At 65.6% G+C, this 230686-nt stretch carries 159 protein-coding genes, 10 tRNA genes, 12 rRNA genes, 3 pseudogenes and 1 riboswitch (2 of these 185 running past the window's edge); of the genes and pseudogenes, 96 read left to right on the top strand and 88 right to left on the bottom strand.

Features of this window, described 5'->3' with window-relative positions:
• From P0M04_RS05530 to P0M04_RS05520, 3 genes are all read left to right on the top strand, one after another.
• A protein-coding gene (locus tag P0M04_RS05530; RefSeq protein ID WP_281042377.1) for an SPM autocatalytic domain-containing protein crosses the window boundary here: on the top strand, positions 1 to 5318 show its 3' portion. The gene continues 973 nt to the left of window position 1, outside the view; 5318 of the gene's 6291 nt are visible here — the last part of the coding sequence; the start codon falls outside the window, past its left edge; the stop codon is at positions 5316 to 5318.
• Between the two features lie 223 nt (positions 5319 to 5541).
• Complete coding sequence (locus P0M04_RS05525) at positions 5542 to 7650, top strand: peptidase domain-containing ABC transporter (protein ID WP_259447954.1); 2109 nt, start codon at positions 5542 to 5544, stop codon at positions 7648 to 7650.
• On the top strand, positions 7647 to 8978 hold the full coding sequence (locus tag P0M04_RS05520; RefSeq protein WP_259447953.1) for an HlyD family type I secretion periplasmic adaptor subunit: 1332 nt from the start codon (positions 7647 to 7649) through the stop codon (positions 8976 to 8978). Before P0M04_RS05525 ends, P0M04_RS05520 begins: the two co-directional genes overlap by 4 nt.
• Positions 8979 to 9016: 38 nt before the next feature.
• On the opposite strand, the gene P0M04_RS05515 is transcribed toward P0M04_RS05520, so the two are convergent.
• The 16 genes from P0M04_RS05515 to P0M04_RS05440 all read right to left on the bottom strand — a co-directional run bounded on the left by P0M04_RS05515 (position 9017) and on the right by P0M04_RS05440 (position 27566).
• Positions 9017 to 10837, bottom strand: coding sequence for an HAD-IIIC family phosphatase (locus P0M04_RS05515; protein ID WP_259447952.1), 1821 nt, complete (start codon positions 10835 to 10837; stop codon positions 9017 to 9019).
• Between the two features lie 9 nt (positions 10838 to 10846).
• Positions 10847 to 11779, bottom strand: a complete 933-nt coding sequence (locus P0M04_RS05510) for a glycosyltransferase family 2 protein (protein WP_259447951.1) — start codon at positions 11777 to 11779, stop codon at positions 10847 to 10849.
• 17 nt (positions 11780 to 11796) lie between these two features.
• The gene (locus P0M04_RS05505; protein WP_259447950.1) at positions 11797 to 12855 is read right to left on the bottom strand and encodes an NAD-dependent epimerase/dehydratase family protein; all 1059 of its coding nucleotides are present in this window, start codon (positions 12853 to 12855) and stop codon (positions 11797 to 11799) included.
• 3 nt (positions 12856 to 12858) lie between these two features.
• Entirely contained in the window at positions 12859 to 13884 is a 1026-nt protein-coding gene (gene dmpG, locus P0M04_RS05500; RefSeq protein ID WP_259447949.1) for a 4-hydroxy-2-oxovalerate aldolase, read from the bottom strand.
• The gene (locus tag P0M04_RS05495) at positions 13877 to 14791 is read right to left on the bottom strand and encodes an acetaldehyde dehydrogenase (acetylating) (protein ID WP_259447948.1); all 915 of its coding nucleotides are present in this window, start codon (positions 14789 to 14791) and stop codon (positions 13877 to 13879) included. The genes dmpG and P0M04_RS05495 overlap by 8 nt, the downstream gene beginning before the upstream one ends.
• Before the next feature lie 10 nt (positions 14792 to 14801).
• Positions 14802 to 15740 carry an NAD-dependent epimerase/dehydratase family protein gene (locus tag P0M04_RS05490; RefSeq protein WP_259447947.1) on the bottom strand — a complete coding sequence of 313 codons (939 nt, stop codon included), beginning with the start codon at positions 15738 to 15740 and terminating at the stop codon, positions 14802 to 14804.
• Between the two features lies 1 nt (position 15741).
• Entirely contained in the window at positions 15742 to 17571 is a 1830-nt protein-coding gene (locus P0M04_RS05485) for a thiamine pyrophosphate-binding protein (RefSeq protein ID WP_259447946.1), read from the bottom strand.
• Entirely contained in the window at positions 17571 to 18896 is a 1326-nt protein-coding gene (gene rfbH, locus P0M04_RS05480) for a lipopolysaccharide biosynthesis protein RfbH (RefSeq protein WP_259447945.1), read from the bottom strand. Before rfbH ends, P0M04_RS05485 begins: the two co-directional genes overlap by 1 nt.
• Positions 18897 to 18898: 2 nt before the next feature.
• Positions 18899 to 19981 carry a CDP-glucose 4,6-dehydratase gene (rfbG, locus tag P0M04_RS05475; protein WP_259447944.1) on the bottom strand — a complete coding sequence of 361 codons (1083 nt, stop codon included), beginning with the start codon at positions 19979 to 19981 and terminating at the stop codon, positions 18899 to 18901.
• Positions 19978 to 20751 carry a glucose-1-phosphate cytidylyltransferase gene (gene rfbF / locus P0M04_RS05470; RefSeq protein WP_259447943.1) on the bottom strand — a complete coding sequence of 258 codons (774 nt, stop codon included), beginning with the start codon at positions 20749 to 20751 and terminating at the stop codon, positions 19978 to 19980. The genes rfbG and rfbF overlap by 4 nt, the downstream gene beginning before the upstream one ends.
• A 75-nt stretch (positions 20752 to 20826) precedes the next feature.
• Entirely contained in the window at positions 20827 to 21318 is a 492-nt protein-coding gene (locus P0M04_RS05465; protein WP_259447942.1) for an acyltransferase, read from the bottom strand.
• A gap of 9 nt (positions 21319 to 21327) precedes the next feature.
• Positions 21328 to 22437, bottom strand: a complete 1110-nt coding sequence (locus P0M04_RS05460) for a DegT/DnrJ/EryC1/StrS family aminotransferase (RefSeq protein ID WP_259447941.1) — start codon at positions 22435 to 22437, stop codon at positions 21328 to 21330.
• A complete protein-coding gene (locus P0M04_RS05455) occupies positions 22434 to 22862 on the bottom strand; it encodes a sugar 3,4-ketoisomerase (RefSeq protein ID WP_371877265.1) in 429 nt (142 codons plus the stop codon). The genes P0M04_RS05460 and P0M04_RS05455 overlap by 4 nt, the downstream gene beginning before the upstream one ends.
• Positions 22863 to 22873: 11 nt before the next feature.
• Positions 22874 to 23752 carry a glycosyltransferase family 2 protein gene (locus P0M04_RS05450; protein WP_259447939.1) on the bottom strand — a complete coding sequence of 293 codons (879 nt, stop codon included), beginning with the start codon at positions 23750 to 23752 and terminating at the stop codon, positions 22874 to 22876.
• 12 nt (positions 23753 to 23764) lie between these two features.
• Positions 23765 to 25075, bottom strand: coding sequence for a bifunctional glycosyltransferase/class I SAM-dependent methyltransferase (locus P0M04_RS05445; RefSeq protein WP_259447938.1), 1311 nt, complete (start codon positions 25073 to 25075; stop codon positions 23765 to 23767).
• Positions 25076 to 25097: 22 nt separating this feature from the next.
• Complete coding sequence (locus P0M04_RS05440) at positions 25098 to 27566, bottom strand: O-linked N-acetylglucosamine transferase family protein (RefSeq protein ID WP_259447937.1); 2469 nt, start codon at positions 27564 to 27566, stop codon at positions 25098 to 25100.
• 492 nt (positions 27567 to 28058) lie between these two features.
• Here P0M04_RS05440 and P0M04_RS05435 point away from each other — a divergent pair, with 492 nt between their 5' ends.
• Entirely contained in the window at positions 28059 to 28841 is a 783-nt protein-coding gene (locus tag P0M04_RS05435) for an NF038120 family PEP-CTERM protein (protein ID WP_259447936.1), read from the top strand.
• An 18-nt stretch (positions 28842 to 28859) separates the two neighbouring features.
• Positions 28860 to 32012 (top strand): S8 family serine peptidase, encoded by a 3153-nt coding sequence (locus tag P0M04_RS05430; protein WP_259447935.1) that lies wholly within the window; start codon positions 28860 to 28862, stop codon positions 32010 to 32012.
• An 85-nt stretch (positions 32013 to 32097) separates the two neighbouring features.
• Here the strand turns inward: P0M04_RS05430 and P0M04_RS05425 are convergent, their stop codons facing one another.
• On the bottom strand, positions 32098 to 32538 hold the full coding sequence (locus P0M04_RS05425) for a hypothetical protein (RefSeq protein WP_259447934.1): 441 nt from the start codon (positions 32536 to 32538) through the stop codon (positions 32098 to 32100).
• Positions 32539 to 32652: 114 nt separating this feature from the next.
• On the opposite strand from P0M04_RS05425, the gene P0M04_RS05420 reads away from it, so the two are divergent.
• On the top strand, positions 32653 to 33831 hold the full coding sequence (locus P0M04_RS05420; protein ID WP_259448490.1) for an MGDG synthase family glycosyltransferase: 1179 nt from the start codon (positions 32653 to 32655) through the stop codon (positions 33829 to 33831).
• A complete protein-coding gene (locus P0M04_RS05415) occupies positions 33818 to 34291 on the top strand; it encodes a hypothetical protein (RefSeq protein WP_259447933.1) in 474 nt (157 codons plus the stop codon). Before P0M04_RS05420 ends, P0M04_RS05415 begins: the two co-directional genes overlap by 14 nt.
• Here P0M04_RS05415 and P0M04_RS05410 read toward each other — a convergent pair.
• Positions 34260 to 34991: an HAD family hydrolase gene (locus P0M04_RS05410; protein ID WP_259447932.1), complete on the bottom strand. Its 732-nt coding sequence runs from the start codon at positions 34989 to 34991 to the stop codon at positions 34260 to 34262. The two genes, P0M04_RS05415 and P0M04_RS05410, sit on opposite strands and share 32 nt — an antisense overlap.
• A gap of 231 nt (positions 34992 to 35222) precedes the next feature.
• Here P0M04_RS05410 and P0M04_RS05405 point away from each other — a divergent pair, with 231 nt between their 5' ends.
• The 3 genes and pseudogenes from P0M04_RS05405 to P0M04_RS05395 all read left to right on the top strand — a co-directional run bounded on the left by P0M04_RS05405 (position 35223) and on the right by P0M04_RS05395 (position 40299).
• Positions 35223 to 35435, top strand: a complete 213-nt coding sequence (locus tag P0M04_RS05405; protein ID WP_259447931.1) for a hypervirulence associated TUDOR domain-containing protein — start codon at positions 35223 to 35225, stop codon at positions 35433 to 35435.
• 194 nt (positions 35436 to 35629) lie between these two features.
• Positions 35630 to 38374 (top strand): annotated as a pseudogene (locus P0M04_RS32770) (beta strand repeat-containing protein); the annotation flags it as partial.
• 110 nt (positions 38375 to 38484) lie between these two features.
• Complete coding sequence (locus P0M04_RS05395; RefSeq protein ID WP_281042376.1) at positions 38485 to 40299, top strand: calcium-binding protein; 1815 nt, start codon at positions 38485 to 38487, stop codon at positions 40297 to 40299.
• Positions 40300 to 40310: 11 nt separating this feature from the next.
• Here the strand turns inward: P0M04_RS05395 and P0M04_RS05390 are convergent, their stop codons facing one another.
• The 3 genes from P0M04_RS05390 to P0M04_RS05380 all read right to left on the bottom strand — a co-directional run bounded on the left by P0M04_RS05390 (position 40311) and on the right by P0M04_RS05380 (position 44187).
• On the bottom strand, positions 40311 to 41936 hold the full coding sequence (locus P0M04_RS05390; protein WP_259447929.1) for a calcium-binding protein: 1626 nt from the start codon (positions 41934 to 41936) through the stop codon (positions 40311 to 40313).
• Positions 41937 to 42058: 122 nt separating this feature from the next.
• Positions 42059 to 43738, bottom strand: coding sequence for a GH39 family glycosyl hydrolase (locus P0M04_RS05385; protein WP_259447928.1), 1680 nt, complete (start codon positions 43736 to 43738; stop codon positions 42059 to 42061).
• A gap of 104 nt (positions 43739 to 43842) precedes the next feature.
• Positions 43843 to 44187 carry a zinc ribbon domain-containing protein YjdM gene (locus P0M04_RS05380; protein WP_259447927.1) on the bottom strand — a complete coding sequence of 115 codons (345 nt, stop codon included), beginning with the start codon at positions 44185 to 44187 and terminating at the stop codon, positions 43843 to 43845.
• A gap of 247 nt (positions 44188 to 44434) precedes the next feature.
• Here P0M04_RS05380 and P0M04_RS05375 point away from each other — a divergent pair, with 247 nt between their 5' ends.
• Positions 44435 to 44629 (top strand): DUF1059 domain-containing protein, encoded by a 195-nt coding sequence (locus P0M04_RS05375; RefSeq protein WP_259447926.1) that lies wholly within the window; start codon positions 44435 to 44437, stop codon positions 44627 to 44629.
• A gap of 11 nt (positions 44630 to 44640) precedes the next feature.
• Here the strand turns inward: P0M04_RS05375 and P0M04_RS05370 are convergent, their stop codons facing one another.
• The 4 genes from P0M04_RS05370 to P0M04_RS05355 form a co-directional block, all read right to left on the bottom strand.
• Positions 44641 to 47538, bottom strand: coding sequence for a sensor domain-containing protein (locus tag P0M04_RS05370; protein WP_259447925.1), 2898 nt, complete (start codon positions 47536 to 47538; stop codon positions 44641 to 44643).
• Between the two features lie 128 nt (positions 47539 to 47666).
• Positions 47667 to 47742 (bottom strand) — tRNA-Phe (locus tag P0M04_RS05365).
• A 47-nt stretch (positions 47743 to 47789) separates the two neighbouring features.
• The gene (locus P0M04_RS05360) at positions 47790 to 48275 is read right to left on the bottom strand and encodes an acyl-CoA thioesterase (protein WP_259447924.1); all 486 of its coding nucleotides are present in this window, start codon (positions 48273 to 48275) and stop codon (positions 47790 to 47792) included.
• 78 nt (positions 48276 to 48353) lie between these two features.
• Positions 48354 to 50051 (bottom strand): methyl-accepting chemotaxis protein, encoded by a 1698-nt coding sequence (locus P0M04_RS05355; protein ID WP_259447923.1) that lies wholly within the window; start codon positions 50049 to 50051, stop codon positions 48354 to 48356.
• A gap of 137 nt (positions 50052 to 50188) precedes the next feature.
• Here P0M04_RS05355 and P0M04_RS05350 point away from each other — a divergent pair, with 137 nt between their 5' ends.
• On the top strand, positions 50189 to 50878 hold the full coding sequence (locus P0M04_RS05350) for an alpha/beta fold hydrolase (protein WP_259447922.1): 690 nt from the start codon (positions 50189 to 50191) through the stop codon (positions 50876 to 50878).
• Between the two features lie 3 nt (positions 50879 to 50881).
• Here P0M04_RS05350 and P0M04_RS05345 read toward each other — a convergent pair whose 3' ends face one another.
• The 6 genes from P0M04_RS05345 to P0M04_RS05320 all read right to left on the bottom strand — a co-directional run bounded on the left by P0M04_RS05345 (position 50882) and on the right by P0M04_RS05320 (position 66289).
• Positions 50882 to 57079, bottom strand: a complete 6198-nt coding sequence (locus P0M04_RS05345; RefSeq protein WP_281042375.1) for a DUF4214 domain-containing protein — start codon at positions 57077 to 57079, stop codon at positions 50882 to 50884.
• 29 nt (positions 57080 to 57108) lie between these two features.
• Positions 57109 to 62595 carry a DUF4214 domain-containing protein gene (locus P0M04_RS05340; RefSeq protein WP_281042374.1) on the bottom strand — a complete coding sequence of 1829 codons (5487 nt, stop codon included), beginning with the start codon at positions 62593 to 62595 and terminating at the stop codon, positions 57109 to 57111.
• A gap of 164 nt (positions 62596 to 62759) precedes the next feature.
• Complete coding sequence (locus tag P0M04_RS05335; protein WP_259447921.1) at positions 62760 to 64214, bottom strand: catalase; 1455 nt, start codon at positions 64212 to 64214, stop codon at positions 62760 to 62762.
• 232 nt (positions 64215 to 64446) lie between these two features.
• A complete protein-coding gene (locus tag P0M04_RS05330; protein WP_259447920.1) occupies positions 64447 to 64875 on the bottom strand; it encodes an organic hydroperoxide resistance protein in 429 nt (142 codons plus the stop codon).
• Positions 64876 to 64921: 46 nt separating this feature from the next.
• Complete coding sequence (locus P0M04_RS05325; protein WP_259447919.1) at positions 64922 to 65371, bottom strand: MarR family winged helix-turn-helix transcriptional regulator; 450 nt, start codon at positions 65369 to 65371, stop codon at positions 64922 to 64924.
• 75 nt (positions 65372 to 65446) lie between these two features.
• A complete protein-coding gene (locus tag P0M04_RS05320) occupies positions 65447 to 66289 on the bottom strand; it encodes a CAP domain-containing protein (RefSeq protein WP_259447918.1) in 843 nt (280 codons plus the stop codon).
• 109 nt (positions 66290 to 66398) lie between these two features.
• Here P0M04_RS05320 and P0M04_RS05315 point away from each other — a divergent pair, with 109 nt between their 5' ends.
• Positions 66399 to 68429: a M13 family metallopeptidase gene (locus P0M04_RS05315; RefSeq protein ID WP_259447917.1), complete on the top strand. Its 2031-nt coding sequence runs from the start codon at positions 66399 to 66401 to the stop codon at positions 68427 to 68429.
• Positions 68430 to 68439: 10 nt separating this feature from the next.
• On the opposite strand, the gene P0M04_RS05310 is transcribed toward P0M04_RS05315, so the two are convergent.
• Complete coding sequence (locus tag P0M04_RS05310; protein WP_259447916.1) at positions 68440 to 68883, bottom strand: nuclear transport factor 2 family protein; 444 nt, start codon at positions 68881 to 68883, stop codon at positions 68440 to 68442.
• 152 nt (positions 68884 to 69035) lie between these two features.
• On the opposite strand from P0M04_RS05310, the gene P0M04_RS05305 reads away from it, so the two are divergent.
• Positions 69036 to 70181 (top strand): branched-chain amino acid ABC transporter substrate-binding protein, encoded by a 1146-nt coding sequence (locus tag P0M04_RS05305; protein WP_259447915.1) that lies wholly within the window; start codon positions 69036 to 69038, stop codon positions 70179 to 70181.
• A gap of 7 nt (positions 70182 to 70188) precedes the next feature.
• A complete protein-coding gene (locus P0M04_RS05300; RefSeq protein WP_259447914.1) occupies positions 70189 to 70824 on the top strand; it encodes a hypothetical protein in 636 nt (211 codons plus the stop codon).
• Positions 70825 to 70840: 16 nt separating this feature from the next.
• On the opposite strand, the gene P0M04_RS05295 is transcribed toward P0M04_RS05300, so the two are convergent.
• A complete protein-coding gene (locus P0M04_RS05295; protein ID WP_259447913.1) occupies positions 70841 to 71215 on the bottom strand; it encodes a COG4315 family predicted lipoprotein in 375 nt (124 codons plus the stop codon).
• A 94-nt stretch (positions 71216 to 71309) separates the two neighbouring features.
• Between P0M04_RS05295 and P0M04_RS05290 the strand changes: the two genes are divergently transcribed.
• Positions 71310 to 71825, top strand: a complete 516-nt coding sequence (locus P0M04_RS05290; RefSeq protein ID WP_259447912.1) for a YgjV family protein — start codon at positions 71310 to 71312, stop codon at positions 71823 to 71825.
• A gap of 80 nt (positions 71826 to 71905) precedes the next feature.
• Positions 71906 to 75178, top strand: a complete 3273-nt coding sequence (locus tag P0M04_RS05285; protein ID WP_259447911.1) for a DEAD/DEAH box helicase — start codon at positions 71906 to 71908, stop codon at positions 75176 to 75178.
• A 236-nt stretch (positions 75179 to 75414) separates the two neighbouring features.
• On the opposite strand, the gene P0M04_RS05280 is transcribed toward P0M04_RS05285, so the two are convergent.
• On the bottom strand, positions 75415 to 75831 hold the full coding sequence (locus P0M04_RS05280; RefSeq protein WP_259447910.1) for an organic hydroperoxide resistance protein: 417 nt from the start codon (positions 75829 to 75831) through the stop codon (positions 75415 to 75417).
• A gap of 33 nt (positions 75832 to 75864) precedes the next feature.
• Complete coding sequence (locus P0M04_RS05275) at positions 75865 to 76857, bottom strand: alpha/beta fold hydrolase (RefSeq protein ID WP_259447909.1); 993 nt, start codon at positions 76855 to 76857, stop codon at positions 75865 to 75867.
• Positions 76858 to 77058: 201 nt separating this feature from the next.
• Here P0M04_RS05275 and P0M04_RS05270 point away from each other — a divergent pair, with 201 nt between their 5' ends.
• Positions 77059 to 78585, top strand: coding sequence for a carboxylesterase/lipase family protein (locus tag P0M04_RS05270; protein WP_259447908.1), 1527 nt, complete (start codon positions 77059 to 77061; stop codon positions 78583 to 78585).
• On the opposite strand, the gene P0M04_RS05265 is transcribed toward P0M04_RS05270, so the two are convergent.
• The gene (locus P0M04_RS05265; protein WP_259447907.1) at positions 78586 to 79416 is read right to left on the bottom strand and encodes an AraC family transcriptional regulator; all 831 of its coding nucleotides are present in this window, start codon (positions 79414 to 79416) and stop codon (positions 78586 to 78588) included.
• Between the two features lie 136 nt (positions 79417 to 79552).
• Between P0M04_RS05265 and P0M04_RS05260 the strand changes: the two genes are divergently transcribed.
• Together P0M04_RS05260 and P0M04_RS05255 are read left to right on the top strand one after the other, a co-directional pair.
• Positions 79553 to 80485: an alpha/beta fold hydrolase gene (locus tag P0M04_RS05260; RefSeq protein WP_259447906.1), complete on the top strand. Its 933-nt coding sequence runs from the start codon at positions 79553 to 79555 to the stop codon at positions 80483 to 80485.
• Between the two features lie 319 nt (positions 80486 to 80804).
• Complete coding sequence (locus P0M04_RS05255; RefSeq protein ID WP_259447905.1) at positions 80805 to 81596, top strand: PEP-CTERM sorting domain-containing protein; 792 nt, start codon at positions 80805 to 80807, stop codon at positions 81594 to 81596.
• 63 nt (positions 81597 to 81659) lie between these two features.
• Here the strand turns inward: P0M04_RS05255 and P0M04_RS05250 are convergent, their stop codons facing one another.
• Both P0M04_RS05250 and P0M04_RS05245 read right to left on the bottom strand, forming a co-directional pair.
• Positions 81660 to 82028, bottom strand: coding sequence for an MmcQ/YjbR family DNA-binding protein (locus tag P0M04_RS05250; protein ID WP_259447904.1), 369 nt, complete (start codon positions 82026 to 82028; stop codon positions 81660 to 81662).
• Positions 82029 to 82099: 71 nt separating this feature from the next.
• Positions 82100 to 82175: transfer RNA gene (locus tag P0M04_RS05245), tRNA-Phe, on the bottom strand.
• A gap of 132 nt (positions 82176 to 82307) precedes the next feature.
• On the opposite strand from P0M04_RS05245, the gene P0M04_RS05240 reads away from it, so the two are divergent.
• The 6 genes from P0M04_RS05240 (at position 82308) to P0M04_RS05215 (ending at position 89522) form a co-directional block, all read left to right on the top strand.
• A complete protein-coding gene (locus tag P0M04_RS05240) occupies positions 82308 to 83549 on the top strand; it encodes an FAD-dependent monooxygenase (RefSeq protein WP_259447903.1) in 1242 nt (413 codons plus the stop codon).
• Positions 83550 to 83576: 27 nt separating this feature from the next.
• Positions 83577 to 84299: a DsbC family protein gene (locus P0M04_RS05235; RefSeq protein ID WP_259447902.1), complete on the top strand. Its 723-nt coding sequence runs from the start codon at positions 83577 to 83579 to the stop codon at positions 84297 to 84299.
• Between the two features lie 66 nt (positions 84300 to 84365).
• Positions 84366 to 84824, top strand: a complete 459-nt coding sequence (locus P0M04_RS05230) for a (2Fe-2S)-binding protein (RefSeq protein ID WP_259447901.1) — start codon at positions 84366 to 84368, stop codon at positions 84822 to 84824.
• Between the two features lie 10 nt (positions 84825 to 84834).
• A complete protein-coding gene (locus tag P0M04_RS05225) occupies positions 84835 to 87042 on the top strand; it encodes a xanthine dehydrogenase family protein molybdopterin-binding subunit (protein ID WP_259447900.1) in 2208 nt (735 codons plus the stop codon).
• A gap of 2 nt (positions 87043 to 87044) precedes the next feature.
• Positions 87045 to 87623, top strand: a complete 579-nt coding sequence (locus P0M04_RS05220) for a nucleotidyltransferase family protein (RefSeq protein ID WP_259448488.1) — start codon at positions 87045 to 87047, stop codon at positions 87621 to 87623.
• Between the two features lie 78 nt (positions 87624 to 87701).
• Entirely contained in the window at positions 87702 to 89522 is a 1821-nt protein-coding gene (locus P0M04_RS05215; protein ID WP_259447899.1) for a M61 family metallopeptidase, read from the top strand.
• On the opposite strand, the gene P0M04_RS05210 is transcribed toward P0M04_RS05215, so the two are convergent.
• From P0M04_RS05210 to P0M04_RS05200, 3 genes are all read right to left on the bottom strand, one after another.
• Positions 89519 to 91078 (bottom strand): hybrid sensor histidine kinase/response regulator, encoded by a 1560-nt coding sequence (locus P0M04_RS05210; RefSeq protein WP_259447898.1) that lies wholly within the window; start codon positions 91076 to 91078, stop codon positions 89519 to 89521. The two genes, P0M04_RS05215 and P0M04_RS05210, sit on opposite strands and share 4 nt — an antisense overlap.
• A 5-nt stretch (positions 91079 to 91083) precedes the next feature.
• A complete protein-coding gene (locus tag P0M04_RS05205; RefSeq protein WP_259447897.1) occupies positions 91084 to 91890 on the bottom strand; it encodes an alpha/beta fold hydrolase in 807 nt (268 codons plus the stop codon).
• A gap of 78 nt (positions 91891 to 91968) precedes the next feature.
• Entirely contained in the window at positions 91969 to 92877 is a 909-nt protein-coding gene (locus P0M04_RS05200; RefSeq protein ID WP_259448487.1) for a LysR family transcriptional regulator, read from the bottom strand.
• A 98-nt stretch (positions 92878 to 92975) separates the two neighbouring features.
• On the opposite strand from P0M04_RS05200, the gene P0M04_RS05195 reads away from it, so the two are divergent.
• Both P0M04_RS05195 and P0M04_RS05190 read left to right on the top strand, forming a co-directional pair.
• The gene (locus P0M04_RS05195; RefSeq protein WP_259447896.1) at positions 92976 to 93770 is read left to right on the top strand and encodes an SDR family NAD(P)-dependent oxidoreductase; all 795 of its coding nucleotides are present in this window, start codon (positions 92976 to 92978) and stop codon (positions 93768 to 93770) included.
• Positions 93771 to 93790: 20 nt separating this feature from the next.
• The gene (locus P0M04_RS05190) at positions 93791 to 94966 is read left to right on the top strand and encodes an L-dopachrome tautomerase-related protein (RefSeq protein WP_259447895.1); all 1176 of its coding nucleotides are present in this window, start codon (positions 93791 to 93793) and stop codon (positions 94964 to 94966) included.
• Between the two features lie 12 nt (positions 94967 to 94978).
• On the opposite strand, the gene P0M04_RS05185 is transcribed toward P0M04_RS05190, so the two are convergent.
• From P0M04_RS05185 to rpe, 8 genes are all read right to left on the bottom strand, one after another.
• Positions 94979 to 95311: an energy transducer TonB gene (locus P0M04_RS05185; protein ID WP_259447894.1), complete on the bottom strand. Its 333-nt coding sequence runs from the start codon at positions 95309 to 95311 to the stop codon at positions 94979 to 94981.
• 160 nt (positions 95312 to 95471) lie between these two features.
• On the bottom strand, positions 95472 to 96272 hold the full coding sequence (gene trpC, locus P0M04_RS05180) for an indole-3-glycerol phosphate synthase TrpC (protein WP_259447893.1): 801 nt from the start codon (positions 96270 to 96272) through the stop codon (positions 95472 to 95474).
• 8 nt (positions 96273 to 96280) lie between these two features.
• Complete coding sequence (locus tag P0M04_RS05175; RefSeq protein ID WP_259447892.1) at positions 96281 to 96916, bottom strand: LysE family translocator; 636 nt, start codon at positions 96914 to 96916, stop codon at positions 96281 to 96283.
• A 1-nt stretch (position 96917) separates the two neighbouring features.
• Entirely contained in the window at positions 96918 to 97952 is a 1035-nt protein-coding gene (gene trpD / locus P0M04_RS05170) for an anthranilate phosphoribosyltransferase (protein WP_259447891.1), read from the bottom strand.
• Positions 97953 to 98118: 166 nt separating this feature from the next.
• Complete coding sequence (locus tag P0M04_RS05165; RefSeq protein ID WP_258852791.1) at positions 98119 to 98688, bottom strand: anthranilate synthase component II; 570 nt, start codon at positions 98686 to 98688, stop codon at positions 98119 to 98121.
• A 1-nt stretch (position 98689) separates the two neighbouring features.
• Complete coding sequence (trpE, locus tag P0M04_RS05160) at positions 98690 to 100186, bottom strand: anthranilate synthase component I (protein ID WP_259447890.1); 1497 nt, start codon at positions 100184 to 100186, stop codon at positions 98690 to 98692.
• Between the two features lie 205 nt (positions 100187 to 100391).
• Entirely contained in the window at positions 100392 to 101090 is a 699-nt protein-coding gene (locus P0M04_RS05155; RefSeq protein WP_259447889.1) for a phosphoglycolate phosphatase, read from the bottom strand.
• On the bottom strand, positions 101090 to 101770 hold the full coding sequence (gene rpe / locus P0M04_RS05150) for a ribulose-phosphate 3-epimerase (protein WP_259448486.1): 681 nt from the start codon (positions 101768 to 101770) through the stop codon (positions 101090 to 101092). Before rpe ends, P0M04_RS05155 begins: the two co-directional genes overlap by 1 nt.
• Before the next feature lie 112 nt (positions 101771 to 101882).
• On the opposite strand from rpe, the gene apaG reads away from it, so the two are divergent.
• Together apaG and mltA are read left to right on the top strand one after the other, a co-directional pair.
• The gene (apaG, locus tag P0M04_RS05145) at positions 101883 to 102257 is read left to right on the top strand and encodes a Co2+/Mg2+ efflux facilitator ApaG/CorD (RefSeq protein ID WP_259447888.1); all 375 of its coding nucleotides are present in this window, start codon (positions 101883 to 101885) and stop codon (positions 102255 to 102257) included.
• 125 nt (positions 102258 to 102382) lie between these two features.
• Positions 102383 to 103606: a murein transglycosylase A gene (gene mltA, locus P0M04_RS05140; RefSeq protein WP_259447887.1), complete on the top strand. Its 1224-nt coding sequence runs from the start codon at positions 102383 to 102385 to the stop codon at positions 103604 to 103606.
• Here mltA and P0M04_RS05135 read toward each other — a convergent pair.
• Positions 103600 to 104862 (bottom strand): MFS transporter, encoded by a 1263-nt coding sequence (locus P0M04_RS05135; RefSeq protein ID WP_259447886.1) that lies wholly within the window; start codon positions 104860 to 104862, stop codon positions 103600 to 103602. The genes mltA and P0M04_RS05135 overlap by 7 nt on opposite strands.
• A 91-nt stretch (positions 104863 to 104953) precedes the next feature.
• On the opposite strand from P0M04_RS05135, the gene P0M04_RS05130 reads away from it, so the two are divergent.
• The 8 genes from P0M04_RS05130 to P0M04_RS05095 all read left to right on the top strand — a co-directional run bounded on the left by P0M04_RS05130 (position 104954) and on the right by P0M04_RS05095 (position 114768).
• A complete protein-coding gene (locus tag P0M04_RS05130) occupies positions 104954 to 105730 on the top strand; it encodes an enoyl-CoA hydratase (protein WP_259447885.1) in 777 nt (258 codons plus the stop codon).
• Between the two features lie 385 nt (positions 105731 to 106115).
• Positions 106116 to 107643, top strand: a 16S ribosomal RNA gene (locus P0M04_RS05125).
• An 80-nt stretch (positions 107644 to 107723) separates the two neighbouring features.
• A tRNA-Ile gene (locus P0M04_RS05120) sits at positions 107724 to 107800 on the top strand.
• 11 nt (positions 107801 to 107811) lie between these two features.
• Positions 107812 to 107887 (top strand) — tRNA-Ala (locus tag P0M04_RS05115).
• A gap of 237 nt (positions 107888 to 108124) precedes the next feature.
• Positions 108125 to 111017, top strand: a 23S ribosomal RNA gene (locus P0M04_RS05110).
• A gap of 124 nt (positions 111018 to 111141) precedes the next feature.
• Positions 111142 to 111254, top strand: a 5S ribosomal RNA gene (gene rrf, locus P0M04_RS05105).
• The 16S, 23S and 5S rRNA genes sit together here with 2 tRNA genes alongside, the layout of an rRNA operon.
• A gap of 192 nt (positions 111255 to 111446) precedes the next feature.
• Entirely contained in the window at positions 111447 to 112625 is a 1179-nt protein-coding gene (locus tag P0M04_RS05100; RefSeq protein ID WP_259452911.1) for a helix-turn-helix domain-containing protein, read from the top strand.
• Between the two features lie 100 nt (positions 112626 to 112725).
• The gene (locus P0M04_RS05095) at positions 112726 to 114768 is read left to right on the top strand and encodes a beta-galactosidase (protein WP_259452912.1); all 2043 of its coding nucleotides are present in this window, start codon (positions 112726 to 112728) and stop codon (positions 114766 to 114768) included.
• Positions 114769 to 114772: 4 nt separating this feature from the next.
• Here the strand turns inward: P0M04_RS05095 and P0M04_RS05090 are convergent, their stop codons facing one another.
• The 15 genes and pseudogenes from P0M04_RS05090 to cobT all read right to left on the bottom strand — a co-directional run bounded on the left by P0M04_RS05090 (position 114773) and on the right by cobT (position 132451).
• Entirely contained in the window at positions 114773 to 115177 is a 405-nt protein-coding gene (locus P0M04_RS05090; RefSeq protein ID WP_259452913.1) for a DUF2061 domain-containing protein, read from the bottom strand.
• A gap of 97 nt (positions 115178 to 115274) precedes the next feature.
• Positions 115275 to 119150 carry a carbohydrate binding domain-containing protein gene (locus P0M04_RS05085; RefSeq protein ID WP_259452914.1) on the bottom strand — a complete coding sequence of 1292 codons (3876 nt, stop codon included), beginning with the start codon at positions 119148 to 119150 and terminating at the stop codon, positions 115275 to 115277.
• 257 nt (positions 119151 to 119407) lie between these two features.
• Positions 119408 to 120895: a cobyric acid synthase gene (locus P0M04_RS05080; protein WP_259452915.1), complete on the bottom strand. Its 1488-nt coding sequence runs from the start codon at positions 120893 to 120895 to the stop codon at positions 119408 to 119410.
• Positions 120892 to 121770 (bottom strand): cobalamin-binding protein, encoded by an 879-nt coding sequence (locus P0M04_RS05075; protein ID WP_259452916.1) that lies wholly within the window; start codon positions 121768 to 121770, stop codon positions 120892 to 120894. Before P0M04_RS05075 ends, P0M04_RS05080 begins: the two co-directional genes overlap by 4 nt.
• Positions 121767 to 122759 carry a threonine-phosphate decarboxylase CobD gene (gene cobD / locus P0M04_RS05070; RefSeq protein WP_259452917.1) on the bottom strand — a complete coding sequence of 331 codons (993 nt, stop codon included), beginning with the start codon at positions 122757 to 122759 and terminating at the stop codon, positions 121767 to 121769. The genes P0M04_RS05075 and cobD overlap by 4 nt, the downstream gene beginning before the upstream one ends.
• Complete coding sequence (gene cbiB, locus P0M04_RS05065) at positions 122752 to 123693, bottom strand: adenosylcobinamide-phosphate synthase CbiB (protein ID WP_259452918.1); 942 nt, start codon at positions 123691 to 123693, stop codon at positions 122752 to 122754. Before cbiB ends, cobD begins: the two co-directional genes overlap by 8 nt.
• Positions 123687 to 124247 carry a bifunctional adenosylcobinamide kinase/adenosylcobinamide-phosphate guanylyltransferase gene (cobU, locus tag P0M04_RS05060; protein ID WP_259452919.1) on the bottom strand — a complete coding sequence of 187 codons (561 nt, stop codon included), beginning with the start codon at positions 124245 to 124247 and terminating at the stop codon, positions 123687 to 123689. Before cobU ends, cbiB begins: the two co-directional genes overlap by 7 nt.
• Positions 124244 to 125542 (bottom strand): cobyrinic acid a,c-diamide synthase CobB, encoded by a 1299-nt coding sequence (locus tag P0M04_RS05055; protein WP_259452920.1) that lies wholly within the window; start codon positions 125540 to 125542, stop codon positions 124244 to 124246. Before P0M04_RS05055 ends, cobU begins: the two co-directional genes overlap by 4 nt.
• On the bottom strand, positions 125542 to 126168 hold the full coding sequence (gene cobO, locus P0M04_RS05050; protein WP_259452921.1) for a cob(I)yrinic acid a,c-diamide adenosyltransferase: 627 nt from the start codon (positions 126166 to 126168) through the stop codon (positions 125542 to 125544). Before cobO ends, P0M04_RS05055 begins: the two co-directional genes overlap by 1 nt.
• The gene (locus P0M04_RS05045; RefSeq protein ID WP_259452927.1) at positions 126161 to 126937 is read right to left on the bottom strand and encodes an ABC transporter ATP-binding protein; all 777 of its coding nucleotides are present in this window, start codon (positions 126935 to 126937) and stop codon (positions 126161 to 126163) included. Before P0M04_RS05045 ends, cobO begins: the two co-directional genes overlap by 8 nt.
• Positions 126937 to 127959: a FecCD family ABC transporter permease gene (locus tag P0M04_RS05040; RefSeq protein WP_259452922.1), complete on the bottom strand. Its 1023-nt coding sequence runs from the start codon at positions 127957 to 127959 to the stop codon at positions 126937 to 126939. Before P0M04_RS05040 ends, P0M04_RS05045 begins: the two co-directional genes overlap by 1 nt.
• 19 nt (positions 127960 to 127978) lie before the next feature.
• Positions 127979 to 129823, bottom strand: coding sequence for a TonB-dependent receptor domain-containing protein (locus tag P0M04_RS05035; protein WP_259452923.1), 1845 nt, complete (start codon positions 129821 to 129823; stop codon positions 127979 to 127981).
• Positions 129824 to 129891: 68 nt separating this feature from the next.
• Positions 129892 to 130126: riboswitch (cobalamin riboswitch) on the bottom strand.
• Positions 130121 to 130648 (bottom strand): alpha-ribazole phosphatase family protein, encoded by a 528-nt coding sequence (gene cobC / locus P0M04_RS05030; protein ID WP_259452924.1) that lies wholly within the window; start codon positions 130646 to 130648, stop codon positions 130121 to 130123. It overlaps the preceding riboswitch by 6 nt.
• Complete coding sequence (locus P0M04_RS05025; protein WP_259452925.1) at positions 130645 to 131427, bottom strand: adenosylcobinamide-GDP ribazoletransferase; 783 nt, start codon at positions 131425 to 131427, stop codon at positions 130645 to 130647. Before P0M04_RS05025 ends, cobC begins: the two co-directional genes overlap by 4 nt.
• Positions 131427 to 132451 (bottom strand): annotated as a pseudogene (gene cobT, locus P0M04_RS05020) (nicotinate-nucleotide--dimethylbenzimidazole phosphoribosyltransferase). The gene P0M04_RS05025 and the pseudogene cobT overlap by 1 nt, the downstream one beginning before the upstream one ends.
• Before the next feature lie 475 nt (positions 132452 to 132926).
• On the opposite strand from cobT, the gene P0M04_RS05015 reads away from it, so the two are divergent.
• The 9 genes from P0M04_RS05015 to P0M04_RS04975 all read left to right on the top strand — a co-directional run bounded on the left by P0M04_RS05015 (position 132927) and on the right by P0M04_RS04975 (position 142556).
• A 16S ribosomal RNA gene (locus P0M04_RS05015) occupies positions 132927 to 134455 on the top strand.
• An 80-nt stretch (positions 134456 to 134535) separates the two neighbouring features.
• Positions 134536 to 134612 (top strand) — tRNA-Ile (locus tag P0M04_RS05010).
• A gap of 11 nt (positions 134613 to 134623) precedes the next feature.
• Positions 134624 to 134698: transfer RNA gene (locus tag P0M04_RS05005), tRNA-Ala, on the top strand.
• Positions 134699 to 134933: 235 nt separating this feature from the next.
• Positions 134934 to 137823, top strand: a 23S ribosomal RNA gene (locus P0M04_RS05000).
• A gap of 124 nt (positions 137824 to 137947) precedes the next feature.
• Positions 137948 to 138060: ribosomal RNA gene (gene rrf, locus P0M04_RS04995) — 5S ribosomal RNA — on the top strand.
• Between the two features lie 103 nt (positions 138061 to 138163).
• Positions 138164 to 139630 carry a DUF2868 domain-containing protein gene (locus tag P0M04_RS04990; RefSeq protein WP_259452947.1) on the top strand — a complete coding sequence of 489 codons (1467 nt, stop codon included), beginning with the start codon at positions 138164 to 138166 and terminating at the stop codon, positions 139628 to 139630.
• Positions 139627 to 141111: a DUF3482 domain-containing protein gene (locus P0M04_RS04985; RefSeq protein WP_259452948.1), complete on the top strand. Its 1485-nt coding sequence runs from the start codon at positions 139627 to 139629 to the stop codon at positions 141109 to 141111. Before P0M04_RS04990 ends, P0M04_RS04985 begins: the two co-directional genes overlap by 4 nt.
• Positions 141112 to 141229: 118 nt before the next feature.
• Positions 141230 to 141703, top strand: a complete 474-nt coding sequence (gene pedF, locus P0M04_RS04980) for a cytochrome c-550 PedF (protein ID WP_025511611.1) — start codon at positions 141230 to 141232, stop codon at positions 141701 to 141703.
• Positions 141704 to 141710: 7 nt separating this feature from the next.
• Positions 141711 to 142556 (top strand): substrate-binding periplasmic protein, encoded by an 846-nt coding sequence (locus P0M04_RS04975; protein ID WP_259452949.1) that lies wholly within the window; start codon positions 141711 to 141713, stop codon positions 142554 to 142556.
• On the opposite strand, the gene P0M04_RS04970 is transcribed toward P0M04_RS04975, so the two are convergent.
• From P0M04_RS04970 to P0M04_RS04960, 3 genes are all read right to left on the bottom strand, one after another.
• Entirely contained in the window at positions 142557 to 142742 is a 186-nt protein-coding gene (locus tag P0M04_RS04970; RefSeq protein ID WP_259452950.1) for a 4-oxalocrotonate tautomerase, read from the bottom strand.
• Positions 142743 to 142752: 10 nt separating this feature from the next.
• Positions 142753 to 143484 carry a class II aldolase/adducin family protein gene (locus P0M04_RS04965; protein WP_259452951.1) on the bottom strand — a complete coding sequence of 244 codons (732 nt, stop codon included), beginning with the start codon at positions 143482 to 143484 and terminating at the stop codon, positions 142753 to 142755.
• Positions 143485 to 143556: 72 nt separating this feature from the next.
• A complete protein-coding gene (locus tag P0M04_RS04960; protein WP_259452952.1) occupies positions 143557 to 145659 on the bottom strand; it encodes a TonB-dependent receptor family protein in 2103 nt (700 codons plus the stop codon).
• Positions 145660 to 145803: 144 nt separating this feature from the next.
• Here P0M04_RS04960 and P0M04_RS04955 point away from each other — a divergent pair, with 144 nt between their 5' ends.
• The 7 genes from P0M04_RS04955 to P0M04_RS04925 all read left to right on the top strand — a co-directional run bounded on the left by P0M04_RS04955 (position 145804) and on the right by P0M04_RS04925 (position 155105).
• Positions 145804 to 146745, top strand: a complete 942-nt coding sequence (locus P0M04_RS04955; RefSeq protein WP_259452953.1) for a beta-propeller fold lactonase family protein — start codon at positions 145804 to 145806, stop codon at positions 146743 to 146745.
• 165 nt (positions 146746 to 146910) lie between these two features.
• The gene (gene adh, locus P0M04_RS04950; RefSeq protein ID WP_105381158.1) at positions 146911 to 148431 is read left to right on the top strand and encodes an aldehyde dehydrogenase; all 1521 of its coding nucleotides are present in this window, start codon (positions 146911 to 146913) and stop codon (positions 148429 to 148431) included.
• A gap of 21 nt (positions 148432 to 148452) precedes the next feature.
• Positions 148453 to 148833 (top strand): DUF779 domain-containing protein, encoded by a 381-nt coding sequence (locus P0M04_RS04945; protein ID WP_259452954.1) that lies wholly within the window; start codon positions 148453 to 148455, stop codon positions 148831 to 148833.
• Positions 148834 to 148864: 31 nt separating this feature from the next.
• Positions 148865 to 150607, top strand: a complete 1743-nt coding sequence (locus P0M04_RS04940) for a PQQ-dependent methanol/ethanol family dehydrogenase (protein ID WP_259452955.1) — start codon at positions 148865 to 148867, stop codon at positions 150605 to 150607.
• A 286-nt stretch (positions 150608 to 150893) separates the two neighbouring features.
• Positions 150894 to 152051 (top strand): porin, encoded by a 1158-nt coding sequence (locus P0M04_RS04935; protein ID WP_259452956.1) that lies wholly within the window; start codon positions 150894 to 150896, stop codon positions 152049 to 152051.
• A 7-nt stretch (positions 152052 to 152058) separates the two neighbouring features.
• Positions 152059 to 154134, top strand: coding sequence for a 4Fe-4S binding protein (locus P0M04_RS04930; protein WP_259452957.1), 2076 nt, complete (start codon positions 152059 to 152061; stop codon positions 154132 to 154134).
• Positions 154134 to 155105, top strand: a complete 972-nt coding sequence (locus tag P0M04_RS04925; RefSeq protein WP_259452959.1) for an FAD:protein FMN transferase — start codon at positions 154134 to 154136, stop codon at positions 155103 to 155105. The genes P0M04_RS04930 and P0M04_RS04925 overlap by 1 nt, the downstream gene beginning before the upstream one ends.
• Here P0M04_RS04925 and P0M04_RS04920 read toward each other — a convergent pair.
• A complete protein-coding gene (locus tag P0M04_RS04920; protein WP_259452958.1) occupies positions 155102 to 157048 on the bottom strand; it encodes a sigma-54-dependent Fis family transcriptional regulator in 1947 nt (648 codons plus the stop codon). The genes P0M04_RS04925 and P0M04_RS04920 overlap by 4 nt on opposite strands.
• 587 nt (positions 157049 to 157635) lie before the next feature.
• Between P0M04_RS04920 and P0M04_RS04915 the strand changes: the two genes are divergently transcribed.
• The 5 genes from P0M04_RS04915 to rrf (P0M04_RS04895) all read left to right on the top strand — a co-directional run bounded on the left by P0M04_RS04915 (position 157636) and on the right by rrf (P0M04_RS04895) (position 162754).
• Positions 157636 to 159164: ribosomal RNA gene (locus P0M04_RS04915) — 16S ribosomal RNA — on the top strand.
• Positions 159165 to 159244: 80 nt separating this feature from the next.
• Positions 159245 to 159321, top strand: a tRNA-Ile gene (locus tag P0M04_RS04910).
• Positions 159322 to 159329: 8 nt separating this feature from the next.
• A tRNA-Ala gene (locus tag P0M04_RS04905) sits at positions 159330 to 159405 on the top strand.
• Positions 159406 to 159640: 235 nt separating this feature from the next.
• Positions 159641 to 162516 (top strand): 23S ribosomal RNA (locus tag P0M04_RS04900).
• Between the two features lie 125 nt (positions 162517 to 162641).
• A 5S ribosomal RNA gene (gene rrf / locus P0M04_RS04895) occupies positions 162642 to 162754 on the top strand.
• A gap of 51 nt (positions 162755 to 162805) precedes the next feature.
• Here rrf (P0M04_RS04895) and P0M04_RS04890 read toward each other — a convergent pair.
• The 4 genes from P0M04_RS04890 to P0M04_RS04875 form a co-directional block, all read right to left on the bottom strand.
• Entirely contained in the window at positions 162806 to 164683 is a 1878-nt protein-coding gene (locus P0M04_RS04890; protein WP_259452960.1) for a reverse transcriptase family protein, read from the bottom strand.
• Between the two features lie 286 nt (positions 164684 to 164969).
• A complete protein-coding gene (locus tag P0M04_RS04885; protein ID WP_259452961.1) occupies positions 164970 to 166619 on the bottom strand; it encodes an SWIM zinc finger family protein in 1650 nt (549 codons plus the stop codon).
• Positions 166616 to 169663, bottom strand: a complete 3048-nt coding sequence (locus tag P0M04_RS04880; RefSeq protein WP_259452962.1) for a hypothetical protein — start codon at positions 169661 to 169663, stop codon at positions 166616 to 166618. Before P0M04_RS04880 ends, P0M04_RS04885 begins: the two co-directional genes overlap by 4 nt.
• Positions 169664 to 169697: 34 nt before the next feature.
• A complete protein-coding gene (locus P0M04_RS04875; RefSeq protein ID WP_259452963.1) occupies positions 169698 to 170144 on the bottom strand; it encodes a VOC family protein in 447 nt (148 codons plus the stop codon).
• Between the two features lie 160 nt (positions 170145 to 170304).
• Here P0M04_RS04875 and P0M04_RS04870 point away from each other — a divergent pair, with 160 nt between their 5' ends.
• Positions 170305 to 173277 carry a glycosyl hydrolase 115 family protein gene (locus P0M04_RS04870; protein ID WP_259452964.1) on the top strand — a complete coding sequence of 991 codons (2973 nt, stop codon included), beginning with the start codon at positions 170305 to 170307 and terminating at the stop codon, positions 173275 to 173277.
• On the opposite strand, the gene P0M04_RS04865 is transcribed toward P0M04_RS04870, so the two are convergent.
• A complete protein-coding gene (locus P0M04_RS04865; RefSeq protein ID WP_259452965.1) occupies positions 173240 to 174247 on the bottom strand; it encodes a YeiH family protein in 1008 nt (335 codons plus the stop codon). The genes P0M04_RS04870 and P0M04_RS04865 overlap by 38 nt on opposite strands.
• Before the next feature lie 97 nt (positions 174248 to 174344).
• Between P0M04_RS04865 and P0M04_RS04860 the strand changes: the two genes are divergently transcribed.
• The 9 genes from P0M04_RS04860 to P0M04_RS04820 all read left to right on the top strand — a co-directional run bounded on the left by P0M04_RS04860 (position 174345) and on the right by P0M04_RS04820 (position 185020).
• A complete protein-coding gene (locus P0M04_RS04860; protein ID WP_259452966.1) occupies positions 174345 to 175226 on the top strand; it encodes a LysR family transcriptional regulator in 882 nt (293 codons plus the stop codon).
• A gap of 105 nt (positions 175227 to 175331) precedes the next feature.
• Entirely contained in the window at positions 175332 to 176762 is a 1431-nt protein-coding gene (locus P0M04_RS04855; RefSeq protein WP_259452967.1) for an aldehyde dehydrogenase family protein, read from the top strand.
• Positions 176746 to 177660, top strand: coding sequence for an AraC family transcriptional regulator (locus P0M04_RS04850; protein WP_259452968.1), 915 nt, complete (start codon positions 176746 to 176748; stop codon positions 177658 to 177660). The genes P0M04_RS04855 and P0M04_RS04850 overlap by 17 nt, the downstream gene beginning before the upstream one ends.
• 380 nt (positions 177661 to 178040) lie before the next feature.
• Positions 178041 to 179568 (top strand): 16S ribosomal RNA (locus P0M04_RS04845).
• A gap of 99 nt (positions 179569 to 179667) precedes the next feature.
• Positions 179668 to 179744, top strand: a tRNA-Ile gene (locus P0M04_RS04840).
• 11 nt (positions 179745 to 179755) lie between these two features.
• Positions 179756 to 179831 (top strand) — tRNA-Ala (locus P0M04_RS04835).
• Positions 179832 to 180054: 223 nt separating this feature from the next.
• Positions 180055 to 182946, top strand: a 23S ribosomal RNA gene (locus P0M04_RS04830).
• Positions 182947 to 183064: 118 nt separating this feature from the next.
• A 5S ribosomal RNA gene (gene rrf, locus P0M04_RS04825) occupies positions 183065 to 183177 on the top strand.
• Positions 183178 to 183397: 220 nt separating this feature from the next.
• Positions 183398 to 185020: a sensor domain-containing diguanylate cyclase gene (locus tag P0M04_RS04820; RefSeq protein WP_259448508.1), complete on the top strand. Its 1623-nt coding sequence runs from the start codon at positions 183398 to 183400 to the stop codon at positions 185018 to 185020.
• A 10-nt stretch (positions 185021 to 185030) separates the two neighbouring features.
• Here P0M04_RS04820 and P0M04_RS04815 read toward each other — a convergent pair whose 3' ends face one another.
• The 5 genes from P0M04_RS04815 to P0M04_RS04795 form a co-directional block, all read right to left on the bottom strand.
• The gene (locus P0M04_RS04815; RefSeq protein WP_259448509.1) at positions 185031 to 185369 is read right to left on the bottom strand and encodes a DUF1840 domain-containing protein; all 339 of its coding nucleotides are present in this window, start codon (positions 185367 to 185369) and stop codon (positions 185031 to 185033) included.
• A 70-nt stretch (positions 185370 to 185439) separates the two neighbouring features.
• On the bottom strand, positions 185440 to 186975 hold the full coding sequence (locus P0M04_RS04810; RefSeq protein ID WP_259448510.1) for a hypothetical protein: 1536 nt from the start codon (positions 186973 to 186975) through the stop codon (positions 185440 to 185442).
• Positions 186972 to 187712: an ABC transporter ATP-binding protein gene (locus P0M04_RS04805; RefSeq protein WP_259448511.1), complete on the bottom strand. Its 741-nt coding sequence runs from the start codon at positions 187710 to 187712 to the stop codon at positions 186972 to 186974. Before P0M04_RS04805 ends, P0M04_RS04810 begins: the two co-directional genes overlap by 4 nt.
• A 1-nt stretch (position 187713) precedes the next feature.
• Positions 187714 to 188232 carry a hypothetical protein gene (locus P0M04_RS04800; protein ID WP_259448512.1) on the bottom strand — a complete coding sequence of 173 codons (519 nt, stop codon included), beginning with the start codon at positions 188230 to 188232 and terminating at the stop codon, positions 187714 to 187716.
• Between the two features lie 27 nt (positions 188233 to 188259).
• Positions 188260 to 189021 (bottom strand): SDR family oxidoreductase, encoded by a 762-nt coding sequence (locus tag P0M04_RS04795; protein ID WP_259448513.1) that lies wholly within the window; start codon positions 189019 to 189021, stop codon positions 188260 to 188262.
• Between the two features lie 262 nt (positions 189022 to 189283).
• Here P0M04_RS04795 and P0M04_RS04790 point away from each other — a divergent pair, with 262 nt between their 5' ends.
• Together P0M04_RS04790 and P0M04_RS04785 are read left to right on the top strand one after the other, a co-directional pair.
• Complete coding sequence (locus P0M04_RS04790) at positions 189284 to 190243, top strand: GlxA family transcriptional regulator (protein WP_259448514.1); 960 nt, start codon at positions 189284 to 189286, stop codon at positions 190241 to 190243.
• A 117-nt stretch (positions 190244 to 190360) separates the two neighbouring features.
• Positions 190361 to 191566: an MFS transporter gene (locus tag P0M04_RS04785; protein ID WP_259448515.1), complete on the top strand. Its 1206-nt coding sequence runs from the start codon at positions 190361 to 190363 to the stop codon at positions 191564 to 191566.
• Here the strand turns inward: P0M04_RS04785 and P0M04_RS04780 are convergent.
• On the bottom strand, positions 191552 to 193078 hold the full coding sequence (locus P0M04_RS04780; RefSeq protein WP_259448516.1) for a YifB family Mg chelatase-like AAA ATPase: 1527 nt from the start codon (positions 193076 to 193078) through the stop codon (positions 191552 to 191554). The genes P0M04_RS04785 and P0M04_RS04780 overlap by 15 nt on opposite strands.
• Before the next feature lie 139 nt (positions 193079 to 193217).
• On the opposite strand from P0M04_RS04780, the gene P0M04_RS04775 reads away from it, so the two are divergent.
• Positions 193218 to 193535, top strand: a complete 318-nt coding sequence (locus P0M04_RS04775; protein ID WP_259448517.1) for a hypothetical protein — start codon at positions 193218 to 193220, stop codon at positions 193533 to 193535.
• A 3-nt stretch (positions 193536 to 193538) separates the two neighbouring features.
• Here P0M04_RS04775 and P0M04_RS04770 read toward each other — a convergent pair whose 3' ends face one another.
• Positions 193539 to 193787 (bottom strand): accessory factor UbiK family protein, encoded by a 249-nt coding sequence (locus P0M04_RS04770; protein WP_025511838.1) that lies wholly within the window; start codon positions 193785 to 193787, stop codon positions 193539 to 193541.
• Positions 193788 to 194053: 266 nt separating this feature from the next.
• Between P0M04_RS04770 and P0M04_RS04765 the strand changes: the two genes are divergently transcribed.
• The 4 genes from P0M04_RS04765 (at position 194054) to gshA (ending at position 198165) form a co-directional block, all read left to right on the top strand.
• Positions 194054 to 194800 (top strand): TorF family putative porin, encoded by a 747-nt coding sequence (locus P0M04_RS04765; protein WP_259448518.1) that lies wholly within the window; start codon positions 194054 to 194056, stop codon positions 194798 to 194800.
• A gap of 12 nt (positions 194801 to 194812) precedes the next feature.
• Positions 194813 to 195151 carry a P-II family nitrogen regulator gene (locus tag P0M04_RS04760; RefSeq protein WP_025511601.1) on the top strand — a complete coding sequence of 113 codons (339 nt, stop codon included), beginning with the start codon at positions 194813 to 194815 and terminating at the stop codon, positions 195149 to 195151.
• Between the two features lie 10 nt (positions 195152 to 195161).
• Entirely contained in the window at positions 195162 to 196724 is a 1563-nt protein-coding gene (locus P0M04_RS04755) for an ammonium transporter (RefSeq protein WP_259448519.1), read from the top strand.
• 139 nt (positions 196725 to 196863) lie between these two features.
• Positions 196864 to 198165 carry a glutamate--cysteine ligase gene (gshA, locus tag P0M04_RS04750; protein ID WP_025511598.1) on the top strand — a complete coding sequence of 434 codons (1302 nt, stop codon included), beginning with the start codon at positions 196864 to 196866 and terminating at the stop codon, positions 198163 to 198165.
• A gap of 1 nt (position 198166) precedes the next feature.
• On the opposite strand, the gene P0M04_RS04745 is transcribed toward gshA, so the two are convergent.
• On the bottom strand, positions 198167 to 198883 hold the full coding sequence (locus P0M04_RS04745) for a class I SAM-dependent methyltransferase (protein ID WP_259448520.1): 717 nt from the start codon (positions 198881 to 198883) through the stop codon (positions 198167 to 198169).
• A gap of 190 nt (positions 198884 to 199073) precedes the next feature.
• Between P0M04_RS04745 and gshB the strand changes: the two genes are divergently transcribed.
• The 8 genes from gshB (at position 199074) to P0M04_RS04705 (ending at position 206274) form a co-directional block, all read left to right on the top strand.
• A complete protein-coding gene (gshB, locus tag P0M04_RS04740; protein WP_259448521.1) occupies positions 199074 to 200021 on the top strand; it encodes a glutathione synthase in 948 nt (315 codons plus the stop codon).
• Positions 200022 to 200025: 4 nt separating this feature from the next.
• Positions 200026 to 200430 carry a PTS sugar transporter subunit IIA gene (locus tag P0M04_RS04735; protein WP_036235285.1) on the top strand — a complete coding sequence of 135 codons (405 nt, stop codon included), beginning with the start codon at positions 200026 to 200028 and terminating at the stop codon, positions 200428 to 200430.
• Positions 200431 to 200465: 35 nt separating this feature from the next.
• Positions 200466 to 200735, top strand: coding sequence for an HPr family phosphocarrier protein (locus tag P0M04_RS04730; RefSeq protein WP_091669952.1), 270 nt, complete (start codon positions 200466 to 200468; stop codon positions 200733 to 200735).
• A gap of 41 nt (positions 200736 to 200776) precedes the next feature.
• Positions 200777 to 202528 carry a phosphoenolpyruvate--protein phosphotransferase gene (gene ptsP / locus P0M04_RS04725; RefSeq protein WP_259448522.1) on the top strand — a complete coding sequence of 584 codons (1752 nt, stop codon included), beginning with the start codon at positions 200777 to 200779 and terminating at the stop codon, positions 202526 to 202528.
• Positions 202529 to 202580: 52 nt separating this feature from the next.
• Positions 202581 to 203696 (top strand): homoserine O-succinyltransferase MetX, encoded by a 1116-nt coding sequence (gene metX / locus P0M04_RS04720; protein ID WP_371877890.1) that lies wholly within the window; start codon positions 202581 to 202583, stop codon positions 203694 to 203696.
• Positions 203693 to 204310 carry a methionine biosynthesis protein MetW gene (gene metW / locus P0M04_RS04715; RefSeq protein WP_259448524.1) on the top strand — a complete coding sequence of 206 codons (618 nt, stop codon included), beginning with the start codon at positions 203693 to 203695 and terminating at the stop codon, positions 204308 to 204310. Before metX ends, metW begins: the two co-directional genes overlap by 4 nt.
• Positions 204311 to 204398: 88 nt before the next feature.
• Positions 204399 to 205328: a M48 family metallopeptidase gene (locus P0M04_RS04710; RefSeq protein WP_259448525.1), complete on the top strand. Its 930-nt coding sequence runs from the start codon at positions 204399 to 204401 to the stop codon at positions 205326 to 205328.
• 7 nt (positions 205329 to 205335) lie between these two features.
• Entirely contained in the window at positions 205336 to 206274 is a 939-nt protein-coding gene (locus P0M04_RS04705; protein WP_259448526.1) for an RluA family pseudouridine synthase, read from the top strand.
• A 99-nt stretch (positions 206275 to 206373) separates the two neighbouring features.
• Here P0M04_RS04705 and P0M04_RS04700 read toward each other — a convergent pair whose 3' ends face one another.
• Both P0M04_RS04700 and P0M04_RS04695 read right to left on the bottom strand, forming a co-directional pair.
• Positions 206374 to 212772 carry an Ig-like domain-containing protein gene (locus P0M04_RS04700; RefSeq protein WP_259448527.1) on the bottom strand — a complete coding sequence of 2133 codons (6399 nt, stop codon included), beginning with the start codon at positions 212770 to 212772 and terminating at the stop codon, positions 206374 to 206376.
• 150 nt (positions 212773 to 212922) lie between these two features.
• A complete protein-coding gene (locus tag P0M04_RS04695; protein WP_259448528.1) occupies positions 212923 to 213693 on the bottom strand; it encodes an exodeoxyribonuclease III in 771 nt (256 codons plus the stop codon).
• A 166-nt stretch (positions 213694 to 213859) separates the two neighbouring features.
• On the opposite strand from P0M04_RS04695, the gene P0M04_RS04690 reads away from it, so the two are divergent.
• The 6 genes and pseudogenes from P0M04_RS04690 to P0M04_RS04665 all read left to right on the top strand — a co-directional run bounded on the left by P0M04_RS04690 (position 213860) and on the right by P0M04_RS04665 (position 220864).
• Positions 213860 to 216382, top strand: coding sequence for an ATP-binding protein (locus P0M04_RS04690; RefSeq protein WP_259448529.1), 2523 nt, complete (start codon positions 213860 to 213862; stop codon positions 216380 to 216382).
• A gap of 110 nt (positions 216383 to 216492) precedes the next feature.
• Positions 216493 to 217485 (top strand): annotated as a pseudogene (locus P0M04_RS04685) (MEDS domain-containing protein); the annotation flags it as partial.
• 231 nt (positions 217486 to 217716) lie between these two features.
• The gene (pyrE, locus tag P0M04_RS04680; RefSeq protein ID WP_259449133.1) at positions 217717 to 218373 is read left to right on the top strand and encodes an orotate phosphoribosyltransferase; all 657 of its coding nucleotides are present in this window, start codon (positions 217717 to 217719) and stop codon (positions 218371 to 218373) included.
• A gap of 45 nt (positions 218374 to 218418) precedes the next feature.
• Positions 218419 to 218652 (top strand): hypothetical protein, encoded by a 234-nt coding sequence (locus P0M04_RS04675; RefSeq protein ID WP_259448530.1) that lies wholly within the window; start codon positions 218419 to 218421, stop codon positions 218650 to 218652.
• Positions 218649 to 219398 (top strand): prolipoprotein diacylglyceryl transferase, encoded by a 750-nt coding sequence (locus tag P0M04_RS04670; RefSeq protein WP_259448531.1) that lies wholly within the window; start codon positions 218649 to 218651, stop codon positions 219396 to 219398. Before P0M04_RS04675 ends, P0M04_RS04670 begins: the two co-directional genes overlap by 4 nt.
• Positions 219395 to 220864, top strand: coding sequence for a radical SAM protein (locus P0M04_RS04665; protein ID WP_259448532.1), 1470 nt, complete (start codon positions 219395 to 219397; stop codon positions 220862 to 220864). The genes P0M04_RS04670 and P0M04_RS04665 overlap by 4 nt, the downstream gene beginning before the upstream one ends.
• A 1-nt stretch (position 220865) precedes the next feature.
• On the opposite strand, the gene P0M04_RS04660 is transcribed toward P0M04_RS04665, so the two are convergent.
• Positions 220866 to 221516 (bottom strand): glutathione S-transferase family protein, encoded by a 651-nt coding sequence (locus tag P0M04_RS04660; protein WP_259448533.1) that lies wholly within the window; start codon positions 221514 to 221516, stop codon positions 220866 to 220868.
• A gap of 107 nt (positions 221517 to 221623) precedes the next feature.
• On the opposite strand from P0M04_RS04660, the gene P0M04_RS04655 reads away from it, so the two are divergent.
• The 5 genes from P0M04_RS04655 (at position 221624) to P0M04_RS04635 (ending at position 226150) form a co-directional block, all read left to right on the top strand.
• The gene (locus tag P0M04_RS04655; RefSeq protein ID WP_259448534.1) at positions 221624 to 222205 is read left to right on the top strand and encodes a TetR/AcrR family transcriptional regulator; all 582 of its coding nucleotides are present in this window, start codon (positions 221624 to 221626) and stop codon (positions 222203 to 222205) included.
• Between the two features lie 130 nt (positions 222206 to 222335).
• Positions 222336 to 223031, top strand: coding sequence for a YIP1 family protein (locus tag P0M04_RS04650; protein WP_259448535.1), 696 nt, complete (start codon positions 222336 to 222338; stop codon positions 223029 to 223031).
• 4 nt (positions 223032 to 223035) lie between these two features.
• A complete protein-coding gene (locus P0M04_RS04645) occupies positions 223036 to 224244 on the top strand; it encodes an efflux RND transporter periplasmic adaptor subunit (protein ID WP_259448536.1) in 1209 nt (402 codons plus the stop codon).
• Positions 224241 to 224933 (top strand): ABC transporter ATP-binding protein, encoded by a 693-nt coding sequence (locus P0M04_RS04640; RefSeq protein ID WP_025511562.1) that lies wholly within the window; start codon positions 224241 to 224243, stop codon positions 224931 to 224933. Before P0M04_RS04645 ends, P0M04_RS04640 begins: the two co-directional genes overlap by 4 nt.
• Positions 224930 to 226150 carry an ABC transporter permease gene (locus P0M04_RS04635; RefSeq protein ID WP_259448537.1) on the top strand — a complete coding sequence of 407 codons (1221 nt, stop codon included), beginning with the start codon at positions 224930 to 224932 and terminating at the stop codon, positions 226148 to 226150. The genes P0M04_RS04640 and P0M04_RS04635 overlap by 4 nt, the downstream gene beginning before the upstream one ends.
• A 288-nt stretch (positions 226151 to 226438) precedes the next feature.
• Here the strand turns inward: P0M04_RS04635 and gatB are convergent, their stop codons facing one another.
• From gatB to gatC, 3 genes are read right to left on the bottom strand one after another with little or no spacing between them, the layout of a single operon-like run.
• A complete protein-coding gene (gene gatB / locus P0M04_RS04630) occupies positions 226439 to 227899 on the bottom strand; it encodes an Asp-tRNA(Asn)/Glu-tRNA(Gln) amidotransferase subunit GatB (protein ID WP_259448538.1) in 1461 nt (486 codons plus the stop codon).
• Positions 227900 to 227925: 26 nt separating this feature from the next.
• Complete coding sequence (gatA, locus tag P0M04_RS04625) at positions 227926 to 229401, bottom strand: Asp-tRNA(Asn)/Glu-tRNA(Gln) amidotransferase subunit GatA (protein ID WP_259449134.1); 1476 nt, start codon at positions 229399 to 229401, stop codon at positions 227926 to 227928.
• A 25-nt stretch (positions 229402 to 229426) separates the two neighbouring features.
• On the bottom strand, positions 229427 to 229726 hold the full coding sequence (gatC, locus tag P0M04_RS04620; RefSeq protein ID WP_025511659.1) for an Asp-tRNA(Asn)/Glu-tRNA(Gln) amidotransferase subunit GatC: 300 nt from the start codon (positions 229724 to 229726) through the stop codon (positions 229427 to 229429).
• Positions 229727 to 230032: 306 nt separating this feature from the next.
• Here gatC and P0M04_RS04615 point away from each other — a divergent pair, with 306 nt between their 5' ends.
• A protein-coding gene (locus P0M04_RS04615) for a rod shape-determining protein (RefSeq protein WP_025511657.1) crosses the window boundary here: on the top strand, positions 230033 to 230686 show its 5' portion. 390 nt of this gene lie beyond the right edge of the window; only the first 654 of its 1044 coding nucleotides appear in the window; its start codon is at positions 230033 to 230035; the stop codon falls past the right edge of the window.

The following is a 230686-nucleotide window of genomic DNA, read 5'->3' as shown; positions in this document are numbered from 1 at the left end:
CGAACCAGGCAGGCGCGCTGACGACCGCCCAGGCATCGTCGCTGACGACCGCCCAGGCCAGCGCACTGGAAACCGTCGACCTGTCGTCGATGAAGACGAGCCAGATCGCCGCCCTGACGACGAACCAGATCGCCAATGGCCTGTCGACGAACCAGATCGTCGCCCTGACGACGGCACAAGCTGCCGCGCTGACCACCAACCAGACCGCCGCGCTGACCACGAACCAGGTCGCCGCACTGGAAACCCGTGACCTCGCCGCGTTCAAGACGAGCCAGGTGCAGGCCCTGACGACGAACCAGATCTCGGCCGGCCTCTCCACGAACCAGCTGTCCTCGATGACGACGGGCCAGATCGCCGCGCTGTCGACCGCACAGGTCTCGACCGGCCTGACGACGAACCAGATCGTCGCCCTGACCACCGGCCAGGCAGCCGCGCTGACGACCGCGCAGACCGCATCGCTGACCACGAACCAGGTCGCCGCGCTGCAAACCGCCGACCTGGCCGCGTTCAAGACGAGCCAGGTGCAGGCGCTGACGACGAATCAGATCTCGGCAGGCATCTCGACGAACCAGCTGTCGTCGATGACGACGGCCCAGATCGCCGCGCTGTCGACCGCACAGGTCTCGACCGGCCTGACGACGAACCAGATCGTCGCCCTGACCACGAACCAGGCCAATGCCCTGACGACCGGCCAGATCGGCGCGCTGACGACGAACCAGATCGTCGCGCTGGAAACGACTGACCTCGCGTCGCTGAAGACGAGCCAGATCGCCGCACTGACCACGAACCAGGTGTCCGCTGGCCTGACGACGAACCAGATCGTCGCCCTGACCACCGGCCAGGCTGCCGCGCTGACCACCGCGCAGACCGCCGCGCTGACCACGAACCAGGTTGCCGCGCTGCAAACGGCCGACCTCGCCGCATTCAAGACGAGCCAGGTTGCTGCGCTGACGACGAACCAGATCTCGGCAGGCATCTCGACGAACCAGCTGTCGTCGATGACGACGGCCCAGATCGCCGCGCTGACCACGGCCCAGGTGTCCACTGGCCTGACGACGAACCAGATCGTCGCCCTGAGCACGAACCAGGCCAATGCCCTGACGACCGGCCAGATCGGTGCGCTGACGACGAACCAGATCGTCGCGCTGGAAACGACCGACCTCGCGTCGCTGAAGACGAGCCAGATCGCCGCGCTGACGACCAGCCAGGTCGCCAACGGCCTGACGACGAACCAGATCGTCGCCCTGACCACGTCCCAGGCAGGTGCACTGACCACCAACCAGACCGCCGCGCTGACCACGAACCAGGTTGCAGCCCTGCAAACGGCTGACCTCGCTGCGTTCAAGACGAGCCAGGTGCAGGCGCTGACGACGAACCAGATCTCGGCAGGCATCTCGACGAACCAGCTGTCGTCGATGACGACGGCCCAGATCGCCGCGCTGACGACCGCCCAGGTGTCGGCAGGCCTGACGACGAACCAGATCGTCGCCCTGACCACGAACCAGGCAGGTGCGCTGACGACCGGCCAGATGGGTGCCCTGACGACGAACCAGGTCGCCGCGATCGAAACGGCCGACCTGGCCGCCATGAAGACGAGCCAGATCGCCGCCCTGACGACCGCCCAGGTGTCGGCTGGCCTGACGACGAACCAGATCGTCGCCCTGACCACGTCCCAGGCTGCCGCGCTCACGTCGAACCAGGTCGGTAACCTGACGACGAACCAGGTTGCCGCGCTGGAAACCGCCGACCTCGCCGCGCTGAAGACCGGCCAGGTGCAGGCGTTGACGACCGCGCAGATCTCGGCCGGCCTGAAGACCTCGCAACTGGCGTCGATGACGACGGCCCAGATCGCCGCCCTGACGACGAACCAGGTGTCGGCAGGCCTGACGACGAACCAGATCGTTGCCCTGACCACGAACCAGGCAGGTGCGCTGACCACCGCGCAGTCCGCCGCGCTGACCACGAACCAGGTCGCCGCGCTGGAAACGGCTGACCTGGCCGCGTTCAAGACGAGCCAGGTTGCTGCCCTGACGACGAACCAGATCTCGGCAGGCATCTCGACGAACCAGCTGTCGTCGATGACGACGGCCCAGATCGCCGCGCTGACCACGGCCCAGGTGTCGGCAGGCCTGACGACGAACCAGATCGTCGCCCTGACCACGAACCAGGCAGGTGCCCTGACGACCGGCCAGATCGGTGCGCTGACCACGAACCAGGTTGCCGCGATCGAAACGACCGACCTCGCGTCGCTGAAGTCGAGCCAGATCGCCGCGCTGACCACGAACCAGGTGTCCGCTGGCCTGACGACGAACCAGATCGTCGCCCTGACCACGTCCCAGGCCGGTGCGCTGACCACCGCGCAGTCCGCCGCACTGACGACCAACCAGGTCGCCGCGCTGCAAACGGTTGACCTGGCCGCGTTCAAGACGAGCCAGATCGCCGCCCTGACGACGAACCAGATCTCGGCTGGCCTCTCCACGAACCAGCTGTCCTCGCTGACGACCGCGCAGATCGCCGCGCTGACGACCGCCCAGGTGTCGGCTGGCCTGACGACGAACCAGATCGTCGCCCTGACCAGCAACCAGGCAGGTGCCCTGACGACCGGCCAGATGGGTGCCCTGACGACGAACCAGGTTGCCGCGATCGAAACGGCCGACCTGGCGTCGATGAAGACGAGCCAGATCGCCGCCCTGACGACGAACCAGGTGTCGGCTGGCCTGACGACGAACCAGATCGTCGCCCTGACCACGTCCCAGGCAGGTGCATTGACCACCAACCAGACCGCCGCGCTGACCACGAACCAGGTCGCCGCGCTGCAAACGGTTGACCTCGCTGCGTTCAAGACGAGCCAGATCCAGGCCCTGACGACGAACCAGATCTCGGCCGGCCTGTCCACCGCGCAGTTCTCCTCGCTGACGACGGGCCAGATCGCCGCGCTGTCGACGAGCCAGGTGGCCGCAGGCCTGACGACGAACCAGATCGTCGCCCTGACCACGAACCAGGCAGGTGCGCTGACGACCGGTCAGATGGGTGCCCTGACGACGAACCAGGTTGCCGCGATCGAAACGGCCGACCTGGCCGCCATGAAGACGAGCCAGATCGCCGCGCTGAGCACGAACCAGGTCTCGGCTGGCCTGACGACGAACCAGATCGTCGCCCTGACCACGTCCCAGGCTGCCGCGCTGACGTCGAACCAGGTCGGTAACCTGACGACGAACCAGGTTGCCGCGATGGAAACCGCCGACCTCGCCGCGCTGAAGACCGGCCAGGTGCAGGCGCTGACGACCGCGCAGATCTCGGCCGGCCTGAAGACCTCGCAACTGGCTTCGCTGACGACGACCCAGATCGCCGCGCTGACGACGAACCAGGTGTCGGCAGGCCTGACGACGAACCAGATCGTGGCCCTGACGACGAGCCAGGCCGGTGCACTGACCTCGGCCCAGACCGCCGCGCTGACCACGAACCAGGTTGCCGCGCTGGAAACGGCTGACCTGGCCGCGTTCAAGACGAGCCAGATCGCCGCGCTGACGACGAACCAGGTGTCGGCAGGCCTGTCGACGAACGACATCGTCGCCCTGACCACGGCACAAGCCGCTGCGCTGACGTCGAACCAGGTCGGTAACCTGACGACGAACCAGGTGGCTGCGCTGGAAACCGCCGACCTCGTCGCGCTGAAGACCGCCCAGGTCCAGGCCCTGACGACGAACCAGATCTCGGCCGGTCTGAAGACCTCCCAGCTGGCTTCGCTGACGACGGCCCAGATCGCCGCGCTGACGACGAGCCAGGTGCAGGCAGGCCTGACGACCAACCAGATCGTCGCGCTGACGACGGCCCAGGCCAACGCGCTGACGACGGCCCAGGTCGCCGCCCTGACGACGAGCCAGGTTGCCGCGATGGAAACCGCCGACGTCGCCGCGCTGAAGTCGAGCCAGATCGCCGCGCTGACGACGACCCAGGTGCAGGCAGGCCTGACGACGAACCAGATCGTCGCCCTGACGACGGCCGACGCCGGTGCCCTGACGACGGCCCAGCTGGGTGCGCTGACGACGAACCAGGTGGCCGCGATGGAAACGGCTGACCTGGCCGCGCTGAAGACCAGCCAGATCTCGGCGCTGACCACCGCGCAGATCACGGCCGGCCTGTCGACGAACCAGCTGTCCTCGCTGACGACGGCGCAGATCGGCGCGCTGACGACGAACCAGGTGGCGAACGGCCTGACGACGAACCAGATCGTCGCGCTGTCCACCAGCCAGGTGCAGGCGCTGACGACCGGCCAGTTGTCGTCGCTGACGACCAACCAGATCTCGTCGTTCGAAACCCGCGACATCGCGGTGCTGAAGACGAACCAGATCCAGGCACTGACGACGAGCCAGATCCAGAATGGTCTGACGACGACGCAGGTCGCCGCGCTGACGACCGGCCAGGTCGAGGCGCTGACGTCGGCCCAGGTGGGTGCGATGACGACGGCACAGGTCCAGCAGCTCAAGGTCGGCAGCCCGATCGTGCTCGACCTGAACGGCGACGGCGTCCACACGACGAGCATCGCCCAGGGCGTCCAGTTCGACCTGTTCGCGACCGGCAACAAGGTCACGACCGGCTGGGCGGATGCGACCGACGGCCTGCTGGCCCTGGATCGCAACGGCAACGGTGCGATCGACGACGGTAGCGAGCTGTTCGGTACGTCGACGAAGCTGGCGAACGGCCAGAACGCTTCCAACGGCTACGAAGCACTGGCCCAGCTGGATGCGAACGGCGACGGCGTGATCGACGCGAAGGATGCTGCCTACAGCAACCTGAAGGTGTGGGTCGACGCGAACGGCGACGGCGTCAGCGAATCGGGCGAGCTGAAGAGCCTGGCCTCGCTGAATGTCGCAAGCATCAACGTCAACGGCGACAAGACCACGGCCAAGGACAACGGCAACTGGATCGGCATGCAGTCGACCTTCACGAAGACCGACGGCTCCACCGCCGCCACGGCCGACGTGTGGTTCACGACCGACAAGTCGGCCGCAGAAGCCGCGGCGACCGCGACCTCGCTGAGCAGCAAGGTGGGCAGCATGGTCCAGGCGATGACGGCCTTCAACGCTGGCGATGCGGGCGTGGCGGCCGGCGGCCTGACCCTGCCGAACCTGGCAGGTGCGCAGACCGGCCTGCTGGCCTCGGTCGGCACGATGGTCGACGTGATGAAGCAGTTCGACGCCAACGGCAACAAGGTGAGCGGTGCGAACGCGGCGATGACGTCGACGGCCGAATCGCTGGCCAAGTCGGTGACGACGCCGCAGGACTCGGGCTTCCTCACCACTGGCGGCCGCAAGTAATGTCCTTCAGGGCCGGTTCGCGCCGGCCCCGCTTTGACAGCAAAAAGGCAAGACCGTTATCGGTCTTGCCTTTTTTTGCGTCCAAATTGCGACAAACCAAGAATAAGGGGTGTAACACAGTGCTGTTCAGCAACAATTCTGGGCTACAACAAGGTAATCTCTCGGTCTGCCGCACTTCGCTTCTATTAGTTTCCTAATGGCCGACAAATTCCCTCATACAACTTTGCAATGCCTGACTGCCATCGCGCAGCATCACGGCCTGCAAGTGAATCCGGAACGCCTGATCCACGACTACGCGTTGAACGCGGAGGAGCCCTCGTCGTCCATGCTGCTGGGGATGGCTTCGAGCATCGGGCTGAAGGCCAAGCTGCGCCAGCTGACGGTCGACAAGCTGCTGGGGCAGAAGGGCGTGTTCCCGCTGCTCGCGCGCCTGAAGGACGGCAACAGCATGATCGTCGTCGGTGCCCGCGCGGACGACGGCGGCGTGTTCGCCGTGCTCGATCCGCTCGGCGACCTGGGCGTCGTCAAGATGCTCGACCCGGCCGCGTTCCAGTCCCTGTGGAGCGGCGAAGTCCTGTTCCTCAAGCGCACCTCGAAGCTGGGCGACACGCGCCAGCCGTTCGGCCTGCGCTGGTTCATTCCCGAAATCCTGCTGCAGAAGGCCGCGTTCCGCGACATCGCCATCGCTGCGATGGCCATGAACATCCTCGGCCTCGCGTCGCCGATCTTCTTCCAGCTCGTCATCGACAAGGTGCTCGTGCACCACAGCGTGTCCACGTTGTGGGTGCTGGCGGCCGGCATCGGCATCGCGCTGCTGTTCGAATCGACGTTCGGCTTCATGCGCCAGATACTGACCTTGTGGGCCACCAACAAGATCGACATCCGCCTCACGCGGCGCACGTTCGCGCACCTGCTGTCGCTGCCCATCGATTATTTCGAGACCACGTCCGCGGGCGTGGTCGTGCGCCACATGCAGCAGATGGAAAAGATCCGCGGCTTCCTCACGGGCCGCATGTTCTTCACGGCGCTGGACCTCACCGCGCTGTTCATCTTGCTGCCGATCCTGTTCAGCTATTCCGTCAAGCTGGCGATGATCGTGCTGCTGTTTACGATGCTCATCAGCGGCATCGTCGCGGTGCTCGTGCCCACGTTCCAGCGCCGCCTGAACGATCTGTACACGGCCGAAGGCCAGCGCCAGGCGCTGATGGTGGAAACGATCCACGGCATGCGCACGGTGAAGGCGCTGGCCATCGAGCCGATGCAGCGCCGCGCCTGGGACCAGCGCTCGGCGCATGCGTTGAACCAGCACTTCCGCGTGGGCCAGATCTCCATCACGGGCAATGCCGTCACCGACTTCCTCGGCAAGCTGCTGCCCGTCGTGATCATCGTGATCGGCGCCCAGGACGTCTTCGACCAGACCCTGTCCGTCGGCGCCCTGATCGCCTTCCAGATGCTGTCCGGCCGCGTCAGCGGGCCGCTGATCGCCCTGGTGGGCCTCGTCAACGAATACCAGGAAACGGCACTGTCGATCCGCATGCTGGGCGAGGTCATGAACCGCGCGCCGGAAGGCCGCACCGGCGGCCTGCGTCCCGAACTGCGCGGCAACATCACGTTCGACGGCGTCGTGTTCCGCTATCCGGGCGCACAGAACAACGCGCTCGACCGCGCCAGCTTCGAGATCAAGGAAGGCAGCGTGATCGGCATCGTGGGCCGCAGCGGCTCCGGCAAGACGACGATCACGAAGGTCATCCACGGCCTGTACCGCATCCAGGAGGGCATCGTCCGCTTCGACGGCTATGACGCCCGCGAGATCGATTTGTCGCACCTGCGCCGCCAGGTCGGCGTCGTCCTGCAGGAGAACTTCCTGTTCCACGGCACCGTGCGCGAGAATATCGCCGCGACGATGCCCGAGGCCAGCTTCGAGGACATCGTCGAGGCGGCGCGCGCCGCCGGCGCCGACGAATTCATCGAGCGCATGCCGCAGGGCTACGACACGATGCTGGAAGAGAATGCGTCGAACCTGTCCGGCGGCCAGAAGCAGCGCCTGTCGATCGCTAGAGCACTGCTGGCCAAGCCGCGCATCCTCGTGCTGGACGAAGCCGCGAGCGCGCTCGACCCGGAAAGCGAAGCGATCTTCATCAACAACCTGTCGCGCATCGCCGTGGGCCGCACCGTGATCATGGTGTCGCACCGCCTGTCGACGCTCGTCAACGCCGATTCGATCCTGGTCATGCAGCGCGGCCAGCTGATGGATGCGGGCCGCCACGAAGAACTCCTGACGCGCTGCTCTACTTACATTCAATTATGGAACCAGCAAACAAGTCATCTGTGACCGCGCTCGATCCGACCGACATCGAGTTCCTGCCGGACGCCGACGAGATCGAGCGCCGGCCGCTGCCGCCGTACGCCCGCATCACCGTGCACGCGCTGGCGGCGATGCTCGTGTGCTTCCTCGGCTGGGCCAGCATCGCCGAGATCGACGAGGTCGTGAAGGCACAGGGCAGGCTTACCACCCCGTTGTCCAACATCGTCGTGCAGCCGATCGAGACGTCGATCATCCGCACGATCGACGTGCGTATCGGCCAGGTCGTCAAGAAGGGCGAGCGCCTCGCGACGCTGGACCCGACGGACGCCGATGCCGACCAGGCCCAGTTGCGCCTGAAGTTCGACAGCCTGGACACGCAGGTGAAACGCCTCGAGGCCGAATTGTCCGGCCGCGGCATGCCGGCCGAGACGGGCAAGGCCTCGGCCGACACGCAACTGCAGGACAAGCTGGCCGGCGAGCGCCGCGCCAACTTCGCCGCGCAGATGGCGCGCCTGGACGAGAACATCGCCAAGGCCCGCGCCTCGCTGGATACGAACGTGCGCGACCAGCAGGTGCTGGGCGACAGGACGAAATCGCTGCGCGAGGTGGAGACGATGCAGGAACGCCTCGTCGACCAGAAATTCGGCGCCAAGGTCAACCTGCTGGACGCGCGCAACAAGCGCATGGAAGTCGAGCGCGACTACACGCTGGCGAAGAACCAGGAACCGGAGATCCGGCGCACGCTGGCCGGCCTGGAGGCGGAGAAGCGTGCGTTCGTGAACGGCTGGCGCCAGAAGATCATGGAAGACATGCTGAACCTCACGCGCGAGCGCGACGCGACGGCCGAGCAGATCAAGAAGGGCACGCTGCGCCGCGACAAGGTGATCCTGACCGCACCGGCCGACGCCATGGTGCAGGACATCGCCAAGCTGTCGCAGGGCTCCGTCGCGCAGGCCGCCGAAAAGATGTTCACGCTGGTGCCGCTGGGGACCGCGCTGGACGCCGAGGTGCAGATCGATTCGCTCGACGTCGGCCACGTGAAGGCGGGCGATGTCGCCCACATCAAGCTCGACGCGTTCCCGTTCCAGAAGCACGGCACGCTGGAAGCGAAGGTGCGCACCTTGTCCGAGGATGCGTTCAAGCGCGACACGGCGACCACGGAATCGGGCACCGACGCGTACTACGTCAGCCGCATCGACCTCGGGGGCGGGAAGCTGAAGAACATGGACCCGCACGCGCGCCTGCTGCCGGGCATGACCCTGACCGCGGAGATCGTGGTCGGCAAGCGGACCGTGTTGTCGTATCTGTTGTGGCCCCTGACGAAGGGGCTCGATGAGGCGATCCGGGAACCGTGATCGAAACGAAAGGGGGACGCGATGTCCCCCCTTTTTTTTTAATCGATGCGCACGTGGGTTATCGGCGTTCTCGCCATGTCGCGCCGCAGGACCCACAGGCCGGGACGCTCCGGCACCGGCACGAAGCCCGCGCGCTGGTAGACGTCGCGGCAGGGCGTGTTCAGTTCCGTCTCGACGATCGCGCCCAGCAGCAGTTCCGCACCGGCTGCGAACAGCAGGTCGGCCACGTGGTGCAGCGCCGCCAGTTCCACATCCATGCCCAGCACCCGACAGCTCATCGTGTACTGCTTGATCACGCCATGCTGCACGAGCACGGCGCCCACCTGGCCGTAATCCGAAAACCTGTCCTGCACGCTGAACGAGTGGATCGTGCCGCCGTCGCGGAAGAATGCGGCGAAATCGGCTGCGCTCCAGCGCACGCCCGTCGTGTTGAACTGGTTCGTCTTGTTGATCAGCTCACTCGCGCGGGCGAAGCCGGGGTGCGCGCTGTCCGCGATCGTGTCGAACTGCATGCGCACGTCCAGCCCGGCGAGGAAATCGGCGCGGCTGTGGGTGGACTTTTCCGTTTCGCGCGCGACGATGTTGCGGTACGACGCTTCGCGCTGCGCGGCCTCGGCGCCCAATTGAAGGCGCTGCGTCTCGGCGGACCACAGCAGGATGCGGCGCGTCACGAACGGGTCGCTGCCGATCACGCGGATGCCCGGGATGTTGCTGCGCACCTCGTCGCGCTCGACCGGGTTGTCGTCCACGAACACGGCGCTCTTCGCCGTCAGCGACAGCGTGGTCAGCGTATCGCGAATGTTCATCGACTTCGGCTGCCAGTTGATCTTGGGGAGCACGAAATCGTCGTAGCGCAGCCAGGGCAGCACGGCGCGTTCCCACCGTTCGCGCACGATGTGCTCGTCGTTCTTGGAGCTGATCGACACGACGATGCCGCGCCGGCGCAGGTGCTGGATCGCATCCCAGATGCCGACCGGCCAGAAGTGCGACGGCGGCCATTCGCGCCCGTGCTCGTAATGTTCCGCGATCTGGCCGCGCCACAGCGTGTTGTCGAGGTCGAAGAACACGATCTTGACCGTGTCGAGCTGGCGCGCGACGCGGTACAGCCATTCCACCTGGCGCAGCACCAGTTCGCTGAACACGGACGTCTGCAGCGCATACGTCGAGCCGACGTCGGGCAGCAGTTCGATGCGGCCGCTGGCCGGCAGGGCCCACGACGGCGCGTTGTCCAGCGTGTGCACGTCCGCGCTCAGGGTCGCGCCGTGCGACGAGAACGACACCGGGTCGTCGAGGAAGAAGCGCTTGCCGAACGTGGCCGCGATGCTTTCGACATCGGCGACCCAGGCGTTCGGCCGGTCGCGCAACTGGTCTTCCAGCGCCTGGTTCAAAAAGCGCACGAGGCGCGCCAGGTCCGTATCCGTGCCGCGCTCCGCGAGCGCCGGGGCCGTCGGACCCTGCGGCACGATGAAGTTCGACACGAGCGTCAGCAGGCCGTGTTCGCGCTGGTAGCGCAGCACGGCGTCCAGCACGGCCGCCAGCATGCCGGCCGCTTGCGAGGCCAGGGCTTCGTAGCCGCCGGCCTGCGCGAAGTCGACGGCGCGGATCAGGTTGTCGCCGACGAGCGTGCGCAGCGGGATCTGGATGTACTGCAGCTGGTAGCTTGATGCCGCCTCCGGCGCCAGGTCCGGCAGCGCCATCAGGTTGTTGAACGGGATGTAGTCGAACGCGATGTCGGGCCGCTCGACGCGGAAGTTGTCCAGGTATTGCTCGGTCAGGCAAGAGCCGATGACGAGGATCCTGGACAGTCCGGTCGGCGTGGCTTCGAGCTCGCGCGGGAACAGGTAATCGGCGGGATGCATCGTGCGTCCTTATTCCGGCTGCAGCATCAGCGCGGTGGCGCGCCGGATCAGCGAGACGGCGCGCTCCGTGTCGACCGCGTCGCGCAGCTGCGCGGCCGGCAGCCGGGGCAGGATGGACGTAATCTCGGCCAGGCGCGTGCCCAGCAGGCCGCGCAGGCCCGGGGCCGACTCGAAGAAGAAGCGCTGGTCCCACACGTCGGACAGGATCTGCAGGCCTTCGAACTGGCCGGCGATCTGCGTGCGCGTGGCGCGCTGGTCCTGGCCGCCGTGGACGCGGAAGGAGCTGTACGCATCCTTCAGGTACACGCCGTCCTTCTTGCTCAGCACCGTCAGCCACGTGGCGAGGTCGGAGCTGACGATGTACTGGTTCCCCATGTACATGCCGAACTGCGGGCCGGCGTCGCTCTTGCGGTACAGCGCCGTCGTCGGTTCGCCGACGATGTTCCCCACCGTGCACAGGTGCATGCCGAGCGCGCGGCCCTGGATGCGCGTGTCCGTCTCGAACGCACGGCCCAGGTGGGCCGGCACGTCGTTGATCGCGTTGCCGTTGCCGTCGATGATCTGGCGGCACGACGTGACGAGGCCCACGCCGGGCTGCGTCAGCATCACGTGCATCATGACGGCGAGCTTGTGCGGGTGGAACAGGTCGTCGTCCATCAGGAAGTTGACGTAGTCGCCGCGCGCCTGGCTGTAGCAGTTCTGGAAGTTGTCCAGCGCCGGGCAGCTGGGGATGCGCAGGTAGCGCAGCTGCGGATAGCGCGCGACGTACGGCGCGAAGCGCTCGGCCGTGCGCTCGTCGTCGCTGTTGTCGCTCACGACCACCTCGAAGTTCGGGTAGGTCTGTGCGAGTGCGCTCTGCAGTGCGAGTTCGGCGTAGTCGGGCCGGTTGTGGGTGGGCAGCAGGATGCTGACGAGGGGGGAAGCGCTGGCGGGAGGCGTCATCGGTCGTGGGCGGAGCGTTACGCGGTGTGCGGGGTGGCGAACCAGCGGTAGGTCTTGTCGACCACCTGCGGCAGCGTGAGGGTCTCCTGCACGCCCAGGCGGCGTACGGTGAGGGCCAGGTCGGGGAACAGGTCGTCCACGTGCTGCTGGCGCTGCGGGGCCGTGTTGTGCGCCACGCGCGGGCGGTTGACGGCGCGTTCGCCGATCAGGCGCACGAGGTCGTTGTGCGTGACGGCCGTGGCGCTGCCCAGGTTGTAGGCTTCGCCGTCCTGGCCCTTGATCAGCGCGACGAGGGTCCACCATGCGGCGTCGGCGCCGTACAGGTAGCTGCGGCGCGCGCTGCCGTCGCCGTGGATGCGGATCTCGCCGCTCGTCAGCGTATCGCGCAGGAAGTTATTGATGGCCCACGGGCGGTCCAGCTGCTGGTAGGCGCCCGTCAGGGTGAACGGCCGCACGGTCGACACGGGCAGGCGGTACTGGCTGCGATAGATCGCGGCCGCGGTCTCGGCGGCGCGCTTGGCTTCCGCATAGACCGTGTGCGGCTGGCCGGCCGCGAGCGGGTACACGTCGTTTTCCGCCAGCGGGCCGGGGCGCTGCGGCGCGCCGGCGACGAGGCAGGAGCTGACGTTCACGAAGCGCAGCAGGCCGTCCAGCTGGCGCGCCGCGTCGAGCGCGTTGGTGACGCCGGCCACCGTCGTCTGGAACACGCGCAGCGGATCGGACGAGTGCACGCGGTTGTTCGGGATGCCGGCCGCGTGGATCACGTAGCTCGTGTTCTTCGCGAACTCGAACGACGAGCGCACGTCCTGCGCACGGACGCGGACGTCCAGGCGCGCCGCGAGGTGCGGGTAGCGCTGCAGCCATTCGTCGGGGTTGCGCGCGTACAGGTCGAGCGTGATGCCGAGGCGGTATTCGTCGTTGAGGGCGGCCACCAGTTCGGCGATCCAGGTGCCGAGGAAACCGGTACCGCCCGTGACGGCGATGTGCTGGCGCGCCAGCGCGGCGCGTACGTCGGGCTGGCCGGCGCAGGCGGCGAGGGCGTCCTGGCGGATCTCGGCAAAGCGGGATTCTTGCATGGCTTATCCTTTCGCGGCGGCGGCTTTTTTCTCGGCGAGGTCGCGCGCGACTTCGATGATCAGGCTTTCCTGGCCCGCGACGGCGTTGCGCTTGCCGAGACCGAAGAAGATGTCGCGCGCATCGACGCCGTAGTCGGCCGCGGCGCGCGCCACCGGCTTGGCGAAGCCGGAGAATACGCCGGCGAGGCCGGAGACGATCGACAGCGGCGAGATCGACGGCGCCACCGGGTTGAACGTCTTCTCCGCGATGTCGGCCGCGTCGAGGATTTTATACAGGTCGATGCCGGTCTCGAAGCCGAGGCGCTCGAACACGGCCACCAGCACTTCGAGCTGGGTGTTGCCGGCGCCGGCGCCGAAGCCGCGGATCGAGCCGTCGATGATCGTGGCGCCCGCGTTCACGGCGGCCACCGAGTTGATGACGGCCATGCCCAGGTTGTTATGGCCGTGGAAGCCGACGGGAATCGCCAGGCCGTCGGCGAGCGTCCCGATGCGTTCCGTGACGTCGTCCGGGAGGTAGGCGCCGGCCGAGTCCATGATGACGATCGCTTCCGCGCCGTACGATTCCATCTTCTTCGCTTCTTCCAGCAGCACGGCGGGCGTGGCCATGTGGCTCATCATCAGGATGCCCCACGCTTCCTTGCCGGCCTGGCGCACGAAGTTGATGTGGCGGTCGCTGATGTCGGCTTCCGTGCAGTGGGTGCCGATGCGGAACACGTCCACGCCCAGCTCCACGGCGCGCGTCAGGTCGCGCTTGATCGTGCAGAAGCCGGGAATGACGTGGATGCTCATGCGCGACTCGTGCAGGTGCTCGCGCGAGATTTTCAGGATGTCCTCGTCGGTGAGGCTGCATTCGCCGACCAGCATCGACGACGCGCCCAGGCCGTTGCCGTGGCCGACTTCGACGATGGGCACGCGCGCCGCCTCGGCCGCCTTGCAATAGGCGATGAAGGCGTCGCGGCTCAACTGGTGGCGCACCGCGTGGTTCCCGTCGCGCAGCGTCGGGTCGGTGATCAGGATCTTCTTAGCCATGCTTGCGTTCCTCAGAAGGGGTGCCGGCGCCGCTCTCGCGGGCGACGGCGATCTTTTCCGCCATCGCGATGGCGGCGCAGTTGATGATGTCCAGGTTGCCGGCGTACTGCGGCAGGTAGTCGCCCGCGCCCATCACCTTGATGGTGGTGACGATGCGGCCGCCTTCGACGGTCGGCGGCACGATCAGCTGGTAGCCCGGCACATAGCTTTTCAGTTTTTCGACCATGTCCGCCACGGCGGCCTGGATCGCGGGCAGGTCCGGTTCCGCGATCTTGGCGTAGATCGTCGTCTGCATGTCGATCGGCGGGTTGGCCGGGTTCAGGATCAGGATCGCCTTGGTGTGGCGCGCGCCGGAAAAGCGCTGCAGCGCGTCCTCGGTCGTCTCGATGTATTCGTCCAGGTTGGCGCGCGTGGCCGGACCGGCCGAGCGCGACGCGATGCTGGACGCGACTTCGATGTACTCGATGTTCTCGTGCACGCCGCCGATGGCGGCCGCGATCGGGATCGACGACTGGCCGCCGCAGGTGATCATGTTGATGTTGCAGTTCCCCGTCAGCAGGCAGTCCTGGGCGTTGATGGCCGGGATGCAGAATTCGCCCAGCTTGGCCGGGGTCATGTCGATCACGGTCTTGCCCAGTTCGTCCAGCTTGGCCCAGTGGCCGATGTGGGCCTGGGCCGACGTGCAGTCGAACACCACGTCGCAGATCGACGGATCGGCGACGATGGCTTCGATGCCGCGGTCCGAGATGGGGACGCCCAGCTGACTGGCGCGCTTCATGCCGGCCGAGTTGAAGTTACGGCCGGCGAACAGGGTGCAGGTCAGGTGCGGCGAGCGCATCACCTTGATCAGGAGGTCGGTGCCGATGTTGCCCGATCCGATGATGGCTATCTTGAGTTTGTCGGTCATCTCGTGGTACTCACAGTCTGTCATGTGCGGGCCCGCCCAGGATGGCGTCCGCTTCGATGCGGATGCCGTCCAGCGACGTGTGCGCCGGTGCGTAGCCCAGGCCGGCCGCGCGCCGGTCGAGCGAGTAGTAATGGGGCTTGGCGCCGGTGGCGTTCACGCCCGCCGGGGCCGCGGCGACTTCGTAGCGCAGGCCGTAGCGCGCGGCCATCGCGTCCAGCAGCGCGGCCTTGTCCACCGGCGCGGCGCTGTAGCAATCGAGCGCGCCGTTGGCCGGCGGCGCGGCCAGCACGCGCGTCACCAGTTGGTAAAAATCGTCCGGGTGCAGGTAGTCGCGCACCATCGTGCCGGGCGACGTCTTCAGCACGTCCTGCGCCTGGATCGCGCGCAGGATGTCGGTGATGAAGAAGCGCGCCTCCAGGTCCTGGTGGCGGCTGACATAATTGAAGACCCGCAGGTCCGTGATCGCCAGGTCCGGCAGCGCGCGGTGCTTGCATTCCGCGTGCAGCTTGGCGATGGCATACCAGTCCTGCGGCTGCAACGCGTTGGGCGCGAACGCCGTGCGGGTGTCCGGGCCGGCCGGTTCTTCGAAGCCGCTGCCGTACGCGGCGCCGCTCGAGAGAAACACGTAGCGGCGCTGCGGGTGCGCGCGCAGGCCGCGCAAGGCGAGATCGTCGAATTCCTGCGTCACGCCGAGGATGGCTCCGCCCATCTGCGCGGCGCGGCGCGGATCGCCCACGCCGACGAAGTTCAGCACGGCGTCGTGCGGTTCCTGGCCGTAGGCGCCGTAGTCCGCGACGGGGTAGGACAGCCCGTGCGCCTCCTGCCAGCCGCGCAGGGCGGCCGGATCGCGGCCGTACAGCAGGATCCCTCGGTGGCCGGCATGCGCGAACGACAGGACCAGGTCCTGTGCGATCCGGCTGCTGGCACCGAGGATGGCGATGCGTTCCATGTCAGAGCGACTTCGACTTCTCGTGCATGCCGCCGATCATGGCCGCGTCCAGCACGTCGCGCGGCAGCAGCGGCGACAGGTCTTCCAGCGGCGGCGACACGAGCGTGCCGTCCGCGCGCGCCACCACGCCCAGCTTCGGCGAGAACAGCTGCTCCGGATGCATGAACACTTCGCAGATCACCGGACCCGTGGCGGCCTGCACGGCCTCCAGCGTCGCGTCGCACTCGTCCCAGTGGCGGATCTGGTACGAAGGGATGCCGAAGCCGGCGGCCACCTTCGAGAAGTCCGGGCACGACACGCCGGAGGCGCGGTTCGTGCCGACGAAGTCGCTGTTCTTGAACAGCGACTTCTGCGTGTGCTTGATCATCAGGTAGCCGTCGTTGTTGAAGATGAACAGCTTGATCGGCAGCTGGTGGTGGACCATCGTCTGCAGCTCCTGCAGGTTCATCATCATGCCGCCGTCGCAGTTCAGGCACATCACTTCGCCGCGGTCGCGCGCGAACGACACGCCCAGGGCAGCCGGCAGGCCGTAGCCCATCTCGCCCAGGCCCGTCGACGTCATCAGGCGCTGGCCTTCCTTGAAGCGCAGCACCTGGTGGCCGGACAGCAGCGCCGTGCCCATGTCGGTGACGACGACCTGGTCCGGCTTGAAGAAGCGGTTCAGGCGCTCCATGAAGCGGTACGAATTCATCCAGCCCGGCGCGTCGGCATGTTCCTCGCCGACCCACGGGAATTGCTCCTCGTAGGCGCGGCAGCGGGCCAGCCAGTCGCTCTTCGCGGCCACCGGCGCCGGCTGCAGGCGCGCCAGCAGGGCGTCCATGAAGGCGCGCGCGTCGCAACGCACGTTCTCGCGCGTGCGGCGCGCATGCTTGACCACTTCGTCCGCGTCGATGTCGACGACGTCGATGCGGGCCAGGCGCGCCAGTTCGTTCAGGTCGTAGCCGATCTGCGGGATCGCGAGGCGCGTGCCGATCGCCAGCACATAGTCGCTGTTCTGCAGGATGAAGTTGGCCGCACGCTGGCCGTACACGCCCGCGCGGCCGAACACCTGCGGGTGGCTTGAGTCGATCATGTCGATGCCGGCCCACGACACCAGCGCGGCGGCGCCGGTCGCTTCCAGCAGCGGCGCGATCAGGCGCTCGGCGCCCGCCAGGCGGATGCCGTTGCCGAGCCACAGGACCGGGCGCTCGGCCTGGCGCAGCGCGTCCAGCACGCTGTCGATCTGGGCGGAGACGGCGGCGTCGATCCATTCGGCGGCAGCCGGCGCCTCGAACTGCGCCAGCGCGGCCGGATTGACGCGCGCGGACTGGATGTCCATCGGGATCTCGATCCACGTGGGGCCCGGGCGGCCGTCCAGCGCGATGTGCGCGGCCTTCTGCAGCTCCAGTGCAACCTGGTCGATCGCCATCACGCGGTGCGCGTACTTGGTCACGCGCTCGACCATCTGGCACGAGTCGTAGCCCTGCACGCCCCACATGCGCAGCGGATTGTCCGGGAACGTGTAGCGGCTGTTCTCGTTGCCGGCGATGCACAGGCACGGGATCGAATCGGCCCACGCCGAGACGGTGCCCGTCACGCCGTTGGTCGAGCCGGCGCCCGTCGTCAGCAGCGCGGCGGCCAGGCGGCCGTGGGTGCGGTAATACGTCTGCACCGCCATCGTGGCGGCCTGCTCGTGGTGCACGCACACGATCTCGGTGTAGCCGCGCCGCGTGATCGCTTCGAACAGGTGGACGTTGCCCGCGCCGATGATGCCGAAGGCGTGGCGGATGCCCAGCTGTTCGAGGGTCGCGGCGATGGCGTCCGCGCCCTTGATGGTGTCTTGTTGTTGCATCAGAAATTCACGCCAAAGAATGCTTCGATTTTCTCGATCACGAAGTCCAGCATCTCGCGGGTCAGGCCCGGGAACACGCCGATCCAGAACGTGTCGTTCATCACGCGGTCGGTGTTCGTCAGGTCGCCCGACACGCGGTAGTTACGGCCGATCATGTACGGCTGGCGCGTCAGGTTGCCGGCGAACAGCAGGCGCGTGCCGATCTTGTACTGGTCCAGGTAGGTCAGCAGGTCGACGCGCGACGCATTCGCTTCCGGCTTCAGGGTCATCGGGAAGCCGAACCAGGACGGATCGGAGCCTTCGGTCGCTTCCGGCAGGATCAGGAATTCCGCGCACGACTGCAGGCGTTCCTTCAGGTACGCGAAGTTGTCCTTGCGCGCCTGGACGAAGTCGCCCACGCGGTCGATCTGCGCGAGGCCGCAGGCGGCCTGCATGTCCGTGATCTTGAGGTTGTAGCCCAGGTGGGTGTACGTGTACTTGTGATCGTAGCCTTCCGGCAGCGTGCCCAGCTTCCAGCAGAAGCGGCGGCCGCAGGTATTGTCCTTGCCCGGTGGGCAGTAGCAGTCGCGGCCCCAGTCGCGGAACGATTCGGCGATCAGCTTCAGTTCCGGGTTGTTGGTGAACACGGCGCCGCCTTCGCCCATCGTGATGTGGTGGGCCGGGTAGAACGACATCGTGCCGATGTCGCCGAACGTGCCGACCATCTTGCCGCGGTAGGTCGAACCGAGCGCGTCGCAGCAATCCTCGATGAGCCACAGGTTGTACTTCTTGCACAGCGCCGTGATGACGTCCAGGTTGTACGGGTTGCCGAGCGTGTGCGCCAGCATGATGGCCTTGGTCTTCGGGCCGATTGCCGCTTCCAGCTTCGTCACGTCGATGTTGTACGTGCCCAGTTCGACGTCCACGAACACGGGGACGGCGCCGAACTGGATGATCGGATTGACCGTCGTCGGGAAGCCGGCGGCCACGCCGATCACTTCGTCGCCCTGCTGGATCGCGCGCGGGCCCAGCTTGGGCGAGGTCAGCGTCATGAAGGCGACGAGGTTGGCGGACGAGCCCGAGTTCACGGTGATCAGGTGCTGCACGCCGATCAGCTTGGCCAGCTTTGCTTCGAACTGGTCGTTGAAACGGCCGGTGGTCAGCCAGGCGTCGAGCGAGGCATGCACCATCATTTCCATCTCGGGCGCGCCCACGACCTTGCCGGCGGCCGGGATCACGGTCGTGCCGGGCTCGAACGGACGCGGCTGGCTCGCCAGGGCGCCGTACTGGCCGACCAGCTGGATGATCTGCTCGCGCAGTTGTTCTTTGGTTTGTGCTTCGCTCATCATTAGACCTTATCGGGTTGCGTATTCTGGTAGGAGGCGATCTGCGCCAGCGTGAAGTCGCGCATGGCGGCGCCGGCCGCATGGGCCTTGTGCCAGTCGACGATGCGGACCAGCGTCTCGGCCAGCGTCCAGCGCGGCTGCCAGTGCAGGCGCGCGCGCGCCTTGGCGCAGTCGAGCTTCAGGTACGTCGCTTCGTGCGGCTGCGGCGCGCCGTCGAGTTCCCACGCGGCGCCATCACCCCACGCGGCGCACAGGCGCTCGACGATCCATTCGACCGGCCGCGCGTCGGTGTCGTGCGGGCCGAAATTGAAGCCTTCGGCGAAGGCCGGGCCCTGTTCATACAAATGTTCGGCCAGCGTCAGGTAGCCCGACAGCGGCTCCAGCACGTGCTGCCATGGCCGGATCGCGTGCGGGCTGCGGATGCGCACGGGCTGGCCGGACGCGATTGCACGCATCATATCCGGAATCAGGCGGTCCTGCGCCCAGTCGCCGCCGCCGATCACGTTGCCCGCGCGGCCCGAGCCGAGCGCGACGCCGTGGCGCGCGTGGTCGGCCGGGTTGAAGAACGACGAGCGGTAGGCGCTCGTGACGAGTTCCGCGCACCCTTTGCTGTTGCTGTAAGGATCGTAACCACCCATGGCCTCATCCTCGCGATAGCCCCATACCCACTCGCGGTTTTCGTAGCACTTGTCGCTCGTGACGTTGACGACGGCGCGCACGCCTTGTGTCGCGCGCACGGCTTCGAACAGGTGCACGAGGCCCATCACGTTGGTCGAATAGGTCTCGACCGGATCGGCGTACGAATGGCGCACGAGCGCCTGCGCCGCCATGTGGATCACGATGTCCGGGCGCGCCTCGGTGAGCGCCTGGCGCAGCGCGGCGGGGTCGCGGATGTCGCCCTGCAGCGAGCGCATGCCGTGCGCCACGCCGGCCGCGTCGAACAGGCTCGGGCTGCTGGGCGGCGCCAGCGCGAAACCGGTCACGTCGGCGCCCAGCTGCTGCAGCCACAGGCTCAGCCAGCTTCCCTTGAAGCCCGTGTGGCCGCTCAGGAAGACGCGCTTGCCGCGCCAGAAGGATGGATTCATTTCCAGACTTTCCAGGGCGCCTTGCCCGTTTGCCAAAGTTCTTCCAGCAACACCTTGTCGCGCAGCGTGTCCATCGGGTGCCAGAAGCCCGTGTGGCGGAAGGCCGAGAGCTGGCATTCGTCCGCGAGGCGTTCCATCGGTTCCTTTTCCCACACGGTCGTGTCGCCGTCGATGTAGTCGATGACCTTCGGCGACAGCACGAAATAGCCGCCGTTGATCCACGCGCCGTCGCCCTGCGGTTTTTCGCGGAACGCCGTCACGCGCTCGCCTTCGAAGTCGATGGCGCCGAAGCGGCCCGGCGGCTGCACGGCCGTCATCGTGCCGAGCAGGCCGTGTGCCTTGTGGAAAGCCAGCGAGGCGCCGATGTCGATGTCGGCCACGCCGTCGCCGTAGGTGAAACAGAACGCCTCGTCGCCTTCGACGAAGCGGCGCACGCGCTTCAGGCGGCCGCCCGTCATGCTGGTGTCGCCCGTGTCGACCAGGGTCACCTTCCACGGTTCGGCGAAGCGCTGGTGCACTTCCATCGAATTGTTCTGCAGGTCGAAGGTGACGTCAGATGTGTGCAGGAAATAGTTGGCAAAAAATTCCTTGATCACATAGCCCTTGTAGCCGCAGCAGATGACGAACTCGTTGATCCCGTAGGCCGAGTACTGCTTCATGATGTGCCACAGGATCGGCTTGCCGCCGATCTCGACCATGGGCTTCGGCTTGATCGTCGTTTCTTCGCTGAGTCGGGTGCCGAGGCCGCCGGCAAGGATTACTGCTTTCATGGTATCGATGTGTGCGTGAAAGTGGTTTCTGTCATCGCTGAGGCGGATTGTAGCCCGCACCCGGCGCCGATGGCGTCATGGTTGCGCCTGCTCCGCCGGGGTGTCGCCGTCGAGCATGCGCACGACCCGTGCCGGGTTGCCCAGGACGAGCGCATGAGGCGGCACGTCGCGCGTGACGACGGCGCCCGCGCCGACCATGGCGTGGTGGCCGATCGTCACGCCCGGCAGGATCACGGCGCCGGCGCCGATCGACGCGTGGTGTTCGACGATGGTCTGCGGAAAACTGTCGGGGTATTGCTTGGAACGGGGATAGCGGTCGTTCGTGAACGTGGCGTTGGGGCCGATGAACACGTTGTCGCCCACGCGCAGGCCGTCCCACAGGTACACGCCGCATTTCACGGTGACGTTGTCGCCGATGACGACGTCGTTCTCGACCAGGCAGTGCGCGTTGATGTTGCAGTTGTCGCCGATGACGGCGTCCTTGAGCACGACGCAGAATTGCCAGACCGTCGTGGTCGGGCCGATTTGCGTCGCGTGCACGTCGGCCAGCGGATGGATTTTCGCCATGGTGGTCCTTTAGAGCGAAGCAACGGCCGCGCGCACGGCGGCGGCCACCTGTTCGACCTGGGCGGATGTCAGGCCCGGACCCATCGGCAGGCTCAGCACCTCGCGGTGGATCGCCTCGGCGATGGGGAAGTCGCCTTCCTTGTAGCCCAGTTCCGCGTACGCCTGCTGCAGGTGCGGCGCGATGGGGTAGTGGACGATCGTGCCGATGCCCGATTCGGCCAGCTTCGCGGCCAGCGCGTCGCGCTTCTCATGGCGCACGACATACAGGTGCCACACCGGCTCGGCCCACTCGGGCACGTGCGGCAGGCTCAACCCCTCGATGCCGGCCAGCAGGCGGTCGTATTGCGCGGCAACGGCGCGGCGCGCGGCATTGTCGGCATCCAGCGCGGCCAGTTTGACGGACAGGAACGCGGCCTGCAGCTCGTCCAGGCGCGAGTTAAAGCCTTGCACGAGGTTGTGGTATTTCTTTTGCGAACCGTAATTGCGGTAGGTGCGCACGATGGTGTCAAGCGCGTCGTCGTCCGTGACGATGCCGCCGCCGTCGCCCAGGGCGCCCAGGTTCTTGCCGGGATAAAAGCTGAACGCGGCCGCGTGACCGAGGCTGCCCGTGCGCCGGCCCTTGTAACGCGCGCCGTGGGCCTGCGCGGCGTCCTCGATGAGCTTCAGGCCGTGCTTGTCCGCCAGCGCGCGCAGCGGGCCCATGTCGGCCGGCTGGCCGTACAGGTGCACGGCGACGATCGCGCGCGTCCGCGGCGTGATCGCGGCTTCCACCAGGGCCGGGTCGAGGTTGAACGTCGCCTCGACGGGTTCCACCGGCACGGGCGTCGCGCCGCACTGGCTCACGGCCAGCCACGTGGCGATGAACGTGTTCGACGGGACGATGACTTCGTCGCCGGCCTGGATGCCGTAGCCCTTCAGCGCCAGCATGATGGCATCGAGGCCGTTGGCCACGCCGATGCCGTGCTTCGCTTCGCAATAGGCGGCGAAGCGCTGCTCGAACTGTTCGACTTCCTTGCCCAGGATGTACCAGCCGGATTCCAGCACGCGCGAAAACGCGGCCTGCAGGTCGGCGGCATGGGCCAGGTTGATGGCCTTCAGGTCGAGGAACGGGATGCTCATGGATTGGCTTTCTCGGAATCGTGACGGCGCACCATCGCGGCGAACTCGTCGTAGTCGTAGTAGTAGTCCGCCTTGTCGAACTTGGTCGAGGCCATCACGAGGCACACGCCGCCGGACGAAAAGTTCTCCACTTCGCGCCACATCATCTTCGGGATGTACAGGCCGTAGTACGAGCGGTTCAGGTGGAATTTCTTGCGTTCGTAGCCGTCGTCGACGATGACGTCGAAGCTGCCGGACATCGCGATCATCAGCTGCTGCAGCTCGACGTGGCCGTGGCCCGCGCGCGCCGAGCCGCCCGGCACGTCGTACAGGTAGTACACGCGCTCGATGTCGAACGGGATGTGGATGCCGCCCTCGACCACCGACAGGTTGCCGCGCGGGTCGTGGTGTTTCGGCAGGTCGATGAGGCGGCACTGTTCCATCATGGCCATGATGATCAATCCTTCAGGTTGGCGAGGTAAGCGAGGTAGCGTTCGTACGCGGGCGGGATCTGCGCGAACACGCCGCGCAGCGTCTCGAACACGCCGTGCACCTGGTCGCGCGTGCCGGCAAGTTCCGCCGTCGTGATCACGCCCTGCGCATGGGCGGCCCACAGCAGGTCGATGTAGTCGGAGAAGCAGTAGCCGAAGTTCGGGTTCGCGTTCGGGTTCGAGTTCGACTGCAGCACCGGATCGCGCCGGAAGTAGCTCAGTTCCTCGTCGATGTAGAACGCCGAACCGCCCGCGGCCAGGTTGATGTAGGCCGCGACGTCGGCCAGGCCGTGCGTGCAGTCGTGCGGGCCCACGGCGAACAGCGCCTTCGGACCGATGTTCCACAGCGTGTCGCGCCGGCACAGGATGGTCGAGAACTCGCCGACGAAGTTGCGCATGCCGAGCGTCATGTCGCGCTGCATGTCGCGGCCCGTCATGCTGCCGGTGGCTTCGTACGGACGGCGCGTCTCGACGCGGCGGTTGGCGGCGTCGATCACCTGGCTGGCGGAGAACACGAGTTGTACGTCCGGCCGGTCCTGCAGCGCGGCGACCATGCGCTCGATGCAGAACGGATGCAGGATGTCGTCGTCGAACAGGGGCTTGATCAACTCGCCTTTGCCCGAATAAAACGCGGCCAGCACGTTCGCTTCGCGGATGGCGCTGTTGCGCTGGTAGATGACGCCGGGGAAGCGCGCGCAGATGTCGCGGATGGCTTCCGTTTTGCAGTTGTCGCTGACGACGATCTCGGTGTTCGGATACGTCTGGCCGATGGCCGAGCGCAGGCATTGCTCGAAGTGCTCGGCCTTGTACGACGGGATGACGATGCTGACTTTGGGGTAGTGCATGGGGATCTCCCGTCAGGTGGCTTGCGCCACGATCACGAATTGCCAGGCCTGGGCATCCTGCACGGCCAGTTCGCCGTCGGTGTTGCCCGCCTGGGCCAGCGCGCGGATGGCGGGCAGGAAGGCGTCGCGTCCCGGCTCGTCGCGTACCACCGGCGAGCCGCCGATGAAATTGAAACCGGCGGCGCGCAGCAGGTCCAGGATCGTCGCGCGCGTAAAGAGGTGCAGGTCGCCCGGCGCCACCGGCGTGTCGGCGCGGTAGTGCAGGTCGCCCAGCGCGAGGCGCGCGAACACGCTCCAGTGCTGGCTGTTGCGGATCGACAGGACCACCTTGCCGCCCGGCGCGATCTGGCGCCGCACCATGGCCAGCAGGGCGGCCGGGTCGCGCACCTGGGAGAGCACGTCGCCCAGCACCCAGCAGTCGGCGCCGGCCGTGTGTGCGCCGAGGCGCCAGTCGGCCGTTTCGACGTCGGCGTTGAACACGTAGTCGCAATGCGGGCGCGCCAGGTCGGCCAGCTTCGCGTCCTTCTCGATGCCGGTGTAGCGCACGATCGGGAAGCGGGCGCGGTAGGCCTTGGCGAACGTGCCGTCGCCGCAGCCGACGTCGACGACGCGCTGCGCATCTTCCGGCATGAAGTGCAGCAGGTAGGCATTGACTTCGCTGCCGGCCGACGGCAGGTCGTAGTGATAGCCGCCCGTGCGCTTGACGGTGCCCTGCCACGGATGCCTGATGAAGTGGATCGCGTCGGGCGAATGAAAATCGTCCTTGACCCAGTCCACGTGGCCGATCAGGTCATGGCGGCCGGCACGGTGGATGGCGAGCATGGTCGTGATCAGGGGCGCGCCGTGCTTGATCGGCAGGGGCCAGCGGCGCACGACGTCGATGTCGACGAGCATGCAGGCCGGGTGCAGGTACGCGACCTCGCCGTCGTCCGGACGGTCGTAGCCCTGCTCGTTGACCTGCTGGATGCCGCCCACGCCCCACATGCCGGGCTGGAGGTGCGAGTGCAGCGACTCGAGGAAGCCGGCGCGCTTGATCTCCACGTCCGAGTCGAGGAACAGCACCTGGCCGGACAGCGGCAGGTTCTCGATCGCCCACGTCATGCCGGGGCCGTGGTGGATGTTGTAGCCGAACGGGATGAATTCGACGTTCGGGAAGCGCGCCGTCACGGGCGCGATCTGTTCGGCGATCTCGGGACGCGAGCCGTCGATCACGTACACCTTGTTCGGATAGAACTGGCGGAACGTGCGCAGCAGGGCTTCGATCAGGTCCGGCGAGTTGTACGAGACCGTGACGACGGGGATGTTGGCGATGGCGTTGTCCATGTTTTCCGGTTGTTCCGGTGAGTCAGGCGGCGATGGCGCGCACCAGGTATTGATAGGGCAGGGCATCCTGCACGGCCAGCTCGGGATCGGCGCCGCTGGCAGCGGCCAGGGCGCGGATCGCGTCCAGCACGACTTGCGGCGGCTGCTGTGCGTTCACGGTCGTCATGGCGACGAGCGTGAAGCCGTTTTCGGCCAGCAGCGCCGCGAGCGACGCGCGCGTGAACAGGTGCAGGTTGCGCCGGTCCGGCATGTTGCCCGCGGCGCGCAGCGCCTGTCCGAGCCAGTGCTGGCCGTTGTTGACGCACGCGACCAGCTCCACGGGACCAAGTGCCTGGCGGCGCAGGCGCGCGAGGAACGCCCACGGGTCGCGCAGGCGTTCCAGCGTTTCCGGAAACAGCCAGCACTGGGCCGCGGCCAGTTGCTGCCAGTCGGCGTCCGTCAGTTGTTCGGCGTCGCGCTCGATGGCGGCGGTGCTCCATCCGGCGGGGGCACCGACGGCCGTGTAATGCGACAGCGGTGCGCGCGAGCGCCAGCCTTGCGCGAGTGTCGCGCCGCCCACTTCGACGATGCTGTGCATGCCGGGACGCAGCAGCGACAGCATGCTCTCCTGCTGCAGCGTCAGTTGCGCGGGCGGCGGTACTTCCTGCATGCGGGCGACCGTCGGCTCGTCGACCGGTTCGACGCCTGCCGGACGCCGGACGACGGTGGCCAGCAGGTCTTCGTAGTCGCGCACGAAGCGCGGCGTGTCGAACAGGGGGCTCGCGTCGCGGTTGGCCGCGAGGCGCGCGCGCAGCGCGTCCATGCGCGGGCGGTCGTTGCCGAGGGCGATGGCGAGCGCCTCGTAGTCTTCCAGCGCGTGCGTGACGAGTTCCGGCAGGCCCACCGCGCGCAGCAGGCTGCCCGCCATGCGCGAGCAGAAGGTCTGGCCGGCCCACGTCAGCACGGGGAGGCCGGCCCACAGGGCGTCGCTGGCGGTGGTGCCGCCGTTGAACGGGTTCGTGTCGAGGAACAGGTCGGCCAGGCGGAAGCGGGCCAGGTAATCGGCCGGCGCCACGCGTCCCGCGAACAGCAGGCGGCTGCCTTGCACGCCGCGCGCCTCGGCCTCGCGCACGAGGTTGGCGCGGGTGGCGTCGCTGTCGGCCACCATCCACAGCACGCTGTCCGGCACCTGCTTCAGGATGCGCATCCAGCTGTCGAACACTTCGGGCGTGATCTTGAAATTGCTGTTGAAGGAGCAGAACACGAACGCGCCGTCCGGCAGGCCGTTCGCCGCGCGCGTGGACGTGGGACCGATGGCACGGCGGCGGTCGTTGATCTGGAACGTGTGCGGCATGCGCAGCGGCCGTTCCGTGAAGTGCGGCTCCAGTGCGAAAGGGAACACGAAGTCGTCGGCCACCACGTAGTCGATGCCGGGCACCGCCGTCGGGCCGGGAAAGCCCAGCCACGTCAGTTGCACGGGGGCGGGACGCCAGCCGAGGATGTCGGCGCGCGCGCCCAAGGTGAGGCCGTGCAGGTCGACGAGGATGTCGATCTCGTGCGAGCGGATACAGCGCGCCGCTTCCTCGTCCGTCATGCGGTCGATGCGGATATAGTGGTCCATCGCGCCGACCACGCGGGCGCGCAGCGGCGAATTGTCTTCGCGGCTCCAGGAAAACGCGTAGACCTCGACGCGGGAACGGTCGTGCAGTTCGTACAGTTCGGCCGTCAGGATCGACACCGCATGCGAGCACAGGTCGGACGACAGATAGCCGATGCGGATGCGCTTGTGGGCATAGCCCCCGGCCGGCGCCAGTTGCTCGGGCGCCGCGTGCACCTTGCGCTCGACGAAGTTGAGCGACGCGGCCAGTTGCTCGGCCGGATCGGGCGACGCGCCCAGCATCGCGAGCGCCGACGTGTGGCGGCGCTGTTCTTCCACCGTGACGCCCGCAAAGGCCGCGTAGATGGGCCACACGCACAGCTTCTGGCGCAGGTGTACCCAGTGCGTGATGACCTTGGGCTGGTCCGGGTCGAGTTCCAGGCTGCGCGTGAGATAGTCCAGCGCTTCCGGCAGGCGCTTGCGGATTTCGCACAGGCGGCCCAGGTTGTTCAGGGCCTGCACGTGCAGTGCCGGCTTCGCGGCCAGGTCCGGGATGTCGGCGAGGATGCCCTGCCATGCGGCCAGCGCGTCGTCGGGCCGGTTCATGCGTTCGTACAGCGTGCCGAGATTCAGGCGCGCCTCGACGAAGCCGGGGGCGAGTTCGATCGCCTTCAGGTAATCGCGGGCGGCGCCCGCATCGTCCCCCACATTGCCGCGCGCGACGGCGAGGTTGAAGCAGGCGGCGTACGCGGCCGGGGAGGCCGTGTGCGCGATCCAGGATTCGTATAACCGGATGGCTTCCTGCTGCAACCCCAGCTCGACCAGCGTCTGCGCACCCTGGAACAGTTCACCGAGCGGCAGCACGCCACGTTCGGCCTGGCGGAACAAAGCATCGGTGTGCGCGGGAACATTCATCCTGGATAGGTCTCTCGAGTCTGCTGCGGGGAAGCGTAATCATACTCTGTCAGAGTGTCTCCAGCGAACGTTTGTGGCCTGTGAGCAACCAAATGGCGTCATCCTTTTGTACCCAAGTTTTCAATCAAGCATGAACATTTGCAAGGACTGAAACGGTTCTTGGCAAAGTGTCTGCACCGACGCGTTCAAACCTTGTCATATTTCCATGAGGATATATTTGCAAAGGATTAGCACACGCAATGATGTCCGTCTAGCAATTTTTGTATTTGTAGCGACTTGTAATTAAAAAACGACAATTTCTTGCGTTTCGGTATGGCTGTTTTCATAGGGAAATCCAAATTTTGTTCAATATCAAGAGATCAGCACAATAGTTAATTCGGATATTTTTTTTCGAATAAATATTGTTTTCTTGCTACATTGAAAAGTCGTGCTGTTGGTAAAAAAACACGTAGGTCCGATACCCATCGGTGCTTCCATTTCAAGGCGAGAGACATGACAACCAATCCGACTTCTTGCGTATCCCGTGCCCAACCCGGGCTGAACAAACTGGTCCTCGGCGTAGCCACCGCGCTCGCGCTGCTGGGCTCGGCAACCGCCACCGCTGCCGTGGTGAACTTCGAATCCCTGAGCCCCGACGGTATTTATGTCGACGGCGACACCGTCGGCGAGGCCGGCTACACCCTGCAGGCGGTCGACAACCACGGCGGCACGAGCGGCGTCGTCGGCCTGCTCCTCAACGGCATGGACCCGACCAGCTGCTGGCTGGGCGGCTGCCCGACCAACAACACGAGCCATTCCTACCTGGGCCTGAACGACGGCGGCGTCACCATCAAGAAGGACGACGGCGGCCGGTTCAGCCTGCGCAGCCTCGATTTCGGTTTCGTCGCCCCGTTCGGCGGCCTGGCGAACTTCTCGTACGGCCAGCTGCAACTGACCGGCACCCTCGCGAACGGCGGCACGGTTGGCTGGTCGCTCAACTTCCCGGGCACCGACAGCAACGGCGATCCCCTGTTCGACTCGGCCACGCTGCCGGCGGGCTTCGGCTACGCTGAGCTGACGGGCCTGACGATCCGCGCCTGCCTGTTCGACGGTAACGGCGGCTGCACCGTGGCGCCGGACATTTCCGATCCGTCGATCTACCAGGCCCAGTTCGCCATCGACAACCTCGCACTGGCCGAAGTGCCGGAGCCGGGCAGCCTCGCGCTGATCGGCCTGGGCATGGGCGCGTTCCTGGCGCGCCGCCGCAAGTCCGCCCCTTCGTCCAACACCATCTGAGCCGCCGAGGTACCGACCATGAAACTGCGTCCCATCACTTCGGCCGTCCTGTTCGCGCTGACCGTCGCGGCCGCCACCCACGCCTATGCCGACGGCGAAGTCCGCCGCTCCTACATCGTCCAGTTGGCCGACAAGCCGGTCGCCACCTATGACGGCGGCGTCAGCGGCCTCACGGCCACCAAGCCGGCCGCCGGGCAGCGCCTGAACGTCGACGCGACCAGCGTCCAGAACTACATCACCTACCTGGAGACCAAGCAGTCCGACGTCCTGTCGACCGTCAACAAGGCCCAGGTCACCAACGAATACAAGGTTGTCTTCAACGGCTTCTCGGCCCTGCTGACCGACGCCGAGGTCCGCGCGCTGAAGAAGAATCCGGGCGTCGCCAGCATCTCGGCCGACAATATCCTGCAGCTCGACACGAGCTACACCCCGACGTTCCTCGGCCTCGATAAACCGGGCGGCCTGTGGGACCAGCTCGGCGGCCAGGACAAGGCCGGCGAAGGCATCATCATCGGTATCGTCGACGGCGGCATCTGGCCGGAGCATGACAGCTTCGCCGACCGCGTCGACGAGAACGGCAATCCGAGCCGCGACGGCTCCAAGCTCGCCTACACGGCGCCGCCGGCGTCCTGGAAAGGCATCTGCCAGGTCGGTGAAGGTTTCGCGGTCACCGATTGCAACAACAAGCTGATCGGTGCGCGCTACTTCAAGCAGCCGACGCAGACCTTGCACTGGACCGAATTTTTGTCGGCGCGCGACTCGGTCGCCGGCGCGGAAGGCCACGGCGGCCACGGCGACCACACGGCCAGCACGGCCGGCGGCAATGCGCACGTGACGGCCACGACCAACGGGCTCTCGCTCGGCAAGATCACCGGCATGGCGCCGCGCGCCCGCATCGCCGCCTATAAAGTCTGCTGGACCGACGGCGGCACCGGCCTGAACGGCTGCGCCACGTCGAACAGCGTGGCCGCGATCGAACAGGCCGTGAAGGATGGCGTGAACGTCATCAACTTCTCGATCGGCCCGAACGCTGGCGGCGGCGCGTTCAACGAACCGACCGAAGTCGCCTTCCTCGGCGCGGCCGCGGCCGGCGTGTTCGTGGCGGCATCGGCCGGCAACTCCGGCCCGGCGACGGCACCGGTCGCCCACATCAGCCCGTGGCTGACCACGGTCGGCAACTCGACGCACAACCGCACCTATGCGGGCGACGTCGCGCTGGGCAACGGCGTGACCGTCACCGGCGCGTCCGGCAATGCGAATACGCCGTCGTCGCCGCTCATCCTGGCCAAGGATGCCGGCCTGGCGGGCGTCGATCCGGCTGACCCGAGCCTGAACCTGTGCTTCGGCCCGGCCGACGGTCCGACCACGTACCTCGATCCGGCAAAGGTGACGGGCAAGATCCTCGTCTGCGACCGCGGCAGCAACGTGCTCGTCAACAAGAGCGCGAACGGCAAGACGGCCGGCGCCGTGGGCGTCATCATCGCCAACACGCCGACCAGCGCGCAGACCACGCTGAACCAGGCGCACAGCATCTCGACCGTCCACATCTCGAGCACGGACGGCGCGACGCTCAAGGCCTACTATGCCTCGACGCCGGGCGCCACCGCCGCGCTGAACAACCTGCGCGGCATCGTCGATCCGAAGATCGTCGCACCGCAGATGAACAGCAGTTCGTCGCGCGGCCCGAACGTGGCCAACGCCAACATCATGAAGCCGGACGTCACCGCGCCGGGCACGGACATCCTGGCGGCCGTCAGCGCCGACCTGACCAAGGCCCAGCGCAACGCGGTCGCCGCCGGCGCACCCGCACCGTCGAAGGACTTCGCGTTCTACACCGGCACCTCGATGGCGTCGCCGCACGTGGCCGGCATCGCCGCGCTGCTGAAACAGCGCCATCCGGACTGGACGCCGGCGATGATCAAGTCGGCCCTGATGACGACCGCGTATGACACCTTCAACGACGGCCAGAACGGCGCGGTGTCCTGGGACAGCTCGGCGCGTACGACCGGCACGCTGCCGTGGGGCCAGGGCGCCGGCCACGTGGCGCCGTCCACCGCCGTCGATCCGGGCCTCGTGTACGACCTGGCGACGATCGACTACGCGCGCTTCCTGTGCGGCCTCGGCATCACCAACGTGTTCAGCCCGGGCACCTGCGCGGCCGTCGGCACGATCCAGCCGTACAACCTGAACCTGCCGTCGCTGACGGCCGCCAACGTGCTGGGCATCCAGACGCTGACCCGCACCGTGAAGAACGTGGGCGGCAGCGCGGCGACGTACAACGTCAACGCGACGCTGCCGGGCTACACGGTCGACGTGCAGCCGGCCACGCTGAACCTGGCACCGGGCGCGAGCGCCACGTACACCGTCAAGCTGACCCGCACCAGCGCGCCGATGAACACATGGGTGTACGGCAAGCTGACCTGGAGCGACGGCACGCACACGGTGCGCAGCCCGCTGACGGCGCGCGCCTCCACGATCGCCGTACCGGCCACGGTGCAGAGCGAAGCGACGTCCGGCACCAAGGTCGTCACCATCGGTACCGGCTACGCCGGCTCGCTGTCCCTCGCCAAGGCCGGCCTGATCCCGGCCACCGAGTTCAGCTCGACGGTGGTCACCGCGACGAACACGGCCAACAGCGTGTGCACGGGCGGCGGCGGTACGGGCGTGAACGTCCACACCGTCACCATCCCGGCCGGCACGACCACGGCCCGCTTCGCGCTGTACGACAGCGACACGGTCGGCACCGGCAACGGCCTGTCCGACCTGGACCTGGTGGTGGCACGCGGCACGACCGTCGTCGGCACCAGCGGCGGCCAGACGTCCAACGAGATGGTCACGCTGACCAATCCGCCGGCAGGCGAGTACAAGGTGTGCGTCGTCGGCTATGACCCGGTGGGCGGCAGCGCGACGTACAAGCTGTCGAGCTGGGTGCTGAGCCCGACCGTGACCGGCGGCAACTTCAAGGCCGTCGCACCGAGCCAGGTCGCCCTGGGCGGCACGGCGTCGGTGGCACTGTCGTGGTCCGGTCTCGCGACCGGGAAGCGTCACCTGGGTTCGGTCGCCTACGTGACCGGCGGTTCCACGGTCGGCACGACGATCGTCGAAGTCGACACGACGGATCCGATCCCGCTGTTCCAGAACGCCGGCAACAAGCAGGCGAAGGTCGAGTAATCGTCCTGGCAGGGGTCGCCACGAGCGGCCCTCAATGACAAAGGCCGCGGTGCATGCCGCGGCCTTTGTCGTTTGTGATGAAGTATCAGCGGGCCACAGGGGCCATCCCGCCGGGACCGTTGTTCGTGGCGCGCAGCACGCACTGGCCGGCGGCGCACGTCGCACCCGGATCGGGGACGACGGAGCAGGTCGACATCATGCCCTTCTTGGTGTCCTCGGCCTGGCGCGCGGCCGCGTGCTCGGCCACGAGCGCGCGCAGGCGCGTGCCGTCGTCGTTCCTGCTGGACCATGCGAGGTAGCGCTCGGGGCCGCCGCACGCCTTGTGGCCGACGCCGATCGTGTGGCACTGGTCGTCCGAATCGCAGGCGAGGTTGCCGCGCGCGGCCTCGATGCGGGCCAGCAGGGGCGCGCTGCCCGTGGCGGTGGAAGGTGCCTGCGGCGCATCGCTGCGGCAGGCGCTGCTCGCCAGCAGCAGGGTCAGGCCGGCCAGGCGGGCGAGGGTGCGAGGTAGGGTGTGCGGGTTCATGGACCCATGATCGCGTGCATGGCCGCGCTTGGCAAGGGGCGCACGCGCCGTCACGGCACCGTCACATTCAAGCGCTACATTGCCCTCATCGATATGCACGGCAAGGCGAGCGCGATGGGTGGGCGTTGGTTGGAGGGCGAAGGCAAGTCGGGCAAGCGCATCCTCGTGCTGAGCGTGCCGGCCGGTGCCGGCCATACGCGCGCGGCCGAGGCGATCCGCGCCGCCGCATCCGCCGTGCCCGGCATCGGCGAGGTGATCCACCTGGACGCGACTGCCTACGCGACGCCGCGCCTGCGCCAGGTCTACGCCGACCTCTACATCATGCTCGTGCAACGCGCGCCCGCCGTGTGGAGCTGGCTCTATCACACCACCAACACCGCCGCGCCGGACGGCTGGGCGCACCGGCTGCGGCGCCGCATCGAACGCCGCGACTGCGCGCCGCTGCTGGCGAAAATCGCCGGGCTGCGCCCGGATGCCATCGTCTGCACGCATTTCCTGCCGGCCGAGATCCTGTCGCGCGAGGTTGCCGCCGGCGCCTTGCGGTGTCCGGTATGGGTGCAGGTGACCGACTTCGACCTGCACCGCATGTGGGTGCACCGGCACATGGCCGGCTATTTCGCGGGCAATGACGAGGTGGCGTTCCTGATGGAAAAGCACGGCATCGGGCGCGACGGCATCCACGTCACCGGCATCCCGGTCATGCCGGCCTTTACGGGCCGGCCGGACCGCACAGCGTGTGCGCGCGAGCTCGGCATCGATCCCGACCGGATGACGTTCCTGCTGATGGGCGGCGGCGCGGGGCTGGGCGGCCTGTCCACGCTGGCGCAGCGCCTGCTGGCGATTCCCGGTCAGTTCCAGTTGATCGCGCTGGCGGGCCGCAACGTGGCCGAACTGGCGGCGCTGCGGCGGCTGGCGGCCGCGTATCCGGGCCGGCTCGTGCCGCAGGGTTTTACGGACAACGTCGAGCGCCTGATGGCCTGCGCCGACGTGGCCATCACGAAGCCGGGCGGGGCGACGACGGCGGAGTGTCTCGCACTGGGCCTGCCCATGATCGTGAACGCGTCGATCCCCGGCCAAGAAGAGAGAAACGCCAATTTTTTGCTCGAACATGGCGCCGCGATGAAGGCGTTCGATGCGCCGTCGCTGGAATACCGCGTGCGCTACCTGATGGCGCATCCGGCCGAACTCGCCACCATGCGTACCCGCGCCCTCGCGCTGGGCCGTCCCCATGCCGCGGCCGCCGTGCTGGCCGCCATCCTGAAGCAGACCGAACCCATCGATGCCTTTGTTTGAACTCTCCCATGCCGGCCAGTTCGTTGCGACCCTGGCCGCCGTCGTCGTTGCCGCTTACTTTTTTGCCCGCGTCGAAGTCGAGATCGAAGGCGACGCCGGCTGGGCCGCGAACCTGCCCACCTGGCGCATCGAAGCGCATCCGCTGCTCGACATCTTCTGGGGCGGCCGCGCGCTGACGGGCTACCACGCGTGGATGTTTTCCTTCATCGGCGTCATGTTTCACATTCCGATGGCCTTCATGGGGCTCTGGTCGCCGCAGCTCGAAGCGCGCGCGCTCGGCGCCGTGATGCTGTTCTGGATCGTCGAGGACTGGCTGTGGTTCGTCGTCAATCCCGCCTTCGGCTGGCGCCGTTTTAAACGCGAACTGGTCCCGTGGCACAAGCGCTGGTTTGCGGGCGCGCCTGTCGATTACTGGATGTTCGGCGCCGTCAGCGCGCTGCTGTTCTGGTACGCGTACTGACCCGGCCGCCACGACGGTTGCCCAGGTCGAGCGCGTGGCGGATGCGCTGGCACAGTTCGCCGGACGTGCGCGAGATCAGTTCGTGCGGGATCTCGAATTTCTCCGTCAGCCGGTCGTAGTCCTCGAAGCCGTACGACACCATGAACGGATGCATGCCGGTGCCGATGGCGGCAGCGAAATCCTTGTGCTCGTCGCCGCACACGTAGGCGCGCGCGGGATTGATGCCGAACTGTTCGCGGATGGCGCGGAACTGGCTCGTCTTCTTTTCCGAGAGCGGAATGTGGACGAGGAAGTCGAGCGCGTTGATGTCGATGTCGTGGCGCTGGAACAGCTGGCGCAGCGTCTCCAGGGGTTCGTTCGTGATGTTGCGCGTGACCATGCCGACGACGACGTCCGGCGCGGCGACCAGTTCCCGCACGAGGTCGGGAATGCCGTCGTACATGGCCGCTTCCTGGCGGTAGACTTCCGTGAGGCTGTCGACGAGCCTGGTCCGGCTGTTCTTGCGTAGGTTCTTCTTGATGATCGAGGGGAATTCCTTCAGGCCGCCGAGATACTTGAACAGGTTGTGGCGCTTCTGGAACCGCGCTTCGTCGCCGATGTCCAGCCCGTGCCGCGAAAAGGCCGCTTCGATGGCGGAAAAGGCGTCGATGGTGGTGCCGTCCGCGTCGAGGATCAGCAGGCGTTTCCTGGATTTGTACATGTGCGTCGTGGCCGGATTCCGTTGCCTCATCATACGCACGGGCACGTTACGGGCGTATGACTTCAGCGCCGGAACAGGACGAACGAGAGAGACGCGATCGCAACGCGCAACCCTGCCATTGCAGCAGAACGCCCGCGCACTGGCCTGATTCCGCTTAATCGACGCTGGCGTGCGGGGCGGGCGTGTCAGGTGTGCTGAAATGGCGCGTCGATATCGCGAAAGGAGACAGGCATGACAAACGAATTCAAGCCGGGCGACAAGGTCGAGTGGCACTCGTCGCAGGGAACCGTGCGTGGCACGGTCAAGAAAAAATTGACGGCGCACACGGCGATCAAGCAGCACGAGGTCGCCGCGTCGCCCGAGCATCCGGAATACCTTGTCGTCAGCGACAAGACGGGGGCGGAAGCGGCGCACAAGGGGAGTGCACTGAAGAAGGTCGGGTAACGGGTTATGCAATCGCGGGGAAAGATTGCACATTGCATAAAAGTTATTTTTGTTTCAAGGTTTTGTCACAACAGCCATTCGATCTTGCTTTTCGGAATAGTGACAATCTGAAATAATCGTTGCGATAACTCCAAGTGCGATATGCGCACGACATACCTCCCTACGCGATCCGTTTTCATCCTTCTTTTGCAAACATGGCCACTCTTAACGGTACCTCTTCGAATGACACCCTGACCGGAGGCACCGGTCCCGACACTGCGGTGATCGCCACCGCGACACCGATGACCATGTTCAGCCTGGACGGCACCGGACGCTGGATCGTGACCAGCACCCAGGGCGTCGATACGCTGGCCAGCATCGAAACCGTCAACTTCCTCGACTCGACGATCGGTCTCGGGATCGGCGGGATCCAGACCCTGAATGCGGCGGGCACCGGTACGCAAAAGTCGCCCGTCGTCGCCACGCTCGCCAACGGCGATTACGTGGTCAGCTGGGATTTCGCCAGCTACGACGGCATCATGGTGCAGCGTTTCAGCGCGGCCGGCGAAAGCCTGGGCGCGCCGTACACGATCGGCACACTGGGATCGGGCTATCCGGGCGTGTCGGCCGTCGGCGCCCTTGCAGGCGGCGGCTTCGTGGTGGCGTTTACACTGGAGTACAACCAGGGCGGCCTGTATGCGCAACGCTTCGATGCGTCCGGCGCGCCCGTCGGCGCACAGATCACGGTGTATCCCGCCGAGAATTACGGCTTCTTCTATTCGCCGACCGTGACCGCGCTGCCGAACGGCGGCTTCATGATCGGCTACGACCGCGACGCGGTCAACAACGTGGGCGCCGTTCCGCAACTCGTCACGTACGACGCGTCCGGCAACCGGACCGGGTCGCTTGCTCCCACCGCCCGCAGCGACGATACGTCGAACGTGAACATGGACGTCGCCGCGCTGGCCAAGGGCGGTTTTGTCGCCACGTACCTGGGCAGCGGCGACGCGTTGTACACGCAGGGCTTGTATGCCCAACGGTTCAACAGCGATGGCACGAAGAACGGCGCGGAGATCGAACTGGTCGCGCTGGGGAGCAATGGCGCCCAGGATCCTGCCGTCGCAGCCCTGGCCGACGGCGGTTTTGCCGTGACCTGGACGCAGGGCGGCGTGTACACGCAGCGTTTCGATGCCTCGGGTGTCGCGGCCGGCACCGCCGTCAAGCTCGGCGGCAATGACTACAACAACATCGGTTCGAGTCCGGTCATTACCAGCCTGAGCGACGGCGGCTATCTCGTCGCCTGGCAGACGGGCTATTACAGCACCGGTGCCGCCCACGCCCAGCGCTTCGACGCGAAAGGCGTCATGGTCGGCAGCGACATCGTCCTGCCCGTCACCGCGACGGGTAACGGCCAGCTCGACATCGCGGCGCAGGCGGGCGGCGGGTTCGTCGTCACCTGGACCGGGACCGACAACCACATCCACACGGCGCGTTACGATGCGGCGGGCTTGCCGGTCCTGTATTCCATGACCGGCGACGCCGGGCCGAACACGATCTACTTCGCCGGCACGCAAGCGGTGCGGCTTACCGGCGGCGGCGGCGACGATGCCCTGACCGGCGGCGCCGGCGCCGACATCCTCGACGGCGGCAGCGGTGCCGATACGCTGGCCGGGGGCTCCGGCAACGACATCTACCTTGCCGACGTCCTCGATACGATCAGCGAAGCGGCCAATGAAGGTATCGACACCGTCCGGATCGGCGCCAGCTATACCCTCGACCGCAACATCGAGAATGCCCTGCTGACGGGCTCGGGCAGCTATAACCTGAGCGGCAATTCGCTCGGCAACCTCCTGACCGGCAACACGGGAAGCAATGTCCTGAACGGCGGCGCGGGGGCCGACACGATGGCCGGCGGTGCCGGCGACGACACGTACGTCGTCGATTCCGGAAGCGACGTCGTGACCGAAGCCGAGGGCGCCGGTACCGACACGGTCAGCAGCACCGTGAGCCTTACGCTGGCCGCCAATGTCGAGAACCTGAAGCTGGCGGGAAGCCAGTCGATCAATGGTACCGGTAATGCGCTGGACAACCAGATTACCGGCAATTCCGGTGCGAATATGCTCGACGGCGGCGCCGGCGCCGACGTCCTGACCGGCGGTGCCGGTGACGATACGTATATCGTCGACGCCAAGGACCGTATCGTCGAACTGGCGGACGGCGGCAAGGACCTGGTATATGCCGGCTTCAGCTACACGCTGGGTGCCAACCTGGAAAACCTGACGCTGTCGGGCACTGCAGGTTATTCCGCCACGGGCAATGAACTGAACAATGTCCTCACCGGGAACAGCGGCAACAACGCGCTGGACGGCAAGGCGGGCGCCGACACCATGAACGGCGGCCAGGGCAACGACACCTATTACGTCGACAATGCGGGCGACGTGACCTACGATGGCGGCGGCGGTACGGACGCCGCGTTCACCACGGTCAGCCATACGATCGGCTCCGGCATCGAAAACCTGACCCTGATGGGGATCGATTCGATCAACGGCACCGGCAACGAGGGCAACAACCGGATCACCGGCAATGTCGGCGACAACATCCTGATCGGCGGCCTGGGTACCGACACCCTGGTCGGCGGCGACGGCAACGATACGCTGCATGCGAACAATGGCGTACAGGCCGTAGGCTACTACTACGGCAACAACGACGACCAGCTGTACGGCGGCACCGGCAACGATGTGTATTACGTGAACGGGGACGCCGCGGACGTCATCGAACTGGCCGGACAGGGCAACGACACGGTCTACGCCGGCGTGCAGACCAACTACACGCTGGCGGCCAACCTGGAGAGCCTGGTGCTGGTCGCCGATCCGACCCAGGGTGCCAATATCGACGTCGGCGGGATCGGCAATGGCCTCAACAACAGCATCACAGGCACGGCAGGCGACAACGTGCTCGACGGCGCCGCCGGTGCCGATACGCTGATCGGCCTGGGGGGCGACGATACCTACATCGTCGACAATGCGGGCGACAAGGTGGTCGAAGCGGCGGGGGCGGCATCGACGAGGTGGTGGTCTCCAACAACAGCTACACGCTGGGCGCCGACGTCGAGAACCTCACGCTCACCGGGGCCGTCGGCTACACCGGCACCGGGAACGCGCTCGACAACCAAATCACCGGCAACCGGGGCTCGAACAACCTGGCCGGGCTGGCCGGCAACGACATTCTCGTCAGCGGGGGCGGCAACGATACGCTCGATGGCGGCGACGGCAACGACCTGCTGTTCGGCGGGACCGGCAACGAACGCCTGCTCGGCGGCGCCGGCGACGACGGCATTCATTCCGGCGGCGGCACCGACACGATCGATGGCGGACTCGGCACCGATACCGTGTATTACGACCACAATGACGGGGTGACGATCAACCTCGCCGTGACGACGGCGCAGGCCACGGGCGGTGCCGGCAGCCAGGCGCTGGCCGGCATCGAGAACGTGTCCGGTTCGATGGACGGTGCCGACGTCCTGACGGGCAACAGCGGCGCGAACACCCTGCTGGGCAACGGCGGCAACGATCGCCTGGATGGCGGCGCCGGCAACGATGTCGTCGCCGGCGGCGACGACAGCGACGTGCTGAAGGGGGGGCTGGACGACGACCAGCTCGACGGCGGCGCCGACAACGATCTCCTGGAAGGCGGGGCCGGCAACGACGTGCTGGTGGGCGGCAGCGGTGTCGATACGGCCGACTATTATTCGTCCAGCACGGGCATTTCGGTCAATCTGGCGTTGCAGGTCGCACAGAACACCGGGGGCGGCGGCATCGATACCCTGAAAGGCATCGAGAACATCCTCGGCTCGAACAGCAACGACAGCCTGACCGGCGACGCCCTCGACAACATCCTGCGCGGCTATGGCGGGAGCGACAACCTGAACGGGGGCGCCGGCAACAACCTGCTCGATGGCCGCGACGGCAACGACACGTTCGTCGCCCATCTCGGCAACGACACCATCGAAGGCGGCACGGGGACCGATACGGTCGACTATGCCGGCGCGCTGTCGGGGGTGACAGTCATGCTGTCGACCGGCACGCGCGACAACGCCGGCGGCCTGGGCTACCCGACCGAGTTCGACGCCGCGCCCGGTTACACGCCGGGGGCGACCAGCATTGCCGGCCAGGCCAACGGCGGTGGGGGCAACGACAAGCTGTTCGACGTCGAGAACGTGAAGGGCTCGGCGTTCAATGACTTGTTGATCGGCAGCGCCGGTGCCAACGTACTGACGGGGAACCTGGGGGCGGACCGCATGATCGGCGACGACGGCAACGACACGTATTACGTCGACAATGCGGGCGACGTCGTCACCGAGTCGAATGCGAGTGCGGCAGGTGGTGCCGATACGGTGTACGCCTCCGTGTCGTACACGCTGTCTGCCAATGTGGAGACACTGCGCATCAACGCGGCCACCGCCATCAATGGCACCGGCAATACGCTTGGCAACCTGATCGTCGGCGGCGCGGGCAACAACGTGCTGAACGGGATGACGGGCAACGACACGCTGACCGGCGGTGCCGGCCAGGACAGTTTCGCGTTCAGCACTGCGCTCAACGCCACGACCAACGTGGACACGATCACCGATTTCGTCGTGGCGGACGACACGATCTCCCTGGAGAACGCGATCTTCACGAAGCTGACGACCACCGGCACGCTGAACGTGGCGTATTTCAAGATCATCGGCTCGGCGGCACTGGATTCGAACGACTACATCCTGTACGACAAGGCGACGGGTGCGCTCAGCTACGACGCGGACGGCTCGGGCGCCGGCCTGGCCGTCAGGATCGCCGTGCTCGGCACGAACCTGGCCCTGACCAACGCGGACTTCGTCGTGACCTGAGCCGCGGCGGCTTACACGACGTAGAAATCGGCCGCCGTGATCGCCGGGTGGCCGGTCAGCGTCGCGAACTGGACCGCCGCGCCGGCGCCGTTGCCGTCGGCATCGTAGAACAGGGCGCCGGAATCGCTGTCGTAGACGATGTAGTCGTTGCTGTCGACCGCCGCGCCGGCCGTGTTCGCGACGAAGTTGGCGGCGGCCAGCGTGACGTTCCCCGTCGTCAGCTTGGTGAAGATGGCGTTTTCCAGGCGGATGGTGTCGTCGACCGCCGAGAAATCCGTGATCGTGTCGATGTTCTTCGCCAGCGCGGTATTGAACAGGAAGATGTCCTTGCCGGCGCCGCCGGTCAGCGTGTCGTTGCCGGTCAGGCCGTTCAGGACGTTGGCGCCGGCGTTGCCGACGATGAGATTGTTCAGCGTGTTGCCGGTGCCGTTGATGCTGGTGGTCGAATTCAGGCGCAGGTTCTCGACGTTCGCGTTCAGGACATGGCTGATGCCCGCATACACGGTATCGATGCCGCCGTTGGCCACGCCGGTGCCGAGTTCGGTGATCATGTCGAACTGGTCGTCCACGTAATACGTGTCGTTGCCGTCGCCGCCGACCATGATGTCCATGCCGGTGCCGCCGTTGAGCACGTCGTCGCCATAGCCGCCGATCAGCATGTTCATGCCGGCATCGCCCGTGAGCTTGTCGTTGAAGGCGGAACCGATGACGCTCTCGATATTGGTGATGGTGTCGACGCCCGCGGCGCCGGACGATTTGCCGGTCGCCAGGTTGACGTCCACGGCGCCGGTGGCGGTGCCGTACTCGATCGTGTCCATCGTGCCGCCGCCGCCGTCGATCGTGTCGTCGCCCAGGCCGCCGGAAAAGAACTCGTCCGCGTTGGACCCGGTCAGTACGTCGCCGAAGCGCGAGCCCACCACGCGCTCGATCGAGGTCAGCACGTCGCTGCCGCTGCCGCCCGTCACGATGCCGGTGGCGAGATTGACCTTGACCGCCGCCGTGGCGTCGGTGTACAGCGCGCTGTCGAAGCCGGCGCCGCCGTTGATCTTGTCGTTGCCGGCGTAACCCTGGAACTGGTTGTCGCCCGCGTTGCCCGTCAGCGTGTCGGTGAACGCGGTGCCTTCGACGTCTTCGATGTTCAGCAGCTTCGACGTGCCGCTCGTCGTGATCGCCTGGCCGGTGGCCAGGTTGACGGTGACGGCCTCGGCGAAACCCTTGAAGCTCAGCAGGTCCATGCCCTTGCCGCCGTCGAGCGTGTCGCTGCCCTTCGAGCCCATCAGGGTGTCGTCCCAGTCGGAACCGCGGACCGTGTCGTTGCCGCGCAGGACATATTGTTCGTAGGCGTAGCCCGACGTCGCCGCGCCCAGGAGCTTGGTCCGCTCCGTGACGGCCACGTCCAGCCCCGTGTACACGACCATCGGCTCGCCGCGCGAGGAGAACAGCGACGTCGCCGTGATCTTCCCGGCCGTGACGGTATTGCCGCTGTAGGTGAAGCCGGTACCGTCATGGCTTTGCCTTGCAATGAAGTTGTCGTCCAGGAGATCGAATTTCGTGGACGTCTTCGTGCCAAACGCCGCGACCGACCACACCGTGTCGTAACCGCCCCGTGTACCCGTGAAGTAGACAATGTTCGCCATACGCTGTTCTCGCAATCTTGTTAATGGTTGTATCGCCGAAGGCGACGAGATGCGTCATTACCTCACGAAGTTCTTTGTGGAACTACCCCCTCAAGAGTGGGTTGTTGGCTGGAAAGATAAAATCAGTAGGTCAGCAGGAGCAGCGACACCGCCTGCCGCGGCAACTGCATCCTGACCGTGGCCGTGCCGTCCGTCGTTTGCAGCGTCGACGCGGGGCCGAGTTCCGCGAGTTCGCTCGCCTTCTGCAGCTCGGCCACCTGGGCCGGCGTCGGGTGCGCGGGCGAGCCCATGCGCTTCCACGCGGCGTACGAGTTGCTGTGGTCCTGGTCGATGCGGTAGTGGCGCATCTGCACCTGTCTTGCCGGGATGCCGGCGATCGAGAGTTCGACCGGCGAGCCGGCGTCGATGATGTCGTCGTCGTGGTAATTCCAGACCAGGACGGCGACGCTGTGCGCATCCTTCGCCGCCAGCGCATCGATGTCGGTGCGCGCGCCGCGCACGCCGGCGGCCTGGATGCCGGCCGCGTCGTAGGCCCGGTCGCCCGTCACCGCCACGCGCTCGCCGCGCATCTTGCCGAGCATGCGGAACACGTTCAGCACGGGCTTGTTGACGCCATTGGTCGCCAGGTCGCGGAAACCCGCGAACCACGGCTGGTCTTCGAACTCGAACGACCAGTTCACCGCGCCGATCAGGTTCACGCCGCGCCGCGCGGCCAGGTCGTACTCGCGCGCGATCGAGGCCGCCGTGTAGCTGGCGTACAGCGTGCCGTTGCGGTAGGCGTTTTCCGGGTTGGTCTGCATGCCGCAGGCGGCGCAGCCTTCCGGGTCGGATTCGCCGATGATGACGGGGACGTTTTTCAGTTCCGGGTATTTCTCGACGAGCGCGAAGCCTTCGTCGAGGTGGCGGAAGTGCGCGTCCATGCCCATGCGCACGATGCCATTGACGACCTTCGGCGCGCCCTTGGCGTGGAAGGCGACGAAGTCCAGCGGCGTGCCGGTCTTGCCGGTCGCGTAGTTGGTCTCGTGCAGGCAGTGCTGCAGGAAGTCGTCCATGAACCGGCCCGCGACGGCCGTGTGCGGCCCGCCGATGCGCGCCGTGGGCAGTGCGCGTTTCACGGCATCCGCGGCGTAGTCGTACATCTTGAAGTACTCGCGCTTCGTGTCCGGCGCGATCAGGTAGAAGCCGTCCGGCTCGTTCCACACTTCCCAGTACCAGCTTTCGACTTCCTTCTGCCCGTATCGCGCCACGCTGTGCTTCACCCACTGGTAGACGAGCTCCGACCACTTGGCGTAGTCCTTCGGCGGCGTGGCCCAGCCGGTCATGATCTCCTGGTAGGGCGTGCCCGGCTTCCAGTGGTGGCGGTACGGCTGCGGGCGCTGCGACAGCGCTTCCGGCATGAAGCCGATCTGCGCCAGCGGTTTCATGCCGCGTTCGATGTACGTGTCGAAGATGCCGTCGATGATGGTCCAGTCGTAGACCGGCTTGCCGTCCTTGTCCTCGCTGTACATGTTCGTCGAGCCCCACTTGAGCGCGTAGCTGCCGTCGCCCGACGTCATGAGGTTGTGCGCGCGCACGTACACGGGGACGGGGCTCAGCGCGGCGATGTCGCTCAGCAGCTTTTTACCGTTGGGCGCCGTCGTGTAATTCGGTTCGTCGTAGCCGAACCAGGCCCAGATGGGCGTCATGGGCCCCTTGGCCCGCGTGGCGTCGACGGTGAGCCTGACTTGCTCCGGTGTGGAAGGTTCGGCGGCGTGCAGCGGCGCGCAGGCCGCGAGGAGGAGGGCGGCGAGGTGTCTCTTCATTGTTGTTCTCGTAGATCGGTCCGATGGCATGATGCTAGGCCGATCCACGAGGGCCGTCCAATGACGGTTTTTCCGGTGTCGATACCGGATCGGATATCGCCCGCTCAGCTCTTGCGCACGAATTCCGACTTCAGGCTCATCGCGCCGAAGCCGTCGATCTTGCAGTCGATGTCGTGGTCGCCGTCGACGAGGCGGATGTTCTTGACCTTGGTCCCCTGCTTGACGACGCCGCCGCCGCCCTTCAGTTTCAGGTCCTTGATGACGGTGACGGTGTCGCCGTCCTGCAGCACGTTGCCGCCCGCATCGCGCCACACGCGGGCCGTCTCTTCAGCAGACGCTTCGGCCTTGACGGGCCATTCGTGAGCGCATTCCGGGCAGACGTAGTTGCCCGACCCGTCTTCGTAGGTCAGCGTGGAGCTGCAGGCGGGGCAGGGCGGGAAGGTCGTCATGACAGTGTGTTTGAGCCGGAGGCATGGATCATAACGGTTGGATGGCAGGCTGCCAAGTGCCTGGCGTACGTCGTTTCCGGACGTGCCATGCCGCTCGATCTTGCGTCGCGACGAGTCCGGCAAGGGGCTTGCTGTCTCCAGCACTTCGATTCGTGCACGGGCCACCTCGGGTTCGCTTGAACCCGGGGGGCGCGTGCCTATACTTCGATGCAGGTACCAATCAATCAGGCGCAACCAGGAGCGCATCATGGCACGCAAATATATCGATTGCCGCGAAATCCCCAGTACGACCCATTGCAGCGTGACGATCGCGGCCGACAGCGAACAGGAGTTGCTGGATGTGGCAATCCAGCACGCCGTGGCACAGCACGGTCACCAGGACACCCCGGCGCTCCGCGACCAGCTGAAGCAGGCGATGCGCGAAGGCGCACCGCCTGCCTAGGAAAGCCGCTTTCAAAACTGCTCCGCCGTCACCGGCCGCCCGAACAGGTAACCCTGGAACGCACGGCATCCGTGCATGGCGAGAAAGTCGCGCTGGTTCGCCGTTTCCACGCCTTCCGCGATCACATCCAGTCCCAACGTGTGGCCCAGCCCGAGGATCGTGCGCGCGATCGCGGCGTCATTCGGGTCGGTGAGCACGTCGCGCACGAACGACTGGTCGATTTTGAGCTGGTCGAGCGGCAGGCGCTTCAGGTAAGCGAGCGAGGAATAGCCGGTGCCGAAGTCGTCGAGCGCGAACCCGATCCCTTTTTCCTTGAGCGCGTGCATGGTGTCGATCGTGTTCTCGATGTTCGCCACCAGCAGGCTTTCGGTCAGCTCGAGCTTGATCCGCCGCGGGTCCGCGCCGGTGCGCTCGATGACGTGCAGTACCTGGTCGACGAACGCCGGCTGGCGGAACTGGCGCGCGCTCACATTGACCGCCATCGTCAGGTGCGCTGTTTCCGGGCGGCTGTCCCAGGACACGAGCTGACGGCATGCGGCTTCCAGCACCCACGCGCCCAGCTGCAAGATCAGCCCGGTCTCTTCGGCAAGCGGAATGAACACGGACGGCGACACCTGCTGGCTGCTCGGCCGCTGCCAGCGCAGCAGCGCCTCGGCCCCCACTGTGTGGCCGCTGTTGTCGGTCTGGCGCTGGTAGTTCAAGGTAAATCCATGGGATTGCAAGCTGCGGCGCAGGTCGGCTTCCATCTCGACGCGTGCGTTGATCACCGTCTGCATCCGCAGGTCGAAGAACCGGATCGTGTTCCGGCCGGCCGCCTTGGCCTGGTACATCGCGAGGTCTGCGCGCTTGAGCAGTTCGTCGATGTCCTTCATGTCCTTGTCGAACAGGGCCACGCCGATGCTCGGGCTCGTGTGGTGCAGATGCTCATCCAGCTGGAACGGTTCGTTGAATGCCCCGAGCAGTTTCTCTGCGACCAGCTCGGCCTGGAGGGCCGCCTTTTCCCGGTCCGGGCTCAGGTCCTCCAGCACGATGACGAATTCGTCCCCGCCGTGCCGCGCGACCGTGTCGCTGTCGCGTGCGACCCGTGCTTCGAGCCGCCGCGCGACCTGTTGCAGCAGCTGGTCGCCCTTGTCGTGCCCGAGCGTATCGTTCAGGGTCTTGAAATTATCCAGGTCGATGAAGAGCAGGGCACCGCCATGGCCGTCGCGCTTTGTCGCCGCGACCGCATGCCGCAGGCGGTCCAGCAGCAGGCGCCGGTTCGGCAGGCGCGTCAGGGGATCGAAGAAGGCAAGGCTCAGGATCGCATGCTCGTCGTGCTTGCGCTGCGTGATGTCGATGTCGATCTCCAGCACCCGTTGCGGCTGGCCATCGTCGTCGCGCACCAGGGTCAGGTGCGATTCGACCATCACCTCGCGTCCATCCTTGCGCCGCTTGGCGACTTCGCCGTGCCACTCGCCCTTGAGCAAGAGCTGGCGATGCGCGTGTTCCAGGTATTCCTTGCCGAGCATCAGGAGCTCGGCCTTGGTCTTGCCGATGACCTCGGCGGCGGTCCAGCCGAACAGGCGTTCGGCGCCCTGGTTCCAGTAGGTGATCCGCCCATCGATGCCGGACACCGAGATCGAATCGTGGGCCTTGTCCAGCAACGATGCCTGCAGCCGGTTGCGCGCTTCGGTCTCGCGGCGCTCGGCTTCGACCTGCTTCTCGGCGGTGATGTCGACCATCGAGCCGATCACGTTGACCGTCGCGCCGTCGGCGTTGCGCATGAACACGCCCTGGTCGCGTACGGTTGCGTACGAGCCGTCCTCGCGCCGGAAGCGGTATTCCGCGCTCCACGTGTCCCGCCCTTCATCCATTGCCGCGTACAATCCGCTGACGATGCGCTCGCGGTCCTCCGGCGCGATCCGCGACACCCAGTCGTCGATGCCGTCACTGAGGACGTCCTCGCTGTAGCCGAATACGGATTGCATCCCCTCGTTCCACCAGAGGCGGTCATTGGGCACGTCCCAGTCCCAGATGATGTCGCTGGTCACCTTGGCCACCATCCTGAAGCGCTCGGTGGTTTCGTGTTCGATCTCCTCGAGCCGCTTGCGCTCGGTAATATCGGAGGTATAGGTGGCCAGGCCTTCCTCGGTCGGGTAGATGCGCACGTCCTTCCATGCCTGCAGCGGGGCATAGTATTCCTCGAACGCAAGCGGCTGCCGGCGCTCCATCGCGAGTTCGTACTGCGCCCCGAAATGCGACCCCACCAGGTCCGGGTACGCGTCCCAGAGGACCTTGCCGAGCAACTCATGACGCGGCCGCCGCAGCAGGCGCTCGGCGGCGCCGTTCAGGTACGTGAACCGCCATTGCTCATCCAGCGTGTAGAACGCATCGGCCATGGCTTCCAGCGTTTCCAGGAGCTTGCGCGACATCGCCTGCAACTCTTCGGTCGATTGCCGTATCTCCGTAATGTCGTGCACGGTGCCGGCCAGCACCAGCCTGCCGGACTCGTCGCGGTACGGTACACCGTGCACGCGCACATGGCGTACCGTACCGTCCGGCCGGACGATACGGTGTTCGAGCTGGATCGGACGCGGCTGCTGCCGGTTGTCCCGGATCGCGGTCTCGACCGCGTCCCGGTCGTCCGGATGCACCAGCGACAGGAAGGTCTCGATCCTGCCGTCAATACTGTTTTTGCTGAGCCCTATGATGCGGCAGGTCTCGGCGGACCAGACGAGCTTTGCGGGGTCAAGGTGGAATTCCCAGGTGCCGACGTGGCCGATGCTCTGGACCTCGGCCAACTGCCATTCGATCAACTGCTGGCGGTTCCACGCGCCGGGCTGTGCACCGCTTGCTGATCCGTTGTCCATCGTCACGCTGTCGCTCCACGATCTGCGGCCGGTCGGCCGTTCGTATTGTCGGGCTGTCATCGCTCGACGGCGGTATCAGGCACGGCGTTGGAGCGCAACCTGTAAGACGGGAGGCAGGAAACTAAGTTCCTGCGCCGGAAACGAAAAACGCCAACCTGTGAGGGTTGGCGTTTTTGCTGAAGTATTCTTGGTGGCCCGGGGCGGAATCGAACCACCGACACAAGGATTTTCAATCCTCTGCTCTACCAACTGAGCTACCAGGCCAAGGCGGCGCAGTATAGCACGGGTTGCGCGAAACCCCTAATTTTTGTTCAAGAGCGCACTGCGGCGCGCTCTTCATGCTGGCGGTCGAGGGCCAGGCGCAGTTCCTTGCGGGCCTTGGCTTCCTCGTAGCGGCGCAGTTCGTCCGGACCGAACGGGCGCAGCGGCGGCACGGGGACGGGCTGCTTGTCGTCGCCCACGGCCACCATCGTGAAGAAGCAGCTGTTCACGTGGCGCACCTGCTGGGTGCGGATGTTCTCGGCCACGACCTTGATGCCGATTTCCATCGACGTGCGGCCCGTGTAGTTCACGGCGGCCAGGAACGTCACCAGCTCGCCCACGTGGATGGGCTGGCGGAACGTCACCTGGTCGACGCTCATCGTCACGACATAGGTGCCCGCATAGCGGCTGGCGCAGGCATAGGCCACCTGGTCGAGCAGTTTCAGGATGTTCCCGCCGTGGACGTTACCGGAAAAGTTCGCGGTGTCCGGGGTCATCAGGACCGTCATGGTGAGTTGGTGGGCTGGCAGGTTCATGGCGTCGAGCGTAAAGATAAAGGATAGGGAAGATGTTGCCTGAGAAACCCGGTTGCGGCAACAACCCCCTGCCTGCGGTCAAAACTCTTCCCAGTCCGCCTCCACGGTGGCAGGCGTCTTGCGGGCTGCTGCCGTCCGCGCGGGTTTGGCCGCGGGGGCAGGCGGCGCCCGGCGGACCGGCGGCAGCGCGGGTTTCGGTGCCGCCGCCGGTTGGGACGTCGTCTTGACACGAAATACCTCCACCAGCCCGGCCAGCGCCTGCGCCTGTTCGTGCATCGCCCGCGTCGCGGCCGCCGATTCCTCGACGAGCGCGGCGTTCTGCTGCGTGACGCCGTCCATCTGCACGATCGCCTGATTGACCTGGCCGATGCCGCTGGCCTGTTCGCGGCTGGAGGCGACGATCTCGTTCATGATGCCGGTGACGCGGCCGATGCTGTCGACGATGTCGCGCATCGTCTGCCCGGCCTGGCCCGCGAGGGTCGCGCCGTCGGCCACGCGCTGGGTGGAGGCGTCGATCAGGTCCTTGATCTCCTTCGCCGCGGCGCCCGAGCGCTGGGCGAGGGCACGCACTTCGGCGGCGACGACGGCGAACCCGCGTCCCTGCTCGCCGGCGCGCGCGGCCTCCACGGCGGCGTTCAGTGCCAGGATATTCGTCTGGAAGGCGATGCCGTCGATGACGGCGATGATGTCGACGATGCGCGCGGACGACGCGTTGATCGCGCCCATCGTGTCGACCAGCTCGCCGACCATCGTGCCGCCCTGCTGCGCCACGCGCGCGGCGTCGCCGGCCATGCGGTTGGCTTCCTCGGCGTTGGTCGCGTTCTGGCCGACGGCCTGCGTCAGTTCTTCCATCGACGACGCCGTCTCTTCCAGCGCCTGCGCCTGGCTTTCCGTGCGGTGCGACAGGTCCTGTGCCTCGCCGGCCATCGTCGTGGCGGCGGACACGATCGTGCCCGTGCCAGCGCGCACGTCGGCGACGATGCCGGCCAGGCTCGCGCGCATGCGCTCGAGGGCGGCCATCAGGCTGTCCCTGTCGCCGGCGGCAACCGGCACGGCCACGCACAGGTTGCCGCCCGCGATCTCGGCCGCCGCCTGCGCCGCGCGCGCCGGTTCGCCGCCCAGGCGCCGGAACAGGGCGCGCGCGCACAACGTGCCGGCGCCGATGCTGAAGATGAGCGTGGCGAGGCACAGCGCGGTCAGGACGTGGCTGCTGCGGTCCGCGGATGCAAGCACGGTGGCGACACGCGTGTCGATCTCCTTCTGCTGCAGTTCCAGCAGCGCCTTGACCGCGCCCAGATACGCGGTCACGGCGGGCACGAACTCGTCGTCGAAGAACTTGCGGGCCTCGGCGTCGCTGCCCGCCTTCTTGAGGGCCATGACGCGGTCGCGCGTGACGATGTAGCGCTGGCGCGCCGTGCCGATCCGCTCGAACACGGCGCGTTCTTCCGGCGAGTCGAGCAGGTCGCCGACCTGCTTCTGCAGCGCGGTGGTGCGCGTCGTCGAGTCCTGCGTTTCGGCGGCGTAGTAGGTCGCGAGTTCCGGATCGGCGGAGCGGGCGATGGCGCCGGTGCGCTTGGCGGCGACCGACGTATTCAGCAGCCAGCCGGAAATCAGCCGTTCCTTCACGAGCGGACGCTGCGTGAGGGCTTGCGTGTCGTCCGACAGGACTTGCAGGCGCCAGATGGCGATGGCCGTCGCGAGGGACGACAGCACGATGACGACGGCGAACGCGAACCTGAGCTGGTTGCGCACGCTGATGGTGGCGAAGGGTTTCATGGGGCTCCTTGTTTTTTCCGGGCAACAAGAGTCAATGAAAATCGCAATGGGGCCGGTCCGCCTTGAGGCGACTCAGGACAGTGCCGGATAGATGGCATGCCCATCCGGCACGGGTGAAGTTCGGTTAGGATGCCGGCATGGCTATCCTTCTTGTGCCCGGCTTCATGGCCGACGAAACCTTGTGGGACGACATGGTGCCGGCGCTGGCGCGCTTCGGCCCCGTCGTCCATGCCGACCTGCGCCACGACACGTCGGTCGAGGCGATGGCGCGCCGCGTCCTCGAGACGGCGCCTCCAACCTTCCAGCTCGTGGGTTTTTCGATGGGCGGCTACGTCGCGCGCGCGATCGCGCGCCAGGCGCCCGACCGCGTGCGTGCGCTCGTGCTGATCTCGACCTCCACCCGCGGCGACACGGCCGCGCTGCAGAAGCGCAAGGGCGCGATCGGCAACGCGGCGCCATCGATCGCCTTCAGCGGCCTGAGTCGCACCGCCGTCGCGACGTCGCTGCACCCGAAAGAGCGCGACAACGAGGCGCTGATCGAGCGGATCCGCGCGATGGGCATGCGCCTCGGCGGCGAGGTGTTCCGGCGCCAGTCGTTGCTGGACCGGCCGGGCGACCTCGAACGCTCAGGCGAGATCCGCTGCCCGACACTCGTCGTGGCGGCGGAAAACGACCAGCTGCGCAGCCTGGCGGATGCGCAGGAGATGGCGGCCGCCATCCCCGGCGCCACGCTCGCCGTCATCGCGGATACGGGCCACATGATCCCGCTCGAGGCGCCGGCGCGCCTGCTCGACGTCATCGTGCCCTGGCTGGCCGCGCACGCATGACGGTCAGCCCTGCCACGGCGTGAACAGGATGCCGCTGGCGATCAGCTCGGCGACCGCATCCTTGTTCTCGGCACTGTCGCTGAACGCGGCCAGCACGTCCGACAGGCTCGCCTTCTTGTCGTTCAGGACGCCCAGCCAGTAGTCGTAGCCTCCCTGCTCGGGCGCCCGGTGCAGCACGTTGTGATACAGCCTGCCCACGATGTCGGCATTGCTCGCCCCGCCGTACATGTCGTTGAACTCCTTCGACGTGGCGAAGCCGGCCGCGAGATCCTGCACCGACGAACCCTTGTCCATCGCGCCGATCCAGAAGCCGAGACCGGGCAGGTCCGGCGTGCGATCGAACGCGGCGCGGTAGAAGCGGTAGGCCTGGCCCGCGGCGCCGTCCGTGTCCAGCGCGAGCGTGGTGTCGGCGAAGGTGACGCGTTCGACGCCTTGCAGGACGTCGGCGCCGTCGGTGCCGCCGCTGCGCTGGTCGGTCACGTGCCAGCCGGCGGCGTCGTGCGTGACCTTGTAGTCGGTGGCCTTGCCCTCGTAGGTGGCGGTGTCGCGGCCGCTGCCGCCGATCAGCAGGTCGTTGCCGCGGCCGCCGTGCAGGACGTCGTCGCCGGCACCGCCGTCGAGCTTGTCGTCGCCCGCGGTGCCGGGCAGCTGGTCGGTGCCGGTGGTGCCGGTTTGCGTCGAGCCCTGGGAGGGCGGCGCTGGCGTCGGCGTCGGTGCAGGCGTCGGCGTTGGAGTAGGCGTCGGTGTCGGGGGCGGCGTGGGCGTCACGGCCGCCTGCGGATCGTAGTGCTGCACGAAATTGTCGGCCGTGAGCTGGCTGATGGTCATGTTCGACAGCTTCACCAAATGGTAGAAGCGGCCATCGCCGGCCGTGCCGTCGAAGTCGGCTTCGAGGAACACGTCGTTGTCGACCTGGCGCAGGAGCAGGTGGTGGTCGGCGAACGGGTTCTTGTCCGTGCCGAGGTCGAGCTTGATATCGATCCGGTCGCCGTTCGCGCCGGCCTGGAAGTCGGTGATCGTGTAGAGCGCGCCCGGGACCGACGCTTCGAAGACGTCGCGGCCGGCGCCGCCCGTCGCCGTGACGACCGCGCTCAGCCAGGGATTGCCCAGATTGCGGAACGTGTCGTTGCCGGCGCCGCCCAGCAGGACGAGATGCGCATGGTCTGCGGCGTTCACGGCGTCCAGCAGGTCGTCGCCATCGCCGCCGTCGAGGGTCGCGTTGCCCGCGACGCCGATGAGATGGTCCTTGCCGGCGCCGCCCTGTACCAGGTCGTTGCCGCCGAGGAGGGCGCCCAGCAGGTCGTCGCCGTCGCCGCCCGTCACCGTGTCGTCGCCTTCGCCGCCTTCGAGGGAATCGTTGCCGGGGCCGCCTGTGACGACGTCGTTGCCTTCGGCGCCGTCCAGCAGATCGGCGCCGGGACCGCCGTCGATCTGGTCGTCGCCGCCCGCACCGGTGATGGCGTCGTTGCCGTCGCCGCCGTGGATCGTGTCGTCCAGCGGCGTGCCTTCGATCGCGTCCGCGACCGGTGTGCCTTCGATGACCTTGCCGGTCGTGGAGCCGTCCGCCGGCCAGCCGCCCAGGTTGTCGGCCACGAGTTTGGATTTGTCGACGTTCTTGAGGATGACGAGGTCATGGAAGGTCTGCGTACCGCCCGGGCCGTCGGCATCGTGGACGAGTACCGTGTCGCTGCCGCGCTGGTCCAGGCGGTAGTAGTCGCCCGCAAGCGGCGTCGTACCCGTCCAGCCGGCATTGAAGGCCTGCAGCACGTCGCCGCCGGCGCCTGCCTGGAAGTCGGTGATTGTGATGGCGTTCGCGGTCGGCGGGGCGGCAATGACGAAGGTGTCGCTGCCGGCGCCGCCGGACAGCTGGATGTCCATGCGCGACTCGTAATAGACGGTCACGTCGATATGGTCATTGCCGTCGCCGCCGTCCGCGTGGACGGTATCGGCGCCGCGGAAGAAGCCGACGTCGATCTGCAGCGTGTCGTCGCCGCTGCCACCGTCGAGGATGTCGTTGCCGTACGAGCTGGTCAGCGTGTCGTTGCCGGCGCCGCCGTGCAGCGTGTCGTTGCCGTTCAGACGGTAGTCGTACTGGCCGTTGGTGCCGTAGCTGCCGTCGTCGCTCAGGACGTCGTCGTCGTCGCCGCCGTCGACACTGTCGTTGCCGAGATTGCCCGTGAGCGTGTCGTTGCCGGCGCCACCCGAGAGCGTATCGTCGAGGAAGCCGCCGTACCCCCGGTCGGGACCGCCGGTGCCCGCGAGGTTCGCGCCCGTGTTGCTGCCGTCGGGGTTGAAACCATGCCAGAAGTTGACAGCACCGAGCGTCGACTTGTCCACGTTTTTCAGGATGATGACGTCGGTGAAACCGCCCGGGCCGTTGCCGTCCAGGTCGGCCTGCAGCACCGTGTCGGCAGCGCGTTGCACGACCTTGAGGTTGCCGTGGGCGCCGAACGGCGACTGGCCTTCGGTGTCGGTGCGGGCGATACCGGTCAGGTCGATGATGTCGCGGCTGGCGCCGGTCTGGAAATCGTCGATCGTGATGACGGTTGCCGCCTGCACGTCCATGACAGTGAAGGTGTCGTGGCCCGCACCGCCGTGCGCCTGGATCAGTGTCGGGTTCGTGACGTGGACTCCAAAGACGAAGGTATCGTCGCCGTCGCCGCCGTCCAGCACCAGTGTGCCGCTGGCGGAGCCGGACGTGACCCCATAGGAGATTGCCGCGTTCAGCACGTCGTTGCCGCTGCCGCCTTCGAGCGTATCGCCGAAACCGCTGGCTTGCAGCGAGTCGTTGCCTTCCCCGCCCAGCAGCAGGTCGTCGTTCCTGGCGTTCAGGCGGTCGTGGCCTGCGCCGCCATCCAGGCGATTGCCGCCACCGACAGCCTCCAGGCTGTCGTCGCCGTCCCAGCCTTCCAGCGTGTCCTTTCCCCCGCCCCGAAGGACATCCTTGCCGCTGCCGCCCAGGAGATGGTCCGGGCCGCTGCCGAAGCTGCCGTCCAGGGTGTCGGCGCCGGCGTCCCCATACAGCACGTTGGTGCCGCCGCTACCGTAGATGTGGTCGTCGCCGCCACCGCCGTGAATGGTATCGTCGAGGAACCCGCCCTGGAGCGTATCCGCCCCTTCGCTGCCCTGCAGCGTCATGCCGGCCGAGGAACCGTCCGGGTGGATGCCCAGCGGGAAGTTGTCGCTCGTAAGATCCTTGATGGCCACATTCTGCAGCACGACAAGAATCGTGCCGTCCTTGGCCGACGGCGTCGCGAGCAGTTTGACGACAGTGTTGGTGCCGTCCTGAACGAGACGCAGGACGCCCTGCGGCCCGAACGGATTGACCGTCGGCGTCGACGAGAGCATGGCCAGCACGTCCAGCACGTCGCCGCCCTGGCCGGCCTTGAAGTCGTTGATGACGGGGGCATCGCCGTGCGGCGTGCTGGTCGAGATGCGGAAGGTATCGATGCCGGCGCCGCCGCTGATCGTCACGACGTCATGATCCCCCGTGTAGGCGCGGCTGACGCTGATGAAGTCGGCCCCGTCGCCACCGTCGAGGGTGAGGTGGAACGCCTGGCTGGAGTCCAGGTGGGTCACGCTGGCCTCGATGGTGTCGTTGCCGGCGCCGCCATGCACGACGTCGCCGTCCCGGGAGGACATCAGCACGTCGTCGCCGTCGCCGCCGTCGAGCGTGCTGTGGCCATGCTCGCCGTACTGGTACGTACTGTCGTCGATGATGTCGTTGCCGGCGCCGCCGTTCAGCACGTTGACGCCCAGGTTATCGCTCAGGAAGTCGTTGCCCGCGCCGCCGTCCAGCGTATCGTTGCCCGTCTTGCCGTCCAGGGTGTCGTTGCCGGCACCGCCGTGCAGGACGTCGTTGCCCGCGCCGCCGTCGAGGATGTCGCCGCCGCCCGCCGTCTCGTCGCCGCCCTCGAGCAGGTCGTCGCCGCCGCCGCCGTGCAGGATGTCGTTGCCGGTGCCGCCAGTGAGCGTGTCGTCGAGGGCGCTGCCGGCCAGCGTGTCGGCGTCGGCCGTACCCGTCAGCGTCACACCCTTGCTCGTGCCGGTCGGGTTGTAGCCGTCGAGGAAGGCCGAGGCGGGCAGCGCTGCCAGCGTGGTGCCGGTGAGGGTCGCGAACAAGGTATAGGCATTGCCGCCGCCGTCGAGGTCGACGTACAGCTTGACGTCGCTGCCTGACTGTTGCGCCTTGAGGTAACCTTGGCCGAACGGATTGCCGCTGAAGTCGAGCGGCAGGAGCGGGCGCAGGTCCAGCATGTCGCCGGCGGTCGCGGAAAAGTCCGTGATGGTGACGGTGCCTCCTGTCACGCCATTGACCGGGATGAACGTATCGGCGCCAGCCCCGCCGCTGACGGTCGTCGTTGCGTCTTTATCGCCCAGGATGTAAATCGTGTCGTTGCCGTCGCCTCCGCGCGTTACGGTGCCGCCCCATTCCGTGATCGTATCGTTGCCCGCGCCGCCGTCGAGCGTGTCGCCACGGCCGCCGCTGATCGTGTCGTCGCCCGTGCCGCCGTCGACACTGTCGTGGCCGGGCGACAGAGCGGATATGGAATCGTCGCCCGCGCCGCCCTGGAATACGTTGTTGCCGGCTTCGTCGTGCAGGTTATCGTTGCCGTCGCCGCCGGCAAGCGTGTCGTTGCCTGCCTGGCCGTCGAGGTAATCGTCGTCCTTGCCGCCGTCGAGCAGGTCGTTGCCGCCGCCGCCGTACAGGAAATCGTTCTCTTCCAGGCCGCTGATGGTGTCGTCCGCCTGCAGGCCGCGCAACTCGTCGGTCAGGCTCGTGCCCGTCAGCGTCAGGCCTTTCGAGGATCCGTCCGGGTTGAAGCCGCCGACGAAGTTGCTGGCGTCGAGCTGGTCCGGCTGGATGCCGTCCAGGTGCAGCATGGTCTGGTAGACGACGGTGCCGTCATTCAGCTTGACCTGCGTCTGCAGCGCCGTGCCGGTGGCGTCCGCCTTCAGCCTGATGGCGCCGCTCGCGAACGGATTGCCGCTGAAATCATAGGGCAGCAGGGAACGCACGTCGATCAGGTCGCCGCCGGTGCCGAGCTGGAAATCGGTGACGGCGACCCGCGCCGAGCTGTCTGGCAGGGCGGCCAGCGATTGCGGCGTGTAGGTGTCCGTGCCGGTGCCGCCTGTCAGTACGAGATGGCCGGTCGTGTGGTCATACATCCGGTACGTGAACGTATCGTTGCCGGCGCCACCGCTGGCGCTCGAGGCGGGACCCTGGATCGATTTCACGTCGATGACGAAGCTGTCGTCGCCGTCACCGCCGCTGTAGTCGGCCGTGTCGGTACCGGTCAGCAGGTCGTTGCCGGCACCGCCATCCAGCGTGCCGGTGCTGCTGCTCGTTCCGCCATAATAGTCGCTGCTGGACGCGGTCAACTGGTCGTCGCCGTCGCCGCCGCGCAGTACGTTGCGGCCGGATACGTCGTACAGCCAGTCGTTGCCCGTGCCGCCGTCCAGCGTATCGTCGCCGGCGTCGCCGTAGAGGTGGTCGTGGCCCGCGTCGCCGAAGAGCTGGTCGTTGGCATTGCCGCCGCGGAGCTGGTCGGCGTTGCTGCCGCCGTGGATGAGGTCGTTGCCATCGTCGCCGTTCAGAAGGTCGCCGCCGGCCCCGCCGTCGATGGTGTCGTCGCCGGCGCCGCCGTCGATGCTGTCGTAATCGTTCCAGATGTTGTCACCCTCGGGACCGCCGGTCAGCAGGTCATTGCCGCCGTGGCCGTCGAGCGTATCGTTGCCGAGGCCGCCGGACAGCGTATCGCCGAGCTCGCTGCCGTGCAGGAGGTCGTAGTCATCGTCGCCGCTCAGGTTGATGGCCGTCGGGCTGAGGGCGGTCAGGAACGAGGTGTAGCTCGTGTAGATCATCCCGTTCCCCGCGAGGTCCTTGATCGCGTGGCTGTCCAGTTCGATCCGGTACTGCGTGCCATAGTCCAGCGGTTTGGCCAGATGCAGGGTGAGGGTATTGCCTGCCACATGAATAACGGATGAGGTCGCCACGTCGCCGCTGAAAACGACGTCGCCTCCGGACATCAATTTAAGCAGGCCGCTGTCGGCCTGGATGTTCTCGCTGAACGTGAACACCAGGTCGCCCGTGATCGCCGTGCCGTCCTCGGGGCTGGAGACGAGCTGCGGCGGCTCGATGTCGGCCGTGGCGGCTCCGCCACCGGACATGGTGCCGTTCTGGACATTGAAAATGGTCATGATGGTATGTTTTATTGTAAATGTTCGGTTCAGCCCTGCCAGGGCGTGAACAGGATGCCGCTGGCGATCAGCTCGGCGACCGCATCCTTGTTCTCGGCGCTGTCGCTGAACGCGGCCAGCACGTCCGACAGGCTCGCCTTCCTGTCGTTCAGGACGCCCAGCCAGTAGTCGTAGCCTCCCTGCTCGGGCGCCCGGTGCAGCACGTTGTGGTACAGCCGGCCCACGATATCGGCATTGCTCGCCCCGCCGTACATGTCGTTGAATTCCTTCGACGTGGCGAAGCCGGCCGCGAGATCCTGCACCGACGAACCCTTGTCCATCGCGCCGATCCAGAAGCCGAGACCGGGCAGGTCCGGCGTGCGATCGAACGCGGCGCGGTAGAAGCGGTAGGCCTGGCCCGCGGCGCCGTCCGTGTCCAGCGCGAGCGTGGTGTCGGCGAAGGTGACGCGTTCGACGCCCTGCAGGACGTCGGCGCCGTCGGTGCCGCCGCTGCGCTGGTCGGTCACGTGCCAGCCGGCGGCGTCGTGCGTGACCTTGTAGTCGGTGGCCTTGCCCTCGTAGGTGGCAGTGTCGCGGCCGATGCCGCCGACCAGCAGGTCGTTGCCGCGGCCGCCGTGCAGGACGTCGTCGCCGGCACCGCCGTCGAGCTTGTCGTCGCCCGCGGTGCCCGGTAATTGGTCGGTGCCGGTGGTGCCGGTTTGCGTCGAGCCCTGGGAGGGCGGCGCTGGCGTTGGCGTCGGTGCAGGCGTCGGCGTGGGTGTCGGCGTTGGAGTAGGCGTCGGTGTTGGAGTCGGCGTGGGCGTCGGCGTGGGCGTCGGCGCAGGGGCGGGCGCAGGCGCCCCGTGCGGATCGAAGCCGCCGACGATGTTGTCGGCCGTGAGCGCGGCCACCTGCACGTTCTTCAGGATCGCGATGTCCTGCCAGCCCTGCGGGCCGCCCGGCAGGTCGCCATCGCGCTCCAGCACGGCGTCGGCGCCGCGTTGTTCGAAGCGGTAGAGGCCGATCGAGAAGGGCGTGCCGGTCGTCCACTGGCTGTCGGAGAACGGATCGAGCTTGTCCCCGCCCGCGCCCGCCTGGAAGTCGGCGATCGTGATCGATCCGTCCTCGGGCACGTAGGCGTACACGATCGTGAAGACGTCGCTGCCGGCGCCGCCGCTGAGCCGGATGTCGACGGCCGGGCCGCGCGTGCGGACGATGAGCTGATCGGCGCCGGCGCCGCCGTCGGCCACGACCGTCTCGCGCGCACCCTGCAGCGTGTTGAGGTGCCAGTCGAGTGCCAGCGTGTCGTCGCCCGCGCCGCCGTCGAGGGTGTCGTTGCCGAGGTCGGAATACAGGACGTCGTTGCCGGCGCCGCCGGCCAGGTAGTCGTCGTAGCGAGCGCCGGCGAGCACCTGGCCGTCCGCGCGGTCGCCCACGAGGGCGTCGTCGCCGTCGCCGCCCAGCAGGCTGTCGTTGCCGAAGCCGCCTGCCAGCGTGTCGTTGCCGGTGCCGCCCGTCAGCGTGTCGTCGAGGTAGCCGCCGTCGAGCTGGTCGGCCTGCTCCGTGCCGCCGAGGGCATAGCCGTGGTTCGAACCGTCCGGATTGAAGCCGTTCCAGAAGTTCGCGGCGCCGAGGCTGTCTTTCTGCAGGCCCTTGAACGTCAGCAGGTCGGCGAACCCGCCGGGGCCGGTGCCGTCCAGGTCGATCTGCAGCACGGTGTCGGCGCCGTGCGCGACGAGGCGCAGCGTGCCGCCCGCTGCGAACGGGTTGCTGGTATCGAACAGGCCGGTGGCATGGTTGCGCAGCGGGACGCTGACGTCGACGACGTCGCCGCCCGTGCCGGTCTCGAACCCCGTCAGCGTGACCGTGGCATTGCCGAGCGCGTCGTCGAAGAAGAAGACGTCGCGGCCCGCGCCGCCGTGCGCGGCGGCGTCGACGCGCATCGCGCCGCCGAGCGCGAAGCGGAAGATGTCGGCACCGTCGCCGCCCTCGGCCTGCACCACGCCGGCCTTCGTGTAGTTGCCGATGTTGATGACGTCGTTGCCCAGGCCGCCGTCCAGCGTCGCATTGCCGCCGCTGACGCCAAGGCTGTCGTCGCCGGCACCGCCCGACAGGACGTTGTCGCCGTTGCTCGTGGCCGACAGGTAATCGTTGCCGTCACCGCCGTCGAGCACGTTGTTGCCCGCCTGGACCGTCAGCATGTCGTCGCCGGCATCGCCGGACAGCGTATCGTTGCCGGACCAGCCGCCGTACAGCCGGTCGTTGCCCGCACCGCCATGCAGATGCGCGTTGCCGAAGCCGGACTGCACCAGGTCGTTGCCGCCGTCGCCGTACGACAGGTCGGCGCCGCGGCCGCCGTCGATGGTGTCGTTGCCGTCGCCGCCGTGGATCGTATCGTCGAGGATGCCGCCCCGCAGCGAGTCGGTGCCGTCCGTGCCCGTGATGACGAGGCCGGTGCTCGAGCCGTCCGGACGGATGCCGTCGGAAAAATTCGCGCCGGTCAGGGCCGAGGGCAGGACGTTTTTCAGTACCGCTACGGTGGCGAAGCCGGCCGAGCCCTGCGGACCGTCCGTGTCCGCCTGCAGCAGCGTGTCGGCGCCGCTGGCCTCCAGGCGCAGGTGGCCCGTGGCGAACGGATTTTGCGTCGCCATGTACAGCAGCGACAGCACGTCCAGAACGTCGCCGTCCGGACCGGCCTGGAAATCCGTGATGGTCAGCGTGTCCGGCGCGAACTGGCCGGCCTGGCCCCAGTGGTAAGTGTCGCGCCCGGCGCCGCCGGTCGCCTCGACGGTGCCACCCACGGTCCATGGCTCGCGCGTGACGAGGATCGAGTCGTTGCCGTCGCCGCCGTCCACCGTCACGCGGTACGCCGTGCTGCCCCGGAGGTCGATCCAGATGCTGTCGTCGCCCGTGCCGCCGCGCACGACGTCGTTCGCGTTGGCGGCCGTGATGATGTCGTTGCCGGCGCCGCCGTCGAGCGTCGTATCGCCGTGCACGGTGGCGAAGTCGCCGAGGCTGGCGAGGCGGTCGTCGCCCGCGCCGCCGTCGAGCAGGTTGGCACCCGCGTTGTCGGTGATGAGGTCGTGGCCGTCGCCGCCGCGCAGCGTGTCGTTGCCGGCGCCGCCGTCGATGGTGTCGGCGCCCTGGCCGCCCAGCACCGAATCGTTGCCGTCGTCGCCGCGCAGGATGTCGCCGCCGACGCCGCCGTCGACAGTGTCGTTGCCGTAGCCGCCCGCGACCGTATCGCCGGCGCCCAGCACCGTTTCGTCGCCGCCCTGCAGCAGGTCCTGGCCGGCGCCGCCGGCGATGCTGTCGGCGCCGTCGGCGCCGGTGACGGTGTCGTCGAGCGCGCCGCCCGCCAGCACGTCGTTGCCGGCCGTGCCGGTCAGCTGCACACCGCGGCCGCCGCCGCCGATGTCGTAGCCGTTCACGAACGCGTCCGGGGTCAGGCTGGACAGGGGCGTGTCCTTGAGCGTCAGCAGCAGCTTCTCGCTCCAGTTGGCGCCCGCCGCGCCGTCGCTGTCGAGGAAGATGCGCACGTCGGTGCCGGCCTGCTCCGCCCTCAGGTAGCCGGCAGTGCCGAACGGATTGCCGTTCAGGTCGGGCGGCAGCAGGCCGCCCAGGTCGAGCCGGTCGCCGTCGGCCGTGCTGAAATCCGTGATCGTGATGCTGCCGGTGTCCGGTATGCTGTTGACGCGGAACAGATCCGCTCCATGGCCGCCTGCGGCCTCGATCGCCGTCTGTTCGCGTGCGCCGAACGTGATCGTGTCCTTGCCGTCGCCACCGAGTACGCTCACGACATGCGACTTGGTGCCGAAGTAGTAGGTGCTCCAGACGTCGATGCTGTCGTCGCCGGCGCCCCCTTGCAGCGTATCGGTGCCGCTGCCGCCGAACAGCGTGTCGTTGCCGGTGCCGCCGTCGAGCAGGCTGGCGCCGGACGAGTCGGCTCCCAACTGGTCGTCGCCGGCGTCGCCGCTCATGCGGTTGGAGCCCGCGCTGTCGGACAGCTTGTCGTTGCCGAGGCCGCCGGTCAGCGTATCGTCGCCGTCGCCGCCGCGCAGTTCGTCGGCGCCGTCGCCGCCATCCATGACGTCGTTGCCGGCGGCACCATTCAGCGTGTCGTCGCCGCCCAGGCCGCTGATCGTGTCGTCCAGCAGCATGCCGTTCAGCGTGTCCGCCTGCGCGGTGCCCGTGACGACGATGCCGGTCGTGCCGCCCTTCGGATCGATGCCGCCGGTAAAATTCGCAGCGGTCAGTTGGTCCGGCGTGACGTGGTTCAGGTGCAGCACCGTTTGCCAGCCGGCGCCGGGCGTGCCCGGCTTGATCTGCAACAGCGTGTCGTTGCCGTCGGCCTGCAACCGGATGGCACCGGTGGCGAACGGATTGTCTTGCGCGTCGTAGGGCAGAAGGCCGCGCAGGTCGATGACGTCGCCGCCGCTGCCCGGCGTGAAGTCCGTGACGTCGATGCGCATGTCCGCGCTGTAGGAAGCGTAATAGGACGATCCCGGCTCGATCGTGTCGCGGCCGGCGCCGGCCGTCACGCTGATCCGGCCGTTCGTATTCAGCCCGATGTCGAGGTGGATCACGTCGTCGCCGTCGCCGCCGTCGACGTGCGACACGAGGCCGCTGAACGAGTCGACGTTAACGACGATCCGGTCCGCCCCGGCGCCGCCGTCGTAGTCGATGCCGTCGTGGCCGGTGAGGGTGTCGTTGCCGGCGCCGCCGTCCAGCACGCCCGCGTGTTCACCGGCGAACGAGTCGTCGCCATCGCCGCCGCGCAGGGTGTCGACGCCGTAGTGCGTCCAGAACGTATCGTTGCCTGCGCCGCCTTCCAGCAGGTCGTCGCCGGCCTCGCCATCCAGGGTGTCGTTGCCCTCGCCGCCGATCAGCCGGTCATTGCCGGCGCCGCCCAGCAGGCCGTCGTGGCCGGCATCGCCGTACACCGTGTCGTCGCCGGCGCCGCCTTCGATCAAGTCGCCGATGTATGCACTCGCCGGTTCATCGCCGCCGTGGATCAGGTCGTTCCCGCCGTGACCGTAGATCCAGTCCGTACCGGCGCCGCCGGTCAACGTGTCGCCAAGATCGCTGCCGTGCAGGGTGTCCATGCCGTCCGTGCCGGTCAGGTTGAGGGCGACCGGGCTCAGGCCGGACATGAACCCCACCGAGTTCGTGATACCGAGCGGATGCCCCGTCAGGTCCAGGACCGCGTTGTCGTCGAACGTGACGTAGTAGCGCGTGGCGTAGGCCAGGTGTTGCGGCAGATGCAAGGTGAGCTTGTTGCCGTCGATGTGCACGTCGGCGCTCTTGACGTTGTCCGAGTACACCTGGAGCAGCCCGGAGATAGACACGGTCACGGTACCGCTGCCGGCCTGGATCGCCTCGCTGAACGTGAAGACGAGGTCGGCGTCGACAGGCTGGCCGTCGTCCGGGCCGTCGGTCAGCCGCGGCACGGCATCGGCCGTATCTGCCGCGCGGCCGGACATGGTCCCGTTCCGGGGCAGGAGTGCGGTCCCCAACCGCGTGTCGTCGATGGCCATTTTTGCATCTTGTTTTTGTAAAGACACAACTATTGCCTAACTCGACAATAAAGTCCACAAGCCCTTGAAAATAAAGAACTTGTTGTGATTTTTTGTGAGAATTGAGGACGCAAATAGGGCTGGACAGCAACGCCGCCCGGCCCGTCGGAAACTGCTAACGGTGATTACGCCCTGTTCTGCAGCGCGCGGATCGCCTCCGCCACGCCCTGGCCGTACGCCGGATCCGCTTTCAGGAAATGCCCGATCTGGCGATCCTGGATAACGGCATCCGCATTGGACAGCGACCCGGCGATGTTGGCGATCAGGTTGCGCTTGCCTTCGTCGGTGAGCAGGCGGAACAGGTTGCCCGCCTGCGTGAAGTGGTCGTCGGTGGCGCGGGTGTCGTAGCGGCCCGCGTTGCCTTCCACCGGCCAGCCGGCGTCGCCGTGGCCGAAGCCGCCGGCGGCCGGGACATCGGCACGGACCGGATCGTAGTTCGGCGCCGCGCCGCCGTTGGCGATGGCCATGGCGCCATCGCGCTGCTGGTTGTGGAACGGGCAGCGCGGGCGGTTCACCGGCAGGTGCTGGTGGTTCGTGCCGACGCGGTACAGCTGGGCGTCGTGGTAGGCGAACAGGCGTGCCTGCAGCATCTTGTCGGGGCTGTAGCCCAGGCCCGGCACGATGTTCGACGGCGACAGTGCGGCCTGCTCGACGTCGGCATGGTAGTTGTCCGGGTTGCGGTTCAGTTCCAGGATGCCGACCGGGATGCGCGGGAACTCGCCCTGCGGCCACACCTTGGTGAGATCGAACGCGTCCCAGCCGGTCTTCGCTTCCCAGGCGGCGCGCCGGGCGTCGTCCATCACCTGGATCTCCACGCTCCAGCGCGGGTAGTCACCCCTGGCGATGGCGCCGAACAGGTCGCGCTGGGCATAGTCCGGGTCGACGCCGGCCAGGCGCTGGGCTTCCGTCGCGCTCAGGTTTTTGATGCCCTGCAGCGTCTTGAAGTGCCACTTGACCCACACGCGTTCGCCCGCGTCGTTGATCAGGCTGTAGGTGTGGCTGCCGAAGCCGTCCATGTGGCGGTAGCCGTCCGGCGTGCCGCGGTCGGAGAACAGGATCGTCACCTGGTGCAGGCTTTCCGGCGTCCTGCTCCAGAAGTCCCACACGTTCTGTGCGGACTTCAGGTTCGTCTGCGGGTCGCGTTTCTGCGTGTGGATGAAGTCCGGGAACTTGATCCCGTCCTTCAGGAAGAACGTCGGGGTGTTGTTGCCGACCAGGTCCCAGTTCCCTTCCTCGGTATAGAAGCGCACGGCGAATCCGCGCGGATCGCGTTCCGTGTCGGCCGAGCCCTTTTCGCCGCCGACGGTCGAGAAGCGCAGGAACGTTTCCGTCTGCTTGCCGACGGCCGAGAACAGTTTCGCCTTCGTGTACTTGCTGACGTCGTGGGTGACCGTGAAGGTGCCGTATGCGCCCGAACCCTTCGCGTGCACGACGCGCTCGGGGATGCGTTCGCGGTTGAAGTGCTGCAGTTTTTCGATCAGGTGGAAGTCCTGCAGCAGCACGGGGCCGCGCGGGCCGGCCGTGATCGAGTTCTGGTTGTCGTCGACGGGAATGCCGGAGGCGGTAGTGAGTTGGGTCATAGCGGCTCTTTCATGGTTAAGCTATCGGCGAATATTCATCGATAGCTGCGATCTATTCATAACCATGGTAGAGCTTGCGGGGTATTCGTGCAAACTATCCGTTTATATGGATCTAATAGATAAAATTAATCAACTAAAAGAATCCTCGTAGCAGCGGACTATTGCTCGAACACCGGGGTCAGAGCCCGATTTTGGGAAATTTCCAAAATCTGGGCTCTGACCCCGGTTTGACTTAGATCAGGCTCAGCGTGACGTCGATATTGCCGCGGGTCGCGTTCGAGTACGGGCACACGATGTGGGCTGCATCGACCAGGTCCTGCGCCACGGCGCGGTCCAGGCCCGGCAGGCTCACGGCCAGTTCCACGGCCAGGCCGAAACCGTTCGGGATCGGACCGATCGAGACGCTGGCGTCGATCGACGCGTCGGCCGGGACGGCGACCTTCTTCTGGCCGGCGACGAACTTGATGGCGCCCATGAAGCAGGCCGAGTAGCCGGCGGCGAACAGTTGTTCCGGGTTCGTGGCATCACCCTTGCCGCCCATTTCCTTCGGCGGTGCCAGGCGGACGTCCAGCAGGCCGTCGTCGGTACGGGAGGTGCCTTCGCGGCCGCCGGTGGTGTGGGCTTTGGCGGTGTACAGGACTTTATCGAGTTTGGTGGTCATGGCGTTATCCTTTCAGTGGTTGAGTTCGTACTGCACATAAATCGTCTTAAATCGCGCCGGCGAGCCTGTCGCGCATCGCTTTGACTTCGCCGACGAGTCTTACAACTTCCTGCACGTCGCAACCGGTGGCGCCCAGGATGCAGGCCGGAATGCCGGCCGCTTCGTCCTTCAGCGCACGCGCCGCAGCCGTCAGCCGGATCACCACGCGGCGCTCGTCCTGCGGATCGCGGGAGCGGTCGACCAGGCCCTGGGCCTCCAGCCGCTTCAGCAGCGGGGTCAACGTCCCGGAATCGAGGTACAGGCGCTCGCCGATGTCCGACACGCTCAGGCCGTCGCGCTCCCACAGCACCAGCAGCACCAGGTACTGCGGATACGTCACGCCCAGCTTGTCCAGGTGCGGCTTGTACACCTTCGTCATCGCCAGCGATGCCGAGTGGAGTGCGAAGCACAACTGGTTGTCGAGCAGGAGAGCTGCGTTTGCGTCGTTCGTTTCCATGGGTTGAACTATAGCGCGCAATTCAATTGTGCGCAATATGTTTGTTTTTATGAATGGCATAGCGTGGAGCTATGATCAACGCGGTGTGCCGAAGACCTGCGTCCAGTAGGCGGTGCGGTTGCGGTTCTGCGGATTGATCGCGTACGCCGCGCCCATTTCCGTGAACGTCGGATTCATGATGTTGGCGCAGTGGCCGGGGCTGTCCAGCCAGGACGCCACCGCTTCCTCGGGCGTGCGCTGGCCCGACGCGATATTTTCCCCGACGCGCGCCCAGCGGTAGCCGGCCCTGGTGGCCCGGTCGGCCGGAACGCTGCCGTCCGGCTGCTTGTGGTTGAAGTAGTGCTTCTGCGCCATGTCCGTGCTGTGTACGAGGGCGGCCTGGCCCAGCAGCGGGTTCCAGATGAGCGGACCGGCCGGACCGAACGCCTGCGTTCCGCACGTGCGCGGCTGCGCGCGCGCCGCGTTCACGAGCGCGAGGATGTCCCGGCCCGCGTCCGGCCACTTGGGCAGCGGCGGGATGACGACGGGCCGCGCCAGCACGACCTGCCAGTCGTTGCCGATGTGCGCCGTGCCCACGGCCGCGAATTCCGCAGCGCGCAGGGTGCGGCAGTATTTTTGTGCGATCACCTCCATCGCCGCGCGCGCATCGGGTGGCCCCGTGACCGTGATCGCCTCCGCATGCGCGGCCTCGTAGCCGGCGCGCTGCAGGGCGGATTCGAGGAAAGTGCCGGGACCGATGCGGATGCGGGACAGGGCCGGCTCGACGTTCAGCATCGCAACCGGCGCAACCGAAGCGCCGTCGCAGGTGCCGGGCGCGGCGCGGTACGCATTGATCAGATTGGCGAGCTCGTCCGCACGCGCGGGCGTGGCGGCAGCCAGCGTGGCGGCGAGCAGCAGAAAGCGGGTGAGGGCAGGCATGGTCGTCACCCAGATGGGGACGCGGGCCCGGAATTCCAGCCAGCCTGGACGCTTGGCATCGGGCAACGGTTCCTTTAGCATCGCAAGCCTACACAACCGTGGAGACACCATGAAACGACTTCTGTGCAGCGCCCTTATCCTGGGCGTATTTGCAGGCCAGGCCTACGCGGCCCCGGCCGATACCGCACCCTCCGGCGTCGACAAGACCGCCGTCGATCCGGCCTTCCGTCCGCAGGACGATTTCTTCCGTTATTCGCAGGGCAAGTGGCTGCACGACGTCGATATCCCGGCCGACCGCGCCAGCTGGGGCGCGTTCAACATCGCCCAGGAAAATGTCGAAACGCAGATCCGTACGCTGATCGAGCAGGCCGCGCAGGACAAGACCGCGAAAGCCGGTTCGAATGCGCAAAAGATGGGAGACTATTACGCCAGCTACATCGACCGCGCGCACCGCGACGCATTGGGTGTCGCCCCGTTGAAAGGGGAACTGGCGCGCATCGCGGCACTGAAGGACAAGCGCCAGTTGGCCGCGTTGGCCGCGCACTTCGACGCCATCGGCGCGGGCAGCCCGCTGTCCATGTCGGTGCAGCAGGATGCCCGGCAGTCGACGCGCTACCTCGTCGTGATCTCCCAGTCCGGCCTCGGCATGCCCAACCGCGACTACTACCTGCAGGACGACGCCAGGCTGGCCGACACGCGCGCGAAATACCAGGCGCACGTGGAAAAACTGCTGACGCTGGCCGGCCAGCCGGATGCGGCAGGTCAGGCCGCGCGCATTGTCGCACTCGAGACGGCGATCGCGCAGGCACAATGGAGCGCCGTCGAGAACCGCGATCCGGTGAAAACGTACAACAGGCTGACGGTCGCGCAGCTGAAAGCGCTGGCGCCGGGCTTCGACTGGGCCGCGTGGATGAAGACGCAGGACATCGCAGGCAAGGCGGACGCCGTCAACGTCGAGCAGCCGACCTATGTGCAAAAGCTCGATGGCATCGTGGCTACCACGCCCGTCGATACGTGGAAGTCCTACTTCACGTTCCGCGTGCTGAGCGTCTACGCGCCTTACCTGTCGCAGGCGTTCGTCGACGAGAACTTCGCGTTCCGCGGCATGGTACTGTCCGGCGCGAAGGTCAACCGTCCGACAGAAAAGCTGGCCATCGCGCAGATCAACCGCGACCTGGGCGAAGTCGTCGGCAAAGTCTATGTCGAGCACTATTTTCCCGCCGAGCGCAGGCGCCAGGTCGAGGAGATGGTCCATAACTTCCTGCTGGCGTACAAGGACAGCATCGAGACGCTGGACTGGATGACGCCGGAGACGAAGAAACAGGCGCAGGCCAAGCTGGCGAAAATCGCCGTCAAGGTGGGCTATCCGGACAAGTGGCGCGATTATTCGTCGCTGGCCGTCAAGCGCGCCGACCTCGTCGGCAACGTGATGCGCTCGCGCGCATTCGCGCACCGCTACGCCGTCGCCAAGCTGGGCAAGCCGGTCGACCGCGCCGAATGGCACATGACGCCGCAGACCGTGAACGCCTACTACAGCCCGGAGATGAACGAGGTCGTGTTCCCGGCCGCGCGCCTGCAGGCGCCGTTGTACGACGCGGATGCCGAACCGGCGATCAACTACGGCGCCGTCGGCATCTCCATCGGCCACGAGATCAGCCACGCGTTCGACGACCAGGGCGCCCAGTACGACGGCGACGGCAATCTGCGCAACTGGTGGACGAAGGAAGATGGAGAGAAATTCGCGGCGAAGGGCAAGGTGCTCGTCGCGCAGTATGCCGGCTACAGCCCGGTCGAGGGCTACCACCTGAATGGCGAGCTGACCCTGGGCGAGAATATCGCCGACAACGCGGGCGCCATCATGGCCAGCCGTGCCTACAAGATCTCGCTGCACGGCAAGCCGGCGCCCGTGATCGACGGCTTCACGGCCGAGCAGCGCATCTTCATGGGCCTCGCGCAGGCGCGCCGCGGCAAGGCGCGCGATGCCGCGCTGATCGCGCAAGTGAAATCCGATCCGCACTCGCCGTCGGAATTCCGCGTCAACGGCAGCCTGCGCAACCACCCGGGCTTCTACGACGCGTTCGACGTCAAGCCGGGCGACAGGATGTACCTGGCGCCACAGGACCGCGTGGTGTTCTGGTAACGCGCCCGGTTCAGTGCCGCAGCGAGGTCGCTGCGGCCGCCAGGTCCGGCCGGTCGGGGCGGAACGCGCGCTCGGCCGCCGCCGTGTCGTACAGCGACTCGACGCGGATGAACTTACCGTCACGCATGGTGAACGCGTGGACCCACTGGCTGTCGTAGCTGCGCCCCGTGGACCTGACCATCCACATGGCCTCGCCGAGGACGACGACCTTGTCGTTTTCCGCGATGACGTCCTTGATGACGAAGCGTGTCGGCTGCATGGCCTTGAGCAGCTCGGAAAAGAAGCGCCCGACTTCCGCCTTGCCGTGGAAGCTCCCGGCGAAGGGCACGGCTTCGGCGTCGGGGGCGATCCATGCGGCGTCGTCGTGCGCGTAGGCCATCATGCCGGGAATGTCGCCGCTCTGGAACAGCCGGTAGCCTTCCATGACGAGCCGTTTGTTGTCTTGTGCGTCCATGTCTCTTTCTCCTTGTGATTGTGGTGCGGCGGGGCCGCTTCATGCAGCCTAGACGCCCGGCGCGGGAAGTCAAGAATAGTATGTGACTTTTGGTTGTCGTAAACGGGGTCGCTGGGCATTACAATCGGGACATCACCCTGAAGGAATAGCCCATGCGTCTGATCTGCTTCGCCACCTTGCTCTCGCTGGCCGTCGTCCCGGCCGCCCACGCCCAATCGCAAGTGAAGATCGGCAGCGCGTCGCCGCTGTCCGGTCCCAGCGCGCACCAGGGCAAGGACATCGAGAACGGCGCGCGCCTGGCGATCGACGACCTGAATGCGCAGGGCGCGACCATCGGCGGCAGGAAGGTCAAATGGGTGCTGCAGGCCGAGGACGACGGGAGCGATCCGAAGCTCGGCACGGCCGTCGCGCAAAAGCTCGTCGACGGCGGCGTCGTGGCGGTCGTCGGCCACCTGAATTCCGGGACGACGGTGCCGGCCTCGAAGATCTACAACAGCGCCGGCATCCCCCAAATCTCGCCGGCGGCCACGACGCCGCTGTACACGCACCAGGGCTATAAAACGGCGTTCCGCATCGTCGCCAACGACGACCTCGTGGGCCGCGTGCTGGCCGGCTACGCCATCAACACGCTGAAGGCGAAGAAGATCGCCATCATCGACGATCGCACCGCGTTCGGCCAGGGCCTCGCCGACCAGTTCGCGAAAGACGTCAAGCGGTTGAAAGGCGCGGAGATCGTCAGCCGCCAGTTCACCAACGACCGCGCGACGGATTTCAATGCGATCCTCACGCAGATCCGCGCGCGTCGGCCGGACGTGATTTTCTACGGCGGCATGGACGCGACAGCCGGCCCGATGCTCAAGCAGATGCAGGCACTGGGCATCGCCGCGACGTTCGTGTCCGGCGACGGCGTGTGCTCGGAAAAGCTGCCGCAGCTGGCCGGCAGCGCGCTCGGCGACGACAAGGTCGTGTGCGTCGTGGCGGGCGGCGTCGACGCGCCGCTGGAGGCGGGCATGGCGGCCTTCGCGGACCGCTACAGGAAGCGCTACGGCATGGGCTTCCAGACGTATGCGCCGTACGCGTACGACGCGACGATGACCTTCGCCGCCGCCATGCGCGCGGCCGGCTCGTCCGACCCCGCGAAGTTCCTGCCGGTCCTCGCGCAGATCAGGTACCAGGGCATCACGGGCACCATCGCGTTCGATGCGAACGGCGACCTGCGCGACGCGGCCCTCACGCTGTACACCTACCGCAAGGGCCAGCTCACCAAGCTGCGGGTCGTGCGCGGCAGCGTGAACTGAGCGGACGATGCGCTACCTGGACTTCAGTTCGTGGCAGGCGCTGGCGACGACCTTCCTCGGCCTCGCCGTCGTCACCCTGATCGGCGTGGGCATCCGCGTGCTCATGATGCAGACGATCCAGCAGCGGCGCGAGCGCATGAACCGCCAGATCAACGAACGCCTGCGCACCCTGATCGCCGCCTACCGCACGCTGGGCGGCTCGTTCACGGGCGAGCTGACGGTCGATCCCAAGCATCTGCGCGACCTGCGCGCGGCCGGCCTGGATGCGGGCCCGGACCGCGCGCGCCGCATCCGCGATGCCGTCGAGGCGGCGCTGGCCGACATCCTGCTGCTCGGGACGGAAGAACACTGCCGCCTCGCGGGCCAGGCCGCGAGCGACCTCGCGGCGGGCCGGCCGATCCACACGGCCGACCTGGTGATCTCGCTGCGCGCCTTCATCCGCGAGGCGCTCGACCTGGGGCCGGTGCCGGACGGCGTCGCGATTCCGCTGCAGGGGCCTACGCGTACGCAGGGCAGCGGTGGCCGCGGCAAAGGTGAGGGCGGCGGCGGGGGCGGTGGAGGCGGCGGCATGGACGGCGGCGGCAGTGGCCTGGGCGCCGGACTGGCGCTGGGCCATCGCGACCATCACGACCCCGCCGCCTGATGCCGCGGCGCGGCCGTCAATCCGTCACGACGTGCCAGACGTTCATCTTCTTGTCGCCTTCGCGGTCGCCCGCCTTCTTGTCCTTCACGAAGGTGTACAGCGGCTTGCCCTGGTAGGCGAGCTGCTTGCTGCCGTCGTCGCGCGTGACGACGGAGTACGGCGCGGACACGGCCGCGTCGCCGGCTTTCACAGGCGGCCAGTTTTCCGCGCACGTGCCGTTGCAGGCGCTCTTGCCGCTGCCGGCGGTATCCTTGTCGAACGTGTAGACCGTCATGCCGTGGGCATCGACGAGGACGCCGTTCATCTTCTTGACGGGTGCCGGATCGGCGGCGTGGGCGGACAGGGCGAAGAGGGCGGAGAGACAGGCGATACCGAATTTCAGTGCTTTCATGGGAGCTCCTTGGAAGACATCGGTTGTCAGGACTGCCCGGACATTCTAGTCCAGGATGCGGGCTATAATGCCGCTCCTTCTGAAGAGTGTTCCCATGTCCCTCGACTGGTTCGCGCCGGCGCAATGCGTCGGCTATGTCGCGTTCATCCTCGGCGTCGCTTCGTTCACGCAAAAGGACGACCGCCGTTTCAAGCTGTTCATGGCCGGCGAATGCCTGGCCTACATCGTCCACTTCGCCCTGCTCGGCAATCCGACGGCCGTCGCCAGCTCGACGATGTCGCTGCTGCGCTCCGTGCTGGCGCTGTACACGCGCTCGCTGTGGGTGGCGGGCGGCGTCGTCGCGATGAACGTCGCCCTCGGCCTGGCGCTCGCCACGCGCATGACGGACTGGCTGCCCCTGGGCGCGTCCTGCATCGGCACGCTCGCGCTGTTCCTGTTGCGCGGCATCCCGATGCGCCTCGCGATGCTGTGCGGGACGTTGTTATGGATCGCGAATAACGTCATCGCCGGCTCGATCGGCGGCACGGCGCTCGAAGTGGTGATCGCGCTCGTGAACGCGACGATGATCTGGCGCATGGCGCGTGCGGCGCGAGTGGCGCAGCCGGCCTGAGGTCCGTCAATGCCGCGCGTTTGGCGCGGCGCGGCGATCGGGGATAATGGCGCCTCGATTCGTTCGACATACACGGTCACATGGAATTCACGCACGACGACATCAGCCGCCAGTTCGACCCCGGCACGTTTGCCCGGGGCGAGGAGTATGCCCGCAAGGGCCGCGTGATCTCCATCGACATCGAATTTCCCGATACGCTCCACGGCAAGGTGGAGGGCAGCGGCGGCAAGACATACTGGCAGGACATACGCGTGACGCGCGACAAGCGCGGCGTGCGTTTCCGCGGCGACTGCAGCTGCCCCATGACCCGCAACTGCAAGCACGTCGTGGCCGTGCTCCTGACGGAACTGGCGCACCGCCCAGTGGATGTGCCGGCGGCGGCCGAGCGCTGGCTGCAGCAGCTGGCGGCGGTCCAGGACATCCGGCAGCAAGTGGCGGATGCGGCGCGCGACACCTCGATCCGGCTCGTGTACGTGCTCGCCCCGGACCGCGAGGGCAAGGTGCCGGGGCTGCATCCGCACACGGTCCGCCTGCGCCAGGACGGCAGCGTGGCCGAAGCCGTACTCGAGACGGATCCGCTGCGCCTGGTTAACTTCCGGCCGCCGCACGTGACGCGCGAGCACGACGAGCCACTGCGCCTGCTGGGCGCGATGCAGGTAAGCCATCACACGCTGAAGCCCGCAGGCGTCCTCGGCGCCGCGTTGCTGGAAAGGCTCGGTGCCGCAGGCTGGCTGTGGCGCGCGCGTTCGCTGAAGGCGGCCAGGTACGGCCACCTGGAACGGGTAGAGTGGGGGCCGCGGCGGACGCTGGCGCTCGACTGGTTGCAGCATGGCGCCGACCGTGAGACCGTGAGCCTGGGTTGGCGTGCGGATGGCGGCCAGCTGCCCGAGCACATGTATCCCACCGACCCCATGGTCTATCTGGACGGCCTCGTGGTCGGCGAGGTGGCGCTGCCGGAACAGCTGGCGGCCATCCCGCCGGCGGTCCTTCTGGACGTCGTCGGGCACGCACCCACGCTGCGCGGGGAGCAGCGCAACGGCGTCGCAGGCCGCATGATCGACCTGGGCCTGGACGGCCTCGTGCCCGCGCCGGCATCGCTCGAGGTGCGCGAGCGGCGCGACATCGCGCCCGTACCGCACCTCACGCTGGACAGCCTGCAAATACCGACGCGCCGCGACTGGGACTGGCGCGACATTGCCGTCCTGACGTTTGAATATGACGGTCTCTCCACGGAAGGCATCGACGAGCCCGTATTGCGCAACGTGCTCGATGGCGGCGTCGACGTGATCGTGCGGGACCCGGCGGCCGAAGCCGCCGCTGCCGCGCAACTTGCCGCGTCCGGCTTCGACTCGCCGTTGCCGGACGATCCATTGCTCGACGACTGGCCCGACGCCCTGGGATTACCGGACGAAGCCGCATGGCTCGCCTTCGTGCGCGACGAGCTGCCGCGCCTGCGCGAGGCTGGCTGGCAGGTCGAGATCGGCGACGATTTCCGCTACCATCTCGCGGAAGTGCAGGAGTGGTACGCGGACCTCGACGAAGGCGAGCAGGACGGCAACGGCTGGTTCGACCTCGAACTGGGCATCGTCGTCGATGGCGAACGCCATCCGCTGCTGCCGCTGCTGGTGGACATGATCCGCAAAGCCCCATCGCAATTCGGCACCGACGCCCTGGCCGCGCGCGCCGACACCGACGCGATGCTGGTCGAACTGACCTCGTCCAGGCGCGTGGCCCTGCCCTGGGGACGGATCAAACCCATCCTGGCCACGCTGGGGGAGCTGTATTTCGGCGACCGCGTCGGTGCGAAGATCCATCTGCCTGCGCTGGATGCGGCGCGCCTGGCGGAACTGGAGCGCGCCGCGCGCCTGCGCTGGCTGGGCGGCGAACGCTTGCGTGAACTGGGGCGCAAGCTGCACGATTTCGACGGCATCCGGCCGGTGGACGTGCCGGCCGGCCTGACGGCGCAGTTGCGCCCCTACCAGCGCGCGGGTCTGAATTGGATGCAATTCCTGCGCGAATACGGCTTCGGCGGCATCCTGGCCGACGACATGGGTCTCGGCAAGACCGTCCAGACGCTTGCCCACATCCTCGCGGAAAAGGAGGCGGGCCGCCTCGATGCACCGGCGCTCGTCGTGGCGCCGACGAGCCTGATGGGCAACTGGCAGACGGAAGCGGCGCGCTTCGCACCCGGCCTGCGCGTTCTGCTCCTGCACGGCAAGGACAGGAAAGCGTCATTCGAGCTGGTCGGCAGCGCCGATCTCGTGCTCACGACGTATGCCCTGCTGGGCCGCGACGAGCCGGCGCTGCGCAGGCACCGCTACCACCTCGTGATCCTCGACGAAGCCCAGTACGTCAAGAACAGCCGCTCGAAGGCGGCGCAGACCGTTCGCCTGCTCGATGCCCGCCACCGCCTGTGCCTGACCGGCACGCCGGTACAGAACCATCTCGGCGAATTGTGGTCGCAGTTTCATTTCCTGATGCCGGGCCTGCTGGGCGACGACAAACAGTTCAATACGGTGTTCCGCAAGCCGATCGAGCAGCGCGGTGACTCTCAGCGCAAGAACCTGCTGGCACGCCGCGTGAAACCGTTCATGCTGCGCCGGACCAAGGACAAGGTCGCCACCGAGTTGCCACCCAAGACAGAGATCGTGTTGCCTATCGAACTCGACGGCGCCCAGCGCGACCTGTACGAGACCGTGCGCGTGGCGATGGACAGGAAGGTCCGCGACGCCATCGACGCCAGGGGCCTGGCGCGCAGCCAGATCATCATCCTTGATGCCTTGTTGAAACTGCGCCAGGTCTGCTGCGACCCGCGCCTGCTGGACGCGGCCGCCAGCGCCGGCTCGGCCAAGCTTGACGCGCTGCTGGAACTGCTCGACACGTTGCTGAGCGAGGGGCGCAGCGTCCTCGTGTTTTCCCAGTTCACCAGCATGCTGGCGCTGATCGGCGCCGCGCTGGACGCGCGCGGCATCACGTTCGTGCAGCTGACGGGCGACACCGCCGATCGCGACGCCCCCGTCCGCGCGTTCCAGCGGGGCGAGGTGAGCGTGTTCCTGATCAGCCTGAAGGCGGGCGGCGTCGGCCTGAACCTTACCGCGGCCGATACCGTCATCCATTACGATCCATGGTGGAACCCGGCCAGCGAAAACCAGGCGACCGATCGTGCCTGGCGCATCGGCCAGGACCAGCCCGTGTTTGTCTACAAACTGATCGCGCAGGGGACGCTCGAGGAAAAAATCCAGGACATGCAGCGCCGCAAGGGCGAGCTGGCCGCCGCGGTGCTGGAGGCGGAAGGCGGGTTGGCCGCCGCCATCGGGCGGGACGACCTGCAGGTGCTCCTCGCACAACCCTAGGCCGGCGCGCGCACTCCGTGCATTACCGTACGGACGCCCGCGCCCGCCTGCGGCATCCTGAACCCATGATCAATCACAAACGAAAGGAGTACGATCATGGGCAAATATTTCCTGGCCTGGATCATGGGCGTACCGGCTATCGTGCTGGTCATCCTGTACCTGTTCTTCCACTGATCGTGGGGACTTGCCGTAACGAATGACAACGCCACCAGCCGGTGGCGTTGTCGTTTCCAGGCTTACGCCACGGTGATGTTCACGTCGATATTCCCACGCGACATTTTCGAATACGGGCACGTCTGGTGCGCGGCATGGACCAGGTCCAGCGCGACCTCGCGCGGCACGCCGGGCAGGCTGACATGCAGCCGCGCCTGCAGCGCATAGCCGTCGGTGCCGGTGCCGAGGTCGACTTCCGCATCGACGGCGGTGTCCACCGGCAGTGCTACATGCCGGTCGCGCGCGGCGAGGCCCAGCGCGCCGATGAAGCAGGCCGACCAGCCCGCGGCGAACAACTGTTCCGGGTTCGTGCCCGTGCCGTGGCTGCCCGGCGGCGACAGCGTGATGTCGAGACGGCCGTCGTCGCTCTTTGCGCTGCCTTCGCGGCCGCCGGTGGTGCGGGTCTTGCCGGTGTAGAGAACCTTGTCGATCTTGCTCATGATTTTTTCCTTTGATGAGGTGAGTAAAGCGGATTACAGGTGGTCGACGGCGATGACGGCATCGGCGAACGCGCGCGGTGCCTCCTGCGGCAGGTTGTGGCCGATGCCGCCCTTGATGAGTTCGTGCTTGTACTTGCCGGTGAAACGCTTGGCGTACGCGGCCGGTTCCGGGTGCGGGGCGCCGTTGGCATCGCCTTCCAGGGTGATCGTCGGCACGGTGATGGCCGGGAAGGTCGCCAGGCGCTGTTCCAGTTTGTCGTACTTTGCTTCGCCCTGGACCAGGCCGAGGCGCCAGCGGTAGTTAAAGATCGTGATGGCCGCGTGGTCCGGGTTCTCCAGCGACGCGGCGCTGCGGTCGAACGTGCGGTCGTCGAACTGCCATTGCGGCGACGCGGTCTTCCAGATCAACTTGGCGAAATCGTGGTGATTCTTCGCATAGCCGGCGGCGCCGCGGTCGGTGGCGAAGTAGAACTGGTACCACCATTGCAGCTCGGCGGCCGGCGGCAGCGGCTGCTTGCCGCTTTCCTGGCTGCCGATCAGGTAGCCGCTCACGGACACCAGCCCCTTCACGCGCTCGGGCCACAGCGCGGCGACGATGTCGGCGCTGCGCGCACCCCAGTCGTAGCCGGCCAGGGTCGCCTTGTCGATCTTGAGCGCATCCATCAGGTCGACGACGTCCTGCGCCAGCGCGGCCGGCTCGCCGTTGCGCACGGCCTTCGGATCCAGGAAGCGGGTCGTGCCGTAGCCGCGCAGGTGCGGCACGATCACGCGGTAACCGGCCTTCGTCAGCAGCGGCACGACATCGACGTAGCTGTGGATGTCGTACGGCCAGCCGTGCAGCAGGATCACGACGGGACCATTGGCCGGACCTGCGTCGACGTAGCCGACGTTCAGTACGCCCGCATTGATCTGCTTGACGGACGAGAAAGCGTCGGCGGTCTGTGCATGGGCCGTGCCGAGCGCAGCGACGGTGAGGGCGGCTGCGCCGAAGACGTTGCGCAGCGTGCGGGCGATGGACTGGTTCATTTCGATTCCTCCGGTAAATGGGTCAGATAATCTGCTGCCGCGAATTACTTATCGCGATAATCATTATGTCGATAACTGTATCCGAGGTGCCAAAGCTTTGCAGGCGCGAAAACCATTATTTCGATAATTATTTTTGACACAGCGGTGTGTCCGAAAAGACGGCCGTTAGAATGTCATTTCGACAAATATCTAGGAGACATCATGAGAAGTGCGGCAGCTGTCGCCGGATGCCTGCTGGCCTGTGCGGCCCAGGCGGCCCAGGTGACTGACCCGGTGCGGGTCACGGGAGGGCAAATCGTCGGCGCGGCGGCCGACGGGGTGAATACGTTCCTGGGCGTGCCGTTCGCGGCACCGCCGGTCGGCAAGCTGCGCTGGCGCGCGCCGCAGCCGGTCGTGCCATGGCCGGGCGTGAAGTCCGCGCAAGCCTATGCGCCGGCCTGCGCCCAGACCGCGCAGTGGGTGCCGGATCCGAAAAGCGAAGACTGCCTGTACCTGAACGTGTGGGCGCCCGCGAAGGCGCAGAACCTCCCCGTCATCGTCTGGATCCACGGCGGCGGCTATTACGGCGGCACGGGCGCCCAGCCCGGCTATGACGGCGGCAACCTGGCACGGCGCGGTGTCGTCGTCGTCACCATCAATTACCGCCTTGGCATCTTCGGCTTCTTCGCGCATCCCGAGCTGACGGCGGAGTCGCCGGATAAAGCGTCGGGCAACCAGGGCATGGAAGACCAGGTCGCGGCGCTGCGCTGGGTGAAAGACAATATCGCGGCCTTCGGCGGCGACCCGGCGCGCGTCACGATCATGGGCGAATCGGCGGGCGGCGAATCGGTTGCGGTCCTCGTCGCGTCACCGCTGGCGAAGGGCCTGTTCCAGCGCGCGATCTCGCAAAGCGGCAACTTCGCGATGCCGATCGACGCCAGCGAGAACGCCTTGTTCGACCGCACGGCCGCGGAGAAGGCGGGCGTGACGTTCGCCAGCGCGGTAGGGGCGAAGCGCCTCGCGGACCTGCGCGCGCTGCCCGTCGCCGCGCTGCAGAAACCGGCGTGGGCGCCGCATCCGATCGTCGACGGCCATCTGCTGCGCGAAGACCTGACGACGACGTACCGCAACCGCCGCCAGAACGACGTGCCCCTGCTCGCGGGCTGGAATGCGGAAGAGGGCAAGGATCTTGCACCGGAAATCCTCGGCACGGACAAATTCACGGCCGCCGCCCACAAGACGCTCGTGACGAAGCTGCTGGGCCATGCGCCGTCCGCCGCCCTGCTGGCTGCTTATCCGGGCGCCACCGATGCACAGGCCAGGGCGTCCATCGACCAGCTCACGAACGACTGGTGGGGCTGGCGCACGTGGTACTGGGCGTCGCTGCAGGCGCAGTATGGCAAGGCCCGGCCCTACCTCTACTATTTCACGCACCGGCCGGCGGAACCCCTGACGCCGTGCGGCTATGGTTGCGGGGCGGGACATGGCGCCGAGATCCAGTACGTGTTCGACCATCTCGGCCAGGATCCGCGGCCGTGGTCGACGTACGACCGGCAGCTGGCCACGCGCCTGGCCGACACCTGGGCGAACTTCGCGCGCTCGGGCACGCCGAACGGCCAGGGATTGCCCGACTGGCCCGCGTTCGACGGCAGGCCGGCGACCATCCTGCGCATCGGCGACGCGGCCGACCTGCAGGCGCGCGGCAAGCTGCCCGATTTTTCGTTGTTCGGGCAGCCGCCCAAACGCTGACTAACTGCGGAGCTGCGAGGGGCTGAACCCCAGCAGCCGGCGCATCCAGCGCGCCATGTGGCTCGGATGCGCAAAGCCGCAGTCGAGCGCGATCGCCGTGACGCTGTCCTGCCCCTCGAGCAGGCGCAGGCGCGCCCGTTCCACGCGCCGTTCGAGCACGAACCGGTGGACCGGCGTACCTGTCGCCTGTTTGAACAACGCCTTGAAATGCGAAGGACTGAACCCCGCGACGGCGGCCAATTCCGCGAGCGTGAGGTCGCGGTCCAGGTGGGCGTCGACATAGTCGATGACGTGGCGCAGGCGCCAGGCCGGCAGCGCCCGCGCCGGCACGGGCGTCAAAGGCGACTGCAGCGCGACGAGGCGCACGGCGAGTGCCGACGCGAGGCTGTCGGCGAACAGCCTGCCGCCCGGGTGGGCGGCATGGTCCTCGGCCTGCATCATCCAGCCGATGCGCTCGATCTGCGGATCGCGGATGTGGATCGCCGGCGCGAGGTCGAAGGTGCGCGCGCCGGGTCCCATGTCCTCGGCCGTGGCACGCAGGTGCGCGGGCGCGAGCCGCAGCAGCAGCGAGGTGGCCGGCCGGGACAGGGTCCAGCGGGTGCTCGAGCCGCCCGGCACGACGCAGAACTGGCCGTGCAACCGCACGCCCTGCCGCTCGGCCTTGCCGGCCCGGTACGACACCGGCACCGGCGCGCCCAGGTGGAGGCACAGCACGTGGCGCTCGTCCACGGGCGAATCGAACCGGCCCGGCGGCACCGGCGACGTCAGGACGTCGAGGAGCGGCAGCGGGGCGGTGGACGGGCTGGGATAGCAGGCGGGGCGGTCGGTCATCGGATCCTCCGGTACGCGTCTCGCCAATGTACAAGGAAATCATCCGTTTGTGTCCGCTGTCGGCCGCCGGTGCGCGCAGATCGTGGCGCGCGCCACTAGCATCCTTCCATGTCCAACGCATCGAAGGAGAGTCGGTATGAAACGCAGGGATTTCTTGTACATGACCGCGGCGGCCGTGGCGGCTGGCCGTGCGCAGGCGGCGCCGCAAACGGAAGTGGAGCGCTACCGTCACGCGCGGCGTTACGTGGACCTGCCGTGCGGCCGCATCGCGTACGTCGAGCGGGGCAAGGGCGCGGCGGCGCTGTTCCTGCACGGGGCGCCGCTGAATGGCTTTCAATGGCGTGGCGCGATCGACCGCCTGGCCCCGTACCGGCGCTGCATCGCCCCCGATTTTCCGGGCCTCGGCTACTCGCAGGTCCCGGAGGACCAGTCGGTGGCGCCCGCCGCCCAGGTGGCGATGCTGGCGGCGCTGCTGGATGCGCTCGGCGTCGACCAGGCCGACATCGTCGCTGCCGACAGCGGCGGCGCGGTCGCGCAGATGTTCCTGGTCCGCTATCCGGCGCGGGTACGCACGCTGCTCCTGACGAACTGCGACACGGAGCCCAACAGCCCGCCGCCGATGATCCAGCCGGTGCTCGACATGGCCCGTGCCGGCACGCTGGCCGACGACACCGCGACATGGCTGGCCGACGGGAATCGGGCGCGCGCGACGTTCGGCGCGGCCGTGTACCACGACCCTGCGCTGCTCACGGACGACATCATCGACTACTACGTGGCACCGCTGGTGAGCACGCCGCTGCGGCGCAGGCAGTACCACGCGTTCCACAACGCCCTGGCGCCGAACCCGCTCGCGGGCATCGAGGCGGCGCTCAGGCGCAGTACGGTGCCGGTGCGAATGGTGTGGGGCGCCAGCGACATCATCTTTCCCATGGCGGATGCCGCTTACCTGGACCGTATTTTCCCGCGCTCGCAGGGAATACGCCGGGTTCCAAAAGGAAAATTATTTTTTCAGGAGGAATTTCCTGATGTTATTGCGGAAGAGGTATTGCATTTATGGGATGTCGGTTAAATAGATTTCTATTTTGAATTAATTCAAAATATCACAGATAATCAAATTTTCTTCAAAGTAAAATAATTTGCGCATAGTAATAAAAGTATATCCATAATGTGAATGCGCGACGGGTATTAAGAATACATATGTTTCATCAGCCATCGGTGAATTACCCGATTTAAATGTCGGAGTATTTAACAGTGCTGGGATCTATATCAGTGCGCATTTAAAAAATCCATTTTCTTTCAAATAGATAAGGCGGTGGCACGGGAATTGCTAAGGTGTCGCATGCATTCGTTGCACCTATAACGTTTATCCACTTGAAAGGACCACTGAGATGAAACTAAAATTTGCGCTGGCCGCTGCCCTCGCATTCACCGCCATTACCGGTACCGCACACGCCGGCGCCTTTATCAACGGCGGTTTTGAAGACGGCAATACGAACGGCTGGACGACTGGGGAGGGTAATCGTTCGTTCATCGGCAATACCGGACTGACGCCGGCAACGTTCCTGCCGGGTGGCAGCCTGTACACGGGGCCGGCCACCCGTTCCGCCATCAATACCGCAGGCACGTCGGATCCGCTGCTGGGCGGGCTGCTGGGCTCGACCGTCTATTCGGGCCAGTATTCGTACCGCGTGGAAGACACCACGTTCGGCGGTAACGCTTCGGTCCTCAGCCAGAAAGTGACGAATTACACCGAAGCGAACGTCTTCTTCGCCTGGAAAGCCGTGCTGGAAAACGGCGGTCACAGCGCCGATGAATCGGCCGAACTGCTGATCACGCTGACCGACGATACGACCGGTACCGTACTGATCAACCGCGTGTATAACGCCGGTGCGGGTGGTGGTGGCGTCGACGGCCGTTTCTCGGTGACTGGCGACCTGTATTACACGCCGACCTGGCAAATCGAACAGCTCGCAATCGATTCGTCGCTGTCGGGCCATGATTTCACGTTGTCGATTCTGGCGGCCGATTGCTCGCCGACCGGTCACACGGGTTATGCCTATATCGACGGTTTCGGCGCGGTTATCCCGCCGGTGAATGTTCCGGAACCGGCTTCCGCTGCGCTGATGCTGCTGGGTGCAGGTGCAATGCTGCGCTCGCGTCGTCGCAAGCAGGCTAAATAAGCAGTAATAAAAAAAGAAAGCGCCACCTTCGGGTGGCGTTTTTTTTGCAGCATTGCCGCTCTCTTATCCTTCCTTATCTCCCGCAATGGCACGCTGTGCGGCTTTGCTGAGTGAGCCGAGGGCTTTCCGATACGACCACTCGACCAGTTCCGCCAGATACGCAGGGGGGAAATGCTCGACCTGGACGATCGTCACCCAGTGAAAACGTCCCATGTAGCGAGCCGGCTTCACACCAGGAATGTCTGTCAGTTCCACAAAACGGTCGGTCGAGACTCTCGTGCTGAAACGCCATTTTTCCGGCTCGCTCGTCTTGAAATAAGCGAAGTTCTTTCCGCCAACGGCGTATGCAAGAACGTTCGTGGGCGCGCCATGCAGCACTTCGGTCGCGCCAGCGAATCCACGGCAAAATGACTTCAGCTCTTCGACGTTCATGATATCCCGTTCGAGAAACAAAAACGCCAACCTGCATGGGTTGGCGTTTCGTTAAATACTGCTGAATTCTTTGGTGGCCCGGGGCGGAATCGAACCACCGACACAAGGATTTTCAATCCTCTGCTCTACCAACTGAGCTACCAGGCCAAAGGAGGCATGATTATAGCGACGGGTTTGCGAAGCTGCAAGTCCTGTCGAGTAATTTTTGGACGGGGGTGGGCAAGATGTCCGTCCCGTTCGCCGGGAGCAGGCCATGGTGAAGGGTCTATAATGTTCATTATGAGCACACAGACCACTTCCTCCGCACCTCATCGCAACGTCGCGCGCCGCAGCGACATCTGCATCGTCGGCAATGGCGCGATCGCCAAGACGGCGGCGCTGGGCCTGTCGCAGGCCGGGCACAGCGTCACACTGCTCGTGCCGCCCGCGCGGCCCGAGGCACAGGATACGTCGACCGCGTCGGGCGACAAGCCCTGGGACGTGCGCGTCTATGCGCTCAACCACACGGCGCATACTTTGCTGTCGTCGCTGAAAGTCTGGGGCGCGCTCGACATGGCGCGTGTGGCGCCCGTCGACGCCATGGACGTGCAGGGCGACGGGGAGCAGGGCGGCCATCTCGGGTTCGATGCGTTCGGCGCCCATGCGGGCTCGCTCGCGTGGATCGTCGAGGACAGCAACCTGAACCAGGCGCTCGATGCGGCGCTGCGCTTCGCCCAGAACGTCGAGACCGTCACGGGACGCGCCTGCCGCATCGTGAGCAGTGCCGACGACGTCGAGGTCGAGCTGGAAGACGGCAAGGTGCTCGCGGCCCAGCTGCTGGTCGGCGCCGACGGACGCGATTCCTGGGTGCGCGGGCAGTGCGACATCGGCATCGATTACCGCTCGTACCACCAGCGCGCCATCGTGGCGAATTTTGCGTGCGAAAAGCCGCATCACAACGTGGCCTATCAATGGTTCACGTGCAAGGAAGGGATCGTCGCGCTGCTGCCGCTGCCGGGGAATAAAGTGTCGCTCGTGTGGTCCGCGCCGGACACGCTGGCCGACACCATCATGAACGAATCGCTGGGCGAACTGGCGATCCGCCTGGGCGAGTATTCGGAGAACAAGCTGGGCCTGCTGAAGCCGCTGCAGCCGGAAGACGTCAAGGCGATCCCGCTGGCGCTCGTGCGCCCGCATGCGATCACGGCGCCGCGCGTGGCGCTCATCGGCGACGCCGCCCATGCGGTGCATCCGCTGGCCGGGCACGGCATGAACCTGGGCTTCGGCGACATCAATGCGCTGCTCGACACGATCGCCGCGCGCGACGCCCACCAGGGCCTTGGCGACGAGCGCGTGCTGGCGCGCTATGCCCGCGCGCGCAAGGAAGACGTGTTGCTGATGCAACTCGCCACGGATGGCCTGGAGCGTCTGTTCGGCGCAAATCTGGAGCCCGTGCGCGTGGTTCGCAATTTAGGATTAAACTTGCTGGATAAGTTGCCTCTGGTCAAGCGACGGCTGATCGCCCACGCGATGGGCAGGTAACGTGGCACATCTTTAAGGAATTCACTCATGGGTAAAACGAAGCTCGCCGTCCTGCTGGCGACCGGCCTGATCACGTCGTGCGTCGGCGCGCAAAATTCGGTCGAGGCGACCATCAAAAAGGCGATCGAACCCCGCCTGGGCGGCGCCAAGATCGAGTCGATCAAGGAAACGCCGTACGCCGGGCTGTACGAACTGCGCGTGGCCGGCGACATCCTGTATACGGACAAGAAGGGTGAATACCTGATCATCGGCCACGTCTACGATGCCAAGACGACGCGCGACCTGACCCGCGAGCGCATCGACGACATCAACAAGATCAAGTTCTCCGACCTGCCACTGAACGACGCCATCAAGCAGGTCAAGGGCGACGGCAAGCGCGTGATCGCCGTGTTCGAAGACCCGAACTGCGGCTACTGCAAGCGCCTGCGCCAGACGACGCTGAAGAACATGGACAACGTGACGATCTACACGTTCATGTACAACATCCTGTCGCCGGACTCGTTCGAGAAGTCGAAGAACATCTGGTGCTCGCCCGACCGCGTCAAGGCCTGGGATGACTGGATGATCAACAACAAGCCGGCAGCGGCCGCGCCGGCGAGCTGCGAGTCGCCGAACGAGAAGGTGCTGGCGCTGGGCCAGAAGCTGCACATCACCGGCACGCCGGCGATCTTCTTCTCGGACGGCAGCCGGATTCCGGGCGCCGTCGACCAGAAAACGCTCGAGGCCAAACTGGCCGCCCTCAAGCAGTAAAACGAAAAGCCCGGCACCGCCGGGTTTTTTACGACCATACCAACAAGCCAAAACAAGGGAGAAGACATGCTCACATTGAACATCAACGGGCGCGACGTCCAGGTCGACGCCGATCCCTCCACGCCCATCCTGTGGACGCTGCGCGACAACCTGAACATGACCGGCACCAAGTTCGGCTGCGGCGCCGCGCTGTGCGGCGCCTGCACCGTGCACCTGGACGGCCAGGCGATCCGCTCCTGCGTCACGCCGATCTCCGCCGCCGCGGGCCACAAGATCACGACCATCGAAGCGATGGAAGCCGACAAGGTCGGCAAGGCCGTGCAGGACGCCTGGGTCAAGCACGACGTCCCGCAGTGCGGCTATTGCCAGAGCGGCCAGGTGATGAGCGCCACGGCACTGCTGCGCGCGAACAAGAAGCCGACCGACACCGACATCGACAACGCCATGAGCGGCAACATCTGCCGTTGCGGCACCTACCAACGCATCCGCGCGGCCATCAAGGATGCCGCCAAGACCCTGGCGTAAGGAGGCCGGTATGCTATTCGATCAGATGAAGAGTGTCGTGCCGGCTGCCGGTGTATCCCGTCGTGATTTCCTGAAAGCCGGCACGCTGGCCACCGGCGGTCTCGTGCTGGGCTTCGTGCTGCCCACCGGCGGCCGCTTCGCCCAGGCCGCGGAAGCCGCCAAGCCGACGGTGTATGCGCCGAACGCGTTCCTGCGCGTGGCGCCGGACAACACGGTGACCGTGATCGTCAACCGCCTCGAGTTCGGCCAGGGCGTGCACACGGCGCTGCCGATGGTGATCGCGGACGAACTCGATGCCGACTGGAGCCAGGTGCGCGCCGAGCTGGCGCCGGCCGCCGACGTCTACAAGGATCCGGCCTTCGGCATCCAGATCACGGGCGGCTCGGGCACCATTGCCCACTCGTTCACGCAATACCGCGAAGTGGGCGCCCGCGCCCGCGCGATGCTGATCCAGGCCGCCGCGCAGCAGTGGAAGGTGAATCCGTCCCAGTGCCGCACGGCGAAAGGCGTCGTCTACGGCCCGGCGGGCCAGAAGGCCACGTACGGCGCGCTGGCCGACGCGGCCATGGCCCTGCCGGTGCCGGAAACCGTCACCCTGAAGGACCAGAAGGCGTTCCGCTACATCGGCAAGCCGATGCCGCGCCTGGACGCCCGCGCCAAGTCGACTGGCCGCCAGCAGTTCGGCCTCGACGTCAAGCCGGCCGGCACCAGGGTCGCGGTCGTCGCGCATCCGCCCGTGTTCGGCGCGAAGGTCGCGAAGTTCGATGCATCGAAGGCCAAGGCCGTGCGCGGCGTGATCGCCGTGCTGGAGATCCCGGTGGACCGCGGCGGCCGCGGCGTGGCCGTCGTCGCCGACGGCTACTGGCCCGCCAAGCAGGCGCGCGACCTGCTCGCCATCGAGTGGGACACGGGCGCCGTCGAAAAAGTTGACAGCGACAAGCAGCTGGCGCAGTTCGCGGAACTGGCGAAGACGCCGGGCGCCGTCGCGCGCAAGGCCGACACGTCGAAGCTGGCAAGCGCGAACAAGAAGATCTCCGCCGTCTACGAATTCCCGTACCTGGCACACGCGCCGATGGAACCGCTCAACTGCACGGTCGACCTGAAGGATGACGCCTGCACGCTGTGGGTCGGCTCGCAGTTCCAGACCGTCGACCAGGCCGCGGCCGCGGCGGCGGCCGGCCTGAAGCCCGAGCAGGTCACCTTGAACACGATGATGGCGGGCGGCGGCTTCGGCCGGCGTGCGGTGCCCACGTCGGACGTGATCGTGGAAGCCGTCAACATCGCCAAGGCGTACAAAGCCGCGGGCCATGCCGGTCCGGTGAAACTGATCTGGAGCCGCGAGGACGACATCCGCGGCGGCTACTACCGTCCGTCGCACATCCACCGCGCCGACATCGGCCTGGACGCCGGCGGCAACATCGTCGCCTGGGACCACACGATCGTCGGCCAGTCGATCATCAGCGGCACGCCGTTCGAACCGATGATGGTCAAGAACGGCGTCGACGCCACGATGGTCGAAGGCATGGGCGAGCCGTACGACGTGCCATTGAACCTGACCGCGCACATGGTCAAGGCCAACGTGCCTGTGCTGTGGTGGCGTTCCGTGGGCTCCACGCACACGGCGTTCGTGATGGAGACGCTGATCGACGAGGCGGCCCATGCGGCCGGCCAGGACCCGGTCGCGTACCGCAAGAAGCTGATCGACGCGAAGCATGCGCGCCATCACGCGGCGCTGGACCTCGCCGTCGCCAAATCCGGCTATGGCAGGAAGACCCTGCCGAAAGGGCATGCATACGGCGTCGCGCTGCACGAGTCGTTCAACACGGTCGTCGCCTACGTCGTCGAAGCGTCCATCGTCGACGGCAGCCCGAAGGTGCACAAGGTCACGGCCGCCGTGCACTGCAACCTGCCCGTCAACCCGATGTCCATCGAGGCCCAGGTGCAGGGCGCGGCGCTGATGGGCCTCGGCACGACCTTGCCGGGCGCGCGCATCACCCTGAAGGACGGCGTCGTCGAGCAGCAGAACTTCGGCGACTACACGGTGGCGCGCATGAACGACATGCCGCACGTCGACGTGTTCATCGTGCCGTCGCAGGATCCGCCGACGGGCATGGGCGAACCGGGCCTGCCGCCGCTGGCGCCGGCACTGGCCAATGCCGTGTTCAAGCTGACCGGCAAGCGCCTGCGCAAGCTGCCGTTCGACCTGGCGGCCGCGTGAGCATGTCCCTGGTCGGCATCCTGCTGGCGGCCGGCCGGGGGCGCCGTTTCGATCCGGCCGGCGCGCGCAACAAGCTGTTGCAGCCGCTGGACGGGGAGCCCGTCGTCGTGGCGAGCGCACGCACGCTGATGGCGGCGGTGCCGCGCGTGATCGCCGTCGTGCCGCCGCTTGATGCCGGCGTCGGCGAGCGGCTGGCCGCGCTCGGGTGCGACGTGACCGTGTGCCCGGATGCCGACAGCGGCATGGCGGCCTCGCTCACGCATGCCATCCGCCATTCGCTGGCGCTGCAGCCACAGGCCTGGCTGGTGGCGCTGGGCGACATGCCCTATGTCGATCCGGCCACGCTGCGGCGCCTCGCCGACGCGCTGGCGGCCGGCGCGGGCATCGCGGCGCCCGTGATGGATGGGCGGCGGGGCAATCCGGTCGGTTTCGGTGCCGTTCACCTGGATGCGCTGCTGGCTTTGAGCGGCGATGCGGGGGCGCGGCGCCTGTTGCAGGCGTTTCCCGTGACCGAGGTGCCGGTCGACGACCCGGGGATCTTCCGCGACATCGATCTGCCCGCGGACCTGACGGGAACGTAATCCCAACCGTGTGAATACGCTCTTTCTTGAAAAATCCGATTACACTACGGCGCATCGGAGAGAGATTGTTCACGCCATATGAAAAAAGCACCCCAGAAGCAGCCCCCGGCCATCCACTACACCATCGTCCCGAAGGACCTGGCCGGGCACCTGTTCAACGTCACCGTCACCGTGGCGGAGCCCGATCCGGAAGGGCAGGTGTTCGCGCTGCCGGCCTGGATCCCGGGCAGCTACATGATCCGCGAGTTCGCCCGCAACATCGTGCGCATCCGCGCCGAGGCCGGGGGTGCTGCGGTCCGTCTCACGAAGCTGGACAAGCACTCGTGGCAGGCGGCGCCCGCCGCCGGACCGCTGACGCTGCACTACGAGGTGTATGCCTGGGACCTGTCGGTGCGCGCCGCCCACCTGGACCAGACCCACGGCTTCTTCAACGGCACGAGCGTATTCCTGCGCGTCGTGGGCCAGGAAGCGCGGCCGCACCAGGTCGACATCCAGCGCCCGGGCGACCCGGCCACCCGCACCTGGCGCGTGGCCACATCGCTGCCGGAAGCGGGCGCGAAGCGCTACGGCTTCGGCACCTATGCCGCGGGCGACTACGATGAACTGATCGACCACCCCGTCGAGATGGGCGATTTCGCGTTGGGCGGCTTTACCGCGCACGGCGTCCGCCACGACATCGTCATCACGGGACGCGTGCCGAACCTGGACATGGCGCGCCTGGAAAAAGACCTGAAAGCCATCTGCGAAACGCAGATCGCGTTCTTCGAGCCGAAGACGAAGAAGGCGCCGATGGACCGCTACGTGTTCCTGACGATGGTCGTCGGCGACGGCTACGGCGGCCTGGAACACCGCGCGTCGACGGCGCTGATCTGCGCGCGCAGCGACTTGCCGACGACGGCCGCGCCGAAGACCGCCGAGCCGAACGAGGGCTACATCAAGTTCCTGGGCCTGTGCAGCCACGAGTATTTCCACACCTGGAACGTCAAGCGCATCAAGCCGGCCGTGTTTGCGCCGTACGACCTGCAGGTCGAAAACTACACGCCCCTGCTGTGGCTGTTCGAAGGCTTCACCAGCTATTACGATGACCTGATGCTCGTGCGCAGCGGGATCATCAGCGAAGCCACGTACTTCAAGCTGCTCGGCAAGACCGTCGGCAGCGTCCTGCGCGGCACGGGCCGCACGAAGCAGAGCATCGCCGATTCCAGCTTCGACGCGTGGAGCAAGTACTACCGCCAGGACGAGAACGCGCCGAACGCCATCATCAGCTATTACACCAAGGGCTCCCTCGTGGGCCTCGCGTTCGACCTGACGATCCGCGCGAAGACGGAAGGCGCGAAGTCGCTGGACGACATCATGCTCGCGCTGTGGGACCGCTACGGCCGCGATTTCTACAAGGGTGGGGCGCGCGGCGTGACGGAGCAGGAGGTCGAAAGCCTGTTCGACGAGGCGAGCGGCGTCCGGTTGAAGTCGATCTTCGACCGCTACATCCGCGGCACGGAAGACATCCCGCTGGCCAAGCTGTACGCGCCGTTCAGCGTCAAGGTGACGGAAGAGCGCAAGAATGCCAAGCCGTCGCTGGACGTCGGCGTCGGCCGCGACGCCGCCGGCGTCAAGCTGACGCAGGTGCACGAAGGCGGCGCGGCGCATCAGGCGGGTCTGTCGGCCGGCGACATCCTCATCGCCGTCGACAGCCTGCGCGTGAACGCCAACCCATCGAACCTGGACCAGCTGTTCGCGCGCTACCGCGTGGGCGACACGGTGACCGTGCATGCATTCCGCCGCGACGAGCTGATGGCGTTCGACGTCACCCTGCAGGGCGATCGCGTGCCATGCGTGCAGATCTCGGTGGCGCCGGGCACGCGCAAGGGGCCTGCGGTCAAGCGGCCGAGCGCGAGTTAACGGGGTAAATACGACCGCAGCAGATCGAAATCGATCGGCTTGGTGAGGTGATGATCGAACCCGGCCGCGAACGCGCGCTCGCGGTCCTTCTGCTGTCCCCACCCGGTCGTCGCGATCAGCGTGATACCCGCACCCAGAGGTAACGCGCGCACCCGGCGCGCGAGTTCATAGCCGTTCATGTCCGGCAGGCCGATGTCGAGCAGGGCGACGGCCGGCGCGAAGCCGGGCAGCATGTCCAGCGCGCGGGCGGCCGTCGATGCCGTCTTCACGTCGAAGCCATACAGTTCCAGCGTCATCGCCAGCGTCTCGCCGGCATCCTCGTTGTCGTCCACGACGAGGACGCGCAACTGGGACGGCGCCGCGCCGCTCGATGCGGGCACCGGTGCAGGTGCGCACACGCTGCCCGCCGCCAGCGGCAGCCGCATCGTGAACGTGCTGCCGAGACCGGGCCCGGGACTGTCCGCGTGCACGCTGCCGCCATGCAGTTGGACGATGCCGCGCACGAGCGCCAGGCCAATGCCGAGGCCTCCCTTCGAACGCTCCAGCGCGGGTTCGAGCTGGGAGAACATGTCGAAGACGGTGGCGAGCGCCGAGGCGGGCAGGCCGATGCCGTTGTCGCGCACGCTGATCTCGGCCGTGCCGTCGTCGCACGACAGGCATAGTTCGATCGTGCCGCCGTCCGGCGTGTACTTGGCGGCATTGGTCAGCAGGTTGATGACGACCTGCGCGAGGCGCGTCGCGTCGCCGTCCACGATCACGGGCGGTTCGGCGATGGACACGCGCAGCGTGTGGCGCGCCGCTTCCATCGTCGCAGCGAGGTCGTGCGCCGCGCCCTGCACGAGGGCCGACAGTTCCACCGGCGCGCGCTGCAGCTGCATGCGTCCCTGCGTGATGCGCGAGACTTCCATCAGGTCGTCGACGAGGCGCGTCATGTGGCGCAGCTGCCGGTCGAACGCCTGCAGCAGGCGGTTGTCCGTGCCCTGGCCGAACTTCAGCTTGAGGATGTCGAGCGCGCTGCGCATCGGCGCGAGCGGGTTGCGCAGTTCGTGCGACAAGGTCGCGAGGAATTCGTCCTTGCGCCGGTCCGCGGCCGACAGCTGGGCATTCAGTTTTTTCAGTGCCTCCTCGGCGCTGCGGCGCGCGTCCAGCGCCGCTTCCGCCGTCTTGCGGGCCGCCAGCAGTTCCCGTTCGTAGGCCCGGCGGTCCGATGCCTTGAACAGGGCCCAGTGGTCGAGCATGCCGTCCGCTTCCTGGCGGCGACTGATGTTGATGAGCACGGGGATGCGCTCCTGGCGCTTGTTGCGCAGGTCGACCTGGATCTCGGCCACCGAGCCCTGCACCTGCAGGATCGGCTGGCAATGCGTGTGGTAGAACAGGCGGGCGCCCACCGGCAGCAGGTCCTGCATGCGCAGCTTGCCGACGAGTTCCTCTTCCGCATAGCCGAGCCATGTGCACGCCATGCTGTTCGCCTTCAGGATCACGCCGTCGGCGGCCGTCAGCAGCAGCGCGCAGGCGGCCTGGTCGAACAGGATGTCGCCGGACGGCGCGGTAGGCACGGATGTCAGCGCAGGGCGTGCGCGAGGAAGTTGTCGATGGCGCGCGAGCTTTCCGTGGGCGCGCTCATGTGCGGGCAGTGACCGACGTTCTCGATGACGTGCAGGACGCTGTTCGGCAGGTGCCGGTGCAGGAAGTCGCCGACCTGGCGTGGTGCCACCAGGTCGTCGCTGCATTGCAGGATCAGGGCCGGCACGGTCGACCGGGGCACGTCCGCGCGGTAGTCGGACAGGAACGTCACGCGGGCGAAGTGCTTGGCGATCTCGGGATCGTTGCGGCAAAAGCTCTCGGTCAGTTCCGCGCGCAGTTCCGGACGGTCGGGCACGCCCATGATCGCGGGCGCCAGGCTGCTCGACCAGCCGAGGTAGTTGGCGTCCATCGTCTCGAGCAGTTCGTCGATGTCTTCGCGGCTGAACCCGCCGACGTAGTCGCCGTCGTTGATGTAGCAGGGCGACGGACCCACCATGACCTGGGCCAGGAATTTTTCCGGCGCCTTGATCGTCGCCAGCATGCCGATCATCGTGCTGACGGAATGGCCGACGAAGATGACGGGACCCGTCGCGAATGCGTCCACGATTTCCAGCAGGTCGTCCGCGTAGCCGTGCAGCGTGCCGTATTTGTCGCGGTCGTAGGCGGACAGGTCGGAGCCGCCGCTGCCGACTAGGTCGAACGCGATCGTGCGGAAGCGATCTTCGTACGCGGGCGTCAGGAAGCGCCACATGGTCTGGTCGCAACCGAAGCCGTGGGCAAACACCATCGTTGCCGGACCGTTGCCGGCCAGCCGGACGTTATTCCTGCGTTGCACGTTGGACATGATTATAAAATTTGTAGAAATGTAACGCAGGATTATAGGCCGGATATTGCCGAGCAGGCGCACCCGTGGCGCATGCGGTTACGGCCCGTCCGCACCCGCCGTCAGGACATCGATCATGGCACGAATCGCGGCCGACTGTCGCCGGTGCGGCGCGTACACGACGGAAAAGGGCCGCGAGCGGCCGCGCAAATGGGGCAGCACTTCGACGAGCCGCCCGGCCGCCACGTGTTCGCGCACGATGAAGTCGTAGCTCTGGCCGATGCCGATGCCGGCCACCGCCAGCGAGACGACGCCCAGTACGTCGTCCGACACCTCGATCGTGGCCGGCGCCGTCCACTCGACGTCGGTGTCGCCATCGCGGAATACCCACGGCGCGATCTTGCCTGTGCGCGGCAGGATGAACGGCAGGCAGGCATGCCCCTGCAGGTCGTCCAGCGTGCGCGGCGTCCCGGCTCGTGCCAGGTAGTCCGGTGACGCCACCAGGCACAGCGTCTCGTCGGCCAGCTTGCGCGCCACGAGGCCGCTGTCGGGCAGGTGGCCGAGGCGGATCGCGAGATCGTAGCCTTCGGCGACGAGGTCGACGCTGCGGTTCGTGATGTTCAGTTCTACCTTCACGTTCGGATACCGCCGCGTGAAGCGCGCCAGCAGGGCGGGGACGCGGTGGTGGCCCCACGTCGTCGGCACGCTCATGCGGATGCGCCCCGCCAGCGCCGCCGCCTGTCCCTGGATCTCGCGCTCCGCGTCGCCCAGCAGCGCGAAGGCCGTATGTGCCTGCTCCAGGTAGTGGCGGCCGGCTTCCGTCAGCGTGACGCGGCGCGTGGTCCGTCGCAGTAATTGCGTGCCGAGGCGGTTTTCCAGCCGCGTCACCGCGCGGCTCAGCACGGACGCCGTCGTCGCCAGCGCGACGGCTCCAGCCGTGAACGATTCACGGTCCGCCACGGCCAGGAACGCTTCCAGGTCGTCCAGATAGTCGAATTGTCGGCTGATTTCGTCCTCCCAAGAACAAATGAATTCCTTTTGACCCAGTTTATCTGCTTCGGCTGAAACAATAAAGTTGCGCTACCTGATCACCGAAAGGAACCGCAATGGACTTGAAACTGAAAGACAAAACGGCGCTCGTCACCGGCGCCACGGCCGGCATCGGCCTGGCCATCGCCCGCACGCTGGCGCAAGAAGGCGCGGCCGTCGCCATCACGGGGCGTGATGCCGGCAAGCTCGACGCCGCCATCGCCCAGATCCGCGCCGCCACGCCGGACGCCGTCGTGACGCCCGTCGTCGCCGACCTCGCCGACGCAGCCGGCGCGGCCGCCGTCGCGCAGGCCGTGCCCGACGTCGATATCCTCGTCAACAACCTCGGCTATTACGAGGGCAAGGCGTTCACCGACATCACGGACGACGACTGGCTGCGCATGTTCGACGTCAACGTGATGTCGGGCGTCCGCCTCGCCCGCCATTATTTCCCGCGCCTGCTCGCGAAGAACTGGGGCCGGGTGCTCTTCATCTCCAGCGAGGTGGGCGCATTCACGCCGCCGGACATGATCCATTATGGCGTCAGCAAATCCGCCCAGCTCGCGGTGGCGCGGGGCCTCGCCGAACTGACGCGCGGGACCGGCGTGACCGTCAACAGCGTCCTCCCGGCGGCCACGCGCTCGGACGGCATCGTCGACTACCTGCGCCAGACGGCGCCGCGGCCCGGCATGACGGATGCGGAGATCGAAGCGCACTTCTTCGCCACCTATCGCCCGAGTTCATTGATCGCGCGGATGATAGACGCGGACGAGGTGGCGGCGATGGTCGCGCTGCTCGCGAGTCCGCTCGGCGCCGCGACCAATGGCGCGGCCGTGCGCGTGGAGGGCGGCAGCTACCGCTCGATCCTTTGATTGACTGGACAGGAACCATCATGAACATCCGCCTCCCTGCACTGGCCATCCTCGCCACGCTCACCGTGACCGCGGCGACCGCGGCCGATACCTCCCGCGTCGAACGCTGGCGCAGCTACGCTGGCGTCAGCTGGGATGGGCCCCGCGACGGCAGCGACCCGGCGCCGTTCGCGAACTCGGTGAACGCGCCCATCGCCGGCATCCACTTCGACGCCGCCGGCCGTGCCTTCGTCAGCACGCCGCGTCTCGTGGCCGCCGATGCGCCGGCCACGCTGAGCCTCCTCGATACCCGCGCCACCACGGGCCCCGCACGCCTGACGGCTTTCCCGTCGCAGGAAGCGAATGCAGTGACGGGCGCACCGGCCACGCACCTGCGCAACGTGCTGGGCTTTCATATCGACCGGCGCAACGGCTGGTTGTGGGCGCTTGACCAGGGCTTCGTCGCGGGCGAGGCCGAAGCGCCGGCCGGCGGCCAGAAGATCGTCGTGTTCAATGTGCGCACGGGGAAGACCGTCCGCACGATCCCGCTCGACGCGGTGGCCGACCGCACAGGCAGCTTCCTGAACGACATCGCCGTGGACGAGGTCCGCAAAGTGGCCTACGTGTCCGACAGCGGCCTGCGCAGTGCGCCCGACAACCAGGCCGGCATCATCGTCGTGGATTATGCGTCGGGCCGCGCGCGGCGTGTGCTCGACCGGCATCCGGCCGTGCTGCCGCAGCCGGGCGCGAAGGTCGTGTCGCACGGTGCGGAAGTGTGGCCCGGCAAGCCGCTCGTGCTGGGCGTGAACGGCATCGCCCTGTCGCCGGACAGGAGCACGCTGTACTGGACGGTGACGACCGGCACGCACGCGTACGCGATCCCGACGTCGCTGCTGCGCGACGCGCACGCGCGTCCGGCCACGTTGGCCGCCGCCGTGCGCGACCTGGGCGATGTGGGTGGCAACACGGACGGCATCGTCACGGACAAGGCGGGCAATCTATGGATCACGGACGTCACCCGCAACGGCATCGTGCGCTACGACCCGCGCACGGGAACGCTGGCGCTGCAGGCCGCGAGCGACGGCGTGCGCTGGCCGGACACGCCCGCCATCGGACCTGACGGCGGCGTCGTGTTCACGGCCAGCCACCTGAACGGGCATTTCGCCGGGCAGGTCAAAGCGGGCGAGGAACGTTACGAGTTGTGGCGGCTGAAGTGAGACTGACGGGCGTCATTCCGACGCCTGCGGCCCCGCCAGGCTGCGCAGCTGATACCGCTCGCTGTCCGCGAACAGGAACGTTTCGGAGAACGTGAGCCTGCCCGTCGGCGGGGGCGGCAGCGGCGAACTGCGCCGTACGGACGCCAGCGCGATCTCGGACGCATCCGGATTGCGCGAGCGCTGCACGGCCACGTCCGCCAGCTGGCCGTCGCGGTCGACCGTGATCTCGAGTACGACGATGGCCGGCAGCATGGGCGGCAAGATGCCTGTGTAGGTGCGTTCGGGATTGTGGTCGGCCACGTGGTGCGCGACCTGGGTCTTGTAATTGTCCAGGCCCGGGGGCACGGGCGCTGTCGGCGATGTTGGCGCTGTGGGTGTCCCAGGATGGAAAATGTGTCCGACGGAAGAGGTGACGGCCTCGGTGGCCGTCCTGACGCTCGAGCATCCGCTCAAGCCTGCGATCAACGTGATGAGAACGAGGCCTGGGCGGATGATCGTGTCCATGTCAGTCGAATAAGCGCTTGAGTTCCGTGCCGGGATCGGGCGCGCGCATGAACGCTTCGCCCACGAGGAAGGCATGCACGTCGGCGTCGCGCATGCGCTTGACGTCGGCGGGCGCCAGGATCGCGGACTCGGTGACCACGAGCCGCTCCGCCGGAATGCGCGGCAGCAGGCCGATGGTCGTGTCGAGCGTGACCTCGAAGGTGCGCAGGTTGCGGTTGTTGATGCCCAGCAGGCGCGTGTTGAGCTTCAGGGCCGCATCCAGTTCGTCGCCGTCATGAACTTCGACCAGCACGTCCATGCCGAGTTCCCGGGCGCATGCCTCCAAGTCGGCCATCAGGCCATGATCCAACGCAGCGACGATCAGCAAAATCGCGTCCGCACCCATCGCGCGGGCTTCGTACACCTGGTACGGGTCGATGATGAAATCCTTGCGGATCACGGGCAGGCCGCACGCGGCGCGCGCCTGCTTCAGGTACTCGGGCGAGCCCTGGAAGAATTGCACGTCGGTCAGGACGGACAGGCACGATGCGCCGCCCGCCGCATAGCTGCGGGCGATGTCGGCCGGGCGGAAGTCGGCGCGGATCACGCCCTTCGACGGCGACGCCTTTTTCACTTCCGCGATCACGCCGGCGCGGCCCGCCTCGATGGTGCGGCGCAGGCTCGTTTCGAAGCCGCGCAGGTCGGCGCGCAGGGCGGTATCGCTTTCGACGTCGCGGCGCAGGCTGTTGAAATCGCGCTGCCGTTTCGCTGCCGCGACTTCGGTGGCTTTGACGTCGAGGATCTTGTTCAGGATATCGGACATGATGGTATTCAGTGTTGTTTCGCCAGCGCCAGCTTGACGCCGAGCCAGACGAACAGGCCGCCCGTGGCGCGGTTGAGCCATTGCGTGACGGCGGGGTTCAGTTTCAGACGGGCGCGTGCCTGCGCGGTGAACAGCGCCAGCGCATGGCACCACAACATGCCGTTGATGTTGAAGATGGCGCCGAGGATCAGGAAGGCGATGGCCTTGTGCGGCGCGTTCGCGTCGATGAATTGCGGGACGAACGCGAGGAAGAACAGCGCCACCTTCGGGTTCAGCACGTTCGTCAGGATGCCTTGCGCGTAGATGCGGCGCAGGGGCAGCGGGGCGACGGTCAGCGGCTTGTCGACGCCATCGCCGCGCTTGCTGAGCAGCATGCCGACAGCCAGGTACAGGATGTACGCGGCACCGAGCAGCTTGACGACGGTGAACGCGGCGGCCGACGTGGCCAGAATCGCCGACAGGCCAAGCGCAGCGGCGAAGATGTGCACGAACGTGCCCGTGCCGATGCCGAGGGCCGCCGCGCTGCCGGCGCGCCAGCCCTGCGTCGCGCTGCGCGTCATGATGAGCAACGAGTCCGGCCCCGGCATGACGTTCAGCAGCAGGCCGGAGACCACGAACAGGGCAAGGTCGTGGATGCCGAACATGTCAGCCCGCCGCGCCGAGGGATCGCGTGACGCTCACGAACTGGTCGAGCTTCGCCAGCGCCGCGCCCGACGCGATGGCGGTGCGCGCGCGCTGCAGGCCGTCCTCGATGGACGCCGCCACGCCGGCCGCGTACAGCGCCGTGCCCGCGTTCAGCGCCACGATGTCGTGGGCCGGCCCCGGTTCGCCGCGCAGCGCTTCCATGATGCGCGCCTTCGATTCGGTCGCATCGGCCACCTTCAGGTTGCGGCTGGCGATCATTGCGAGGCCGAAGTCTTCCGGGTGGATCTCGTATTCGCGGATTTCGCCGTTGACCAGTTCACCGACCATCGTGCCGGCGCCGAGCGAGACTTCGTCCATGTTGTCGCGGCCCCAGACGACGAGCGCATGCTGGGCGCCGAGGCGCTGCAGCACGCGCACCTGGATGCCGACGAGGTCCGGGTGGAACACGCCCATCAGGATGTTCGGCGCGCCGGCCGGATTCGTCAGCGGGCCGAGGATGTTGAAGATGCTGCGCACGCCCATCTCGCGTCGCACGGCCGCCACGTTCTTCATGGCGGCATGGTGGTTCGGCGCGAACATGAAGCCGATGCCCGTCTGCGCGATCGACTGCGCGATCTGCTCGGGCTTCAGGTCGATGTGCGCGCCCAGCGATTCGATGACGTCGGCGCTGCCGGACGACGACGACACGCTGCGCCCGCCGTGCTTCGCGACACGCGCGCCCGCGGCGGCCGCGACGAACATCGACGCGGTCGAGATATTGAAAGTGTGCGCACCGTCGCCGCCGGTGCCGACGATGTCGACGAGGTGCGTCGTGTCGGCCATCGGGACCTTGGTGGAGAACTCGCGCATCACCTGTGCGGCGGCGGTGATCTCGCCGATGGTTTCCTTCTTCACGCGCAGGCCCATGGTCAGCGCGGCGACCATCGTCGGCGAAATTTCGCCGGACATGATCTGGCGGAACAGATGCAGCATCTCGTCGTGGAAGATTTCACGGTGCTCGATGCAGCGGAGGAGGGCTTCTTGTGGGGTGATCATGGCAAGTCCAATTCTTGGAATTCAATTTGGCCACGCGGCCTTCGAACCGTCATTCCCGCGGAAGCGGGAATCCATAGACAGTCTGCATCGTCGCGAACTTAAGAGGCCGCAGACTTCGGCGCTTCAGTATGGGTTCCCGCCTACGCGGGAACGACGTGGTTCTTGCTTACGCGGTGCGGTCGAGGAAGTTCTTCAGCATCGCATGCCCGTGCTCCGACAGGATCGACTCCGGGTGGAACTGCACGCCCTCGATATCGAATTCCTTGTGGCGCACGCCCATGATCTCGCCGTCGTCCGTCCACGCCGTCACTTCCAGGCACGCCGGCAGCGACGCGCGCTCGATCGCGAGCGAGTGGTAGCGGATCACCGTGAAGGGGCTCGGCAGGCCCTTGAAGACGCCTTCGCCGATATGCGCGATCTTCGACGTCTTGCCGTGCATGACCTGCTTGGCGCGGATGATGTTGCCGCCGAACGCTTCGCCGATCGCCTGGTGGCCCAGGCACACGCCGAGGATCGGCTTCTTCCCTTTGAATTCGCGCAGCACGTCCACCGACACGCCGGCATCCTTGGGCGCCTTCGGGCCCGGCGAGATGCAGATGCGGTCCGGGTTCATGGCCGCGATCTCTTCGAGGGTGATCTCGTCGTTGCGCACGGTGCGCACATCCTCGCCCAGCTCACCGAAGTACTGCACGATGTTGTAGGTGAACGAGTCGTAGTTGTCGATCATGAGCAGCATGTCAGATCTCCCCATCCAGTCCGTCTTGCACTTGCTCGGCCGCGCGCAGCACGGCGCGCGCCTTGTGTTCTGTTTCGAGCCATTCCATCTCGGGGATGGAATCCGCGACGATGCCCGCCGACGCCTGCACGTACAGGTTGCCGTCCTTGATCACGCCCGTGCGGATCGCGATCGCCACGTCCATCTCGCCGCCGAACGACAGGTAACCGCAGGCGCCGCCGTAGATGCCGCGCATCACGGGTTCGAGTTCGTCGATGATTTCCATCGCGCGCACTTTCGGCGCACCCGTCAGCGTGCCGGCCGGGAAGGTGGCGCGCAGCACGTCCAGGTTCGACATGCCGTCCTTCAGCGTGCCTTCCACGTTGGAGACGATGTGCTGCACGTGCGAGTACTTCTCGATGACCATCTGGTCCGTGACCTTGACGCTGCCGGTCGTGGCGATGCGGCCGATGTCGTTGCGCGCCAGGTCGATCAGCATCACGTGTTCCGCCACTTCCTTCGGATCGTTCAGCAGTTCGTGCGCCAGCTCGGCGTCGCGTTCCGGCGTCGAACCGCGCGGGCGGGTGCCGGCGATCGGGCGCAGCGTCACCTTGCGGCCGCCGTCGGCGTCCTTCTCGTTGCGCACCAGGATCTCGGGCGACGAACCCACGATCTGCATGTCGCCGAAGTTGTAGTAATACATGTACGGCGACGGGTTCAGCGAACGCAGCGAACGGTACAGCGACAGTGGCGAATCCACGTACGGCTTGCGGATGCGCTGGCCGATCTGCACCTGCATCAGGTCGCCGGCCATCACGTATTCCTTCGCGACGGCGACGGCTTTTAAATAGTCTTCCTTGCTGAAGTCGCGTACGGCCTCGGTCCGTACGGAGCTCGACGTCACCGGTGCGTCCACGCTCCGGCGCAGCATCACGCGCAAGTCCTTCAGGCGCTGGCGGGCCTTGTTGTAGGCCTCGGGCTGGGACGGATCGGCATACACGATCAGGTACAGCTTGCCCGACAGGTTGTCGATCACCGCCAGCTCTTCCGTCACCATCAGCTGGATTTCCGGCAGGTCCAGTTCGTCGCGCGGTGCCGTGTGCGCCAGCTTCTTCTCGATGTGGCGCACGGTGTCGTAGCCGAAGTAGCCGGCCAGGCCGCCGCAGAAGCGGGGCAGGCCCGGGCGCAGCGCGACCTTGAAGCGGGATTGATAGGCCTCGATGAAGTCGAGCGGATTGCCTTCGTGCGTCTCGATGACTTCCCCGTTCTTCTCGACCGTCGTGACGTTGCCGCGCGTGCGCAGCAGCGTCTTGGCCGGCAGGCCGATGAAGGAGTAGCGGCCGAAGCGCTCGCCGCCGACCACGGACTCGAGCAGGAACGTGTTCTTGCCGGCGTCCTGGCTCTGGGCCAGCTTCAGGTACAGCGTGAGCGGGGTTTCGAGATCGGCAAATGCTTCCGCGATCAGGGGGATACGGTTATAGCCTTGCGTGGCGAGCGATTTGAATTCGAGTTCGGTCATGCTTTTCTCCGGGCCGCCCGCAGGAAGGGGAACGGGCGGCGATTTCTTCAAAAAACCTGCCGGTATCTATGTGCACAAGGCGTGCACCGGCAGCAATCAGCTTGGGTCAGATGGACCAGGATTGCCAGCGTCGCCACAGCCAGGCCTCATGGGCACCGGTTGGGTTGACGATGTGTTTTTTGGCGAAAAACATGGAGTAGATGGTTTAGGAGTTGGCTTTGTTATGAGCGCTGATCAGTTCAGCCGCTTCAAGTAGCGAATCAACTATACCATCGGAATTAATAGTTTGCACAGGTTTTCCGTGGTTGTAGCCATACGGGACCGACAACACGAAACACCCGGCCGCGCGCGCGGCTTCGGCGTCGTTGCTGGAGTCGCCGATCGCAACCACGCGCGCCGGCTCCACGTCGAAGTCGCGGCAGACCTGCAGCAGCGGCATCGGATCCGGCTTCTTGCGCGGGAACGAGTCGCCGCCGTAGACCAGTTCGAAGAACGGCGTGAGGCCCTTCTTCGCCAGCAGCGGCTGGGTGAACGCGACGGGCTTGTTGGTCACGCACGCGAGGCGCAGGCCCAGGTCCTTCAGGGCCTGCAAGCCTTCGATCACGTGCGGGTACAGCGTGGCGCGTTCGCCGTTGATGGCGAGGTAGTGGCGCTGGTAGGCGGCCATCGCGTCGTCGAACATGGCGTCGATGCGATCCGTGTCGAAGTCGCGGGCCAGCACGTCGCGGATCAGCTTTTCCGATCCCTTGCCGACCATCGGTTCAATGATCTGCTGGGTGATCGGCGCCAGGCCGAATTCCGCGCGCATGCCGTTCAGCGCGAGCTCGAAATCCGGCACGGTGTGCAGCATCGTGCCGTCCAGGTCGATGATGGCGGCCCGGATCGCCGCAGCGCCGCTTTTCATTACGCCGCCTTCTTCGCGACGGTGGCCAGCTCGGCGCGCATTGCGTCGATGACGGCCTTGTAGTCCGGCTTGCCGAAGATGGCGGAACCGGCCACGAACGTGTCGGCGCCGGCTTCGGCGGCCGCGGCGATGTTGTCGGCCTTGATGCCGCCGTCGACTTCCAGCAGGATGTCGCGGCCCGATTCATCGATCATGCGGCGCGCGAGCGCGATTTTCTTCAGCGCTTCCGGGATGAACGACTGGCCGCCGAAGCCCGGGTTGACGGACATGATGAGGATCATGTCGATCTTGTCCATCACGTGGTCCAGGTGGTGCAGCGGCGTGCCCGGGTTGAACACGAGGCCGGCCTTGCAGCCGTTGTCGCGGATGAGCTGCAGCGTGCGGTCGATGTGTTCCGACGCTTCCGGGTGGAAGGTGATGATGTCGGCACCGGCCTTGGCGAAATCGGGGATGATGCGGTCGACCGGCTTGACCATCAGGTGGACGTCGATCGGCACCTGCACGTGCGGACGGATGGCCTGGCACACCAGCGGGCCGATGGTCAGGTTGGGAACATAATGGTTGTCCATCACGTCGAAGTGGATGATGTCGGCGCCGGCGGCGACGACATTGCGCACTTCCTCGCCCAGGCGGGCGAAGTCGGCGGACAGGATGCTGGGAGCGATGCGGTAGGTCATGATGGGCCGGAGGTTGCTTTAGACAAAGCCAGCATTGTACGCCGACGTCGTGTTTTCGGCGGGCGTTGTATCATGTCGACCACGCGCTCTTTTGCTAATCTAACAAGGAACACCGATGCCCGCCTACGATTTCGAGATCACCGTCAGGACCCAATACCTGCCGGAGCAATCCCACCCGGAGCGGACGCAGCACGTGTTCACCTACACCATCACGATCAAGAACACGGGCACCGTCGCGGCCCAGCTGATCTCGCGCCACTGGGTGATCACGGACGCCAACAACCAGGTGCAGGAAGTGCGGGGCCTGGGCGTCGTCGGCCACCAGCCGCTGCTGCAGCCGGGTGAGCAGTTCGAATACACGAGCGGCACCCAGCTGGCAACGAACCAGGGCTCGATGGTCGGCGAGTATTTCTTCGTCGCCGAGGACGGGCACCGCTTCGAGGTCAAGATCCCCGAGTTCGTGCTGTCGCTGCCGCACGCATTGCATTAATCTTTCGTATCGTTGTTCCTCTGCTCGGGCTTACGGCCCGAGAACATCGTCCACCAGACGATGAACACCAGCAGGAACAAGGCCACGCCGGCCTCCAACATCAGTATCCACATCGCGCATTTCCTATGGTTTCGACACGCCGCAGTGTACCCGCTTTATTGACCCTCGTCGCCTTGCTGGCGGCCTGTACGACGACACCGCCCCCGCAGCCGCAACCGCCGGTCAAGCTGCCGCCGCCCGTCGGCCCCGTGACTGTGCCGCCCACCCAGCCGCCGGCGCAACCGCAGCCGCAGCCGGCACCGCCGCCCACGCCCCTGTTTACGCCCGTGACGTTCGATGTGCTGCCGGGCTGGCAGCAGGACGACCTGCGCCAGGCCTGGCCCGCGTTCCAGGCGTCGTGCCGCGCGCTCGGCGCGAAGCCGGACTGGAAGGCGCCGTGCGCCGCCGGCAAGCTGGTCGACCCGGGCGACGGCACGGCCATCCGCCAGTTCTTCGAGACGTATTTCGTGCCGAATCTCGTGCGCGCGCCCGACGGCGCCGACGCGGGCCTGATCACCGGTTATTACGAGCCGATGCTGCGCGGCGCCCGCAAGCGCGGCGGTGCGTACCAGACGCCTCTCTATAAAGTGCCGGATGACCTGATCACCGTGGACCTGGCCAGTGTCTATCCGAGCCTGAAGGGCATGCGGCTGCGCGGACGCCTCGTCGGCAAGACCGTCGTCCCGTACGCGACGCGCGCCGACATCGAACGCGCGCGCCTCCCGGGCAAGGAACTGGTGTGGGTCGACGATCCGGTGGAGGCGTTCTTCCTCGAGGTGCAGGGCTCCGGCCGCGTGCAGCTGGACGATGGCGACACCGTGCGCATCGCCTACGCCGACCAGAACGGCCATCCGTACAAGGCGATCGGCCGCTGGCTGATCGACCAGGGAGAATTGGCGCCGGGCGAGGCGACGGCGCAGGGCATCAAGGCGTGGATCGCCGCGCACCCGGAGCGCCGCCAGGAACTCCTCAACGTCAACCCGAGCTACGTGTTCTTCCGCGAAGAGCGCCTGCCCGATCCGAACGTGGGACCGAAGGGCGCCCTGGGCGTGCCGCTGACCCCCACGCGCTCCGTCGCCGTCGACCCGGCCTTCATCCCGCTCGGCGCGCCGCTGTTCCTGTCGACGACGGAGCCGGCCGGCGACGTGCCGCTGCAGCGCCTCGTGATGGCGCAGGACACGGGCGGCGCCATCAAGGGCGCCGTGCGTGCGGATTTCTTCTTCGGCTTCGGCGGGCAGGCGGCCGACAACGCGGGCCGCATGAAGCAGCGCGGGCAGATCTGGGCGCTGCTGCCACGTCAGACTTACTGACGTATTTGGTGCAGGCGGGTGCCGAACAGCGTGGTGAGCGTCAGCAGCAGGGCGCCCGCCGCGACGACCGTCAGGCCGCCGCGCACGCCGAGCCGCTCGGCCAGCGCACCGGCACCGGCCGCGCCGACCGGGGCCACGGCCACCGTCATGAAGCGCATCGTCGACGTCATCCGGCCCAGCAGCGCATCGGGCGTGACGCGCTGGCGTAGCGCGAGATAGGGCAGGAAGAACAGGGTGCCGCCGCAATCGAGGCAGAACACGACGCCGGCATACGCGGCCGCGGTCGCGGCGCGGCTGCCCAGCAGGTCGCGCGGGATCGTCGGCATCAGCATGAAGCCGAGGCACGAGATGCACAGTCCCGTGGCGATGGCGCCGCCGGAGCCGAAGCGGCGCGTTAGCGGTTTCAACATCAGGGAACTGAGTAATACCCCGGCGCCGCCCAGCATCTGCGAGGTGCCCATCAGGCCCGGCGACATCCCCAGCACGCGCGTGGCGAACAGCACGTACAGCGCCGTGTAGCCATAGAACAGCAGGTGCCAGCAGGCGGATGACCACGCCAGCAGCCGCAGCACCGGCTGGCTCCACACGAATTTCAGGCCTTCGGCCACGTCGCGCAGCACGTGCGATTGCGGCGGCTGCGGTTGCGGCTCGCGCGTGCGGATCCGGCGCAGATTCCACAACGAGACTGTAAAGCCGGCCACGTTGCACAGGATCGCGACGGGCGCCCCCAGCGCCTGCACGAGCAGGCCCGCGATGCCGGGGCCGAGCAGGCGCGAGGCGGATTCCGTCGCGCCCAGCTTCGACTGCGCATCGATGAGGCCATCGCGGCCCACCAGGAACGTCAGGAAGATCTGCTCCGCGCTACCGCCCACGACGAATCCCGTCCCCAGCATGAACTGCACCGCATACAGCCAGTGCACGCTGAGCCACCCCTGCCACCACGCGAACGGCACGCTGGCGAGGCTCAGCGCGACCATCGCATCGCTGGCCAGCATCACGGGCAGGCGCCGGCTGCGGTCGAGCAGGACGCCCGTCGGCAGCGAGAACAGGAGAAATGGGAGCGAGCCGACGGCGGCCAGGGTGCCCATCTGGGCGGGCGTCGCGTGCAGCAGCAGGGCGGCGCAGATCGGGAGGGCCAGCAGCGTGATCTGGGCACCGAAATTGGTCAGCGTGCTGCTGAACCAGAAACGGCGAAAGTCGACGTTGCGCAGCTGGCGGTCGGTGGCGAAGCTGCGGAGGAGGGCGATGGGGGACACCAGGACATGATAGCAAACGCATGATTGCCGTATACGTCACATGCGTCGTTCAGGCGCTACAATCTGGGCTCATCTTATTAAGGGGTGTCCCATGGAATATTCTGATCTGCTGATCGAGCACCACGACAAGGTGGTCGTGATCCGCCTGAACCGTCCGAAGGCGATGAACGCCCTCAACGACAACATGATGAACGAGCTGGGCGACGCGCTGTATAAATTCGACGCCGACCCGGCCGTCAACGTCATCATCCTGACCGGCAGCGACAAGGTGTTCGCCGCTGGCGCCGACATCGCCGCGATGGCCAATTACTCGTATGCCGACACGTATCCGGGCAATTACATCGGCCGCAACTGGGAGCACATCCTGAACGTGCGCAAGCCGGTGATCGGTGTCGTTGCCGGCTACGCGCTGGGCGGCGGTTGCGAACTGGCGATGATGTGCGACTTCCTGATCGCGTCGGACACGGCCAAGTTCGGCCAGCCGGAGATCAAGGTCGGCGTGACCCCGGGCGCCGGCGGCACGCAGCGCCTGCCGCGCGCGATCGGCAAGTCGAAGGCGATGGACATGCTGCTGACGGCGCGCATGATCGACGCGGCGGAAGCGGAGCGCACGGGCCTCGTGTCGCGCGTCGTGCCGGCCGACCTCGTGATGACGGTGGCGCTGGAAGTGGCGGAAACGATCGCGGCGATGCCGGTGTCGGTGGCCATGCAGATCAAGGATGCCGTCAACCGCGCGTTCGAGACGACCTTGACCGAAGGCGTACGTTATGAACGCCGCTTCTTCCATGCCGGCTTCGGTACGCCGGCGCAGAAGGAGGGGATGGCTGCGTTCCTGGAAAAGCGTAAGCCGAATTTCGAAGGGATGTAATTTTTCCACAGGCCTTGCATGGACGCGGGCGGGTTTGCTATAGTTCGCGTCCTGCTTCTGCAGCGCACGAAATCGAAAGAATTCAGTGTGTTGCAGAAACAGCGAGGGGTTGACGAGTTAAGCGAAACACTGCATAATCTCACTTCTCTGCTGCTGACGAACAAAACGATTCGCAAACGCAGCAAGGCAGTACCGAATACGAAGCTCTTTAACAATAAACAGTCGATAAGTGTGGGCGTTTGATGAAGTGCCAGCAGTCGCGTAAGCGGCTGCTGAATGCTTAAATTATCAAATGTTCACACAAAAGAAATACGTTGCTCAGCAATGAGTAACGGTCAGTATTTTGAGTGAGCGATCTGCTGAGAAATCAGCAAAAACAGGAATTAAACTGAAGAGTTTGATCCTGGCTCAGATTGAACGCTGGCGGCATGCTTTACACATGCAAGTCGAACGGCAGCGCGGGGCAACCTGGCGGCGAGTGGCGAACGGGTGAGTAATATATCGGAACGTACCCAAGAGTGGGGGATAACGTAGCGAAAGTTACGCTAATACCGCATACGATCTATGGATGAAAGTGGGGGATCGCAAGACCTCATGCTCCTGGAGCGGCCGATATCTGATTAGCTAGTTGGTGAGGTAAAGGCTCACCAAGGCGACGATCAGTAGCTGGTCTGAGAGGACGACCAGCCACACTGGGACTGAGACACGGCCCAGACTCCTACGGGAGGCAGCAGTGGGGAATTTTGGACAATGGGCGCAAGCCTGATCCAGCAATGCCGCGTGAGTGAAGAAGGCCTTCGGGTTGTAAAGCTCTTTTGTCAGGGAAGAAACGGCTCCGGCTAATATCTGGGGCTAATGACGGTACCTGAAGAATAAGCACCGGCTAACTACGTGCCAGCAGCCGCGGTAATACGTAGGGTGCAAGCGTTAATCGGAATTACTGGGCGTAAAGCGTGCGCAGGCGGTTTTGTAAGTCTGTCGTGAAAGCCCCGGGCTTAACCTGGGAATTGCGATGGAGACTGCAAGGCTTGAATCTGGCAGAGGGGGTAGAATTCCACGTGTAGCAGTGAAATGCGTAGAGATGTGGAGGAACACCGATGGCGAAGGCAGCCCCCTGGGTCAAGATTGACGCTCATGCACGAAAGCGTGGGGAGCAAACAGGATTAGATACCCTGGTAGTCCACGCCCTAAACGATGTCTACTAGTTGTCGGGTCTTAATTGACTTGGTAACGCAGCTAACGCGTGAAGTAGACCGCCTGGGGAGTACGGTCGCAAGATTAAAACTCAAAGGAATTGACGGGGACCCGCACAAGCGGTGGATGATGTGGATTAATTCGATGCAACGCGAAAAACCTTACCTACCCTTGACATGTCAGGAACCTCCGAGAGATTGGAGGGTGCCCGAAAGGGAGCCTGAACACAGGTGCTGCATGGCTGTCGTCAGCTCGTGTCGTGAGATGTTGGGTTAAGTCCCGCAACGAGCGCAACCCTTGTCATTAGTTGCTACGCAAGAGCACTCTAATGAGACTGCCGGTGACAAACCGGAGGAAGGTGGGGATGACGTCAAGTCCTCATGGCCCTTATGGGTAGGGCTTCACACGTCATACAATGGTACATACAGAGGGCCGCCAACCCGCGAGGGGGAGCTAATCCCAGAAAGTGTATCGTAGTCCGGATCGCAGTCTGCAACTCGACTGCGTGAAGTTGGAATCGCTAGTAATCGCGGATCAGCATGCCGCGGTGAATACGTTCCCGGGTCTTGTACACACCGCCCGTCACACCATGGGAGCGGGTTTTACCAGAAGTAGGTAGCTTAACCGCAAGGAGGGCGCTTACCACGGTAGGATTCGTGACTGGGGTGAAGTCGTAACAAGGTAGCCGTATCGGAAGGTGCGGCTGGATCACCTCCTTTCTAGAGTGGCACGGGAGCTTACGCTCCATCATCAAGCGCCCACGCTTATCGGCTGTTATAAAGTTAAACGAGAACAGTTCGGGTCTGTAGCTCAGTCGGTTAGAGCACCGTGTTGATAACGCGGGGGTCGTTGGTTCGAATCCAACCAGACCCACCAGTTACCAAAATGGGGGATTAGCTCAGCTGGGAGAGCACCTGCTTTGCAAGCAGGGGGTCGTCGGTTCGATCCCGTCATCCTCCACCAAAAGTTCAAACGTAAGCTCGGTAGTTTAGGTTTGATCTTTTAGAGATCACTGTTTTCTCGTTCTTTAACAATCTGGAAGAAGTAAAGTTTTCTTTAAGCGTGTAGCTAACGAAAGTTAGATGCACACTTAGGGTAGTAATCTGTATGTATCAACAAACAAAGTAAGCTGAATCCTTGTTGCTATGACGCTCCCTTCTCGTCTTTCCTCCGGAAAGACTGCAGGGGCCAACGTTATAGGGACAAGCGAATAAGTGCACATGGTGGATGCCTTGGCGATTACAGGCGATGAAGGACGTAGTAGCTTGCGATAAGCTGCGGGGAGTGAGCAAACACACTTTGATCCGCAGATTTCCGAATGGGGAAACCCGGCCTTTTAGGTCATTGCATACTGAATACATAGGTATGCAAAGCGAACGCGGCGAACTGAAACATCTAAGTAGCTGCAGGAAAAGAAATCAACCGAGATTCCCAAAGTAGTGGCGAGCGAAATGGGATGAGCCTTGTACGTGATAGTCGGACTGATAGTGGAATCCTTTGGAAACAGGAGCCATAGCGGGTGATAGCCCCGTACACGAAATCAGACCGGTGGTACTAAGCGTACGACAAGTAGGGCGGGACACGAGAAATCCTGTCTGAATATGGGGGGACCATCCTCCAAGGCTAAATACTCGTAATCGACCGATAGTGAACCAGTACCGTGAGGGAAAGGCGAAAAGAACCCCGGGAGGGGAGTGAAATAGATCCTGAAACCGTGTGCATACAAACAGTCGGAGCCTCTTCGTGGGGTGACGGCGTACCTTTTGTATAATGGGTCAGCGACTTACATTCAGTGGCGAGGTTAACCGAATAGGGGAGCCGTAGAGAAATCGAGTCCGAACAGGGCGACAGTCGCTGGGTGTAGACCCGAAACCAGGTGATCTACCCATGGCCAGGATGAAGGTGCGGTAACACGCCCTGGAGGTCCGAACCCACTAATGTTGAAAAATTAGGGGATGAGCTGTGGGTAGGGGTGAAAGGCTAAACAAACCTGGAAATAGCTGGTTCTCTCCGAAAACTATTTAGGTAGTGCCTCAAGTATCACCATCGGGGGTAGAGCACTGTTATGGCTAGGGGGTCATTGCGACTTACCAAACCATTGCAAACTCCGAATACCGATGAGTGCGAGCTTGGGAGACAGACGTCGGGTGCTAACGTCCGGCGTCAAGAGGGAAACAACCCAGACCGCCAGCTAAGGTCCCAAAGATTGGCTAAGTGGAAAACGAAGTGGGAAGGCTAAAACAGTCAGGATGTTGGCTTAGAAGCAGCCATCATTTAAAGAAAGCGTAATAGCTCACTGATCGAGTCGTCCTGCGCGGAAGATGTAACGGGGCTAAGCCAGTCACCGAAGCTGCGGATATGTTTCTTAGTATTTATACTTTGATCCATATGGTAGGAGAGCGTTCCGTAAGCCTGAGAAGGTGTCTTGTAAAGGATGCTGGAGGTATCGGAAGTGCGAATGCTGACATGAGTAGCGATAAAGAGGGTGAAAAGCCCTCTCGCCGAAAGCCCAAGGTTTCCTGTTCAACGTTCATCGGAGCAGGGTGAGTCGGCCCCTAAGGCGAGGCAGAGATGCGTAGCTGATGGGAAGCAGGTTAATATTCCTGCACCGTCGTATGATGCGATGGGGGGACGGATCGCGGAAGGTTGTCCAGCTGTTGGAATAGCTGGTTTTTGACTCATAGAAGGCGCTTAGGCAAATCCGGGCGCGTAATTCAAGGGGTCGAGACGTGTGCCCTTGTGGCACGAAGCAATCGGAAGTGGTTCCAAGAAAAGCCTCTAAGCTTCAGTCATACGAGACCGTACCGCAAACCGACACAGGTGGGCGAGATGAGTATTCTAAGGCGCTTGAGAGAACTCGGGAGAAGGAACTCGGCAAATTGGTACCGTAACTTCGGGATAAGGTACGCCCCGGTAGCTTGACTGCTTTACTGCAGAAGGGTGAAAGGGTTGCAATAAACTGGTGGCTGCGACTGTTTAATAAAAACACAGCACTCTGCAAACACGAAAGTGGACGTATAGGGTGTGACGCCTGCCCGGTGCTGGAAGATTAAATGATGGGGTGCAAGCTCTTGATTGAAGTCCCAGTAAACGGCGGCCGTAACTATAACGGTCCTAAGGTAGCGAAATTCCTTGTCGGGTAAGTTCCGACCTGCACGAATGGCGTAACGATGGCCACACTGTCTCCTCCCGAGACTCAGCGAAGTTGAAATGTTTGTGATGATGCAATCTACCCGCGGCTAGACGGAAAGACCCCATGAACCTTTACTGTAGCTTTGCATTGGACTTTGAACCAATCTGTGTAGGATAGGTGGGAGGCTTTGAAGCGGGGACGCCAGTTCTCGTGGAGCCAACCTTGAAATACCACCCTGGTTCGTTTGAGGTTCTAACCTTGGCCCGTGATCCGGGTCGGGGACAGTGCATGGTAGGCAGTTTGACTGGGGCGGTCTCCTCCTAAAGTGTAACGGAGGAGTTCGAAGGTACGCTAGGTACGGTCGGACATCGTGCTAATAGTGCAATGGCATAAGCGTGCTTAACTGCGAGACCGACAAGTCGAGCAGGTACGAAAGTAGGACATAGTGATCCGGTGGTTCTGTATGGAAGGGCCATCGCTCAACGGATAAAAGGTACTCTGGGGATAACAGGCTGATTCCTCCCAAGAGTTCATATCGACGGGGGAGTTTGGCACCTCGATGTCGGCTCATCACATCCTGGGGCTGTAGCCGGTCCCAAGGGTATGGCTGTTCGCCATTTAAAGTGGTACGTGAGCTGGGTTTAAAACGTCGTGAGACAGTTTGGTCCCTATCTGCCGTGGGCGTTGGAAATTTGAAGGGGGCTGCTCCTAGTACGAGAGGACCGGAGTGGACGAACCTCTGGTGTACCGGTTGTCACGCCAGTGGCATTGCCGGGTAGCTAAGTTCGGAAGAGATAACCGCTGAAAGCATCTAAGCGGGAAACTCGCCTTGAGATGAGATTTCCCGGAGCCTTGAGCTCCTTGAAGGGTCGTTCGAGACCAGGACGTTGATAGGTCAGGTGTGGAAGTGCAGTAATGCATTAAGCTAACTGATACTAATTGCCCGTACGGCTTGTCCCTATAACCTTGGCAGTCATTGCCAACGCAAGGGTTCAGCTGTTTGTTGAGACAACAGATTACGAAAACTGCTTCTTCCGGATTCAGAGTGACGCACGCATAAGCTGCGGCACTCGTACAAGTTATGCCTGATGACCATAGCAAGTCTGTACCACCCCTTCCCATCCCGAACAGGACCGTGAAAAGACTCTGCGCCGATGATAGTGCTGCAACCAGTGTGAAAGTAGGTTATCGTCAGGCTAGTTATTAAGAAAAGCCCGCTCAGTATGCACTGAGCGGGCTTTTTGCTTTTTCAGGCACCACCTGCAACCAGTAGCAAAATTGCCCTGGAAACGAAAATTTTTGCATCGTCATATAAAAAACTGCAGCGCTGTTACGCTTTCATGCCCGGCGGCGCTAAGCTTTCCTGACGAGACACCTGATGTAAGCAAGATGCAAAATTTCTATAAAAAAGCGCTGTATGCGCTCATTCTGCTGCTGGTCGCGGACGCGTTGATCGCCTGCCTGTGCGTGTACCAAAGTTATCCATCCGCCGCGCTGATGCCGCCGGGAGGCGGGGGCCTGTACTGGCGCACGGTCACGAAGACGGACGCGCCAGAAGGCGGTACCTCGACCATACGCGTCATCGAGACCGCCCAGCGATCGCTCCGTTTCGACTTCCGGCTCACGCGGGCGACGGCGTATCCATTCGTCTCGGCCGACATGTTGTTCGAGGACGGCGAGGGGAATGCCGTGCCGGTGGATTTGACGAGGTTCGACACCATCACGTTCACCGCCAAGTGCAAGCCGATGAATGCCTTGATATTCGCCCTGCCGACCTTCGACGCGACCATTTCGAAGCCCGGCGACTACCTGACCTATCCATCACCGCTCACGTTTTTCTCCTGCAATGAGCAGGGCACTCGCGTATCGCTGGACCTGACGCGGCTGACCATCCCGCAATGGTGGTACGACAGGATGCACCTCGATTTGTCGCATCAGTCTTATCAACTGAACCAGGTGGCGAAATTCGTATTCGGCGTCAGCCAGCAGAGTCCGCGCGATCAAGACAGCCGCGTGGAAATCAGCCAGGTGACGCTGCATGGCCGCGACTATCGCTATCTCGTCGCACTGGCCGTCATCCTCGTGAGCAGCTGGTGTGCGTTCGCGTTCTGGTTTTTCCGGGCCCATGCGCGGGAACTGTCTGCCAGCCTGGACGCCAAGCTCAGGAAGGACTTGCCGCTCGTCGCCTATCGCCAGCTGACGCTCGAACCGTTCAAGGACAAGGAAAAGGCGGCCGTCCTGCGTTTCATCGCGACGAATTACACGAATCCCGACCTGGACCTGGACAGCGTCGTCGCGGGAACGGGCGCCAACCGCAACAAGGTCAATGAAGTACTGAAGGCGGAACTCGGCATGACGTTCACGGCCTATCTGAAAAAACTGCGGCTGACGGAATCGGCCAGGCTGCTCACCGAGACGCCCGCCGTGACCGTCGCCGAAGTCGCGTACTCCGTCGGTTATGCCAACGTCTCGTATTTCAACAAGCTGTTCAAGGAAGAATACGGCTGCACGCCCAAGGTCTTCAAGACCGTGGCGAGCACCGCATCGCAGGAGCAGCACGACTCATAACAAATCCTGCATTTTTCGCCAAATCTTCCGCATTGGCGTTAATGAGACGCGGCTGGGCACCTTTATTCTTTTGTGGTCGAGAAACTTTCAAAGATCCAAAATGAAACTTATTGCACAGATCGCCTTTGCCCTGGCCACGCTGGCCGGCCCTGCCACGCTTCCGCTCGCTGCACCCGTAGGCTGGCCCGGCCCCGGACAATTGTTTGTGGGTACTTGCTACCAGCCCGTCGACCGCACGCCCGCCCAGATCCAGCGCGACATCGCCCTGATGAAGGAAGCCGGCTTCAACGTCGTCCGGATGGGCGACCTGTCCTGGGATTACTTCGAGCCCGAAGAAGGCAAGTTCAAGTTCGCCGAATTCGACCGCATCGTGGACGCGATGCAGGCGAACGGCATCAAGGTGATCGTCGACATTCCGGGCACGCCGGCTCCGCTGTGGCTGCATCGCAAATACCCCGGCGTGAACCTCGTCAACGCACAGGGCGCGACTGTGCAGCCGGCCGAACGCTATATGCTCGACATCAGCGACCCCGATTACCGCCGCCACGCCGTCCGTCTCGCCGAGAAGCTGACGCAGCGCTACGGCAAGCATCCGGCCGTGCTCGCGATCGGCTTCGACAACGAGATCGGCAACACGTTCATGTCATATTCGAAGGCCGACCGTACGCGCTTCGTCGCCTGGCTCAAACGCAAATACGGCACGCTGGATGCGCTGAACCAGGCGTGGGCTACGCAACGCTGGGCGCGCCATCTGTCGTCGTGGGACGAAGTGGAACTGCCGTATGCGGACGGTCCCGGCCCGGCGGAGCGCAACCTCGACCTGCGCCGCTTCTGGTCCGACAACACGATCGCCGTGCTGAAGGACCTCGAAGCCGTCCGCGTGAAGTATGCGCCGGACAAGCCGGCGATCTCGAACCTGTGGGACAGCGCGGGGCGAAAAGGCTTCGATTATCTGTCGACGTATCGCCAGTACGCGCATTACGGTGCGATGGGCTTTTATCCGGGCGAGCCGGTGGGGTCCGGCTTTGAAGCATTGATGATGAAGGCTGGCCTGGACACGCCCATCTGGTTCAACGAGTTCACGGCGGGTGGCGGCGGCTACTACGGGACGAAAGGGCGCTCGCGCATGTGGGCTCACTTCGGCTTGCTGCTCGGCGCACAGTCGGTGATGGCATGGACGTACAATTCCCACCTCGGCGGCGAGGAACAGATGATAATGGGTCTTCTCGATCACGACAGCAAGCCGTCGTGGAAGCTGTGGGAATTCGGCACGATCGCCCGTGAATTCAAGACGCTGCAGGCGCTGGGCTTCCCGCGCCATACCGAACCGCAGATCGCGTTCGCGTATTCGTTCGACAGCCGCAACGCCTCGACGCCGCCGGGCCCGTCGAACACGATGCGCCAGTACTTCACGATCCCGTACATGGACCAGCTTCACAACGCGTTCGCGCCGGTCTTCAACGATAACATCGACACAGCGGTCATCCACGTGGGCCATGATGATTTGCGGCGCTACAAGATGGTCGTGGTGGCGGCCGACCTCGTGATGGACCGCGCGAGTGCCGACGCGCTGCGCCGCTACGTACAGGACGGCGGCACGGTCGTGATGACGGCCTTCTCGGCGAAGGTGAGCGAGACGGGCCAGGTGTTCGACACGCCGCTGCCGGGCCGCCTCAGCGACGTGTTCGGCCTGCGCACCAGCGAGTACTACAACGCCGACGCGCCGCTCGACGTCGGCTTCGACGGCAAGACCGTGACGACGACCACGAAGTTCTACGAAGTGCTGGAGCCGTCCACCGCGAAGGTCGTCGCGCGCCTGACCAACGTGCCGGATTCTCCGCCCGCCATCACCGAAAACCGCTACGGCAAGGGCAGGGCGATCTACGTCGCCATGGCCGCGCAGCGTCCCGTGATGCAGGCCCTGTACCGCCGCCTGTACGGCGAGCTTGGCATCAAGCGGGGGCCCGCGACGCCCGAAGGCGTCTATGCCCGCGAGGTGGATGGCCGCACGCTGTACGTCAACACGACGACGCAGCCGCAGGAGGTGAAGTTCGACGGCGCCGCCACCGGCGTGCTCGGTGGCCAGGCGTGGAATGGCACGCTGCGGCTCGCGCCCTTCGGTGCGGAGCTCCTGCGTAAATAAGCCCTTATGCCGCTGCCGCTGCCGCTGCCGCCGCACGCTGCGCGTTGTCCCACAGCCTGTCGTGCAGCGGCATCAGGATCACGTTACACACCGGCTCCAGCAGCGCCGCCATGCCGCCGAACGCCACCGACCCGGTGGCGAGGTACAGCACGAGGAAGGCGATCACGGCGTGCATCGCCGCTTGGCTGATCTTCTCGAGGCTGACCAGCAGATAGCGGCGCCGCCCGCTGGCCGCATGCACCCCGCGCGCCCACGCCCGTTCGTGGAACGGCAGCAGCAGCACGTTCAGCACGGGTTCGACCAGCACGGCGAGCCCGCCGAGCGCGATCGACCCCGTGAACGCATAAGCGATCGCGAAACCGATCGCCATGTGCGTGATGACCTGACTGCCTTTGCGTGCCGCTGCCATGTGAATCTCCTGTGGACCTGTTGCTGCAAATGATATCGATTCTCATCTGAGCAGGCCAATCGGATGATTCGAAGCCGTCGATAGACGGCCTCTATGGTCAGGGCTTGAAGTTCCAGTCGTTGCGCGCGATGGTGCCGCTGCAGGTGGCCGGCGTACTGAACTCGCGGTTGCCGGATGCCGTCGCCTGGTTGCTCTCCCACGTCGCCGTCGACCCATTCCACTTCACGTACTTGTACTGGACGGCCGTATTCGGCGGCAGCGACACGGTCCCGGTCCACGGCACGTTCGCGCCGCTGCCCTGGATCGTCAACGCGAAGCCGCTCGCCGGCGCCCACGACCCGAGCGTGGTCACGCTGCCGACCACGCGCAGGTTCTGGCCGACGACCGTGTTCGCATTCGCGATCGTGAAGCTGACCGCGCACGTCGTCGATGCGCCCGGCGTCGTCACCGGCAGGGCGCTGCCGGCTGCGGAGACGTTCCCCGCCGCGTCGAATGCCTGCACCGCGTACGAATAGGATGTGCTGGCGGCCACGGTGGTGTCGGTGTAGCCGGTGCCGGTCACGCTTGCCACGCGGACGCCGTCGCGCAAGACCGTGTAGCCGGTCACGCCCACGTTGTCCGTCGCAGCATCCCACGCGAGGGCGACCGAGTTGGCGGCGACGGCCGTCGCGCGCAGGTTCGCGGGCGATGCCGGCGCCGTCGTGTCGGGCGTGCACGGGCTGGAACCCGTCGTGACCGCGCCGCCGTTCACGGCCGAGATGCCCGTGCCGAGCGCGTAGTTGGCGCCGCCGTGGTTGTCCCACGTGCCCGCGTTGTTGTTGAAGACCGCCTGCAGGCCGGTCGCGCTGCCGAGATTCAGCACCGACGACATCCAGCCGCTGCACGCCGCCTGCATCGCCACGCCCGGCGCCGTCGTCCACGTGCCGCCATTCGGTGCGTAATGGATGTTCGCCGTGCTCCAGCCCGACGGCAGTTTGTAGTAGACGTTGGCGACGTTGCCGGCGGCCGTCGTGACCTGGCGTGCGGCCGATGCGCCCGATGCGTTCCCCGCCGCGTCCTTCGCGACGATGGTGTACACATAGGTCGTCGAGGGCACGAGGCCGCTGTCCGGGAACGCGGTCGACGTGACGACGCCGGCCTGCGCGCCGTTGCGGTAGACGACGTACTGCGTCACGCCGTAGTTGTCCGTCGATGCCGCCCAGGTGAGCGCGATGGACGTCGGCGTCACCGTGCCGGCCGCGGGCTGGCCCGGTGCCGTGGGCGCGATCGTGTCGGCCGCTTTCGTCGTGACGCTCGTGACGGCGGACTGCGCCGACATGTTCGCCGCCGCATCCTGCGCCGTCACGCTGTACGAATACAGGGTCGACGGTGCGAGGCCGCTGTCGGTGTACGTCGTCGACGCTGTCGTGCCGACGGCGGTGCCGTTGCGGTACACGGTGTAGCCGGTGACGCCCACATTGTCGGTGGCGGCCGGCCAGGTCAGCGTCACCGAGCGGTCGGTCAGCTGCGACGCGACGATCGTGCCCGGTGTGCCTGGTGCTTCCTTGTCGACGACAAGGAACGGATACACGCCCGCCACCTTGCCGTTGACGTCTTCCACGAAGCCGGAGCCGGTCGACGACGCCGAGTACGTGCCGGCGCCGACGAACACCTGCTGGATGTCGCTGCGCGTCACGTTGCCGCGGCTGTCCGTCATCTCGACGTAGTAATCGAGCAGCTGGTTGCGGAAGCCCGACAGGTAGACGTAGTACAGGTCGCCGATCTCCTGCGCGGGCAGGACCTGCAGGGTGTCGCGCGTGCCGGGGATCCAGTCGACGCCGTTGATGTCCGGCTGCAGGTCGCGCGCCTTCATCGGGAAGCTCTGCCAGGCGCCCACTTTCGATGGGGTGATCGCCAGGCCCGGCGTGCCCGCAAGTGCGGCCGGATCGTAGACTTTATAGGTGTCGTCGTTTGCGTCGATGTTGTTCGATGCATGCACGCGCACCTTCGCGACGGCATTCGTGATGCCTGACACGTCGTAGCCATAGGTGTACACGGCGAAGTCGCTGCTGTAGTGCTGGACGGTCCAGCCCTCGGCCTTGGACGCGTTCACGGAACCGGGATTGTACGGATAGCGCTGCGGCCACCACACGGACGGGCCGGTGCGGTCCTGCGCGGCATTCGCCTGCACGTACGGCTTCGAGAAGGCCAGCGAGTTGTTGAAGGCCAGCGTCGGCTTGACGTCGTCGTCCTTGTTCTCGTCGTAGTAGCCGAAGCCCGAATCCATCGCGGGCAGCAGGAAATACCAGCCCAGTTCCGCCGGGTTCGCGCCGCCTGCGTAGTCCTTCGCGGCGTCGCCCTTGACGGGGAAGGACATCATCCACGGGTTCAGCTGGTTGCCGGTATAGGTCACCTGCTTGTCTGCGGCGGTCGTGGGCGACCAGTGGTTCGGGTGACCGTCGAGCCAGATCTGCTCGGCCGTCTTCGCATAGTTGAGCGCCGCCTGCAGCAGCGCGAAGTTCCGTTCCAGGTAGTGCCAACCGTATTCGAACGACACGGTCGCGCCTTCCTGCACGCCTTTCAGGTTGGTCTTCGGCGCGAGGCCCATGCCCTTGACGCGGTTGAAGTCGGCGAACTGTCCCTTCCAGATCAGGAACGGCAGATGCCAGTGGTACCAGGTCGGATCGGACGAGGAGTCGCGCGTGTCGACCCAGGAGCCGTCCTGCACGTGCTGCACGTCGCCCGCCGGGATTGGATTCGCGCGCAGGTATTCGTCGATGCCGAGGCAGTAGCCGCTGCCGGCACACGTCGTGTTGTAGCCCGCCTGCCACGTGGACAGCGACCCGGCGCGGCCGCTCGAGTTGTCGCCGTCGTGCGCGATCACGTAGAACTGGCGCGGCTCGAGTGCGGCGTAGGGCGCGATCTCGTCGACCGTCGTCGCGCCCTCCCAGCCTTCCAGCCACGAACCGTTCTGGCTGACCGGCACGCCCGCGATCTGCGTCACCGCGCCCGTGGCCGGGTCGACGTGGCGCACCCAGTGCGGTGTGGACGCGAACGGGAATTTGTTCACGATGACCTGCTGCTCGTGCGCCATCTGCGCGGCCACCCAGCTGCCCGTCGTCGACGTGTTGCGCAGGTCCGCGCGGTTCGGCGGCGACGTCAGCGTGTCGCCGTTCGCGTCGTAGGTCGCGTACGGATAATCCTTCAACGTGCGCGAATAATGGTTGTTGCCGAGGACGGACCACTGGACGCCCAGCTTCGCCAGGGTCGGGATCAGGCGTTCCGAAAAGCCCAGCTCCGTCGGGAAGTAGCCCTTCGACGAGACGAAGTTCCCGCCCAGGAAATACGACTGCGCGAGTGTCGTGTTCTGGAACAGCAGGTCTTTCAGGAAGTAGTCGGCGCCGACCAGGGGACCCATCGAGTGGTGGCCCGTGAAGTGGATCGTGTCCAGCGTGCGGAAGTTGTTCTGCGTGCGCAGCGCGGCCACGGTGTTCGACCACGGCTGGCCCCACGACGGGTTGGTGTAGCCGGGGACGTTCTGCAGGGTCTCCAGGCTCTGCACGTTGTTGACGACGGCGCCGGACATCGTCACGTGGACTTGTCCGCGGCCGCCGGACCACGACTGCAGCTCGTTCGCGACCTGGATCGGCCAGTACTGGTAAGCCCCCGTCTTCGCGTCCGGCGTGTAGTAGGACACGAGGTCGTCGTGCGGCATGATCCCGCCGCCCAGCGCGGCCGGCAGGTAGTAGCGGTAGCCGGAGGGCGGATTGCTTTTCAGGTTGATGACCTCGCCGTCGGCCATGTACCGGACCGGCGCGCCGACCGGGGTGGCGTCGTATTTCGCCGCCGGGTCGACCGCGTAAAAGGGCCAGAAATTCGGCATGTGGTTGTGGTACACGTGGGCCGCGGGGATGGGGCCGGCGTGCGCCGCCGGCAGTATGGACGCAACGAGGCTGGCCACGCAGAGCGCAGCCGGGGTCTTCCGGAAATGCATGAAGGTCTCCAGTCGGATCGCGCTTGCTGGACAAGCCGGCGGGCCCCAAGCGCCCCGGGCACCGCCGGCCGACACGCGGGGCGTGTCAGGTAGCGGGATCGCTGGAGGGGGAAGGATGTCGTGCGTCGTGCGCGACCGGATGGATGCAGCAAAGTGCCATGATGTCCCCTCGTGCCCGGGCGGGCGAATAGTATTTTTACTACTTATGAGGGTGAAATGTACGGTTTACTGCTGGTTAAGTCAACAATGTTTCGTAGTTAAATTACATGCGTCACAGAGTTTTGATTTTTATCAAGTTCCATCAGCCGGTCGAGCAGCGGCGAGGCGGCATCCGCGATCCGGTCCAGGCTCGCCTCGCGCAGCGCGGCCGTGTCGACGACGTGCGCGCTGTGCAGCCCGGCCCAGCGCAGCAGCGCTGCGCAGGCGTCGGCATGGTCGAACAGCCCGTGCAGATAGGTGCCCAGCACCTGGCCGTCGTCCGAGCAGGCGCCTTCCGGCCGGCCGTCGATCTCGAACGCGGGCCGGGACAACGCATCGCCCGTCGAGACGCCCATGTGGATCTCGTAGCCGGCGACCGCCGCCTCCAGCGCATCGGGCGCGAACACGCAGCGGCCGGTCACCTGCGCGAGGCGCTTTTGGCGCGTCAGCGTCGTGCCCAGGTCCAGCAGGCCGAGGCCTTTGGAGTGGCCTGGTGTACCTTCCACGCCGTGCGGATCGTCGACGCAGGCCCCCAGCATCTGGAAGCCGCCGCAGATACCGATCACCTTGCCGCCGTAGCGCAGGTGGCGACGGATGCGCTCCGGCCAGCCCTGCGCGTGCAGCCACGCGAGGTCGCCGCGGGTGTTCTTGCTGCCTGGGAGGATGATGAGGTCCGCATCCGGTACCGGCTCGCCTTCGCGCACGAAGCGCAGGTCCACGTCGGGATGGACGCGCAGCGCATCGAAATCCGTGTGGTTGCTCATGCGCGGATAGCTGGGCACCACCACGCGGAAACTGCCCGTGCCCGGCGTGACGGCCTGCACGGCATCTTCCGCATCGAGATACAGCCCGTGCAGATAGGGCAGCACGGCCAGTACTGGCTTGCCCGTCTGCTCTTCCAGCCAGTCCAGGCCCGGTTCGAGCAGCTTGATGTCGCCGCGGAAGCGGTTGATGACGAAACCCTTGATGCGCGCCCGCTCGCTGTCCGACAGGCAGGCGAGCGTGCCGACGATGTGGGCGAACACGCCGCCGCGGTCGATGTCCGCGACGAGGATCACCGGACAGTCGACCGCTTCCGCGAAGCCCATGTTGGCGATGTCGCGGTCGCGCAGATTGATCTCGGCCGGGCTGCCGGCGCCTTCCACGATCACGGCGTCGTACTGCGCGCGCAGCCGCGCATGCGATTCCAGCACGGCCTGCATCGCCACCGTCTTGTACTGGTGGTAGTCGCGCGCGTTCATCTCGGCGCGCACGCGGCCGTGGATGACGACCTGCGCGCCGGTGTCGCTCGACGGTTTCAGCAGCACCGGGTTCATGTCCGTATGCGGCGCCAGGCCGGCCGCGATGGCCTGCAGTGCCTGCGCGCGGCCGATCTCGCCGCCGTCGCTCGTGACGGCGCTGTTCAGGGCCATGTTCTGCGGCTTGAACGGCGCCACGCGCACGCCGCGCCGGACCAGCAGCCGGCACAGTGCGGCGACGAGCGTGCTCTTGCCGGCGTCCGACGTCGTGCCCTGCACCATCAGGGTGGGGTAGGAAAAGCGCGTCATTTGCTGCGATGGCTGCGCGCCAGTTCGAGCTTCTCGCACAACTGCGCGGCACCGGCGATCATGCGCGGGCCGGAGCGGTTGAGCAGGTTGCCGTCGATGGTGAACAGGTTGTCGTTGCGGACGGCGGTGAGTGTCCCGTAGGGCTTCCAGAGGCTCACGCCGCCGTAGTTCTTTTCCGCGGTGGCGAAGATCGCTTCCGGATTCTCCTGCAGCACGGCTTCGACCGACACGACGGGTGCCGTCACGGGCAGCTTGTCGAAGATGTTCTCGCCGCCGCACAGGCGCAGCGCGTCGCTGACAATGTGGCGGCCGTTCAGCGTGTACAGGGGCTTGTCCCACACCTGGTAAAAACTGCGCACGACGGGGCGCTTCGCATAACGGGTGCGCAGGTCGGCGATCCTGCCGCGCAGGCTGGCCGCGGCCGGGCCGGCGACGGCCTCGGTCCCCATCAACTGGCCGAGCTTCTGCACGTTGTCCGCGATGTCTTCCAGCTTCTGCGGCTCGCTGTGGAACATCGGGATGCCGAGTTTCTGCACCATCTCGATCTGGCGTTCGGAACTGCCGTGGCGCCAGACGACCACCAGGTCGGGTTTCAGCGCCATGATCCGTTCCAGGTCGACTTCGCGGTTCGAGCCGATCTGCTGGATCTTTTTCGCTTCCTCGGGAAAGTCGCTGTACGAGACGACGCCCACGACATGGCTGCCGCCGCCCGCCGCGAACAGCAGCTCGGTGACGTGGGGCGCCAGCGAGATCACGCGCTGGGCCGGTTTCGCGACGGTGACGGTGGCGCCGGCGTCGTCCTTGACGCTGACGGCGGCCTGCGCCTGCAGGCTGGCCGCGAGCAGGAGCGCGGCTGCGATGATCGATGGTTTCATGTGTCGTTCCATTCCCGGAGTGCTTGTTCGATGCGGCGCCATGCGGATTCGTTCCCCGGCAGGCCGACGCGGATGCCGCGTGCCGCGCCGGGGAACAACCGCACCCAGATCGCGCGCCGCGCCATGTGTTCATGAAAGGCCTCGGCGCGCGGCTCCGCCCACCAGTGGAACAGCGGCGTGCCGTGGGCGTCGATGCCATAGTCAGCCAGCAGCGCGTGCATGCGGGCGCCGTCGCGCGCGAGGCGGGTCTGCGTGGCCTGTTGCCAGCCGTGGTCGCGCAGGGCCGCGATCGCGATCTCCTGCGCCGGACCGCTGACGGCCCAGGGCCCGAGCAGGTCATCCAGCGCCGCGAGGAGAGTCGTCTCCGCGCCGACGAAGCCCAGCCGCAAGCCGGCCAGGCCGAAGAACTTGCCGACGGAGCGCAGCACGACGAGACCGGGCCGGCCGGCGTGGGTGGAAACGCTGAGGGCACGCGCCGTGTCGCCGAACGCTTCGTCCACGACGAGCCAGCCGCCGCGTGCAGCGAGTCGCTCCGCCCACGCCAGCAACTGGTCCGGCGCGACCGTGGCGCCCGTCGGATTGTTCGGATTGATGACGACGACCACGTCGCTGCCGTCCACGGCATCGTCGAGCGCAGCGTAGGCGACCTGGCGCATGACGTGGCCATGGCGGCCCCAGTGATGCGCGTGTTCCGCATACGACGGCGCGGACACCGTCACGCGCGCCGGCCCGGCCAGTTCGGCGCGCAGGCGCGGCAGGGCCTGGATCGCGGCCTGCGTGCCCGCCACCGGCAGCAACTGCGGTGCGCCGTAGTACTCGCATGCCGCACGCAGGAGGTGCGGATCCCGTTCTGGCAGGCGGTGCCACGCATCCGGTGCCGGCGCGGGCGCCGGATAGCCGTGCGGATTGATGCCCGTGGAGAGGTCGATCCAGTCCGTGCCGCCGTAGCGCTGCTGCGCCGCGCGCAGGTTGCCGCCGTGTTCAAGCATGGACCACCCCATCCAGTGCGAAGAGCGCGATGCCGGCGACGAGGACCCACAGCAGGGTCGTGCGCCACACGAGGCGCCAGGCACGCAGGATGTCGTCCGCGCATGCGTCGGGACCGGTGCCGAGCGGGGGCCGCTGTTCCGTCACGCCGTCATACACGGCCGCGCCGCCCAGCCGCACGCCCAGTGCGCCCGCGCCGCTGGCCATCACAGGGCCCGCGTTCGGGCTGCTCCACGCGCGTGCCTGCGCGCGCCAGCAGCGCCAGGCGCGCAGCCGTCCCCGTTCCGCCAGCAGCACGTACGACAGGGCGGTGAGGCGCGCCGGCACATAGTTCAGCACATCGTCGATGCGTGCGGCCACCCGGCCGAACAGGTTGAAGCGCGCATTGCGGTAGCCCCACATGGCGTCCAGCGTGTTTGCGAGGCGGAACAGCACGACACCGGCGCCGCCGCCGACGAGGAACCAGAACAGCGTGCCGAACACGGCGTCGTTGCCGTTTTCGAGCAGCGATTCGGCGCCGGCCTTGGCGAGGTCGGATTCATTCGCCTGTTCGGTGTCGCGGCTGACGATGCGCGAGGTCAGCCCGCGCGCCGCATCGAGATCGCCGCGCACGAGCGCCGCATGGATCGGCAACGTGTGGTCGCGCAGGCTGCGCAGGCCGATGCCAAGGTATAGCAGCAGCGCGTGGACGGCCGCGCCGGCATATTTGCAGGCGAGCCACGCCAGCGCGCACAACGGCAGCACGGCGAGCATCCACGCGAGCAGCCCGCCGGCGATGCGCGAACGCCCCGCGTTGAGCCGGCGCTCCAGCGCGGACGCCAGCCGGCCGAAGCCGACGAGCGGATGCCAGCGCCGCGCCTCGCCCAGCAACAGGTCGAGCAGCACGCCGGCGACGAGCGCCAGCGCGAGCGTCGACGGCGCCAGCCCGCTCAGCATGGCGCGCCTTTCAGTACGAGCGGCAGGCCGGCCGCGACGAACAGCACACGGTCGCAACGGGCGGCCACGTCCTGGTTCAGGCGGCCCGCTTCGTCCACGAATGCACGCGACACGGCGCCGTAGGGCACGATGCCCATCCCGGTTTCGTTCGATACGAACACGACGTCCCCAGCGGGTGTCGAATCCAACCAGTCGAGCAGCGCGGCACGTTCCTCGACGAACAGCGGCGGCAGGTCGATGGGGCCGACCTCCGGAAATTCCCGCTGCGCGGAGAACATCAGGTTCGTGAGCCACAATGTCAGGCAGTCGACGAGTACGATGCGGTCCGGCGCACACAAGATCCGCAACGTGGCCGCCAGCGCCGTCGGCTCTTCCACTGTCTTCCACTCGGCCGGCCGGCGCGCGCGATGATGTTCGATCCGCGCCGACATCTCGGCGTCGCCCGCATACGACGTCGCGACATACACGACGTCCTTGCCGGATTCGCGTGCAAGCCGTTCGGCCAGCCCGCTCTTGCCGGACCGCGCGCCGCCGAGGAGGAGGGCGCGGCTCATTCCAGCTCTCCCTGCAGCAGGCTCGCGACGGCGGCCGGGTTGGAAGCAAAGAACGCATGGAAGTACGACGCCGTCAGCGAACCGATGCGGTAGACGGCTTCACCCTGGGCGCCGGACGGATGTTTCACCGTCCACGCCACGGGCGCGAGCGGCGTCTCCAGGCGCGAATAGTGGAAGGTGTGGCCGCGCATCTGCCCGGCGTTCGTTGCCAGGCCCTGCGATCCCAGTCCCGCGAGGCGTGGCTGCATCAGCACGCGGCCCGGCAGCAGGCCGGCCATCGGCCAGTCGCGGCCTTCCTTGTCCGCGAGCGACTCGGCCAGCACCATCATGCCGCCGCATTCCGCGAGGATCGGCAGGCCGGACGCATGCGCCGCGCGGATCGATTCTTGCCAGCGCGCGGCCAGCGCCAGCGCTTCCCCGTGCAGTTCCGGGTAGCCGCCCGGCAGGTAGACGGCGTCGGCATCCTCGGGCACCGGCTCGTCCGCCAGCGGCGAGAACCACGTGACGCGCGCGCCCAGCGCTTCCAGCGTGTCGACGTTGGCCGGATACAGGAAGCAGAAGGCGGCGTCGCGCGCGATCGCCACCGTGAGTCCGGCCAGCAGCGGCGCGACCGCTTCTTCCGGTAACGCCTCGTCCGGGAGCTGCGGCGCCAGGGCGTTCCATTGCGCCTCGTCCAGCTGCAACTGGTCGGCCAGTTCGTCGAGGATCGCGTCGATGTCGGCGACTTCGCCCGGCACGACGAGGCCGAGATGGCGTTCCGGCAGCCTGCGCGCCTGCTTCGGCAGGGTCGCGAGCAGCGGGATGTCGCGCAGCGACGCGGCGACCATGCGCGCGTGACCCTCGCTCGCGACACGGTTGGCGACGACGCCCGCCATGCGCACGGGCCCGTAGTCGCGCAGGCCCAGCACCACGGCGCCGGCCGTCTGCGCCATCGCCGACGCATCGATCACGGCCAGCACGGGCAGGTCGAATGCGCGCGCGAGATCGGCCGCGGACGGATCGCCGTCGTACAGGCCCATCACGCCTTCGACCAGCACGACGTCCGCTTCACGCGCGGCGCGGGCCAGGCGCTGGCGGCTCTGTTCCAGTCCGACCATCCACAGGTCGAGCGTGTGCACCTTCGCGCGGCTCGCCTGTTCGAGGACCATCGGATCGATGAAGTCCGGGCCGCATTTGAACACGTGCACGCGCTGACCCATGCGGCGCAGCCGGCGCGCCAGCGCGGCCGTCACCGTCGTCTTGCCCTGGCCGGACGCGATGGCCGCGACCAGCAGCATGCGGGCGCCGGCGGTCATCACCACTCCGTCCCGGCCTGCGCCGCGATGCCGGCCTTGAACGCGTGCTTGACGACGTTCATTTCGGTCACGGTGTCCGCCACGGCGATGAGTTCCGGCGGCGCCGCGCGGCCCGTCACGACGACGTGCTGCATGTCCGGGCGGTCGAGCAGGTCGGCGATCACCGTGTGCACGTCCAGGTAGCGATACTTCAGCGCGATATTCAGTTCGTCGAGCACGACGAGGCCGTAGGCGGGATCTGTGAGGAAGCGGCGCGCCTGTTCCCACGCTTCCTCGGCCTTGGCGATGTCGCGCTCGCGGTTCTGCGTCTCCCACGTATAGCCTTCGCCCATCGCATGGAAACTGACGTCGTCGGGGAAGCGGCGCAGGAACGTCTCTTCGCCGGTGGACATCGCGCCCTTGATGAACTGGACGACGCCGACCTTCATGCCGTGGCCCAGCGCGCGCGCGACCATGCCGAACGCGCTCGAGCTCTTGCCCTTACCGTTGCCGGTATTGACGATGATGATGCCGATCTTCTTGTCGGCCGCGGCGATCTTGGCGTCGATGACCGCCTTCTTGCGTTCCATGCGCGCGCGGTGGCGCTCGTTCAGTTCCGCGGTTTGTTCCGGGGTCAGGTCAGTCATGAGGGGTCTCCAGGGGAATAAAAATGCGGCGGCCCTTGTTCTCGATCGCGTCGATCGGGTGGCCGAGATAGCTGCTCAGCAGCGGTGCCTGCAGCGCGTCGTCGACGGTGCCGGCATGCCAGCTGCCGTCGCCCATCAGCAGCAGGGCGTGGGTGGAGATACTGTGTGCCAGGTTCAGGTCGTGGCCGATCATCACGATGGTCTTGCCGCTTTGCCGGCACAGGCGCGACAGCAGCGACATCGTGCGCACCTGGTGCGCCAGGTCGAGCGCGTTCGCCGGCTCGTCGAGCAACAGCAGCGGCGTGTCCTGCGCGAGCAGCGCGGCGATGGCCGCGCGCTGGCGCTCGCCGCCGGACAGGGTGCGCACGTCGCGCGCGGCGAGATGATCGACTTCCATCGCCGCGAGGGCATTCACGGCCGCGTGGTGGTCGTCGCTCTGTTCCCAGTAATGGTTCGCGTGGTAAGGATGGCGCGCGGACAGCACGGTTTCCATCACGCTGTACGCGAACGCGTCGCTGCGCGACTGCGGCAGGTACGCCCGTTCGCGCGCCAGCGCTTCCAGCGGCCAGGCGGACAGCGGGCGGTCGTGCAGCGCGACGGTGCCGGCGTCGGGCGCGCGCAGGCCGGCCACGGTGCGCAGCAAGGTGCTCTTGCCGGCGCCGTTGCGGCCGATGATGGACCAGCATTCGCCGGCGCGCACATCCCAGTCCAGACCGTGCACGAGCACGCGGTCGCCGGCGCGCAGTTCCAGTTGTCGGGTCGCGATCATCATTTGTGCATGCGGTGCAGTTGATACAGGAAGACCGGCGCGCCGATCAGCGCCGTGATGGCGCCGACGGGCAGTTGGGTCGGCGCGACGACCGTGCGCGCGACCGTATCGCACAGCACGAGCAGGCTGCCGCCGCCCAGCACGGCGGCCGGGATGAGTACGCGGTGGTCCGGGCCGAACGCGAACCGGCACGCGTGCGGTACGATCAGGCCGACGAAGCCGATGGCGCCGGCGCTCGTCACCGCGCTCGCTGTCAGCACGGCCGACACAAAGAACAGGCCCTTGCGCACGGTGCCGACGCGCACGCCCAGCGTGGCGGCGGCCTCCGCGTGCAACGCGAGCATGTTCATCGCCCGCGCGTTGCGCAGCGCGTACGCGAGCGCCGCGCCCAGCACGACCCAGGGCAGGATGCGCAGCGGCGCGCCGGCCAGGTCGCCGATCATCCAGAACACCATGCTGCGCAGGCGCCCTTCCGGCGCAATCGACAGCATCAGCGTGACGAGCGCCATGCTGGCCGCCTGCAGGATCGTGCCCGTCAGCAGCAGCATCGACGTACCGCCTTCCGCCGCTACCCCGCTGCGCATGTCGCGCCGCGCCAGCAGGTACAGCAGCAGGGCAACCGTCACCGCGCCGGCCATCGCCGCGCCGTCCACGGTGGCGGCCGCGCACATCATCAGCAGCGCGAACAGCGCGCCGACCGACGCGCCGGCCGAGATGCCGAGCACGTACGGATCGGCGAGTGGATTGCGCAGCAGCGCCTGCATCATGACGCCGGCCAGCGCGAGCGCGCCGCCGGTGACGAAGGCCATCAGCGCGCGGCCGGCGCGCAGCTCGACGAGCGACGCGGCCAGCGATTCCGGCCGGCCGCGCAGCACCTGCGCCACCGCATCCGGCAGCTCGGCCGGCGCGACCGCAATCGATCCGCTCATGCCCGCGACGAGCAGGCTGGCGACCGCCACGCACAGCAGCGTGACGATGATCGGAATGGCGCGCTGGCGCAGTGGCGGTGGTACTGGGTGCATGGCTCGTCGGAACATGGGGTTAGCGAACTCCGTAGCGAATACCTGCGAACCACGTGCGCCCGGCGGTGCCGTAGTTGCGCGCCAGGTCGTAGTGCTTGTCGGCCGCGTTGTCGACGCGGACCAGCAGCGACCAGTCGCGCGTCATGTGCCAGGTAGTGTACAGGTTCAGCAGGCCGTAGCCGCCGAGGCGATTGGCGTTGGCGGCATCGTCGAAGCGGCGGCCGGAGGCCTGCAGTTCGACGCCGGCGTCCACCTGGCCCGCGGTGTAGTCGGCCGCGACGCTGGCGTGGCGGCGCGCGCGGCGGGCCAGCTGCTTCCCGGTCGTCTCGTCGCGCGGATCCTGCAGGTCGGCGCTGGCGCGCAGGTCGAGGTTGCCGAGGCGGGTGCTTGCTGCCAGGGTCAGGCCTTCCAGCAGGGCGTGGTCGACGTTGTAGGCGCAGCTGCCGCTGGGGCGACCCGGGCACGGCGTGACGGACACGATCATGTCGGTCAGGCGGTTGCGGTAGTAGTTCGCCTGCAGGTCGACGCCGGCCACGCGGTACTGCACACCCACCTCCGCGTTGCGGCCCCGTTCCGGCTTGTTCGACGTCAGGCCATAACCCGGGTAGTACAACTCGTTGAACGTGGGGGCGCGGAAGCTCGTACCGTAGCTGGCCGTGGCGCGCAGGTCCTGCGTGAATTCGTAGCCGTAGCCGAGGGCGCCCGTCGTCTTGCCGCCATATTCCGAATGGTCGTTGCGCGCGCTGACGTCGAGCAGGTGGCTGCCGCGGCGCAGGTCGTACGACGCCGCGACGGCATTCGTGATGCGCGTGCGGTTGATGTCCTTGATGGCGCTGGACAGGACTTGTTCCTTGCGGTGGCCCGCCAGCACCTGCAGCGTGTCGCCGGCGATGTCGAACGTGTTCTGCCACGTGAATTCGTCCTGGCGCGTGTTCAGTTGCGAGGTACCGGAAGGCGTCGTGCCAGTGAAGCTGCCCAGCTTGTCTTCCGAGCGCGCCACCTGGACGCTGCTGCGCCAGTTCGGCAGGAAGCGGTCGTTCAGGAACACGCTGTAGCTGTCGAGTTCCTGAAGGTTGTGCGTGTCGAAGTCCGACTTGCCGCTGTCGTATTGCGCGTTCAGGCGGCTCTGCATGAATTGCGCACCGATCTCGTGGCCCTCGGCCAGGCGCAGTGCGATGCGGCCGTTGACGCTGTTGCGCGTGTAGCCGTCGTCGTCGGGGTTGTAGCTCGACGAGCCAGGGCGTGTGGACGAGAAGCCATCCGATTCTTCGTGTGCGCCGGAGAGCGCGTAGGTGACGCTGTGCGCACCGCCCGTCGAGCCGTGCACGCTGGCGTCGTACTGGTTCGTGCCGTACGTGCCGCCGCCCGCGCTGGCGCTGAACATCGGTGCGCCTGCGCTCTTCTTCGTGAAGATCTGCACGACGCCGCCGATGGCATCCGCGCCGTACAGGGAGCTCAGGGGGCCGTAGACGATCTCGATGTGGTCGATGGCCGACAGCGGGATCGCATTCCAGGACGCCGCGCCCGTGGTGGCGGAGCCGATGCGCACGCCGTCGACCAGCACGACGACCTGGTTGCTGTTGGCGCCGCGCAGGAATACGGTAGTGTTGGTACCGCCGCCGCCGTTGCGGGAGATTTCGATGCCGCGCTGGCGGCGCAGCACGTCGGCGACGGAGCCGGCGCCTGCGCGGGCGATGTCGTCGCTCGAGATGACGACGGTGTCGGGAATGACGTCTTCGGCGCGTTGCGGCGTGCGGTTGGCGGTGACGATGACGGTGTCGGGAATGGGATCGGCGTGGGCCGATGCGGCGGCAGCGAATGCGAGCGAAAGCGCGGCCGCCAGCCGGGAAACAGGAAAGGACATGACTTTTTATTGTGTAGACCAACCGGCCGACGTCCCCGTCAGCCAGATGAACAGAAGCGCTGGATGAATCGCGCTTCCACCTTTTGGCCGGTATCCGGGCTGGCGAGTATGGCCGTCCGACCTTCCCATGCGGATGCACAGTGGTATGTGGGGACGGTTGCCGTGCACGCGTGAGAGGCGTGCCGGCACTTGCTTACCGTTGCGGGGGCAGCACACGTTGGCGCTTGTCTGAAGAGCGCTTCGTGTTTCCCGTTTAACTGCGCCCGAGAGACGGGCGCGAGCACCAAAACGCCGACATTATACGCCCAGCACGACCAGCTGGCCGTAGCCGATGCGATGCGGCGTCTGCGCCGCGTTCAGTGCCGCCTGTTCCAGCGGTGCGCCGCCATGCAGCGCCGCCAGCAGGCGGATCGTGCCGGCGTGGCAGACGATGAGCGCGGACGGTGTGCGCAAATCGGCGACGAACGCTTGCACGCGGCGGGCCACGTCGAGCACGTTTTCGGCGCCGCCGGGGCGGTAGTGGAGCAGGTCGGCGGTCCAGGCGTCGACGTCGGCGCGCGGGATGTCCGACCAGGGGCGCAACTCCCACGCGCCGAAATTCATTTCGGCCAAACGCGCATCGAGCGTCACGCGGCCCGGGGCCAGGTGTGCGGCCAGCAGGGCACAGCGTTGCAGCGGGCTGGCGTAGACGGGCAGGCCGCTCGGTACGGCGAGTCCGGCATGCACGCGTGCGAGTTCGCTGTCGGTGACCGGGACGTCGCTGGCGCCGTAGCACAGGCCCGGCGCCACGTCCGGCTGCGGATGGCGTACCAGGTACAGCGTCATGCGTTCCAGGCACCGTGGCCCAGCGTGGCCAGCACGGCGATATAGATGAGCGCTTCGGCCAGCTGCTGCACGGCGCCGAGGCAGTCGCCCGTGTAGCCGCCGAGGCGCCGGACGAATAAACGGCCGAGCCACAGCGCGGCGAGTGCCGCTGCGATCATCGCGGCCAGTATGGCGGCCGGTGTCATCGCATCGGTGGCCAACATATACGCTGCGGGGAGCAGGCAGGTCAGCGCCGCGATCGCGAATTCCGCGTTCGTCATCTGCTGCGCCAGCGGCTTGGCCTTGCCTTCGCCGCGGACATAGTCCAGCTTCCAGATCAGCGCCGTCGCGGCGAGACGAGAGAGCGGATGCGCGACGAACAGCGCGACCACGGCCACGCGCGGCGGCAGCATCGCCAGCGCGGACAGCTTGGTCGCCAGCATGCACACGATACCGATCGCGCCATACGCACCGACGCGCGAATCCTTCATGATCTCCAGCGCCCGTTCCTTCGTCATGCCGCCACCGAGGCCGTCGCACGTGTCGGCGAAGCCGTCCTCGTGGAAAGCGCCCGTAATATAGATCGACGCAGCCGTCGACAGCACGGCCGCCACGGGCGCGGGCAGCACGAGCGCGGCCGCGTAGTACACACCGGCTGCGATGGCCGCGACGACGACGCCGACGAGCGGGAAGTAGCGCGACGCGTGCTGCAGCCACGCGGCCTCGAAGCCGACCCACGCCGGGATCGGCAGCCGCGTGAAGAACTGCAGGGCGATGAAGAACAGGCGGACTTGATGCATCAGGCGGATTTTTCGTTGACGCTGGCCGACTCGAAGGTCGCCATTTCGTTCAGGAAGTTCGTAGCTGCATGCAGCAGCGGCAGGGCCAGCGCGGCGCCCGTGCCTTCGCCGAGGCGCAGGTTCAGCTGCAGCAGCGGCTCCGCGCCGAGCGCATCGAGCATGCGGCGGTGGCCGGATTCGTCGGAGCAGTGCGCGAACACGCAGTAATCGAGGATCGCGGGTTCGATGCGCGCCGCGACGAGCAGGGCGCTCGTGACGATGAAGCCGTCGATCAGCAAGACCTTGCGCAGCGCGGCCGCTTTCAGCATGGCGCCGGCCATCATCGCGATCTCGAAGCCGCCGAACGTGGCCAGCACGGCGAGGGGGCGTCGACGCCCGCATGGCGCCCGGCCGCCGCTTCGATCACGCGCTGCTTGCGCAGCACGCCTTCCGGCGACAGCCCGGTGCCGGCGCCGACGCACTCCGCGACGGGAATCCCCGTCAGCTTGTACATCAGGGCTGCTGCCGCCGTCGTATTCCCGATGCCCATCTCGCCGAAGCCGACCACGTTGCCGGGCAGGTCGGCCGCGAGGGCGGCGCCATGTTCCAGCGCGGTCGCGCACTGCGCCTGCGTCATCGCCGGCTCGAGTGCGAAGTTGCGCGTGCCGTTTGCTATCTTGCGGTCGACGAGGCCGGGGCGCGCGCCGAAGTCGTGATTGACGCCCGCATCCACGACGTGCAGGTCGATATTGTTCTGGCGCGCGAACACGTTGATGGCGGCGCCCTGGGCGAGGAAGTTCTCGACCATCTGCCATGTGACGTCCTGCGGGTAGGCGGACACGCCTTCCGCGACGACACCGTGGTCGCCGGCGAACACGAGGATGGCAGGTTTCTCGATCGTGGGCGTGACGGTGTCCTGGATCAGGCCCAGGCGGCTGGCCAGCCGTTCGAGCGCGCCCAGGCTGCCGAGTGGCTTCGTCTTGTTATTAATGGCGGCGGTGAGGGCGGCGGCCAGATCGGGATTCGTCGTGGGGGCGATGCGCATGGGGACTCCATGGGGTGATGAAGCCGGCAAAGATAGCACAGAAGCAATTCGAAAATTCTTACGGTAAGCCCCTTGCATACCCCCGATCCGGTTTGCTATAGTTCGCGTCCTGCTTCGGCAGCGTAAGAAAAGTTCAGCGAAATCAAACAGTTGAGCTAGGTGGTTTGACAACGCCGCTTGCGCTGATGAAAAAGATGAGTTGACGAGTTAAGCGAAACACTGCATAATCTCACTTCTCTGCTGCTGACGAACAAAACGATTCGCAAACGCAGCAAGGCAGTACCGAATACGAAGCTCTTTAACAATAAACAGTCGATAAGTGTGGGCGTTTGATGAAGTGCCAGCAGTCGCGTAAGCGGCTGCTGAATGCTTAAATTATCAAATGTTCACACAAAAGAAATACGTTGCTCAGCAATGAGTAACGGTCAGTATTTTGAGTGAGCGATCTGCTGAGAAATCAGCAAAAACAGGAATTAAACTGAAGAGTTTGATCCTGGCTCAGATTGAACGCTGGCGGCATGCTTTACACATGCAAGTCGAACGGCAGCGCGGGGCAACCTGGCGGCGAGTGGCGAACGGGTGAGTAATATATCGGAACGTACCCAAGAGTGGGGGATAACGTAGCGAAAGTTACGCTAATACCGCATACGATCTATGGATGAAAGTGGGGGATCGCAAGACCTCATGCTCCTGGAGCGGCCGATATCTGATTAGCTAGTTGGTGAGGTAAAGGCTCACCAAGGCGACGATCAGTAGCTGGTCTGAGAGGACGACCAGCCACACTGGGACTGAGACACGGCCCAGACTCCTACGGGAGGCAGCAGTGGGGAATTTTGGACAATGGGCGCAAGCCTGATCCAGCAATGCCGCGTGAGTGAAGAAGGCCTTCGGGTTGTAAAGCTCTTTTGTCAGGGAAGAAACGGCTCCGGCTAATATCTGGGGCTAATGACGGTACCTGAAGAATAAGCACCGGCTAACTACGTGCCAGCAGCCGCGGTAATACGTAGGGTGCAAGCGTTAATCGGAATTACTGGGCGTAAAGCGTGCGCAGGCGGTTTTGTAAGTCTGTCGTGAAAGCCCCGGGCTTAACCTGGGAATTGCGATGGAGACTGCAAGGCTTGAATCTGGCAGAGGGGGGTAGAATTCCACGTGTAGCAGTGAAATGCGTAGAGATGTGGAGGAACACCGATGGCGAAGGCAGCCCCCTGGGTCAAGATTGACGCTCATGCACGAAAGCGTGGGGAGCAAACAGGATTAGATACCCTGGTAGTCCACGCCCTAAACGATGTCTACTAGTTGTCGGGTCTTAATTGACTTGGTAACGCAGCTAACGCGTGAAGTAGACCGCCTGGGGAGTACGGTCGCAAGATTAAAACTCAAAGGAATTGACGGGGACCCGCACAAGCGGTGGATGATGTGGATTAATTCGATGCAACGCGAAAAACCTTACCTACCCTTGACATGTCAGGAACCTCCGAGAGATTGGAGGGTGCCCGAAAGGGAACCTGAACACAGGTGCTGCATGGCTGTCGTCAGCTCGTGTCGTGAGATGTTGGGTTAAGTCCCGCAACGAGCGCAACCCTTGTCATTAGTTGCTACGCAAGAGCACTCTAATGAGACTGCCGGTGACAAACCGGAGGAAGGTGGGGATGACGTCAAGTCCTCATGGCCCTTATGGGTAGGGCTTCACACGTCATACAATGGTACATACAGAGGGCCGCCAACCCGCGAGGGGGAGCTAATCCCAGAAAGTGTATCGTAGTCCGGATCGCAGTCTGCAACTCGACTGCGTGAAGTTGGAATCGCTAGTAATCGCGGATCAGCATGCCGCGGTGAATACGTTCCCGGGTCTTGTACACACCGCCCGTCACACCATGGGAGCGGGTTTTACCAGAAGTAGGTAGCTTAACCGCAAGGAGGGCGCTTACCACGGTAGGATTCGTGACTGGGGTGAAGTCGTAACAAGGTAGCCGTATCGGAAGGTGCGGCTGGATCACCTCCTTTCTAGAGTGGCACGGGAGCTTACGCTCCATCATCAAGCGCCCACGCTTATCGACTGTTGCAAAGTTAAACGAGAACAGTTCGGGTCTGTAGCTCAGTCGGTTAGAGCACCGTGTTGATAACGCGGGGGTCGTTGGTTCGAATCCAACCAGACCCACCAGTTACCAAAATGGGGGATTAGCTCAGCTGGGAGAGCACCTGCTTTGCAAGCAGGGGTCGTCGGTTCGATCCCGTCATCCTCCACCATCGACTGTTTCACTATATTTATGTAAGCCTGGTGGTTTAGATAAGCGTAGTTCTCGTTCTTTAACAATCTGGAAGAAGTAAAGTTTTCTTTAAGCGTTCAACGCATCGAAAGATGTATTGGACACTTAGGGTAGTAATCTGTATGTATCAACAAACAAAGTAAGCTGAATCCTTGTTGCTATGACGCTCCCTTCTCGTCTTTCCTTCGGAAAGACTGCAGGGGCCAACGTTATAGGGACAAGCGAATAAGTGCACATGGTGGATGCCTTGGCGATTACAGGCGATGAAGGACGTAGTAGCTTGCGATAAGCTGCGGGGAGTGAGCAAACACACTTTGATCCGCAGATTTCCGAATGGGGAAACCCGGCCTTTTAGGTCATTGCATACTGAATACATAGGTATGCAAAGCGAACGCGGCGAACTGAAACATCTAAGTAGCTGCAGGAAAAGAAATCAACCGAGATTCCCAAAGTAGTGGCGAGCGAAATGGGATGAGCCTTGTACGTGATAGTCGGACTGATAGTGGAATCCTTTGGAAACAGGAGCCATAGCGGGTGATAGCCCCTTACACGAAATCAGACCGGTGGTACTAAGCGTACGACAAGTAGGGCGGGACACGAGAAATCCTGTCTGAATATGGGGGGACCATCCTCCAAGGCTAAATACTCGTAATCGACCGATAGTGAACTAGTACCGTGAGGGAAAGGCGAAAAGAACCCCGGGAGGGGAGTGAAATAGATCCTGAAACCGTGTGCATACAAACAGTCGGAGCCTCTTCGTGGGGTGACGGCGTACCTTTTGTATAATGGGTCAGCGACTTACATTCAGTGGCGAGGTTAACCGAATAGGGGAGCCGTAGAGAAATCGAGTCCGAACAGGGCGACAGTCGCTGGGTGTAGACCCGAAACCAGGTGATCTACCCATGGCCAGGATGAAGGTGCGGTAACACGCCCTGGAGGTCCGAACCCACTAATGTTGAAAAATTAGGGGATGAGCTGTGGGTAGGGGTGAAAGGCTAAACAAACCTGGAAATAGCTGGTTCTCTCCGAAAACTATTTAGGTAGTGCCTCAAGTATCACCATCGGGGGTAGAGCACTGTTATGGCTAGGGGGTCATTGCGACTTACCAAACCATTGCAAACTCCGAATACCGATGAGTGCGAGCTTGGGAGACAGACGTCGGGTGCTAACGTCCGGCGTCAAGAGGGAAACAACCCAGACCGCCAGCTAAGGTCCCAAAGATTGGCTAAGTGGAAAACGAAGTGGGAAGGCTAAAACAGTCAGGATGTTGGCTTAGAAGCAGCCATCATTTAAAGAAAGCGTAATAGCTCACTGATCGAGTCGTCCTGCGCGGAAGATGTAACGGGGCTAAGCCAGTCACCGAAGCTGCGGATATGTTTCTTAGTATTTATACTTTGATCCATATGGTAGGAGAGCGTTCCGTAAGCCTGAGAAGGTGTCTTGTAAAGGATGCTGGAGGTATCGGAAGTGCGAATGCTGACATGAGTAGCGATAAAGAGGGTGAAAAGCCCTCTCGCCGAAAGCCCAAGGTTTCCTGTTCAACGTTCATCGGAGCAGGGTGAGTCGGCCCCTAAGGCGAGGCAGAGATGCGTAGCTGATGGGAAGCAGGTTAATATTCCTGCACCGTCGTATGATGCGATGGGGGACGGATCGCGGAAGGTTGTCCAGCTGTTGGAATAGCTGGTTTTTGACTCATAGAAGGCGCTTAGGCAAATCCGGGCGCGTAATTCAAGGGGTCGAGACGTGTGTCCTTGTGACACGAAGCAATCGGAAGTGGTTCCAAGAAAAGCCTCTAAGCTTCAGTCATACGAGACCGTACCGCAAACCGACACAGGTGGGCGAGATGAGTATTCTAAGGCGCTTGAGAGAACTCGGGAGAAGGAACTCGGCAAATTGGTACCGTAACTTCGGGATAAGGTACGCCCCGGTAGCTTGATTGGTTTACTCCATGAGGGTGAAAGGGTTGCAATAAACTGGTGGCTGCGACTGTTTAATAAAAACACAGCACTCTGCAAACACGAAAGTGGACGTATAGGGTGTGACGCCTGCCCGGTGCTGGAAGATTAAATGATGGGGTGCAAGCTCTTGATTGAAGTCCCAGTAAACGGCGGCCGTAACTATAACGGTCCTAAGGTAGCGAAATTCCTTGTCGGGTAAGTTCCGACCTGCACGAATGGCGTAACGATGGCCACACTGTCTCCTCCCGAGACTCAGCGAAGTTGAAATGTTTGTGATGATGCAATCTACCCGCGGCTAGACGGAAAGACCCCATGAACCTTTACTGTAGCTTTGCATTGGACTTTGAACCAATCTGTGTAGGATAGGTGGGAGGCTTTGAAGCGGGGACGCCAGTTCTCGTGGAGCCAACCTTGAAATACCACCCTGGTTCGTTTGAGGTTCTAACCTTGGCCCGTGATCCGGGTCGGGGACAGTGCATGGTAGGCAGTTTGACTGGGGCGGTCTCCTCCTAAAGTGTAACGGAGGAGTTCGAAGGTACGCTAGGTACGGTCGGACATCGTGCTAATAGTGCAATGGCATAAGCGTGCTTAACTGCGAGACCGACAAGTCGAGCAGGTACGAAAGTAGGACATAGTGATCCGGTGGTTCTGTATGGAAGGGCCATCGCTCAACGGATAAAAGGTACTCTGGGGATAACAGGCTGATTCCTCCCAAGAGTTCATATCGACGGGGAGTTTGGCACCTCGATGTCGGCTCATCACATCCTGGGGCTGTAGCCGGTCCCAAGGGTATGGCTGTTCGCCATTTAAAGTGGTACGTGAGCTGGGTTTAAAACGTCGTGAGACAGTTTGGTCCCTATCTGCCGTGGGCGTTGGAAATTTGAAGGGGCTGCTCCTAGTACGAGAGGACCGGAGTGGACGAACCTCTGGTGTACCGGTTGTCACGCCAGTGGCATTGCCGGGTAGCTAAGTTCGGAAGAGATAACCGCTGAAAGCATCTAAGCGGGAAACTCGCCTTGAGATGAGATTTCCCGGAGCCTTGAGCTCCTTGAAGGGTCGTTCGAGACCAGGACGTTGATAGGTCGGGTGTGGAAGTGCAGTAATGCATTAAGCTAACCGATACTAATTGCCCGTACGGCTTGTCCCTATAACCTTGGCAGTCATTGCCAACGCAAGGGTTCAGCTGTTTGTTGAGACAACAGATTACGAAAACTGCTTCTTCCGGATTCAGAGTGACGCACGCCTACGCTGCGGCACTCGTACAAGTTATGCCTGATGACCATAGCAAGTCTGTACCACCCCTTCCCATCCCGAACAGGACCGTGAAAAGACTCTGCGCCGATGATAGTGCTGCAACCAGTGTGAAAGTAGGTTATCGTCAGGCTAGTTATTAAGAAAAGCCCGCTCAGTATGCACTGAGCGGGCTTTTTGCTTTTTCAGGCACAATGCCTCCTGCAAGCTTGTTAATTCAATCACACAGGAGGCCCATGAACGAACGGACCGCACGCGATGTCGTCCTGATGCGCGCCATCGAAACCGCCGACACGAAGCGCGAGATCCTGACCGAAGACGACCGTGTCTACGCAAGCCGCAGCGCGCGCGAACTGGCGCACTGGCAGGCGGCCGAAGGCAAGAGCGAGCCGCGGCTCGACCATTTCCTCGGCCAGCGCGCGGAACTCATCCTCAAGCGGCTGGCCGAGCGCACGCCCGCATTTGCCGCGTTCCGCCAGCGCCGCAGCCTGCTGCCCGTGCTGGCCGTGCTGCTGCCCATCGTCGGCTTCGTGGCCGGCGCGGGGCTGGACCGCATCGGCAATCCGCACCGTGTCGATCTGCTGTCGGCGCCGCTGCTCGCAATCCTCGCGTGGAATTTGCTCGTCTACCTCGCGCTGATCGTGTGGGCGCTCGTGCCGTCGAAGCGGACCGGTTGGGCGAGCCCGCAACTGCTGCGGCGCCTCTCGGTCGGCAAGGCCGCGCTGCCGCGCAAGCTGCCGGCGCCGCTCGCCGCCGGCATCGCGCAATACTTCACGGACTGGTCGGCGCTGACGGCCAAGCTCACGCATCTGCGCCTCGGCCGCACGATCCACCTCGCGGCCGCCGCGTTCGCGCTCGGCGCCATCGCGTCGCTGTACGCGCGCGGCGTGCTGACGCAGTACGCGGCCGGGTGGGAAAGCACCTTCCTCGATGCCCAGCAGGTGCACACGCTGCTGTCGTTCCTGTTCGCGCCCGCGCTGGCCGTGTTCCCGCTGCAGGGATTTACGCTGGCCGACGTCCAGCTGCTCCGCTTCGTGCAGGAGCCGTCGCCCGCCGGCGGTGCCCGCTGGGTGCATTTGTATGCGGCGACGCTGTTCCTGCTCGTCGTGCTGCCGCGTCTCATGCTGGCGATCGTGTCCGGCCTGCGCGCGCGCCGTCTCGCGCACCGCCTCCCGCTCGACCTGGGCCAGCCGTATTACCGGCTGCTGGCCGACCGCGTCGGCGCCTCCGGCCCGGCCGTGCTACGCGTGATTCCGTACAGCTTCACTGTCGACGAGCCGCGTCATAAAGGCCTCGCGGCCGTCGCGGCGATGGTCCTCGGCGAACAGGCGCAATTGATGCTGCGCCCGTCGTCCCCGTACGGCGAGGAGCCGAAGGATGCGCTGCGCGATGCGCGCCTGGACGATGCCGACGTCGCCATCACGGCCGTCCTGTTCAACCTGACTGCCACGCCGGAACGCGAGAACCACGGCGCGTTTCTCGAGTACCTGGCGCGTAACACGCCGCGCGGCATCGCCGTGCTGCTCGACGAATCAGGGCTGGTAGAGCGCGGCGCCGTCGACGCCCGCCTGGTGGAGCGCGTCGCGCTGTGGCACCAGTTCTGCCAGTATCACCACATCCAGGCGACCGTCGTCGACCTGCTGCATCCTGAGCGCCATCCGCTCGATCTCGGCAGCGGCCTGCCCGTGTCGGGGGCCGCATGAACGCGCAGCCCGTCGACATCCAGTTCGCGCTCGTCTCGCATACGAACAACGGCAAGACGACCCTGGCGCGCACGCTCGTCGGCATGGACGTGGGCGAAGTGCGCGATGCTGCCCACGTGACCGTGTTCGCCGAAGCGCATACCTTGCAGACCAGCGCCGCGGGCGACCGCCTGCTGTTGTGGGACACGCCGGGTTTCGGCGATTCGGTCCGCCTGCTCAAGCGCCTCGCGCAGGCGGGCAATCCGATCGGCTGGTTCATGCGCGAAGTGTTCGACCGCTACCGCGACCGGCCGTTCTGGCTCAGCCAGCAGGCGCTGCGCGCGGCGAAGGATGCGGCCGACGTCGTGCTGTACCTCGTGAATTCGTCCGAGGATCCGCGTGACGCCGGCTATCTGCCGGCCGAGATGCGCATCCTCGAATGGCTCGGCAAGCCCGTCGTCGTGCTGCTCAACCAGCTGGGGCCACCGCGGCCGGACGAGCAGGAACAGGCGGAGCAGACGCGCTGGAAAGCACACCTCGACCAGTTCCCGATCGTGCGCGACGTGCTCGCGCTGGACGCATTCGCCCGCTGCTGGGTGCACGAGGACGTGTTCTACGAACGTGTCGGCAAGTTGATCGACGAGTCGAAACGCGACGGCTATGCGCGGCTGCTCGCGGCCTGGCAGGCGGACAATGTGCGGCGCTTCCGCGAGGCCACGGCACTCGGCGCGCAGATGCTGGCCGGCGCCGCGCGCGACAGCCAGGCCATCGAACAGGAGGGCAAGGCGAACCTGTTCAAATCGGCGCTGAAGGCCGTCGGTCTCGGCAAGGACGAGCAGAAGCGCCAGGATACGGCGATGGCCGGCCTCGTCGAGCGGCTGGAGCGGCGCATCGGCGACACGACCGTCGGCCTGCTGCGCCTGCACCGCCTCGACCCGGGCGACGCCGGCCGCATCAATGCCCGCGTGCGCGAAAACTTCGCCGTGCGCGCGCCCATCGACAAGGCGCAGGCGGGGCTGCTGGGTGCCGTCGTTTCCGGCGCCGCGACGGGCCTGTCGGCCGACCTGATGGCCGGTGGTCTCACGTTGGGCGGCGGCGCGCTGCTCGGCGCGATCGTCGGCGCGCTCACGATGGCCGGCGCGGCCTGGGGCTTCAATACGACGACGGACCGCGACCGGCCGACGGTGCAGTTCGCGGACCCGTTCCTGCGCACGCTCCTCGTCGGCAGCGTACTGCGCTATCTCGCCGTCGCCCACTTCGGACGCGGACGCGGCAACTTCGTCGAAGGCGAGGCGCCGCCGTTCTGGCAGGCGGAGGTCGAACGCAGCGTCGCCGTGCACGAGGCCGAGCTGGCGCCGTTGTGGAAGGCCGTGCGCACTGCGCCCGATGCGGCGGCGGCCACGGCGCAGGTAGAGACGCTGCTGGGTCGCGTGATGGCGCATACGCTGGAACATCTATATCCGGAGGCGGCGGCGCGCGCCCTGGCACGCGCGGACATGTGACACCTGTTGCAAATTGGGACAGGCGCGGGCCGTGATCGCCGTCATCCAGGGCGTATGAAGCATGGCACGCCGATTGCTCATGTAGGGATAGATCGATAAACCTACAGGAGACATCACCATGAAGCACAAATTCCGCATCGCCGCCGGCGCAGTCGCCGTTGCCGCCGCCGCACTCACCTCGCTCTGGGCCAACGCGCACGGCAACGTGGTTCCGCAAGGCGTCGACACGACGGGCCTGCCCACGCTGGGCGACAAATGGCGCGACGAGAATCCGTACCGCACCAACAAGCTCGCGCTGAAGATCGGTTCCTCGGCCTACACGCAGAACTGCGCGCGCTGCCACGGGCTGGAAGCTGTGTCGGGCGGGATCGCGCCGGACCTGCGCCTGCTCGACCGCGACTGCACCGGTCTCAAGAACGAGAAGAAGAAGGACGCCTGCTACAAGGAAGTCGACAACTACTACCTGACCAGCATCCGCCACGGCAAGGTGCGCAACGGTGCCGTGTACATGCCGCCGTTCGAAGGCGTGTTCAACCAGGAAGCGATGTGGGCCATCAAGACCTACCTCGAATCCCGCCGCGCCGCCGACTGAGGCCATCATGTCGACCCCGACTTCGCCGTCCCGCCGCCGGCTGCTCGCGGCCGGCCTGCTGCTGGGTGCCGGGATCGCCGCGCCCGGCGCTGTCTTCGCCGGCGACACACCCGTGTTGCGCACGGCGGGCACCCTCAAGGTGGCCGTTTATAACGACCTTGCGCCGTTCTCCAGCCATGGCCAGGGCATCGACGCCGACCTCGGCGCCGCACTGGCCGGCAAGCTCGGGCTGAAGCTGGCACTGTTGCCGTTCGATGCAGGCGACGACCTCGGCGACGACCTGCGCAACATGGTATGGAAGGGCCACTACCTCGGCTACGGCCCGGCCGACGTGATGCTGCACGTGCCGGTCGATCGCATGCTGATGAACGCGAATCCGCAGGTCGAGATCTTCGCGCCGTATTACGTGGAGACCGTGCGGCTCGTACGCAGCGCACAGGCGATTCCGCAGTTCGACGGCGTGGAGGCACTGGCGGGCAAGCGGATCGGCGTCGAGAAAGTGTCGATCTCCGGCATGGTGATGCTGGGCGAGGGCGGGGGACGCTTCCGCGAGCAGGTGCACATCTACCCGACCGCGATCGAAGCGCTGGAGCAGCTAAAGGCGGGCAGCCTGGATGCGGTGCTGGCCACGCGCGCCCAGATCGAGTCGGTGATGAAGGGCGATCCCGCGTTCCCAGTGCAGGAGGTGCCGTTCGACCGCCTGCCGCGTGGCGGCTGGGCGGTCGGCATGGCGGTGAAAAAGGATAACCTCGGCCTCGCGCGCCAGCTGCAGGCCGCGCTGAACGACCTGGCGGCCAGCGGCGAACTGAAGACGATCTTCGCGAAGTACGGGGTGCAGACCGTCAGGCCGTGATCACTCCTCGGACCACAGCTTGCCTGCCGTGGCCCAGTGCTCGCGCCTGATTTCGTGGATCAGGATGTCCACGGAGTCGGGCGAGCACTCGAGGGTCTTGACGGTGGCTTCCGTGACGGCTTGCACGAAGGCGCGCTTTTGTTCCGGCGTACGGCCTTCGAACAGTTGAACGTTAATGGTCGGCATAGGGGCTCTTTCAGGTACGGTATAGGGGACTGGCGGCGTCGAGGCGGCGCAGCAGCGACGGCCATTCGAGCACGCCTTCGGGCGAACCGTCGCCCACGAGCTGCGCGTGGGCCGTCGCGCACATGGCAGCGGGCGGCTGCACGAGCGGAACGCCGGCCGCCTGCGCGCGCAACTGCACGTCGCAGGCGCGGTCCAGCGTTTCCATCAGCACGAACGCTTCCGCGATCGTACGGCCGACGGTCAGGCTGCCGTGGTTCCGCATCAGCATGGCGGGGCGGTTGCCCAGGTGGTCGACGAGGCGCGCCTGCTCGTTAAGCGTCATCGCGATGCCTTCGTAGTCGTGGTACGCGAGTTCGCCGTAAAAGCGCAGCGCGTATGGCGACAGCGGCAGCAGGCCGTCCCGCTGCATGCCGACGGCGATACCGGCGGGGTGATGCAAGTGCATGACACAGGCCGCATCCGGCCGCGCCTTGTGCACGGCCGCGTGCAGGCGGAAGCCGGACTGGTTCACCGGGGCGGGGATGGCGCCGATGGCGTTGCCGGCGCTGTCGACCTTGACGAGGTTCGACGCCGTCACTTCATCGAAGCACAAGCCGAACGCGTTGATCAGGTAGTGGCCCGGTTCGCCGGGCACGGCGGCCGAGATGTGGGTGTAGATGCCGTCGGCCCAGCCGTACAGCGCGCATAACTGGTAGCACGCGGCGAGGTCGACGCGCGTTTGCCATTCCGAGAGTTTGTCCATCACGCGAGCGTAACAGGCAACGCGCACGCCGGTCATATGCCGGCGTGCATGAATGTTATGCGTTACGCGTATTCAGAACTGATACTGGACGCTCGCGCCCAGGACCCAGTTGCGGCCCGGCGCCGGCTCGTAATAGCGCTTGTTGCTGTCTCCGACGATCACGGAACCCACGTACGTACGGTCGAACACGTTGTTCACGCGGGCGTACTCGCGCACGCGCCACGCGCCCAGCGCCTGGTTGGCCTGCACGCGCGCGTTGACGATCGCATAGCCTGGCGCCGGCGTCGCCGCGTTGGCATCGTCCGGATTGACCTTGCCGCTGGCGATGGTTTCCAGCGCGGCCTGCAGGCGGCCGTCCGCGTCCTTCCACGCCAGCTCGCCGAACAGGCTCGCTCTGGGCACGCCCGGCAGGCGGTTGCCTTCGGCGACGCCGGTGAACGCCTCGTCGTAGATCGCGCGCAGCACTGTGGCCGCCACGCGGGCGGAGAAGCCCGCGCGCAGGTCGGCGTCGAGCGACAGTTCCAGGCCCTGGCGCAGGGTGGCGCTCGCGTTGCGGTAGCTGGTGCGGCCGCCGCTGGAACTGTCGACCACCAGCTCGTCGTGCGTGCGCACCTGGAACAGGGCCGCGTTGACGCGCACGTCCTGGCCGGCCAGGGCTTTCGCGCCGACCTCCAGTTGCGTGCTGGTCGCCGCGCCGAGGCGGTAGTTGAAGCCGTTGCCCGTGCCCGAGTAAAAGACTTCGTTGAGCGTGGGCGTCTCGAAGCCGCGCGCCGCGCTGGCGTAGACGTTCAGGGTCGGCGTGACCTTGTACAGCGCGCCGAGCAGTGGCGTCGTGTGGCGGTAATCGACGCTGCCGCCGTCGTTGCCGTTGGCGAGATAGTGGTCGTCGACGTCGAAGCTCACGCGGCTGTGGCGCAGGCCGCCCGTGAACACCCATTGTCCGCGCTCCCATTCCAGCTGCAGGTAAGGGTCGACGTTGCGCACGTCGTCTTCCTCGTCCCGGCGCAGGTTCCCCTTCACGCCGAACGTGGTGCCGACGTAGTTCTCGTAACCTTTGCGCGCATCGTTCGACTTACCGGCTTCCAGGCCGACGGTCGTGCGCAGCTGGCCGTCGCCGAGCGGGCGCACCATCAGCCAGTTCGCGTCGATGCCGTAGAAATCGCGGTCGAAATCGACCACGCCGCCGGAATGGCTGGCCGGGGCCTGGAACGCTTTCGAGAACGACTGGTACTGGATCACGCTGCGGTTGCCGCCGTAGAGGGCGACGTGCAGGCGGTCCTGGCCGAATTTTTCGTCCCACGCGAGGCCGACCTGTGTGTGGTGGATGCTTTTACGGGTGTCGTAGCGGTCGGCCAATGTGCGCTTGGGCGTCTGGGTGTCCGTCGCGTCGATCTCGCCGGCGCGCGGGTCACGCTGGAACGTGGCCCAGGTCACGCCGAGCGGATCCTGCGTGTCGTCCTGGCGCAGGCCGCTGGCCGTCACCGTCAGCTTGCCGGTCGTGGACGTGTCGAAGGTCAGCTTCGCATAGGCCTGGTCGCGTGTGGCGGCGCTGTGCGCGCGGTAGCCGTCCGTCTCGAAGCGCGAGCCGTCCAGCAGCCAGCCGAAGGCGCCCTGTTTGCCGCCCGTATTGACGTCCGTCTTGCGCATGCCGTCGCTGCCGGCGGAGACATTCGTTTCGATGTAGGGTGCGCCGCGTGGATCACGGGTGAACAGTTGTATCACCCCGCCGGCGTGGTTGCCGTACAAGGTGGAGAAGGGGCCGCGCAAGACTTCGATGCGCTCGGCCATGTCGAGATTGAATGTCGCGGCCTGGCCCTGGCCGTCCGGCATGGTGGCCGGGATGCCGTCGGCGACGAGGCGCACGCCGCGCACGCCGAATGCGGACCGGGCGCCGAAGCCGCGCGACGAGATCTGCAGGTCCTGCGCATAGTTTTGGCGGTTCTGCACGACGAGCCCCGGCACCGTGGCCAGCGCCTCGGACGCGTTGACGCGCGGCTGGGCCGCGCCGATGCGGTCCGCGTCCACGACGTCAATGACGGCCGGCAGGTCGAAGCTCGTGTGTTCGGCGCGGGTCGCGCTGACGACGACGACGCTCATCGGCGCATCGGGTGCGGCGGTGGCGGCCAGGGGGGCGGCTGCGAACAGCGCCGCCACGAAGTTCAAACGGTAATTCATCTTGTCTCCAGTCGAATGGTCCGCCCTTGTCGTCCGGGCGCTGACCATCAGCGCATGCAATATACCTGCCAGGGCGGAAACGTGCTGCCCGCATGGCATGGCCCTTGCAACCCGGAGAGTACCGCTTACTCTCGAAGGATCATCATGTCACGCATCCGTTCCCTCATCGTCCTGCTGGCCTGCAGCTTCGGCGCCGCGCAGGCCGCCCCCTTCGCCTACGTCCCCAACGAAAAATCCGGCAGCATCAGCGTGATCGACACGGCCGGCGGCACGGCCGTGCGCCAGATCGCCGCCGGCAAGCGCCCGCGCGGCATCGCGGCCGATCCGACGGGCAGCCGGCTGTACGTCACGGACGCCGCCGGCAGCGCGCTGCTCGTGCTGGATGCGGCCAGCGGTGCGACCCTGGCCTCGATCCCGCTCGGCAGTTCGCCCGAGGGCGTGAACGCGTCGCGCGACGGCCGCTGGGTCGCCGTCGCCGTCGAGGACAGCAACAGCGTGGCGCTCATCGACGCGGCCGCGCGCAAGCTCGTCGCCGACATCCCCGTCCAGGGCCAGAACCCCGAGCACGCCGTGTTCAGCCCGGACGGACGCTGGCTGCTCGTCTCCGCCGAGAACGCGGAACAGGTCGACGTGATCGACGTGGCAGCGCGCCGCCAGGTGGGCTCGATCGCAGTGGGCCTGCGTCCCCGCGGCATCGGCTTCTCGCCGGATGGCGCGCGGGCTTATGTCGCGTGCGAACTCGCGGGTGCCGTGCACGTGATCGATATGGCGGCGCGGCGCAGCATCGCGACGATCCCGGCGGGGAAGAACCCGGCCGGCATCGTCGTGTCGCCGGACGGGAAGACCGTGTTCGTGTCGAACGGCGCGGACGGCAGCGTGATGCGCATCGACGCGGTGCGCAACGTGGTGGATGCCACCATCGCCGTCGGCAAGCGGCCGTGGAACATGGCGCTCACACCGGATGGCACCCGGCTGTACGTGGCGAACGGGCGCTCGGACAGCGTGTCCGTGATCGACACGGCCGCGGGCAGCAAGACGGGCGACATCGCCGTGGGCCAGCTGCCGTGGGGCGTGGTGATCCGTTGACCTGTTCAAGTTTGTGACACCTGTACCAGAAACAGCCGGCGCCAGGCCTCCCAACGCGGCAAAACAGGCGAAAACGGGCTGGCACGGGGTTTGCGAAAGAAGGGATGTACCGAACAAACAAGCGCCGGCAACGGCGAATTCCAACTCATAGTGAAAGAGGATGACATGAATCTCGCGGACATCAGCAAACTCGGCGTCGCCAACCCGTTCCGCCAACGCTACGACAACTTCATCGGCGGCAAATTCGTCGCACCGGTCAAGGGCGAGTACTTTGCCAACGTCACGCCGATCAGCGGCCAGCCGTTCTGCGAAATCGCCCGCTCGACGGCCGAAGACGTGGAGCTGGCGCTGGACGCTGCCCACGCCGCCAAGGACGCCTGGGCGAAGACGTCGCCGGCCGAACGCGCCAACATCCTGAACCGCATCGCCGACCGCATGGAGCAGAACCTGCGCCTGATCGCGACCGCCGAGACCATCGACAACGGCAAGCCGATCCGCGAAACGATGGCGGCCGACATCCCGCTGGCGATCGACCACTTCCGCTATTTCGCGAGCTGCATCCGCACGCAGGAAGGCGCCATCTCGACCATCGACGACCAGACCTATGCCTACCACTTCCACGAGCCGCTGGGCGTCGTCGGCCAGATCATCCCGTGGAACTTCCCGATCCTGATGGCCGTGTGGAAGCTGGCCCCGGCACTCGCCGCCGGCAACTGCGTCGTGCTGAAACCGGCCGAGCAGACCCCGGCCTCGATCATGGTGCTGGTCGAACTGATCGCCGACCTGCTGCCGGCGGGCGTGCTGAACATCGTCAACGGCTTCGGCCTGGAAGCGGGCAAGCCGCTGGCGTCGAGCAAGCGCATCGCCAAGATCGCCTTCACCGGCGAGACGGGCACCGGCCGCCTGATCATGCAGTACGCCGCGCAGAACCTGATCCCGGTCACGCTGGAACTGGGCGGCAAGTCGCCCAACATCTTCTTCGCCGACGTGATGGACGCGGACGACGACTTCTTCGACAAGTGCCTGGAAGGCTTCGCGATGTTCGCGCTGAACCAGGGCGAGGTGTGCACCTGCCCGTCGCGCGTGCTGATCCAGGAATCGATCTACGAGAAGTTCATCGAGCGCGCGCTGGCGCGCGTGGCGCAGATCAAGGCCGGCAACCCGCTCGACGAGGGCACGATGATCGGCGCGCAGGCGTCGAAGGAGCAGCTGGAAAAGATCCTGTCCTACCTCGACATCGGCCGCCAGGAAGGCGCGCAGGTGCTGGCCGGCGGCGAGCAGGCGAAACATGACGGCGACCTGTCCGGCGGCTACTACGTGCGTCCGACCGTGTTCAAGGGCGACAACAGCATGCGCATCTTCCAGGAAGAGATCTTCGGCCCGGTCGTGTCGGTGACCACGTTCAAGGACGAGGCGGACGCGCTGCGCATCGCCAACGACACGCTGTACGGCCTGGGCGCCGGCCTGTGGACGCGTGACGGCAGCCGCGCCTTCCGCGTCGGCCGCGCGATCCAGGCGGGCCGCGTGTGGACCAACTGCTACCACCTGTATCCGGCCCACGCTGCGTTCGGCGGCTACAAGCAGTCGGGCATCGGCCGCGAGAATCACAAGATGATGCTCGACCACTACCAGCAGACCAAGAATCTGCTGGTGAGCTACAGCCCGAAAGCGCTGGGCTTCTTCTAAACACTGAGCACCAGGGGCGCCATGACAATCAATATCGAACGCGTACTGGCGACCCCCGCCGCGCTGGCCTTCATCGGCGAGCTGCGGCAGCGCCACGGGCCGCTGATGTTTTTCCAGTCCGGCGGCTGCTGCGACGGCAGCACGCCGATGTGCTACGCCGCCGGGGAGTTCGACCTGTCCGACACGGACGTCTACCTGGGCAACCTGGACGGCGCACCGTTCTACATCGGGCTGGAGCAGTTCGGGTACTGGGAACACACGCAGCTGATCATCGACGTGGTGGAAGGCAATGGCGGCATGTTCTCGCTCGATAACGGCACGGGCCGGCGCTTCCTCACGCGCTCGCGCCTGTTCACGGACGAGGAAAACGGCCAGCTGCGCAGCCAGGCGCCTGGACCTTGAGTAACTCATAACGACAACAAAGGAGACAAGCATGAAGACGAGAATGACCATCCTGCTCGCAGGACTCGCCCCGCTGGCGTTCATCGCCCAGGCGGCCGACATCACCAACGCAATGATCGAGAACGCGAAGGACACGAAGAACGTCCTGTCCTTCGGCATGGGTACGCAGGGCCAGCGCTATTCGACGCTCACCCAGATCAACACCAAGACCGTCGGCCAGCTGGTCCCGGCCTGGTCGTTCTCGTTCGGCGGCGAGAAGCAGCGCGGCCAGGAGTCGCAGCCCATCATCGCCAACGGCAAGATGTTCGTCACGGCGTCGTATTCGCGCATCTATGCGATCGACCTGAAGACGGGTAACAAGCTGTGGAAGTACGAGCACCGCCTGCCGGAAGCGATCATGCCATGCTGCGACGTCGTCAACCGCGGCGCCGCCGTGTACGGCAACCTCGTCATCTTCGGCACGCTGGACGCGCAACTGGTCGCCCTCGACCAGAACACCGGCAAGATCGTGTGGAAGGAAAAGGTCGACGACTATGCGGCCGGCTACTCCATGACGGCCGCGCCGCTGATCGCCAAGGGCGTCCTGATCACGGGCGTCTCGGGCGGTGAATTCGGCATCGTCGGCCGCGTGGAAGGCCGCAATCCGCTGACGGGCGAGCTGCTGTGGTCGCGCCCGACCGTCGAAGGCCACATGGGCTACAAGTACGACAAGGACGGCAAGGCCACCGACGCTGGCGTCACCGGCACCGTCAACAAGAGCTGGCCGGGCGAGCTGTGGAAGACGGGCGGCGCCTCGACCTGGATGGGCGGCACGTACGACCCGGCTACCGGCCTCGCGTATTTCGGCACCGGCAACCCGGCACCGTGGAACAGCCACCTGCGCCCCGGCGACAACCTGTATTCGTCGTCGACGCTCGCGCTGGACCCGACGACGGGCCAGATCAAGTGGGCCTACCAGAGCACGCCGAACGATTCGTGGGACTTCGACGGCGCCAATGAATTCGTCACGTTCGACATGAACGGCAAGCGCTACGGCGGCAAGGCCGACCGCAACGGCTTCTTCTACGTGATCGATGCGAAGACGGGCCAGCTGCAGAATGCCTTCCCGTTCGTGAACAAGATCACGTGGGCGAGCAGCATCGACCTCAAGACGGGCCGTCCGAACTTCATCGCGGCCAACCGCCCCAGCGATCCGACGAAGGGCGACGGCAAGAAGGGTTCGACCGTATTCGCCGCACCCGCCTTCCTCGGTGCGAAGAACCAGATGCCGATGGCGTACAGCCCGCAGACCGGCCTGTTCTACGTGCCCGCCAACGAGTGGGGCATGGAGATCTGGAACGAGCCGATCACGTACAAGAAGGGCGGCGCTTACCTCGGCGCAGGCTTCACGATCAAGCCGCTGAACGAGGATTACATCGGCGCGCTGCGCGCGGTCGATCCCAAGACGGGCAAGATCGTCTGGGAGAACAAGAACTCGGCACCGCTGTGGGGCGGCGTGATGACGACGGCCGGCGGCCTCGTGTTCTACGGTACGCCCGAAGGCTTCCTGAAAGCGGTCGATGCGAAGTCGGGTAAAGAGCTGTGGAAGTTCCAGACCGGTTCCGGCGTGGTCGCGCCGCCGGTGACGTGGGAAGACGGCGGCGTGCAATACGTGGCCGTGGTCTCCGGCTGGGGCGGCGCCGTGCCGCTGTGGGGCGGCGAGGTCGCGAAGAAGGTGAATTTCCTGGAGCAGGGCGGCTCGGTCTGGGTCTTCAAGCTCGCCACCAAGATTTGATGTGAACTCCAGGTAAGTGGTCAGGGAGGGTTATGCAAAGGCTGCGGCGGCGGCCGGCGTCAAGACCCTGTTTTGCCGCGGCTTCGGCCGCGGCTTTTTTTATTTATATCGTTTATTCCGTTTTTGCGTGCGGACGGTCAAAACTGCAACACATGATCCGAATCGTCACATAAAAATCCGCTGTTTCTTCGCTTTTCCCCGGTGCACGACCGGGCACGCAACTTGCCATCACTGTCGGTACATCACAACGATGTATCCCACTACAAACAAGAAAGCGAGGAGACAAATGAAGAAGGTTCACGCAATGGCCGTCCTGGCCTCGATCGGCGCCTGCACGCAGGCCTGTGCGGTCGACCTGAAGGCCGGCGACTGGACGGTCAACGTCGGCGGCATCGTCAACGCCTACTACACGGGCGTGTCGTGCAGCGGCGACGCCGTCGGCGGGCTGGCGCTGGGCGGCCGCGCGCTCGGCTGCGGCGGCGAGGATCACCGCACCACCATCGGCAACGGCCTGCTGCCCAGCGGCCTCGTGACGTCCGTGTCGTCGACGCAGGGCGGCTTCGATGTCACCGCCAAGATCGGCATCTACGCCGCCACGGCGACGGACAGCGCGATCGCCCAGAACAGCACCGTCGACGTGCGCCAGGCTTACTTCACGTTCGGCCGCGCGGATCTCGGCACCTTCAAGCTGGGCCGCGACTACGGCATCTTCGGCGCCAACGCCATCCTGAACGACATGACGCTCGTCGGCGCCGGCGCGCCGGTGCAGGCCACGCAGCGCGGCCGCGTCACGCTGGGCCACATCGGCGCCGGCTACACCTATCTGGGCACCTATGGCCAGATCGTCTACAGCACGCCCAAGAACGACGCCGGCATCGGCTTCGACTTCGGCGTGATGAGCCCCGTGTCCGACACGCCGGTCATCGCCGGTCCGCGCTACTCGACCCGTTCGAGCCCGCAGGTGCAGGCGCGCCTCTCGTTCGAACAGGACGGCTTCAAGGCCTGGCTGGGTGCGAAGACCCAGCGCTTCGAGTCCCAAACGGCCGGTACGAGCGACCTGACGATGAACGGCTTCGAAGCGGGCGCCTCGTACCAGCTGGGCGCCGCCGGCCTCCTGGTCAATGCGCAGACGGGCCGCGCGCTGGGCATCCTGTCCGACGCCGACCAGGGCGACGTCCGCTCGAAGAACTACCTCGTGCAGGGCACGTTCAAGGCGACCGACGCGCTCAAGCTGGGCCTGTCGTGGGGCCGCAGCGCCAACGACGACAACACCGTCGGCACGGGCGGCCTGAAGTCGAACGCCAACCTGACGGCCGGCGCCTATTATTCGCTGAACAGTGCGATCACGCTGGTGGCCGAGGTCGGGCAGACCCGTTCGAAGGGCTTCGGCGGCGCCACCGCGCGCATGAACGGCGGCTCCGTCGGCGGCATCATCTTCTTCTGACGCGGCCATGAACCTGCTCCGCCTTCTCATCTGCTGGCTCATGCTTTGCGCTGCGGCGCATGCCGGCACGCTGACGCAGGCGGAGCTGGCGCGGCGCTTCCCGGCGCCGCTGGTCGTCGGCGAGAAGGCGGCCGACGTCCAGGCCTGGCCGCTGTTCAAGCAGAACGGCACGGCGACGGAACTCGTCGGCTACGCGTTCGAATCGGTGGACCTGGCGCCGGTGCCGGGCTTCGCCGGCGTGCCGCCGAATCTCCTCGTCGTCATCGACCCGAAGGGCACCTTCCTCGACGTCGCCGTGCTGTCGCAGCACGAGCCCGTGTTCCTGGAGGGGCTGGGCGAGGCGCCGCTGCGCGAGTTCCTGCAGCAGTACCGCGGCCGCTCGCTGGGGCAGGGGATCACGGTCGGCGGCGGGAAGGGAAGCCTGGACGGCGTGTCGAAGGCGACGGCGTCCGTCCGCATCATCAACCAGAGCGTCCTGTCGGCCGCGCTGAAGATAGCGCGCGCCAAACTCGGTTTTGCGCAGGGGCGCGATCCGGGCCGCATCGGCCGTATTCGCGATGACGTGTTCACGCCGATGTCGCTGCAGGAGATGCTCGATGCGGGATTGGTACGCCATGTCCGGGTGCGCATGGGCGACGTCGAGCGGCTGTTTGCGGGCAGTGTCGGCGCAGGACTGGATGCGCAGGCGCTCGCGCAGCCGGACGACGTCTTCATCGACCTGTGGGTGGCCTGGGCGTCGGTGCCGGCCGTCGGCCGTAACCTGCTGGCACCGCGCACGTGGAACCGGCTGCAGGGCAGGCTGGAGCCGGGCGACCACGCGCTGCTCGTGCTGACGGCCGGCCCGCACACGCTGACCGGCGCGGATTTCGTGCGCGGCAGCGTCCCGCGCGGCATCGTGCTGCGCCAGGACCGCCTGCCGGTCGAAATGCGCGACCTCGATCTCGAACCGCGGCTGGCCGACGGCATGCACCTGCCGGCCGACGAGATGCTGCTCCTGCGCGTCATCGCACAGGCGGGACTCGATCCGGCGCGCGCGCTCGACTTCGCGCTGCCGGTCACGCGCAGCAAGGGGATCGTCTATCCGGAGCGGATCACGCGCGAGATCGCGTTTTCGTATCGCCTGCCGGAGGCATACTACATCGCGCCTGAGGGTGCCGCGCCGGCCTGGCAGGCCAGCTGGAAGGCACGCCGCGTGGAGTTGATCGTGCTGGGCGTGGCGCTGGCGCTGCTCGCGGCCGCGCTGTGGCAGCAGCGCTGGCTCGTGGCGCATGCACGCCGCTTCGCCTGGCTGCGCCGCGCGTGGCTGCTGTTCACCATCGGCTTCATCGGCTATGCGGCGCAGGCCCAGCTCTCCATCGTCAACCTCACCGGCATCGTGCAGGCGCTGCGCGCGGGACGGGGGCTCGATTACCTGCTGTTCGATCCGATGACCGTGGCGCTGTGGGCCTTCGTGCTCGTCTCGCTGTTCATCTGGGGGCGCGGCACGTTCTGCGGCTGGCTGTGTCCCTTCGGCGCGCTGCAGGAATTCGCCTGTCTCGCCGGGCAGGCGCTGCGGCTGCCGCAGGTCGTCGTGCGGCGCGTGCTCGATGCGCGCCTGAAGCGTGTGAAGTACGGCGTGCTGGCGGCGATCCTGCTGGCGGCCGTGTGGGCGCCCGCACAGGCCGACCGCCTGGTCGAGCTGGAGCCGTTCAAGACCGCGATCACCCTGAACTTCGTGCGCGCCTGGCCGTTCGTCGCGTACGCCGCCGGCCTGCTGCTCGTCGCCATGGTCGTCAACAAGGCGTTCTGCCGCTATCTCTGTCCGCTCGGTGCGGCGCTGGCGCTGCTGGGCCGCGTGCGCCTGCCCGACTGGATCCCGCGCCGCGCCGAATGCGGCACGCCGTGCCAGACATGCCGCCACCGCTGCGGCTACAACGCGATCGTCCCGAGCGGGAAGGTCGACTACGAGGAGTGTTTTCAATGTATGGAATGTGTCGTTATCCACGCAAGCGACGAACAGTGCGCGCCGCGGATCCTGGAACGGAAGCGCAGCCGGACGATTCCGATCGTGCCGGCCCCGGACGTCATCGACAGGGGACCATGATGCACAGAAGGACCTTCATCGCCGCCACGTTGGGCGGCATGGCCGGCGCCGCGGTAGTCGACGCGGCCGCAGCCGACGAGCTGCCGCTGCACAGCGGCGCGGCGCTGGCGTTCGGGACGACGATCAGCGTCGCCGTGCGCCATGCGGACCCGGAAGCCGCGCAGCAGGCCATCGCCGCCGCGCTGGGAGAAGCGCGCCGTGTGGATGCGCTGATGAGTCTTCACCAGCCGCCCAGCCAGGTGTTCCGGCTGAACCGCGACAAGGTGCTGCACGGCCCCGATCCGCATCTGCTGACGGTGCTGGAGCATGCGCGCACGTTGTCGCGCCTGACGCAGGGCGCGTTCGACATCACGGTGCAGCCGCTGTGGCGCGCGTTCGATTCCGCGCATGGCGTGCCGCCCGAGCCCGAGCGCACGCGCGCGCAACGCCTCGTCGGCTGGACGCAAGTGCAGGCGGGGCCGGAACGCGTCGTGCTGGCGCGCAAAGGGATGGCGATCACCTTGAACGGCCTCGCGCAGGGCTATGCGACGGATCTCGCACTGGCGGCGCTGCGCCGGCATGGCATCCGCCATGCGCTCGTCGATACGGGCGAATACGGTGCGCTGGGCCGCACGGGCGGGCGCCCGTGGCACCTGGGCATCCGCGATCCGCGCAACGAGGACGCGGTGGCCGCGAGCCTGGTGCTGGACGGACGCTGCGTCGCGACGTCGGGCGATTATGCGTCCGCGTTCACGTCGGACCTGCGCCACCACCACATCTTCGATCCGGCCAGCGGCGATTCGCCGACGGAGCTGGCGAGCGTCACGGTGCTGGCGCCCACCGGGCTGGAAGCGGACGGTTTGTCGACCGCGTTCATGGTGATGGGCGCGCGGCGCGCGCACGCGCTGGCGGCGCACCTGCCGGGCGTGGACCTGCTCACGATCGGCAAGGACGGCGCGCGCTGGAAGTCGTCCGGCTTCCCGACCGCTTAAGGGGAGGTCTTCAGGTGCGGCAGCTTGCGGTAAATGGTATTGCGCGAGACGCCCAGCGCGCGCGCCGTGGCCGACACGTTGCCGCCGTTCGCCTCGAGCGATTTGAGGATCGCGGCCAGTTCCATCTCTTCGAGGTTGGCGCCGGACGCGATCATCTGCTGGGCGGCGGGCGCGCTCGCGGGCGCGGCTTCGGGAGTCTCTGCGATGTCGTCCATGAAGTCGTCCGGCATGTGGCGCAGGCCGATCTCTTCCTCGTCGCCGGCCATGATCGCCGCCGTACGCAGGAGGTTCGTCAACTGGCGAAAGTTACCGGGCCATTTGTGGCGCTTGAAAAGCCGCAGCACTTCGTCGGAGATCGTGTGCGTGGCGCCGGATTCTGTTTCGGCCGAGAGGATTTTTCTCACCACCGTTTCGAGGTCGGTGCGCTCGCGCAGCGGCGGCAGCTTCACCACGAGGCCGTTCAGGCGGTAATACAAGTCTTCGCGGAACAGGCCTTCGGCGATGCGCCGGCGCAGGTTGTGGTTCGTCGCGCAGATCACTTCGACGTTCACCGGGATCGATTTATTGCTGCCGAGCGGCGTGACCATCCGTTCCTGCAGCACGCGCAGCAGGCGGGCCTGCAACGAATAGGGCATGTCGCCGATCTCGTCGAGGAACAGCGTGCCGCCGTTCGCCTGCAGGATCTTGCCGACCGCGCCCTTCTTGCGCGCGCCGGTGAACGCGCCGTCCTCATAGCCGAACAGCTCCGATTCGATCAGCGTTTCGGGAATCGACGCGCAGTTCACGGCGACGAACGGTCCCTGTGCGCGCGGCGAATCGTTGTGGATGGCCTGGGCCAGCAATTCCTTGCCGGTGCCCGTCTCGCCCATGATCATGATCGGCACGTCGCGGCCGAGCACACGGTTGACCTTCTCGATGACCTGTTCGAGTTGCGGGTCGCCCGTGTTCAGGTAGCGCAGGCCGGACAGGCGGCGCGTCGGTGCCTTGCCCAGCGGCTGGGGAATGGCGTTGATCATCTGCGGGGCATCGTCGAACGCGCCGGTCAGGACATGTACGCCGTTCGTCAGCCGCAGTTCCGCGCGGCCGCGTACCCGCACGCCGTTGTGCATGCACAGGTCGAGCAGGCCAGGCGCCGCCGTGCGGTAATGGTCGTAGAGGGCGGAGACGGGGAGGCCGAACAGGGAGCTGAACGTGTGGGCCTGCAACGCGGGATACGAGAGGCCGAGCTGGAACAGGCCGTTGCGGTTGGCGGCAAGGAAGCGGCCGCCCGGGCTGAACGATGCAATGCCTTCCATCAGGGTGCCGATGAACTCGGGCCGCGCATGAAAGTGCAAGGTGATCGCGTTTTCGAACGTCGCCGCGAACAGCTGGTTTTCGATCATCAGCGCGGACATGCGCACGAGGGCCATCGTGTGCTTGTGGAAGCTGCGCCGGTCGCCGCTGACGTCCAGCACGCCGACCACGTTGCCGCGGTGGTCCGTGATCGGCGCCGCGGAGCAGGTCAGGAAGTGGTTCGCGGAGAGGAAGTGCTGGTCCGCGTGGACCGTCGTCGGCGCCCGTTCGGCGATCGCGGTGCCGATCGCATTCGTCCCCTTGCTCTCCTCGGACCAGGCGACACCCGGCGTCAGCGCGACGCGGTTGGCCTTTTCCAGGAAGTCGGCGTCGCCCAGCGAGTGCACGATCACGCCCTGCGCATCCGTCAGCAGGACCATGTTGTGCGTATTGGCGATCTGCTGGTACAGCGTTTCCATCGCCGGCACCGCATGACTATATAAGAGGCGGTTCTGTTCGACGAGGTGCGAGAGGTCGGTGCCGGATGCCGGCGTGAAATCGGGTCGTGAATCCGGATTCAGCCCGAATTGTTCGGAGCGTCGATGCGAGACCGCGATCATCGTTGCCATGTCGTCGCCGGGGACGAGCAAGCCTGCGTGTTGGTAAGTCATTCCATGTCTCCTGGTTGGCCCTGGACCGCGGCTCTCTATATTGGAAATCGACTGTTCACAAATGTAGCACCTGTACCAGAACGGAACAATCAGGCGTGTAAATATGTTCCGTATTCTCGATGCTTTGTTTTATGCAACATACAGTAAGCAAGCTGGATGCCAGCTTTTTAAGCACGCAAAACAGGACTTGCGCAGATGGTGGGCGGTTTGCTATAGTTCGCGTCCTGCTTCTGCAGCGCACAAAAAGTTTAACTGAATCAACTAGTTAAGCTTGTCAGATCGATTACATCGAATGTGTTGCAGAAAAACGAGGGGTTGACGAGTTAAGCGAAGCACGGCATAATCTCACTCCTCTGCTGCTGACGAACAAAACGATTCGCAAACGCAGCAAGGCAGTACCGAATACGAAGCTCTTTAACAATAAACAGTCGATAAGTGTGGGCGTTTGATGAAGTGCCAGCATCCTTCGGGGTGCTGAATGCTTAAATTATCAAATGTTCACACAAAAGAAATACGTTGCTCAGCAATGAGTGACGGTCAGTATTTTGAGTGAGCGACATGCTGCGAAAGCAGCAAAAACAGGAATTAAACTGAAGAGTTTGATCCTGGCTCAGATTGAACGCTGGCGGCATGCTTTACACATGCAAGTCGAACGGCAGCGCGGGGCAACCTGGCGGCGAGTGGCGAACGGGTGAGTAATATATCGGAACGTACCCAAGAGTGGGGGATAACGTAGCGAAAGTTACGCTAATACCGCATACGATCTATGGATGAAAGTGGGGGATCGCAAGACCTCATGCTCCTGGAGCGGCCGATATCTGATTAGCTAGTTGGTGAGGTAAAGGCTCACCAAGGCGACGATCAGTAGCTGGTCTGAGAGGACGACCAGCCACACTGGGACTGAGACACGGCCCAGACTCCTACGGGAGGCAGCAGTGGGGAATTTTGGACAATGGGCGCAAGCCTGATCCAGCAATGCCGCGTGAGTGAAGAAGGCCTTCGGGTTGTAAAGCTCTTTTGTCAGGGAAGAAACGGCCTCAGCTAATATCTGAGGCTAATGACGGTACCTGAAGAATAAGCACCGGCTAACTACGTGCCAGCAGCCGCGGTAATACGTAGGGTGCAAGCGTTAATCGGAATTACTGGGCGTAAAGCGTGCGCAGGCGGTTTTGTAAGTCTGTCGTGAAAGCCCCGGGCTTAACCTGGGAATTGCGATGGAGACTGCAAGGCTTGAATCTGGCAGAGGGGGGTAGAATTCCACGTGTAGCAGTGAAATGCGTAGAGATGTGGAGGAACACCGATGGCGAAGGCAGCCCCCTGGGTCAAGATTGACGCTCATGCACGAAAGCGTGGGGAGCAAACAGGATTAGATACCCTGGTAGTCCACGCCCTAAACGATGTCTACTAGTTGTCGGGTCTTAATTGACTTGGTAACGCAGCTAACGCGTGAAGTAGACCGCCTGGGGAGTACGGTCGCAAGATTAAAACTCAAAGGAATTGACGGGGACCCGCACAAGCGGTGGATGATGTGGATTAATTCGATGCAACGCGAAAAACCTTACCTACCCTTGACATGTCAGGAACCTCCGAGAGATTGGAGGGTGCCCGAAAGGGAGCCTGAACACAGGTGCTGCATGGCTGTCGTCAGCTCGTGTCGTGAGATGTTGGGTTAAGTCCCGCAACGAGCGCAACCCTTGTCATTAGTTGCTACGCAAGAGCACTCTAATGAGACTGCCGGTGACAAACCGGAGGAAGGTGGGGATGACGTCAAGTCCTCATGGCCCTTATGGGTAGGGCTTCACACGTCATACAATGGTACATACAGAGGGCCGCCAACCCGCGAGGGGGAGCTAATCCCAGAAAGTGTATCGTAGTCCGGATCGCAGTCTGCAACTCGACTGCGTGAAGTTGGAATCGCTAGTAATCGCGGATCAGCATGCCGCGGTGAATACGTTCCCGGGTCTTGTACACACCGCCCGTCACACCATGGGAGCGGGTTTTACCAGAAGTAGGTAGCTTAACCGCAAGGAGGGCGCTTACCACGGTAGGATTCGTGACTGGGGTGAAGTCGTAACAAGGTAGCCGTATCGGAAGGTGCGGCTGGATCACCTCCTTTCTAGAGTGGCACGGGAGCTTACGCTCCATCATCAAGCGCCTACGCTTATCGACTGTTGCAAAGTTAAACGAGAACAGTTCGGGTCTGTAGCTCAGTCGGTTAGAGCACCGTGTTGATAACGCGGGGGTCGTTGGTTCGAATCCAACCAGACCCACCAGTTACCAAGGGGGATTAGCTCAGCTGGGAGAGCACCTGCTTTGCAAGCAGGGGGTCGTCGGTTCGATCCCGTCATCCTCCACCATTCGACTGTTTAGACTATCTTTATCCAAGACCAGAGTCTTCGATAAGTGTAGTTCTCGTTCTTTAACAATCTGGAAGAAGTAAAGTTTTCTTTAAGCGTGTAGCTAACGAAAGTTGGATGCACACTTAGGGTAGTAATCTGTATGTATCAACAAACAAAGTAAGCTGAACTCTTGTTGCTATGACGCTCCCTTCTCGTCTTTCCTTCGGAAAGACTGCAGGGGCCAACGTTATAGGGACAAGTGAATAAGTGCACATGGTGGATGCCTTGGCGATTACAGGCGATGAAGGACGTAGTAGCTTGCGATAAGCTGCGGGGAGTGAGCAAACACACTTTGATCCGCAGATTTCCGAATGGGGAAACCCGGCCTTTTAGGTCATTGCATACTGAATACATAGGTATGCAAAGCGAACGCGGCGAACTGAAACATCTAAGTAGCTGCAGGAAAAGAAATCAACCGAGATTCCCAAAGTAGTGGCGAGCGAAATGGGATGAGCCTTGTATGTGATAGTCGGACTGATAGTGGAACGCCTTGGAAACGGCGGCCATAGCGGGTGATAGCCCCGTACACGAAATCAGACCGGTGATACTAAGCGTACGACAAGTAGGGCGGGACACGAGAAATCCTGTCTGAATATGGGGGGACCATCCTCCAAGGCTAAATACTCGTAATCGACCGATAGTGAACCAGTACCGTGAGGGAAAGGCGAAAAGAACCCCGGGAGGGGAGTGAAATAGATCCTGAAACCGTGTGCATACAAACAGTCGGAGCCTCTTCGTGGGGTGACGGCGTACCTTTTGTATAATGGGTCAGCGACTTACATTCAGTGGCGAGGTTAACCGAATAGGGGAGCCGTAGAGAAATCGAGTCCGAACAGGGCGACAGTCGCTGGGTGTAGACCCGAAACCAGGTGATCTACCCATGGCCAGGATGAAGGTGCGGTAACACGCCCTGGAGGTCCGAACCCACTAATGTTGAAAAATTAGGGGATGAGCTGTGGGTAGGGGTGAAAGGCTAAACAAACCTGGAAATAGCTGGTTCTCTCCGAAAACTATTTAGGTAGTGCCTCAAGTATCACCATCGGGGTAGAGCACTGTTATGGCTAGGGGGTCATTGCGACTTACCAAACCATTGCAAACTCCGAATACCGATGAGTGCGAGCTTGGGAGACAGACGTCGGGTGCTAACGTCCGGCGTCAAGAGGGAAACAACCCAGACCGCCAGCTAAGGTCCCAAAGATTGGCTAAGTGGAAAACGAAGTGGGAAGGCTAAAACAGTCAGGATGTTGGCTTAGAAGCAGCCATCATTTAAAGAAAGCGTAATAGCTCACTGATCGAGTCGTCCTGCGCGGAAGATGTAACGGGGCTAAGCCAGTCACCGAAGCTGCGGATATCGAGCAATCGATATGGTAGGAGAGCGTTCCGTAAGCCTGAGAAGGTGTCTTGTAAAGGATGCTGGAGGTATCGGAAGTGCGAATGCTGACATGAGTAGCGATAAAGAGGGTGAAAAGCCCTCTCGCCGAAAGCCCAAGGTTTCCTGTTCAACGTTCATCGGAGCAGGGTGAGTCGGCCCCTAAGGCGAGGCAGAGATGCGTAGCTGATGGGAAGCAGGTTAATATTCCTGCACCGTCGTATGATGCGATGGGGGGACGGATCGCGGAAGGTTGTCCAGCTGTTGGAATAGCTGGTTTTTGACTCATAGAAGGTGCTTAGGCAAATCCGGGCGCGTAATTCAAGGGGTCGAGACGTGTGTCCTTGTGACACGAAGCAATCGGAAGTGGTTCCAAGAAAAGCCTCTAAGCTTCAGTCATACGAGACCGTACCGCAAACCGACACAGGTGGGCGAGATGAGTATTCTAAGGCGCTTGAGAGAACTCGGGAGAAGGAACTCGGCAAATTGGTACCGTAACTTCGGGATAAGGTACGCCCCGGTAGCTTGATTGGTTTACTCCATGAGGGTGAAAGGGTTGCAATAAACTGGTGGCTGCGACTGTTTAATAAAAACACAGCACTCTGCAAACACGAAAGTGGACGTATAGGGTGTGACGCCTGCCCGGTGCTGGAAGATTAAATGATGGGGTGCAAGCTCTTGATTGAAGTCCCAGTAAACGGCGGCCGTAACTATAACGGTCCTAAGGTAGCGAAATTCCTTGTCGGGTAAGTTCCGACCTGCACGAATGGCGTAACGATGGCCACACTGTCTCCTCCCGAGACTCAGCGAAGTTGAAATGTTTGTGATGATGCAATCTACCCGCGGCTAGACGGAAAGACCCCATGAACCTTTACTGTAGCTTTGCATTGGACTTTGAACCAATCTGTGTAGGATAGGTGGGAGGCTTTGAAGCGGGGACGCCAGTTCTCGTGGAGCCAACCTTGAAATACCACCCTGGTTCGTTTGAGGTTCTAACCTTGGCCCGTGATCCGGGTCGGGGACAGTGCATGGTAGGCAGTTTGACTGGGGCGGTCTCCTCCTAAAGTGTAACGGAGGAGTTCGAAGGTACGCTAGGTACGGTCGGACATCGTGCTAATAGTGCAATGGCATAAGCGTGCTTAACTGCGAGACCGACAAGTCGAGCAGGTACGAAAGTAGGACATAGTGATCCGGTGGTTCTGTATGGAAGGGCCATCGCTCAACGGATAAAAGGTACTCTGGGGATAACAGGCTGATTCCTCCCAAGAGTTCATATCGACGGGGGAGTTTGGCACCTCGATGTCGGCTCATCACATCCTGGGGCTGTAGCCGGTCCCAAGGGTATGGCTGTTCGCCATTTAAAGTGGTACGTGAGCTGGGTTTAAAACGTCGTGAGACAGTTTGGTCCCTATCTGCCGTGGGCGTTGGAAATTTGAAGGGGGCTGCTCCTAGTACGAGAGGACCGGAGTGGACGAACCTCTGGTGTACCGGTTGTCACGCCAGTGGCATTGCCGGGTAGCTAAGTTCGGAAGAGATAACCGCTGAAAGCATCTAAGCGGGAAACTCGCCTTGAGATGAGATTTCCCGGAGCCTTGAGCTCCTTGAAGGGTCGTTCGAGACCAGGACGTTGATAGGTCAGGTGTGGAAGTGCAGTAATGCATTAAGCTAACTGATACTAATTGCCCGTACGGCTTGTCCCTATAACCTTGGCAGTCATTGCCAATGCAAGGGTTCAGCTGTTTGTTGAGACAACAGATTACGAAAACTGCTTCTTCCGGATTCAGAGTGACGCATGCACTAAGCTGCGGCACTCATACAAGTTATGCCTGATGACCATAGCAAGTCTGTACCACCCCTTCCCATCCCGAACAGGACCGTGAAAAGACTCTGCGCCGATGATAGTGCTGCAACCAGTGTGAAAGTAGGTTATCGTCAGGCTAGTTATTAAGAAAAGCCCGCTCAGTATGCACTGAGCGGGCTTTTTGCTTTTCAGCGCGGCGCCAGCACCGCCCAGATCAGCACCATCGCGACGATAAACGGTACCCACAGCATCCGGCGATACCGTACCGACAGCCAGTACAACGCGAGCATGGCGAGAATCGGCACATTGCTGTCGAGCTTACGGCTCAGGAGCAGCGCGACGACGCCCTGCAGGGCGACCGCATACCACGTCATGCGCCCGCCACCGATGAGCAGGGGATTGCGGCGCGCCGTGCGTTCGCCACGCCTCGCGATCAGATCGTTGGCCGGCGCGGGCGAGGGCACCGGCTTGCGCGGCTCCGCCTCCTGCCTGGCGAGCTTGCGTTCCGTCTCGACCTGCTCCTGCGTCTTTTCCAGCATGGGTGCCGGCGGTGTGCCGGCCTGCCAGAAGTCCGGCCACGGCGCCTTGCCTTGCGCCGCCAGCGTACGGAACTGCCCACCGGCGCGCCGCGGGACCGCCTCCGGCGCGACTACGTCACCGCTCCACTTCGCGCGCGCCGCACGCACGCGCGCCAGCAGCGGTGTGCCCTTATCGGCATCGACCATGCGGATGAAGTGCGCATAGCCTTCCAGCGCCGCCAGCACGTTGTCGTTGCCGTTCCACTGCTTGCCGGCCGGTCCATCCTTCTCGACCTGGAACAGCACCGCGCGGAAACGGCGCAGCGTGTCGCGGTCCACGGCGGGCTTCTCGTTGACGACGATGCCTGTCACGCTCTGGCGCGCATGGCTGCGCATCACGTGCTGCTTGTCCGGATGCGGTGTGAAGCCCTCGTCGATGACGATCTGACGCACGCGCCACAGCAGCTTGGCCGCCAACTTGCGCACCGATTCGTCGCCTGAAAACGTCAGGTCGTCGGCATAGCGCGTGTACCGGAAACCGAGCCGTGCCGCTGCGCCCTGCAGCCGCGCGTCCAGACGGCGGCACAGGATGTTGGTCAGCGCAGGACTCGTCGGCGCACCCTGCGGCAGGACGCGCGGGCCGTGCGCGACGTGGAACGTCTCGCCGTCGACCTGCACTTCCTCGGTCGCGGATTCGGTGCACAGCAGCGCCAGCGTCGTCGCGACCTGCTTGCCGTAGCCGAGCTGGCGGAACACGCCGCGCACGCGCGGCAGCGCGATCGACGGGAAGAAGTCCTTCAAGTCGACGTTGATGACAACCGCCTGGCCGACGTGCGGCGCGGCGTTGCTGACGATGGAGCGGCCGGCCAGGAAGCCGTGCGCGGCCGGATGTACGGGCGCGCGCACAAGAACGTTGTCGAGCACCCAGTACTGCGCCCGCTTCAGGCGCGGCATCGGGGCCGAGATGATGCGCTCGCCGCCCGCCTTCTTCGGCATGGCGAAGCGGCGGTAGTGGCTGATGCGCGACACGCGCCGTTCGAACGCGAGAAAGCGCAGCTCTTCCAGCGACAGGCCCATGGCGTTCGCCAGGTCCTGCGCGTCGTGCATGGGCGGCAGCGACAGGCGCGCCAGCTGGTCGGCGTCGCTGCGCGCCTCGTTCAGGCCGGCCGATACGCCGGCGCCCAAATATAAAAGCTCTTTGGCGCGGCGCGCATGCCACGCCAGCGCCCGTTCGTGGCGTTCGCGCGCGCGGCGCTGACGCGTCTCCTCGCGCCGGGCCTTCGCGCGGGCCATGCGTTCCTTGCGCATGCGCTTGAGGGCCAGTGCCGGATCCTCGACCTCGCGCAGTTCGCGTCCGAGATCACTCAAGGCCTGCTGTAGTTCGGTCTCGCGCTTGATCAGCTGCTCGGCTTCGGCCAGCGAGGTGTCGTCGTCGGGCCAGAAGCCGAGCCGCTTCATCTCCTCGAGCGTGACTTCGGTACGCGACGACGCGCGAATGCGCGCATACAAGGCCTCGCGCGTGGAGGCGGACGTGGGATTGGCACTCATGGGAAAGCCCCGCATTGGAAAGCCCTAAAGGGGGCGGCAGGAAGAAACAGGCGCGGCGGGATCGTCATCGAAGGGCCGGCAGGACTGGCGCGCTCAACTCGACGCCAAACGACGCCGGTAGCGCTGACGTAATTCGGCGAATTCACACCGACTCGCGCTACCGGCGTCAGTTTGGCACAGTGAAGAGCGCGCCAGTGACGCATGGGGAGGGCTGAATACGTGGACGGCGATCCACCGTCCGGTTTGCAAGAGCCATCCGACCGCACCTGTTGAAGGAAGTATAACATCATGCGATGGCCTCGCGGCGTGCATGCACGAGGCGCAACGCGAGCATGTGCGGGCAGGGTCCGTGGCGCAGCCGGTGCTGCGTGAACTGGTTGCACTCGCACGCGCCGTCCGCGATGCGCTGGTCGGCGTCGAGTACGAGCATCGTCCGGTAGCGCCTGTCGCCGCTCCGGGCTGTGCCGGACAGGCGCACCGCACCGTCGGGCAGTGTTTCGACCGGCCCCTCGTCCAGCGCATGCAGCGCGACGATGGCGGCCGCGTCCTGTTCGGCCGTGCTGGAAAAGCGCAGCGTGTCGAGCGGCAGCGGATCGCGCGCCAGCTCGCGCAGGCGATACACGCCGTGCGCCAGGTCGTAGATCACGCGGCCGGCCTGCGTGTACAGCGTCAGCGCGCGTTCGACGGCCGCGCGTTCCAGGCCCGTGTCCATGGCCAGCGCGTCCGCCGTGGCGAACCAGCGCCGCGCGAGGGCCGCGTAGACGCGTTCCTTCGTATCGTCGTCGACGTCGCCGCGCGGCGCGAGCAGGTCGAAGCGGCCCGCGCGTGACCAGTCGTTCGCGACCCAGCCGGACAGGCCGAGCGTGAAGCGCATGCCGGGCAGGTCGGCGATCCAGAAGCTGGGCATGCCGTTGCCCATCAGGTGCACGGTAAAACCCTGCGCCAGCGGGAGCAGGCGTTCGAGCAGCAGCAGGCGGCGCCGGCCCCAGATGCGGATTTCCTCGGCAGTGCCGCCCTGGTAGACCGAGCGGCGGCACACGACTTCCACGTTCCACGGTTCGAACACGGCGCGCACCGGTTCGCCCGGCGTGAGGATGAAGCGGATCGAACGCGGACCGGCACGCTCGCGCCGGCGCCGCAGCACGTGGCAGAAGTTGTACACGTCCATCGGGTGCAGGTCGAGCCGGCGCGCCGGCAGGTTCATCGCGCTGCTCACCTGCAGGAAGCCGCGCACCCAGGTATCGGGCACGTCGATCTTTTCCTCGATGAAGGCGGGATCGTCCGCCGTCGTCACCTGGAAGCCGGCGGGATCGATCGCGAGCCGCGTCGTCTTGTAGTCGCGGATCTTCTGGAATTCGTCGTACAGCGCGGCCGAGTAATCGATGTTGGTGGTGCCGCATGCGAATTCGCCGACGTGATCGAACATCTCGTGGTCGCAGCTGAGCGACGCGTAACTCGATTCGTCACGGCTGAAGCATTCGAAGAACACGCGGTCCGGATGCACCGTGATCACCGGGTCGAGCACGATCCACATGTCGCGGTTGGTCAGGAACAGGTAGCTGAAGAACCGCGACTGCGCCTTGTGGAACGGTTGCAGCACCTTGTCCTTGCGCGCGCGGATCGTCGCGAGTTCTTCCACGATCGGCGCCTGGCGCGCGCGCAGGTCGCTTGACCGGGCCTGGAATTCGGCCAGCAGCCGCGCCTCGTTCGCGGCCAGCCACGCTTTATAGGCTGTCTTGTCGGGCGCCTGGTAACGCTGGTCGGCGGTGACGACGTCGTGCAGGGCCGACATCGCCTCGCGGAACGGCACGCGCCGGTTGACGTCGGCGACGAAGTACGTCGGCGGCCGCAAGGTGTCCGGCGCGAAGCGCATCGTGGTGGACGAGGCGCCGTTGTCGACGCTCGTCGCGCCGTAGTAGCGGTACTGGAATCTCATGAGGGTATACGCGCCGGAGGTTGGACCGTCAGCACGGCCGGCAGATGCGGGTAGCGCGCCTGGATCGCGCGCAGGGCTTCGATGTAGCGCGCCTTGTCGCCGATGGCCACCGTGACCACCTGGCGCGCGAACAGGCGCGCGACGAAGGCGGCGATGTCGTCGGACAGCATCGCCTGTTGCGCCAGGAAGTCCTGCACGCGGCTCTTGGCCGTGCGGCCGCGGTTGACCTGCGAGAGCACGGTGAGGAAGTACGGTTCGAGGCGGCGCAGCGTGTCGATGTCGCCTGCGCTGGCGCTTTCAAGCCAGCTGCTGACGAACAGCTGCATGTTCGCCGACGGGTGCTGGCTCAACTTGAGCATGAAGTCGGCCGCGTCGGCCACGTCCACGTGCGCCGTGATCAGCGCGCGGCCGAAGCGTTGCGCGGCCGGGTCGGCATGGTCGCACAGGCTCACCAGCAGCAGCGGCGTCCAGTCCTCGCGCGTGCAGACGGACCCGAAATAGCGGATGGCGAAGGCGCGCGTATCGTCGAAGCGGCTGTCGAACAGGCGCAGCGCCGCCTCGAGCTGCGCCCGCGCCCGTTCGGGATGGGCCTCGAATGCCGCGTAGGCCCAGCGGCGCACGCTGACGTTCTGGTTGCGGCCGAACGCGGCCCAGTCGGCGACGTCGAATCGCAGCGGGTCGAAGCGGTCGACGAGCGCCGCGCCGAGCAGCTGCGCGCCCTTGCTGCGCGCGGCCAGCAGGCGCCGCAGCAGGTCCGCGTCCGCGAGGCCGGGCGCGTGCGCCAGCGGTCCGGTGATCCACGACAGCAAGTCGGCGTGCATGCCGGCGCCGGTTTCGGCGCGGAACAGGCCGTCGAGCAGCGCCGGCAGCAGGGTCGACGCGAACACCGCATCGACCGGCGCCAGGCGCGCGATGACGGGGTCGATCGCTTGGCGCACCTGCGCGTCCGGGGCGCACGCGAACACGGCGACGAGGTCGACCTGCGTGGCCAGCATCGCGTCGGGCAGGACACCGAACAGCCGCACGCCCAGCGCGCGCACGGCCGGATCGGGATCGCGCAGCAGCGCCGCCAGCACGGCCGGCGGCAGGCTGGACGCCGGCGCCGTATGCAGCAGCAGCCATGCGCAGGCCAGCGCGCGCACCGGCGCCAGCGCGTGGCGCAACAGCATCAGGAGGCGCTCGTACGGCGCCTGCTGAGCGGCCGGTTGCAGCGGATGATCGAGCGCCCAGACGATGTCGGGCGCGGCGGCCGCGACGTCGTCCTGGTCGGTGCATCCATCGAGCCAGTCGAGCAGGCGCAGGACGATGGCGTCCGGCTGGCCCGGCAGCTTGAGCGCGGCCTGGCACAGGATCCAGCCCTGGCGCCGCACGGCTTCCACCGAAGCACACAACACCGCGACGACGAGGGCCGCGTCGGCCGCATAGACGTCGGGCGCGCGGCCGATGCAGTCGAGCGCATACTGCTGCGCCTGCGGCAGCGTCGACTGCACGAACAGCAGCAGCCATTCGCCATCCGGCACGCCGGGTTCGAAGCGGCGGCGCGCCGTCTCGAAGGCGAACAGGGCGGTCGGCAGGTAATGGCTGCGCAGCAGCTCGCGCAGCGTGGCAAGGGGCAGTGAGGCGCAGTAGGCCGTATTGCCGGCAAGGGCACGCGCTGCGAAGGCATGCACGCCTTCGCAGCGGCTGTGCTGCATGAGCCACAACAGGGCGTCCGGATGCCGGTCCCACAGCTCGGGGAAGGCTTCGTGCCGCACGTCGCCCGCCGGACGCGCGCCATCGTGATACCAGCTCAGGCCCGATGCGCTGCGGCGCAGGCCGGCGCGGGCGCGCAGCAGGTGGTTGAACAGCGGCCAGTGGCCATAGCGGTCGACGATGCGGCCGGCCGTGCGGACGTTGGCGTCGCGGTCGTCGTAGGTGGCCAGGATGCCGAGGGCCAGCGGGATGAAGTCGGGCGAGGCGTCCTCGCCCAGGCGCCGCAACGTGCGCCAGCCGCGCCGCAGCAGGTAGTGGCGGGTCACGACGCCGTAGGCCACCGTGCTGTCGGGTCGCGCCGCTTCCTCTGCGAAGGTGCGGTAGCCCGTGCGCGTGTAGACGTAACGCTGCGCGGTATGCGCCGTCGTTTCGAAGCGGCGCTGCAGCAGGCCGAAGAGTTCACCGTCGGCGCGCATTTCCGCCATTTTGAAGAGGTGGCGCACGGCGCGGAAGCTGCCGGCGGCGAGCGGCACGGCGCGCAGCGCGGCCAGCAGCACACGGCGCGCCAGCGGCTGATCGTCGGCCTGTGCCACCTGGTCGAGCTGCTCCAGCCAGGCGTCGAGCGGCACGTTGCGCCAGCCGTTGCCGGTGGCGGCCCGCGCCACCAATGTATCAATGTCGTTGCGTGCCCACGTCTCGCGCAGGTCTTGCGGCCAGTCGGCGACGAGGGCCTGCGCATGGGCGCGGCGCGCATCGGGGCCCGCCAGCATCAGCCAGGCGTGCAGCGCGACGCGACGCACGGCATCGCTGGCGCCGCGTGCCGCCAGCTGCTGCATCGCCTCGGCCGCGCCGGCGTCGCCGCAGCGGCCGATGGCCCAGGCGATGCAATAGTCCTGCATTGCGTCGCCCCGTTCGAGCAGGCCGACGAGCGTCGGCACCGCGGCGGCAAGACGGCGTTCGCCCACGCGCCAGATCGTGCGGTTGCGCTGCGTCTGCGCGAGCCGGCGCCAGCTGCCGGGTTCCAGCCGCTGGAGCAGGATGCGGTCGGCGTCGGTCGATACAGGGATGGGCGGCGGCGCGGCGGGGATGGACGCGGGCGCGGGATCCGCCGGATCGACGAAGCCCTGCGCCATGCGCTCGGTGACGGCGAGGTGGAACAGCGTGTCGGCATCGGCCAGGGCGACGGGTTGCGGGGTGCGCGTCGTTTCCCGCCATTCCTCGCCCATGCGGCCCTGGCGCAGGTTGACCAGGTAGCGGTCGGATGCACCCGGCGCCAGGCACAACTCGATTTCACAATGGACGATGCTGTCTTTTTGTCGCCGGACCAGGCTCGCCGTTCTGATCAGTTTCACGCATCGCCCTCGGGGTCATGTGGAATCTTGCATTCTATACATCGTTGCTCTCGTGGTAAACGTGCAGACGTGCCGCGATCGGGTGGTCCGGCCGCAGTTGCAGCAGGTCCCACAGATTGCCGTACAAATCTGCGAACACGGCCACCGTGCCGTAGTCTTCTTCCTTCGGCTCGCGCACGAAGTGCACCCCATGTCCGCGCAGGCGTTCGTAGTCGCGCCAGAAATCGTCCGTGTTCAGGAACAGGAACACGCGGCCGCCGGCCTGGTTGCCGACGAACGGCACCTGTTCCGGCTTCGATGCCTTGGCCAGCAGCAGTGTGGTGCCCGTACCGCCCGGCGGCGCCACCACGACCCAGCGCTTGTCCTGCGTCGGCTGGTACGTATCGTCCAGCAGGTCGAAACCGAGCTTGTTGACGTAGAAATCGATCGCTTCGTCGTAGTCGCGCACGACGAGGGCGATGTGGACGATGGCTTGCCGCATGGGGTCCCCTTCGTTGTTTATTGGCTAAATACAAGTGTAGCAGCCGTTTGACCTGCGACCCGCCTGTCGGTAGACTCGAATGATTGCGCTACCAAAAATAACGATAAGCAATGTTATATAACATCCGGGGACCGTCGGTCATTCAACGGAGGAGACGTTCATGCAGCGAAGTACCAGTAAGGATTCATGGCGCGCGGTCCGCGCATTGCTAGGCCTCGTGACGGCAGTGGCGGGATTGCTGATCGCGGGGCAGGTCCACGCGATCGGCACGGCGCGGTTCGTCGATACCGAAGGGAAGAGCGGCGTGGCGCTGGTCCAGGCCGGACGTGCGGCGCCCATCGTCGTCGGCACGGACGAATATCCCGGCGTGCTGCGCGCGGCGCGCGACCTGCAGCGCGATATCGGCAGCGTGACGGGCAAGACGCCGCAATGGCAGGTCGACCGTCCGTCAGCGTCGGGCGACGTGATCATCGTCGGCACGCTCGGGCACCACGCCCTGATCGACCGTCTCGCACAACAGGGCAAGATCGACACGCGCGCGCTGGCCGGCCAGTGGGAAGGCTTCGTCATCCAGGCGGTCGCCGACCCGATGCCCGGCGTGCAGCGGGCGCTGGTCATCGCCGGCAGCGACAAGCGCGGCACGATCTACGGGATCTATACGCTGTCGGAACAGATCGGGGTCTCGCCCTGGTATTGGTGGGCCGACGTGCCGATCGTGCATCACCGCTCGCTCAGCGTGGCGCTCGGCACGCACATCATGGAAAAGCCGACTGTCCAGTACCGCGGCCTGTTCCTCAACGACGAGGCGCCCGTGCTGACCAATTGGGCGAAGGAGCGCTTCGGCGGCTTCAATCACAAGTTCTACGAAAAGCTGTTCGAGCTGATGCTTCGCATGCGTGCCAATTACCTGTGGCCGGCCATGTGGTACTCGTCGTTCTATGACGACGACAAGGACAACGGCAAGCTCGCCGACATGATGGGCATCGTGATGGGCACGTCCCATCACGAACCGATGATGCGGGCGCAGCAGGAGTGGAAGCGCTACGGCAAGGGGCCGTGGGATTACCACCGCAACGGCGACGTGCTGCGCGACTTCTGGGCGCAGGGCCTGCGCAATACGCGCGATTACGAAAAGGTGATCACGATGGCGATGCGCGGCGACGGCGACGAGCCGATGTCGGAAGACGCCAACGTCGACCTGCTGCAGCAGATCGTCCGCGACCAGCGCTCGATCATCAAGAAGGAGCTCGGCCAGGAACCGGAGAAGGTGCCGCAGTTGTGGGCCCTGTACAAGGAAGTGCAGGACTATTACGAGAAGGGCATGCGCGTCCCGGACGACATGCTGCTGCTCTGGTGCGACGACAACTGGGGCAATATCCGTCGCCTGCCCACCGCCGAAGAACGCAAGCGCGGCGGCGGTGCCGGCGTCTACTACCACTTCGATTACGTCGGCGGTCCCCGCTCGTACAAATGGCTGAACGTGACCCAGATCGCCAAGGTGTGGGAGCAGATGAACCTCGCGAACGAATACGGCGCGAACCGGCTGTGGGTCGTCAACGTGGGCGACCTGAAGCCGATGGAAGTGCCCACCGAATTCTTCATGGCGTATGCGTGGAACCCGCAAGCGTGGCCGGCGGAGCGGCTGCCCGAGTACCTGCGCGCCTGGGCCACCCGCGAATTCGGCGCGGCGCATGCGGAGACCATCGCGTCCATCGTCGATAAATACACGCGCTACAACGCGCGGCGCCGTCCGGAACAGCTGGAGCCCGAGACCTACAGCCTCACCAACTACGATGAGGCAGCGCGCGTCGTCGCGGACTACAACGCGCTTGCCGACGAAGCGGTGCGCGTCGGCCGCACGCTGCCAGCGAACATGCGCGACGCCTACTTCCAGCTCGTGGAATATCCCGTCCGCGCGTCCGCCAATGCCCTTGATATGTACGTGTCGACCGGCCTCAATCGCCTGTATGCGCGCCAGGGCCGCGTGACGACGAACGACATGGCGGCGCGCGTGCGCCAGCTGTTCCAGCGCGACGCCGATCTCGCCAATCAATACCAGCGCGAGATCAGCGGCGGCAAATGGAATCACATGATGTCGCAGACGCGCTTCGGCTACACCAACTGGGACCAGCCTTACCGCGACGTGATGCCGGCCGTGTCGGAACTGCGCGTTCCTGCGCCCGGCCAGCTGGCGGCGCCGAACGGCATTCACCCGTCCGACCAGATGGGCGTGGCGGTGCAGGGCGACGCCATCGCCTGGCCTGTCTTCCCGATCCGCCAGCTCGTATTGCCGCCGCTGGACGTGTTCGAAAAACAGCCGCGTTATCTGGAACTGTTCAACCGCAGCGCCCAGCCGTTCGACTACGCCATCACGACGAGCCATCCGTGGATCCGCCTGAGTCACAAGGCCGGCCGCGTGAGCAAGGAGCAGCGCATCGTCGTCGATGTGGACTGGAGCGCCGTCCCCGCAGGTACCACGATGGCATCGTTGACCATCAGCGGTCCGGCCAAGGCGCAGGTCGAGGTCAAGGTGCCCGTGCGCCGGCCGGCCGACCTGGCGCCCGACACGGCGCGGGGCCACGTGGAAACGCAGGGCGTCGTGGCGATCGAGGCGGAGCATTACACCCGCGCGCTGGCGCCATCCGGCCGGCAGTGGCTCAGGATTCCCGGCTATGGCCGCACGCTGTCCGGCATGAGCACCTTGCCCGTCGCGGCGAACGCGTTGAAGGTCGCGGATGGGATGCGGCTCGAGTACGAGGTGAATCTCTTTACGTCCGGCGAGCTGAAGGTGCAGGCCGTCCTCGGGCCGACGCTCAAGTTCCAGCCGGGCGAGGGCTTCCGCTACGCGGTCTCGATCGATGACGAGGCGCCGCAGGTGGTCAACGTCCATGCGGATGGCTCCGAACGGCACTGGAGCAAGATTGTCTCGGACGGCGTCGCGCAATTCGTCACCACCCATCGTGTGGCACGCCCGGGCCGCCATACCGTGAAATTCTGGGCGCTTGACCCGGGTCTCGTGCTGCAGCGCCTCGTCGTCGATGCCGGCGGGCTGCGGCCCAGTTATCTCGGGCCGCAGGAAAGCCCGTACTATCCGGTCAGCGGATCCCCAGCAGCGCAATCAGCCCCCAACTGATCGCGCCCAGCCCGACCAGCGACACGACGACGGTCGCCGTCACCTTGCCGCCCGCGCGCAGTACGGCGCGGGCGTCGACGCCGAGGCCGAGGGCCGCCATCGACATGCTGGTCAGCCATCCGGACGCCGCGTGCGCCGGTTCGAGCACGACGGGCGGCAGCGCACCGACGGAGCGCAGCAGCATCAGCGCGAGGAAACCGACGATGAACCACGGGACGAGTTGCGCGAGCGGCAGCGAGGCGCGGCGCGCACCGTCGCGCCGGAACAGCGACAGTCCGAGCACGACGGGCCCCAGCATCAGTACCCGCGCCAGTTTTACCAGCGTCCCGATCTGCAGGCTCGCCTGCGACACGGGCGCCGCCGCGGCCAGCACCTGCGGCACGGCGTACACGGTCATGCCCGCGAAGATGCCGTACTGGAGGGGCGTCAGGCCGAGGACGCGGTCGAGCAGCGGCAGCACGAGCACGACGACGACACCCAGCACGGCCGTGAACGCGATCGACGACGCCACGTCCTTGCCCTGGGCATCGATGACCGGCGCGACGGCGGCGATCGCCGAGTTCCCGCAGATCGAATTCCCGCATGCGACCAGCACGGCCATTTCGTGCGGCAGCCCCAGTAGCCGGCCGACGGTGTAGCTGAACGCGATCGCCAGCACGACCGACAGCGCGATCCCGGCCAGCAGCGGCAGCCCGTGCGCGACGATCGCGCCTGCGCTGACGGATGCGCCGAGCAGCATCACGGCCAGTTCGAGGACGACCCTGGCGGAAAAGCGCACGCCGGCCTCGCACCTTGCGGGGACGGTCGCGACGGTGCGGACCAGGCTCCCCAGCAGGATGGCCAGGACGAGGCTTTCGAGCCATGCGCGGCCGAACAGGGCGGTCTCGCCGCGCTCCAGCAGGATGGCGGCGCCGGTGACGGCGGCACTCAGCGCAATGCCGGGGACCAGCGTCAGGATCTTGTCGTTCATGGTGTTCTCCTGGTTCGAGCCCGCAGTATCGGCTCGACAGGATCGTTCGGTCCATCTTAAAATTTCGCACAAATCATTTACCTGAATCGAACGAATAATGACCCTCGACCAGCTCCGCATCTTCGTCGCCGTCGCCGAACGCCAGCACCTGACGCGGGCGGCAGACGTGCTCGCATTGACGCCCTCCGCCGTCAGCGCGTCGCTGCGCGCGCTGGAAGAACGTTACGGCACGCCGTTGTTCGACCGCGTCGGGCGCCGCATCGAAGTCAATGCGGCGGGGAGAATCTTCCTCGACGAGGCGCGCGCCACGCTGGCCCGCGCGGCCGGCGCCGAGCGCGTGCTGGTCGAACTGGCGGGGCTGGCGCGCGGTGTTCTCGCGCTGCACGCCAGCCAGACGATCGCCAGCTACTGGCTGCCGCCGCTGCTCGTGCGCTTTCGCGAGACGCATCCGCAGATCGACGTGCGGCTGGACGTCGGCAATACACAGTCCGTGGCGGACGCCGTGCGCGAGGGCCTGGCCGATCTCGGGCTCGTGGAGGGCGGCGTCGACGATGCGGCGCTGGTCGCCGAGCGCATCGGGCAGGACCGCATGGCGATCGTCGTCGCGCCCGGCCATCCGTGGGCGCGCAAGCGCAGGCTCACGGTCGCAGATTTGCAGGCGGCGCGCTGGATCATGCGCGAGCCCGGTTCGGGCACGCGGTCCGCGCTGGAAGAGATGCTGGTGGCGCAAGGCGCCGACCTGGCCGCGCTGCAGATCGCGCTGACGCTGCCGTCCAACGAAGCCGTGCGCGCGGCCGTGATGAGCGCGGGCTTCGTGGCCGGGTTGTCGGAACTGGTCGCGGCGCCGTATATCGCGGCGGGCCTGCTGGCCAAGGTGCGCGTGGACTTCCCGCCGCGCGATTTCTTCCTGCTGCGCCACCGCGAACGCTATCGCAGCCGCGCGGCGCAGGCGTTCGAAGCGCTGGTGCGCACTGCCTGATCCGCGCCAGATCGGCAGGATCAGGCAATCCTTCGTCAGTATCCTGCTACCGCCGGGCGGGCCCGGACTCCTAAGATGAAGTCATCGTTCACGAGGAGTCCTGCCATGAAAACCATAGCCACCATCTACATCGACGGCGCGTTCGTCACCCCGCACGGGCGCGAGCCGCTCGTCCTGCTCGATCCGGCCACCGAGCGCGAAACGACCACCGTGATCCTGGCCGACGAAGTCGATGCGCAGCGCGCGATCGCCGCGGCGAAGGCGGCGCTGCCGGCCGTGGCGCGCACGACGCGGGAAGAGCGCATGGACTGGCTGCAGCGGCTGCATGACGCCGTCGCCGCCGCCGAACAGGACATCGTCGACGTCATGGTCGCGGAATACGGCGGCACGACGGCGATGGCGACGGGGACCGCGCGCCGCGCCGCCGCGTCGTTCGCGATCGCGCGCCGGCTGCTGGGGGAGTACGCGTTCGAGCGCGAGGTCGGCGGCGCGCGCGTGACGATGGTGCCGCATGGCGTCGTCGGCATGATCACGCCGTGGAATGCGAACATCGGCTTCATCGCGAGCAAGCTGGCGATGGCGATCGCCGCCGGCAGCACGGCCGTCATCAAGCCCAGCGAACTGAGTGCCGCGCAGACGGAGGTCATCACCCGCGTGATGCATGGCGCGGGACTGCCGCCGGGCGTCTTCAATATCGTCACGGGCCGCGGCGACGTGGTCGGGGCGGAGATCACGCGGCATCCCGACATCGCCAAGATCTCGTTCACGGGGTCGACTAGCGTCGGCAAGGCGATCGCGCGCGGCGCCGTCGACACGATGAAGCGGGTGACCTTGGAACTGGGCGGCAAATCGCCAACCGTCCTGCTCGACGATGCCGACTTCGCCAAGGCGATGCCGCTGGCGGCGCTGGCGGCGGTGATGAACAGCGGCCAGGCGTGCATCGCCGGTACGCGATTGCTGGTGCCGGCGAGCCGCGTCGCCGAGGCGCATGCACTGGCGGTGCGCGCGTTCGAGGACCTGGTTGTCGGCCCGACGCGCGACCCGCGCGTCAACGTGGGGCCGATGGTCACGCGCAAGCAGTACGAGCGGGTGCAGGACTATATCCGCAAGGGGATCGACGAGGGCGCGACCCTGCTGACGGGCGGGCCGGGGCGCCCGGACGGACTGGAACGGGGCTATTTCGTACGGCCGACCGTGTTCGGCGACGTCCGCAACGACATGACGATCGCGCGCGACGAGATCTTCGGGCCCGTCCTGTCCATCATCCCGTATCGCGACGACGACGATGCCATCGCCATCGCCAACGACACGCCATATGGTTTGCATGCGTACGTATTCGGCGCGGACCTGGCGCGTGCGAACCGCGTGGCGGCCGGCATTCAGGCAGGGCGCGTGTTCGTGAACGGATTGTATGATGCACCGGAGGCCCCGTTCGGCGGCTTCAAGCAATCCGGCCTGGGACGCGAGTTCGGTGTCTTCGGCCTGGAGACCTATCTCGAACCGAAAGCCATCATGGGCCATGACAAAGGACTTTGACATCCAGCTCCGTGGTCTCGTCGAGCAGGCGATGCGCGGCGCGGACGCCGGTGACCTCGACCTGGCCACGGGCCTGCCCTGGCTCTGGCTCATACGCAGGCTCGCGCCGACGCCCGCCGGGCGCGGCATCCTGACGCCCTCCGTCTGCCTGCTCGTGCAGGGGGAGAAGGAGATGCTGGTCGGCTCGCAGGTGCTGCGCTACGGCCCCGGGTGTTATGTGCAGGCGGGCGTGGCGATGCCCGTGTCCGGCCAGGTGATACGTGCAACGGATGCGGCACCGTACTACGGCATCCGTGTCGACATCGATCCAAAGGAAGTGGCGGCGTTCGTGCTGGAGATGCGGCTGCAACTGCCGCTGGCGGACGCCGACCCGCCCGCGATCACGGTCGAACGTGCGGACGATGCCATGCTGGACGTGTTCGTGCGCCTCCTGCGGCTGCTCGACCGGCCCCGCGACCTGCCCGTGCTGGGCCGCCTGCTCAAGCAGGAACTGATTTATCACCTCGTGACGGCGCCAGGCGGGGCGACATTGAGCCGGGGTGTCGTCGGCGGGCAGCGCGAGCGGGCTGTGGGCGAGGCCATCCAGTGGATCCGCACGCATTACAACGAGCCGCTCAGTATCGACGCGCTGGCGCGCACGGTGCACATGAGCCCTTCGGTGCTGCACCGCCGCTTCAAGGCGGCCACCGTGATGAGCCCTTTGCAGTACCAGAAGCAGGTGCGGCTGCTCGAGGCGCGCAAGATGCTGATGAGCGGCGACGTCGAGGCGGCCAGCGTTGCCTATGAGGTCGGCTACGAAAGCCCGTCGCAGTTCAGCCGCGAGTACCGGCGGCTGTTCGGCGCGCCGCCGTTGAAGGATGCGGAGCAGTTGCGGCGCCAGCCGTCGTCAGATTTTTGATACGGCCGAGCTTGCAGGGGCGAGAGGCGGTTGCTATACTGCGCGTCCGCTTCACGGCACGGTCGACATTCCAAGGAAATCGACGCCACGAAGCGGGAAAAAGAAGTTGACGAACATCGCGAAACGCTGCATAATCTCACTTCTCTGCTGCTGACGAACAAAACGATTCGCAGAATGCAGCAAGGCAGTACCGAATACAGTTCTTTAACAATAAACAGTCGATAAGTGTGGGCGTTTGATGAAGTGCCAGCAGTCACGCAAGTGCTGCTGAATGCTTAAATTATCAAATGTTCACACAAAAGAAATACGTTGCTCAGCAATGAGTGACGGTCAGTATTTTGAGTGAGCGACATGCTGCGAAAGCAGCAAAAACAGGAATTAAACTGAAGAGTTTGATCCTGGCTCAGATTGAACGCTGGCGGCATGCTTTACACATGCAAGTCGAACGGCAGCGCGGGGCAACCTGGCGGCGAGTGGCGAACGGGTGAGTAATATATCGGAACGTACCCAAGAGTGGGGGATAACGTAGCGAAAGTTACGCTAATACCGCATACGATCTATGGATGAAAGTGGGGGACCTTCGGGCCTCATGCTCCTGGAGCGGCCGATATCTGATTAGCTAGTTGGTGAGGTAAAGGCTCACCAAGGCGACGATCAGTAGCTGGTCTGAGAGGACGACCAGCCACACTGGGACTGAGACACGGCCCAGACTCCTACGGGAGGCAGCAGTGGGGAATTTTGGACAATGGGCGCAAGCCTGATCCAGCAATGCCGCGTGAGTGAAGAAGGCCTTCGGGTTGTAAAGCTCTTTTGTCAGGGAAGAAACGGTCTCAGCTAATATCTGGGGCTAATGACGGTACCTGAAGAATAAGCACCGGCTAACTACGTGCCAGCAGCCGCGGTAATACGTAGGGTGCAAGCGTTAATCGGAATTACTGGGCGTAAAGCGTGCGCAGGCGGTTTTGTAAGTCTGTCGTGAAAGCCCCGGGCTTAACCTGGGAATTGCGATGGAGACTGCAAGGCTTGAATCTGGCAGAGGGGGGTAGAATTCCACGTGTAGCAGTGAAATGCGTAGAGATGTGGAGGAACACCGATGGCGAAGGCAGCCCCCTGGGTCAAGATTGACGCTCATGCACGAAAGCGTGGGGAGCAAACAGGATTAGATACCCTGGTAGTCCACGCCCTAAACGATGTCTACTAGTTGTCGGGTCTTAATTGACTTGGTAACGCAGCTAACGCGTGAAGTAGACCGCCTGGGGAGTACGGTCGCAAGATTAAAACTCAAAGGAATTGACGGGGACCCGCACAAGCGGTGGATGATGTGGATTAATTCGATGCAACGCGAAAAACCTTACCTACCCTTGACATGTCAGGAACCTCCGAGAGATTGGAGGGTGCCCGAAAGGGAGCCTGAACACAGGTGCTGCATGGCTGTCGTCAGCTCGTGTCGTGAGATGTTGGGTTAAGTCCCGCAACGAGCGCAACCCTTGTCATTAGTTGCTACGCAAGAGCACTCTAATGAGACTGCCGGTGACAAACCGGAGGAAGGTGGGGATGACGTCAAGTCCTCATGGCCCTTATGGGTAGGGCTTCACACGTCATACAATGGTACATACAGAGGGCCGCCAACCCGCGAGGGGAGCTAATCCCAGAAAGTGTATCGTAGTCCGGATCGCAGTCTGCAACTCGACTGCGTGAAGTTGGAATCGCTAGTAATCGCGGATCAGCATGCCGCGGTGAATACGTTCCCGGGTCTTGTACACACCGCCCGTCACACCATGGGAGCGGGTTTTACCAGAAGTAGGTAGCTTAACCGCAAGGAGGGCGCTTACCACGGTAGGATTCGTGACTGGGGTGAAGTCGTAACAAGGTAGCCGTATCGGAAGGTGCGGCTGGATCACCTCCTTTCTAGAGTGGCACGACAGAACCGCCAAACGGTTCGCAGAGCTTCGCTCTGCTCAAGCGCCTACGCTTATCGGCTGTTGTAAAGTTAAACGAGAACAGTTCGGGTCTGTAGCTCAGTCGGTTAGAGCACCGTGTTGATAACGCGGGGGTCGTTGGTTCGAATCCAACCAGACCCACCAGTTACCAAAATGGGGGATTAGCTCAGCTGGGAGAGCACCTGCTTTGCAAGCAGGGGGTCGTCGGTTCGATCCCGTCATCCTCCACCATTCGACTGTTTATCACTATATTTATGTAAGCCTGGTGGTTTAGATAAGTGTAGTTCTCGTTCTTTAACAATCTGGAAGAAGTAAAGTTTTCTTTAAGCGTGTAGCTGGTCTAACGATCAGATGCACACTTAGGGTAGTAATCTGTATGTATCAACAAACAAAGTAAGCTGAATCCTTGTCGATATGACGTTCCCTGATACTCATACAGGGGCCAACGTTATAGGGACAAGCGAATAAGTGCACATGGTGGATGCCTTGGCGATTACAGGCGATGAAGGACGTAGTAGCTTGCGATAAGCTGCGGGGAGTGAGCAAACACACTTTGATCCGCAGATTTCCGAATGGGGAAACCCGGCCTTTTAGGTCATTGCATACTGAATACATAGGTATGCAAAGCGAACGCGGCGAACTGAAACATCTAAGTAGCTGCAGGAAAAGAAATCAACCGAGATTCCCAAAGTAGTGGCGAGCGAAATGGGATGAGCCTTGTACGTGATAGTCGGACTGATAGTGGAATCCTTTGGAAACAGGAGCCATAGCGGGTGATAGCCCCGTACACGAAATCAGACCGGTGGTACTAAGCGTACGACAAGTAGGGCGGGACACGAGAAATCCTGTCTGAATATGGGGGACCATCCTCCAAGGCTAAATACTCGTAATCGACCGATAGTGAACCAGTACCGTGAGGGAAAGGCGAAAAGAACCCCGGGAGGGGAGTGAAATAGATCCTGAAACCGTGTGCATACAAACAGTCGGAGCCTCTTCGTGGGGTGACGGCGTACCTTTTGTATAATGGGTCAGCGACTTACATTCAGTGGCGAGGTTAACCGAATAGGGGAGCCGTAGAGAAATCGAGTCCGAACAGGGCGACAGTCGCTGGGTGTAGACCCGAAACCAGGTGATCTACCCATGGCCAGGATGAAGGTGCGGTAACACGCCCTGGAGGTCCGAACCCACTAATGTTGAAAAATTAGGGGATGAGCTGTGGGTAGGGGTGAAAGGCTAAACAAACCTGGAAATAGCTGGTTCTCTCCGAAAACTATTTAGGTAGTGCCTCAAGTATCACCATCGGGGGTAGAGCACTGTTATGGCTAGGGGGTCATTGCGACTTACCAAACCATTGCAAACTCCGAATACCGATGAGTGCGAGCTTGGGAGACAGACGTCGGGTGCTAACGTCCGGCGTCAAGAGGGAAACAACCCAGACCGCCAGCTAAGGTCCCAAAGATTGGCTAAGTGGAAAACGAAGTGGGAAGGCTAAAACAGTCAGGATGTTGGCTTAGAAGCAGCCATCATTTAAAGAAAGCGTAATAGCTCACTGATCGAGTCGTCCTGCGCGGAAGATGTAACGGGGCTAAGCCAGTCACCGAAGCTGCGGATATGTTTCTTAGTATTTATACTTTGATCCATATGGTAGGAGAGCGTTCCGTAAGCCTGAGAAGGTGTCTTGTAAAGGATGCTGGAGGTATCGGAAGTGCGAATGCTGACATGAGTAGCGATAAAGAGGGTGAAAAGCCCTCTCGCCGAAAGCCCAAGGTTTCCTGTTCAACGTTCATCGGAGCAGGGTGAGTCGGCCCCTAAGGCGAGGCAGAGATGCGTAGCTGATGGGAAGCAGGTTAATATTCCTGCACCGTCGTATGATGCGATGGGGGGACGGATCGCGGAAGGTTGTCCAGCTGTTGGAATAGCTGGTTTTTGACTCATAGAAGGCGCTTAGGCAAATCCGGGCGCGTAATTCAAGGGGTCGAGACGTGTGCCCTTGTGGCACGAAGCAATCGGAAGTGGTTCCAAGAAAAGCCTCTAAGCTTCAGTCATACGAGACCGTACCGCAAACCGACACAGGTGGGCGAGATGAGTATTCTAAGGCGCTTGAGAGAACTCGGGAGAAGGAACTCGGCAAATTGGTACCGTAACTTCGGGATAAGGTACGCCCCGGTAACTTGATTGGTTTACTCCATGAGGGTGAAAGGGTTGCAATAAACTGGTGGCTGCGACTGTTTAATAAAAACACAGCACTCTGCAAACACGAAAGTGGACGTATAGGGTGTGACGCCTGCCCGGTGCTGGAAGATTAAATGATGGGGTGCAAGCTCTTGATTGAAGTCCCAGTAAACGGCGGCCGTAACTATAACGGTCCTAAGGTAGCGAAATTCCTTGTCGGGTAAGTTCCGACCTGCACGAATGGCGTAACGATGGCCACACTGTCTCCTCCCGAGACTCAGCGAAGTTGAAATGTTTGTGATGATGCAATCTACCCGCGGCTAGACGGAAAGACCCCATGAACCTTTACTGTAGCTTTGCATTGGACTTTGAACCAATCTGTGTAGGATAGGTGGGAGGCTTTGAAGCGGGGACGCCAGTTCTCGTGGAGCCAACCTTGAAATACCACCCTGGTTCGTTTGAGGTTCTAACCTTGGCCCGTAATCCGGGTCGGGGACAGTGCATGGTAGGCAGTTTGACTGGGGCGGTCTCCTCCTAAAGTGTAACGGAGGAGTTCGAAGGTACGCTAGGTACGGTCGGACATCGTGCTAATAGTGCAATGGCATAAGCGTGCTTAACTGCGAGACCGACAAGTCGAGCAGGTACGAAAGTAGGACATAGTGATCCGGTGGTTCTGTATGGAAGGGCCATCGCTCAACGGATAAAAGGTACTCTGGGGATAACAGGCTGATTCCTCCCAAGAGTTCATATCGACGGGGGAGTTTGGCACCTCGATGTCGGCTCATCACATCCTGGGGCTGTAGCCGGTCCCAAGGGTATGGCTGTTCGCCATTTAAAGTGGTACGTGAGCTGGGTTTAAAACGTCGTGAGACAGTTTGGTCCCTATCTGCCGTGGGCGTTGGAAATTTGAAGGGGGCTGCTCCTAGTACGAGAGGACCGGAGTGGACGAACCTCTGGTGTACCGGTTGTCACGCCAGTGGCATTGCCGGGTAGCTAAGTTCGGAAGAGATAACCGCTGAAAGCATCTAAGCGGGAAACTCGCCTTGAGATGAGATTTCCCGGAGCCTTGAGCTCCTTGAAGGGTCGTTCGAGACCAGGACGTTGATAGGTCAGGTGTGGAAGTGCAGTAATGCATTAAGCTAACTGATACTAATTGCCCGTACGGCTTGTCCCTATAACCTTGGCAGTCATTGCCAATGCAAGGGTTCAGCTGTTTGTTGAGACAACAGATTAAAACTACTTCTTCCAGATTCAGGGTAGCGTCCACATAGACGATACCCGTACAAGTTATGCCTGATGACCATAGCAAGTCTGTACCACCCCTTCCCATCCCGAACAGGACCGTGAAAAGACTCTGCGCCGATGATAGTGCTGCAACCAGTGTGAAAGTAGGTTATCGTCAGGCTAGTTATTAGAAAAGCCCGCTCAGTATGCACTGAGCGGGCTTTTTGCTTTTCTGCAACCGAAAAATTATTCGTTTGTAGATTGCCGCGTATGTACGGTAGCATTCCAGTCTTTATCTTTTGGCAAAGCGTATGAGCGGCAAGCGCACCAGACCTTTTCGGCTTGCGGCATGGATGGTGTCGTTTGCGTGCATGACCGTCGCGATCACGGCGTTTCTGTTTGTGAGTCTCGCCGACCATTTCGCGATCCGTCACGCGTCCGAAGAGGCCGGATTGCGGCTGGAGCAGCTGTCCTGGCAAATGCGCGATTCGCTCGACCGCACGCTGGACCAGGCGGTCCGCGACGTCTCCCTGTTGTCGACACTGTCGGAAACCCATACCCGCGGCGACCCGACCAAAATCCGGCAGGTCCTCGAGAATTTCCAGCGCCGGTTCCCCGACTATGCATGGATCGGCATCGCGAAGCCGGACGGCCGGGTGCTCGCTGCGACTGGCGGCCTGCTGGAGAATCGCGACGTGATGGCGCGGCCCTGGTTCCACGCCGGGCAGCAGGCCGTGATCGCGGAAGATTACCACCCGGCCGTCATGCTGGGCAGCCTGCTGCCGCACGCGTCGGATCCATGGCGCTTCGTCGACGTGGCCGGCCCGATCCGCGATGCCGACGGCACGCTGCGCGGCGTGCTGGCCATCCACCTGAGCTGGAAGTGGGCGCGTACGCTGGCAAACGGGTTGCTGACGCCGGCGCTGCGCGGCTACGGCGCCGAGATCATCGTCGTCCGCCGCGACGGGATCGTGCTCCTTGGACCGGAAGCGATGCTGGAAAAGCCCATCGCGACGGAGAGCCTGCGCCGCGCGTTCGAAGGCGGGACGGGTGCCGTCAAGGAGCACTGGCCCGACGGCCGCACGTATCTGACGGGTTACAGCCAGACGGGGCGCGGCCGCGATCGCGCGGGCCTGCGCTGGGCCGTGCTCGTGCGCCAGACGGAGGCCGCGGCGCTCGCGTCCGCCCATGATTTCGAACGGCGCACGTTGTGGCTGTGTCTCGGACTGGGCTTCGTCCTCGCGGCCGTGGCGGCCCTGCTGGCGCGGCGTCTCGTCGCGCCGCTCAAGATGCTCAGCGGCGCCATCGAAGACCTCGCGCACGCGCCCGCGCATGCGACGGCGGACCGGATCCCGCAAGTGAACAGTTTCCACGAGGCGCGCGTGTTGTCGGATGCGATGCGCGACCTCGTCGCCAGCGAGCGCACGCACCGCGCAGCGTTGGAGCACATGAATGCGCAACTCGAGGAGACGGTGGCCGCGCGCACGGCCGAGCTGCGGGAGATGTTGATGCGCGACGTGTTGACGGGCCTGCCGAACCGCCGTGCGCTGATGCAGGCGTTGCCGGAAGCGCTGGCGCGGGCGGCGCGCGTGGGGCGTCCGTGCGCCGTCCTGTTCATCGACATGGATGGCTTCAAGCAGGTCAACGATACGCGCGGCCACGAAGAGGGCGACGATTTATTACGCCAGTTCGGCACACGTCTGTTGAACGGCATCCGCGAGACCGACATGGCGGCGCGGCTGGCCGGCGACGAATTCGTCGTCGTGCTGGAACTGTTGAACGATGCGCGGGATGCCGAGAACAAGGCGCATGTCCTGCTCGACCAGTTGGCGCGCCCGTACCGGCTGGCCGGCGGCAGCGCGCAGGTGGGAGCGAGCATCGGCGTGGCCCTGCAGTTGCCGCATGAACTGCAGGATCCTGTCCGCCTGCTGGCACGCGCCGACCAGGCGATGTATGAAGCCAAGCGCAAGGGCAAGGGCCGCGTTGCGCTGGTGGCGGAAGCGCTCGAGCGGGAAGCGTCCTGAGCGAGCGGGGTCAGACGCCCCAGAGCACGTCGGTCTGCTGGTCGCGCGAAGCGCGCAGCATTTCCAGTAGCGGGAAGGCACGGGTCGAGAAACTCACGGTCTCGATCGGCTGGTGTTCCGCGTCTTCTTCGCCTTGATGGGCCTTGACGTCCTGTTCCATCTCGTCCGTGGCCTGGTGCTTCCGGCTTTCTTCGATCTCGTTTTCCAGCAGTTTGACGGCTTGCGTCGCTTCCTCGGCGGTGATGACACCGCGGTCACTTTCCTTGTGCAGGAGATCCAGGATCCGCTTGGCGTGGTCCTGGTACATCATGACGTTCGGGTAAGCCTTGGATTTAAAGGTGATTAACATAGTTGTCTCATTCTATTGTTAGTAACCCAACGATATCACGAGTCGCGCCTGGAGGTCAGTGGGCTACCTCTCACACCGGGCGCCGCCGCAGAAATCGGGCGAGCAGCAGCACGAGCAACCCCGCCGTCAGCGCCGCCGCCGCGGCCGGCAGCGTCCAGCCTGCGCCTTTCGTGGCAAGCGCAACCAGCAGCCAGCCGAGCCCACCCCAGCAGAGGCTGCTGACCAGTTCCAGCATCGTACACAGGAAATTCTCTTTGCCGCGCGTCTTGAAATCGCTGCGTGGCGCGGGGCGGCCCGTCCATTGCACGATCAGGCCGGCACTCAGCACGGCCGCGCAGACCGTGAACGCGACGAGCAGGCCGGTCAGCGGGGTGCGCACGACGAGCCACAGCAGCGGCAGCGCGACGAGCAGCAGGGCCGGCATCGTCGCGGCCGCCAGCTTGGCCAGTTGCAGCGTGCGGCGCGGTGCCGGGGCGGACAGCAGCAGGTCGGGCGCATCCTCGGCCGAGATCACGATCCAGGCGAGACTGCCCGTCAACGAACTGCACAGCAGCGTGAGGCCGGCGCCCAGCGCGGGGCCGGCCGAATCGCCGCGCATGATGAGGAACAGCAGCGGCACGAGATAGATCAGCTGCAGCAGCACCTGGGCGATCAGGTGCGGGTCGCGCGCGATCAGGCGCCATTCCTTGATGACGACCGTGTCGAACAGGCTGCCGCGGAAACGGAAGCGCAGCGCGCCGGCGGGACGGGCACGCACGCGGCCCATGCCGGCCGCCTGCTGCAGGCCGTGCACGAAGAAGCGGTGCGTGCGGGCCAGCGTCAGCGCGAACGCAAGCGCCGCCAGCAGGACGGCGCCCAGCAGCGGCAGCGGCGCACCGAGGACGGCGCGTCCGGGCAGCCACAACGCGCTGTCCGGCCCGAACAGGGACTGGTGCGTCATCATCTCCATGATGCGCGGCCCGACGTTCGCGTCATGGCGCGTGAAGTTATACAGCTGCGACAGCAGGAAGATCAGCGCGCCCGCGATGGCGCCCAGCACCTGCGCGACCACGCGCGTGCGGCGCGCGCCCAGCACGCGCACGAGGGCGAGCGTCAGCAGCATGCCGGCGCAGGCCATCAGCGTCGCGCAGGAGCATATCGTCACGTACAGGCCGAGCCAGCCCGGATGGCCCAGCACCAGCGCGACGTTGGCGAACGGGCCGGCCAGGTACACGTAAGGCAGGGCGGTGACGGCCGCGATGCCGAGCAGGCGCACGGCGAAGATGCTGCGCGAGGGCAGGGGAGAGGACAGCAGCAGATCCAGGTCGCCGCGTTCGAACAGCGCCAGCACGCAGGCCCGCAGGCTGCTCGACAGCATGAAGGTCGAGCACACGATCACCACCAGGCTGATGGGGATGGCCAGCAGCGGATCGCCCCTGCCGCCGGGCCCCAGGGCATGCAGCAGCGCGAATGCGATCGCGTGCAGCCCGACGAATCCGACCGCCCAGACGGCGATGCTGCCCCAGCCCGGACGGCGCTTGCCGCCCTTGTTGATGGTCGCGCCATACCAGGCCAGGCGCAGTTCGTGGCCCAGCAGCCAGCGGATGCTTCCTGGCGCGGCACTCACCCTGGCTGCCCTTCGGTCAGGTGCAGGAACACGTCTTCCAGGCTGCCGCCCTGTGTGCGTTCGCGCAGTTCGGCCAGCGTGCCCTCGGCGATCAGGCGGCCCTGGCGGATGATGCCGATGCGCTGCGCGAGACGTTCCGCCACTTCCAGGATGTGCGTCGTCAGGATCACGGTACCGCCCTGCTCGACGTGCGACACGAGCAGGTCTTTGACCTGGCGCGCGGCGGCCGCATCGAGGCCGGTCAGCGGTTCGTCCAGGATCAGGAGCTCGGGTTCGTGGATCAGCGCACCGGCCAGCGCCAGCTTCTGCTTCATCCCGCGCGAAAACCCTTCCGTCAGTTCGTGCGCGTGCTTCGTGAGGTCGAGCCAGTCGAGCAGGCGGCGTGCGCGCGGTTCGGCGTCCTGCGCGCGGATGCCCCACAGTCCCGCGACGAATTCCAGGTATTCCGTCGGCTTCAGTTTCCCGTACAGCAGCGGGTCGTCCGGCAGGTAGGCCATGCCGCGCTTGGCGCCGGCGGGGTCGCGCGCGAGGTCGATGCCGAGCACCTCGACGCCGCCCGCATCCGGCGCCAGCAGGCCGGTCACCATGCGCAAGGTCGTCGTCTTGCCGGCGCCGTTGGGGCCCAGCAGCGCATACAGTTCGCCGCGCCGTACGGTCAGGTCGAGGCCGTCGACGGCGGGACGGCCGAAGGATTTGCGCAGGCCGGACAGGCGCAGGGCAGGGGGCTCGACGTTCATGTCAGGGCAGTTTGAAAGAGGTGATGAACTGTTCGACCTGTTCGGCGGGCAGCGCATCCGCCTTGCCGATCGCGATGACCTGGTAGAAGCGCTTGCCGCGCGCCTCGAAGTGGCCGACGAGGTGCATCGTCGCGCCGTTGCTCGTGCCGCTGGCGTCGACGTCGCGCGTGGCGCGGCCGTTGTTGTCGACCGTCGTGTCTTGGCTCGTGACGGTTGCGCCGATGTTGCGCACCAGCGCGACCTGCATCGCTTCCAGCGCGGCCTGGGCGCGCGCCGCGTCCGGCGCTTCGGCCGCGCCGACGGCGAACGTCGCGCCGTCGACCTCGGCCGCCGTCATCGTCATCGCAACCTGCATGCCGTCCAGGTCGATGGTGCGCGTGAACGTCGCCGGTTTCGCCGGGAACATGACGCGGTAAGGCGCGTCCGGGCTCGCATAGTCGCGCCAGTTGTACTTGGGGGAGCATCCCGCCAGAAGCAGGCACAGCGCGGCCGTGGAGGCCGCGTAGAGTCGTCTTGTCATGACGACATGGTAACAGGGCCGGCCCGTTCAGGCGACCGGGATCGGGTTCTCCGCGATGTGCGTATTGAACTCGGTGACCAGCTTGTGCTCGTCCGGTCCCGCGTTGTTGCGCAGCGGGACGGCGATGTCCACCAGCGCTTCTTCACGGTCCGATGCGAGCGCCTGCATGGTCTGGGCGATGAAGGCGTCCAGTGGCATGGCGCGCGGGTCGTCGCCCTTGTGGATCAGGTCGGTGTTGACCCACGGCGGCGCGATTTCCTGCACCGTGACGCCGGTAGCGCGCAGCATGAAGCGCAGCGACAGCGTGTACGAGTGCAGGGCGGCCTTGGTGGCCGAGTACACCGCGTTCGTGGCGATTGGCACATAGGCCAGCACCGACGTGTTGTTGATGATCGTCGCGCGCGGCTGCTTCTTCAGGTGGCCGACGAGGGCGGACGTCATGCGGACCGGACCGAGCAGGTTCGTCTCGATGGTCGACACGGCCGTGGCGTCGTCGATGGTGCCGGACGGATCGTCGAACGGCATGATCCCGGCATTGTTGACGAGGACATTCAGCGTCGGATAGTCGGCGATCAGGGCCGCGGCGGCGCGATCAATGCTGGCCGGATCGGCGATGTCCAGCTCGATGGCGCGCATGCCCGGGTTGGCGCGCGTCACCTCGTCCAGCAGGGCCTTGCGGCGGCCGCCGATGATGACCTGGTTGCCCAGCTTGTGGAAGGCTTCCGCCAGGCCACGGCCGATGCCCGAGGTACCGCCGGTGATGAAGATGGTATTGTTCGTCAGTTGCATGGTGATTCTCCGCTTTCGTTATCAGGGGTGTGGAAGATGTTGTCTTCTGGGATCTATGTTGGCGCAAACATGTTTGACCTGGACGACAAATAACCCTCGAATTCGGACGAAGTGTGCGTATGCACATATATTCGGAAGCCTATCTACTTTGTCAGTTGTTTTTGGTTGGACCGGCGCGGTTGTCGTATGATTACCATCATGCACTGCAGCAGACGCTGTGGCGCCGGACTCTCCGGCGAACCTGATCATCACTGAGGACAACATGAAACGCAGAATCGGACTCTTGCTGCCACCCGGCTTCCAGGTCCTGGATCTCATGGCGACGACGGTCTACGAACTGGCCAATACCTTGCTGGAAGAATCCATGTACGAGGTCACGATGCTGTCGGAGCACGGCGGCGCCATGACCAGTTCCTCGGGCATCAGCGTGCTCACGGAAGCCGTCACGCGCTACGACTACGACACCCTGCTGGTGGCGGGGCAGATGGCGCCGCGACGTCCGTCGTCGCCGGGCTTCGTCGAGATCCTGCGCCAGGCCGGCGTGCAGTCGCGCCGCGTGGGCAGCATCTGCACGGGCGCCTTCCTGCTGGCCGAGGCGGGCCTGCTGGACGGCAAGCGCGCCACCACCCACTGGTCGCTGGCGCGCGACCTGCAGCGCATGTACCCGAAGGTGCGCGTCGAGGAAGACCGCATCTTCATCAACGAGGGCAAGGTGTGGTCGTCGGCCGGCATGACGGCCTGCGTCGACCTGTGCCTGGCCCTCGTCGAGAGCGACCACGGCATCGAACTGTCGCGCAACATCGCCCGCAAGCTGGTTGTCTACCACCGCCGCAGCGGCGGCCAGTCGCAGTTCTCCGCGCTGCTGGAACTGGAACCGAAGTCCGACCGCATCCAGCAGGCGCTGTCGTACGCCAAGCGTCACCTGCGCAAGCCGCTGTCCGTGGACGAGCTGGCCGAAGCGGCCAACCTGAGCACGCGCCAGTTCAGCCGCACGTTCCGCATCGAGACGGGCCAGTCGCCGGCCCGTGCGATCGAGGTGCTGCGCGTGGAAGCGGCGCGCGCCATGATCGAGGGCAGCAACCACTCGATCGACGTCGTCGCGCGCGAGACGGGCTTTTCCGATCCCGAGCGCATGCGCCGCGCCTTCCTGCGCGCCTTCGGCCAGCCGCCCCAGGCCATCAAGCGCGCCGCGCGCGAACAGCAGACCACCGGTCTCAGCTGATCCTTCAGCTGATCCTTCGATAGGGATTCGATGGCCTGAATCGAGGGTGATTGGACCCACGCTTCGTCCTCCGTTCTGAAAAGATGCCTGCATCAGGCAACCAGAACGGAGTCGACGATGTCCACCGAGCCCACCTCCCTGCCCAAAGGCCTTTTATATACGCTGGCGCTGGGCACCTTCGCCATCGGTACCGAAAGCTTCATGATCGCGGGCCTGCTGCCGCGCATCGCGTCCGACCTGGCCGTGACCGTGACGCAGGCCGGCCTGCTCGTGACGGCCTTCGCATTGACCTATGCCATCGGCGGGCCGCTGCTGGCCATCTTCACGAGCGGCTGGCCGCGCCGCACCGTGCTGGTCGGCGGCATGGCCGCTTTTGCCCTCGGCAACGCGCTTGCCTATGCCAGCCATGATTACCTCGGCCTGCTGAGCGCCCGCGTGCTGCTGGCGCTCACGGCCGGCCTGTACACCCCCAGCGCCAACGCCCTCGCCAGCGCCATCGCGCCTCCGGCGCAGCGGGGCCGTGCGCTGGCCATCGTCAGCGGCGGCTTGACCATTGCGATCGTGGCCGGGGTACCGCTCGGGACGCTGCTCGGCACGCATCTCGGCTGGCGCGCGACGTTCGGCGCCGTGGCCCTGCTGGCCGCGTTCGCCGCCGCGGCACTCGCCATCGGTCTGCCCAGGTCGCTCGGTGAAGGCAGCAAGCCCGTCAGCCTGGAAGCGCGCCTGGACGCCGCCCGCCTGCCCGGCGTGCTGCCGACGCTCGTCGTGACCCTGCTGTGGGGCACCGGCACCTATGCGGTGCTGACCTACCTGGCGCCGTACCTGAAACGCGTGGCGGACATGCCGGCCGAGGGGATGAGCGGCATCCTGCTGCTATGGGGCGTCGCTGCGGCCGTCGGACTGGCGCTCGGTGGACGGGCGACTGACCGCTTCGGATCCTTTAACGTGGTCGTGCCCGCGCTGCTGCTGCTGGCCGCGGCGTTCTACTACCTCGCCGCGATGGCCGGCTTCGGCCACTGGCCGCTCGGCCTGCTGCTGCCGGGCGTCGTGCTGTGGGGCCTGGCCACGTGGGGCTTTTATCCGGCCCAGCAGAACAGCCTCGTCAACCGCAGCGGCGTGGCGCTGGCGCCCGTCGTGCTGTCGCTGAACGCGTCGTTCCAGTACGCCGGTTTTTCGCTGGGCGCGCTCGCGGGCGGGTTCGCGGTGGCGCATGCGTCGCCGGGTGTCGTGGGTTGGGTCGGCGGCAGTTTCGAGGTGCTGGCGCTGGTGCTCGTGGTCGTCATCGAGCGGCGCGGGGCGGCTCGCCGCCTAGTGGTCGCGTAACCCTCGCCGATACTGGATCGCCTCCGCCACGTGCTGGGCGTTGACCGTATCGAGACCGGCCAGATCGGCGATCGTGCGCGCCACCTTCAGTACCCGGTGATAGGCGCGTGCCGACCAGTGCAGGTGCTGCATGGCGTCGCCCAGCAGGCGTTCGGCGGCGGTGTCGAGGTGGCAGTGGCGGTCGATCTCGCGCGTCGTCAGCTTCTGGTTGGCCTTGCCCTGGCGAGATAACTGGCGCGCGTGCGCCTGTGCGACGCGCGCGGCGATGGCGGCGCTCGGTTCGCCGTCGGCCAGTTGCGCCATCGTGTCCGGCGTCATGGCCGCCACCGGCACCTGGATGTCGATGCGGTCGAGGAGGGGGCCGGAGATGCGGTCCTGGTAGCGCTGCACGGCGTCCGGTGTGCAGCGGCACTTGCCCGATGGGTGACCGAGCCAGCCGCACGGGCAGGGATTCATCGCGGCGATCAATTGAAAACTGGCGGGGAAGTCGGCCTGGCGCGCGGCGCGCGAGATCGTGATGGCGCCCGTTTCCAGCGGTTCGCGCAGCACTTCCAGCACCTTGCGGTCGAACTCCGGCAGTTCGTCGAGGAACAGCACGCCATGGTGGGCCAGCGAAATCTCTCCGGGGCGCGGACCCTGTCCGCCGCCGACGAGGGCCACGCCGGAACTCGTGTGGTGCGGATTGCGGAACGGCCGTTTTCGCCAGCGCTCGATGGCGAAGCTGCCCGCGAGCGACTGGATCGCGGCCGTCTCCAGTGCGTCCTCCTCGCGCAGCGGCGGCAGCAGGCCGGGGAAGCGCGAGGCGAGCATGCTCTTGCCGGCGCCCGGCGGCCCGACCAGCAGCACGGAATGCAGGCCCGCTGCCGCCACCTCGAGCGCGCGCTTGACCTGTTGCTGGCCTTTGACGTCCGCGAAGTCCGGGTACACGGGCGGCGCGTCGGACGGCGCGGGGCGGTAGCGCGCAAGCCGCGTCTCGTCGGACTTCGCGGCGAAGTGCGCGCACACCTCCAGCAGCGAGCGGGCAGGGTAGATGACGGCGTCCGTCACGAGGGCCGCCTCGTCCGCGTTCGCCCACGGCAGCACGAAGGCGCGCGCGAACGCATCCTCGTGGGCGTGTTGACGCAGCATCGCGAAACTCATCGCCAGCGCACCGCGCACGGGGCGCAGTTCGCCCGACAGCGACAGCTCGCCGGCGAATTCGTAGCCGTCCAGCGCGCTGGACGGGATCTGGTCCGACGCCGCGAGGATGCCCAGCGCGATCGGCAGATCGAACCTGCCGGATTCCTTGGGCAGTTCGGCCGGCGCGAGGTTGATCGTGATGCGCCGGCTCGGCACCTCGAAGCCCGAGTTCTGCAGCGCGGCGCGCACGCGGTCTTTCGATTCGCGCACCTCGGCGTCCGCCAACCCCACGATATTCATGGCCGGTAATCCATTGGCCAGGTGGACTTCGACGCTGACGGCAGGGGCTTCCATGCCGGCCAGGGCGCGGCTTCTGAGGACGGCGAGGCTCATCGGGCTCCTTCGACGGTGGGCGAGGCCTCATCTTAGGCAAGCGGAGCCGACGCCTGTTGAGAGGGGACAGTCGTACGTACCGAACTTTTTTCGCGTCGGGTCTGGTAATGTAGCGGGCTCCGCCTTCTCCTATCCACGCATGCCCCGACTGATACTGACCCTGCTTGCCCTCGCGGTCCTGTTCTGCCTGTTGTGCGGACCCGTGACGTGGGTCGCGCTGCGCCTGTGGAAGCGTGGGGATCTCGAGGCGTTCCGGCCGCTGCGGGCCGTGTGGATCGCGCAGGTGGCGCTGGCGTCTGCGCTGGTCTTTGCTGCGGACAGTCTCGGGTCGGCCAATCCGATGGGCTGGATGGTGGCGATCGTGTTCGCGGTCAGCCTGGGTGGGGCGGCCGTGTTCGCGCTGTGGCGGATGATGGCGCGGGCGAAGGTGCGGATGAGGGTGCGCGGCCGCCCGTAAGCGTCAAGCCTTGGCGTCGGTGGCGGCCAGCTTCGCTTCCAGTTCCGCCACGCGCAGTTCCAGTGCCTCCAGCTTGGCGCGCGTCTTGGCCAGCACTTGCGCCTGGATGTCGAATTCTTCGCGCGTCACGAGGTCCAGCTTCGAAAAGCCTTGGGTCATCATCGCCTTCACGTTGCGCTCGATGTCCTTGGCGGGCGAGTTTTCGAACGCCTCGTTGATCTTGCCCTGCAAATCATTGAAAAAATTGTTCATTTCACACTAGTCCTTGAGTCGGCGTGCCGCACCAAGACGGTGCGTACATACCTGATTTGGTGCGTGCACCGCGACGGCGCACGCGCCCTGGTCCCGTTTGTTTTTTGAAATTTAAAAACTGGGGGCGGAAGGGGCGAAAAACAAGCGGGAACCCGCCCGGAATGGGGTGGCACGCATCCTGCTAATCAACCATTAACCATAACGAGGTCGCAATCCCGGATTGTAAACCGCAACCCAAGAATATGTTCAACTAAAGGGAGTGTCGTATGAAGCGTCGTAACAGCAACTGGTCCCACGCCGCAGTACTCGCAGCAAGCCTGTGGAGCCTTCATATCGGGCTGGCCGGCGCCGAGGAGCAGAAGCCGGACAATGAAGTGAGTTTCAACGCGGCGGTCACGAGCGATTATCGCTACCGCGGCATTTCCCAGTCCCGTCTCGACCCCGCACTGCAGGGCGGTGCCGACTACACGCACAACCCGACCGGCCTGTACGCGGGCACCTGGCTGTCCACCATCAAGTGGACCAAGGACCTGGGCGGCAGCGGCGACGTCGAGTGGGATCTGTACGGCGGCAAGCGCGGCAACCTCACGAGCGACATCACCTATGACGTGGGCGGCCTGTACTACTTCTACCCGAGCAACGGCCTGCATCCGAACGTCAACACGTTCGAACTGTACGGCCAGCTCGGTTTCGGCCCGGCGTACGTCAAGTACTCGCATTCGCTGACGAACCTGTTCGGCACCGCCGACAGCAAGGGCAGCGGCTACCTGGACATCGGCGCCAACGTCGACGTCGGCAGCGGCTTCACGCTGAACCTGCACGCCGGCCGCCAGAACGTGCGCCACAACGGTTCGTTCTCGTACACCGACTACAAGCTCGGCGTCACCAAGGACCTGGGCATCTGCTCCGTGGCCCTGTCCTGGATCAAGGCCGACACCAGCGCGTACCTGAGCCCGTCCGCGGAAAACCTGGGCAAGTCCGCGGCCCTGCTCACTGTTTCAAAAACTTTCTGAAGAGGCAATCACATGAAAATGATCACCGCCATCATCAAACCCTTCAAGCTCGACGAGGTACGTGAAGCCCTCTCCGAGATCAACGTCCAGGGTATCACCGTGACGGAAGTGAAGGGTTTCGGTCGCCAGAAGGGCCATACCGAGCTCTATCGTGGTGCGGAATATGTCGTCGATTTCCTGCCGAAGACCAAGATCGAGGCAGCGGTCGACGATGCCATCGTCGACCAGGTGATCGACACCATCCAGAGCGCCGCGCGCACGGGCAAGATCGGCGACGGCAAAATTTTCGTCTCCAACCTGGAGCAGGTAGTCCGTATCCGTACCGGCGAGACCGGCAACGAAGCGCTGTAAGGGGAATCCGATGATCCACACCATTACAAAACTGATCGCAGGCGTATCCGTCGCCGTGGCGCTGGCCGCAGCCGCCCCGGCCATGGCCCAGGATGCCGCCAAGCCCGCTGCGGAAGCTGCAGCACCGGCAGCCGCACCGGCCGCCAGCGCACCGGTCGCCGCTGCACCGGCCGCCCCGGCAGCCGCTGCCGCCGCCGCACCGGAAGCTGCCGCAGCACCGGCTGCCGCAGCGCCGGCTGCCGCACCGACTCCGCAGAAGGGCGATACCGCCTGGATGATGGTCGCCACGCTGCTGGTGATCATGATGACGATCCCGGGCCTGGCCCTGTTCTACGGCGGCCTGGTCCGTTCGAAGAACATGCTGTCCGTGCTGCTGCAGGTGTTCATGATCTTCGCGGTCATCATCGTCCTGTGGTGCGTGTACGGCTACTCGCTGGCGTTCACCGAGAAGACCGCGTTCATCGGCGGCTTCGACCGCCTGTTCCTGAACGGGATCTGGGATCCGGTCAAGGGGGCGTTCACGACCGCGGCCACGTTCAGCAAGGGCGTCGTCATCCCCGAGTTCGTCTACGTGGCGTTCCAGGGCACGTTCGCGGCCATCACCTGCGGCCTGATCGTCGGCGCGTTCGCCGAGCGCGTCCGCTTCTCCGCCGTGCTGCTGTTCGTCGTGCTGTGGTTCACGTTCGGCTACCTGCCGGTCGCCCACATGGTCTGGTTCTGGACCGGTCCGGATGCCATCACCGCCGCCACCCTCGACGCCGAGACCGCCAAGGCCGGCTGGCTGTTCCAGAAGGGCGCCCTCGACTTCGCGGGCGGCACCGTGGTGCACATCAATGCCGCTATCGCCGGCCTCGTCGGTGCGATCCTGATCGGCAAGCGCGTCGGCTACGGCCGTGAATCGATGGCGCCGCACTCGCTGACCATGACCATGATCGGCGCCTCGCTGCTGTGGGTGGGCTGGTTCGGTTTCAACGCCGGTTCGGCCCTGGAAGCAGGCGACATCGCCGCGCTGGCCTTCATCAACACCCTGCTGGCCACCGCCGCCGCCACCGTGTCGTGGGTCTTCGGCGAGTGGATCACCAAGGGCAAGCCGTCGATGCTGGGCGGTGCCTCGGGTGCCGTCGCCGGCCTCGTCGCCATCACCCCGGCCTGCGGCTTCGTCGGTCCGATGGGCGGCCTGGTCATCGGCCTCGTCGCCGGCATCGTCTGCCTGTGGGGCGTGAACGGCCTGAAGCGCATGATCGGCGCCGACGACTCGCTGGACGTGTTCGGCGTCCACGGCGTGGGCGGCATCCTGGGCGCGCTGCTGACCGGCGTGTTCGCGGCACCGCAACTGGGCGGCCAGGGCATCTTCGACTACGTCGCCAACAAGATGTCCGCCGACCCGTACTCGATCGGCCACCAGGTCCTCGTGCAGGCGGAAGCCGTCGGCACCACCATCGTGTGGTCGGCCGTCGTCTCGTTCATCGCCTACAAGATCGTCGACGTCGTCGTCGGCCTGCGCGTCCCGGAGGAAGAGGAACGCGAAGGCCTGGACATCACGAGCCACGGCGAGCAGGCTTACCACTCCTGATTGCCAGGATTGCAATATGCGAAAGCGCCCTCCGGGGCGCTTTTTTTATTTCTAAATTGCATAAAGGGCTTTAAAAAACGTTCGAACACCCCAATCTCGGCTTACCATATCGCCAAGAAGCCCGAAGGACGTCATTTTTATGGTTCCCCACCTTGCCACCGCCGTGACCGGTCCCCTGCTGGACCTGGAAAAGAAGATCCTCGAAGCCACGCCCGCGATCGAACGCTGGTTCCGCCTCGAGTGGCAGGAGCATACGCCACCGTTCTACTGCTCGGTGGACCTGCGCAATGCCGGCTACAAGCTGGCGCCGGTGGACACGAACCTGTTCCCGGGCGGCTTCAACAACCTGTCGACGGAGATGCTGCCGCTGACGGTGCAGGCCGCCATGGCCGCGATCGACAAGTATTGCCCGGACGCCCGCAACCTGCTGCTGATCCCGGAAAGCCATACGCGCAATCCGTACTATCTGCAGAACGTGCAGCGCCTGATGCAGATCTTCCGCCAGACGGGCCTGCACGTGCGCCTGGGCTCGCTGTCGCCCGAGGTGACGGAGCCGACGCCGCTCGCGCTCCCGGACGGGAACATGCTGGTCGTGGAACCGCTCGTGCGCTCGCCCAACGGCCGCCGCGTGGGCCTGGCCGACTTCGATCCGTGCACGATCCTGCTGAATAACGACCTGTCCGCGGGCATTCCGAGCATCCTGGAAAACGTCCACGAGCAATCGCTGCTGCCGCCGCTGCACGCGGGCTGGGCCGTGCGCCGCAAGAGCAACCACTTCAAGGCCTTCGACGAGGTCGCGAAGAAGTTCGGCAAGCTGATCGACATCGACCCGTGGCTCGTGAACCCACTGCACAGCAAATGCGGCGAGGTCAATTTCCAGGAAGACGTCGGCATGGAGTGCCTGGCCGATAACGTCTCTGCACTGCTGTCGAAGATCAAGAAGAAGTACAAGGAATACGGGATGAAGGACCAGAAACCCTTCGTCATCGTGAAGCCGGATGCCGGCACGTACGGCATGGGCATCATGACCGTCAAGGATGCGAGCGAGGTCAAGGACCTGAACCGCAAGCAGCGCAACAAGATGTCGGTCATCAAGGATGGCGTTACCGTCACCGACGTGATGATCCAGGAAGGCGTGCCCACGTTCGAGTCGATCAACGACGCGGTGGCGGAGCCGGTCGTGTACATGATCGACCGCTACGTCGTCGGCGGCTTCTACCGCGTGCACGCGGAGCGCGGCGTCGACCAGAACCTGAACGCGCCGGGCTCGCAATACGTGCCGCTCGCGTTTGCGCAGCAGCACGCCGTGCCGGACCTGAAGGCCAAGCCGGGGACCGCCGCGCCGAACCGCTTCTATGTGTATGGCGTGGTGGCGCGTCTCGCGTTGCTGGCGGCGTCGCTGGAACTGGAGCGCACGGACCCGGATCCGGAGATCTACTGATTCACCCCATCCGGTCCGTCTCCGGTTTGCGCGCCATGTAGATGAAGTGGGAGCGCAGCGGCGGCAGCAGTGTCGCCAGCGCTTCCGGGATCAGCCAGGGCAGGGCGGCCAGCGTGCGGCCCAGGGACGGCGCGAGGACCAGCGTGCGGTAGTGGCGGCTGGCGGCGGGCCAGAAGCGCAGCAGTTCGACATCCGTCACCTTGCGCACGTGGGCATTGCGCGCGCTGCCATAGCGGACGTCGAAGATCATCGTCCAGCCGCCCGGACGCAGCACGCGCCACATCTCGGCGGCCAGGCCGCGCCGCAGGTCTTCGTCCAGGAGCGCGGAAAATACGGTATGCGCACTCACGAGGTCCATGCTCGCGTCGGGAAAGACGTCGAGCTGGCCCAGGTGCCAGCGCACGCCGGGTGCCGTGCGGCTTCGCGCCTGTTCCAGCCGGTCCGGCTGCAGTTCCGTGCCGGCGAGGTGGGACGGCGTGGCGCCCCAGTCGATCAGCTGGCGCAGGAAGCCGCCGCTGCCGCAGCCGACGTCCAGTGCGCGCACGGCGGACAGGTCGCGCCCCACCGTCAGCGGCAGCAGGTCGGCCAGCACGCGTGCCCGCGCCGCCCCCTGGCGGACGATGTCGGGCCGGTGCCAGGCGTGTTTCGCCAGCGCGGCGCCGCCAGTCCATTGGCGATAGACCTGGTTGATGCGTTCCTGCTCGGCTTGGTCGCTCATAGTGCCCTCCTGCGTCGCATCTTCCCAACTGGTCCAGCGGCACGTTTGACGGTTCGCAAATGCAGATTGAATAGATGACTTTTTGCCAACAGGAAGATGCCCCGGTAACTCGTCCGCCGGACGCGGCCGCCTTTCCGCGAACATCGGCATTTCCGGCTAAAATCGTGGCATTGCCTCCATTGGGACCATCATGAAAATCGCTTTTCTCGCCGATCCGCTGTCCGGCTTCAAAATCTACAAGGACTCGACGTTCGCGATGATGCGCGAAGCGGCGCGGCGCGGCCACCGGATCCATGCCTTCGAACAGCGCCACCTGGTGCTGGAAGAGGGCGTCGTGACGGCCGAGGCCACCGAGATCCAGCTGACCGGCGACCCGGACGACTGGTACCGCGAAGGCGACACCGATACCGTGCCCCTGTCGGCGTTCGACGCCGTCATCCAGCGCAAGGACCCGCCGTTCGACATGGAATACGTGTACGGCACCTATCTGCTGGAACTGGCCGAGCGCCAGGGCGCGCGCGTGTTCAACAAACCCTCGGCGATCCGCGACCATAACGAGAAGCTGTCCATCGCCCAGTTCAGCCAGTTCACCTCGCCCACGCTCGTGTCGTCGTCCGGCACCCGCCTGCGGGCCTTCCACGCCGAACACGGCGACGTGATCTTCAAGCCGCTGGACGGCATGGGCGGCGCCGGCATCTTCCGCGTCAAGGACGACGGCCTGAACCTCGGCTCCATCATCGAGACGCTGACGGAAAACGGCGCGCGCACGATCATGGCGCAGAAATACATTCCCGCCATCGTCAAGGGCGACAAGCGCGTGCTCGTCATCGACGGCAAGCCGGTCCCGTTTTCGCTGGCGCGCATTCCGCAGGCTGGAGAAGTGCGCGGCAACCTGGCGGCAGGCGGCACCGGCGTCGCGCAGCCACTGACCGAGCGCGACCGCGAGATCGCCGAAAGTCTCGGCCCGATTCTGGCGGCGCGTGGCCTGTTGCTGGTAGGATTGGACGTGATCGGCGATTTCCTGACCGAGGTGAATGTCACCAGCCCCACATGTTTCCAGGAGATCACCGACCAGACCGGTTTCGACGTCGCGGCGATGTTCATCGACGCCGTCGAGAAACGGGTAACAGGAAACTAAAAACATGGTAGGCATCCTGCTGATGACCCACGCGCCACTGGGCCAGGCATTCATCGCCGCGGTGGCGCACGTGTTCCGCGGCCCCACCGAGCGCTTCGAAGCGATCGACGTGACGGCGGACCAGGACACGAGCGAGATCCACGCCCTGGCCAAGAGTGCGATCCAGCGCCTGGACGAAGGCGATGGCGTGCTGGTCATCACCGACATCAAGGGCGGCACGCCGTCCAACTGCTGCAATTCGCTGGCCGAGGCCGGGCGCGTGGAAGTCATCGCGGGCATCAGCCTGCCGATGCTGCTGCGCGCGATCACGTACCGGCGCGACACGCTGGACGTGGTGGTCGAGATGGCCCTGGCCGGCGCGCAAAACGGCGCCGTCCGGGTCGACAACCGCATCCGGGTCGGCACCTGACCGGACCGATGAACGAGAGAAACGACAATTAAAACATGATTCAACAGGAACTCGAGATCATCAACAAGCTGGGCCTTCACGCCCGCGCATCCGCCAAATTCACCCAGCTGGCCGCCAAGTTCCAGAGCGACGTCTGGCTCACCCGCAACGGCCGCCGCATCAACGCCAAGTCGATCATGGGCGTCATGATGCTGGCCGCCGGCAAGGGCGCCAAGGTGACGCTGGAGGCGGACGGCCCCGACGAACAGGACTGCATCTCCGCGCTTACCGGCCTCATCAATGACAAGTTCGGCGAAGGCGAGTAATGCCTGACAGCAGCCGAGGCGCACGTCACCCGGGACCCTCCATGGCATCGTTCACACTGCACGGCATTCCGGTCTCGCGCGGGATCTCGATCGGACGTGCGCACCTGCTCACGCCGGCCGCGCTCGACGTCAAGCACTACCTCGTGCCGGAAGAGCAGGTCGAGGCGGAAGTGAAGCGCCTGCAGGACGCGATCGCCGAAGTGCACCGCAACCTGCAGGAGCTGTGGACCGAGCTGCCGAAGGAAGCCCCGACGGAACTGGGCGCGTTCATCGACGTGCACGTGCTGATCCTGTCCGACCCGATGATCTCGGAGGCGCCGCTCGACATCATCCGTTCGCGCCACTACAACGCGGAATGGGCGCTCGTCACGCAGATCGACGAGCTGTCCGCGCAGTTCGACGAGATCGAGGACGAGTACCTGCGCGAGCGCAAGCAGGACATCCAGCAGGTGGCCGAGCGCGTGCTGAAGGTGCTGATGGGCACCGCGCTGCCGGCCCCGCCGCCGGTCGGCGAGGACCACTTCCAGCCGCAGATGATCGTCGTCGCGCACGACATCTCGCCGGCCGACATGCTCGCGTTCCGCGACCGCTCGTTCGTCGGCTTCGTCACGGACGTGGGCGGCCAGAACTCGCACACGGCGATCGTCGCGCGCAGCCTGGACATCCCGGCCGCCGTCGGCATGAGCCAGGCGTCGCGCCTGATCGAACAGGACGACTGGGTGATCGTCGACGGCGATGCCGGCGTCGTCATCTGCAATCCGAGCGCGCTCGTGATGGAGCAGTACCGCGCGCGCCAGGCCAACCTGATGAAGGCGAGAAAACGCCTCCTCAAGCTCAAGAAGACGCCGGCCGTCACCAAGGACGGCACGCCGATCACGCTGCTCGCGAACATCGAGCTGCCGGACGATTGCGGCCCGGCGCTGGAAGCGGGCGCCGTCGGCGTGGGCCTGTTCCGTTCCGAATTCCTGTTCATGGGACGCGGCGCGCAAGGCCTCAAGGTTCCGGGCGAGGACGAGCAGTTCGAGCAGTACCGCAAGGCCGTGCTGGCGATGAAGGGCCGCCCGGTCACGATCCGCACGCTCGACGTGGGCGCCGACAAGCCGCTCGACCAGACCGAACACACGGCGCTGAACCCGGCCCTGGGCCTGCGCGCGATCCGCTACTGCCTCGCCGAGCCGCAGATGTTCCTCACGCAGCTGCGCGCGATCCTGCGCGCCTCGGCATTCGGCAAGGTGCGCATCCTGATCCCGATGCTGGCGCATGCGTTCGAGATCGACCAGACACTCAGCATGATCGAGCAGGCCAAGGCCCAGCTGCGCGAGCAGAACATCAAGTACGACGAGGCGGTGGAGGTCGGCGCGATGATCGAGATCCCGGCCGCCGCGCTGGCGCTGCCGATGTTCGTCAAGCGCCTGAACTTCCTGTCCATCGGCACCAACGACCTGATTCAGTACACGCTGGCGATCGACCGCGTCGACTACGAGGTGGCGCACCTGTACAATCCGCTGCACCCGGCGGTATTGAACCTGATCGCGATGACGATCGATGCCGGGCACAAGGCCGGTATCGACGTGGCCGTGTGCGGCGAGATGGCGGGCGACGTCAAGCTCACGCGCCTGCTGCTGGGCATGGGCCTGCGCGAGTTCTCGATGCATCCGGCCCAGCTGCTGGCCGTCAAGCAGGAAATCCTGTCCAGCGACCTGGCGCGGCTCGTGCCGCGCACGAAGCGCATCCTGCGCGCGATGGAACCGGCGGCCATCGCCGAAGCCGTGGAGCAGCTGCAGTCCGTCTAGTTACAACTTAAGAGTCTTCATGGGATCGATCGGAATTGTCTCCCCCCAGGCGATGCACTTCGCCGAACCGTTGCGCCTGCAAAGCGGCGCGGCTATTAACGATTACACGTTGATGTATGAAACGTACGGCACGCTGAATGCCGACAAATCGAACGCGGTGCTGATCTGCCACGCGCTGAACGCGTCGCACCACGTCGCGGGCCACTACGCCGACCAGCCGAAGAGCGCCGGCTGGTGGGACAACATGGTGGGGCCGGGCAAACCGGTCGACACCGACCGCTTCTTCGTCATCGGCGTCAACAACCTCGGCTCCTGCTTCGGTTCCACGGGCCCGATGCACACGAATCCGGCCACGGGAAAACCGTACGGCGCCGCGTTCCCCGTCGTGACGGTGGAAGACTGGGTCGCCGCGCAGGCGCTGCTGGCCGACCGCCTCGGCATCCGGCAATTCGCGGCCGTGATGGGCGGTTCGCTGGGCGGCATGCAGGCCCTCGCGTGGAGCATCATGTTCCCCGAGCGCCTGCGCCACTGCATCGTGATCGCGTCCACGCCGAAACTCTCGGCGCAGAACATCGCGTTCAACGACGTGGCGCGCCAGGCCATCCTCACCGATCCGGACTACCGCGGCGGCGATTTCTACGAACACGGCGTCGTGCCGAAGAATGGCCTGAAGGTGGCGCGCATGGTCGGCCACATCACGTACCTGTCGAACGACGACATGGCGGAGAAATTCGGCCGCAAGCTGCGCAACGCGGCCGAGGGCAACGACTACAAATTCGACTTCGGCATCGACTTCGAGATCGAATCGTACCTGCGCTACCAGGGCGACAAGTTCTCGGAATACTTCGACGCCAACACCTACCTGCTGATCACCAAGGCGCTCGACTATTTCGACCCCGCGCGCGAACACGGCGGCAACCTCGCCAAGGCGCTGGAAAACACGCAGGCGCAATACCTGGTCGCGTCGTTCTCGACGGACTGGCGCTTCTCGCCGGAGCGCAGCCGCGAGATCGTGGAAGCGCTGCTGGCCAACCGCCGCAAGGTGACCTATGCCGAGATCGACGCGCCGCACGGCCACGACGCCTTCCTGCTCGAGGACGTGCGCTACATGAACATCGTACGCGCCTACTTCGAGCGCATCGCCGGCGGGCAGAAGGAGGTCGCATGAAATACGAAGACCTGACCCTGCGGTCCGACCTTGCGTTCATCGCGCACTGGGTCAACGACGGCGCGCACGTGCTGGACGTCGGCTGCGGCGACGGCGCCATGCTGCGCTACCTGGAGCAGGCCAAGCGCTGCACGGGCTATGGCGTCGAGATTGCCGACGACAAGATCCTGGAAAGCACGCAGCGCGGCATCAGCGTGATCCAGCACGACATGGAGCAGGGCCTCGACCTGTTCGCGGACGACGCGTTCGACATGGTCCTGTGCCTGTCGTCGCTGCAGATGATGCAGCACGTGGAGGCGCGCCTGCGCGACATCGTCCGCGTGGGCAAGGAGGCGATCGTGTCGTTCCCGAACTTCGCCTACTGGCCGCACCGCGCCGCGCTGCTGAAAGGCCGCATGCCGGTGTCGCGCACCCTGCCTTATCAGTGGTTCGACACGCCGAACCTGCGCTACGCGACGATCTACGATTTCAAGGAACTGGCCGAGAAATGCGGCCTCGAAGTGCTGGAATACGTCGCGCTGGCCGAGGGCAAGCCGGTGTCGTTCCTGCCGAATCTGCGCGGCAGCCTGGCGGTATTCCGCCTGCGCAAGCGCGATCTCGTGAGCAAGGCTTGACGCGGGCGCTGCCCGCATATGCGTATCGTGTTGTACTTACGGACGCGACGCGGGCATCATGTCGCCAGGAACCCAGCAGGAGAACACCATGAATCGACTCATCAAGCATGGCGCGGCCGTGCTGCTTGCCCTGAGTGCCGCCACGCACGGCGCGTACGTCGCGGCGGCCCAGGACGACCGCCCGAACCAGGACCAGGTCGTGCAGGACGGCATCGCCGTCAAGCCGCTCAATCGCAACCGGATCGGCAGCGTGTGGCGCGACATCGCCGCGCCCGAGGAAGCCATCAACCAGCAGTCGGCCCAGCAATACGTGGCGCTGATGAGCAAGGCGAAGCAGGAAGGCGCGCTGGTGCCGGAATCCGATCCGCGCGTGCAGCGCCTGCGCGCCATCGCGAAACGCATCATTCCGAACACGGCGCGCTGGAATTCGGCTGCGCAACAGTGGAAATGGCAGGTCAACCTGCTGCAGTCCGGCGACGTGAACGCGTTCTGCATGCCGGGCGGGCGCATTGCGTTCTATACGGGCATCATCGACAAGCTGCGCCTCACGGACGACGAGATCGCGGCCGTGATGGGCCACGAGATCGCGCACGCGCTGCGTGAGCACGGGCGCGACCGCCAGAGCAAGGCGACGGCGACGGGCCTCGCGAGCCAGCTGGGCGGCGCCGCGCTGTCGGCGTGGCTCGGCGTGGACGTGCGCGGCGCGACCAACGCGGCCGGCCAGCTCCTCGTGCTGAAATTCTCGCGCGACGAGGAACGCGAGGCCGACCTCGTGGGCCTGGATATCGCCGCGCGCTCCGGCTACGACCCGCGCGCCGGCATCGCGCTGTGGAACAAGATGGCGGCGCTGAACGAGAGCGGCGCGCCGATCGAGCTGCTGTCCACGCACCCGGGCGGCAGCGAGCGCATCGAGCAGATCGACAGCCACATGAACGTGCTGCTGCCGCTGTACGCGCGCAGCAAGGGCGTGTCGGTCAACCGGTTGCCGCCTTACCGCTCCAACGTCGCACAACGGTAAAGGCTAGATGGCACGTTTCGTCAGGAAGGGTCACCAGGCCGCGGCCAACGCCGTCGTGCCGCTGCCGGTTCGGGACGGCGTGGCGCCCAGCTATTTGTGGATCACGGAAACCCGGACCGGCGGCATGCTGGCCTTCCTCGAGGAACGCTTTCCCGCCATCGCCGGCCCGTCCTGGACCGAACGCCTCGCACGCGGCGACGTCGTCGACGCGCAGGGCGCGCCGCTATCGGCCGACAGCCACGTGCGCCAGGGCATGCGCATCTGGTACTACCGCGAGCTCGAACACGAAACGACTATTCCCTTCGAGGAGGGCATCATCTTCCAGGACGAGCACCTGCTCGTCGTCGACAAGCCGCACTTCCTGCCGATGATCCCGACGGGGCGCTTCCTGCGCGAGACGCTGCTCGTGCGGCTGAAACAGAAATTCGACCTGCCGCACCTGACGCCCATCCACCGCCTCGACCGCGAGACGGCGGGCGTCGTCATCTTCTCGCACAACCTGGCCACGCGCGGGACGTACCAGTCGATGTTCCAGAAGCGCAGCATCCGCAAGGTGTACGAGGCGCTGGCGCCCGTGCTGCACGGGCGGGAATTCCCGTTCACCTACCGCAGCCGCATGGTCGACGGCGACAAATTCTTCGTGATGCGCGAAGAAGAGGGCGAGCCGAATTCCGAGACGTTCGTCGAGCTGCTGGAGACGCGCGGCGACGTGGCGCGCTACCGCCTGCATCCGCACACGGGCCGCAAACACCAGCTGCGCCTGCACATGGCGTCGCTGGGCGTGCCGATCCTGAACGACGCCTTCTATCCCGTCGCGCTGCCGTGCAAGGGCGACGATTTCTCCGCGCCGCTGCAACTGCTGGCGCGGTCCATCGCGTTCGAGGACCCGCTCACGGGCCAGGCACGCAGCTTCGACAGCGGCCGCGTGCTGGACTGGCCGGCTTGAAACCGTCGCCCCGGCGAAGGCCGGGGTCCAAGTTCGTCGAGCTGCGGCGACGCAAGCAGAAATTGGATTCCCGCCTGCGCGGGAATGACGTGGATGAGGTCAGGCCGTCTGCCCGACGTTGAAGGTGGAACTGCCGATGATGGCGACGTTGCCCGCCACGTCCTCGATCGCGTTGCCGTTCACCGTGAGGTGGTAGGCGCCGTTCAGCGTGCCCAGGTTGAGTTCCAGCGTGCGCGCGTCGGTCGCGATGTCCCAGTTGGTCAGCACGTCCCACGCATGGTGCGAGCGGCCCACGTTGGAGCTGTCGAGCACGTCGATCGTGCCGTTCTGCGCGAACACGATCTGTTCGCTGAACGTCAGGCTGTGCCAGTTCGCGCCCGCCTTGGTGGTCGACTGGGTCGACCCCACCGTCGGTGCCGTCGTGTCGACCGTGATCGACAACGGCGCGGATGCGGCGCTCTGGTTGCCGGCCGCATCTTCCTGGACCACGGTGAACGTGTGCACGCCATCCGTGAGCGGCGTGCCGCCGCCGAGCGTGACCGTCCAGCTCCGGTTGTTGCCGACGTCGGCCCCGCCCACCAGGGCCGCGCCGTCGTAGACCAGGATCCGGCCGCCGCTTTCCGCAGCAAGGCCGGTCAGCGTGGGCGTCGTGTCGTTCGTGATGCCGTCGGAGGACGAGACGCCGGTGTCGCTCCCTGCCGCCAGTACCGGCTGGCCCGGTGCGTCGGGTTCCAGGAAATCGACCGTGAACGTGAACGGGACCGACAGGTCGCGCGGCGTCACGTTGCCCCCGGCATCCTGCAGTTCCAGCGTGATCGTGTGCTCGCCGTTCGCGAGGTTCCACAGCGGCGCGAAATGCCATGTGCCGTCGCTGCCCGCGGTGGTGGAACCCAGGATCGTGCTGCCGTCCCACACGGTCACCTGCGTGCCGGCGGCCACGGTACCCGTCAGTCCCGGCTTGGCGGCGCTCGTGATGGTGTCGCTGGAGGACAGGCCGTCGTCGTAGCCCGGCACGAACGTCGCCCCCGCGGCGGTCGAGCCGGCGACGGTGATCGTCAGCGGCTGCGACGGCGCGCTGGCATTGTTCGCGTCGTCGTACTGGACGGCCTTGACCGCGTAGGTGCCGTTGGTGCCCAGCAGGACGTCGCCGATGCTCCAGTCGCCGCCGCCGTCGGCCCAGCCGCTGCCCACGAGGCGGTCGCCCACATACAGTTCGATCTGGGCGTAGCCATCGGCGCCGCTGCCCGTGATGGTGGGCGCCACGACGCTCGTGACGTTGTCGCCGATGGTGCCCGTGTCGGACGCGGCGGCCAAGTGCGGCGCGGGCGGGGCGCCTGGTGCGTGCGTGTCGATCTGGATGGTGCCGCCGTAGCCGTCGGCGTCCGCCAGGTAGCCGAAGGTGATATGCGCCAGGTCGAGCAGATTGCCGGCGCCGTCCGCGAAATGGCCGGCCAGGTCGGCCTTGCTGCCGATATCCAGGCCGGACACGTCGCTGTCGCCCGCCGCCACCGTGTAGTTGAACATGGCCGAGCGGTGGTCCGTGTCGAGACCCTGGAACGTGGCGGTGGCGCCGTTGTTGAGCTGCAGGACAGGCGTGCCGGTCCCGGTCACGTTGACCGGTTCGCTGAACGTCACGCGGATCGCGATGGTCTCGCCGACGCCGTAGTCGCCGCCGCTCGTGTCCGCGCGCAGGCCCGTCGCCTTCGGCGCCGTCACGTCCACGTAGGTGCCGGACGTGTGGAAGACGATGCTGTGCTCCGCCACCTGGTTGCCGGCCAGGTCGGTCAGCGCGTAGGGCAGGTAGAGGGTGTAGTCGTTGCCCGAACCGAGGTGCAGCTCGTCGGCGGTCAGCGTGAGCGTCTTGTGGTCGGCCGAGAAGTTCGCTTCCGTCAGGCTGATGTAGCTGCTGGCGCCGTCGTGGTCGTACAGTTGCAGGCCGTCGTAGCTGCTCTCGCCGTGCGTCCAGTACACGGCCTCGTCGAACGTGAGGACCAGGTTGCCCGCGATGTCGAACGCCGTGCTGCCGTCGGGCGAACTGGTCACGTGCGGGTACGTCGTGTCGATCGTGATGTGCTTCGACACCGTGACGCTGGCGTGGCCGGCGTCGTCGACGATGCTCGCCGTGTACGTGTGCGCGCCGGCGTCCAGGTACGCCTCGCTCGCGTAATACCAGTACGTCATGCCGCCTTCCGCCGAGTACACGTGCAGGCCGTAGGGGTCAACCTCCACCCCGTCGATCGTCACCTTCAGGTGCTGGCTGCCGACCATCGAGCCGATGAAATAGCCCGAGGCGTATTCGCCGCCGCTGTTCGTGATGCCGTCGTCGGCATAGGGGCCCTCGTCGCTGACGTAGATGCCGGATACATACGCCCCCACCGTCGTGTCGTACGTGTAGTTGCCGGAGACGGTCGTGCCGCCGCCCGCGTTGCCGAGGGTGTCGTGGACGCGCGTCAGGTCCAGGCTGACGGCATTGGTGTCGACGACGATGCCCGTGTCGGCCGCGCCCAGCGTCGCGTACCAGGTCCGGTAATCGGACGAGTGGTGCAGGTTCGTGAGCGTAGCGTGCGGCGTGGTGAAGACGGTGGCGTCGAGCGCCATCACCGGTGCCGAGAACGTGACCGTGAGGCCGACGTCGGCGCCGCTGACGAGCGTGCCGCCGTCCAGGGCGACGGAGGCCGTCAGCGGGGTCGTGTCCACGTCGTAGTGCGACAGCGACGTCGCGCTGCCGCTGCCCGCGTTGCCGGCCGCGTCGTGCACCTGGGTCAGGTCGACGCGCAGCTGGTTGCCCGTGCTGCTGCTGGTGCCGGTCTCGGCGCTCAAGGTGCCGGTCCACGTCTTGCCGCCGTCCGTCGTCGCCAGGCCGCTCACCTTCGCGTGCGGGGCCTGGAGCGCGGCCGCCGTCAGGCCGCTCACGCTTTCCGAGAACGTGATCGTGAAGCCGATGTCGTGCGTGGGGCCGATCGTCGTGTCGTCGAACAGGATGTCCGCCACGACGGGCGGCTTGCTGTCGATCGCGTACGCGGCCGCGCTGGTCGCGGTGCCGCTGCCGCGGTTGCCGTGGCCGTCGACGACCTGCGCCAGGTCGAGCGCGACGTGCAGGCCGGCCGTGTCCACGCCGGATTGGGCCGTCAGCGTGGCCATCCACGTCTTGCCGCCGTCGGTCGTGTGCACGCCGCTCACGGTGGCGCCGGGTGCGCCGATCGCGTCCGCCGGCAGTGCGCTCACGCTCTCGGCGAACGTGAAGGTCACGTCCATCGTGCCGCCCGCGTTCAGCGTGGCACCGCCCAGCGCGATCGCCGCGCCCATGGGGCCGGCCGTGTCGACCGCGTACGCGCTGCTCCACGCGTTGCCGCTGCCGGCGTAGCCGTTCAGGTCCTGCACCTTGGCGAGGTCCACGCCGACGACGTTGCCGGTCCAGTCGCCGCTGCCGCTGGCCGACAGCGTCGCGGTCCAGGTCTTGCCGCCGTCGCTGCTCGCCACGTTCGAGACGCTCGCATGCGGCGCCGAGATCGCCGACAGGGGCAGGTCGCGCACGGCCTGCGTGAACGTGAACGTGGCCTGGATCGTGTGGGTCGCGTCGAGGCTCGTCCCGTCGAGGGTGATGGCGAGCGTGTTGGCGATGCCCGCGACCGAATAGCCGTCCGACTGGGCGCTGCCGCTGCCCGCGTTGCCGGCCAGGTCGTGCAGTTTGGTCAGGTCGACGGACAGCACGTTGCCGCTGCTGGGCGTCGTGTCGTTGCTGGCCAGCGTGCCGGTCCACGTCACGCCGCCGTCAGCCGTGTGCAGGCCGCTGACGGCCGCGTGCGGGGCGGTGATGGCGCCCGTGCCCAGGTCGGCCACCGCCTCGCTGAAGCGGATGGTCAGCGTGGCGCCGTGGGTGGCGTCCAGGTTCGTGTTGTCGAGCGCGATATTGGCCACGGCCGGCGCCACGGTGTCGACCGTGTAGCTGGCCGAGACGGCGCTGCCGCTGCCCGCGTTGCCCGCCCCGTCCGCGACCTTCGTCAGGTCCACGCCGACGGTATTGCCGGTCCAGGTGCCGGTGCCGTCCGCCGACAGCAGGGCCGTCCACGTCTTGCCGCCGTCGCTGCTGGCGAGGTTGGACACGGTCGCATGCGGCGCGCTGATCGCGGCCAGCGGCAGCGCCGGCACGGCCTGCGCGAACGTGAACGTGGCGTGGATGCTCGTACCGTTCGCGAGCGTCGCGCCGTCGAGGGCGATGGCCACGGTGGCCGGGCCTTGCGTGTCGACGGTGTAGTTGGCGCTCGCCGCGCTGCCGCTGCCAGCGTTGCCGAGCGCGTCGTGCACTTTCGTGAGGTCGAGGGTGACGGCATTGGCCGCATCCTCGATACCGCCCTGTGGGGTGAGCGTGGCCGTCCACGTCAGGCCGTCGCTGGAATGCTGCAGGTTCGACAGCGTCGCGTTCGGGGCCTGCAGCGCGCCTGCCGTCAGGTCCGTCACCGCTTCACTGAAGTGGATCGTCACGGTGGCGCTGCTCCCGCCGTGCAGGGCGGTACTGTCCAGCGCCAGCGTGGCGGTGGGGCCCTGCGTGTCGACGACGTAGGCCGCGCTGCCGAAGGAGCCGCTGCCTGCGTTGCCGGCCAGGTCCTTCACCAGGGTCAGGTCGACGCCGACGGCATTGCCGGTCCAGGTGCCGCTGCCGTCCGCGCTCAGGGTCGCGGTCCAGGTCTTGCCGCCGTCGCTCGACGCGAGGCCCTCCACGTGCGCGTGCGGCGCGTTGATCGCGGCCAGCGGCAGGTCCTGCACGGCTTCGTCGAACGTGAACGTGGCGCGGATGTTGGCGCCGCCGCCGAGCGTGGCGCCGTCCAGCGCGATGGCGACGGTGTCCGGGCCGTGCGTGTCGATGGCGTAGTTGCCCGAGACCGCGCTGCCGCTGCCGGCATTGCCCGCGGCGTCGTGCACCTTCGCGAGATTCAGGGTGACGGCATTGGTGGCGTCGGTGACGTCGCCCTGCGGGGTGAGCGTGGCCGTCCACGTCAGGTAATCGGCGGAATGCTGCAGGTTGGCGAGCGCCGCGTTGGGCGCCTGCAGGGCGGCCATCGTCAGGTCTGTCACGGCTTCGCTGAAATGCAGCGTCAGGCCGAGGGTGCCGCCCGTGTGCACGTCGGAACCGTCCAGTGCCAGCGTGGCGGTGGGGCCCTGCGTGTCGACGGCGTAGGCCGCGCCGGCGACCGTGCCGCTGCCCGCGTTGCCGGCCAGGTCGGTCACCTTCGCCAGGTCGACGGTGACGGCGTTGCCGGTCCAGGTGCCGGTGCCGTCCGCGCTCAAGGTCGCCGTCCAGGTCTTGCCGCCGTCGCTCGTGGCGAGGTTGGACACCGTCGCATGCGGCGCGGAGATCGCGTCCGGCGCCAGGTTCTGCACGCTTTCCGCGAACGTGAACGTGGCGTGGACGGACTTGCCGCCGCCGAGCGTGGCGCCGTCGAGGGCGATGGCGACGGCGTTCGGGCCCTGCGTGTCGACCGTGTAGGCTGCCGACACCGCGCTGCCGCTGCCCGCGTTGCCGGCCAGGTCCTTCACCTGGCCCAGGTCGACCGCGAGGACGTTGCCGCCCGCGCTCGTGGCGGCGGTACCGCTCAGCGTGGCGACCCAGGTCGTGCCGCCATCCGTCGTGTGCAGGTTCGAGACCGTCGCGTGGCCGGCGCTCAGCGCATCCACGCCCAGTCCTTTGACGGCTTCGGAAAACTTGATCGTCGCGACGGCGTCTTGTCCCCCGCCGAGCAGGGCATGGTCCAGCGTGACGGTGGCCGTGGGCGCCTGCGTGTCGACCGCGTAGGTGGCCAGCTTGCTCGTGCCGGTGCCGTGGTTACCGGCTAGGTCGAGCACCTTGCTCATGTCCAGGCTCAGGACGTTGCCGGCCGCCGTGGTGGCGTCTTTCGGCGCCGTCAGGGTGGCATGCCAGGTGATGCCGCCGTCGCCCGTCGTGAGGTTCGTGATGCCCGCATGCGGCGCGGCCAGCGCATCCGCCGGCAGGTTCGCGACGGCTTCCGAGAACTTGAGCGTGACCACGATGCTGCCGCCCGCCTTCAGGACGCCGCCGTCCGTGTCGACCGAGACGAGCGCCGGGCCCTGCGTGTCCGGCGCGGCCGGCGTCGTGAACGTCAGCTGCGACGTGGAACGCACGCCGCCGAACGCCACGTGGCCGCTCGACTGCAGCGCGTCCGCGCCCATCACCACGCTGTACGTGTGGCCGGGCAGCAGGCCGGTGACGTCCAGCTTGACGTGCGACCCTTCGATCACGAGGCTGGAGGCGGACACCGTGTGGGTATCGGTCGCGCCGACGACCCGCAGCGTGGGCTCGCCCGTCGCGCGGTCGATCACGGTCTGCACCGCACCGTCCGTGATGATGATCGTGCCGGTGGCGGCCGCCATCGCCGTGTTGAAATCCAGCGCGATGCTCATGTCGCCGGCCGTGCCGGTGGGCGTGGCGGACAGCAGGACGGGCGGAACGGACGGGGAGGGGGCAGTGGTCTGGGTGGGCATGATCGTTCGCGGACAGTGTTTGACGTCGTGGAAAAAAGATTCCACAAGGAAAACTTAGTGAACGATCATATCAACAAACCCACTGCGAAAGTGGGTACGTTGATGTTTTTACGACATATCTGAGTGGATTTCCCCTTGCCGGGGGAATTATCAGAGGTGGTAATCGATGATCAGCGGCGCATGGTCCGAAAACCGCTCGTCCTTGTAGATCGAGACGGCATGCGCCCTGGCGGCGATGCCCGGGGTGGCGACGTGGTAATCGATGCGCCACCCGACGTTCTTCGCCCATGCCTGGCCGCGGTTGCTCCACCACGTATATTGCTCGGGGCGCTGGTCGATGCCGCGGTGGACGTCCACGAGGCCCAGTTCGTCGAAGATGCGCGTCATCCAGGCGCGCTCTTCCGGCAGGAAGCCCGAATTCTTCTGGTTACCTTTCCAGTTCTTTAGGTCGATTTCCTTGTGCGCGATGTTCCAGTCGCCGCAAATCACGATCTCGCGGCCCTCGGCCTTGAGTTCCTGCAAATGCGGGAGGAACACTTCCATGAAGCGGAACTTGGCTTCCTGGCGCTCCGGCGACGACGAGCCGGACGGGCAGTACACGGAAATGACGGTCAGGTTGCCCACGTCGGCGCGGGTGTAGCGGCCTTCGTTGTCGAATTCGACGCAGCCGAAGCCCGTCCTGACGGCATCCGGCTTCGTGCGGCTGTAGACGCCCGTGCCCGAGTAACCCTTCTTCTCGGCATAGTGGAAATGGCCGTGGTAGCCGTGCGGCGCGAGGAATTCCTCGGTCATGTCGGCCTGCTGGGCTTTCAGCTCCTGGACGCAGATGAAATCGGCGTCCTGGCTGGCCATCCAGTTGAAGAAACCCTTCTTGTGGGCGGAGCGGATGCCGTTCAGGTTGGCAGAGATAATTCGTGGCATGGATCTAGACAAAAGTGCGGTGGGCCAAGGGCGATAGTGTAGCTCGTTTTGACTTCCATCAACACATCCGTGGTGGATAAACAAACGTTAAATGCTCCGCCTGATATGTTAAACTGGTCCATTGTGTCCGGGGTCCGGGCACTTTCACCCCGCACAAGGAGTTGACGTGCTGATCAGATCGGATGATCTGCTGTCGGGGAAATACGGCAGGAGTGGACATTTCGTACGGTTTTACGACGAGGGCGACGTCATGCTCGACGAAGTCGCGTCGTTCCTCGACCAGGCCGTGCATACGGGCGGCACGGGCATCGTGATCGCCACGCAGGATCACATCGACGTGCTGCGCCGGCGCCTCGGCCCGGCGGCGGCCGTGCGGGTCGCCTGGTCGGAGGCCGACGCCGTGCTGGCACAGTTCATGGTCGACGGCTGGCCCGACCCGGCGCGTTTCGAGGCCGCGGTGGGCAGCGCGGTGGCCGCGGCCTGCGCCGGCGGCACCCCCGTCCATGCGTTCGGCGAAATGGTGGCGCTCCTGTGCGCGCGCGGCCGCCACGATGCGGCGCTGCGGCTCGAGGAACTGTGGAACGGCCTCGCGCGGCGCCACGTCTTTTCCCTGTTCTGCGCCTATCCCTGGAATGCGTTCCCGACGCCCGACCTGGCGCAGGCGTTCCGCCGCGTGTGCGCCGAGCACGATCACGCCTGCGCCGACACGGCGCTGGCCCTGCCGGCCGAGGGCGACATCGACATCGGCCGCATCCGGCTCGAGCAGGAGGTGCGGGCGCTGCGCGCGGAGGTGCGCCGGTACAAGGACAATGAGAAGGCGCTGCGCCGGAGCGAGCGCGAACTCGCGGACTTCGTCGAGAACGCGGTCGAAGGCCTGCACCGCGTCGGGGCCGACGGCACCATCCTGTGGGCCAACCGCGCGGAGCTGCAGATGCTCGGCTACGGCTGGGAGGAATACGTCGGCCACAACATCGCCGAGTTCCACGTCGACCGCCCGGTCATCGACGACATCGTCACCCGCCTGGCGTGCGGCGACACGCTGTACGACTATCCGGCCCGGCTGCGCTGCAAGGACGGCTCGATCCGGCACGTGCTGATCCACTCGAACGGCAGCTTCGAAGACGGCCAGTTGCGCTATACGCGCTGCTTCACGCGCGACGCGACCGAACGGCGCGAGCGCGACATCGCGCTCAAGCAGCGCGACCGCATGCTGCTCGACGCCCCGGTGGCGGCGGCCCTGTTGATGGGCCCGGACTTCGTGTTCCGCCTGGCCAACCGCTGCTACCGCGAACTGGTGGGCCGCGACGGCATCGAAGGCCAGCCGCTGCTGCGCGCCTTTCCCGAACTGCGCGGCGGCGAGATCCATCACCTGCTCGAACAGGTCCACGCCACCGGCCGCGCGGCCCGCGTGGAAGAGTTGCACGTGCACGGACGCTTCCTCAAGTTCAGCGTCGAGCCCCTGGCGGTGGAGGAGGGCGAGGAGCGCGGCATGATCGTGGTGGCCGTCGACGTCACCGAGCATGTACGCACCCGCCAGGAGATCGAGCACGCCCACGCCGAGCGCGCCGAGCTGCTGGCCGAGCTGACGGCCGCCAGCCGCGCCAAGGACGAATTCCTGGCCATGCTCGGCCACGAGCTGCGCAATCCGCTGTCGCCGATCGTCAGCGCCCTGAAACTGATCCGCATGCGCGGCGAGACCGGCTTCGCGCGCGAGCGCGAGATCATCGAGCGCCAGGTGCAGCACCTGGTGCGGCTGGTGGACGACCTGCTGGATATTTCGCGCGTCACCCGCGGCAAGGTGGAGCTGCAGTGCGAACGCGTCGACCTCGCGCAGCCGCTGGGCAAGGCCATCGAGATGGCCCGGCCGCTGCTGGAACAGCGCCGCCACCGGCTCGACGTCGACATCGAACCGGACCTCGCCTGGGAAGGCGATCCGATGCGCCTGGCCCAGGTGGTGTCGAACCTGCTGACGAATGCGGCACGCTACACGCCGCCCGGCGGCCGTGTCGTGCTGCGCGCCCATGGCGTGGACGGCGACCGGGTGCGCCTCGCGGTCAGCGACACCGGCATCGGCATGAGTCCCGAACTGCGCGCCCAGGTATTCGACCTGTTCTTCCAGGGGAAGCGCGCCATCGACCGCGCCGAGGGCGGCCTGGGCATCGGGCTGGCGCTCGTCAGGAATATCGTCGACCAGCATGGCGGCCACGTGGAAGCGCACAGCGCCGGACCGGGGCAGGGCAGCGAGTTCGTCGTGCTGCTGCCCCGGCGCACCCCGGCCGCCTGCGCGGTACCGGACGTGGCGCCGCCTGCGAGCACGCCGGCGGCGGTGCGGCGCCGCGTGATGCTGGTGGACGACAACGTCGACGGCGCGGACACGCTCGCGCGCCTGCTGGCCGCGCACGGCCACGACGTGCGGGTGTTCCACGAACCGGTGGCCGCCCTGGCCGCCGTGCCGGAATTCATGCCCGACCTGGCCGTGCTGGACATCGGCCTGCCGGTCCTCGACGGCTACGAGGTGGCGCGCCGCCTGCGCGCGCTGCTGGACGGCCACCCGTGCCGGCTCGTCGCCCTGACCGGCTATGGCCTGCCGGCGGACCGCGAGCACAGTGCCCGGGCGGGGTTCGACACGCACCTCGTCAAACCGGTCAATCCCGATCTCGTCGTGCGGCTGGCTGCGGGCATCGACTGAACGTCTGACGTTTTGATTTATGTCAATACAACGGCGACCTGAACGGCCGCCGCCGACTTGATCGCGCCTGATGTGGATAGAATTGCATCTTTCATCCATCAGAAACCCCCATGCTGATCAAGACCGACGACCTGTTGTCCGGCAAACACGGCAAGACGGGGCATTTCGTGCGTTTCTACGACGACAGCGACACGCTGCTCGACGAGATCGCGTCCTTCGTCGAGCGGGCCTTGCGGGCACGGGGACGGGGCATCGTCATCGCCACCGGTGCGCACACGGATGCGTTGCGCCGGCGCCTGGACGAGCTGGCGCGCGCGGAAGGGCGTTCCGCGCCGCCGTCGCGCGACGTCATGTGGCTCGACGCCGAAACGACGCTGGCGCGCCTGATGGTCGACGGCTGGCCCGACCGCGCGCGTTTCGAGTACGAAGTCGGCCGGCTCGTGGCCGAAGCCTGCGCCGGCAGCGCGCCCGTGCACGCGTTCGGCGAGATGGCGGCGCTGCTGTGCGCGCGCGGCCGCTACGACGCAGCCCTGCACCTGGAGCGGCTGTGGAACGAACTGGCGCGCAAGCTCGATTTTTCGCTGTTTTGCGCTTATCCCTGGGCCCTGTTTCCATCGTCCGACGTGGCGCACGTGTTCCAGCAGGTATGCACCGCGCACGACCACGCCTGCGCCGACGTCGCCGCGCCGCTGCCGTCCGGACAACGCGTCGACATCAACGTCGTCCGGCTCGAGCAGAAAGCGCAGGCGTTGCAGGTGGAGGCGGCGCGCCGGCGCCAGGCGGAGCGCGACCTGCTGCGGCGCGAGCGCGAGTTCGCCGACATGGTCGAGAACGCGGCCGAAGGGCTGCACCAGGTCGGCGCCGACGGCACGATCCTGTGGGCCAACAAGGCCGAGCTGCAGATGCTCGGCTACCGCTGGGAAGAATATGTCGGGCACCACTTCTCCCGGTTCCATGCCGATCCGGCCGTCGCCGCGGACATGCTCGCCAGGCTTGCGGCCGGGGAGACAATCATGGACCGGTCGGTGCGCCTGCGCTGCAAGGATGGCTCGATCCGCCACGTCGTCATCCGCTCGAACGCCTGTTTCGAGGAGGGCCGCCTGCGCTACACCCGCTGCTTCGTGCGCGACACGACCGAGCATGTGCGCATGCAGGCCGAATTGGCGGCCGCCCGCTGCGCCGAGGACGCATTCCTCGCCATGGTCGGCCGGGCGCTGCGGGGCCCGCGCACGGAACGGCGCCTGCACCGCCTCGCGCGGCTGGTGGAACACCGGCTTCGCGGGCGGGGGCGGGGCGGATTACAATACCGGTTTTCACAGTTCGAGGATCGTGTCGTGGACAACCTCCGCCAACAGTTCATTGCGTTTTCAGTCGAAGCCGAAGTCTTGAAGTTCGGCCAGTTCATTACCAAGGCCGGCCGCCAGTCGCCGTACTTCTTCAACGCGGGCCTGTTCCACGACGGCGCCACGCTCGGCAAGCTGGCCGATTTCTACGCCCAGACCCTGCTCGACTCCGGCCTCGAATTCGACATGCTGTTCGGCCCGGCCTACAAGGGCATCACGCTCGCCTCCGCGACGGCCGTGGCGCTGGCCGCGAAAGGCCGCAACACGTCGTTCGCCTACAACCGCAAGGAAGCCAAGGACCACGGCGAAGGCGGCACCATCGTCGGCGCCAAGCTGGCCGGCCGTGTCGTCATCATCGACGACGTGATCTCGGCGGGAACGTCCGTGCGCGAATCCGTGGCGATGATCCGCGCCGCCGGCGCCGAACCGGCCGCCGTGCTGATCGCGCTCGACCGCATGGAGCGGGGCGGCAAGGACGGCGTGCTGTCGCCGCTGTCGGCCGTGCAGGAAGTCAGCCAGAACTACGGCATCCCCGTGATCTCGATCGCCAGCCTGGCCGACCTGTTCGGCTACCTGGAAGCCGATCCGTCGCTGGCCCGGCACAAGGATGCCGTGGCGGCGTACCGCCAGCAATACGGCGTGGCCTGAGCCGGCGGAATGTGATGTAATGGCGGCAACCATTTCGGAGCTGCCATGAATAACGTCGCGCGCGGTATTCTGATCGCCATACTCTCGCTGGCGCTCGCGGGTTTCGGCCTGTGCGGCGCCGTCGGCACCTTCAGCGGGCTGGCCGGCCTGTCCTCGCCCGGGCCCGAGAACTTCTCGTCGATCGCGCTCGTCTTCGGCCTGATCGGGCTCGGCATCGCCTTCGTGTGCGGCTGGATTGTCGTCAGGCTGTGGCGCAAGCGCCCGCCCGGCGGAGAATGAAGGGTCCCGTCCTTTCCGCCGCAACGGCGCAGTGGGTCCATCTCGTCTTCGAATGGCTGGCCCTCGCCGGCGGCGTGCAGCTGTACCGCTGGCAGCGCCGGCGCGCCCATCAACCCGCGCTGCTGCAGCCGGGCTCCTTCGCCGTCGTCGCCGGCTGCATCCTCGGCGCCGCCATCGGCAACAAGCTCGTGTTCTGGATCGAGATGCCGCACCTGTGGCAGGGCATCGTACCGGACTGGCGCCTGATCGCGTCGGGCCAGTCGATCGTCGGCGGGCTGCTGGGAGGTCTCATCGGTGTGGAAATCGCCAAGAAGCTCACGGGCATCCGGCGCTCGACGGGCGACCAGTTCATCCTGCCCCTCGTCGCGGGCACGGTCGTCGGCCGCATCGGCTGCTTCCTCGCGGGCCTGAACGACGGCACCCATGGCGTGTCCACACAGCTGCCGTGGGGCGTCGACTTCGGCGACGGCATCCCGCGCCATCCGACCCAGGTCTACGACATGCTGTTCGTGCTCTTCGCCGGTGCCCTGCTGTGGCGCTGGCGGGCGCCGCTCGCGCGCAGCCCGGGGCTCGCGTTCAAGCTGTATCTCGCTTCCTATCTCGCCTGGCGCCTTGTCGTGGACGGCATCAAGCCGGTGCCGTATGCGTATGCGTTCGGGCTGTCGGGCATCCAGTGGGTGTGCATCGTGGCGCTGGCGTGCTACCTGCCGCTCGTCTTCACACAACTGCGCAGGGAGGTCGCATGACCCGCAAAACCCGCCCCTACCTGTTCTACGACACGACGACTTCCGTCTGCTCGACCTGCCTGCACCCGGTCGAAGCGAAGATCGTGTTCAAGGACGACAAGGTCTACATGGACAAGTGGTGCGGCGCGCACGGTATCGAGCGCGTGCTCGTCAGCGACGACGTCGCATACTACCGCCTGTGCCGCGAAGTCTTCGTCAAGCATCCGGAGATGCCGCAGCAGTTCAACACGAAGATGGCATACGGCTGCCCGTACGACTGCGGCCTGTGCCCGGACCACATGCAGCACTCGTGCCTGTCCGTCGTCGAGATCACGGACAACTGCAACCTGAACTGCCCCGTATGTTATGCGGAGAGCGGCACGCACCGCGAACGCCATCGCCCGCTGGAAGAGGTCATCCGCATGCTCGATGCCGTCGTCGCCAACGAGGGCGAGGCGGACGTGATGCAGCTGTCCGGCGGCGAACCGACTTTGCATCCGCAGTTCTGGGACATCCTCGACGCCGCGAAGGCGCGCCCCATCAGGCACGTGATGGTCAACACGAACGGGATCGTGCTCGCGCAGGACAAGGGTTTTGTTGCGCGCCTGGCCGGCTACGCGCCCGGCGTCGAGGTCTACCTGCAGTTCGATTCGCTGCGCGCGGAGGTGCATCGCGCGCTGCGCGGCGCTGACCTCACGCGCATCCGCCGCCAGGCACTCGACAACCTCAACGAGGCCGGCCTGTCGACGACCCTCGTCGTCACGCTCAAGAAAGGGCTGAACGACGGCGAGATCGGCGAGATCATCGACTTCGCGCTGCAGCAGCCCTGCGTGCGCGGCGTGACCCTGCAGCCGATCCAGGACGCCGGCCGCGTGGAAGACTACGATCCGCGCCTGCACCGGTTGACGGTGTCGGAGATCCGCCGCCGCATCGCGGAGCAGAGCCGGTTGTTCACGCTGGAAGACGTGGTACCGGTGCCCTGCAACCCGGACACGCTGGCGATGGCCTACGCGATCAAGACGGAAGAGGGCACCGTGCCGCTGACGCGCTGGCTCGATCCGCAGACGCTCGTCGAAGGCAGCGGCAACACGATCGTGTTCGAACGCGACCCCGCGCTGCACGGCGCGGTGAAGGACCGCATCTTCAAGCTGTTCTCGACGAACCACTCGCCGGAATCGCAGGCGAACTGCCTGTCGGAGCTGATGTGCTGCCTGCCGCTCGTCAGCGCGCCATCCGCGCTCCGTTACGACAACGTGTTCCGCGTGCTGATCGTGCAATTCATGGATGCGTATTCGCTGGACGTGCGCGCACTGAAGAAATCGTGCATCCATTTCGCGCTGCCGGACGGCCGTCTCGTTCCGTTCGAAAGCTACAACCTGCTGTACCGCGACAGCCGCCGGCTCGAACAGATCCGCACCGGTATTGCGGACGATTTCGCGCGCCGGCGCGGGACGGCCACGATACCGCTGGTGCCCGTGGCCGATTGAATCAGGCCGCTGCGGGCTCGACGACGTACTGCGCCACCTGCGCCGCCAGCGCCTTGCGGTAGGCGGGACGCGCCGTGCAGCGGTCGCGCCAGGCCGTCAGGCGGGCGAAGCGCTCGACATAGCCCATGCCGTCGAGCAGGCGCACGACGGTCGTCATGAGGATGTCGGCCGTGCTGAAATCGCCGGCGAGGAAATCGCGGCCTTCCAGCCAGTCGTCCACCTGGCCCAGGCGCTTGAGCGCGATCTCTTCCAGCACGGGGCGCTGCGCCTCGGCCCACGGCTGGTCCATGGAGAACGCGACGAGGTTGGCAAGGTTGCCCACGTAGGGCTCGACCGAATTCAGGGCAGCGAACATCCACATCGTCGCCTGTGCACGCGCGGCCGGGTCGTGCGGCAGCAGGACGGGATGGCGCTCGCCCAGGTGCAGCAGGATCGCGCCGGTCTCGAACAACGTCATGTCGCCGTCGTGCAGCACGGGCACCTGGGCGAACGGCTGCTCGCGGCGGTAGGCGGGCGATTCCTTGTCCTCGAAACCGATCAGGCGCAGGTCGTAGGGCTGGCCCGCTTCCTCGAGGGCCCAGCGCACGCGCAGGTCGCGCACGTGGCCCACGGCAAACGAGGGAACCGAACGGAAGGTGGTCAGGGTGTACATGTGTCGTCTCCTTGGGGGGAATGGAGACCAGAATACGCGGCCACATAATATGTTCAAGAACATAATGTGAATACGCGCATAATGCCGCTCTCGAAAGGAGAACCGTGATGCCCTACAGTAGCGAACACAAGGCCCAGACCCGCGAACGCATCGTGCATGCGGCGCGCCGGCTGTTCAACCGCCATGGCTTCGAGCAGGTGTCGATCGACCGCGTGATGTCCGAGGCCGGCCTCACGCGCGGCGGCTTCTATCACCATTTCGACAGCAAGGACGATTTGTACGCGGCGGCCGTCGCCAGCTTCAGTACGTGCAATCCGTTCAAGCCCGATTTCAAGGACACGCCGCCGCCCGCGCCGCGCGAACTGGCGCGCATGCTGGTCGACATCTACCTGAGCGACGAGGTGTTCGACAACATCGAGGCGCATTGTCCGCTGTATGCATTGCCGGGCGACGTGGCCCGCGCGGGGCTGTCGCCGCAGAAGGCGTACACGCAGCTGATCCGCAATCTCGTGCACGTGTACGCGGGCGCGCTCAAGCATGAAGCCGACGGCGAGCAGCGCGCGCAGGCCATCGTCGCGCTGTGCGTGGGCGGCATGGTGCTGGCGCGGACGACGGACGATGCGGCGCTGCGCGGCTCGCTGCGGGCCGCGGCGCGCACGCAGGCGCTGGCGCTGCTGCAAGCGATGTAAACGCCGCGTATAAATTCGGGCGTGGCCATCCGGTCATGACAATTGGTGAGTTTTCCGTGGCGTAAATATCCTAGACTGCTGGGCACCGGGTAGCAGGTGCTACCTGGTCACAATAACCAGGGAGTCACTCATGGCCACGCAGCCGCTCTTCGACATCGGAAACGTCATCCTCGCCCCTTCGCCTACCTTCGCGCGGCTGAAGGACAAGCCGCGCCCCTTCATCCCGTTGCTGGTCCTGATCCTGATGACGCTGGCCGTCAGCTGCTGGTACGTGTCGAGCCTCGATTTCGCCTGGTTCCGCGAGCACATGATGGCGGCGCAGGGGCCCATGAAACCGGAAGCCCGGGCCGCGATGGCGCAGTTCCTGACGCCGAAGACGATGATGTGGAGTTCGGGCGCCGGCGCCGTGCTGGGCACGCCGCTCATCTGCGCCGTCGTGGCGTTGTACTACCTGTTGGCGGGCAAGGCGATGGGCACCGGCATCGGCTACGGCAAGTGGTTCGGCTTCGCCGTCTGGACCAGCATCCCGCGCCTGTTGACGGTGCCCCTGTCGGTGCTGCAGATCCTGACGTCGGGCGGACGCCTGGCCCCGGAAGACATGAACATGGTGTCGCTCAACTACCTGCTGCTGCACGTGCCCATGTCCAGCCCGTGGTTCGGCTTCGCCACCAATCTCGACCTGACGTCGGTGTGGTCCATCGCGCTGGCCGTGCTCGGCCTGAAGGCCTGGACGGGGCGCTCGACCGCCGCCTGCGTGACGGTCGCCGTGCTGCCGTACGCTGTCGTCTATGGTATCTGGGCCGCGAAAATCGCCTTCCTCGGATAAGCGCATGAAGAAGAAACTGATAGGCGCGGCCGTCGTCGCGGCGTTCTTCATCGTCCCCGTGGCGGTGAAGTTCGCGGGCAAGCAGACGCGCCGCGAGGCCGAGCTGGCGACCGTGCAGAAGCTGGCCATCCACCCGTCGATCCTCGCCACCGGCAACCTCGTGTTCCGCCAGGAGGTGCAGCTGTCGGCGGAGGTCATCGGCAAGGTGGCCGGCGTGCTGGTGAAGGAGGGCGACCGCGTCGAGCGCGGGCAGATCCTGCTGAAGCTCGATCCGACCGTGTACCTGGCCGAAGTGGCGCAGCAGGAAGCGAACCGGCGCAACGCCGCCATCGCGATCGAGCGCGCCCAGATCAACCTCGCGAACCAGCAGCGCAACCTGGACCGCACGGGCCTGCTGTACAAGGCGAAGTACATCGACATCTCGAAGTACGACGACGCCGTGCACCAGGTCGATCTCGCCAGGGTCGAGCTGCGCGCCAGCCGCGAGACCCTCGAGCAGGCCAGCGCGCTGCTGTCGCAGGCGCGCGAGCATCTGGCCAAGACCGAGGTGCGCGCGCCCATCGACGGCACCGTGACGGCGGTGCCGATCAAGATCGGCGAGACGGCCGTCGCCAGCGCGACCGGCATCGCGGGATCGTCGCTGATGACGATCGCCGACGTCGGTTCCATCATGGCCGAGGTGAACGTGGACGAAGCGGACATCGCGCGCGTGGGCGTCGGCCAGCAGGCCAGGGTGTTCCCGGCCGCGTTCCCCGACCAGCCGGTGACGGGCCGCGTGGAAAGCGTGGCGATGGCGCCGAAGACCGTCCTCGGCGCGCAGGCCCAGGGCCGCAGCTATGTCGTCAAGCTGCGCCTGGACGACGCGAAGCTCGCGCTGCGTTCGGGGATGACGTGCCGCGTCGAGATCGTCGTCGGCAACGGTGCCGCGCGGGCCGCGGTGCCGATCCAGGCCGTGCTGAGCGAGGAAATCCCGGGCGCGAAGGACAAGGTGAAGAACACCAGCTACGTGTTCGTCGTGCAGGACGGGAAGGTGAAAAAGACGACGGTGGAACTGGGCCTGTCGGACGACGCCAACCAGGAAGTGACGAAGGGCGTGGCCGCCGGCCAGACGATCGCCGTGGGCCCGGCGCGCCTGCTGCGCGAGCTGCACGACGGCGATGCCGTCACGGCGAAGAAGGCGGACGTCAAAGTGGCCGAAGGAGCGCACCAGTGATCCGCCTGGAAGGCGTGACGCGGCAGTACACGATGGGCGACCAGACCGTACACGCGCTGCAGGGCGTCGACCTGCACATCCGGGCCAACGAGTTCGTCGCGTTCATCGGCGCGTCCGGCTCCGGCAAGTCGACCATGATGAACATCGTCGGGTGCCTGGACCGGCCCAGCAGCGGCGCGTACTGGCTCAACGGGCGCGAGGTCGCGACGATGTCGGGCGACGAGCTGGCGCGCGTGCGCAACGAGGAGATCGGCTTCATCTTCCAGAGCTTTCACCTGCTGCCGCGCGCGAGTGCGCTCGACAACGTGGCGCAGCCGCTGATTTATCGCGGCATCCCGCTGAAGGAACGTCTCGCGCTGGCGGAGCAGGCCTTGCAGCGCGTGGGCCTGGGCGGGCGGCTGCACCACCGGCCCAACGAACTGTCGGGCGGCCAGCGCCAGCGCGTCGCGATCGCCCGGGCGCTCGTGGGCAAGCCCTCCATCCTGCTGGCCGACGAACCGACGGGGAACCTCGATTCGGCCACCAGCGAGGAGATCCTGGCCCTGATCCGCGAACTGCATGCGGGCGGGCAGACGGTCGTCATGGTGACGCACGAGCCCGAGATCGCGGCGCAGTGCCGGCGCGTCGTGCGGTTGCGCGACGGGCGGATCGTGTCGGACACGAGGAATGATGCGGAGAACGCGGCATGAACCTGTTCCTCGAAAGCCTGCGCTCGGCGCTGGCATCGATCCGCGCCCACCGGCTGCGCAGCTTCCTCACGTCGCTGGGCATCATCATCGGGGTGGCGTCGGTGATCACCGTGATCTCGCTGATCCAGGGCCTGTCGAAAAGCGTCACCGACCAGTTCGAAGGACTGGGCGGCAACGGCCTGACGGTGCGGCCGCACAATGAGTTCAAGGACGTCATGCGCGGCAAGGTGAACTACCTGCGCTTCGACGACGTGGAGCAGCTGCGCCTGCGCGTGGACGGCATCCGCAACCTCAGTCCCGTCTTCGCGCCCGGCTTTTCCGAGGTGCGCTTCACGGGCATGTCGGCGACGGCGCAGGTGTTCGCCACGACGGCCAGCTACCAGGAAGTGAACGGCCGCTACGCGCGCCTGGGGCGGTTCATCAGCGACTCCGACGACGCCGGCGCGCGCCGCGTGGCCGTCATCGGCGAGAAGCTGATCGAGGACCTGCACCTGCCGCCGAATCCGGTCGGGCAATTCGTCCTGTACGCGAACGAGTGGTTCAAGATCGTCGGCGTGATGGAAAAGCGGGGCGAGATCTTCGGTATGTCCCAGGACAACTACATGATCATCCCGTTCAAGACGGGGCAGAGCATCATCGGCAACAACACGCGCCCGCAGCTGCAGATCACGGTCGCCGTGCGCGACCTGGGCCGGCTGGACGCGACGCGCAGCCACATCCGCATGGTGATGCGGCAGGCGCATCGCCTCAAGCCCGACGACACCGATGATTTCGAGATCGAATCGGCGGACCAGATCGCGAAATCGTTCGAGAAGCTGAGCGGCACGGTGACGCTCGTGATGGGCGGCGTGGTCGGCATCGCGCTGCTGGTGGGCGGCATCGGCATCATGAACATCATGCTGGTGTCGGTGAAGGAGCGCACGCGCGAGATCGGCATCTGCAAGGCGATCGGCGCGCGCAGCCGCGACATCCTGATGCAGTTCCTGATCGAGGCCGTCACCCTGTCGCTGCTGGGCGGCCTGCTGGGCCTCGTGATCGGCTACGCGCTGGGAGCAGGGATTGCCGCCATGATCCCCGACTTCCCGCCGGCCGTGGTGCCATGGTGGGCGGTGGCGCTGTCCGTGCTGTTCTCGGGCGGCGTGGGCGTCGTGTTCGGCGTCGTACCGGCCAGCCAGGCGGCGCGCCTGGACCCGATCGACGCGCTCCGCTACGAATAAATTCGGGGTCAGAGCACTTTTTCGGTGAAATTCGGGGTCAGAGCACTTTTTTGTGCACCATCCTTGGAGCAAGTTTTACGGCGAGGGCCGCTTGCCGGTTCTGCTGCACAGCGATCGACACGTCGATGCTGTCTGCGGGGATGGGTGGTTCGGTTTCGTAAAGACATTGATCCGAAATGTGCTCTGACCCCGAATTTGCGCGGAAATGTGCTCTGACCCCGAATTGGGGCAATAGTGCAGACGTAAAAAAACCGGAGTGTGCTCCGGTTTTTTGGGGCGTGCCAGGACTCAGGCCGCCAGCTTCTTCTTCAGCAGCTCGGTAACCTGCGCCGGATTCGCCTTGCCCTTCGACGCCTTCATGCATTGGCCGATCAGCGCGTTGATCGCGGCTTCCTTGCCGGCCTTGTACTGCTCGACCGATTTCGCGTTGTTGGCCAGGACCTCGTCGACGATCGCTTCCAGCGCGCCCGTGTCCGAGATCTGCTTCAGGCCCTCGCGCTCGATGATCGCGTCGGCCAGGTTCTCGTCACCCGACTGCGCTTCCCACATCAGGCTGAAGACCTTCTTGCCCGCGTTGTTCGAGATCGTGCCGTCGGCGATGCGCTTCAGCAGCAGGGCCAGTTGCGACGCTTCGACCGGCGAGTTCTCGATGGCGACGTCGGCGCGGTTCAGCGCGGACGACACGTCACCCATCAGCCAGTTCGCGGCCGCCTTGGCGTTGTCCTTGCCGGCCTTCGCGACGACGGCTTCGTAGTAGGTCGCCATCGCCTGCGACGACGTCAGGATCAGCGCGTCGTACTCGGGCAGGCCGTAGTCGCGGATGAAGCGCTCGCGCATCGCGGCCGGCAGTTCCGGCATGCCGGCTTTCACGCGGTCGATCCACTCCTGCGAGATCGCGAGCGGCGGCAGGTCGGGGTCGGGGAAGTAGCGGTAGTCCTGCGCGTCTTCCTTGCTGCGCATCTGGCGCGTTTCCTTGCGGTCCGGGTCCCACAGGCGCGTCGCCTGCACGACCTTGCCGCCGTCCTCGATCAGTTCGATCTGGCGGCGCACCTCGTAATTCACCGCTTCTTCGATGAAGCGGAACGAGTTCAGGTTCTTGATCTCGCAGCGCGTGCCGAATTCCTTCTGGCCGACGGGGCGTACCGACACGTTGACGTCGCAGCGGAACGAGCCTTCCTGCATGTTGCCGTCGCAGACGCCGAGCCACATCACGAGGCCGTGCAGCGCCTTCGCATAGGCGACGGCTTCGGCGGCGCTGCGGATTTCCGGCTCGGAGACGATCTCCAGCAGCGGCGTGCCGGCGCGGTTCAGGTCGATGCCGCTCATGCCGTGGTAATCCTCGTGCAGCGACTTGCCGGCGTCTTCCTCGAGGTGGGCACGGGTCAGGTTGACGGTCTTCGTCTCCAGCTTGCCATCCTTCTCGAACGCGAACGTGAGGCTGCCGCCCTGCACGACCGGGTCTTCGAACTGGCTGATCTGGTAACCCTTCGGCAGGTCGGGATAAAAGTAGTTCTTGCGCGCGAAGACGGATTGCGGCGCGATCTTGGCGCCGACCGCGAGGCCGAAGCGGATGGCGCGTTCGACGGCGCCCTTGTTCATCACGGGCAGCACGCCCGGCAGCGCCAGGTCGACGGGGCTCGCCTGCGTGTTCGGCTCGGCGCCGAACCTGATCGAGCTGCCGCTGAAGATTTTGGAGTTGGTCGTGAGCTGGACGTGGTTCTCAAGACCGATGACGACTTCCCATTGCATGGTGTTCTCTCTTGTATGTCAGTGCGTCAAACGCCTTCGGGCGCGCGCGTATGCCAATCCGTGGCTTGCTGGTACTGGTGCGCGATGTTCAGCAGCTTCGCCTCGGCGAAATAATTGCCGATGATTTGCAGGCCGACCGGGCGCTTGCCGTTCTTTTCACCCTGGCCGAAGCCGACCGGGATCGACATGCCGGGCAGGCCGGCGAGGCTGGTCGACAAGGTGAAGATGTCGGCCAGGTAGTTTGCCACCGGGTCGTTCGCCTTGGAACCCAGGTCCCACGCGACGCTCGGGGCCACCGGGCCCATGATCACGTCGCACTTGTCGCGGAACGCGGCCTGGAAGTCGTCGGCGATCAGGCGGCGGATCTTTTGCGCCTGCACGTAGTACGCGTCGTAGTAGCCGTGGCACAGCACGTACGTGCCGACCATGATGCGGCGCTGGACTTCCTTGCCGAAGCCCTGTGCGCGCGTCTTCTTGTACATGTCCTGCAGGTCCGTGTACTCCGGGGCGCGGTAGCCGTAGCGCACGCCGTCGAAGCGCGACAGGTTCGACGAGGCTTCCGCCGGCGCAATGATGTAGTAGACGGGGATCGACAGCGACGTCTTCGGCAGCGAGATCTCGACCAGCGTCGCGCCCAGCTTCACGAATTCGTCCAGCGCGGCGCGCACGGCCTGCTCGACGTCGCTTGCCAGGCCTTCACCGAAGTATTCCTTCGGCACGCCGATGCGCAGGCCGGTCAACGGTGCGTTCAGGTCGCGCGTAAAATCTTCGCGGGCATTGCCTTGCTCGGCTGTGAGGCTCGTCGAGTCGCGCTCGTCGAAGCCGACCATGTCGTTCAGCAGCAGGGCGCAGTCCTCGGCCGTGCGGGCCATCGGGCCGCCCTGGTCGAGCGACGAGGCGAACGCGATCATGCCGAAGCGCGACACGCGGCCGTACGTCGGCTTGATGCCGGTGATGCCGCAGAACGCGGCCGGCTGGCGGATCGAGCCACCGGTGTCGGTGCCGGTCGCGGCAGGCGCCAGGCGCGCGGCGATCGCGGCGGCCGAGCCACCCGACGAGCCGCCCGGCACGGCCAGCGCGTCCCACGGATTCTTGACGGCGCCGAATGCCGAGTTCTCGTTCGACGAGCCCATCGCGAATTCGTCGCAGTTCAGCTTGCCGAGCGTGACCATGCCGGCGTCGGCGAATTTCGTGACGACGGTCGCGTCGAACGGGCTGGTGTAGTTGCCCAGCATCTTCGAGGCCGCGGTCGAGCGCCAGCCCTGCGTGACGAAGATGTCCTTGTGGGCAATCGGAATACCGGTCAGCGGGCCGGCATTGCCTGCCGCGATGCGCGCATCGGCGGCCTTGGCTTGCGCCAGCGACAGTTCCGGATTTACATCCAGGAACGCGTTATGCTGGCTGGCGGCGATGCGGTCGAGGTAGTGCCGGGTCAGCTCCGTCGCCGAGACTTGTTTCGAGTGCAGGAGCGCGGACAGCTCCTTGATGGTTTTTTGATGCATCATGATGGTCGACGTTCGCAGCGGGTTATTCGATGACTTTCGGCACCAGGTACAGGCCGTCCTGGGTTTTCGGGGCCGGGGCCTGGTAGTCGTCGCGGTGGTTGTCTTCCGTCACCACGTCCTCGCGCAGGCGCAGGGGCAGGGCGAGCACGCTGGCCAGCGGTTGCGACAACGGCGCAACACCCGTGGTGTCGACGGCCTGCAACTGGTCGGCGAGGGCGAAGATCCCGTTCAGCTCGTTCAAGGCGATTTCGGCATGGGCTTCATCCATGTCGAGCTGGGCCAGGTTGGCGATCCGTTTTACGTCTGAAAGTGTCAGGGACATGGCAAAAAGCGCGGTTCGATACCGCGTTCAAAGATGAATGTGTAGATAATGAAATTTGGACAACGGCGCGCTAAAGCTGATAAAAGCTTTCTAATACCGTCGATCTCGCAGGCTGATATGGGCACGAAACCACCCGTTTTTCAGCGTTTAATCGGTAAATTATAAGGTAGAATGGCGGGCTAATGCGTTCTCCGGGCGAAACCTGCCCCGCTTCCACGCATGAAAAGCCCGCGAGGCGCTCGGCAGTCGCGGCAAGGATTCCCCGATTAATGTTAGGCGCACCCTATCGCGCATATCAGGACACACATGTTTGGTTTTTTACGTAGCTATTTCTCGAACGACCTGGCCATCGACCTGGGCACCGCCAACACACTGATCTACGTGCGCGGCCTGGGCATCGTGCTGGACGAGCCTTCGGTCGTCGCGATCCGCCAGGAAGGCGGTCCGAACGGCAAGAAGACGATCCAGGCGGTCGGCAAGGAAGCCAAGCAAATGCTCGGCAAGGTTCCCGGCAACATCGAAGCGATCCGTCCGATGAAGGATGGCGTGATCGCCGACTTCACCGTCACCGAGCAGATGCTCAAGCAGTTCATCCGCATGGTGCACGATTCGAAGTTCTTCCGTCCGTCGCCGCGCATCATCATCTGCGTGCCGTGCGGTTCGACCCAGGTCGAGCGCCGCGCGATCCGCGAATCGGCGCTGGGCGCCGGCGCGTCGCAGGTCTACCTGATCGAAGAGCCGATGGCGGCCGCGATCGGCGCCGGCCTGCCGGTATCCGAGGCGACCGGCTCGATGGTCGTCGACATCGGCGGCGGCACGACGGAAGTCGGCATCATCTCGCTGGGCGGCATGGTCTATAAAGGTTCCGTGCGCGTCGGCGGCGACAAGTTCGACGAAGCCATCGTCAACTACATCCGCCGCAACTACGGCATGCTGATCGGCGAACAGACCGCCGAGTCG

This window comes from Telluria mixta (genome assembly GCF_029223865.1).
Classification (GTDB): domain Bacteria; phylum Pseudomonadota; class Gammaproteobacteria; order Burkholderiales; family Burkholderiaceae_D; genus Telluria; species Telluria mixta.
This window is presented reverse-complemented; position numbering and strand designations above follow the sequence as displayed.

Bases quoted from the DNA above. Each gene is read 5' to 3' on its own strand.
- P0M04_RS05515 (WP_259447952.1), bottom strand. From the start codon at position 10,837: ATGCATCCCGCCGATTACCTGTTCCCGCGCGAGCTCGAAGCCACGCCG.
- P0M04_RS05510 (WP_259447951.1), bottom strand. From the start codon at position 11,779: ATGACGCCTCCCGCCAGCGCTTCCCCCCTCGTCAGCATCCTGCTGCCC.
- P0M04_RS05505 (WP_259447950.1), bottom strand. From the start codon at position 12,855: ATGCAAGAATCCCGCTTTGCCGAGATCCGCCAGGACGCCCTCGCCGCC.
- dmpG (WP_259447949.1), bottom strand. From the start codon at position 13,884: ATGGCTAAGAAGATCCTGATCACCGACCCGACGCTGCGCGACGGGAAC.
- P0M04_RS05495 (WP_259447948.1), bottom strand. From the start codon at position 14,791: ATGACCGACAAACTCAAGATAGCCATCATCGGATCGGGCAACATCGGC.
- P0M04_RS05490 (WP_259447947.1), bottom strand. From the start codon at position 15,740: ATGGAACGCATCGCCATCCTCGGTGCCAGCAGCCGGATCGCACAGGAC.
- P0M04_RS05485 (WP_259447946.1), bottom strand. From the start codon at position 17,571: ATGCAACAACAAGACACCATCAAGGGCGCGGACGCCATCGCCGCGACC.
- rfbH (WP_259447945.1), bottom strand. From the start codon at position 18,896: ATGAGCGAAGCACAAACCAAAGAACAACTGCGCGAGCAGATCATCCAG.
- rfbG (WP_259447944.1), bottom strand. From the start codon at position 19,981: ATGAATCCATCCTTCTGGCGCGGCAAGCGCGTCTTCCTGAGCGGCCAC.
- rfbF (WP_259447943.1), bottom strand. From the start codon at position 20,751: ATGAAAGCAGTAATCCTTGCCGGCGGCCTCGGCACCCGACTCAGCGAA.
- P0M04_RS05465 (WP_259447942.1), bottom strand. From the start codon at position 21,318: ATGGCGAAAATCCATCCGCTGGCCGACGTGCACGCGACGCAAATCGGC.
- P0M04_RS05460 (WP_259447941.1), bottom strand. From the start codon at position 22,437: ATGAGCATCCCGTTCCTCGACCTGAAGGCCATCAACCTGGCCCATGCC.
- P0M04_RS05455 (WP_371877265.1), bottom strand. From the start codon at position 22,862: ATGATGGAACAGTGCCGCCTCATCGACCTGCCGAAACACCACGACCCG.
- P0M04_RS05450 (WP_259447939.1), bottom strand. From the start codon at position 23,752: ATGCACTACCCCAAAGTCAGCATCGTCATCCCGTCGTACAAGGCCGAG.
- P0M04_RS05445 (WP_259447938.1), bottom strand. From the start codon at position 25,075: ATGGACAACGCCATCGCCAACATCCCCGTCGTCACGGTCTCGTACAAC.
- P0M04_RS05440 (WP_259447937.1), bottom strand. From the start codon at position 27,566: ATGAATGTTCCCGCGCACACCGATGCTTTGTTCCGCCAGGCCGAACGT.
- P0M04_RS05435 (WP_259447936.1), top strand. From the start codon at position 28,059: ATGACAACCAATCCGACTTCTTGCGTATCCCGTGCCCAACCCGGGCTG.
- P0M04_RS05430 (WP_259447935.1), top strand. From the start codon at position 28,860: ATGAAACTGCGTCCCATCACTTCGGCCGTCCTGTTCGCGCTGACCGTC.
- P0M04_RS05425 (WP_259447934.1), bottom strand. From the start codon at position 32,538: ATGAACCCGCACACCCTACCTCGCACCCTCGCCCGCCTGGCCGGCCTG.
- P0M04_RS05420 (WP_259448490.1), top strand. From the start codon at position 32,653: ATGGGTGGGCGTTGGTTGGAGGGCGAAGGCAAGTCGGGCAAGCGCATC.
- P0M04_RS05415 (WP_259447933.1), top strand. From the start codon at position 33,818: ATGCCTTTGTTTGAACTCTCCCATGCCGGCCAGTTCGTTGCGACCCTG.
- P0M04_RS05410 (WP_259447932.1), bottom strand. From the start codon at position 34,991: ATGTACAAATCCAGGAAACGCCTGCTGATCCTCGACGCGGACGGCACC.
- P0M04_RS05405 (WP_259447931.1), top strand. From the start codon at position 35,223: ATGACAAACGAATTCAAGCCGGGCGACAAGGTCGAGTGGCACTCGTCG.
- P0M04_RS05390 (WP_259447929.1), bottom strand. From the start codon at position 41,936: ATGGCGAACATTGTCTACTTCACGGGTACACGGGGCGGTTACGACACG.
- P0M04_RS05385 (WP_259447928.1), bottom strand. From the start codon at position 43,738: ATGAAGAGACACCTCGCCGCCCTCCTCCTCGCGGCCTGCGCGCCGCTG.
- P0M04_RS05380 (WP_259447927.1), bottom strand. From the start codon at position 44,187: ATGACGACCTTCCCGCCCTGCCCCGCCTGCAGCTCCACGCTGACCTAC.
- P0M04_RS05375 (WP_259447926.1), top strand. From the start codon at position 44,435: ATGGCACGCAAATATATCGATTGCCGCGAAATCCCCAGTACGACCCAT.
- P0M04_RS05370 (WP_259447925.1), bottom strand. From the start codon at position 47,538: ATGACAGCCCGACAATACGAACGGCCGACCGGCCGCAGATCGTGGAGC.
- P0M04_RS05360 (WP_259447924.1), bottom strand. From the start codon at position 48,275: ATGAACCTGCCAGCCCACCAACTCACCATGACGGTCCTGATGACCCCG.
- P0M04_RS05355 (WP_259447923.1), bottom strand. From the start codon at position 50,051: ATGAAACCCTTCGCCACCATCAGCGTGCGCAACCAGCTCAGGTTCGCG.
- P0M04_RS05350 (WP_259447922.1), top strand. From the start codon at position 50,189: ATGGCTATCCTTCTTGTGCCCGGCTTCATGGCCGACGAAACCTTGTGG.
- P0M04_RS05345 (WP_281042375.1), bottom strand. From the start codon at position 57,079: ATGACCATTTTCAATGTCCAGAACGGCACCATGTCCGGTGGCGGAGCC.
- P0M04_RS05340 (WP_281042374.1), bottom strand. From the start codon at position 62,595: ATGGCCATCGACGACACGCGGTTGGGGACCGCACTCCTGCCCCGGAAC.
- P0M04_RS05335 (WP_259447921.1), bottom strand. From the start codon at position 64,214: ATGACCCAACTCACTACCGCCTCCGGCATTCCCGTCGACGACAACCAG.
- P0M04_RS05330 (WP_259447920.1), bottom strand. From the start codon at position 64,875: ATGACCACCAAACTCGATAAAGTCCTGTACACCGCCAAAGCCCACACC.
- P0M04_RS05325 (WP_259447919.1), bottom strand. From the start codon at position 65,371: ATGGAAACGAACGACGCAAACGCAGCTCTCCTGCTCGACAACCAGTTG.
- P0M04_RS05320 (WP_259447918.1), bottom strand. From the start codon at position 66,289: ATGCCTGCCCTCACCCGCTTTCTGCTGCTCGCCGCCACGCTGGCTGCC.
- P0M04_RS05315 (WP_259447917.1), top strand. From the start codon at position 66,399: ATGAAACGACTTCTGTGCAGCGCCCTTATCCTGGGCGTATTTGCAGGC.
- P0M04_RS05310 (WP_259447916.1), bottom strand. From the start codon at position 68,883: ATGGACGCACAAGACAACAAACGGCTCGTCATGGAAGGCTACCGGCTG.
- P0M04_RS05305 (WP_259447915.1), top strand. From the start codon at position 69,036: ATGCGTCTGATCTGCTTCGCCACCTTGCTCTCGCTGGCCGTCGTCCCG.
- P0M04_RS05300 (WP_259447914.1), top strand. From the start codon at position 70,189: ATGCGCTACCTGGACTTCAGTTCGTGGCAGGCGCTGGCGACGACCTTC.
- P0M04_RS05295 (WP_259447913.1), bottom strand. From the start codon at position 71,215: ATGAAAGCACTGAAATTCGGTATCGCCTGTCTCTCCGCCCTCTTCGCC.
- P0M04_RS05290 (WP_259447912.1), top strand. From the start codon at position 71,310: ATGTCCCTCGACTGGTTCGCGCCGGCGCAATGCGTCGGCTATGTCGCG.
- P0M04_RS05285 (WP_259447911.1), top strand. From the start codon at position 71,906: ATGGAATTCACGCACGACGACATCAGCCGCCAGTTCGACCCCGGCACG.
- P0M04_RS05280 (WP_259447910.1), bottom strand. From the start codon at position 75,831: ATGAGCAAGATCGACAAGGTTCTCTACACCGGCAAGACCCGCACCACC.
- P0M04_RS05275 (WP_259447909.1), bottom strand. From the start codon at position 76,857: ATGAACCAGTCCATCGCCCGCACGCTGCGCAACGTCTTCGGCGCAGCC.
- P0M04_RS05270 (WP_259447908.1), top strand. From the start codon at position 77,059: ATGAGAAGTGCGGCAGCTGTCGCCGGATGCCTGCTGGCCTGTGCGGCC.
- P0M04_RS05265 (WP_259447907.1), bottom strand. From the start codon at position 79,416: ATGACCGACCGCCCCGCCTGCTATCCCAGCCCGTCCACCGCCCCGCTG.
- P0M04_RS05260 (WP_259447906.1), top strand. From the start codon at position 79,553: ATGAAACGCAGGGATTTCTTGTACATGACCGCGGCGGCCGTGGCGGCT.
- P0M04_RS05255 (WP_259447905.1), top strand. From the start codon at position 80,805: ATGAAACTAAAATTTGCGCTGGCCGCTGCCCTCGCATTCACCGCCATT.
- P0M04_RS05250 (WP_259447904.1), bottom strand. From the start codon at position 82,028: ATGAACGTCGAAGAGCTGAAGTCATTTTGCCGTGGATTCGCTGGCGCG.
- P0M04_RS05240 (WP_259447903.1), top strand. From the start codon at position 82,308: ATGAGCACACAGACCACTTCCTCCGCACCTCATCGCAACGTCGCGCGC.
- P0M04_RS05235 (WP_259447902.1), top strand. From the start codon at position 83,577: ATGGGTAAAACGAAGCTCGCCGTCCTGCTGGCGACCGGCCTGATCACG.
- P0M04_RS05230 (WP_259447901.1), top strand. From the start codon at position 84,366: ATGCTCACATTGAACATCAACGGGCGCGACGTCCAGGTCGACGCCGAT.
- P0M04_RS05225 (WP_259447900.1), top strand. From the start codon at position 84,835: ATGCTATTCGATCAGATGAAGAGTGTCGTGCCGGCTGCCGGTGTATCC.
- P0M04_RS05220 (WP_259448488.1), top strand. From the start codon at position 87,045: ATGTCCCTGGTCGGCATCCTGCTGGCGGCCGGCCGGGGGCGCCGTTTC.
- P0M04_RS05215 (WP_259447899.1), top strand. From the start codon at position 87,702: ATGAAAAAAGCACCCCAGAAGCAGCCCCCGGCCATCCACTACACCATC.
- P0M04_RS05205 (WP_259447897.1), bottom strand. From the start codon at position 91,890: ATGTCCAACGTGCAACGCAGGAATAACGTCCGGCTGGCCGGCAACGGT.
- P0M04_RS05195 (WP_259447896.1), top strand. From the start codon at position 92,976: ATGGACTTGAAACTGAAAGACAAAACGGCGCTCGTCACCGGCGCCACG.
- P0M04_RS05190 (WP_259447895.1), top strand. From the start codon at position 93,791: ATGAACATCCGCCTCCCTGCACTGGCCATCCTCGCCACGCTCACCGTG.
- trpC (WP_259447893.1), bottom strand. From the start codon at position 96,272: ATGTCCGATATCCTGAACAAGATCCTCGACGTCAAAGCCACCGAAGTC.
- P0M04_RS05175 (WP_259447892.1), bottom strand. From the start codon at position 96,916: ATGTTCGGCATCCACGACCTTGCCCTGTTCGTGGTCTCCGGCCTGCTG.
- trpD (WP_259447891.1), bottom strand. From the start codon at position 97,952: ATGATCACCCCACAAGAAGCCCTCCTCCGCTGCATCGAGCACCGTGAA.
- P0M04_RS05165 (WP_258852791.1), bottom strand. From the start codon at position 98,688: ATGCTGCTCATGATCGACAACTACGACTCGTTCACCTACAACATCGTG.
- trpE (WP_259447890.1), bottom strand. From the start codon at position 100,186: ATGACCGAACTCGAATTCAAATCGCTCGCCACGCAAGGCTATAACCGT.
- P0M04_RS05155 (WP_259447889.1), bottom strand. From the start codon at position 101,090: ATGAAAAGCGGCGCTGCGGCGATCCGGGCCGCCATCATCGACCTGGAC.
- apaG (WP_259447888.1), top strand. From the start codon at position 101,883: ATGCCCGCCTACGATTTCGAGATCACCGTCAGGACCCAATACCTGCCG.
- mltA (WP_259447887.1), top strand. From the start codon at position 102,383: ATGGTTTCGACACGCCGCAGTGTACCCGCTTTATTGACCCTCGTCGCC.
- P0M04_RS05130 (WP_259447885.1), top strand. From the start codon at position 104,954: ATGGAATATTCTGATCTGCTGATCGAGCACCACGACAAGGTGGTCGTG.
- P0M04_RS05100 (WP_259452911.1), top strand. From the start codon at position 111,447: ATGCAAAATTTCTATAAAAAAGCGCTGTATGCGCTCATTCTGCTGCTG.
- P0M04_RS05095 (WP_259452912.1), top strand. From the start codon at position 112,726: ATGAAACTTATTGCACAGATCGCCTTTGCCCTGGCCACGCTGGCCGGC.
- P0M04_RS05090 (WP_259452913.1), bottom strand. From the start codon at position 115,177: ATGGCAGCGGCACGCAAAGGCAGTCAGGTCATCACGCACATGGCGATC.
- P0M04_RS05085 (WP_259452914.1), bottom strand. From the start codon at position 119,150: ATGCATTTCCGGAAGACCCCGGCTGCGCTCTGCGTGGCCAGCCTCGTT.
- P0M04_RS05080 (WP_259452915.1), bottom strand. From the start codon at position 120,895: ATGACGCGCTTTTCCTACCCCACCCTGATGGTGCAGGGCACGACGTCG.
- P0M04_RS05075 (WP_259452916.1), bottom strand. From the start codon at position 121,770: ATGAAACCATCGATCATCGCAGCCGCGCTCCTGCTCGCGGCCAGCCTG.
- cobD (WP_259452917.1), bottom strand. From the start codon at position 122,759: ATGCTTGAACACGGCGGCAACCTGCGCGCGGCGCAGCAGCGCTACGGC.
- cbiB (WP_259452918.1), bottom strand. From the start codon at position 123,693: ATGCTGAGCGGGCTGGCGCCGTCGACGCTCGCGCTGGCGCTCGTCGCC.
- cobU (WP_259452919.1), bottom strand. From the start codon at position 124,247: ATGAGCCGCGCCCTCCTCCTCGGCGGCGCGCGGTCCGGCAAGAGCGGG.
- P0M04_RS05055 (WP_259452920.1), bottom strand. From the start codon at position 125,542: ATGACCGCCGGCGCCCGCATGCTGCTGGTCGCGGCCATCGCGTCCGGC.
- cobO (WP_259452921.1), bottom strand. From the start codon at position 126,168: ATGACTGACCTGACCCCGGAACAAACCGCGGAACTGAACGAGCGCCAC.
- P0M04_RS05045 (WP_259452927.1), bottom strand. From the start codon at position 126,937: ATGATCGCGACCCGACAACTGGAACTGCGCGCCGGCGACCGCGTGCTC.
- P0M04_RS05040 (WP_259452922.1), bottom strand. From the start codon at position 127,959: ATGCACCCAGTACCACCGCCACTGCGCCAGCGCGCCATTCCGATCATC.
- P0M04_RS05035 (WP_259452923.1), bottom strand. From the start codon at position 129,823: ATGTCCTTTCCTGTTTCCCGGCTGGCGGCCGCGCTTTCGCTCGCATTC.
- cobC (WP_259452924.1), bottom strand. From the start codon at position 130,648: ATGACGCTGTACCTGGTACGCCATCCGCAGCCGGACGTGGCGCCGGGC.
- P0M04_RS05025 (WP_259452925.1), bottom strand. From the start codon at position 131,427: ATGCATCAAGTCCGCCTGTTCTTCATCGCCCTGCAGTTCTTCACGCGG.
- P0M04_RS04990 (WP_259452947.1), top strand. From the start codon at position 138,164: ATGAACGAACGGACCGCACGCGATGTCGTCCTGATGCGCGCCATCGAA.
- P0M04_RS04985 (WP_259452948.1), top strand. From the start codon at position 139,627: ATGAACGCGCAGCCCGTCGACATCCAGTTCGCGCTCGTCTCGCATACG.
- pedF (WP_025511611.1), top strand. From the start codon at position 141,230: ATGAAGCACAAATTCCGCATCGCCGCCGGCGCAGTCGCCGTTGCCGCC.
- P0M04_RS04975 (WP_259452949.1), top strand. From the start codon at position 141,711: ATGTCGACCCCGACTTCGCCGTCCCGCCGCCGGCTGCTCGCGGCCGGC.
- P0M04_RS04970 (WP_259452950.1), bottom strand. From the start codon at position 142,742: ATGCCGACCATTAACGTTCAACTGTTCGAAGGCCGTACGCCGGAACAA.
- P0M04_RS04965 (WP_259452951.1), bottom strand. From the start codon at position 143,484: ATGGACAAACTCTCGGAATGGCAAACGCGCGTCGACCTCGCCGCGTGC.
- P0M04_RS04960 (WP_259452952.1), bottom strand. From the start codon at position 145,659: ATGAATTACCGTTTGAACTTCGTGGCGGCGCTGTTCGCAGCCGCCCCC.
- P0M04_RS04955 (WP_259452953.1), top strand. From the start codon at position 145,804: ATGTCACGCATCCGTTCCCTCATCGTCCTGCTGGCCTGCAGCTTCGGC.
- adh (WP_105381158.1), top strand. From the start codon at position 146,911: ATGAATCTCGCGGACATCAGCAAACTCGGCGTCGCCAACCCGTTCCGC.
- P0M04_RS04945 (WP_259452954.1), top strand. From the start codon at position 148,453: ATGACAATCAATATCGAACGCGTACTGGCGACCCCCGCCGCGCTGGCC.
- P0M04_RS04940 (WP_259452955.1), top strand. From the start codon at position 148,865: ATGAAGACGAGAATGACCATCCTGCTCGCAGGACTCGCCCCGCTGGCG.
- P0M04_RS04935 (WP_259452956.1), top strand. From the start codon at position 150,894: ATGAAGAAGGTTCACGCAATGGCCGTCCTGGCCTCGATCGGCGCCTGC.
- P0M04_RS04930 (WP_259452957.1), top strand. From the start codon at position 152,059: ATGAACCTGCTCCGCCTTCTCATCTGCTGGCTCATGCTTTGCGCTGCG.
- P0M04_RS04925 (WP_259452959.1), top strand. From the start codon at position 154,134: ATGCACAGAAGGACCTTCATCGCCGCCACGTTGGGCGGCATGGCCGGC.
- P0M04_RS04920 (WP_259452958.1), bottom strand. From the start codon at position 157,048: ATGACTTACCAACACGCAGGCTTGCTCGTCCCCGGCGACGACATGGCA.
- P0M04_RS04890 (WP_259452960.1), bottom strand. From the start codon at position 164,683: ATGAGTGCCAATCCCACGTCCGCCTCCACGCGCGAGGCCTTGTATGCG.
- P0M04_RS04885 (WP_259452961.1), bottom strand. From the start codon at position 166,619: ATGAGATTCCAGTACCGCTACTACGGCGCGACGAGCGTCGACAACGGC.
- P0M04_RS04875 (WP_259452963.1), bottom strand. From the start codon at position 170,144: ATGCGGCAAGCCATCGTCCACATCGCCCTCGTCGTGCGCGACTACGAC.
- P0M04_RS04870 (WP_259452964.1), top strand. From the start codon at position 170,305: ATGCAGCGAAGTACCAGTAAGGATTCATGGCGCGCGGTCCGCGCATTG.
- P0M04_RS04865 (WP_259452965.1), bottom strand. From the start codon at position 174,247: ATGAACGACAAGATCCTGACGCTGGTCCCCGGCATTGCGCTGAGTGCC.
- P0M04_RS04860 (WP_259452966.1), top strand. From the start codon at position 174,345: ATGACCCTCGACCAGCTCCGCATCTTCGTCGCCGTCGCCGAACGCCAG.
- P0M04_RS04855 (WP_259452967.1), top strand. From the start codon at position 175,332: ATGAAAACCATAGCCACCATCTACATCGACGGCGCGTTCGTCACCCCG.
- P0M04_RS04850 (WP_259452968.1), top strand. From the start codon at position 176,746: ATGACAAAGGACTTTGACATCCAGCTCCGTGGTCTCGTCGAGCAGGCG.
- P0M04_RS04815 (WP_259448509.1), bottom strand. From the start codon at position 185,369: ATGTTAATCACCTTTAAATCCAAGGCTTACCCGAACGTCATGATGTAC.
- P0M04_RS04805 (WP_259448511.1), bottom strand. From the start codon at position 187,712: ATGAACGTCGAGCCCCCTGCCCTGCGCCTGTCCGGCCTGCGCAAATCC.
- P0M04_RS04800 (WP_259448512.1), bottom strand. From the start codon at position 188,232: ATGACAAGACGACTCTACGCGGCCTCCACGGCCGCGCTGTGCCTGCTT.
- P0M04_RS04795 (WP_259448513.1), bottom strand. From the start codon at position 189,021: ATGCAACTGACGAACAATACCATCTTCATCACCGGCGGTACCTCGGGC.
- P0M04_RS04790 (WP_259448514.1), top strand. From the start codon at position 189,284: ATGAAACGCAGAATCGGACTCTTGCTGCCACCCGGCTTCCAGGTCCTG.
- P0M04_RS04785 (WP_259448515.1), top strand. From the start codon at position 190,361: ATGTCCACCGAGCCCACCTCCCTGCCCAAAGGCCTTTTATATACGCTG.
- P0M04_RS04780 (WP_259448516.1), bottom strand. From the start codon at position 193,078: ATGAGCCTCGCCGTCCTCAGAAGCCGCGCCCTGGCCGGCATGGAAGCC.
- P0M04_RS04775 (WP_259448517.1), top strand. From the start codon at position 193,218: ATGCCCCGACTGATACTGACCCTGCTTGCCCTCGCGGTCCTGTTCTGC.
- P0M04_RS04770 (WP_025511838.1), bottom strand. From the start codon at position 193,787: ATGAACAATTTTTTCAATGATTTGCAGGGCAAGATCAACGAGGCGTTC.
- P0M04_RS04765 (WP_259448518.1), top strand. From the start codon at position 194,054: ATGAAGCGTCGTAACAGCAACTGGTCCCACGCCGCAGTACTCGCAGCA.
- P0M04_RS04760 (WP_025511601.1), top strand. From the start codon at position 194,813: ATGAAAATGATCACCGCCATCATCAAACCCTTCAAGCTCGACGAGGTA.
- P0M04_RS04755 (WP_259448519.1), top strand. From the start codon at position 195,162: ATGATCCACACCATTACAAAACTGATCGCAGGCGTATCCGTCGCCGTG.
- gshA (WP_025511598.1), top strand. From the start codon at position 196,864: ATGGTTCCCCACCTTGCCACCGCCGTGACCGGTCCCCTGCTGGACCTG.
- P0M04_RS04745 (WP_259448520.1), bottom strand. From the start codon at position 198,883: ATGAGCGACCAAGCCGAGCAGGAACGCATCAACCAGGTCTATCGCCAA.
- gshB (WP_259448521.1), top strand. From the start codon at position 199,074: ATGAAAATCGCTTTTCTCGCCGATCCGCTGTCCGGCTTCAAAATCTAC.
- P0M04_RS04735 (WP_036235285.1), top strand. From the start codon at position 200,026: ATGGTAGGCATCCTGCTGATGACCCACGCGCCACTGGGCCAGGCATTC.
- P0M04_RS04730 (WP_091669952.1), top strand. From the start codon at position 200,466: ATGATTCAACAGGAACTCGAGATCATCAACAAGCTGGGCCTTCACGCC.
- ptsP (WP_259448522.1), top strand. From the start codon at position 200,777: ATGGCATCGTTCACACTGCACGGCATTCCGGTCTCGCGCGGGATCTCG.
- metX (WP_371877890.1), top strand. From the start codon at position 202,581: ATGCACTTCGCCGAACCGTTGCGCCTGCAAAGCGGCGCGGCTATTAAC.
- metW (WP_259448524.1), top strand. From the start codon at position 203,693: ATGAAATACGAAGACCTGACCCTGCGGTCCGACCTTGCGTTCATCGCG.
- P0M04_RS04710 (WP_259448525.1), top strand. From the start codon at position 204,399: ATGAATCGACTCATCAAGCATGGCGCGGCCGTGCTGCTTGCCCTGAGT.
- P0M04_RS04705 (WP_259448526.1), top strand. From the start codon at position 205,336: ATGGCACGTTTCGTCAGGAAGGGTCACCAGGCCGCGGCCAACGCCGTC.
- P0M04_RS04700 (WP_259448527.1), bottom strand. From the start codon at position 212,772: ATGCCCACCCAGACCACTGCCCCCTCCCCGTCCGTTCCGCCCGTCCTG.
- P0M04_RS04695 (WP_259448528.1), bottom strand. From the start codon at position 213,693: ATGCCACGAATTATCTCTGCCAACCTGAACGGCATCCGCTCCGCCCAC.
- P0M04_RS04675 (WP_259448530.1), top strand. From the start codon at position 218,419: ATGAATAACGTCGCGCGCGGTATTCTGATCGCCATACTCTCGCTGGCG.
- P0M04_RS04670 (WP_259448531.1), top strand. From the start codon at position 218,649: ATGAAGGGTCCCGTCCTTTCCGCCGCAACGGCGCAGTGGGTCCATCTC.
- P0M04_RS04665 (WP_259448532.1), top strand. From the start codon at position 219,395: ATGACCCGCAAAACCCGCCCCTACCTGTTCTACGACACGACGACTTCC.
- P0M04_RS04660 (WP_259448533.1), bottom strand. From the start codon at position 221,516: ATGTACACCCTGACCACCTTCCGTTCGGTTCCCTCGTTTGCCGTGGGC.
- P0M04_RS04655 (WP_259448534.1), top strand. From the start codon at position 221,624: ATGCCCTACAGTAGCGAACACAAGGCCCAGACCCGCGAACGCATCGTG.
- P0M04_RS04650 (WP_259448535.1), top strand. From the start codon at position 222,336: ATGGCCACGCAGCCGCTCTTCGACATCGGAAACGTCATCCTCGCCCCT.
- P0M04_RS04645 (WP_259448536.1), top strand. From the start codon at position 223,036: ATGAAGAAGAAACTGATAGGCGCGGCCGTCGTCGCGGCGTTCTTCATC.
- P0M04_RS04635 (WP_259448537.1), top strand. From the start codon at position 224,930: ATGAACCTGTTCCTCGAAAGCCTGCGCTCGGCGCTGGCATCGATCCGC.
- gatB (WP_259448538.1), bottom strand. From the start codon at position 227,899: ATGCAATGGGAAGTCGTCATCGGTCTTGAGAACCACGTCCAGCTCACG.
- gatA (WP_259449134.1), bottom strand. From the start codon at position 229,401: ATGCATCAAAAAACCATCAAGGAGCTGTCCGCGCTCCTGCACTCGAAA.
- gatC (WP_025511659.1), bottom strand. From the start codon at position 229,726: ATGTCCCTGACACTTTCAGACGTAAAACGGATCGCCAACCTGGCCCAG.